Origin of the sequence: Mariniflexile sp. HMF6888 (assembly GCF_044335535.1) — a bacterium.
Taxonomy (GTDB): Bacteria; Bacteroidota; Bacteroidia; order Flavobacteriales; family Flavobacteriaceae; genus Mariniflexile.
Genome location: NZ_JBIQVZ010000003.1, coordinates 230,687 through 461,372, shown reverse-complemented (window position 1 = coordinate 461,372; position 230,686 = coordinate 230,687). Strand labels below are relative to the sequence as shown.

At 33.7% G+C, this 230,686-nt stretch carries 204 protein-coding genes, 3 tRNA genes and 2 pseudogenes (2 of these 209 cut by a window edge); 104 read left to right on the top strand and 105 right to left on the bottom strand.

Annotated features, from left to right (window positions below; translation table 11 throughout):
• Positions 1 to 3,019, bottom strand: partial view of a leucine--tRNA ligase gene (locus ACGLWY_RS10595; protein WP_396619639.1) — the 5' portion only. It extends 494 nt beyond the left edge of the window; the window shows 3,019 of its 3,513 coding nt (coding positions 1-3,019); the start codon lies at positions 3,017 to 3,019; the stop codon falls past the left edge of the window.
• Positions 3,020 to 3,144: 125 nt separating this feature from the next.
• On the opposite strand from ACGLWY_RS10595, the gene ACGLWY_RS10590 reads away from it, so the two are divergent.
• From ACGLWY_RS10590 to ACGLWY_RS10580, 3 genes are all read left to right on the top strand, one after another.
• Positions 3,145 to 4,092: a DMT family transporter gene (locus ACGLWY_RS10590; protein ID WP_396619638.1), complete on the top strand. Its 948-nt coding sequence runs from the start codon at positions 3,145 to 3,147 to the stop codon at positions 4,090 to 4,092.
• Between the two features lie 101 nt (positions 4,093 to 4,193).
• Positions 4,194 to 5,072: a cell division protein FtsX gene (locus ACGLWY_RS10585; protein ID WP_396619637.1), complete on the top strand. Its 879-nt coding sequence runs from the start codon at positions 4,194 to 4,196 to the stop codon at positions 5,070 to 5,072.
• A 103-nt stretch (positions 5,073 to 5,175) separates the two neighbouring features.
• Positions 5,176 to 5,433, top strand: coding sequence for a DUF3098 domain-containing protein (locus ACGLWY_RS10580; protein ID WP_396619636.1), 258 nt, complete (start codon positions 5,176 to 5,178; stop codon positions 5,431 to 5,433).
• Here ACGLWY_RS10580 and ACGLWY_RS10575 read toward each other — a convergent pair.
• The gene (locus ACGLWY_RS10575; RefSeq protein ID WP_396619635.1) at positions 5,430 to 6,554 is read right to left on the bottom strand and encodes a glycerate kinase; all 1,125 of its coding nucleotides are present in this window, start codon (positions 6,552 to 6,554) and stop codon (positions 5,430 to 5,432) included. The two genes, ACGLWY_RS10580 and ACGLWY_RS10575, sit on opposite strands and share 4 nt — an antisense overlap.
• A gap of 255 nt (positions 6,555 to 6,809) precedes the next feature.
• Here ACGLWY_RS10575 and ACGLWY_RS10570 point away from each other — a divergent pair, with 255 nt between their 5' ends.
• The 4 genes from ACGLWY_RS10570 to ACGLWY_RS10555 all read left to right on the top strand — a co-directional run bounded on the left by ACGLWY_RS10570 (position 6,810) and on the right by ACGLWY_RS10555 (position 9,871).
• Positions 6,810 to 7,622, top strand: coding sequence for an undecaprenyl-diphosphate phosphatase (locus ACGLWY_RS10570; protein ID WP_396619634.1), 813 nt, complete (start codon positions 6,810 to 6,812; stop codon positions 7,620 to 7,622).
• Entirely contained in the window at positions 7,622 to 8,317 is a 696-nt protein-coding gene (gene truB / locus ACGLWY_RS10565; RefSeq protein ID WP_396619633.1) for a tRNA pseudouridine(55) synthase TruB, read from the top strand. Before ACGLWY_RS10570 ends, truB begins: the two co-directional genes overlap by 1 nt.
• A gap of 709 nt (positions 8,318 to 9,026) precedes the next feature.
• Positions 9,027 to 9,515: a hypothetical protein gene (locus ACGLWY_RS10560; protein ID WP_396619632.1), complete on the top strand. Its 489-nt coding sequence runs from the start codon at positions 9,027 to 9,029 to the stop codon at positions 9,513 to 9,515.
• A 209-nt stretch (positions 9,516 to 9,724) separates the two neighbouring features.
• Positions 9,725 to 9,871, top strand: a complete 147-nt coding sequence (locus ACGLWY_RS10555; protein WP_396619703.1) for a hypothetical protein — start codon at positions 9,725 to 9,727, stop codon at positions 9,869 to 9,871.
• Here ACGLWY_RS10555 and ACGLWY_RS10550 read toward each other — a convergent pair.
• Both ACGLWY_RS10550 and ACGLWY_RS10545 read right to left on the bottom strand, forming a co-directional pair.
• A pseudogene (locus tag ACGLWY_RS10550) lies at positions 9,812 to 10,319 on the bottom strand (aminotransferase class V-fold PLP-dependent enzyme); the annotation flags it as partial. The gene ACGLWY_RS10555 and the pseudogene ACGLWY_RS10550 overlap by 60 nt on opposite strands.
• A 450-nt stretch (positions 10,320 to 10,769) precedes the next feature.
• A complete protein-coding gene (locus tag ACGLWY_RS10545) occupies positions 10,770 to 12,020 on the bottom strand; it encodes a T9SS type A sorting domain-containing protein (RefSeq protein WP_396619631.1) in 1,251 nt (416 codons plus the stop codon).
• Positions 12,021 to 12,234: 214 nt separating this feature from the next.
• Here ACGLWY_RS10545 and ACGLWY_RS10540 point away from each other — a divergent pair, with 214 nt between their 5' ends.
• A complete protein-coding gene (locus ACGLWY_RS10540) occupies positions 12,235 to 14,163 on the top strand; it encodes a tetratricopeptide repeat protein (RefSeq protein WP_396619630.1) in 1,929 nt (642 codons plus the stop codon).
• A complete protein-coding gene (locus tag ACGLWY_RS10535; RefSeq protein ID WP_396619629.1) occupies positions 14,144 to 14,773 on the top strand; it encodes a response regulator in 630 nt (209 codons plus the stop codon). Before ACGLWY_RS10540 ends, ACGLWY_RS10535 begins: the two co-directional genes overlap by 20 nt.
• 249 nt (positions 14,774 to 15,022) lie before the next feature.
• On the opposite strand, the gene ACGLWY_RS10530 is transcribed toward ACGLWY_RS10535, so the two are convergent.
• Both ACGLWY_RS10530 and ACGLWY_RS10525 read right to left on the bottom strand, forming a co-directional pair.
• A complete protein-coding gene (locus tag ACGLWY_RS10530; protein WP_396619628.1) occupies positions 15,023 to 15,994 on the bottom strand; it encodes a helix-turn-helix transcriptional regulator in 972 nt (323 codons plus the stop codon).
• 124 nt (positions 15,995 to 16,118) lie between these two features.
• Positions 16,119 to 16,496 carry a hypothetical protein gene (locus ACGLWY_RS10525; RefSeq protein ID WP_396619627.1) on the bottom strand — a complete coding sequence of 126 codons (378 nt, stop codon included), beginning with the start codon at positions 16,494 to 16,496 and terminating at the stop codon, positions 16,119 to 16,121.
• 493 nt (positions 16,497 to 16,989) lie between these two features.
• Between ACGLWY_RS10525 and ACGLWY_RS10520 the strand changes: the two genes are divergently transcribed.
• From ACGLWY_RS10520 to ACGLWY_RS10480, 9 genes are all read left to right on the top strand, one after another.
• On the top strand, positions 16,990 to 19,410 hold the full coding sequence (locus ACGLWY_RS10520) for an aminotransferase class I/II-fold pyridoxal phosphate-dependent enzyme (protein WP_396619626.1): 2,421 nt from the start codon (positions 16,990 to 16,992) through the stop codon (positions 19,408 to 19,410).
• 356 nt (positions 19,411 to 19,766) lie between these two features.
• Positions 19,767 to 20,915, top strand: a complete 1,149-nt coding sequence (locus ACGLWY_RS10515) for an alpha/beta hydrolase (RefSeq protein WP_396619625.1) — start codon at positions 19,767 to 19,769, stop codon at positions 20,913 to 20,915.
• Between the two features lie 55 nt (positions 20,916 to 20,970).
• On the top strand, positions 20,971 to 22,332 hold the full coding sequence (radA, locus tag ACGLWY_RS10510) for a DNA repair protein RadA (protein WP_396619624.1): 1,362 nt from the start codon (positions 20,971 to 20,973) through the stop codon (positions 22,330 to 22,332).
• A gap of 574 nt (positions 22,333 to 22,906) precedes the next feature.
• Positions 22,907 to 26,524, top strand: a complete 3,618-nt coding sequence (locus ACGLWY_RS10505; RefSeq protein WP_396619623.1) for a LamG-like jellyroll fold domain-containing protein — start codon at positions 22,907 to 22,909, stop codon at positions 26,522 to 26,524.
• Positions 26,525 to 26,610: 86 nt separating this feature from the next.
• A complete protein-coding gene (locus ACGLWY_RS10500; protein WP_396619622.1) occupies positions 26,611 to 27,075 on the top strand; it encodes a hypothetical protein in 465 nt (154 codons plus the stop codon).
• 105 nt (positions 27,076 to 27,180) lie between these two features.
• Entirely contained in the window at positions 27,181 to 30,585 is a 3,405-nt protein-coding gene (gene ileS / locus ACGLWY_RS10495) for an isoleucine--tRNA ligase (RefSeq protein WP_396619621.1), read from the top strand.
• Between the two features lie 4 nt (positions 30,586 to 30,589).
• Positions 30,590 to 30,970 (top strand): TraR/DksA C4-type zinc finger protein, encoded by a 381-nt coding sequence (locus tag ACGLWY_RS10490; RefSeq protein WP_117173466.1) that lies wholly within the window; start codon positions 30,590 to 30,592, stop codon positions 30,968 to 30,970.
• Between the two features lie 117 nt (positions 30,971 to 31,087).
• Positions 31,088 to 31,708, top strand: coding sequence for a lipoprotein signal peptidase (locus ACGLWY_RS10485; RefSeq protein WP_396619620.1), 621 nt, complete (start codon positions 31,088 to 31,090; stop codon positions 31,706 to 31,708).
• An 86-nt stretch (positions 31,709 to 31,794) separates the two neighbouring features.
• Positions 31,795 to 33,684 (top strand): hypothetical protein, encoded by a 1,890-nt coding sequence (locus tag ACGLWY_RS10480; RefSeq protein ID WP_396619619.1) that lies wholly within the window; start codon positions 31,795 to 31,797, stop codon positions 33,682 to 33,684.
• A 122-nt stretch (positions 33,685 to 33,806) separates the two neighbouring features.
• Here ACGLWY_RS10480 and ACGLWY_RS10475 read toward each other — a convergent pair whose 3' ends face one another.
• The 4 genes from ACGLWY_RS10475 to ACGLWY_RS10460 are packed head-to-tail and all read right to left on the bottom strand — an operon-like array spanning position 33,807 to position 36,652.
• Positions 33,807 to 34,370, bottom strand: coding sequence for a 5-formyltetrahydrofolate cyclo-ligase (locus tag ACGLWY_RS10475; protein ID WP_396619618.1), 564 nt, complete (start codon positions 34,368 to 34,370; stop codon positions 33,807 to 33,809).
• Positions 34,371 to 34,377: 7 nt separating this feature from the next.
• Complete coding sequence (locus ACGLWY_RS10470) at positions 34,378 to 35,349, bottom strand: succinylglutamate desuccinylase/aspartoacylase family protein (protein ID WP_396619617.1); 972 nt, start codon at positions 35,347 to 35,349, stop codon at positions 34,378 to 34,380.
• A gap of 2 nt (positions 35,350 to 35,351) precedes the next feature.
• Positions 35,352 to 36,230: a 30S ribosomal protein S6--L-glutamate ligase gene (rimK, locus tag ACGLWY_RS10465; RefSeq protein WP_396619616.1), complete on the bottom strand. Its 879-nt coding sequence runs from the start codon at positions 36,228 to 36,230 to the stop codon at positions 35,352 to 35,354.
• Positions 36,227 to 36,652 (bottom strand): ATP-dependent zinc protease, encoded by a 426-nt coding sequence (locus tag ACGLWY_RS10460; RefSeq protein WP_396619615.1) that lies wholly within the window; start codon positions 36,650 to 36,652, stop codon positions 36,227 to 36,229. The genes rimK and ACGLWY_RS10460 overlap by 4 nt, the downstream gene beginning before the upstream one ends.
• A gap of 115 nt (positions 36,653 to 36,767) precedes the next feature.
• Between ACGLWY_RS10460 and uvrC the strand changes: the two genes are divergently transcribed.
• The 9 genes from uvrC (at position 36,768) to ACGLWY_RS10415 (ending at position 51,407) form a co-directional block, all read left to right on the top strand.
• Positions 36,768 to 38,561 (top strand): excinuclease ABC subunit UvrC, encoded by a 1,794-nt coding sequence (gene uvrC, locus ACGLWY_RS10455; RefSeq protein ID WP_396619614.1) that lies wholly within the window; start codon positions 36,768 to 36,770, stop codon positions 38,559 to 38,561.
• Positions 38,562 to 38,810: 249 nt separating this feature from the next.
• Positions 38,811 to 41,042, top strand: coding sequence for a patatin-like phospholipase family protein (locus ACGLWY_RS10450; protein ID WP_396619613.1), 2,232 nt, complete (start codon positions 38,811 to 38,813; stop codon positions 41,040 to 41,042).
• A gap of 220 nt (positions 41,043 to 41,262) precedes the next feature.
• A complete protein-coding gene (locus ACGLWY_RS10445; RefSeq protein WP_396619612.1) occupies positions 41,263 to 42,423 on the top strand; it encodes a homogentisate 1,2-dioxygenase in 1,161 nt (386 codons plus the stop codon).
• A gap of 95 nt (positions 42,424 to 42,518) precedes the next feature.
• Positions 42,519 to 43,679: a 4-hydroxyphenylpyruvate dioxygenase gene (gene hppD / locus ACGLWY_RS10440; protein ID WP_396619611.1), complete on the top strand. Its 1,161-nt coding sequence runs from the start codon at positions 42,519 to 42,521 to the stop codon at positions 43,677 to 43,679.
• Between the two features lie 197 nt (positions 43,680 to 43,876).
• Complete coding sequence (locus ACGLWY_RS10435) at positions 43,877 to 44,659, top strand: DUF3108 domain-containing protein (RefSeq protein ID WP_396619610.1); 783 nt, start codon at positions 43,877 to 43,879, stop codon at positions 44,657 to 44,659.
• A 6-nt stretch (positions 44,660 to 44,665) separates the two neighbouring features.
• Entirely contained in the window at positions 44,666 to 45,583 is a 918-nt protein-coding gene (locus ACGLWY_RS10430; protein ID WP_396619609.1) for a tryptophan 2,3-dioxygenase family protein, read from the top strand.
• Complete coding sequence (locus ACGLWY_RS10425; RefSeq protein WP_396619608.1) at positions 45,541 to 46,845, top strand: peptidoglycan DD-metalloendopeptidase family protein; 1,305 nt, start codon at positions 45,541 to 45,543, stop codon at positions 46,843 to 46,845. Before ACGLWY_RS10430 ends, ACGLWY_RS10425 begins: the two co-directional genes overlap by 43 nt.
• Before the next feature lie 3 nt (positions 46,846 to 46,848).
• Positions 46,849 to 48,468, top strand: coding sequence for a glucose-6-phosphate isomerase (pgi, locus tag ACGLWY_RS10420; RefSeq protein WP_396619607.1), 1,620 nt, complete (start codon positions 46,849 to 46,851; stop codon positions 48,466 to 48,468).
• A 164-nt stretch (positions 48,469 to 48,632) separates the two neighbouring features.
• Complete coding sequence (locus ACGLWY_RS10415; RefSeq protein WP_396619606.1) at positions 48,633 to 51,407, top strand: TonB-dependent receptor; 2,775 nt, start codon at positions 48,633 to 48,635, stop codon at positions 51,405 to 51,407.
• Between the two features lie 54 nt (positions 51,408 to 51,461).
• On the opposite strand, the gene ACGLWY_RS10410 is transcribed toward ACGLWY_RS10415, so the two are convergent.
• From ACGLWY_RS10410 to ACGLWY_RS10395, 4 genes are all read right to left on the bottom strand, one after another.
• Entirely contained in the window at positions 51,462 to 53,192 is a 1,731-nt protein-coding gene (locus ACGLWY_RS10410; protein WP_396619605.1) for a sodium:solute symporter family protein, read from the bottom strand.
• 48 nt (positions 53,193 to 53,240) lie between these two features.
• A complete protein-coding gene (locus ACGLWY_RS10405) occupies positions 53,241 to 53,681 on the bottom strand; it encodes a LexA family protein (protein WP_396619604.1) in 441 nt (146 codons plus the stop codon).
• Positions 53,682 to 53,863: 182 nt separating this feature from the next.
• Positions 53,864 to 55,120 carry a Y-family DNA polymerase gene (locus ACGLWY_RS10400; protein WP_396619603.1) on the bottom strand — a complete coding sequence of 419 codons (1,257 nt, stop codon included), beginning with the start codon at positions 55,118 to 55,120 and terminating at the stop codon, positions 53,864 to 53,866.
• A 33-nt stretch (positions 55,121 to 55,153) separates the two neighbouring features.
• Entirely contained in the window at positions 55,154 to 55,567 is a 414-nt protein-coding gene (locus ACGLWY_RS10395) for a DUF3157 family protein (protein ID WP_396619602.1), read from the bottom strand.
• 200 nt (positions 55,568 to 55,767) lie between these two features.
• Between ACGLWY_RS10395 and ACGLWY_RS10390 the strand changes: the two genes are divergently transcribed.
• From ACGLWY_RS10390 to bioB, 9 genes are all read left to right on the top strand, one after another.
• The gene (locus tag ACGLWY_RS10390; protein ID WP_117173508.1) at positions 55,768 to 56,319 is read left to right on the top strand and encodes a hypothetical protein; all 552 of its coding nucleotides are present in this window, start codon (positions 55,768 to 55,770) and stop codon (positions 56,317 to 56,319) included.
• A gap of 17 nt (positions 56,320 to 56,336) precedes the next feature.
• A complete protein-coding gene (locus ACGLWY_RS10385; RefSeq protein WP_396619601.1) occupies positions 56,337 to 57,491 on the top strand; it encodes an aminotransferase class I/II-fold pyridoxal phosphate-dependent enzyme in 1,155 nt (384 codons plus the stop codon).
• 131 nt (positions 57,492 to 57,622) lie between these two features.
• Positions 57,623 to 57,853 (top strand): GIY-YIG nuclease family protein, encoded by a 231-nt coding sequence (locus ACGLWY_RS10380; RefSeq protein WP_396619600.1) that lies wholly within the window; start codon positions 57,623 to 57,625, stop codon positions 57,851 to 57,853.
• 85 nt (positions 57,854 to 57,938) lie between these two features.
• Positions 57,939 to 58,565, top strand: coding sequence for a dethiobiotin synthase (gene bioD / locus ACGLWY_RS10375; protein WP_396619599.1), 627 nt, complete (start codon positions 57,939 to 57,941; stop codon positions 58,563 to 58,565).
• A gap of 27 nt (positions 58,566 to 58,592) precedes the next feature.
• Positions 58,593 to 59,858 (top strand): adenosylmethionine--8-amino-7-oxononanoate transaminase, encoded by a 1,266-nt coding sequence (bioA, locus tag ACGLWY_RS10370; protein ID WP_396619598.1) that lies wholly within the window; start codon positions 58,593 to 58,595, stop codon positions 59,856 to 59,858.
• A gap of 212 nt (positions 59,859 to 60,070) precedes the next feature.
• The gene (locus ACGLWY_RS10365) at positions 60,071 to 61,225 is read left to right on the top strand and encodes a beta-ketoacyl synthase N-terminal-like domain-containing protein (RefSeq protein WP_396619597.1); all 1,155 of its coding nucleotides are present in this window, start codon (positions 60,071 to 60,073) and stop codon (positions 61,223 to 61,225) included.
• Between the two features lie 56 nt (positions 61,226 to 61,281).
• A complete protein-coding gene (locus ACGLWY_RS10360; RefSeq protein WP_396619596.1) occupies positions 61,282 to 61,854 on the top strand; it encodes a hypothetical protein in 573 nt (190 codons plus the stop codon).
• Positions 61,855 to 61,857: 3 nt separating this feature from the next.
• Positions 61,858 to 63,510: a flotillin family protein gene (locus ACGLWY_RS10355; protein ID WP_396619595.1), complete on the top strand. Its 1,653-nt coding sequence runs from the start codon at positions 61,858 to 61,860 to the stop codon at positions 63,508 to 63,510.
• Between the two features lie 280 nt (positions 63,511 to 63,790).
• Entirely contained in the window at positions 63,791 to 64,879 is a 1,089-nt protein-coding gene (gene bioB / locus ACGLWY_RS10350; RefSeq protein ID WP_396619594.1) for a biotin synthase BioB, read from the top strand.
• 82 nt (positions 64,880 to 64,961) lie between these two features.
• Here bioB and ACGLWY_RS10345 read toward each other — a convergent pair whose 3' ends face one another.
• The gene (locus ACGLWY_RS10345; RefSeq protein ID WP_396619593.1) at positions 64,962 to 66,509 is read right to left on the bottom strand and encodes an Rne/Rng family ribonuclease; all 1,548 of its coding nucleotides are present in this window, start codon (positions 66,507 to 66,509) and stop codon (positions 64,962 to 64,964) included.
• A gap of 421 nt (positions 66,510 to 66,930) precedes the next feature.
• Entirely contained in the window at positions 66,931 to 67,221 is a 291-nt protein-coding gene (locus ACGLWY_RS10340) for an HU family DNA-binding protein (protein WP_117173525.1), read from the bottom strand.
• 139 nt (positions 67,222 to 67,360) lie between these two features.
• On the opposite strand from ACGLWY_RS10340, the gene mutY reads away from it, so the two are divergent.
• The 4 genes from mutY to gldD all read left to right on the top strand — a co-directional run bounded on the left by mutY (position 67,361) and on the right by gldD (position 71,213).
• On the top strand, positions 67,361 to 68,404 hold the full coding sequence (gene mutY, locus ACGLWY_RS10335) for an A/G-specific adenine glycosylase (RefSeq protein ID WP_396619592.1): 1,044 nt from the start codon (positions 67,361 to 67,363) through the stop codon (positions 68,402 to 68,404).
• Positions 68,405 to 68,673: 269 nt separating this feature from the next.
• Positions 68,674 to 69,120, top strand: a complete 447-nt coding sequence (locus tag ACGLWY_RS10330) for a single-stranded DNA-binding protein (RefSeq protein WP_396619591.1) — start codon at positions 68,674 to 68,676, stop codon at positions 69,118 to 69,120.
• A 52-nt stretch (positions 69,121 to 69,172) separates the two neighbouring features.
• Positions 69,173 to 70,477, top strand: a complete 1,305-nt coding sequence (locus tag ACGLWY_RS10325; protein WP_396619590.1) for a gliding motility-associated protein GldE — start codon at positions 69,173 to 69,175, stop codon at positions 70,475 to 70,477.
• A gap of 130 nt (positions 70,478 to 70,607) precedes the next feature.
• Complete coding sequence (gene gldD, locus ACGLWY_RS10320; protein WP_396619589.1) at positions 70,608 to 71,213, top strand: gliding motility lipoprotein GldD; 606 nt, start codon at positions 70,608 to 70,610, stop codon at positions 71,211 to 71,213.
• A 1,023-nt stretch (positions 71,214 to 72,236) separates the two neighbouring features.
• Here gldD and ACGLWY_RS10315 read toward each other — a convergent pair.
• Entirely contained in the window at positions 72,237 to 72,614 is a 378-nt protein-coding gene (locus tag ACGLWY_RS10315) for a heavy-metal-associated domain-containing protein (RefSeq protein ID WP_396619588.1), read from the bottom strand.
• Positions 72,615 to 72,995: 381 nt separating this feature from the next.
• Here ACGLWY_RS10315 and ACGLWY_RS10310 point away from each other — a divergent pair, with 381 nt between their 5' ends.
• From ACGLWY_RS10310 to ACGLWY_RS10285, 6 genes are all read left to right on the top strand, one after another.
• Complete coding sequence (locus ACGLWY_RS10310; RefSeq protein ID WP_396619587.1) at positions 72,996 to 73,439, top strand: DUF4199 domain-containing protein; 444 nt, start codon at positions 72,996 to 72,998, stop codon at positions 73,437 to 73,439.
• A gap of 106 nt (positions 73,440 to 73,545) precedes the next feature.
• On the top strand, positions 73,546 to 74,088 hold the full coding sequence (gene rplU / locus ACGLWY_RS10305) for a 50S ribosomal protein L21 (protein ID WP_396619586.1): 543 nt from the start codon (positions 73,546 to 73,548) through the stop codon (positions 74,086 to 74,088).
• A gap of 25 nt (positions 74,089 to 74,113) precedes the next feature.
• A complete protein-coding gene (rpmA, locus tag ACGLWY_RS10300; RefSeq protein WP_117173543.1) occupies positions 74,114 to 74,374 on the top strand; it encodes a 50S ribosomal protein L27 in 261 nt (86 codons plus the stop codon).
• A 214-nt stretch (positions 74,375 to 74,588) separates the two neighbouring features.
• A complete protein-coding gene (locus tag ACGLWY_RS10295; RefSeq protein WP_396619585.1) occupies positions 74,589 to 77,435 on the top strand; it encodes a TonB-dependent receptor in 2,847 nt (948 codons plus the stop codon).
• Between the two features lie 10 nt (positions 77,436 to 77,445).
• Positions 77,446 to 78,465 (top strand): phytase, encoded by a 1,020-nt coding sequence (locus ACGLWY_RS10290; protein WP_396619584.1) that lies wholly within the window; start codon positions 77,446 to 77,448, stop codon positions 78,463 to 78,465.
• A gap of 131 nt (positions 78,466 to 78,596) precedes the next feature.
• Positions 78,597 to 78,872 (top strand): hypothetical protein, encoded by a 276-nt coding sequence (locus ACGLWY_RS10285; protein ID WP_396619583.1) that lies wholly within the window; start codon positions 78,597 to 78,599, stop codon positions 78,870 to 78,872.
• Here the strand turns inward: ACGLWY_RS10285 and ACGLWY_RS10280 are convergent.
• A complete protein-coding gene (locus ACGLWY_RS10280) occupies positions 78,869 to 79,339 on the bottom strand; it encodes a very short patch repair endonuclease (RefSeq protein ID WP_396619582.1) in 471 nt (156 codons plus the stop codon). The two genes, ACGLWY_RS10285 and ACGLWY_RS10280, sit on opposite strands and share 4 nt — an antisense overlap.
• Before the next feature lie 110 nt (positions 79,340 to 79,449).
• Positions 79,450 to 79,926 (bottom strand): regulatory protein RecX, encoded by a 477-nt coding sequence (locus tag ACGLWY_RS10275; protein WP_396619581.1) that lies wholly within the window; start codon positions 79,924 to 79,926, stop codon positions 79,450 to 79,452.
• Between the two features lie 344 nt (positions 79,927 to 80,270).
• On the opposite strand from ACGLWY_RS10275, the gene ACGLWY_RS10270 reads away from it, so the two are divergent.
• Positions 80,271 to 80,555 (top strand): T9SS type A sorting domain-containing protein, encoded by a 285-nt coding sequence (locus ACGLWY_RS10270; RefSeq protein ID WP_396619702.1) that lies wholly within the window; start codon positions 80,271 to 80,273, stop codon positions 80,553 to 80,555.
• A gap of 69 nt (positions 80,556 to 80,624) precedes the next feature.
• Here the strand turns inward: ACGLWY_RS10270 and ACGLWY_RS10265 are convergent, their stop codons facing one another.
• From ACGLWY_RS10265 to gdhA, 4 genes are all read right to left on the bottom strand, one after another.
• Complete coding sequence (locus ACGLWY_RS10265) at positions 80,625 to 83,036, bottom strand: TonB-dependent receptor domain-containing protein (RefSeq protein ID WP_396619580.1); 2,412 nt, start codon at positions 83,034 to 83,036, stop codon at positions 80,625 to 80,627.
• A gap of 3 nt (positions 83,037 to 83,039) precedes the next feature.
• On the bottom strand, positions 83,040 to 83,759 hold the full coding sequence (gene recO, locus ACGLWY_RS10260; protein ID WP_396619579.1) for a DNA repair protein RecO: 720 nt from the start codon (positions 83,757 to 83,759) through the stop codon (positions 83,040 to 83,042).
• Positions 83,759 to 86,104: a two-component regulator propeller domain-containing protein gene (locus ACGLWY_RS10255; protein ID WP_396619578.1), complete on the bottom strand. Its 2,346-nt coding sequence runs from the start codon at positions 86,102 to 86,104 to the stop codon at positions 83,759 to 83,761. The genes recO and ACGLWY_RS10255 overlap by 1 nt, the downstream gene beginning before the upstream one ends.
• Before the next feature lie 123 nt (positions 86,105 to 86,227).
• A complete protein-coding gene (gene gdhA, locus ACGLWY_RS10250) occupies positions 86,228 to 87,571 on the bottom strand; it encodes an NADP-specific glutamate dehydrogenase (protein WP_396619577.1) in 1,344 nt (447 codons plus the stop codon).
• Positions 87,572 to 88,024: 453 nt separating this feature from the next.
• Here gdhA and ACGLWY_RS10245 point away from each other — a divergent pair, with 453 nt between their 5' ends.
• Together ACGLWY_RS10245 and ACGLWY_RS10240 are read left to right on the top strand one after the other, a co-directional pair.
• A complete protein-coding gene (locus ACGLWY_RS10245; RefSeq protein ID WP_396619576.1) occupies positions 88,025 to 88,828 on the top strand; it encodes a THC0290_0291 family protein in 804 nt (267 codons plus the stop codon).
• A gap of 160 nt (positions 88,829 to 88,988) precedes the next feature.
• A complete protein-coding gene (locus ACGLWY_RS10240; protein WP_396619575.1) occupies positions 88,989 to 89,627 on the top strand; it encodes a DUF3298 domain-containing protein in 639 nt (212 codons plus the stop codon).
• Here the strand turns inward: ACGLWY_RS10240 and ACGLWY_RS10235 are convergent.
• Complete coding sequence (locus ACGLWY_RS10235; RefSeq protein WP_396619574.1) at positions 89,607 to 90,071, bottom strand: DinB family protein; 465 nt, start codon at positions 90,069 to 90,071, stop codon at positions 89,607 to 89,609. The genes ACGLWY_RS10240 and ACGLWY_RS10235 overlap by 21 nt on opposite strands.
• Positions 90,072 to 90,230: 159 nt before the next feature.
• On the opposite strand from ACGLWY_RS10235, the gene ACGLWY_RS10230 reads away from it, so the two are divergent.
• The gene (locus ACGLWY_RS10230; protein WP_396619573.1) at positions 90,231 to 90,578 is read left to right on the top strand and encodes an arsenate reductase family protein; all 348 of its coding nucleotides are present in this window, start codon (positions 90,231 to 90,233) and stop codon (positions 90,576 to 90,578) included.
• Positions 90,579 to 90,874: 296 nt separating this feature from the next.
• Here the strand turns inward: ACGLWY_RS10230 and ACGLWY_RS10225 are convergent.
• Positions 90,875 to 90,946: transfer RNA gene (locus tag ACGLWY_RS10225), tRNA-Arg, on the bottom strand.
• 411 nt (positions 90,947 to 91,357) lie between these two features.
• Between ACGLWY_RS10225 and ACGLWY_RS10220 the strand changes: the two genes are divergently transcribed.
• Positions 91,358 to 94,510 carry an SIR2 family protein gene (locus ACGLWY_RS10220; protein ID WP_396619572.1) on the top strand — a complete coding sequence of 1,051 codons (3,153 nt, stop codon included), beginning with the start codon at positions 91,358 to 91,360 and terminating at the stop codon, positions 94,508 to 94,510.
• Positions 94,511 to 94,779: 269 nt separating this feature from the next.
• Here the strand turns inward: ACGLWY_RS10220 and ACGLWY_RS10215 are convergent.
• The 4 genes from ACGLWY_RS10215 to ACGLWY_RS10200 form a co-directional block, all read right to left on the bottom strand.
• A tRNA-Arg gene (locus ACGLWY_RS10215) sits at positions 94,780 to 94,851 on the bottom strand.
• Positions 94,852 to 94,901: 50 nt separating this feature from the next.
• Positions 94,902 to 94,975, bottom strand: a tRNA-Asn gene (locus ACGLWY_RS10210).
• Between the two features lie 219 nt (positions 94,976 to 95,194).
• Complete coding sequence (rseP, locus tag ACGLWY_RS10205; protein WP_396619571.1) at positions 95,195 to 96,526, bottom strand: RIP metalloprotease RseP; 1,332 nt, start codon at positions 96,524 to 96,526, stop codon at positions 95,195 to 95,197.
• Between the two features lie 73 nt (positions 96,527 to 96,599).
• Positions 96,600 to 98,531, bottom strand: a complete 1,932-nt coding sequence (locus ACGLWY_RS10200) for a M1 family aminopeptidase (RefSeq protein ID WP_396619570.1) — start codon at positions 98,529 to 98,531, stop codon at positions 96,600 to 96,602.
• 335 nt (positions 98,532 to 98,866) lie between these two features.
• On the opposite strand from ACGLWY_RS10200, the gene ACGLWY_RS10195 reads away from it, so the two are divergent.
• The 4 genes from ACGLWY_RS10195 (at position 98,867) to ACGLWY_RS10180 (ending at position 102,432) form a co-directional block, all read left to right on the top strand.
• Entirely contained in the window at positions 98,867 to 99,535 is a 669-nt protein-coding gene (locus ACGLWY_RS10195; RefSeq protein WP_396619569.1) for an SCO family protein, read from the top strand.
• Positions 99,536 to 99,905: 370 nt separating this feature from the next.
• On the top strand, positions 99,906 to 100,136 hold the full coding sequence (locus ACGLWY_RS10190) for a ferrous iron transport protein A (RefSeq protein WP_396619568.1): 231 nt from the start codon (positions 99,906 to 99,908) through the stop codon (positions 100,134 to 100,136).
• A complete protein-coding gene (gene feoB / locus ACGLWY_RS10185) occupies positions 100,133 to 102,232 on the top strand; it encodes a ferrous iron transport protein B (protein WP_396619567.1) in 2,100 nt (699 codons plus the stop codon). The genes ACGLWY_RS10190 and feoB overlap by 4 nt, the downstream gene beginning before the upstream one ends.
• 62 nt (positions 102,233 to 102,294) lie before the next feature.
• Positions 102,295 to 102,432, top strand: a complete 138-nt coding sequence (locus ACGLWY_RS10180) for a FeoB-associated Cys-rich membrane protein (protein WP_396619566.1) — start codon at positions 102,295 to 102,297, stop codon at positions 102,430 to 102,432.
• Between the two features lie 29 nt (positions 102,433 to 102,461).
• Here the strand turns inward: ACGLWY_RS10180 and ACGLWY_RS10175 are convergent, their stop codons facing one another.
• Entirely contained in the window at positions 102,462 to 103,115 is a 654-nt protein-coding gene (locus ACGLWY_RS10175; protein ID WP_396619701.1) for a metal-dependent transcriptional regulator, read from the bottom strand.
• A gap of 100 nt (positions 103,116 to 103,215) precedes the next feature.
• On the opposite strand from ACGLWY_RS10175, the gene ACGLWY_RS10170 reads away from it, so the two are divergent.
• The 6 genes from ACGLWY_RS10170 to ACGLWY_RS10145 all read left to right on the top strand — a co-directional run bounded on the left by ACGLWY_RS10170 (position 103,216) and on the right by ACGLWY_RS10145 (position 110,087).
• Entirely contained in the window at positions 103,216 to 105,477 is a 2,262-nt protein-coding gene (locus ACGLWY_RS10170; protein WP_396619565.1) for a TonB-dependent receptor domain-containing protein, read from the top strand.
• A 9-nt stretch (positions 105,478 to 105,486) separates the two neighbouring features.
• On the top strand, positions 105,487 to 106,398 hold the full coding sequence (locus tag ACGLWY_RS10165) for a metal ABC transporter solute-binding protein, Zn/Mn family (protein ID WP_396619564.1): 912 nt from the start codon (positions 105,487 to 105,489) through the stop codon (positions 106,396 to 106,398).
• Between the two features lie 234 nt (positions 106,399 to 106,632).
• Positions 106,633 to 107,370, top strand: a complete 738-nt coding sequence (locus ACGLWY_RS10160; protein WP_117173599.1) for a metal ABC transporter ATP-binding protein — start codon at positions 106,633 to 106,635, stop codon at positions 107,368 to 107,370.
• Positions 107,371 to 107,458: 88 nt separating this feature from the next.
• The gene (locus ACGLWY_RS10155; RefSeq protein WP_396619700.1) at positions 107,459 to 108,568 is read left to right on the top strand and encodes a metal ABC transporter permease; all 1,110 of its coding nucleotides are present in this window, start codon (positions 107,459 to 107,461) and stop codon (positions 108,566 to 108,568) included.
• Complete coding sequence (locus ACGLWY_RS10150; RefSeq protein ID WP_396619563.1) at positions 108,561 to 109,721, top strand: metal ABC transporter permease; 1,161 nt, start codon at positions 108,561 to 108,563, stop codon at positions 109,719 to 109,721. Before ACGLWY_RS10155 ends, ACGLWY_RS10150 begins: the two co-directional genes overlap by 8 nt.
• A gap of 6 nt (positions 109,722 to 109,727) precedes the next feature.
• Positions 109,728 to 110,087 carry a YraN family protein gene (locus ACGLWY_RS10145; protein WP_396619562.1) on the top strand — a complete coding sequence of 120 codons (360 nt, stop codon included), beginning with the start codon at positions 109,728 to 109,730 and terminating at the stop codon, positions 110,085 to 110,087.
• A gap of 61 nt (positions 110,088 to 110,148) precedes the next feature.
• On the opposite strand, the gene ACGLWY_RS10140 is transcribed toward ACGLWY_RS10145, so the two are convergent.
• Together ACGLWY_RS10140 and mfd are read right to left on the bottom strand one after the other, a co-directional pair.
• Positions 110,149 to 111,477 carry a TlpA family protein disulfide reductase gene (locus tag ACGLWY_RS10140; protein ID WP_396619561.1) on the bottom strand — a complete coding sequence of 443 codons (1,329 nt, stop codon included), beginning with the start codon at positions 111,475 to 111,477 and terminating at the stop codon, positions 110,149 to 110,151.
• An 80-nt stretch (positions 111,478 to 111,557) separates the two neighbouring features.
• A complete protein-coding gene (gene mfd / locus ACGLWY_RS10135) occupies positions 111,558 to 114,905 on the bottom strand; it encodes a transcription-repair coupling factor (protein ID WP_396619560.1) in 3,348 nt (1,115 codons plus the stop codon).
• A gap of 731 nt (positions 114,906 to 115,636) precedes the next feature.
• Between mfd and ACGLWY_RS10130 the strand changes: the two genes are divergently transcribed.
• The 3 genes from ACGLWY_RS10130 to ACGLWY_RS10120 all read left to right on the top strand — a co-directional run bounded on the left by ACGLWY_RS10130 (position 115,637) and on the right by ACGLWY_RS10120 (position 117,353).
• Positions 115,637 to 116,068, top strand: a complete 432-nt coding sequence (locus ACGLWY_RS10130; protein ID WP_396619559.1) for a TerB family tellurite resistance protein — start codon at positions 115,637 to 115,639, stop codon at positions 116,066 to 116,068.
• Positions 116,069 to 116,189: 121 nt separating this feature from the next.
• Positions 116,190 to 116,534 (top strand): hypothetical protein, encoded by a 345-nt coding sequence (locus ACGLWY_RS10125; RefSeq protein WP_396619558.1) that lies wholly within the window; start codon positions 116,190 to 116,192, stop codon positions 116,532 to 116,534.
• 315 nt (positions 116,535 to 116,849) lie between these two features.
• On the top strand, positions 116,850 to 117,353 hold the full coding sequence (locus ACGLWY_RS10120) for a hypothetical protein (protein ID WP_396619557.1): 504 nt from the start codon (positions 116,850 to 116,852) through the stop codon (positions 117,351 to 117,353).
• A gap of 128 nt (positions 117,354 to 117,481) precedes the next feature.
• On the opposite strand, the gene ACGLWY_RS10115 is transcribed toward ACGLWY_RS10120, so the two are convergent.
• The 6 genes from ACGLWY_RS10115 to metG all read right to left on the bottom strand — a co-directional run bounded on the left by ACGLWY_RS10115 (position 117,482) and on the right by metG (position 124,594).
• Positions 117,482 to 119,608, bottom strand: a complete 2,127-nt coding sequence (locus ACGLWY_RS10115) for a Tex family protein (protein WP_396619556.1) — start codon at positions 119,606 to 119,608, stop codon at positions 117,482 to 117,484.
• A gap of 79 nt (positions 119,609 to 119,687) precedes the next feature.
• Entirely contained in the window at positions 119,688 to 120,392 is a 705-nt protein-coding gene (locus ACGLWY_RS10110; protein WP_396619555.1) for an OmpA family protein, read from the bottom strand.
• Positions 120,393 to 120,487: 95 nt separating this feature from the next.
• Positions 120,488 to 120,958 (bottom strand): lipocalin family protein, encoded by a 471-nt coding sequence (locus ACGLWY_RS10105; RefSeq protein WP_396619554.1) that lies wholly within the window; start codon positions 120,956 to 120,958, stop codon positions 120,488 to 120,490.
• A gap of 172 nt (positions 120,959 to 121,130) precedes the next feature.
• Positions 121,131 to 121,595, bottom strand: coding sequence for an META domain-containing protein (locus tag ACGLWY_RS10100; protein WP_396619553.1), 465 nt, complete (start codon positions 121,593 to 121,595; stop codon positions 121,131 to 121,133).
• A 342-nt stretch (positions 121,596 to 121,937) separates the two neighbouring features.
• Positions 121,938 to 122,456 carry a ferritin gene (locus ACGLWY_RS10095; RefSeq protein WP_396619552.1) on the bottom strand — a complete coding sequence of 173 codons (519 nt, stop codon included), beginning with the start codon at positions 122,454 to 122,456 and terminating at the stop codon, positions 121,938 to 121,940.
• A 32-nt stretch (positions 122,457 to 122,488) separates the two neighbouring features.
• A complete protein-coding gene (gene metG, locus ACGLWY_RS10090; RefSeq protein ID WP_396619699.1) occupies positions 122,489 to 124,594 on the bottom strand; it encodes a methionine--tRNA ligase in 2,106 nt (701 codons plus the stop codon).
• A gap of 200 nt (positions 124,595 to 124,794) precedes the next feature.
• Between metG and ACGLWY_RS10085 the strand changes: the two genes are divergently transcribed.
• Positions 124,795 to 125,814 (top strand): LD-carboxypeptidase, encoded by a 1,020-nt coding sequence (locus ACGLWY_RS10085; protein ID WP_396619551.1) that lies wholly within the window; start codon positions 124,795 to 124,797, stop codon positions 125,812 to 125,814.
• 75 nt (positions 125,815 to 125,889) lie between these two features.
• Here the strand turns inward: ACGLWY_RS10085 and ACGLWY_RS10080 are convergent, their stop codons facing one another.
• On the bottom strand, positions 125,890 to 126,630 hold the full coding sequence (locus ACGLWY_RS10080) for a DnaJ domain-containing protein (RefSeq protein ID WP_396619550.1): 741 nt from the start codon (positions 126,628 to 126,630) through the stop codon (positions 125,890 to 125,892).
• Positions 126,631 to 126,797: 167 nt separating this feature from the next.
• Between ACGLWY_RS10080 and ACGLWY_RS10075 the strand changes: the two genes are divergently transcribed.
• The 6 genes from ACGLWY_RS10075 (at position 126,798) to ACGLWY_RS10050 (ending at position 130,831) form a co-directional block, all read left to right on the top strand.
• Positions 126,798 to 127,175 (top strand): carboxypeptidase-like regulatory domain-containing protein, encoded by a 378-nt coding sequence (locus ACGLWY_RS10075; protein ID WP_396619549.1) that lies wholly within the window; start codon positions 126,798 to 126,800, stop codon positions 127,173 to 127,175.
• Positions 127,176 to 127,410: 235 nt separating this feature from the next.
• Positions 127,411 to 127,821 (top strand): BrxA/BrxB family bacilliredoxin, encoded by a 411-nt coding sequence (locus tag ACGLWY_RS10070; protein ID WP_396619548.1) that lies wholly within the window; start codon positions 127,411 to 127,413, stop codon positions 127,819 to 127,821.
• A 120-nt stretch (positions 127,822 to 127,941) separates the two neighbouring features.
• The gene (locus tag ACGLWY_RS10065; protein WP_396619547.1) at positions 127,942 to 128,331 is read left to right on the top strand and encodes a hypothetical protein; all 390 of its coding nucleotides are present in this window, start codon (positions 127,942 to 127,944) and stop codon (positions 128,329 to 128,331) included.
• Positions 128,332 to 128,357: 26 nt separating this feature from the next.
• A complete protein-coding gene (locus tag ACGLWY_RS10060) occupies positions 128,358 to 129,095 on the top strand; it encodes a lysophospholipid acyltransferase family protein (RefSeq protein WP_396619546.1) in 738 nt (245 codons plus the stop codon).
• 12 nt (positions 129,096 to 129,107) lie between these two features.
• The gene (locus tag ACGLWY_RS10055; RefSeq protein ID WP_396619545.1) at positions 129,108 to 130,097 is read left to right on the top strand and encodes an acyl-ACP desaturase; all 990 of its coding nucleotides are present in this window, start codon (positions 129,108 to 129,110) and stop codon (positions 130,095 to 130,097) included.
• Between the two features lie 80 nt (positions 130,098 to 130,177).
• Positions 130,178 to 130,831, top strand: a complete 654-nt coding sequence (locus tag ACGLWY_RS10050) for an HD domain-containing protein (RefSeq protein WP_396619544.1) — start codon at positions 130,178 to 130,180, stop codon at positions 130,829 to 130,831.
• A gap of 42 nt (positions 130,832 to 130,873) precedes the next feature.
• Here ACGLWY_RS10050 and ACGLWY_RS10045 read toward each other — a convergent pair whose 3' ends face one another.
• Positions 130,874 to 131,746, bottom strand: coding sequence for an AraC family transcriptional regulator (locus ACGLWY_RS10045; protein ID WP_396619543.1), 873 nt, complete (start codon positions 131,744 to 131,746; stop codon positions 130,874 to 130,876).
• Between the two features lie 674 nt (positions 131,747 to 132,420).
• Here ACGLWY_RS10045 and ACGLWY_RS10040 point away from each other — a divergent pair.
• Positions 132,421 to 133,017: a hypothetical protein gene (locus tag ACGLWY_RS10040; RefSeq protein ID WP_396619542.1), complete on the top strand. Its 597-nt coding sequence runs from the start codon at positions 132,421 to 132,423 to the stop codon at positions 133,015 to 133,017.
• Between the two features lie 314 nt (positions 133,018 to 133,331).
• Positions 133,332 to 133,949: a hypothetical protein gene (locus tag ACGLWY_RS10035; RefSeq protein ID WP_396619541.1), complete on the top strand. Its 618-nt coding sequence runs from the start codon at positions 133,332 to 133,334 to the stop codon at positions 133,947 to 133,949.
• A 225-nt stretch (positions 133,950 to 134,174) separates the two neighbouring features.
• Here the strand turns inward: ACGLWY_RS10035 and ACGLWY_RS10030 are convergent, their stop codons facing one another.
• Positions 134,175 to 135,248, bottom strand: a complete 1,074-nt coding sequence (locus tag ACGLWY_RS10030; protein ID WP_396619540.1) for a PA0069 family radical SAM protein — start codon at positions 135,246 to 135,248, stop codon at positions 134,175 to 134,177.
• Positions 135,249 to 135,473: 225 nt separating this feature from the next.
• Between ACGLWY_RS10030 and ACGLWY_RS10025 the strand changes: the two genes are divergently transcribed.
• From ACGLWY_RS10025 to ACGLWY_RS10015, 3 genes are all read left to right on the top strand, one after another.
• On the top strand, positions 135,474 to 136,466 hold the full coding sequence (locus tag ACGLWY_RS10025; RefSeq protein ID WP_396619539.1) for a TraB/GumN family protein: 993 nt from the start codon (positions 135,474 to 135,476) through the stop codon (positions 136,464 to 136,466).
• Between the two features lie 73 nt (positions 136,467 to 136,539).
• Positions 136,540 to 136,998, top strand: coding sequence for a hypothetical protein (locus ACGLWY_RS10020; protein WP_396619538.1), 459 nt, complete (start codon positions 136,540 to 136,542; stop codon positions 136,996 to 136,998).
• Positions 136,999 to 137,281: 283 nt separating this feature from the next.
• Positions 137,282 to 137,965: a hypothetical protein gene (locus ACGLWY_RS10015; RefSeq protein WP_396619537.1), complete on the top strand. Its 684-nt coding sequence runs from the start codon at positions 137,282 to 137,284 to the stop codon at positions 137,963 to 137,965.
• Positions 137,966 to 138,465: 500 nt separating this feature from the next.
• On the opposite strand, the gene ACGLWY_RS10010 is transcribed toward ACGLWY_RS10015, so the two are convergent.
• From ACGLWY_RS10010 to ACGLWY_RS09970, 9 genes are all read right to left on the bottom strand, one after another.
• Positions 138,466 to 139,248, bottom strand: a complete 783-nt coding sequence (locus ACGLWY_RS10010) for an enoyl-CoA hydratase/isomerase family protein (protein ID WP_396619536.1) — start codon at positions 139,246 to 139,248, stop codon at positions 138,466 to 138,468.
• A gap of 11 nt (positions 139,249 to 139,259) precedes the next feature.
• Complete coding sequence (locus tag ACGLWY_RS10005) at positions 139,260 to 139,544, bottom strand: hypothetical protein (RefSeq protein WP_396619535.1); 285 nt, start codon at positions 139,542 to 139,544, stop codon at positions 139,260 to 139,262.
• 5 nt (positions 139,545 to 139,549) lie between these two features.
• Complete coding sequence (locus ACGLWY_RS10000; protein WP_396619534.1) at positions 139,550 to 141,007, bottom strand: ATP-binding protein; 1,458 nt, start codon at positions 141,005 to 141,007, stop codon at positions 139,550 to 139,552.
• Positions 141,008 to 141,181: 174 nt separating this feature from the next.
• Positions 141,182 to 141,730 carry a CopD family protein gene (locus ACGLWY_RS09995; protein ID WP_396619533.1) on the bottom strand — a complete coding sequence of 183 codons (549 nt, stop codon included), beginning with the start codon at positions 141,728 to 141,730 and terminating at the stop codon, positions 141,182 to 141,184.
• Positions 141,731 to 141,732: 2 nt separating this feature from the next.
• Positions 141,733 to 143,085 carry an MATE family efflux transporter gene (locus tag ACGLWY_RS09990; RefSeq protein ID WP_396619532.1) on the bottom strand — a complete coding sequence of 451 codons (1,353 nt, stop codon included), beginning with the start codon at positions 143,083 to 143,085 and terminating at the stop codon, positions 141,733 to 141,735.
• Positions 143,086 to 143,124: 39 nt separating this feature from the next.
• The gene (hemH, locus tag ACGLWY_RS09985; protein WP_396619531.1) at positions 143,125 to 144,210 is read right to left on the bottom strand and encodes a ferrochelatase; all 1,086 of its coding nucleotides are present in this window, start codon (positions 144,208 to 144,210) and stop codon (positions 143,125 to 143,127) included.
• 62 nt (positions 144,211 to 144,272) lie between these two features.
• Complete coding sequence (locus tag ACGLWY_RS09980) at positions 144,273 to 144,434, bottom strand: hypothetical protein (protein WP_396619530.1); 162 nt, start codon at positions 144,432 to 144,434, stop codon at positions 144,273 to 144,275.
• A 54-nt stretch (positions 144,435 to 144,488) separates the two neighbouring features.
• A complete protein-coding gene (locus ACGLWY_RS09975; protein ID WP_396619529.1) occupies positions 144,489 to 145,211 on the bottom strand; it encodes a ThuA domain-containing protein in 723 nt (240 codons plus the stop codon).
• A 7-nt stretch (positions 145,212 to 145,218) separates the two neighbouring features.
• Positions 145,219 to 146,124 (bottom strand): helix-turn-helix transcriptional regulator, encoded by a 906-nt coding sequence (locus ACGLWY_RS09970; protein ID WP_396619528.1) that lies wholly within the window; start codon positions 146,122 to 146,124, stop codon positions 145,219 to 145,221.
• Positions 146,125 to 146,308: 184 nt separating this feature from the next.
• Between ACGLWY_RS09970 and hemA the strand changes: the two genes are divergently transcribed.
• The 16 genes and pseudogenes from hemA to ACGLWY_RS09890 all read left to right on the top strand — a co-directional run bounded on the left by hemA (position 146,309) and on the right by ACGLWY_RS09890 (position 164,226).
• Positions 146,309 to 147,568, top strand: coding sequence for a glutamyl-tRNA reductase (hemA, locus tag ACGLWY_RS09965; RefSeq protein ID WP_396619527.1), 1,260 nt, complete (start codon positions 146,309 to 146,311; stop codon positions 147,566 to 147,568).
• Positions 147,561 to 149,138, top strand: coding sequence for a hydroxymethylbilane synthase (gene hemC, locus ACGLWY_RS09960; RefSeq protein WP_396619526.1), 1,578 nt, complete (start codon positions 147,561 to 147,563; stop codon positions 149,136 to 149,138). The genes hemA and hemC overlap by 8 nt, the downstream gene beginning before the upstream one ends.
• Positions 149,139 to 149,227: 89 nt before the next feature.
• Positions 149,228 to 150,970: a TrkH family potassium uptake protein gene (locus ACGLWY_RS09955; protein WP_396619525.1), complete on the top strand. Its 1,743-nt coding sequence runs from the start codon at positions 149,228 to 149,230 to the stop codon at positions 150,968 to 150,970.
• 13 nt (positions 150,971 to 150,983) lie between these two features.
• Entirely contained in the window at positions 150,984 to 151,700 is a 717-nt protein-coding gene (locus tag ACGLWY_RS09950; RefSeq protein ID WP_396619524.1) for a potassium channel family protein, read from the top strand.
• 1 nt (position 151,701) lies between these two features.
• Positions 151,702 to 152,727 (top strand): uroporphyrinogen decarboxylase, encoded by a 1,026-nt coding sequence (gene hemE / locus ACGLWY_RS09945; RefSeq protein ID WP_117173726.1) that lies wholly within the window; start codon positions 151,702 to 151,704, stop codon positions 152,725 to 152,727.
• A 226-nt stretch (positions 152,728 to 152,953) separates the two neighbouring features.
• Positions 152,954 to 153,718 carry an EI24 domain-containing protein gene (locus ACGLWY_RS09940; protein WP_396619523.1) on the top strand — a complete coding sequence of 255 codons (765 nt, stop codon included), beginning with the start codon at positions 152,954 to 152,956 and terminating at the stop codon, positions 153,716 to 153,718.
• Positions 153,719 to 154,380: 662 nt separating this feature from the next.
• Positions 154,381 to 155,283: pseudogene (gene hemF / locus ACGLWY_RS09935) on the top strand (oxygen-dependent coproporphyrinogen oxidase); the annotation flags it as partial.
• Between the two features lie 8 nt (positions 155,284 to 155,291).
• Positions 155,292 to 155,678 (top strand): YchJ family protein, encoded by a 387-nt coding sequence (locus tag ACGLWY_RS09930; RefSeq protein ID WP_396619522.1) that lies wholly within the window; start codon positions 155,292 to 155,294, stop codon positions 155,676 to 155,678.
• A gap of 11 nt (positions 155,679 to 155,689) precedes the next feature.
• Positions 155,690 to 156,682, top strand: a complete 993-nt coding sequence (hemB, locus tag ACGLWY_RS09925) for a porphobilinogen synthase (RefSeq protein WP_396619521.1) — start codon at positions 155,690 to 155,692, stop codon at positions 156,680 to 156,682.
• A 201-nt stretch (positions 156,683 to 156,883) separates the two neighbouring features.
• Positions 156,884 to 157,843, top strand: coding sequence for an Ig-like domain-containing protein (locus ACGLWY_RS09920; protein ID WP_396619520.1), 960 nt, complete (start codon positions 156,884 to 156,886; stop codon positions 157,841 to 157,843).
• An 18-nt stretch (positions 157,844 to 157,861) separates the two neighbouring features.
• The gene (locus tag ACGLWY_RS09915) at positions 157,862 to 158,731 is read left to right on the top strand and encodes a hypothetical protein (protein WP_396619519.1); all 870 of its coding nucleotides are present in this window, start codon (positions 157,862 to 157,864) and stop codon (positions 158,729 to 158,731) included.
• Between the two features lie 125 nt (positions 158,732 to 158,856).
• Positions 158,857 to 159,975, top strand: a complete 1,119-nt coding sequence (locus tag ACGLWY_RS09910) for a CNNM domain-containing protein (RefSeq protein ID WP_396619518.1) — start codon at positions 158,857 to 158,859, stop codon at positions 159,973 to 159,975.
• Entirely contained in the window at positions 159,975 to 160,448 is a 474-nt protein-coding gene (locus tag ACGLWY_RS09905; protein ID WP_396619517.1) for a methylated-DNA--[protein]-cysteine S-methyltransferase, read from the top strand. Before ACGLWY_RS09910 ends, ACGLWY_RS09905 begins: the two co-directional genes overlap by 1 nt.
• Before the next feature lie 237 nt (positions 160,449 to 160,685).
• A complete protein-coding gene (locus ACGLWY_RS09900) occupies positions 160,686 to 161,837 on the top strand; it encodes a serine hydrolase domain-containing protein (RefSeq protein ID WP_396619516.1) in 1,152 nt (383 codons plus the stop codon).
• A complete protein-coding gene (locus ACGLWY_RS09895; RefSeq protein WP_396619515.1) occupies positions 161,834 to 162,547 on the top strand; it encodes a 3'-5' exonuclease in 714 nt (237 codons plus the stop codon). The genes ACGLWY_RS09900 and ACGLWY_RS09895 overlap by 4 nt, the downstream gene beginning before the upstream one ends.
• Positions 162,547 to 164,226: an ABC transporter ATP-binding protein gene (locus ACGLWY_RS09890; RefSeq protein WP_396619514.1), complete on the top strand. Its 1,680-nt coding sequence runs from the start codon at positions 162,547 to 162,549 to the stop codon at positions 164,224 to 164,226. Before ACGLWY_RS09895 ends, ACGLWY_RS09890 begins: the two co-directional genes overlap by 1 nt.
• A gap of 664 nt (positions 164,227 to 164,890) precedes the next feature.
• On the opposite strand, the gene ACGLWY_RS09885 is transcribed toward ACGLWY_RS09890, so the two are convergent.
• From ACGLWY_RS09885 to ACGLWY_RS09850, 8 genes are all read right to left on the bottom strand, one after another.
• Positions 164,891 to 165,544, bottom strand: coding sequence for a 3-oxoacid CoA-transferase subunit B (locus tag ACGLWY_RS09885; protein WP_396619513.1), 654 nt, complete (start codon positions 165,542 to 165,544; stop codon positions 164,891 to 164,893).
• A gap of 93 nt (positions 165,545 to 165,637) precedes the next feature.
• Positions 165,638 to 166,339 carry a CoA transferase subunit A gene (locus tag ACGLWY_RS09880; RefSeq protein ID WP_396619512.1) on the bottom strand — a complete coding sequence of 234 codons (702 nt, stop codon included), beginning with the start codon at positions 166,337 to 166,339 and terminating at the stop codon, positions 165,638 to 165,640.
• Between the two features lie 88 nt (positions 166,340 to 166,427).
• A complete protein-coding gene (locus ACGLWY_RS09875) occupies positions 166,428 to 168,755 on the bottom strand; it encodes a penicillin-binding protein 1A (protein WP_396619511.1) in 2,328 nt (775 codons plus the stop codon).
• Between the two features lie 70 nt (positions 168,756 to 168,825).
• A complete protein-coding gene (locus ACGLWY_RS09870; protein ID WP_396619510.1) occupies positions 168,826 to 169,326 on the bottom strand; it encodes a gliding motility lipoprotein GldH in 501 nt (166 codons plus the stop codon).
• The gene (locus ACGLWY_RS09865; RefSeq protein WP_396619509.1) at positions 169,313 to 170,572 is read right to left on the bottom strand and encodes a stage 0 sporulation family protein; all 1,260 of its coding nucleotides are present in this window, start codon (positions 170,570 to 170,572) and stop codon (positions 169,313 to 169,315) included. The genes ACGLWY_RS09870 and ACGLWY_RS09865 overlap by 14 nt, the downstream gene beginning before the upstream one ends.
• A gap of 114 nt (positions 170,573 to 170,686) precedes the next feature.
• Complete coding sequence (locus ACGLWY_RS09860; protein ID WP_396619508.1) at positions 170,687 to 170,917, bottom strand: ferredoxin; 231 nt, start codon at positions 170,915 to 170,917, stop codon at positions 170,687 to 170,689.
• Positions 170,917 to 172,161: a peptidase U32 family protein gene (locus tag ACGLWY_RS09855; protein WP_396619507.1), complete on the bottom strand. Its 1,245-nt coding sequence runs from the start codon at positions 172,159 to 172,161 to the stop codon at positions 170,917 to 170,919. Before ACGLWY_RS09855 ends, ACGLWY_RS09860 begins: the two co-directional genes overlap by 1 nt.
• Before the next feature lie 7 nt (positions 172,162 to 172,168).
• Positions 172,169 to 173,239: a rhodanese-related sulfurtransferase gene (locus ACGLWY_RS09850; protein WP_396619506.1), complete on the bottom strand. Its 1,071-nt coding sequence runs from the start codon at positions 173,237 to 173,239 to the stop codon at positions 172,169 to 172,171.
• Between the two features lie 389 nt (positions 173,240 to 173,628).
• On the opposite strand from ACGLWY_RS09850, the gene recA reads away from it, so the two are divergent.
• From recA to ACGLWY_RS09830, 4 genes are all read left to right on the top strand, one after another.
• Positions 173,629 to 174,642 (top strand): recombinase RecA, encoded by a 1,014-nt coding sequence (gene recA, locus ACGLWY_RS09845; RefSeq protein ID WP_396619698.1) that lies wholly within the window; start codon positions 173,629 to 173,631, stop codon positions 174,640 to 174,642.
• A gap of 100 nt (positions 174,643 to 174,742) precedes the next feature.
• Positions 174,743 to 175,153, top strand: a complete 411-nt coding sequence (locus tag ACGLWY_RS09840) for a hypothetical protein (protein ID WP_396619505.1) — start codon at positions 174,743 to 174,745, stop codon at positions 175,151 to 175,153.
• Between the two features lie 31 nt (positions 175,154 to 175,184).
• Entirely contained in the window at positions 175,185 to 175,727 is a 543-nt protein-coding gene (locus tag ACGLWY_RS09835; RefSeq protein WP_396619504.1) for an RNA polymerase sigma factor, read from the top strand.
• Positions 175,728 to 177,218: a hypothetical protein gene (locus tag ACGLWY_RS09830; RefSeq protein WP_396619503.1), complete on the top strand. Its 1,491-nt coding sequence runs from the start codon at positions 175,728 to 175,730 to the stop codon at positions 177,216 to 177,218. It begins immediately after the preceding gene.
• A gap of 84 nt (positions 177,219 to 177,302) precedes the next feature.
• On the opposite strand, the gene ACGLWY_RS09825 is transcribed toward ACGLWY_RS09830, so the two are convergent.
• Positions 177,303 to 178,040: a lysophospholipid acyltransferase family protein gene (locus ACGLWY_RS09825; RefSeq protein ID WP_396619697.1), complete on the bottom strand. Its 738-nt coding sequence runs from the start codon at positions 178,038 to 178,040 to the stop codon at positions 177,303 to 177,305.
• A 100-nt stretch (positions 178,041 to 178,140) separates the two neighbouring features.
• On the opposite strand from ACGLWY_RS09825, the gene trpS reads away from it, so the two are divergent.
• Positions 178,141 to 179,109 (top strand): tryptophan--tRNA ligase, encoded by a 969-nt coding sequence (trpS, locus tag ACGLWY_RS09820; protein WP_396619502.1) that lies wholly within the window; start codon positions 178,141 to 178,143, stop codon positions 179,107 to 179,109.
• Between the two features lie 24 nt (positions 179,110 to 179,133).
• Here the strand turns inward: trpS and dprA are convergent, their stop codons facing one another.
• A complete protein-coding gene (dprA, locus tag ACGLWY_RS09815) occupies positions 179,134 to 180,237 on the bottom strand; it encodes a DNA-processing protein DprA (RefSeq protein WP_396619501.1) in 1,104 nt (367 codons plus the stop codon).
• 194 nt (positions 180,238 to 180,431) lie between these two features.
• Between dprA and ACGLWY_RS09810 the strand changes: the two genes are divergently transcribed.
• Positions 180,432 to 181,379, top strand: a complete 948-nt coding sequence (locus tag ACGLWY_RS09810; RefSeq protein ID WP_396619500.1) for an SPOR domain-containing protein — start codon at positions 180,432 to 180,434, stop codon at positions 181,377 to 181,379.
• Positions 181,380 to 181,611: 232 nt separating this feature from the next.
• Positions 181,612 to 182,121 carry an acyl-CoA thioesterase gene (locus tag ACGLWY_RS09805; RefSeq protein WP_117173808.1) on the top strand — a complete coding sequence of 170 codons (510 nt, stop codon included), beginning with the start codon at positions 181,612 to 181,614 and terminating at the stop codon, positions 182,119 to 182,121.
• Positions 182,122 to 182,200: 79 nt separating this feature from the next.
• Here the strand turns inward: ACGLWY_RS09805 and ACGLWY_RS09800 are convergent, their stop codons facing one another.
• The 23 genes from ACGLWY_RS09800 to ACGLWY_RS09690 form a co-directional block, all read right to left on the bottom strand.
• Positions 182,201 to 183,436 (bottom strand): murein hydrolase activator EnvC family protein, encoded by a 1,236-nt coding sequence (locus ACGLWY_RS09800; RefSeq protein ID WP_396619499.1) that lies wholly within the window; start codon positions 183,434 to 183,436, stop codon positions 182,201 to 182,203.
• Complete coding sequence (locus ACGLWY_RS09795) at positions 183,436 to 184,203, bottom strand: DUF4292 domain-containing protein (RefSeq protein WP_396619498.1); 768 nt, start codon at positions 184,201 to 184,203, stop codon at positions 183,436 to 183,438. The genes ACGLWY_RS09800 and ACGLWY_RS09795 overlap by 1 nt, the downstream gene beginning before the upstream one ends.
• On the bottom strand, positions 184,203 to 185,564 hold the full coding sequence (locus ACGLWY_RS09790; RefSeq protein WP_396619497.1) for a tetratricopeptide repeat protein: 1,362 nt from the start codon (positions 185,562 to 185,564) through the stop codon (positions 184,203 to 184,205). The genes ACGLWY_RS09795 and ACGLWY_RS09790 overlap by 1 nt, the downstream gene beginning before the upstream one ends.
• Positions 185,565 to 185,590: 26 nt before the next feature.
• Complete coding sequence (locus ACGLWY_RS09785) at positions 185,591 to 185,905, bottom strand: GIY-YIG nuclease family protein (RefSeq protein ID WP_396619696.1); 315 nt, start codon at positions 185,903 to 185,905, stop codon at positions 185,591 to 185,593.
• 60 nt (positions 185,906 to 185,965) lie between these two features.
• Positions 185,966 to 186,985, bottom strand: coding sequence for a sugar phosphate nucleotidyltransferase (locus ACGLWY_RS09780; RefSeq protein WP_396619496.1), 1,020 nt, complete (start codon positions 186,983 to 186,985; stop codon positions 185,966 to 185,968).
• Positions 186,986 to 187,138: 153 nt separating this feature from the next.
• Positions 187,139 to 187,573 (bottom strand): dUTP diphosphatase, encoded by a 435-nt coding sequence (dut, locus tag ACGLWY_RS09775; RefSeq protein WP_396619495.1) that lies wholly within the window; start codon positions 187,571 to 187,573, stop codon positions 187,139 to 187,141.
• 1 nt (position 187,574) lies between these two features.
• Positions 187,575 to 189,035, bottom strand: a complete 1,461-nt coding sequence (locus tag ACGLWY_RS09770) for a lipopolysaccharide biosynthesis protein (protein WP_396619695.1) — start codon at positions 189,033 to 189,035, stop codon at positions 187,575 to 187,577.
• A 116-nt stretch (positions 189,036 to 189,151) separates the two neighbouring features.
• Entirely contained in the window at positions 189,152 to 189,934 is a 783-nt protein-coding gene (locus ACGLWY_RS09765) for a hypothetical protein (protein ID WP_396619494.1), read from the bottom strand.
• Positions 189,935 to 190,098: 164 nt separating this feature from the next.
• On the bottom strand, positions 190,099 to 190,563 hold the full coding sequence (locus ACGLWY_RS09760; protein WP_396619493.1) for a hypothetical protein: 465 nt from the start codon (positions 190,561 to 190,563) through the stop codon (positions 190,099 to 190,101).
• Positions 190,564 to 190,808: 245 nt separating this feature from the next.
• Positions 190,809 to 191,669: an ATP synthase F1 subunit gamma gene (gene atpG / locus ACGLWY_RS09755; RefSeq protein WP_396619492.1), complete on the bottom strand. Its 861-nt coding sequence runs from the start codon at positions 191,667 to 191,669 to the stop codon at positions 190,809 to 190,811.
• A 29-nt stretch (positions 191,670 to 191,698) separates the two neighbouring features.
• On the bottom strand, positions 191,699 to 192,043 hold the full coding sequence (locus ACGLWY_RS09750; RefSeq protein ID WP_396619491.1) for a four helix bundle protein: 345 nt from the start codon (positions 192,041 to 192,043) through the stop codon (positions 191,699 to 191,701).
• 30 nt (positions 192,044 to 192,073) lie between these two features.
• Positions 192,074 to 193,654, bottom strand: a complete 1,581-nt coding sequence (atpA, locus tag ACGLWY_RS09745) for a F0F1 ATP synthase subunit alpha (RefSeq protein WP_396619490.1) — start codon at positions 193,652 to 193,654, stop codon at positions 192,074 to 192,076.
• Positions 193,655 to 193,696: 42 nt separating this feature from the next.
• Positions 193,697 to 194,233, bottom strand: coding sequence for an ATP synthase F1 subunit delta (gene atpH / locus ACGLWY_RS09740; protein ID WP_396619489.1), 537 nt, complete (start codon positions 194,231 to 194,233; stop codon positions 193,697 to 193,699).
• Between the two features lie 4 nt (positions 194,234 to 194,237).
• The gene (locus ACGLWY_RS09735) at positions 194,238 to 194,738 is read right to left on the bottom strand and encodes a F0F1 ATP synthase subunit B (protein ID WP_396619488.1); all 501 of its coding nucleotides are present in this window, start codon (positions 194,736 to 194,738) and stop codon (positions 194,238 to 194,240) included.
• 77 nt (positions 194,739 to 194,815) lie between these two features.
• Positions 194,816 to 195,007 (bottom strand): ATP synthase F0 subunit C, encoded by a 192-nt coding sequence (gene atpE, locus ACGLWY_RS09730; RefSeq protein ID WP_162880152.1) that lies wholly within the window; start codon positions 195,005 to 195,007, stop codon positions 194,816 to 194,818.
• Between the two features lie 68 nt (positions 195,008 to 195,075).
• Positions 195,076 to 196,179, bottom strand: coding sequence for a F0F1 ATP synthase subunit A (gene atpB, locus ACGLWY_RS09725; protein ID WP_396619487.1), 1,104 nt, complete (start codon positions 196,177 to 196,179; stop codon positions 195,076 to 195,078).
• Between the two features lie 101 nt (positions 196,180 to 196,280).
• On the bottom strand, positions 196,281 to 196,676 hold the full coding sequence (locus ACGLWY_RS09720) for a hypothetical protein (protein ID WP_396619486.1): 396 nt from the start codon (positions 196,674 to 196,676) through the stop codon (positions 196,281 to 196,283).
• The gene (locus tag ACGLWY_RS09715) at positions 196,676 to 196,906 is read right to left on the bottom strand and encodes an AtpZ/AtpI family protein (RefSeq protein ID WP_396619485.1); all 231 of its coding nucleotides are present in this window, start codon (positions 196,904 to 196,906) and stop codon (positions 196,676 to 196,678) included. Before ACGLWY_RS09715 ends, ACGLWY_RS09720 begins: the two co-directional genes overlap by 1 nt.
• A complete protein-coding gene (locus ACGLWY_RS09710) occupies positions 196,866 to 197,285 on the bottom strand; it encodes a polymer-forming cytoskeletal protein (RefSeq protein WP_396619484.1) in 420 nt (139 codons plus the stop codon). Before ACGLWY_RS09710 ends, ACGLWY_RS09715 begins: the two co-directional genes overlap by 41 nt.
• A 4-nt stretch (positions 197,286 to 197,289) precedes the next feature.
• Positions 197,290 to 199,872, bottom strand: coding sequence for a tetratricopeptide repeat protein (locus ACGLWY_RS09705; protein WP_396619483.1), 2,583 nt, complete (start codon positions 199,870 to 199,872; stop codon positions 197,290 to 197,292).
• A 386-nt stretch (positions 199,873 to 200,258) separates the two neighbouring features.
• The gene (locus ACGLWY_RS09700; RefSeq protein WP_396619482.1) at positions 200,259 to 200,966 is read right to left on the bottom strand and encodes an ABC transporter ATP-binding protein; all 708 of its coding nucleotides are present in this window, start codon (positions 200,964 to 200,966) and stop codon (positions 200,259 to 200,261) included.
• Positions 200,967 to 200,978: 12 nt separating this feature from the next.
• Entirely contained in the window at positions 200,979 to 202,457 is a 1,479-nt protein-coding gene (locus ACGLWY_RS09695; protein WP_396619481.1) for a DUF5687 family protein, read from the bottom strand.
• A gap of 3 nt (positions 202,458 to 202,460) precedes the next feature.
• Positions 202,461 to 202,865 carry a DUF2059 domain-containing protein gene (locus tag ACGLWY_RS09690; RefSeq protein WP_396619480.1) on the bottom strand — a complete coding sequence of 135 codons (405 nt, stop codon included), beginning with the start codon at positions 202,863 to 202,865 and terminating at the stop codon, positions 202,461 to 202,463.
• A gap of 173 nt (positions 202,866 to 203,038) precedes the next feature.
• On the opposite strand from ACGLWY_RS09690, the gene ACGLWY_RS09685 reads away from it, so the two are divergent.
• On the top strand, positions 203,039 to 204,094 hold the full coding sequence (locus ACGLWY_RS09685) for a 2Fe-2S iron-sulfur cluster-binding protein (RefSeq protein WP_396619479.1): 1,056 nt from the start codon (positions 203,039 to 203,041) through the stop codon (positions 204,092 to 204,094).
• A 42-nt stretch (positions 204,095 to 204,136) separates the two neighbouring features.
• On the opposite strand, the gene ACGLWY_RS09680 is transcribed toward ACGLWY_RS09685, so the two are convergent.
• Together ACGLWY_RS09680 and ACGLWY_RS09675 are read right to left on the bottom strand one after the other, a co-directional pair.
• The gene (locus ACGLWY_RS09680) at positions 204,137 to 205,156 is read right to left on the bottom strand and encodes a glycosyltransferase family 9 protein (protein WP_396619478.1); all 1,020 of its coding nucleotides are present in this window, start codon (positions 205,154 to 205,156) and stop codon (positions 204,137 to 204,139) included.
• Positions 205,157 to 205,205: 49 nt separating this feature from the next.
• The gene (locus ACGLWY_RS09675) at positions 205,206 to 205,811 is read right to left on the bottom strand and encodes a DUF4254 domain-containing protein (RefSeq protein WP_396619477.1); all 606 of its coding nucleotides are present in this window, start codon (positions 205,809 to 205,811) and stop codon (positions 205,206 to 205,208) included.
• 75 nt (positions 205,812 to 205,886) lie between these two features.
• Here ACGLWY_RS09675 and upp point away from each other — a divergent pair, with 75 nt between their 5' ends.
• A complete protein-coding gene (gene upp, locus ACGLWY_RS09670; RefSeq protein WP_396619476.1) occupies positions 205,887 to 206,549 on the top strand; it encodes a uracil phosphoribosyltransferase in 663 nt (220 codons plus the stop codon).
• On the opposite strand, the gene ACGLWY_RS09665 is transcribed toward upp, so the two are convergent.
• The gene (locus ACGLWY_RS09665; protein WP_396619475.1) at positions 206,538 to 207,461 is read right to left on the bottom strand and encodes a DUF6427 family protein; all 924 of its coding nucleotides are present in this window, start codon (positions 207,459 to 207,461) and stop codon (positions 206,538 to 206,540) included. The genes upp and ACGLWY_RS09665 overlap by 12 nt on opposite strands.
• Positions 207,462 to 207,532: 71 nt before the next feature.
• Here ACGLWY_RS09665 and ACGLWY_RS09660 point away from each other — a divergent pair, with 71 nt between their 5' ends.
• Positions 207,533 to 207,760, top strand: a complete 228-nt coding sequence (locus ACGLWY_RS09660; protein ID WP_396619474.1) for a uracil phosphoribosyltransferase — start codon at positions 207,533 to 207,535, stop codon at positions 207,758 to 207,760.
• Here ACGLWY_RS09660 and purD read toward each other — a convergent pair.
• Positions 207,755 to 209,026, bottom strand: a complete 1,272-nt coding sequence (gene purD, locus ACGLWY_RS09655; protein WP_396619473.1) for a phosphoribosylamine--glycine ligase — start codon at positions 209,024 to 209,026, stop codon at positions 207,755 to 207,757. The genes ACGLWY_RS09660 and purD overlap by 6 nt on opposite strands.
• A 233-nt stretch (positions 209,027 to 209,259) precedes the next feature.
• On the opposite strand from purD, the gene ACGLWY_RS09650 reads away from it, so the two are divergent.
• Positions 209,260 to 210,621 carry a phenylacetate--CoA ligase family protein gene (locus ACGLWY_RS09650; RefSeq protein ID WP_396619472.1) on the top strand — a complete coding sequence of 454 codons (1,362 nt, stop codon included), beginning with the start codon at positions 209,260 to 209,262 and terminating at the stop codon, positions 210,619 to 210,621.
• Here ACGLWY_RS09650 and ACGLWY_RS09645 read toward each other — a convergent pair.
• From ACGLWY_RS09645 to ACGLWY_RS09630, 4 genes are all read right to left on the bottom strand, one after another.
• Positions 210,605 to 211,384, bottom strand: coding sequence for a glycosyltransferase family 2 protein (locus ACGLWY_RS09645; RefSeq protein ID WP_396619471.1), 780 nt, complete (start codon positions 211,382 to 211,384; stop codon positions 210,605 to 210,607). The genes ACGLWY_RS09650 and ACGLWY_RS09645 overlap by 17 nt on opposite strands.
• A 421-nt stretch (positions 211,385 to 211,805) precedes the next feature.
• On the bottom strand, positions 211,806 to 213,158 hold the full coding sequence (locus tag ACGLWY_RS09640) for an undecaprenyl-phosphate glucose phosphotransferase (RefSeq protein ID WP_396619470.1): 1,353 nt from the start codon (positions 213,156 to 213,158) through the stop codon (positions 211,806 to 211,808).
• Between the two features lies 1 nt (position 213,159).
• The gene (locus tag ACGLWY_RS09635; protein ID WP_396619469.1) at positions 213,160 to 214,146 is read right to left on the bottom strand and encodes a UDP-glucuronic acid decarboxylase family protein; all 987 of its coding nucleotides are present in this window, start codon (positions 214,144 to 214,146) and stop codon (positions 213,160 to 213,162) included.
• A 319-nt stretch (positions 214,147 to 214,465) separates the two neighbouring features.
• Positions 214,466 to 215,869, bottom strand: a complete 1,404-nt coding sequence (locus tag ACGLWY_RS09630; protein ID WP_396619468.1) for a UDP-glucose 6-dehydrogenase — start codon at positions 215,867 to 215,869, stop codon at positions 214,466 to 214,468.
• Positions 215,870 to 216,944: 1,075 nt separating this feature from the next.
• Here ACGLWY_RS09630 and ACGLWY_RS09625 point away from each other — a divergent pair.
• Positions 216,945 to 217,469 (top strand): IS982 family transposase, encoded by a 525-nt coding sequence (locus tag ACGLWY_RS09625; RefSeq protein ID WP_396619467.1) that lies wholly within the window; start codon positions 216,945 to 216,947, stop codon positions 217,467 to 217,469.
• Positions 217,470 to 217,558: 89 nt separating this feature from the next.
• Here ACGLWY_RS09625 and ACGLWY_RS09620 read toward each other — a convergent pair whose 3' ends face one another.
• The 14 genes from ACGLWY_RS09620 to ACGLWY_RS09555 form a co-directional block, all read right to left on the bottom strand.
• Positions 217,559 to 218,656, bottom strand: coding sequence for a DUF1972 domain-containing protein (locus ACGLWY_RS09620; RefSeq protein ID WP_396619466.1), 1,098 nt, complete (start codon positions 218,654 to 218,656; stop codon positions 217,559 to 217,561).
• The gene (locus ACGLWY_RS09615; protein ID WP_396619465.1) at positions 218,619 to 219,923 is read right to left on the bottom strand and encodes a hypothetical protein; all 1,305 of its coding nucleotides are present in this window, start codon (positions 219,921 to 219,923) and stop codon (positions 218,619 to 218,621) included. Before ACGLWY_RS09615 ends, ACGLWY_RS09620 begins: the two co-directional genes overlap by 38 nt.
• Positions 219,920 to 221,083: a hypothetical protein gene (locus tag ACGLWY_RS09610; protein WP_396619464.1), complete on the bottom strand. Its 1,164-nt coding sequence runs from the start codon at positions 221,081 to 221,083 to the stop codon at positions 219,920 to 219,922. The genes ACGLWY_RS09615 and ACGLWY_RS09610 overlap by 4 nt, the downstream gene beginning before the upstream one ends.
• Positions 221,037 to 221,618, bottom strand: a complete 582-nt coding sequence (locus tag ACGLWY_RS09605; RefSeq protein WP_396619463.1) for a hypothetical protein — start codon at positions 221,616 to 221,618, stop codon at positions 221,037 to 221,039. The genes ACGLWY_RS09610 and ACGLWY_RS09605 overlap by 47 nt, the downstream gene beginning before the upstream one ends.
• A 674-nt stretch (positions 221,619 to 222,292) precedes the next feature.
• Positions 222,293 to 223,261 carry a glycosyltransferase gene (locus tag ACGLWY_RS09600; protein WP_396619462.1) on the bottom strand — a complete coding sequence of 323 codons (969 nt, stop codon included), beginning with the start codon at positions 223,259 to 223,261 and terminating at the stop codon, positions 222,293 to 222,295.
• Positions 223,258 to 224,709, bottom strand: a complete 1,452-nt coding sequence (locus ACGLWY_RS09595; RefSeq protein ID WP_396619461.1) for a flippase — start codon at positions 224,707 to 224,709, stop codon at positions 223,258 to 223,260. Before ACGLWY_RS09595 ends, ACGLWY_RS09600 begins: the two co-directional genes overlap by 4 nt.
• Positions 224,710 to 225,249: a hypothetical protein gene (locus ACGLWY_RS09590; protein ID WP_396619460.1), complete on the bottom strand. Its 540-nt coding sequence runs from the start codon at positions 225,247 to 225,249 to the stop codon at positions 224,710 to 224,712.
• A 66-nt stretch (positions 225,250 to 225,315) separates the two neighbouring features.
• A complete protein-coding gene (gene rfbD, locus ACGLWY_RS09585) occupies positions 225,316 to 226,167 on the bottom strand; it encodes a dTDP-4-dehydrorhamnose reductase (protein WP_396619459.1) in 852 nt (283 codons plus the stop codon).
• Positions 226,167 to 226,712, bottom strand: a complete 546-nt coding sequence (rfbC, locus tag ACGLWY_RS09580; protein ID WP_396619458.1) for a dTDP-4-dehydrorhamnose 3,5-epimerase — start codon at positions 226,710 to 226,712, stop codon at positions 226,167 to 226,169. The genes rfbD and rfbC overlap by 1 nt, the downstream gene beginning before the upstream one ends.
• Positions 226,712 to 227,578, bottom strand: coding sequence for a glucose-1-phosphate thymidylyltransferase RfbA (gene rfbA, locus ACGLWY_RS09575; RefSeq protein ID WP_396619457.1), 867 nt, complete (start codon positions 227,576 to 227,578; stop codon positions 226,712 to 226,714). Before rfbA ends, rfbC begins: the two co-directional genes overlap by 1 nt.
• A gap of 206 nt (positions 227,579 to 227,784) precedes the next feature.
• Entirely contained in the window at positions 227,785 to 228,018 is a 234-nt protein-coding gene (locus ACGLWY_RS09570; RefSeq protein WP_396619456.1) for a four helix bundle protein, read from the bottom strand.
• Between the two features lie 88 nt (positions 228,019 to 228,106).
• Positions 228,107 to 229,150: a dTDP-glucose 4,6-dehydratase gene (gene rfbB, locus ACGLWY_RS09565; protein WP_396619455.1), complete on the bottom strand. Its 1,044-nt coding sequence runs from the start codon at positions 229,148 to 229,150 to the stop codon at positions 228,107 to 228,109.
• 342 nt (positions 229,151 to 229,492) lie between these two features.
• Complete coding sequence (locus tag ACGLWY_RS09560; RefSeq protein ID WP_396619454.1) at positions 229,493 to 230,563, bottom strand: hypothetical protein; 1,071 nt, start codon at positions 230,561 to 230,563, stop codon at positions 229,493 to 229,495.
• A 14-nt stretch (positions 230,564 to 230,577) separates the two neighbouring features.
• Positions 230,578 to 230,686: the 3' end of a DUF6909 family protein gene (locus ACGLWY_RS09555; protein ID WP_396619453.1), read on the bottom strand. Its footprint extends 1,577 nt past the window's final position; only the last 109 of its 1,686 coding nucleotides appear in the window; its start codon lies off the right edge, out of view; its stop codon occupies positions 230,578 to 230,580.

Sequence of the window (230,686 nt, the reverse complement as noted above, 5' to 3'; positions counted from 1 at the left end):
AAAAGCTTCCATTGTCTCCTTGATGGTACAATTTCCATAGTTTCTTCAAGAAGTTATGTACACCTGTAATACCAGCAGTATTCCAAGGTTTGTATTGCTCTAAAGGCCCTAAAAACATTTCGTATAGACGTAAACTATCGGCACCATAATCGACACAAATTTGGTCTGGATTGACGACGTTGTATTTGGATTTGGACATTTTTTCGACTTCGCGACCTACTTTGTAAATATCATTATCACCTTCAATTATTTCACCTTTTTCGCCTATGAAAACAGCATCTTTAAACTCCTCTCTCCAATTTTTAAAAGTTTCAATATCTAATTCATCAGAAGAATTTATCATTGACACATCTACATGAAGAGGTGAAAAATTTATTCTCTCGTAATTTGCTGCTACCAAGAAACCTTCCTTTTCCCAAATATTTATTCCAATTTCGAATGCCTTTTCAATGTTTTCATCAAAGTCTTTATTCAGCAATTTATCATAACTTTTTTTTGGTATTAAAAAGTAAGGCAATTTAACTTCATCGACATTTTTACTTGAAGAAAGAGACTCAATAGTTACGGAAAGCCCTATTCTATAAACAAAAGCACTCATTCCCAAAATCATCCCTTGGTTAATCAGCTTTTTGGCATATTCATCAACAGGCACCAAGCCTTTATCAAACAAGAATTTTTGCCAAAAACGTGAGTACAATAAATGCCCTGTGGCATGCTCGCTGCCACCAATGTATAAATCGACATCTTTCCAGTAATTAAGAGCTTCTTTACTGGCAAATTCTTCGGTATTATCCGGATCCATATAACGATTAAAATACCACGAACTGCCTGCCCAACCTGGCATGGTGTTCAACTCGAGAGGATATACGCCATTGTGAGACCCTTCGACTACGCTCAGGGTGACACCTTCCTTCGTTTCGTCATGCTGAACTTGTTTCAGCATCTCATTAGATACCACCTTGTTATTTTTAGTATCCCACGCCCAAACGGTGGCATTACCTAATGGTGGTTCGCCCGTTTCGGTTGGTAAATATTTTTCAACTTCGGGTAATTTAATCGGTAAATATTTGGCATCAATCATTTGTGGCATACCATCTACATAATACACCGGGAAGGGTTCGCCCCAATACCGCTGGCGGCTAAACACCGCATCACGCAAGCGGTAATTGGTTTTTCCTTGACCCTGACCTAGTTTTTCTAATTCATCAACAACTTTTTTGGTCGCTTCTTTATACCCTAAACCGTTTAAGAAATCGGAATTCGCAATAATAGTTTTATCCTTATCTACAAACGCTTCTTCAGAAATATCGACACCTTCAAAAATATTAGGAATCGGGATGTTAAAATGCTTTGCAAAATCATAATCACGTTGGTCGCCACATGGTACCGACATCACTGCGCCCGTTCCGTAACCTGCAAGCACATAATCACCAATCCACACCGGAATCGGTTCTTTGGTAAATGGATGTTCTGCATACGCTCCTGTAAACACACCTGAAATGGTCTTTACATCTGCCATGCGATCGCGCTCACTACGTTTGGCTGTGGCTAAAACATAAGCCTCAACCTCCGCTTTTTGATCTGGAGTTGTGATTTGTGAAACCAGTTCGTGTTCTGGAGCCAATGTCATAAAAGAAACGCCAAAAATGGTGTCGGGACGGGTCGTGAATACCTCAATCCCCCTAACCCCCGATGGGGGAATTTGCTCACTCATACGTGAATCACTTTTAACTGATTCTCTTTGCGATAATTCTTCTTTAATGGTTTTTAAAACACCTTCAATATTACCTAAAACGTCTTCATTTTTAAATCGAATAACTTTAAAGTAATTATTTTCCAGGATTTCGGTTCGTTCAGCATCTTCTTCAATTTGAGAATCATGAATTTCACCATCTACTTCGATAATCAATTTTTTATCTAAGCAAACAAAGTCAACAATGTAATCTCCTATTAGGTGTTGTTGTCTAAATTTGGCGTCCAAATTTTTATTCCTAAGTTGTTCCCATAATGCAGCTTCGGCCAGAGTAGGATTAGCACGCATGTCTTTAGCATGTTTAAGTAGTAAATGCGAATTATTCCCACCTGTCATATACCCTGCACGAGTAAGCAACCCTGCTTTCTCTTCCCCTTCGGGGAAGGATAGGATGGGGAAAAACACACTCGCTCCAACCGATTTCCCAATCCAGTTACGCTGACTTTCTTTAAGTGAATCGGTCCAATCTATTTTATCCAATCCTTGAAGCAAACGTTCGGCATAAGCAGAAATTCGCATGCTCCATTGGGTCATTTTTTTTCTTATTACTGGATGGCCGCCACGTTCGGAAACCCCGTTAACAATCTCATCATTTGCCAATACCGTTCCCAATGCTGGACACCAGTTGACTTCAGTTTCGGCTAAATAAGTTAATCGGTATTGTAATAAAATTTGTTGTTGCCTCACGGTATCAAAAGCATTCCAATCTTCTGCAGAAAAGGGTTCTACAGCATCATCGCAAACAGCATTTACTTTTGAATTGCCTTCCGAAGCAAAAATCTTTATGAGTTCTGAAATGTCTTCAGCTTTATCGCTATCCTTATTATACCAAGAGTTGAACAGTTGAATGAAAATCCACTGCGTCCATTTGTAATACTTTGGTTCTGACGTTCTAACTTCACGAGACCAATCGAATGAGAAACCTATTTGGTCTAACTGACGGCGGTAGGTTTTAATGTTTTCAGCAGTTGTAATCGCAGGATGTTGCCCCGTTTGGATGGCATACTGTTCCGCTGGCAAACCAAAACTATCGTATCCTTGCGGATGCAATACGTTAAATCCTTGATGGCGTTTGTAACGTGCATAAATATCGGAAGCGATGTATCCTAATGGATGTCCAACGTGCAAACCCGCACCACTGGGGTATGGAAACATATCCAGCACATAAAATTTAGGTTTATCCGATTTATTCTCAGCTTTAAACGTTTGGTTTTTTGCCCAATAGTCTTGCCACTTTTTCTCGATTTTATTGAAATCGTACGTCATGTTCTTGTATTTCTGCTTTTTGAAAGCGCAAATTTACGCTTTCTACAGAAAACTAAAAGCATTTAGCTTTTTATATCGCTACAGAGACTAACTAAATATAGCAACCATTTAAGGTTTTGTTTAAAATGCAATTTGTAATTTCGCCACTTAAACATCATTTTGGTTTGATAAAAGATACTACCAAAGCCCATTTCGCCTTATTGGGTGCCAATGTCATATATGGCGCAAACTACATCATTGCTAAGGGCATTATGCCAAACAAAATTGGTCCTACCGCTTTTGTTTTTATTAGGCTTTCTTGCTGTGTCCTGCTTTTTTGGATCATAAAATTTTTGTTTATTAAAGAAAAGGTTGAAAAAAAAGACTTATTAATACTGGCACTTTGTGGTTTGTTTGGTGCCGCCGCTAATCAATTATTGTTTTTTCATGGCATTAATTTAACTTCGCCTATTGATGCTTCAATCATTCAAACAGCGACACCCGTTTTAGTTTTAATCTTTAGCGCTCTAATTTTAAAAGAACGCATGACCCAAAATAAAGTATTAGGCATCACATTGGGAGCTATTGGCGCCCTCTTTTTAATTATATATGGCAGTAAAGCTGTTGGCACGAGTACGTTTCTAGGCAATTTATTTGTTTTTTTAAATGCCTGTAGCTACGGACTCTACCTCGTTTTAGCAAAAACTTTAATGAAAAAATACCATGCAATTACCGTCATTAGTTGGGTGTTTTTGTTTGGTTTTATCTATGTGTTTCCGTTTGGGATTTCAGAATTTTTAAATACCGATTTTGAAGCTTTTACTACCAGCACCTATTTAACTATTGGCTACGTCGTTTTGTTTACCACCTTTTTTGCCTACTTATTTAACATTTATGCGCTTAACCACTTGACTCCTTCTGTAACAAGTAGTTATGTGTATTTACAACCTGTGGTTAGTTTTCTATTAGTTAGCATATTAGCCTATGTTTTTATGCAAGACCAATATGCACAAGACATTAATATTATTAAAATATTAAGTTGCATACTCGTGGCAGTCGGCGTATATATAATAAGTAAACCACAAAAAAAATAAGTTTATAATCACCATCTGTAAAACAATCTTAAAACTTTAAACGTTGTAATACTTAGTGAAATAGAATACTTTACTATTTTTACACAGTTAATCCTATATTTATGAGTTCATCTTTTGAAAAAGACCAAAAACGCCGACTAATTTCCTCATACTTTTCAGTCGTGTTGAGTATTGCTCTGGTATTATTTTTATTGGGCTTATTGGGCATGCTGGTTTTAAATGCCAAAAAAGTATCCGATCATTTTAAAGAACAAGTGGTTGTTACCATCTACTTAAAAGAAACCGCCAAAGAAGTAGAAATTAAACAACTTGAAAAAAGTTTGGCTATGGCAGATTACGTAAAAAGTATTGAATACGTGTCAAAAGAACAGGCTGCCGAATTTTTAAAAGCCGAAAATGGCGAGGATTTTATGGATTTTGTAGGCTACAACCCATTACAAAACTCGATTGATGTCCATTTAAAAGCCGATTTTGTAACCTCTGAACATCTTGAAAAAATATCGGAAGAAGCTACTTCAAAAAACTTTGTTGATGAAGTAACCTACGACAATGATTTGGTAAACCTCATGAACGAAAATGTTAAGAAAATAAGTTTCTGGGTATTGGTTATCAGTGGTATTTTCACGCTCATTGCCGTTTTGTTAATTAACAGTTCTATACGATTGGCCGTTTATTCCAAACGATTTACCATAAAAACCATGCAAATGGTAGGCGCAACCAAACAATTTATACGTCGTCCGTTTGTTTGGAAAAGTGTCCGATTGGGCATTATTGGTGCTGTATTGGCTCTGATAGGCATGGCCATTGTATTATATTACATCAACAAAACATTCCCAGAATTAGGCTTGCTTAATACACCTATTTTAATTGTGCTACTCTTCGTTATTATATTCGCCTTAGGAGTTATAATCACTTGGATTAGTACGCATATTGCCACACAACGTTTCTTGAATTTGAAAACGGATGCGTTGTACTATTAGGTTCTGGGTTCAAGGTTCTGGGTTTTAAAATTTGATTTTCATTAACACAATAGTTTTAAATAAAACTGTTATTTTGCACTAAAATATTCTGAGAAAGATAATCATGGGAGAAAAAAAACAAAAAGAAGACTCAAAACCCGTATTTGTATTCGGTAAGAAAAACTACAAATTCATGTTTATAGGCTTGGTAATTATTGCTTTGGGCTTTATTTTAATGTCTGGAGGTGGAAGTGACGACCCCAATGTTTTTAACCCAGATATTTTTAGTTGGAGACGCATTCGTTTAGCACCTACGTTAGTTCTTATTGGATTTGGAATACAGATATATGCCATACTGTTAAATCCAGATAAAAAGTCCTAGACCAGTGTTTTAGTGAAATTTACAGCCATCTGTTTTACATAATCATATCCATTCTGTATCGCATCATCTAACGATTTTGCTTTTTCCATAATAGAATCGGTATAAAAAATACCAAATTTTTCAGCTTCATCATTAGAAAGTGACACACTACCACATAAAGCTGCCACAGCAATATGTTGTTTTTTGGCAGATTTTATAATGCCATCAATGGTTTTACCTGAAAGGGTTTGAGAATCCAATTTACCTTCACCTGTAATGATCCAATCAGCATCTTTTATTTTAGTATCAAAGTCCACTAAATCCTTAACCAAATCAATTCCTGATTTCAATTCAGCATTTAAAAACACAAATGTTCCCGCTCCCATGCCACCTGCTGCGCCAGCACCTTTTATATTTTGAACATCTATATTAAATTGCTTTTCAAAAACAGTTGCCATATTTTTTAAACCTTCATCTAACTGTTTAATTTTGTCATCCGATGCGCCCTTTTGTGATCCATAAACATACGCAGCACCATCTTTTCCATATAACGGATTTGTTACGTCGCAGGCAACCTTAAAATCTATTGATTTTAGATGGTTAATAACATGATTACCGTTAATCTGTTTAACTTTTAACAAATTCTTCCCGATCGGTTGTAACGCTTTCGCGTGCCCGTCTTCAAATTTGTAGCCTAAAGCGGTTGCCATACCCATGCCACAATCGTTTGTAGCACTGCCTCCAATGCCTAAAACAATGGCTTTAGCTCCTTTATTGATGGCATCTAAAATCAGTTCGCCAGTACCTAACGTAGTGGTGTAAAAACAATTCTGTTCTTCCTTTTCCAAAAGATGCATTCCGGAAGCTTCGGCCATTTCAATAAAAGCCGTTTTACTAGAATCCATATACAGGTAGGACGCTTCAATTTCTCTAAAGAGCGGGTCATTTATACTTGTATAAATACGGCTTCCTTTTAAATGGTATTCTAAAATATCAATAGTACCATCGCCACCATCAGCCAATGGCATTTTAATAATTTCGGCTTTGGGCAAAATTTCTTTAATGCCTTCTTCTACTGCATTACAAAACTGTAATCCCGTTAGGGAACCTTTAAATTTATCGGGTGCGAGAATAATTTTCATTATTAAATAGCGATATACAATGTTAAAAGTTCAATATTAGAAGTTCAGAGTTCAGAGTTTAAAGTTTGTACCGATGAAGTTTGTATATACAATTCAACGATTACACGGTTAAACAGTTAAACAGTAAATTTATCACTCTGAACTAAGATTTTGTAATGATATCGTTTTTTTATTTAACCATTAAATTATGCATAATTGCAATAAATTCAAACAGCATTTCGCAATTTCATTTAGGTATTTTAATACATTTGCCACATGAATTACATTGAAGCCATTATTTTAGCCATCATAGAAGGCGTTACCGAATATTTACCCATATCATCCACAGGTCACATGATTATTGCATCATCGTTCATGAAGATAGCTTCAGACGATTTTACAAAACTGTTCACTATCGTTATTCAGCTTGGTGCTATTTTATCGGTAGTCGTTCTATACTGGAAACGCTTTTTTCAAAGCTTAGACTTTTATTATAAACTACTGGTTGCTTTTATTCCTGCTGTTGTTTTAGGATTGCTTTTAAATGATGTGATTGACGAATTATTGGAAAGCCCTGTAGTCGTTGCCATTTCTTTAATTTTAGGTGGATTTATATTATTAAAAGTAGACGATTGGTTTAAAGCCAACGAAATTTACGATGAAGCGAACCCCGAAGCCCACACCAAAATAAGTTATGCGACCGCTTTAAAAATTGGCTTTTTTCAATGTCTTGCCATGATTCCTGGAACTTCGCGTAGTGGTGCCAGTATTGTTGGTGGTATGACCCAAAAATTAAACCGAAAAACCGCTGCCGAATTTTCATTTTTTCTAGCCGTTCCAACCATGTTTGGTGCGACTGCCAAAAAATCATACGATTACTACAAAGCTGGTTTCGAGTTAAGTAGCGACCAAATTAACTATCTTATTATTGGGAATATTTTAGCCTTTATTGTGGCATTAATTGCCATAAAATCGTTTATAGATTACTTAAGTAAAAAAGGCTTTAAACTATTTGGTTACTACCGCATTGTTCTGGGTGTTGCGTTGTTAATCATTCATTTTTTCATCTATAAACTAACTGTTGTTTAATGCATAATGTTGATGATTATCTTTCTGGCCAAGTACTTTTAATTGACAAACCGCTGCATTGGACCTCCTTTCAAGTAGTTAATAAATTACGTTGGGAAATTAGGCAAGCTTTCAAACTTAAAAAAATAAAAGTTGGTCATGCAGGTACTTTAGACCCACTTGCTACGGGCTTATTGGTAATTTGCACAGGAAAAATGACCAAAGAAATCGATTCTTTTCAAGCCCAAACAAAAGAATATACTGGTACCATTGTTTTAGGAAGCACGACCCCTTCGTTTGATTTGGAAACCGAAATAAACGAAACGTTCCCCACCCATCATATTACCGAAGCTCTAATTAAGGAAACCACCAAACAATTTATCGGTGAGGTTCAGCAATTTCCACCAGTGTTTTCAGCCATAAAAAAAGACGGGAAACGATTATATGAATTTGCCCGAGCAGGTGAAGAAGTCGACATCAAACCAAGAACCGTAAACATTTCAGAATTTGAAATCACTGCCATTAATGGTTTAAATGTAAATTTCAGGGTGGTTTGCAGCAAAGGCACTTATATTCGTTCTTTAGCTAACGATTTTGGAAAAGCATTGCAATCGGGCGGGCATTTATCGGCTTTAAGGCGCACTAAAATTGGCGAATTCCATGTTGATGATAGTGTTTCTATTGAAACCTTTATCACTAAGCTTTCCTCGGAATAATTATTGATGTAACTATTTTAAAAAACACCCATAATATGAAGCCATTTCACTTCTTGTTCAGCGTCATATTTTCAATATCTTTTGCTTCACTTTCACAAATTAAAAAGAACAATGGATTTAACCACACTCTTTAAAATAAAACCCAACAACCATCAACCTTTCATTTTTCAACGATTTACCTTTCACGATTCAACCATCTGTAACGGCATTGCTGAGGCTTGACCTGTCCAGCAATAGTGCCAGTGAGTCTAAAATATCGTACTGTGGCAGTATTAAGGAATAGGGTTCTATTGTTTCCTTGTTTTTTTCCATGAGGGACAGGGTTAGGGTTAATACATGCTTATTTTATATTGTTCTGTAAAATTGAAGTTACCTGAAAAACAAGGTCAAAGCACCCCATTAAGCCTTTGTGTGCGGGCACAAAAAAGGCGCGGAACTCAGCTTACTGCCTTAGAGGTACTGGTATACCGAGGAACAATAAGTGAACCCACGCCCTAAGTGAGAGAGGCGTGAGCACCATACTTATCATTTCGTTCCTTTTAAAGTTACCAGTTTTCTAAGACGAAATTCAAAGCGAATGCTTCTAAATATATTAATACAATAGAATTGCGATTCACTAATTATTATGTCAAGATATGATTAATTTTATTAACAACAAAATTTCATTATAAATTATTTTATGTTGTTCGGTATTTTGTTCAATTTGAATATGGCTAAATATAAGAATGAACAACTTTTAAAAGAAATTGGGGAAAGGGTAAAAGCTCAAAGAATTAAAAGTGAACTAGAAATAGAAGACATATCTGAAATGACTGGATTCGCATACAACACCATTCGAAACCTTGAAGATGGTAATGAATTAACTTTAAGCTACTTTGTTGAAATCTGCAAAGCCATTAAATCCCATCCAAAAGACATTCTTGATTTAAAAATAGACCCTCAAACACGATACGAACTATCGCCTTCTAGAAAAGAAAAATCCCGTCTAACCGCTCGTGTAAAATTATATCTTGCAGATAATTACTTCTTAAAGGATAGAACTTCTCATGACATCCTACAAGAACTTGAGGAAAATTATCAAATAAAATCTTCCACTGCAGCTATATCCGTTATACTTAATAGAATGGTTCAAATTGATATTCTCAAAGCATCTAAAAGGAAAAACATCAATTACTATTCCACAAGGAAAAAGCAATGAACTCATTTAAAGTTTTTGAAATTAAGCGAAAATTAGGGGATTTTAGTTCTGTTGAAGGCTTTTTTGAGTTAGGGCCGAGCGTAAAGAAAAGGGTTAGTAAACCTTTTTAGAGAAGGAGCCAGCTTGTCGCGTTGGAAAAGCTACGGAAGGAAGAAAAGGCAAAAACAGAGCTGAAATCAGCAATTTTTTAGCAAATTAAAAAACTTTAAATGAGTTCAATAATAAATTCAATAGTAGCCTTGGCTCTGTTGGTTATACCACTAATTGTTTTTCGTATGGATTCGTATTTATTTTTAATAGGTACAGGCACAGGAGCAGCCGCCCCTTGTTTGTATGCCAAAACGATCGTTCAATAGCTTTACAATAAGGTTATAATGGCATCCCACAACATAGAAGGAGTAGATTCCCAAGCGATTGGTATGCTCCCCTGCCAAAATGTGGAGATTTGGAATGTTTTTGAGTCTATCGAACACCTTGGTATTAATGTCAGCTTCCCGTTTGAGTATATTGTCCACTCCCATTTGTTCCTTGAGCTTTATGGACAGGGCAATCCGTATGGCCTGCAAAAATCCTGGCGTACCGCCATCTTCCCTCGTTTCAATATCATCTATATAATCCCGGGCTCCCCAAGGATTGGTATAGGAAACGGTACCTCCACCTGGAATATCGGGTACCAGATTCCTGTACAGTTTTTTATTAAAAGGACCCCGGAAGTGCCAGGTCCGCCCAAAAATTTGTGTGGGGAAAACGTGATAGCGTCCAAATAGGCCTCTGGATCCTCTCAGGATGCATATCCATAGTTATCAACTGCCACCCATTCCCAACGATCCTAAAAAAATTACTGTCATGGTTTTGTCCCACAGCTCATCAAGCACTTAGCCTGTTGGCTAGAAAGTTTAGTTTAAAAATAGAAATCTAATAGACCATCAATCAAAGAGCTTGCCCAACGCTCAAAACAAAAACTCGTACGCTACGCAACTCATGCCAGTAATTTTTTTTCCAAGCTTAGTTACATAATGTGGCATTATAGTGCATAAACAAAATCTCTATTCCAATTGAAGTTACCGGATGCAAAATGTGTGGCTAAACACTTTACCTTTTAGGTTTGAGGTTTAATAGGTATGTACACAAACTTATTCCTTTTAATCTTTGAAATGAGCACAATATAACACCCTTTTTTGTGCCCGAGCAGTAACAGACAGGGGTTTCTGTTTTCTGACAACTTTTTGCCTTGCTTTTTATACTATAATTTACCTATCTAACCACTAGTTTTTTAGTCACTGTAGTTTTGTCTTGCGATACCTTCATAATATACAGTCCGATATTCAAACTGGAGACATTTAATTTACCGTCTGTAAGAGTCGTATTTAGCACTTGTTTTCCTAAACTATCAAAAACAGTAACATTGAAAGGGCTTCCGCTTTTACTTTTTAGGCTTACATAATCTAATGATGTTGGGTTCGGATAAATGGATAGACTCTTTGTATTAAATTCTTTTATAGATAAAACAGTAGCAGAAATGTCATCTAAATGCCTAGAAGTTACACTAGAACCGGTAACTATGGCAATAAGGTCCTGACCACCCGATGGTATCGATTGTGAAAGATAATTGGAGTTACTAAATTCTGTACTAAACGTTGTAGAACCAGAAGCATCGGTAATAGTATAATTAGTATCTCCCATAAAAGTACCTCCCGCATCTGCAAAAGTAACATCGGAGATTTTAACCAATTCAGATTCGTAAGCAGCCCAATTACCTGTCAGTGTAGCAACCGTAACGGTTGTAATACCCGCAACATTTCCTGTTGAATTCGGTGCTCCCCAATCAGCATAGGTAGGTACAAACTGAAGCTCTCCTCCCATATTTTCTAAATATCCGCGTATGTTTGTTACTGCGTCTCCCGTATCGTAAGTAGAGGTTTCATAATTTTCATCATAAACCTTAATACCGGCAGAACCGTCTTGAAAATACATAGTTTGGCCACCTCCCGTTGCTATGGTATGGGTGTTTATAACTTGTCCCGTAACGCGGTAATAGCTGTCCGGGGCAACAACTTGAGTTCTAAGTGCCGCCAAATTTGCAACATCTATATATTCAGAAATAGTAACCGTTAATGTATAAACCACTTCAGGGCTTAAAGCGGCACCGGTATTATCAACCAATTCGGCTCTTAGGTTAAACGTTGCTCCAGTTGACAAACCCGATATTGGGTATTCAACAAAGTCGTTTGCGGTATAAATATTACCCCCATCAATTAGGCTATTATCACTTTGTTTTCTAACTTCCCAAACAACATATCCATCTGCCTCTGTTCCAGTCCCAGGTTCTCCCACATTAAAATTGGTTGTTATAAAATCAATTGTAGCATTACCAACTGTTTCAGGATCATCAATAACCGTACTACCGCTTGCAGGGGCATCGTCTCCTGATATTTTTAAAGTAATTTGCCCAAAACTTAACGACGTAAATAAAATTGTAAAAAGTAAAAAGTAGTGTTTTTTCATGGTTTTTAATTTCTTGGGGTTATATTTATTGTTTTTCAATGGTCACATGGAACGCCCATAATCATTTCCTTGTTTGTACAAAGTCTTAGTCATGGCGTTTCTTGTGGTTTTATAAAACAAAGATATCCTGCTTCCCTACCCTATGCAATACCAAGTTTTGGGTATTTTTATTTAGGTTATTTTTGTTGCACTTTTGCTTTAACATTCTATTTTTATGGCACGCACCCTATTTTTAAAATTTCTTATTTCCATCTGGTTTTTCCCTGTTTTGGCAAATGGGCAAGAGCCATACAAACGTACGTTGGATTCAATGTACCAAAATTTCACCAAACTGAAATCTATTCCCGAAAAAGATGTAGCCGCTGTAAGGGATGCCATCTATGATTTGAACAATAACGGCTTCCAGGACCTTGCGGAGTCCAGGACTTTTCTATTTTTAAAACTCACCAGAGAAAAGGGCAGTCTAAAAGACCAAGCTTTGCTTTATTATACTTTGGGAAGTATCTATAGAAAAATGGGCAAGCCCTCAAAAGCCATAGAAGCTTATGAAAAAAACCTGTCCTTGCTTGAAAAATCAGGAAATGAAGAAAGCATGGGGCCTACCTATACCCAAATAGGTAACGTGTATTATGATACAGGACAACATGAAAAAGCCATGGAAATGCAGTTACAAAGCTTATCCATCAATCAAAAATATGGCAATAAGAAAAGAATAGCCCATACCCTATCCTGTATTGGGTTTATGCTAGCCGATGACAAAAGGTATAATGAGGCTATTGGGTATTTCAAAAAATCACTTAACATAAGTAAGGAGCTTAACGACAGTACACAGATTGCCGCCAACTATACGCATTTGGGTATAACAAAGCACACATTAAAGGCCTATGATTCTAGCCTGTACTATTTAAACAAATCCCTAAAATATGCAGAGCCCATAGGTTTTGATTATATGGTTGGCTATGTTTTGGAATATATGGGAAAAATCTATACAGACCAAAAAGACTATGCTAAGGCAAAAGAATATATTGGAAAAAGTCTTGAGTTAAGACTGAAAAAAAATGAACCTATCGACATTGCCCAAAGCCGATTAAGTCTGGCCTGGATATATATTTACGAAAACAAACCCACCCAAGCAATAGAACTAGCACAACAGGCATTAGCTACCAGTAAAGAAATAGATTTTTTAACAGGGAAAGAAAATGCTAATAAAGCTTTATCGAAAGCCCATGAACTAAATGGAGATTACCATAAGGCCTTAAATTATTATAAAGATTACAAGACTATTTTTGATAGCCTAACAAATATTGAAAAGAACAAGGCTATCGATAAGGTAAACACCCAAATAAAAATTGAACAGGAAACCTACGCCGTAAAGTTGAAACAAGCCAAGCAACAAGGTTTTTTCAATACTGTTTTAATTGTTCTGGCAATGGCATTTATTCTTCTTACAATAGGATTTTTCTATTCCAGAAAAAGACAAAAGCAAAAAAACGGGCTTATGCTCAAACTTAAAGAACTAGAAGCTGAACAGAAGATTTTGGTTTCTGCTCAAAACGAGCGAAAAAAGATTTCACAAGACCTACACGATGATCTTGGCACCGTCATAAGTGCTATAAAACTGGTTGTTACCAATAGTTATGGCAATGATAAAAGCCTATTGAAAATGGTGGAAAAGGCAAATTATGACGTACGGGAATTTTTCACACGTATAGCCCTGTCTGGTTCCGAAAACAACCAACTTTCAAGGGCTATAAAAACGACCACTGAAAACCTGAACCGTACCAATCAACTCACCTTTGAATATATTGAAGTGGGAAATGAATCACTTATCCCTATTGATTTTGTGCAACCCCTCTCGCGGATAGCTATTGAACTTATGGTCAATGTAGCCAAACATGCGCAAGCTACGGAATGTACTGTTCAACTTATTATTGAGGACAACGAAGTACAGATCATGGTGGAAGATAATGGAAAAGGGTTTAATCCCAAGACAATAAAAAAGGGCATGGGAATAGATAGCATATATGCACGTACCAATAGATGGAATGGTGAAGTGCACATATCCAGTGGAACCAACGGAACCACCTCCATTATAAAACTACCTATTAACAAAAACAACATGGATGAAGCAAGAGCCGTATAAAATAATCATTGTGGACGACCATCCGTTGTTTACCGACGGACTGGTTCGTATTCTAGAGAATGAAAGCGACTTTATAATTGATGGCATCTGCAATAACAGTACGGAACTATTCCATATGATGAACAGCAAAACCCCTGACCTGTTATTACTGGACATTCAAATGGGCGGAACAAACGGGCTTGAAATTTGCAGCGCCATAAAAAAATCAAACCCACAAATTAAAGTAATCCTCATTTCCATGTTCAAGTCGGCTAAGGTTATCAATGACGGACGAAAGGCAGGTGCCAACGGCTATATTCCAAAAACTACCGATGCCAATGTGGTAAAAGCAACCATTCGGGATGTTATCGTTGGTAAAAAAGTATTTATAAAACTTGGTCAATCTGATACAAAGACTGATTTTGGGGAAGGAAACAACGTTTTTCTGCTAAGTAAACGGGAAAAAGAGATTATACAGCTTACTAAAAAGGGTTATACTTCAAAAACAATTGCAGGCAAAATTAGTATTAGCCAATACACGGTAGAGACGCATCGCAAGAACATTTTGAGGAAATTACAACTCAGTTCAATTAAAGAACTTATCTCATACGCCTATGAAAATAATCTTTAATGAATGAAACCTTTTGATGTTTTTGGCATTTAAAATCCTTTATTTTATTAATAACTCAACCTTAAGAACTCCAATTAAATGGTGACTGGGCGCAACCGAAGTCAATTACTAATTACTGATAAACAGGCACAAAGGTCGCGATGATAAAACTTGCCTGAAAGGGATTAAAACTTATCTCAAAGGGATTTTTGCAACATTGCTTCAAGAAGAATGAAATTACAAAAGGAGAAACATATAAACCACTTCAAATCACACAGAACCTTTATAGGATTGCTTTCTCAAATCCCTTGGGGTATAACCATATTTTTTCTTGAAAGCTTTGGAAAAATGAGGGATGCTTACAAAACCTGTTATATGTGCCACTTCTTTTAAGGGAATATCGGTATGCTGAATTAAGAGGCTTGCTCTTTTTAGCCTTTCATCTATTAAAAAACGAAAAACAGTATGTCCATATAATTGTTTAAACCCATGCTTTACTTTGTATTCATTGGTTCCAAAGGTATGGGCCAATTCTATTAATGGTAAAAGCGGTTTATCTAGATTTTTTAGGATGTGGTCATGGATCTGTCGGATTTTTCTAATATCTGTGGAATTTAAGCGAGAGTCATTACTCTGCTTATCATCATAGGAAGAAGACTTCTTTTTACTTTCTTTCTTTCCAGAGGTTACCGTTTCCTTTAATGCTATTTCCCTTTCCTTACTGCTCTTAACAATTTCTATGGCTGTTATTATGATCCTCTCTGATTGGCTAGTTTCATCAATAAATTTACCCACCAAGCAGTTTATTGTCAAAGTTAAACGCTTTTTAGTTTTAAAGGACAGTACAATATATTCCTCGTGAGGGTTTAGACCTGCGGACACTAACCTAGACTTTAAATGATCCCATGCTAATTTAGACTTTTGAGTCAAAAATGAAGAAAATATTTTTCCTTGTAATTCACTATCATCAATAAACAATAATTGTTTTATTCGAGAATTATACGTTATAATAGTTTCCTCTTTATCCAATAGAAAGAACATTTGTACAACGTATTTATAAGTTTCATGTATGTTTACGTAACCCTGATGGAAAAATGAGTCCTTTATTTCTTCCAAGGTCATATTAACCAATTCTGCTAATGCTTCAATGTCATCGTTCAAGTTGCTTCTTTCAAGCTTATACGCAAAATTTCCACTCGCAAACTCCATAAGGACAGTTTGGATTTTTTTTAGTCTTTCCATTTCATCTTTATTAAGCTATCAGGCATTGTACATGGGTTTGTTTAATAATTGAGGGTTAACACTACTCTTTTTACTGTTTTAAGCTGAAAATCAAAAATTTAATTAGATAAATTATAAGGAGCAATTATAAGGAGCGCAAAAATGCTAAAGCTTCGGCATCGTCGGTAAATACCTCAGTAGGAATAATGGGTTTGCTTGTTTTAATGTAAAATCCCGATATTGCGTAAGATATTGGGTTATTAACTAATAAGGCAACAGCTTTGATTAGTACTGAGCCTTCCAATGCTAAATAGTCCCTCGCAGCTTTATCTGCACTTTTAACGCCTCTCATATCACAAAAAACCAAAAATGCTTTGCCTTGTTGTAGAAAGAGTCGGTCCTTAACAACTTTCATAGCTCCAGCCAAATCTACAGTCACATCGTTTTTGTAAACAACAAAAAGAATTTCTTTTTCAATCCAAAGCTTAGCGCACTCATTTTCTATATAGTTACTTAACATCATACTATAATTTGATCTTCAAAAATAAAATACTAGTAAAAGTGTGTTATGGGCACTTAGCTATTTTTGCGTTAGCCTTATCTTAAGAGGGAATAATTTGAAACACGTCATAACAAATCAAATATAGAAAGAATTAATTTAATGCAACTGTGGGAAACCCGTACTTTCCGACTATATTAAGAGCAATTTTTCCGTTTTACAGTGGCTTACAATTCTAATGTTTCTTAGGTATATTGTTTTGAAAACTTAATCTTACAAATTTTGTAAAAGTTAATTGTTTATGAGTTTTTTAGTTAGATTAAAACAGCCTGTATTTTACTTCATTTAAAGAATAATGTGTTTTCATCAAATGAAACTTGTCCGAAAGGGATAAATACTTACCTGAAAGGGATTTTTTCTTGCATCCTTAAAATCATAATAAGATTAGACCATTAAATTTCTTTAGCTTCATAATCCTATATGTAGATAAACTGAATCACTAAAAACCTTTTGTAAAATGGCAAAAATCAAACACAACAATTTTTTAGACACTGTAAATGAAGTGTTTACGGATGCAATACAAGAAGGTGTATTGCACTTATATGCCGAAGGTGATACCTTTAGCGGGCGCACCATCGGTGTAGGAAACAGGCAGTTGTATCATTTTGGAACCACAGGATATTTGGGGTTGGAACAAGACCCCAGATTGAAAGCCGCAGCAATAGATGCCATAACCAAGTACGGCACACAGTTTCCCTTATCCAAATCCTATATTTCCAATCCGCTCTACAAGCAATTGGAGGAGAAAGTCACGGACATGTACCAAAACCCAATCATCATCACCAAGAACAGCACGTTGGGGCATTTGGGAGTCATACCCAATGCCGTCAATGACCGGGACGCCATCATTCTGGACCATCAAGTACACTGGAGCGTGCAAAGCGCCGCAAAGGTTTTAAAGAACCGGAGCGTAACGATAGACATGATACGCCACAACGATATGGATATGTTGGAAAATAAAATAAAAAACCATTCGAACAAGCATCAAAGAATCTGGTACATGGTAGATGGCATCTATTCGATGTACGGAGATTACGCACCTTTAAAGGACTTAAAAGCATTAGCTTTGAAATACCCACAATTACACCTTTATATCGACGACGTCCATGGGATGAGCTGGACAGGAAAAAACGGTACGGGCTATGCACTGGAGGAGCTCGGTTCGCTATCTGAGAACGTGCTATTATTTGGAACATTGAGCAAAACTTTTGGAGCCAGTGGTGCCGTATTGGTCTGTTCCAATAAAAAGATGTACCGAGAGATAAAGACTTTTGGAGGGCCCTTAACCTTTTCGGCTCAATTGGAACCAGCCTCCGTAGCGGCAGCCACCGCTTCCGCTGAAATTCACTTGACACCAGAAATCCATGAGCTTCAAAATGATTTAAGAGAGCGCATCCAGTATTTTAATAGCCTTTTGGAAAATACCGAACTGCCACTAATCGACAAAAACAATTCCCCAGTATTTTTTATCGGCACGGGTATGCCCAAAACGGGCTATAACTTTGTCAACCGCTTGATGAAAGAAGGGTTTTATGTCAATCTGGGAATATTTCCAGCCGTACCCGTCAAAAACACAGGTGTACGCATTACCATATCCAGACACAACCAAAAACAGGAAATCAAAGCATTGGTGGAGGCCATGGTCTATCATTACCCTAAAGCTTTGGAAGACACCCATACCAATGCCCATCGCGTGAACCAAGCATTTAAACGAGATATCAAACTAAATAAACTAGAAGCATCAAATCACGCCATTAAGGTGCAACTTGAAGATTCTATAACAAAAATAGACAAAACCCTTTGGAACACATTGCAGAGAAATCAAGGTGTCTTTGATTGGGAAGGCCTTGAATTCCTTGAAGAGACCTTTAGTAACAACCCTCTAAAGGAGCATAACTGGAAGTTTTGGTACTTAATAATCTATGATCAAAACCAAAACCCAATATTATCAACATATTTCACTTTGGGATTATGGAAAGATGATATGTTAGCAGAGGTTAGTGCATCCCAAGTCATTGAAAAGACTCGAAAAATGGATCCTTATTACCTAAGCTCCCAAGTTCTCAGTATGGGATCATTATTTACAGAGGGAACACATCTTTACATCGATTATGAGCATCCATTAAAGCAAGAAGCCTTAAATGCCATGATGCAAACTATGGAAACCATAGAAAAACAATGCCATGCGAAGATGATTGTACTCAGGGACTTTTCGGAAAAAGAAACCCTGCATCCGTATTTTCAAGGGCAAGGATTTGTGCGGGTACAAATGCCCGATTCCTGTAAAATAGATTTAAAAGCACATGAAACCATTGAAGACTATGGTACAAAACTATCGTCAAGAAATAGGCAGCATTTACGGAAAGAGATTCTCGCCTATGAGCCTTTGTTGAAAATCGACATACTGAAAAGCTGTAATGCAAATCAATTAAAACAAGTCGAAGCTTTATATAACAACGTACATCAAAACAATTTAGGATTGAACACTTTTCCCTTTCCGGAAAAATTATTCAAAAACATGTCAGAACATCCCAATTGGGAATTCATAACTATTGGTTTACTGGATTCGCCCGATAAAATGATAGGCGTGATGCTGTGTTACAACAATGACGGCCATACTTATGTGCCTTCATTTGTCGGCATGGATTATAGCTACCTAACGGAATATTACACCTATCGCCAATTGCTGTACCAAACCATAAAGCGCGCTATTGAATTAAAATTCAAGCATATCGATTTGGGAATGACCGCCAGTTTTGAGAAACGCAAACTAGGAGCCAAGGTTACGGAAAAGTATGCCTACGTACAGACTTTCGATAATTATACTTTGGAACTTATGAGCATCTTAGAGCTTAGTGGAACTACTAATACCGCCTAAGGTTTGAATAACCAAAAAGAAATTATAGCGAAGGATTTAAAGAAAAAGTGGTAAGCTTAAGTTATCAGCGAGAAAACTGGACTTGCAACAAAAAGTCGAACAAATTTTATAGGGACTGTGCTAGATATTTAAATTGATAAATTCTCGTTCTTCTTCATAAGGGTAAGGGGTTTATAGCTTCTTCGCAGTTTTTGTTGTTTTTATCACAAAAAACCACGACCCTTGTTTATAGGATTGTGGTTCTTGTTTTCATTATCATTATATAGAAGCTTCCGCCCAAAACCTAACACTCAATTCCCTTTTTTTAGTTTTAACTAATTTCATACCTTGCATTAAAATCTCAAATCATTTTTAAAATGAAACAACTTCTTTCCGTTTTATTGGTTTTTTGTTCCATTAGTAGTTTTAATGCTCAAGTAAAATATGAAACTATAGAGTCTGCAAAACTTGGTGAAACACGTGAATTAAAAATCCAATTCCCAAGAGGATATGACGCTAATAGCGATAAAAGATATCCTTTATTTATTGTTTTGGATGGTGATTATTTGTTTGAAGCTGTAGCTGGAAATGTAGATTACTACTCCTATTGGGAAGATATGCCAGCAGCTATTGTAGTAGGCATCAATCAATATGATAAACGTTATGATGATTGTATGTATTCCGAACAAAATTCGTTACCCATAGAAACTGGCGCTAACTTTTTCGAGTTCATAGGCATAGAACTTATTCCGTATTTAGAAAAAAAATATAAAGCCGCTAATTTTAGAATCGCTGTTGGGCATGGTGAAACGGCAAACTTCATTAATTATTTTTTACTGAAACCAAACCCTATATTTAGTGGATACATAACTATTAGTCCAGAACTGGCTCCTAAAATGCTAGATTATCTTCCAGGAGTATTAGGTAAAATACCATCTAAAACTTTTTACTATTTGGCAAATACTAATAATGATTCATCGTCGATTAAAAAAATGACAGATGCTTTAAACACCGATATTTCAGCATTAGACAACAAAAATCTATTCTATAAGTTCAATAATTTTGATAATCCATCGCATTATTCGGTGCCTACTCATGCCATTCCAAATGCCATTGAAGCTATATTTAAAGTGTTTCAACCTATAAGTAAAGATGAATACACTGAAACTATTCTAAAATTAGAAGGTTCGCCGGTGGCATATCTTGAAGAAAAGTACAAAACCATTCATGAGCTCTTTGGTATAAAAAAACAAATTCTTGTTAATGACTTTAAAGCCATATCGGCAGCTATTGAAAAGACACAAAAATTCGAATATTATGAAGTTTTAGGTAAAATTGCACGCGACGAATACCCAAAAACACTTTTAGGAAATTATTATTTAGCTCGATTTTATGAAGAAACTGGAGAATCTAAAAAAGCCATGCGAACCTATCAAACAGGTTATACTTTTGATGAAATTGCTGGTATCACTAAAGATTTAATGCTTGAAAAAGCAGATGCTATTAAAGCAGATTTCGGTTACTGATATAAATTTAAAAATAGAATTAATTCCTCTTCTTTGGAGAGGTTAGAAGAGGAATATGGCAAAAGTAAAAACCACCTTTTTTTGTCAGAACTGCGGTTCGCAACATGCCAAATGGCAAGGACAATGTAACGCTTGTAAAGCGTGGAACACCATAGTTGAAGAAGTGATTCAAACACCTGAAAAAAGTGATTGGAAATCGCCAACATCTGCGATAAAAAAGGCCGCTGTTCCGTTACGAGTTCAAGATATTGACACATCAAAAGAAGCACGGTTAGACACTTTTGACGGTGAGTTTAATCGCGTACTTGGTGGTGGTATTGTACCTGGATCCTTAACTCTATTAGGTGGCGAACCAGGCATAGGAAAAAGTACTTTACTCCTTCAAATTTCATTGAAATTACCCTATAAAACCTTATATGTTTCGGGCGAAGAAAGCCAAAAACAAATAAAAATGCGTGCGGAACGCATTAACCCAAAGCATAATAACTGTTATATACTTACTGAAACCAAAACCCAAAACATCTTCAAGCAAATTGAAGCTTTAGAGCCGGACATTGTTATTATCGATTCTATTCAAACGCTTCATAGTGATTATATCGAATCGTCTTCAGGAAGTATTTCCCAAATAAAAGAATGCACTACCGAACTTATCAAATTTGCTAAAGAAACCGCAACTCCTGTATTACTCATTGGTCATATAACGAAAGACGGCAATATAGCGGGTCCTAAAATTTTAGAACACATGGTCGATACAGTTTTGCAATTTGAGGGTGACCGCAACCATGTTTTTAGAATTTTACGAGCACATAAAAACCGCTTTGGCTCTACCAATGAGTTGGGCATATATGAAATGCAAGGGTCTGGTTTGCGTGAAGTTTCCAACCCATCTGAAATTCTAATTTCTAAAAAGGATGAAGAGCTTTCAGGTAACGCCATTGCTGCAACCCTAGAAGGTATGCGCCCATTAATGATTGAAGTGCAAGCATTGGTAAGTACTGCGGTTTACGGCACACCGCAACGTAGTGCTACAGGTTTTAATGCCAAACGTTTGAACATGCTTTTAGCTGTTTTAGAAAAACGTGCCGGTTTTCGTTTAGGTGCTAAAGATGTGTTTTTAAATATTACAGGCGGTATAACGGTTGATGATCCAGCTATAGACTTAGCAGTTGTAGCCTCCATTTTGTCATCTAATGAAGATATATCATTGCCAAAAGATTTTTGCTTTGCAGCAGAAGTTGGTCTTTTGGGAGAAATACGCCCCGTTCAACGCATAGAACAACGTATTTTGGAAGCCGAAAAATTAGGGTTTTCTACCATTTTTGTATCTAAATATAATAAAATAGCACTTAAAAATACAGGCATTAAAATTCAATTAATTTCTAAGATTGAAGATTTGGTTACTGTTTTTTTAGGCTAAAGCACTCCATAAAAGCATCTTGTATGTTTTAATGGTGGCTCTATATGTTTGTCAAAAATAAAATCTTACAAAAGATTACTTTTAAACGGATATTTTAATCGCTTAACAAAAAAGCCTTTTTTTATTTGCCATAATCAATATTAAATGATAATTTCTGTGGTAATCCGTCACCAAAAAGCCAAAATTTAGACAGTTATTTAGTACTCTGGAGCTTACTTTGCCCTCAAGGTATCTTCAAAATAAAGTAAAAATGTCTCTCAAACAAGAGATACTATAAAATCTTAACCCATAAAGAGCTAATTATCAAAAAAAATGGTGATTAATTAAAGTTTTTGATGGTGTCGTGTTAAATAATTTTTGCTTTTAAACGAATATATTTAACACTTAATCGATAAAAATGCTTTTTTTTATTAGATTAGTAAATAATTTATTGCTAATATTGTGTTATTAATTCATTGTAAGCCATGAATCTGGCTTGTTTAATTAGTGATATACTCCCCTCAAGTATTCATTTGTAGTATTAGATTTTCACATGAAGTGAATAACTAATGGCCTTAACCAAATTATTAACGTTATGAAACCTACATTGAATTTAGTTTTAAACCTAATTGGATTGTTATTAGTTTTTAGTCTGGAAGCGCAAACATGTAGTGGAAATACCTTTGTGCCACCAAATGCTCCTGCAACCTGCACATACTCATATACAACTGCAGGTTGGATTAATGCTTCTGGGCTGCCAACTTTAGCTCCTACTTCTTTAGCCTCAAGTGAATCTATCTGTATTTTAGCTAATTATACAGGTAATTTTTCGTTTAATATTAGAGGAACATTTTATGTGGCATACGGTATACAATATACAGGGTCTGTGACTGGCTTTACCAGTACTTCAAAAATTTTAACTGCTGGAGAAATTAACTTTACAACTACACCATCGCTAGCTGGTTTGTCCATAACCATAGACACCAATGGTATTCTCTCTGTGCCAGGTGATTTTGCTCCAGGTGGAGCGGCAACCATAGATAATGCGGGACAACTAAATGTTGGAGGCAATTTAAGTTTAGGAGGGCAGGCATCCATGACCAGCTATGAAAACTCTAAAGTTACTGTACAAGGAGATGCTTCAATAAATGCGCCTTTTAATAATTGTGGTTTATTTGAAGTGGATGGTTCTTTAAGTTCTGGAGGTTCAAGTGGTTTGAAAAATTTGTGTTCAACATATATTCGCACAGATATGACATTAAATGCAGATTATACTAACTATGGGTTAATTATTATAGATGGTAGTTTAAATTTTGGTTCTAGCCTGTTCAATAATGACGACATTTTAATTGTAAATAATATCGATATAAACAACGTTAGTTTAATTGGTAACGATAAAACATCGTTTCTTGTGGTGCGTAATAATGCAATCTTAAGTAATAATGGGATTATTACTGGGCATTTATATTACGATGTAGATGATGGAGGTGGTTTTGATAGTGTTTGTGGTAGTTGTACGGAAGACATTGATATTCTATTAGATGTTACATTACCTAGCTCTAACGAAGAGATTTTGGCAAATTGTGGCGGCGATATTATTATAAACCCTTTTATTGAAGAATCTAAACTGGACTTCGATGGGGTAGATGATCATGCAACCACCCCCAATTTTATTAACGGCGAAAGTAATGTGACTATCATGGCCTGGGTGTTGTCCGATTCTGGAAATAGTACCAATATGACCATAGCTGGTGAGGATGTAGGCTGTAGGTTATGGTTGGAAAATGGGAACAAGCCTTCCTTTACATTGAAAACCTCAGCAACAACCCTAAAAACAATTTCAGCATCAACTAATATTAACTACGACGAATGGCATCATATTACCGGAACTTTTTCGAGTACCACGGGAATTATGAAGCTGTATGTAGATGGAGTGTTCATAACAAGTATAAATGTTGGCGCTACGGGGTCTACCATAGCTAATTCTGCTTCTTCTAATGGTAATTTTGAAATAGGACGCCGATCGACCAGTTCAGGTAGCGAATATTTTAAAGGTGATATAGATGAAGTAAGAGTATTTAATACTGTGCTTACAGATAGTCAAATACAACGTATGGTTTATCAGGAAATTGAAAACAATAATGGCATTGTAAAAGGTAAAGTGATTAATAAAAATATTACGGATATTTCTACTAATGCTACCATATCTTGGACAAGTTTATTAGCTTACTATCCTTTAAGTCTTATTGTTTCTAATTCACGCACTTCCGATTTTTCATCTTTTGATAGAATTACCAAATTACATAACATCACCTCCTTTCAAGATGAAACTGCTCCAATACCTTATATATCGAATGACGATGGTGATTGGACATCTACAAACACGTGGCTATATGGCAGTGTTTGGGATATTGTAGATGCTGCCAATAATAAAGATTGGAGTATTATTCAAATTAAAAATAATGTAACAACCAGTCATCCTGTTAAATCAATTGGCTTATTCATCGATACAGACAAAACCTTAACGGTAAATGATAGCAATCAAGTTCTAAACAGTTGGTATTTAGAGTTGAACGGCACTTTAGATTTAAAAGATGATTCACAATTGTTGCAGACCACTACAAGCGATTTGGTAACTTCTGCTACAGGCAAAATTTTACGCCGTCAAGAAGGCACTTCCAATCCGTATAGATATAACTATTGGTCATCGCCTGTTGGTATATTAGGTGTAACAAGCCTAACCGATAACAATACAGCAACCAACAATACCAACAACACGTCATTTAAGCTAAATATGCTTAAGGATGAAATGGGATTTAACATGCAATTTACCTCGGCATATAATGAAGTGGGCAAAATCAGTACCTATTGGCTCTTTACCTTTAAAAATGGAAAAACCTATTGGGATTGGGCATCTTTTAATCCAAACACATCATTACCACCTGGGGTGGGATACACTCAAAAAGGCACAGGAAATCCGGGTTTACAACAACAATATATCTTTGAAGGCAAACCCAATAACGGTACTATTTTAGTAAATGTTACCGATGTAGGCGGCCCCGGATCCGTAACCTCAGTATCAAAAACGGACTATCTTTTAGGGAACCCTTACCCATCAGCTTTGGATGTCCATAAATTTATTGACGACAATGAAGGTGTTATTGATGGTACGCTCCATTTATGGCAACAATGGGCCGGAGAAAGCCATTATTTAAATGAATACAAAGCTGGATATGCCCAAGTAAATAAATTAGGTTCCTGTAGGGCATATCAATTTGTAGGAATAGAAGGAGCAACCAATGGATCTCAAGATGGTACCTTAACACCTTCAAAATATATTCCAGTTGGTCAGGGTTTTTTCACAGAAATTGTAGCAACCGGTACGATTGTTTTTAATAACGACCAACGTGTATTTGTAAAAGAAGCCGATGCCGATGGCACTTATGACAATGGTGCTACTTTTTTTAAATCGGTAAAAAGCAAAAGTACAACTAAGACACCTAAAGCACAACAAAGTACCGAGATGAAGAAAATCCGTTTAGAGTTCAACTCGGTCGTTGGTCCAAAAATACGAAGAGAGGTGCTTTTAGGCTTTAGTGAAACAACTACTGATGGCTACGATTATGGCTATGACGCCGAATGTGATGAAGGCAGCAATAACGATTTCAACCTAAATTTAGATGGAATAAACATGAATTTACAGGCATACGGTCCTATTACAGCCGATAAGGTGGTTTCCCTGAACTTTAAATCCTCGGGCAATAACACCTTTGAGATTAAAGCTACCGAATTTGTAAATATAGATAAAAAACAAGACATTTATTTAAGAGATAATGAAACGGGCGAATACTTCGATTTAACCCAGGATATGGCCTATAGGTTTTCATCAACACAAGGAAAGTTCAATAAAAGGTTCGAGATCGTATTCCAGTCAGAAAAACGAAGCTTAAGCACTGAAGAAGCTACGGTTTCAGAAAACTTTATCTTTTATCAAAATGCTACAAATACCTTGTATGGTAAAAAGCTAAATACATCTATCGATAAATTGGCCATAGTGAATATGCGTGGTCAAACGGTATTGGAGTTTAAAAATGTATCCCAAGAAACCCTGAACAATGGGTTAAAGATATCAAATGTGGCAACTGGCACCTATGTGGCGTGGTTTAAAACCAAAACAGGCCAGGTAATTACTAAAAAAATAATAGTTAATTAACTTAGCTTCACTCATAAATAAAGTCTAAATATTTGTTTAGGCTTTTTTTATATCCTAAATTCACATGGATTGATAAATTCAACTAAATGAAAAATTATTTAAGCCTTATATTTCTATTGCTAACCGTTTTTTCTTGTGGTACTAAAACAAATTTAAGCACGGATGCAGCTATTGCCGAAACAGAAAAGAAGGTTTCTAAAATTGATGCCAATAAAGATTTAAAAGAAACCAAAACGGAAGGCGCTTTAACCGATAAAGAAGGTTTTAAAGACGTAGGAATCTTTAAATATTATGTGTTTTTTGATGAAAATAGTAAAGAATTATCGAAAATAAAAAACATCGAAATCATAGATAAAACAATCATCGAAACTTATTATTTTTCGGACAATAAATTGTTTTTTATCGTCTCTGAATTGGCAAATACACCTGTTAAAAAAATCTACATTCATAACAAAAGAGTCATTGTAAAAGAACATGTTAGTTCAGAAGAAGAGAAGCTACTTTTAGATAAAGCCAACCGTTTTCAAAAAGCATTTAAAAAGACACATTAGATTAATTGTGCAATATTTAAGACCTACCAAAGGTTTTTTAGTTATTTAACCACGCTGTTTTATCAAAATTCCTTAATTTCGCACCTCGAAATGAAATTTGATACAATGAGTACTAAATTCCCTGAATATAAAGGTCTTGACTTACCAAAAGTAGCCGAAGAAATTCTTAACTATTGGCAAGAAAACAACATATTTGAAAAAAGTGTTTCAACTAGAGAAAACAACGAATCGTTTGTATTTTTTGAAGGGCCGCCTTCAGCAAACGGACTTCCGGGGATTCACCACGTTATGGCACGTGCCATAAAAGATATTTTTTGCCGCTACAAAACCCAAAAAGGGTATCAAGTGAAGCGAAAAGCAGGTTGGGATACACATGGACTCCCCATTGAGTTAGGCGTTGAAAAAGAATTGGGAATTACCAAAGAAGATATTGGAAAAACCATTTCAGTTGAAGATTATAACAAGGCTTGTAGAAAAGCGGTCATGCGCTATACCGATATTTGGAATGACCTAACCGAAAAAATGGGTTATTGGGTAGATATGGACGACCCATATATTACCTACGAACCAAAATATATGGAAAGCGTTTGGTGGTTGCTAAAACAGATTTATGACAAAAACTTGTTGTACAAAGGTTACACAATACAACCTTATTCCCCAAAAGCAGGAACCGGATTAAGCTCGCACGAGTTAAACCAACCGGGGACTTATCAAGATGTGACGGATACCACGGTTGTAGCCCAATTCAAAGCAAAACCAGAATCGTTACCAGATTTTTTACAAAATGAAGGTGATATTTACTTTTTAGCTTGGACGACGACTCCTTGGACCTTACCAAGTAATACGGCTTTAACTGTTGGACCTAAAATAGACTATGTGTTGGTTGAAACCTATAACCAATACACGTTTGAACCAGTCCGTGTGATTTTAGCAAAAAAACTGGTTAATTATCAATTTTCTGGAAAATTCAATCAAGTTGATACAAAAGCAGAATTATTAGACTACAAAGCTGATGATAAAAAAATTCCATATAGAATTATTGGAGACTGTTTAGGTAAAGATTTAGTTGGTATAAAATACGAGCAATTATTACCATACGCACTTCCAAACGATAATCCAGAAAACGCTTTTAGAGTCATTTCAGGAGATTTCGTAACCACTGAGGACGGTACAGGAATCGTTCATACAGCGCCAACATTTGGTGCAGATGATGCTAAAGTTGCCAAAGAAGCCGTGCCAGAAGTTCCACCTATGTTGGTAAAAGATGAATATGGCAATTTAGTGCCATTGGTGGATTTACAAGGCAAGTTCAGACCAGAAATGGGAGAGTATGCCGGTAAATATGTTAAAAACGAGTATTACAACGATGGTGAAGCGCCAGAGCGTTCGGTAGATGTGGAGATTGCCATTAAATTAAAAGAAGAAAACAAAGCCTTTAAGGTTGAAAAATATAAACACAGTTACCCCAATTGTTGGAGAACCGATAAACCCATTCTTTATTACCCCTTAGATTCTTGGTTTATTAAAGTAACCGATGTAAAAAATCGCATGTTCGAATTGAATGAAACCATCAATTGGAAACCAAAAGCCACAGGAACGGGTCGTTTTGGTAATTGGTTGGCAAATGCGAACGATTGGAATTTATCTCGCTCACGCTATTGGGGCATTCCATTGCCTATCTGGAGAACCGAAGATGGCAAGGAAGAACTATGTATCGGTTCGGTTGAAGAGTTGAAAAACGAAATGCAAAAAGCGGTTTCAGCAGGTGTGCTTTCAAAAGACATTTTTGAAGATTTTGAAGTTGGCAACAATTCTGAAGAAAACTACGCCAAAATAGATTTACATAAAAACATTGTAGATGCCATTGTATTAGTTTCGGCTTCAGGAAAACCAATGAAACGCGAAAGCGATTTAATAGATGTTTGGTTCGATTCAGGCTCCATGCCGTACGCTCAATGGCATTACCCATTTGAAAACAAAGCGTTAATTGACAAAGGAACGTCATATCCAGCCGATTTTATTGCCGAAGGTGTCGATCAAACACGTGGTTGGTTCTATACGCTTCATGCTATTGCCTCCATGGTTTTCGATTCGGTTGCCTATAAAAATGTGGTGTCTAATGGATTGGTTTTAGATAAAAACGGACAAAAAATGTCCAAGCGTTTAGGTAATGCTGTAGATCCTTTTGAAACATTAGGAAATTACGGTGCCGACGCTACCCGTTGGTACATGATTGCTAATGCCAACCCTTGGGATAATTTAAAATTCGATGCAGAAGGTATTGAAGAAGTAAAACGTAAATTTTTTGGAACGCTTTACAATACCTATTCGTTCTTTCAACTATATGCAAATCTAGATAGCTTCACGTATGCTGAAACTGATATTCCTATAAATGAACGCCCAGAAATAGACCGTTGGATACTTTCGGAATTACATACTTTGATTAAGAAAGTGGATGCATATTATGCAGACTATGAGCCAACAAAGGCAGCTAGGGTCATTTCGGATTTTACACAAGATTATTTGAGTAACTGGTATGTGCGTTTAAGCAGAAGACGTTTTTGGAAAGGTGATTACCAACAAGATAAAATTTCGGCTTACCAAACGCTTTATACGTGTATGGAAACCATTGCGAAGTTGGGTGCGCCAATTGCACCATTCTTTATGGATAGGTTGTATTTGGATTTGAATTCAGTTACCAATAAAGAGTCTTTTGAAAGTGTTCATTTAGCAAATTTCCCAGTGCATGATTCGGCATTTGTAGATAAAAGTTTAGAACGCAAAATGGAAGCTGCGCAAACAATATCATCACTAGTATTGTCGTTAAGAGCTAAAGAAAAGATAAAAGTGCGTCAACCGCTTCAAAAAATCATGATTCCTGTTACTAGCAAACAGCAAAAAGAAGAGATTTTAGCTGTTTCGGATTTAATAAAACATGAAGTTAACGTTAAGGAAATTGAGTTGCTAGAAGAGGCTTCAGAGATATTGGTAAAACAAATAAAACCTAATTTCAAAACCTTGGGGCCTCGTTTTGGAAAAGAAATGAAAGCCATTGCAGCAGAAGTTACTAACTTTTCGGCAGAAGATATTAACAAAATAGAACAAAATGGTGTTTTAGATATTGAAGTTAATGGAAAAAATATAACTTTAGCCCTAGATGATGTAGAAATTACATCACAAGATATTGAAGGTTGGTTGGTTGCAAACGAAGGAAATTTAACAGTTGCTTTAGACGTAACAATTTCGGAAGATTTACGAATGGAAGGTGTTGCCAGAGAACTTGTTAATCGTATCCAGAATTTACGCAAAGATTCAGGGTTTGAAGTAACCGATAGAATAGATGTTACATTGCAAAATGATGCTCATATTGTAACGGCTATAAATACAAATATGTCGTATATTAAAGCAGAAACACTAACTGAAGACCTTGAAATTATTGACAAATTAGATAATGGTATAGAAATTGCTTTTGATGATGTAAATACCAAATTGTACATACAAAAACATTGAAATTATGAGTTTAGATTTAAATGTAAGATATTCTGATGCTGATTTAGCCGAATTTAAAACGCTAATACAAGAGAAAATAGTAAAAGCACAACATGATTTAGAGCTTATTAAAAGTGCATATATGAACGACCATAGTAATGGTACAGAAGATACGTCGCCTACTTTTAAAGCTTTTGATGAAGGAAGCGAAGTAATGAGTAAAGAGTCTAATTCGCAATTAGCTATTAGACAAGAAAAGTTTATTCGCGATTTAAAAAATGCACTTATTAGAATAGAAAACAAAACGTACGGCGTTTGTAGGGTTACTGGTAAGTTAATTGCTAAAGAGCGTTTAAAATTAGTACCTCATGCCACTTTAAGTATTGAAGCAAAAAACATGCAATAATATGATTTAAGCAAATATTTAAACGTCTCTCCCGATGCGTACTGGGCTTGAGACGTTTTTTTATTTAGTTAGATGATAAGATTTTAAAATCGTAAATCATAATTCGTAAATTTCTTTATGTCGTTAAAAAAGTCAACCGTTCTAATTATCATTATTTTACTAATCGATCAAATAAGTAAAATATATATAAAAACCCATTTTAAACTTCAGGAAAATATTGAGGTATTTAGCTGGTTTCAAATCTATTTTATTGAAAATGATGGCATGGCTTGGGGAACAAAAATTAGCGATTTTGTATCTTTTATTTCTAATCGTTCTGCTAAAATATTCTTAACGGTGTTTAGAATTGTTGCTATTTTTGGTATTGGCTATTGGTTATACGATGCCACAAGAAAAAAAGGGTCCAAGATATTGATACTATCTATCGCCCTAATATTTGCAGGTGCTTTGGGGAATATTATAGATTCTGTCTTTTATGGCGTTTTGTTTGATGACAGTTTTAGCCAAGTAGCTACATTTTTGCCCGAAGCAGGAGGTTACGATACGCTGTTGCACGGCAAGGTGGTAGATATGCTTTACTTTCCGTTGATTGAATTAGATATCCCCGAATGGTTCCCTTTTGGTGGTGGTAAACGTTTCAACTTTTTTGAGCCTGTTTTTAACATTGCCGATGTATCTATAAGCACGGGCTTTATTATGCTTATTGTTTTTAATAAGAGGGCGTTTCCGAAAAAGTAGTTTTTTTATTTAAAACGCATAACTGTAAGTTTTTTTTATAAATTGAAGCGTTAATTTGATGTTTCAAAATGCACAAAAAAAATCCGTTGAATAAGTACAGCCTTCCCTTAGTAATCTCTCTCATAATCTTCAATTTTACGATACTTAATGCTCAAAACACGTTTGGTATTGTTTTTCCTGGAAATGATAGAGATATTGTTTGCCAGCAGTGTTTTCAAACATTTAATCAAAAACCAAAAGAAGTTCAGTTTTCAATTATAAGGGAACAAAGCAATTTATACTTTCAAGTAAATGATAAAGTCTGGTTCAATAAGTTATTTAAGAACCAAAAAGATGGACTTGCAATAGACATCGTTTCAAAAGAGATTTATGATTGTGATGAAATAATCATTGGAAATCCACAAATAAAAGGAGAGTTACTTCAGCCTGTTTATACCTCAAAATTAAAAAGCGGGCTAAAGCCTGTTGGAGAAAATCTATTCCGCGTAAACATTGGAAAAATATCTAATTCATTAATAAATAAAGTATTAGAGTTCAATATTTTATTTTTAACTAACAATAATTTATGTAAATATTATTGGATTTACCATTTAGAATCCTATCCTTGGGATTTATTGGATATGGGCATGTATTTAGATTCTTTAACCTACAATCCAAAACAGATTAAGACAATTAGTGATAATGAAGTTGTTATAAGCAATAAAACGTTAAAATTTAAAATACCATTTAAAAAAAATAAAGCAGAATATTCACAGGAAGATATCAAACCCATTTATGATTCTTTAAGGTTAACCGATTTTAATATAAAAACCATTAAAATTAAAGCATATTCTTCTGTAGAAGGTCGTATTGAACGCAACTTAGAACTTCAAAAACTGCGAGCTAATAGTATAGTTGCTGCGTTACAAAGTTTTCAAAAGCCAACCATACAAACAGACGTTTCTTCATCTGAAAATTGGGTCGAATTTTTGAATGATATTAAAGGAACAAAACATGAAGATTTAAAAGCATTATCAAAAACTCAAATCAAAGGAAAATTAAACGGTGCTCTTTCTGAAGAATTAGAGCCTATTTTAAAAAATCATAGAAAAGCAGTTTTAGAATTGGAGTTAGAAAGGATAGATAAATATGTAAATATGTCTCCAAACGAATTGATGAACAAATTTAACGCTTCTATAAAATTAGGAGATATAAATGAGGCTTTAGAAATTCAAAACTCTATTTTCGAAAAAATGAAAACTAAAGAAATAGAGCCCGATTTCTTAAAAAAAATGGAGGTTCCTAAACAATCCAAATTCGTTAAAATATTTAATAAAAACTCTGCTTTTCGGGCTGCATTAGATATTAGACAGTCTTTAATTGTATATAATGAATTGTTGGAATTAGAAAAGTTAGCGCCAAAAGACGGTGAAGTGAAATATAATATAACTGCGATTGCGATAAAATTGTGGCGTCACAAAGCCATACAAATTGAAGAAACAAAACTCAAAAACCAAATCAATGCTTTAAAAAATTATAAAATTCACAGTTCTCTAATTGATAGAATGCTGGTCAATTTTCATATTATAAAGGCTGAAAATTTAATGCGTGAAAGGGATTATGAAAACAAGGATAAATCGGTTGCTTTTATTAACAGTCACTATACTAATTTTCCATTATCAGATTATGATTATTTAAGTTTAGCTCAATTTTTCAGCTATTATGCAAATACAGACTTATCTGTTAAGCTGCTGGAAGACAAAGCAAAAAGCATAGATATCAACGAAGATTTGTTATTTTATTATTTAAATCTCACATTGATTGATAACGATTTAACACAAGATCCAAACTACAGAACCATTATGTTAAATGCTATTAACATAAATAGAGAGCGCTATTGTAAATTGTTTAACTCCATTGATAAAGGGGGCGTAACGTTTCAACTATTACAGAATGATTACTTAAGGGAAACGTATTGTGAGAATTGTGTCAAATAAAATTTTTTAGCACATGATAACAATTCAAATATAATCAGGTGTGAGGAGCTTATCGAAGCTATATAAATAAAGAAGAGGTCGAGATTTAATGCGACACGCTTCAGCTTTTGTCATGTACTAAATTAAAATTTATAAATTTCATTTGGCGTTACACAGTAATCCAACTTAATATCACTTTCAAATACATCCGCGATTTCAACTTCAGGCTCAAAGAAAGACAGCCCAATTTTAATGGTTTCGGGTTTGCATTCGGCTAAAAACCGATCGTAAAAACCTTTGCCATAACCGACACGGCCTCCTTTGATATCAAAAGCTAAAAGCGGTATAAAAACAACGTCTATTTTATGGTTTGAAATCTCAATACCATCGACAGGTTCAGGTATGTTATAGTGGTTCTTTTTAATAACGGTATTGTCGGTTAAAAGATAGTGCGTCATGAAGCCCGTTTCAAAATCACTTTTTGAAATAAGAATGTTCTTGTCCTTACCCGATAAAATATTCAGAATATAATCGGTACTTACTTCTTTTTGTTCTTCAATAGATAAAAAAATATGGTAGAATAAATGTTCCCAAATAGGTAATTTTAAAAGTTGATTGGCAATTCCCATACTTAAATTGTCAATTTGATTTGCCGACATGGCACTACGAAGAGCTTTATATTTTTTTCGTAATTCGGCTTTAAGCATGTTGCTTTTAACGTTTAAGTTTTGTTGAAATATGAAATAAAGCATCCCCTTGATACACAATAGGCAATTCGTTTACATTAATAATATAGCCAGAATTCGGTGCTTTTACGGCTTGGTTTAATTTGCCGTAAGGATCAGTAATGTATCCTAAAACATCTCCTTTCTTAACATGGCTCCCAATAGCAATGGTTGCTCTAAACATACCCGAAAAACTGGCACGTTGCCATCGACTTTCGTTAATGAATACCGTGTCCTTTTTTGGTTTTGTTACTTTAGAATTAGTATTTAACATTCCTAAATGTTTCAAAACCCGTTTGGATCCATTAACACCTTGGTTAGTAATATTCTCATCGATATGAAACGATTTACCTCCTTCAAAAAGCAACATGGATTTACCTAATTTATAACAAGTATTTCTAAACGATTTATTTAAATTTTTAGAGTATAACACAAAAGGTGCTGCAAACACTTTAGCCAGTTCGTTTAGATGTCTGTTTTCTTTACTTATACGTATTTGTGGTGCATTAAACCTCCCCGAACCACCTGTATGGAAATCAATAATGCAATCCACACAAGGTATCACACCATGTATTAATTTATGGGCAACCCTACTGGCCAACGAGCCATCAACAGTACCAGGAAACACCCTATTTAAATCCCTACCATCGGGAAATTCGCGTTTTAAGTTTATAAAGCCGAAAATATTAATAATAGGCATACAAATAATAGTGCCAATTTTAGGTTTATTAATACCATTGGCTATAAGTTGTCTTACAATTTCAACACCATTAACTTCGTCTCCATGAATACCAGCTGTAAATAATACAATAGGTCCTGGCTTTTTAGCACGTTCAATAATTATAGGAACGTTTACTGATGAAGAAGTATGCAGATTGGCAACATCAAAATCAATCTCCTTGCTTTCTCCAGGATATATTTTTGTATCAAGAATGGTTAAAATGTTGTTTACTAATGTCATGCTTAACGACGTTTATTGCGTTCTATATAGGTAATAATACTTTTAGCAATATTTTTTCCAGTGGCTTCCTCAATACCTTCTAAACCAGGGGTAGAATTTACCTCTAAAAGCAATGGTCCTCGTGCGGATTGCAGCATATCAACCCCACAAACAGGAAGTTTAAGTACCCGAGAGGCGTTGGTAGCTAAGCGCAATTCGGCTTCACTTAATTTGATAATGTTTGCAGAACCACCACGGTGTAAGTTTGAGCGGAACTCCCCTTCTTTCCCTTGGCGTTTCATAGCACCCACAACCTGTCCGTCAACAATTAAAGCACGTAAATCGGCACCCTTAGCTTCTTTGATAAACTCTTGCACAATAACGCGTGCTTCCAGACCATTAAAAGCTTCTAAAACAGATTCGGCAGCATTTTTTGTTTCAGCCAAAACCACTCCTAGACCTTGAGTACCTTCTAGCAATTTTATAATAACGGGGACGCCTCCAACGTGTTCAATAACTTCTTCAACATCGCGTGAATAGTTGGTGAAAACAGTTTTAGGCATGCCTATTCCTGCCTTACTTAAGCGTTGTAAGCTTCTCAATTTATCCCTTGAACGCTGTATAGCATCTGAAGTAGCAATTGTAAACACATTCATCATTTCAAATTGACGTACCACAGCACAACCATAAAATGTGATAGAAGCACCAATTCTTGGAATAACCGCATCTACATAATCCAGATAACGATCTTTATAATAAATGGTTGGTTTTTCCCTTTCAATAATGATATCGCATTTTAAAGGGTCTATAACTTCTATTTTATGACCTCTTTTTTCTCCTTCTTCAACAAGTCTGTCGGTGGAATATAGATTTGAGTTTCTAGATAAAATGACTATGTTCATAAGGTTTTTAAGTTGTAAGAAACATTTTCCAAATCTACATCAACCATAAATTTTCGTTTTAAAAATTGCCTGCCAATTAAAACAGGAAATCTCATATCACTACGTGTGCTTAAAGTTAGGTTAATCTTGTATGTTTTTCCAAAAAATATGACTTCAGATTTTATTTTATATCGGTTTTCTTTTAATCCGTTACTGCTTTTAACAACGGTACTGGTGTACTCATCGAAAACAATTTCAGTTTTACCAAAATTTTGATGTTTTTCGCTGTTAAAAACACATCGTAAGGTATTATTTTCTTCAATAATTTCAGAATAATGAATGGTAGAGGTATAGGCACCTGTATCAATTTTAACATCAATATTAAACAGACCTAATTTAGGAAAATCTATTTTATCAACTCTACCAATTATTTTCTTGTTCATTTTATGGTTTAAAATGTGCTGCAATGTAACGAATAGTTGTGTAGCTTCAAAAGTTTAACAGATTTATACAAGTGTATTTTATCAATAAAAAATTAAAATAATTACCTTTACATTGATGGATAAACCTACCTTAGAAATACAATTACAAACCTTACCAAATCAACCAGGTGTGTACCAGTATTATGATGCTGAAGGCACGATTATTTATGTTGGAAAAGCCAAGAATTTAAAGAAACGGGTTAGCAGCTATTTTACCAAAACACACGATAATGGTAAAACACGTGTATTGGTAAAAAAAATTGTCACGATAAAACATATTGTTGTTGATACCGAAACGGATGCCTTGCTACTTGAAAACAACCTAATCAAAAAGTATCAACCCAAGTACAATGTGATGTTGAAAGACGACAAATCGTACCCTTGGATTTGTATAAAAAATGAACGTTTCCCCAGAGTGTTTTCTACCCGCAGGGTTTTTAAAGATGGCAGCGATTATTTTGGGCCTTATACCAGTATGAAAACAGTTCACACATTGTTAGATTTAATAAAAGGCTTGTATACACTTCGGAATTGCAATTATGATTTATCTGAAAACAAAATTGAAGCAAGCAAATACAAAGTGTGTTTGGAATTCCATTTAGGAAACTGTAAAGGCCCTTGTGAAGGTTTTGAAACGGAAGCAGCATACAGTAAAAACATTAAGGATATCAAAGAAATTTTAAAAGGAAATTTCAAAGATTCCCTGTCTCAGTTCAAAACTCAAATGAAACGGCTTGCTGAAGACATGCGTTTTGAAGAAGCTCAAAAAATTAAGGAAAAAATCGAAATTCTTGAAAACTACCAAGCCAAATCTACCATTGTAAACCCTAAAATTAGCAATGTAGATGTGTTTTCAATAATGAGTGACGAAAGCTATGGATATATCAATTTTTTACAACTTTCTTACGGGTCTATTATCCGTTCGCATACTTTGGAAATCAAGAAGAAACTAGATGAAACCGACGTAGAGTTATTAGAGTTGGCGATTACTGAAATCCGTCAGCGTTTTCATTCCAAATCAAAAGAAATTTATGTACCTTTTAAAGTTGAATTAGGTGAAGGCATTAAGGTAACCGTGCCACAATTAGGCGATAAAAAACACATATTGGACTTATCACTTAGAAACGCTAAATATTACCGCTTGGAGCGTTTTAAACAAGATAAAATTGTAGATCCCGATAGGCATACCAATAGAATTATGGCACAAATGAAAGCTGATTTAAGGTTGCATGAAGAGCCACGACATATAGAGTGTTTCGATAACTCGAATATTCAAGGCACCAACCCCGTTGCGGCATGCGTGGTTTTTAGAAACGGGAAGCCAAGTAAAAAGGATTATAGGCATTTTAATATTAAAACAGTCGTTGGTCCAGATGATTTTGCTTCGATGGAAGAAGTTGTTTACCGTCGTTACAAACGGATGCTGGAGGAAGAACAACCCTTACCACAACTCATTATCATCGATGGTGGCAAAGGACAATTATCATCTGCTTTAAAAAGCCTAGATGCTTTAGAATTAAGAGGAAAAATAGCAATCATCGGAATTGCAAAACGTTTAGAAGAATTATTTTACCCAAACGATCCAATTCCACTATATTTAGATAAGAAAAGCGAAACGCTTAAAGTCATACAACAATTACGTAACGAAGCACATCGTTTTGGTATAGAACACCATAGAAATAAACGAAGCAAAAGTGCGTTAAATACTGAACTGGAAACAATTCCAGGCATTGGTGAAAAAACAGTTGTGGACTTGCTAAAGCATTTTAAATCTGCGAAGCGTGTTGCCAATGCAAAGTTAGATGAGTTAGAACCTGTTGTTGGTGTGTCTAGAGCCGAAAAAATTTATAATTATTACCATACTAAATGAAACATTCCAAATTCGAATTTTTAACTGATAAGGATATGTATGTGAATGTTCCATTTGACTATTAATAAACAATGAACTCGTTTAAACTTTTTTGATTGAAGCGAAAATTAGTCATTTTATGCTCGGTTGAAGGCTTTTTCGAGTTGCATAGCACAGCTACGGAAGGAAGAAAAGCCAAAGAGCGAGTGTAAAAGGACAATTTTTTAGCCAATTATGAAAAGCTTAAACGAGTTCAATAAAAATTACCAAATGAAGTATTTTTTAACATGCCTTATCTTTGTTTTGTGTTTTGAGGGGTTTTCTCAAAACGCAGAACAAAATGATGTTAAAATTGGATTGGTTTTAAGTGGTGGTGGCGCAAAAGGATTAGCACACATTGGTGTGTTAAAGGTTATTGACAGCTTGGGTATAAAAATAGATTATGTTGCAGGCACCAGCATGGGAGCTATTATTGGTTCACTTTATGCTTCTGGGTATACGGGCAAACAACTCGATTCTATCTTTAATGAAATTGATTTTGATACGTTAATAAAAGATGATTTACCAAGAGTGTCCAAAGCCTTTTATGAACGCGACAATTCTGAAAAATATGCGGTAACGCTGCCGTTTGAGAATTTTAAAATTAAGCTACCATCGGCACTATCTCGGGGGCAGAATACCTATGCCTTATTTTCAAGACTTACATTGCATGTTAGCGAAATAAATGACTTTAGCAAATTGCCCATACCCTTTTTCTGTATAGCTACCGATATTGAAACGGGACAAGCCGTCATGTTAGATTCAGGGAATTTAATACAATCTATTATGGCGAGTGGCGCATTGCCGTCATTATTTCAACCGGTTACTATTAATGAACAAATATTAATTGATGGCGGTGTAGTAAATAATTATCCAATTAATGAGTTGCGTGCTAAAGGAATGGACATTATTATTGGTGTAGATGTACAAGATGGATTGGCTAGTAGAGAAGAGTTAACATCGGCTCCAGACGTATTGGTCCAAATAAACAATTTCAGAACTATTAATGACATGAAATTGAAAGCTAAAAAAACAGACATCTATATTAAACCAGACATTAAAGAGTACTCTGTGGTATCATTTAGTGAAGGCTCAAAAATTATTGAAAACGGTAAACAAGCTACCATTGCAAAAATAGATGCTTTAAAAAAATTAACTGATAAAAATTCTTCTGAAATCAAATCTAAAATTAATAGTAAAGCTAAAGACAGTATTACAATTAACAGCATTGTTATAAAAGGAAATAGCAAATACACTAGAGCTTATGTTTTAGGAAAACTAAGATTAAAAACCAATCAAAAAATTAGTTATAACTCTTTCAATAATGGTATTAACAGCTTAGTTGCCACCAATAACTTTGATTCGTTTGAATATGAATTAAAAAACAGCAAAAATAAGGAAGGCTACGATTTAATAGCAAATTTGGTCGAAACTAAAATCACGAACTTTTTAAAATTAGGATTGCATTTTGATGATTTATACAAAAGTGCGGCATTGGTTAATCTAACAAAAAAGCGATGGTTGTTTGATAATGATGTGGCTTCTTTGGATATTATTTTAGGTGATAATGTACGTTACAATCTTGAATATTTTATAGATAAAGGCTTTTACTGGAGTATTGGGTTAAAATCCAGATACAATCAATTTAATAAAGATATTAACGCAAAACTACTGTTAGACGATGCTCAAATATCCGGTTCCGGTTTAAATAAAATAGACGCTAAATTACAAGATCAAACCAATCAAATTTACTTGCAAACCTTGTTTAGAAAAGATTTTGCGCTAAGTGCTGGATTAGAGCATAAACGATTAGAAGTAAAAACCGAAACCCTAGCAACAAATAACCAAACCAATGAATTTGTGTTTGAAAGCACCGATTATTTAAGTGTTTTTGGTGGGTTAAAATTAGACACTTACGATAATAAATATTTCCCAAAAAAAGGCGTGTATTTTAATGGCGATTTACACATGTACCTATATGCATCCAGTTTTAACGAAAGCTTCGATGATTTTTCAATAGCAAAAGCCGACATGGGTTATGCATTTAGTATTTCAAATAAATTAGCGTTTAATTTACAAACTGGAGGCGGGTTTAAAATAGGCGACAAATCTACAAGAACCTTAGATTTTGCACTGGGAGGAAATGGTAATAACTTAATCAATAACTTTATTCCGTTTGTAGGATACGATTTTATTTCCCTTACGGGGAATAGTTTTGTAAAGGCATCTTTAACTGCCGATTATCAAATATTTAAAAAGCATCACATAACCTTAGAAGGTAACTGGGCAAATGTAGAAGATAATATTTTTGAAACTGGCGAATGGTTTACACTTCCCGATTATAGAGGTTATGCTTTAGGTTACGCCATTGAAACGTTTGTTGGTCCCATCCAAGCAAAATACAGTTATTCACCAGAGCAAGATAGAAGCTACTGGTTTTTTAATGTTGGCTTTTGGTTCTAATGCCATTTATGCTTTCTCGGAAATCTTAAGGTTTTTTTACAAAAAAAAGTTATATTTGTTAGGTTATGCAACTTTTTTGGCAAGACTTATTATTATTTCTACACTTCCTTATCAAGAGAAATCCTGAATAAGCATACTTTATCGTATCTTTATATGTAATTGAAGTTAAGGGCTTTGCCTCTTTTAACTTTGTATTTTTAACTTTAAAATATTAAGAGTTATGCCTTTCTATCATAAATTAGGAAACATTCCGCATAAGCGCCATACGCAATTTAGAAAACCAGATGGCAGTTTGTATTACGAGCAGTTGTTTGGCACCATTGGTTTCGATGGTATGTATACAAATAGTTACCATGAACAACGACCAACACAAGTAAAAGAAATAAAAAAACAGTACAGCGTTTCTCCAAAAATTGCAAAAGCAAATAATATACAGTCATATCGTTTTAAAGGCTTCAAAATAAAACCAGAACAAGATTATCTAGAAAGCCGAAAAACCGTTTTAGTTAATAAAGACTGTGCAATTATTTTAGCAGCTCCAAAACAATCTACACAAGATTATTTTTATAAAAACGCCGACGCCGACGAGCTGATTTTTATTCATAAAGGTTCAGGTAAATTAAGAACCCATTTAGGAAATATCGATTTTAAATATGGTGATTATTTATTAGTACCAAGAGGTATTATTTATAAAATAGATTTTGATACCGAAGATAACAGATTGTTTATAGTCGAATCCCGCCGACCCATTTACACCCCAAAACGTTACCGAAATTGGTTTGGACAACTTTTGGAACATGCGCCCTTTTGCGAACGCGATATTCGTCGCCCACAAGAATTAGAAACCTACAACGAAACAGGTAACTTTTTAATTAAAATAAAAAAACAAGACGATATCATCGAAATGGTATATGCATCGCATCCGTTTGACGTGATTGGGTATGATGGTTACAACTATCCATATGCATTTTCAATTCATAATTTCGAACCCATAACAGGGCGTATTCACCAACCACCACCAGTACACCAAACTTTTGAAACCGATGCTTTTGTGGTGTGTAGTTTTGTGCCTAGGCTGTACGACTACCACCCATTATCCATTCCAGCACCATACAATCACAGCAATATAGATAGCGATGAGGTGCTATATTATGTAGATGGCGATTTTATGAGCAGGAACGATGTTGAGCAGGGACATATTTCGCTACATCCAGCCGGCATTCCGCATGGTCCACATCCGGGAGCAACCGAGCGCAGTATAGGTAAAACCAAAACCGATGAACTAGCAGTTATGGTAGACACCTTTAAACCCCTAATGGTTACCGAAGAAGGTATGAAAATAGCCGATGAGGACTATCATAAATCATGGCTGGAATATTAAAATATAAGAAAAGAGATCATGAGTTTTCAAAACAAACTGTAAAAGTCTTTTCTCTCTTCTATTCTAACATCTCTTTTTCAAAAAATTAAAAAAAAATGAGTAAAAACATAAAATCAGTAAACTACGGTTTAGAAAAAATATTTAAAGGTGCCCAAGATTTTTTGCCCCTTTTAGGAACCGACTATGTAGAATTCTATGTAGGCAACGCAAAGCAAGCAGCACATTTTTATAAAACAGCTTTTGGATTTCAATCGCTTGCCTATAAAGGCTTAGAAACAGGTTCAAAAGACACGGTGAGTTATGTGCTTAAACAAGATAAAATCCGTTTGGTACTAACCACACCATTAACCAGTAAATCGCCAGTAAACGACCATATTGTAAAACATGGTGATGGCGTAAAAGTGATAGCACTTTGGGTAGAGGATGCCAGAAAAGCATACCACGAAACGACAAATAGAGGTGCCAAATCGTATATGGAACCCATTGTTGAAACCGATGAACATGGTGAAGTCGTACGTGCAGGTATTTATACCTACGGTGAAACAATACATATGTTTGTAGAAAGGAAAAACTACAAAGGTACTTTTTTGCCAGGCTTTAGGAAATGGGAATCCGATTATAATCCAACACCAGTGGGATTGAAATTTATAGATCATATGGTTGGTAATGTAGGTTGGGGGCAAATGAATGTCTGGGTAAAATGGTATGAAGAGGTTATGGGATTTGAAAACTTCTTGTCGTTTGATGACAAACAAATCCACACTGAATACTCTGCTTTAATGAGTAAAGTGATGAGTAACGGTAACGGACGAATTAAATTCCCTATTAACGAGCCTGCAAAAGGAAAAAAGCGTTCGCAAATTGAAGAATATCTCGATTTTTACGAAGGCGCTGGTGTTCAGCATATAGCAGTAGCAACCGATGATATTATAAATGCAGTAAGCCAGTTAAAAGCTAGAGGTATTGAATTTTTATCCACACCTCCAGAGGCTTATTATAAAGCCGTTCCAGAAAGATTACACAAACACAATCACGAATTGCGGGAAAATATTGAAACCTTAAAAAGTTTGGGTATTATGATTGATGCCGATGAAGAAGGCTATTTACTGCAAATATTCACAAAACCTGTAGAAGACAGACCAACGTTGTTCTTTGAAATTATTCAACGTATGGGAGCTCGTGGTTTTGGGGCAGGAAACTTTAAAGCACTTTTCGAGTCCATAGAAAGAGAACAAGCCAACAGAGGCACACTTTAACAAATACTTAAGCTTTATAAAGGCTAGCACGTTATTGATAACTTTTTTTGTGAATTTTATAATAAATAAATATTAAGGTTCCCCTTTAATTATAAACCATACAAGTAATTTTTATATTTTTGGAACAGTAATTGTAAATTCTTAATAAATAATGTAACACATATTTTTAAGAAGTTGATTACAAATACCCAAATAAAATGAAAAAGATACTACTTATAACATTCGCAATAATAACTACACAAATAGCTTTTGCTCAACAAGAATCGGCGTTTGGCGATGGTGAATGGTTTTTATTTAAAATGAGCTATAGCGGTTTTTTAAAAGCAGGAAACGCTTCATTACATATAAAAGAATCCAAACTTAATGATAAAAATGTTTACCACGTAGTTGGAAAAGGTTGGACATCTGGCATGATTAAATGGTTCTTTAAAGTAAAAGACCGCTACGAAAGTTATTTTGATACACATACATTGTTGCCTTATAAATTTATTAGGGATATAGATGAAGGTGGACATACTAAAAATATTGAAATTGATTTCGACCAAAAAAACAATAAGGCCCACGTAAACGACAAAAAGAAAAAAACAAAAGCAGTGTTTGATACCAAACCAAACATTCAAGATATGGTATCTACCTATTATTATTTGCGTAATAAAATTGACATAAACACATTAAAGATAGGCGATGAAATACGCACCGACATGTTTTTTGATGAAGAAAATTACGGATTTAAATTACAATACTTAGGCACAGAAAATATTGATACCGATTTTGGTAAAATAGAGGCTTTAAAATTTAGGCCTTATGTTATGGCTGGTAGGGTTTTTAAAGAAGAAGAAAGTTTAACACTTTGGGTATCAAAAGATAAAAATAAAATACCTTTGCGTATAAAAGCCGATTTAAGAGTAGGTTCTTTACGTGCCGATTTAGAAGCCTTTAAAGGATTGAAGCACCCTTTTAAAATAATCGTTCCTAATTAGAAAAAATTGAAATCTAAAATAAACAGTCAACTTAAGGAAAAATACGAGGCAATAGACCAAGATTTAGAAGATTACCTAGAAGGCTTATTGCACAGTAAACCTATAAATTACTGGGATTATATTCAAACCGATATCTTGTTAAACCTTCAAGTGCAACGCACTGTTTTTCCAGATGAACTGGTATTTATTATGTACCATCAAATAAACGAACTCTTGTTTAAAATGGTACTTATTGAAATAGATCAAGTAGCAAAAAGCAAAGAATTAACAGTTGAATTGTTTGCATCAAAACTAATGCGTATTAGCCGCTATTTCGATATACTAACATCTTCATTTACAATCATGAAAGACGGTATGGATGTCGACCAATACAACAAATTCAGGAAAACCTTAACACCAGCCAGCGGATTTCAAAGTGCCCAATATAGAAAAATTGAGTTTGCATCAACCGAACTTATAAACTTAATAGATAAACGTTTTAGAGATACCATCGATAGAAATTCTTCTTATGAAAATGCTTTCGAGCATTTATATTGGCAAGCTGCTGGAAAAAATTATAAAACAGGCAAAAAAAATTATACATTAACAGTTTTTGAGGAAAAATATAAAGACGAATTTATTAGATTTGCCCAGTTTTACAGCACAAATAATTTATACTCAAAATTTAAAGAACTTCCCAAGGAAGCTAAAGAGAACAAAGAGTTAATTAATGCCATGCGCCATTTTGATCATACGGTTAACATAAAATGGGTGATGGCACATTATAATACTGCTAATCATTATTTAAATATAGGTGGAAAAACTGCCGAAGCAACAGGAGGAAGTGAATGGGTAAAATACATGCATCCAAAGTATCAAAAAAGAATATTTTTTCCGGACTTATGGACAAAGCAAGAAAGAGAAGAATGGGGAGTAAATATTTAGTAATTTTATTAGTATTATTAAGCGTCATTGGGTGTAAACAAAAAAAGCAACCCGCAGAAGAAGAAGTAGCTGTTATAGAAAAACCTGCCGATATATACGAATTTGGTTTTAATCTAAGTAATTTTGTTGTAAAAAGAGATACCGTAAGAAAAGGAGATAGCTTTGGACTTATTTTAGAACGCAACAAAATTGGCTATCCAAGAATATTTTCAATTGCCGAAAAAGCCAGAGACACCTTTGATATTAGACGCCTTCAAATAGGGAAACCTTATACCTTGCTTTGCTCTAAAGATTCTCTAGAAACCCCTAGATGTTTCATATACCAACCCAACCAAGAAGAGTTTGTCGTTATAAATTTTCAAGATTCCATTCACGCTTATACAAGCAGAAAGCCTATTAAATACGTCGAAAAAACGGTTACAGGCATTGTTACAAGTAGTATTTCCGAAATTTTAGATAAAAAAGGTATCAGCCCTATTTTAACCAACATGCTGGCAGAACAAATATATGCTTGGACTATAGATTTTACACGACTTCAAAAAGGCGATTCTTTTAAAGTTATTTATACAGACAAATACATTGATGATACCATTTATGCTGGGGTACATAAAGTTAAAGCCGCATTTTTCAACCATAAAAACACGCCTTATTATGCCTTTAGATATCGAACAGACTCCATAAAAAACATTTACGAATATTACAACGAAGCTGCCAAAGATTTACGTCGCGCGTTTTTAAAAGCACCCGTTCAATTTAGTAGAATTTCATCTCGATATAACTTAAACCGACGTATTGCTTATTACGGTTTTGCATTACGACCACACAAAGGAACCGATTTTGCCGCACCTATTGGTACGCCTATTTTAGCAACTGCCAATGGAACGGTTACCGAATCCCGATATAAAGGCGGTAATGGTAATTATGTAAAAATTAGACACAATAGCACTTACGAAACCCAATACCTGCACATGCAAAAACGTAAAGTTAAAGTTGGACAACATGTTAAGCAAGGTGATGTTATTGGTTGGATAGGCATGACAGGAAATACAGGCGGTCCGCATGTGTGCTATCGTTTTTGGAAAAATGGCAAGCAAGTCGATCCTCTAAGGGAAAAATTATCGCAATCGGAACCTATTGCAGAATCTCTTAAAGACGACTATTTAGAATTCATACAACCTATAAAAGAAAAATTAGATAGCTTGCCTATTTTAGAAAATCCGAATGACGAACAAAACGAAAATCTCATCTCCCAAAATAAATAGATTATGACACTACCAAGTATAAACCCAACAACAACAAATTCTTGGAAAAAGCTTCAAGACCACTATAATAAGATAAGCAATAATCATATGAAAGATTTATTTGCTCAAAACAAGGAGCGAGCAAATAAATTCACTATTAACTGGGATGATTTTTATGTGGATTTTTCAAAAAATAGAATTACTGAAGAAACTTTAAAGTATTTGTTAGAATTAGCCGATGAGGTACAACTAAAAGATGCTATTAAAAGTCAGTTTTCTGGCGATATCATCAACCAAACTGAAGGTCGCGCCGTTTTACATACCGCATTACGTGCACCAAAAACTGCTGAATTTTTTGTTGATGGCGTTAATGTCATGCCAGAAGTATATGCCGTAAAGCAAAAAATAGAAGCTTTTACTGATGAGGTAGTAAATGGCGAATTAAAAGGCTTTACAGGAAAAGCATTTACCGATGTGGTTAATATTGGTATTGGAGGGTCTGATTTGGGGCCAGCTATGGTGGTTGATGCACTTCAATATTACAAAAACCATTTAACCACACATTTTGTAAGTAACGTAGATGGCGACCACGTAAATGAAATTATTAAAAAACTAAACCCAGAAACCACACTTTTTGTAATTGTTTCAAAAACATTTACTACACAAGAAACACTATCCAATGCAAATACCTTAAAAGATTGGTTTTTAAAATCGGCAACCGAAGAAGCGATTGCTAAACATTTTGTAGCGGTTTCTACCAATATAAGAAATGTAAAAGCATTTGGTATAGACGAAAATAATATTTTCCCAATGTGGGATTGGGTTGGAGGCCGCTTTTCATTATGGAGCGCCGTTGGTTTAACCATTAGCTTAGCCGTTGGATATAAAAACTTTGACAGTTTATTGCAAGGTGCCAACAAAATGGATGAGCATTTTAAAAATGAAGACTTTAAAACCAATATCCCTGTTATTTTGGCATTAATAAGTGTGTGGTATAACAACTTTTTTAAAGCAGAAAGTGAAGCTATTATTCCATACTCCCAATACTTAAACCAGTTTGCAACCTATTTGCAACAAGGTATTATGGAAAGTAATGGTAAAAGTGTAGACAGAAATGGCAACCCCATAAACTACCAAACTGGTACTATTATCTGGGGAGAACCGGGAACCAATTCTCAACACGCATTTTTCCAATTGATACATCAAGGAACGAAGTTAATTCCAGCCGATTTTATTGGGTTTGCTAAATCCTTACATGGCAATCAAGACCATCAAGATAAATTAATGTCTAATTTTTTAGCACAAACTGAAGCGTTATTAAACGGCAAAACCGAAGCTGAGGTAGTTGCAGAGGGAACACAATCAGACATTGTTCCATTTAAAATATTTCAAGGGAACAAACCTACAAATACCATTTTTATTAACAAACTAACACCTGAAAGTTTAGGGAAATTAATCGCCATGTACGAGCATAAAATATTTGTACAAGGTATTGTTTGGAACATCTTTAGTTACGACCAATTTGGTGTTGAGTTAGGCAAGCAATTAGCTAGCAAAATTTTACAGGAATTTAACAATACAGCAGTTAACGAACATGATTCGTCAACTCAAAATTTATTGAATTATTACAAAGGAATCTTGTAAAACACAGATTTTTTCTCATAAAAAGAGTCAAAACGCCTTAGTATTTTTAATACTAAGGCGTTTTTATTTATCAACAAAAACGATTTTTCTTAACAATGGGGTAATGTTAATCTTTTTATAATATGTATTTTTGCCTCGACTAATTCAATTAATTAATCTTTATTATGAAAAAAACTACTCAATTTTTATTGATGGCTGTAGCGCTTTTATTCACTACAGCAATGATGGCTCAAAGTACTGTAACAGGTACTATTATAGATGCCGAAATTAATTCGCCACTACCAGGTGCGAATGTTGTTGAAAAAGGAACAACCAATGGCGTTTCTACAGATTTTGATGGTAAGTTTAAATTGGAAACCCAAGCTACATCAGGACAAATTGTTATTTCCTATGTTGGTTATGGTTCTGTAACTTTATCTTTTACTGGAAGTAAAGATTTAGGAAATATAACGTTATCTCCTGATAACTCTTTAGCTGAAATAGTTATTGTTGGAGTTGTAGATTTTGCTAAAGATAGAGAAACTCCCGTTGCAGTTTCTACTATCAAAGCAGAAGAAATCCAACAAAAATTAGGAAGTCAAGAGCTACCCGAGATTTTAAATTCTACGCCTTCAATTTACGCTACTAAAAGTGGTGGTGGATTTGGTGATGCAAGAATTAATGTTCGTGGATTTGACCAAACCAATGTAGCGGTTATGATTAATGGTGTGCCAGTGAATGATATGGAAAACGGCTCAGTATATTGGTCAAATTGGGCAGGATTAAGTGATGTTGCTACAGGTATTCAAGTACAGAGAGGTCTAGGTTCTTCAAAATTGGCTATCTCTTCTGTTGGAGGCACAATTAATGTTGTAACAAAAACAACTGATAGAAATGAAGGTGGTTCTATCGGATTTACTACAGGAAATAATAACTATCTTAAAACGGTAGCATCATATTCAACTGGTAAAATGGAAAGTGGCTTCGCTACATCAGTAATATTAAGTAGAACTGCTGGAGATGGCTATGTAGATGGGACAGAATTTGACGGTTACAATTATTTTTTAGGATTTGGATATGATAAGGGAAACCACAACTTACAACTTACAGTTACTGGTGCTCCTCAAGTTCATAATCAAAGAACAGGTAGCTTCTTCAATAGAGCTACACTAGCAGAATATTTAGAATATGGTACAAAGTATAATTATAACCATGGGTTTTATAATGGTAAAGAGTTTAATGCTGTTAAAAACTTTTACCATAAACCAATCGCCTCCTTAAACTGGGACTGGGATATCAATGATAAATCGTCATTATCTACGGTTTTATACGCTTCAATCGGTAGAGGTGGTGGAACGGGAGACATTGGTCGTTTAGGTGGTAAATTTTTATCTGATGGAGCTTTTAGAGATCCTAATACCGGTTTAGTAATGTGGGATAAAATTGCGGCATCTAACTCAGGAACAACCACCAATTTTTCTAATGGATTTACCTATGGAAACTCTTTAGATCCCTATACAAACACTTACATTGTAAATGATGATAGTTTAACACCTACTGGAACAGGAAGTAATTCGTTACCAGGTGTCGTAAGAAGAAATGGAGTTATACGCAGGGCCTCAATTAATTCCCATAACTGGTTTGGAGCTGTAATTAATTTTAACACAGAATTAAGTGAGACTTTAAAATTAGATTTTGGCGTTGATTTACGCTCATATAAAGGAATTCATTACAGAAGAGCGGATGATTTTTTAGGAGCTGATGGCTATAGAGATAATGATAATATTAACAACCCTTTTAATGTTATAACTCAAACTACTAGTTCAGACCTAAGTGGGGTATGGAATGTTTTTAAAAGTATAGATGATGATAAAAAATTAGACTATTATAATGATGGTTTAGTACGTTGGTTAGGAGCTTTTACTCAATTGGAATATAAAAAAGATAAAGTATCTGCATTTATCCAAGCTGCTATATCCCAACAAGGATTTAAAAGAGTTGAATACTTTTTAGAAACTCCTGATAATAAAGAAACAGATTGGGAAAATATTTTGGGTGGTAATGTTAAAGGTGGTTTAAATTACAATTTTGATGATAACAATAATGTGTTTTTTAATGCAGGATATTATTCGAAACAACCAAATTTCGATGCTGTATATATCAATTTTCAGAATGAATTGAATACTGATTTACAAAATGAAAAAGTTTTAGGTGTTGAATTAGGATATGGTTTTCGTTCAAATAATTTAAGAGCTAATGTAAACTTATACAGAACATCTTGGAAAGACAGATTTATTAATGTTTCCAGTAATTTTGATGTTAATAATACACCAACAGATCCTAGTGATGATGTTCAAGGATCTACAAACCTACAAGGCTTAGAGCAGATACACATAGGTGCTGAGGTTGAATTAGATTACAAAGCGAATGATTTTGTCAGTTTTAATGGTATGCTTTCTGTTGGAAATTGGGAATATGGAGGAAATGTTTCTGGAACGGCTTTAGATCGTGACCAAAATGTAGTAGGAACAAACACATTATATTTAGAAGGTGTAAAAGTTGGTGATGCAGCACAGTTTACATCTCAATTAGGTTTTGTTGTAAAACCAGCTAAAGGATTAAGTTTTGATGCAGATTGGAGAAGAGCTGATAATTTATATGCTGCAATCAATCCTGCAGATTTTGATCAAGCTGATAATGATGGTTCTTTAAAATTACCATCTTACAATTTAGTTGATGCTGGTATATCTTATAAAATGATGGTTGGAGCCGATAAAAGCAATAGTATAAACTTAAGATTTAACATGAATAATGTTTTTGATGAAGAGTATATTGCTGAATCTGCAACTAATACATTTGCTAATCCAGGAGATGATACTTATAAAGGTATTAATACAAGTAATAAAGTATTCTTTGGCTTTGGAAGAACTTGGAACTTTGGTATACGTTACAATTTCTAATTAAATTAAAGCTGAAAAATAAAAAACGCGAAGCTTGAGCGGCTTTGCGTTTTTTTATACTATCCTTTTCCAATTCTTAACTAATAGAAAACAACAAATAAATGTTAAAACGCACAACCCTAAAGCTAAAAGTGTTTTCCCATAAATAAAATACCCTGTGGCGAATAAAAAGCTATAAGTACCTATAACTCCTAAAAAGAATGCCAATATTTTATAACCGATATTTTCAAACTTACTATCATGACCATAGACCAAACTTTCAAATGTCGCTAAGGTTTCAGCATCAGATTGTTTTGTTAAAAGCGTTACAACAACCCATCCAATAGTTGTTAAAACAACTCCTAAAACTAACTGCCAATACCCAGCCATATAAAACCATGGTACATCTAACTTACCATTTATAAAAAAGACAATAGCAATTATAAAAGAAATAACCATAGCTGCTATTTCGCTAAATGGATTGATGCGTTTCCAAAACCAACGCATAATAAACAACAAACCTGTTCCCGCTCCTATTTGCAACAGTAAATCGAACACATCTTTAGCCGATTTAATATAAAATGAAAAAAGGGCTGCACAAACCATAAGTAAAACAGTAGAAATTCTTCCAACTAAAACTTTCTGATTTTCTGAAGCCGTTTTATTGATAAATCTTCCATAAAAATCGTTTACAATATATGAGCTTCCCCAGTTTAACTGTGTTGAAATGGTACTCATAAACGCCGCTATTAACGATGTTAAAACAACACCTATTAAACCCGCTGGCAAATACGTCATCATAGCAGCGTAAGCAACATCGTGCCCCTGCATATCTACATTTAAGCTAGGAAACGCTGTATTGATACTTTCTAAGGTTGGAAAAATAACTAAAGATGCCAAACCTACTAAAATCCATGGCCACGGACGTAAAGCATAGTGTGCAAAATTAAAAAACAGGGTAGCCCAAGTAGCATTTTTTTCGTCTTTTGCCGCTAACATACGTTGGGCTATATAACCACCACCTCCAGGTTCAGCACCAGGATACCAAGTACTCCACCATTGTACAGCAAACGGAATTATAAATAAAGTTATTAAAGCTTCGTTATTTGAAAAATCTGGTAAAATATTTAATTTACCACTTACGTTTGCATGAGAAAGCAACGTACTCATCCCTCCTATTTCCGGCAAATTTACTATATAAATGGTTGCCCAAACAGAGCCCACCATAGCAATAACAAACTGAATGAAATCGGTTATTAAAACACCTTTTAAACCACCTAAAGACGAATAAATCACAACTATGACCGAAGAATACAATAAGGTTTCTATTTGTGAAATTCCCAATAAAATATTAGCAATTTTAGCACCAGCCAAACAAACGCCTGCCATGGTAATTACATTGAAAATAACACCCAAATAAATAGCGCGAAAGCCTCTCAAAAACCCAGCTGATTTACCGGAATACCGCAATTCATAAAACTCTAAATCGGTAGAAATTCCAGACTTACGCCATAATTTGGCATAAAAAAAGACGGTTAACATACCAGTAAGCAACATAGCCCACCACACCCAGTTACCGGATACGCCGTTTTTCCTAACCAACTCGGTTACCAATCCGGGAGTATCGGCAGCAAAGGTAGTTGCTACCATAGAAACGCCCAACAGCCACCAAGGCATATTGCGTCCCGACAAGAAGAACTCGGTAGAATTTTTCCCTGCTTGTCGAGATACCCAAACCCCAACAAATAGAGATAATAGAAAAAAAATGATGATGATTACAATGTCTAAAACAGAAAGGTTTACCATATAATTTTACGATTTTGCGATTAAAGTGAAAAAGTCAAGATAAGTTAATTACACTTTTTTAATCACATTAGTAACAATGCCCCAAATTATAAAATTGTTTTCGCTTGTGATTTTTATAATGGGATAATTAGGATTTTCTGGTTGTAACCAAACCTCATCTTTGTCTACTTTTAATCGTTTTACGGTAAATTCGCCATCTAAAAAGCAAACTGCAATTTTATTATTTGATGGTTCTAAGCTTCTGTCTATTACCAATAAATCGTTGTCGTCTAGTCCTGCACCAATCATGGATTGTCCGCTCACGCGTGCAAAAAAAGTAGCTTCTTTATTTTTTATAAGTTCCTTGTCTAAAGACAGGCGTTGCTGTTTGAAATCTTCGGCTGGAGAAGGAAACCCTGCTGAAATTCCTGTTTCAAAAAATAAGGCACCTAAACCATTCGATTCTTCTGGAGTGAAAAAAGCTAAATTATTAGATTGGTGTGGTATCATTTCATTTCGTGTTTTTTTTTACGTTAGGGATTACTCGTTTATTGTTATTTTAAAAAATAAGAACTCGTGAATGCAAAGCATTTGAAGCATAAAGCCCGACCCTTGTGATAACGCCCTATTAAATTTTTTTCTGTTTTTAAATTTAGCTTTAATTTTTGAAACCTTAATCTTTTGAATAGAAATTATTTCACCTTAATTATATCGTTAATATTGGTCGTGTAACGTGGTGATAAGCGTTCTTGCCGCATTTTCCAAGTCCGTTTTAAATCTTGATTGCCTATCTTTATTTTATAATCGGCATATTTAGCATTTAAACCATCAATGGCACGCATTAAAGGTTTATGCTTTGGGTTTTCGCTTTCAAACAACTGCAATTGATGGTTGGTAGTTGGCACTAATCCCATGACAACAACACCTGCACGTTTATATTTTATGCCCGTTTTAAAAATACGTGTTGCGGCTTTAACCGCTTCTTGACTGATAATTAAACTAGAATCGGTTGGATAGCTTAAACTTACTAGCTTACTGGCACGGTGCTGCTCTAAATTTTTTTTGTGCCTGTCGCTACTTAATGTGACATAAATAGCATGGCAGCTAGAACCTTGTTTACGCAGTTTTTCGGCACAGCTTGTTGCAAAGGTCGAAATGCGTTCTTTTATATTTTCTATATCTGAAAAAGTGTATTCGAAACTTCGTGTGGTTGCAATGGCTTGCTTGGTTTTAACTTCATCTAATTGTAAAGTAGGTATGCCTTCTAAATCTTTTTTAAGTTTCCATTCGGTAATGGAAAAATTTTTATGTACCCAATCATCCGGTAGTTGCGTAAAATCAAAAGCAGTATGACAACCTTTAGCCTTTAAGCGTTTACTTAAACCGCTGCCAATGCCCCATACATCTTCAATTTCAATCCACTTTAAGGCTTTAATGCGTTTTTCTTCAGAATCAATAACATAAACGCCATGGGTTTGTTCTGGAAATTTACGGGCAATTTTGTTGGCGACTTTACTTAAGGCCTTTGTTGGTGCTATACCCACACACGTTGGAATGCCTGTCCATTTTAAAATACGGGTCCTAATTTGGTTTCCGTAATCATCAAAATCATATCTTTCAAAACCTTTAAATTGGATAAAAGCCTCATCAATACTATATACCTCAACATCTGGTGTAAATTGCTCTAAAATAGTCATGACACGGCTGCTCATATCGCCGTAAAGTGGGTAGTTTGATGAAAATACTTGTATGTTGTTTTCTTTACAGAACCCCTCCCATTTGAAAATAGGCGCACCCATGGGTAACCCAACAGCTTTGGCTTCGTCGCTCCGCGAAATGACACACCCATCATTATTGCTTAAAATAGCAATGGGTTTATGGCGTAAATTAGGATTGAAAGTGCGTTCGCAAGACGCATAAAAATTGTTACAATCTACTAAAGCATACATAAGAGTAAAGATACGTGAAATGCGATAATTTTTTTAGAAAAATTTTCCGCTTTCAATAATGGCATGTCCGTTTCGCTTATAGGTAACCTTGGTGCCGTTTGCACAAAATCGATATACTGCTTTTACTTTTTGTTCAGAAACGGATAGCAAAATAACATCCTCTACTTCACAATCGTAATCTTTAGCGACTTTCTTCTTTACATCATCAATCGTAGCGCGTCCTTTTTTTAATTGCGATTGAATTTTGTTGTTCAACTCTGGCTCCACAAAATCGTCCGCAAGGTTACACCTTTTATCTGGTGCAGGTTTTTCTATATCAATATATTCCCAAGTATAATCAGCTTTTAATAATACACGCCTACCGTCATCGGTTTTTACAATATGGTTGTTTTGGGCAAAGCTAATGGATACGCTAAAAACCAATAGAAGATAAAAAAATGTTTTCATATGTAGATATATATTTAGTTCACTAAGTTGACATTTGTTAGCTGTGTTCACTGATGTGCTTCGCAATTGTTTTTTAAAGGTTATATTGTATCACTTTATTTTCATTAGTTTTTGGATTTCCAAATCATGGCGATTTCATAATAGCTAAGAATAGCATGTTATAGTATTCCAAAAGTACAAATTTTGTATACATTTGTTTTATGAAAGATGAACATATCATTATTTCTGAAAGAAATAGACCTTATTGGCAAATACCTATTGCTTCTTTAATCTTTACATCTGCAATTGGTCTTTTAATATTTTATCTTTACAAAACAGATTGGAGTGACGATCATCTTATAGACTTAGGTCACAATATTAAATCAGTTATTTATTTATTTGCTTTTGGTATAGCTTTTTGTTTTCAAAAAAGTATTCATATAGACACTAAAAAATCAAAATTTAGACAAACTTTTGAAATAGGCCCTATAAAATTAGGCGAATGGAAAACCATTACCAATTTAGAGTATGTTTCCCTTTTTCATGAACCTCTCACTGATGGAAACAAGATTTTTGAAGTTAATTTATGGTATGATAAAAACAAACATTGGGAGCTTTATGAAGAATATGATTATGCTGAAGCTTTTAAAATAGGTTTTAAACTTTCTGAAGAATTAAATATTGATTTATTAGATGCAACAGTGCCTAATAATTACAAATGGATAGACAAAAAAGCTTCTAAAGAATCAGGCAAAGTTAAATACTTCGATTAACTTTATACTTTTACTTTATGGAACTCCCTAAAAAACTTCAACAAAAACTAGAAACCCGAAAAGAAGCCCATGCCTTACGCAAACTTGGAGCAGTTTCTAATTTAGTTGATTTTTCATCAAACGACTATTTAGGTTTTTCTAAAAACAAAACTATTTTCAATAATGCCCATGATTTTTTAACAGGTCATAACATGAAGCAAAACGGGGCAACGGGTTCGCGATTACTGTCTGGAAACCACCCTTTATTTCATACTATTGAAACCATTTTATCAGAATTCCATCAAAGTGAATCTGCCTTAATTTTCAATTCGGGTTACGATGCTAATGTCGGTTTCTTTTCTAGTGTGCCACAACGTGGTGATGTTATTTTATATGATGAGTATATTCATGCCTCTATCCGAGATGGCATCCAATTATCTAATGCCAAAGCTTACAAGTTTAAGCACAATGATTTAGGGAGTTTGGATGAGATGCTGAAACGAATTCAGCATGATACTATATATGTTGTCACAGAATCCGTATTCTCTATGGATGGGGATTCGCCCGATTTGGCTAAACTGTCTCAAGTCTGCAAAGAAAACAAGGCTTATCTTATTATAGATGAAGCCCATGCGGTGGGTGTTTTTGGTAAACGGGGTATAGGGCTTGTTCAAGAATTAGGATTAGAAAATGACATATTTGCTCGTTTGGTCACTTTTGGAAAAGCCATGGGTTGCCACGGCGCCGCTATTTTAGGAAGCGATAATTTAAAACAATATTTAGTGAATTTTGCCAGAAGTTTTATTTATACCACGGCATTATCTCCACATAGTTTAGCAACGGTACATGTAGCGTATAACGAACTTGTTATTTCTAACAGTAATAAAGAATCTCATCCGGCAATTAAAAAACTACATAGCAACATCGCTTTTTTTAAAGCTGAACTGGTAAAAAACAAACTCAACCATATATTTATTGAAAGTGATTCGGCGATTCAATGCTGCATCATTTCTGGTAACGAAACTGTAAAAAGCATTGCTAAAAGCATTCAAGAACATGGCTTTGATGTAAAACCTATAGTGTCACCAACAGTTCCACAAGGTCAAGAACGTTTGCGTTTTTGTTTACATGCCTTTAATTCCAAAGAAGAAATAACGGAAGTATTAAAACTACTTGCTACTTTTGTATTATAAACGTTCGTCACACTGAACTTGTTTCAGTGTCACACTTAGTATATGAAACACCTCTGAGAATGGCGTTCATACACACGGGGATGATTGTTAAAGGTGTTCCATCTGACAATTAAAATAATAAAAACAAACAGATGAAATCGAGTTACATTTACATATTAACCAATAAATATAGTAGTACATTTTATATAGGTGTTACCTCAAATTTATCAAAACGCGTTGAAGAACATTACGATGAAACCGCTTCAACGTTCACAAAAAAATATAATACAAAAGACTTAATCTATTTCGAAACATTTTCAGATATTGAACAGGCAATTGCTAGAGAAAAGCAATTAAAAATTGGCATAAAGAATGGAAATTGAATTTAATTAAACAGTCAAATCCAACTTTAAAGACTTTAGATTATTAATATAATGCGATGCTGAAACTAGTTCAGCATGACGAAAAATGACAACATACTTCATAACAGGAATCTCCACCAATGTTGGTAAAACCATCGCTTCGGCTATTTTGGTTGAAGCTTTAGAAGCCGATTATTGGAAACCCATTCAAGCAGGAGAATTAGACAATAGCGACACCAAAAAAGTTCAAAGTTTAGTTTCAAATTCTAAATCGAAATTCCATCCCAATGCGTTTGCACTAAAAACGCCCATGAGTCCGCATGCAGCGGCGGAAATTGATGGTATTTCCATCGATATAAAAAAAATTAAAGCGCCTAAAACCAAAAACAACCTTATTATAGAAGGCGCTGGCGGCTTATTAGTTCCTATAAACAATACCCAAACAGTGTTGGATTTAATACAACCTGACTACAAAGTTATTGTGGTTTCTAGGCATTATTTAGGAAGCATCAACCACACCCTTTTAACCATTAATCTCTTAAAAGAAAAAGGTTTTGATGTATCTATAATCTTCAGTGGAAATGAACATAAAACCACCGAAGATATTATTAAAAAAATGACAAACGTCCCCATAATTGGGCGCATTGATGAAGAACCTTATTTTGATAAAAATGTGGTTAAGGAGTATGCTGATGAATTCCTGCAAAATCAGGAATCTCATAATTTTTTTTAAGATTAAATTTGACGTATAATAAAAAATATGACACTAAAAGACCGCGATAAAAAACACCTTTGGCACCCTTTAACGCAACACAAATTACACCCTGAAACCATTGCCATTACCAAAGCAAAAGGCTGTATTTTAACAGATGAAAATGGGAACGAATATATAGACGCCATCGCTTCTTGGTACACCTGCATGTACGGGCATTGCAACGCATATATTACCAGTAAAGTTTCTGCCCAAATGCAGCAATTAGACCAGGTCGTTTTTAGTGGTTTTACCCATGAACCTGCTATAAAACTGAGCGAAGCTCTCATTAAAATACTTCCAGAAAACCAAAACAAAATTTTCTTTAGTGACAATGGTTCTACATCTGTGGAAATTGGCATTAAAATGGCATTACAATATCACTTTAATAACGGTGAAAAAAGAAATGTTTTAATCGCTTTTGAAGACGGCTTTCACGGCGACACATTTGGTGCCATGAGTGTTTCAGGATTATCAGTTTACAATGGACCGTTTGAAGACTTCTTTTTAGATGTAAAACGCATTCCAACACCAAATGGCAAAAACCATGAAACCATTTTAACTGCCTTAAAATCTATTGTAAAAACCAATAAAGTAGCAGGTTTTGTTTACGAACCTTTAGTACAAGGTGCTGCTGCCATGAAAATGCATAATTCTAATGGTTTAAACGACATTTTAAAATTCTGTAAAGCCAATAACATCATAACTGTTGCCGATGAAGTGATGACTGGTTTTGGTAAAACCGGAAAACATTTTGCTTCATTACATATAGAAACGAAACCCGATGTTATGTGTTTAAGCAAAGCAATAACCGGTGGTTTATTACCTATGGCAATTACATCATGTTCACAGGAAATCTACGATGCTTTTTATAGTGATGATATTAGTAAAGGTTTGTTTCATGGGCACACCTACTCTGCCAATCCACTGGCGTGTACAGCGGCTTTAGCGAGTGTAGAATTACTACAATCAACAGAAATGCAAAATAATATACAACGTGTCATTGCTTCACATGAAGCATTCAATGAGCATATCAAAAATCATCCAAAGGTAAAAGCAACCCGACAAACGGGAGTTATTTTTGCTCTTGATTTAAATGTTGAAATGGCACGTTATGGGAATCTTCGTGATAAATTATTCAAATTTTTTATGGACAATGGGGTATTTTTACGTCCACTTGGTAATACCATTTACATTCAAGCACCTTACATTATTACTAAAAAACAGCTAGAAAAAGTTTATAAAACTATTGAAGAAGCTTTAGCAATAGTGTAAATTTGCGCACTGAATGAGGCTGTTTAAAAAGTCCTTTAAATTTAATTTGTCAGGTTGAGCTTGTCGAAACCGATATGGATTACCGGTAAGTCAAAATATTTCGACAAAGCCTGTGCTGAGCTTGTCGAAGTGCTCAATATGAACCAGACTTTTTAAACAGCCTCATCACAAAATTATGAGATGCTGAAATAAATTCAGCATGACAAAAAACTATGTTCAAACCAATTTCCATAACAGCTATTGCATCCATTTCTCCATTAGGAAAATCCTTAAACGAGGCTTGGAATAGCTACCTAAACAACGAGCATTGTATTACCGAAAAATCGTTCGGAAACGAAAAACATTTGGTTGCCAAAATTCCTTCAGAAACTAAACTAGCTATTGAAACTTTAAGGCAGTCTGATAACAAATATAAATCATTAGACGACACTGTTTTATATGCTATTTACGCCTCTAGACAAGCTGTTAAAAGTGCAGGTTGGAATGAATTAGACAATTTTGGGATAAACATAGGCTCTTCCCGTGGTGCCACACAACTTTTTGAAACCTATTACGACGATTTTTTAAAAAACAATAAAGCGCAAACTTTAAGCTCTCCCACTACAACTTTGGGCAATATATCATCGTGGGTTGCTCACGATTTACAAACCCAAGGGCCCGAAATTAGTCATTCCATCACCTGTTCGACAGCATTACACGCTATGTTAAATGGTATCGCATGGATAAATGCAGGCATGTGCAACAAGTTTTTAGTTGGCGGTAGTGAAGCTCCTTTAACAGCGTTTACCATTGCGCAGATGCAAGCCTTAAAAGTGTATGCCCGAGAGAATAATGACTTCCCCTGTCGTGCCTTAGACCTTGATAAAACCCAAAACACCATGGTTTTAGGCGAAGGTGCCTCTATGGCTTGTTTAGAAACTGGCAAAATAGAAAATGCTTTGGCCATCATTAAGGGTTTTGGCTATGCTACCGAAATTTTAGAGCACAATATTTCCATTTCCAGCGATGCTATGTGCTTTCAAAAATCAATGCAAATGGCCTTAGGTAATACACATCCAGATGATGTTGATGTTATCGTGATGCATGCGCCCGGTACCATAAAAGGCGATTTATCTGAATACCATGCCATAAATAAAATATTCTGTAACAAAACACCTGCGTTAACTACTAACAAATGGAAAGTAGGACACAGCTTTGGTGCTTCAGGCATGTTGAGTATTGAATTAGCACTTTTAATGCTTCAACATCAAGCGTTTATTGGAGTTCCTTATTTAGAAAAGCAAAAAACGCCTCATCAACTTAAAAACATTCTTGTTAATGCTGTGGGGTTTGGCGGAAATGCGGTGTCGATTTTACTTTCAAAATAATATTGTAAACTCATAAAAAGGTTTTATATTTCATAAATTTTATAAACACTTAAATTATGTCCGATTGGTTTAATCATTTAGAACTTTTTCCAAAAATATATTGGAGCATTGCATTGTTAGGGTCTATAATCTTTATAATCATGATGGTTTTAACCTTTGTTGGTGGAGAAACAGATACCCTAGATACAGATACCGAAATAGAATCGGACACTGGTATTGGCTTCCAATTTATAACCTTTAAAAACCTGATTGGTTTTTTTACCTTATTTGGCTGGAGTGGTATTGCTTGTATTGATGCTGGTTTATCAAAATCATTAACCATTATTATTTCAATGGTTTGTGGATTAATTATGATGGCTATTATGGCTGCCATGTTTTATTACATGCGAAAACTTAATGACAGTGGTACTTTAAATTTCAAAAATGCCATCGGAGCTGTTGGTGAGGTATACCTAACCATTGGCGCAAATCGCTCATCTATGGGAAAAGTACATATTAAAATACAAGGCGCTTTGCGTGAACTGGAAGCGCTTACCGATGCCGATGTTAATTTAAAATCATCATCTGTCATCAAAGTAAAAAATGTTACAGAAAACGGAATATTAATTGTTGAACCATTAACCAAATAATTTATGTATTTACTATTAACACAAGCTTTTGAACTAGGCTTACCACTAGCTGTAATTTTTGCAGTTCTATTTGTTTTCATATTCTTTATAGTTTTAGTTAAACGCTACAAACGTTGTCCTTCAGACAGAATATTAGTGGTTTATGGTAAAGTTGGAGGTGGACAATCGGCAAAATGTATTCACGGTGGTGCCGCCTTTATTGTACCTGTTATTCAGGATTATCAGTTTTTAGATTTAACGCCTATTTCTATTGAAGTAAATCTGGTTAATGCCTTAAGTAAACAAAACATTCGTGTAAATGTACCATCTCGTTTTACCATTGGTATTTCAACCGAACCCGGCATTATGCAAAATGCAGCCGAGAGATTATTGGGCTTAGGTCAAAATGAAATACAGGAACTAGCACAAGAAATCATTTTTGGTCAGTTACGTTTGGTGGTTGCATCAATGGATATTGAAGAAATCAATTCTGATAGAGACAAGTTTTTAACCAACATTTCTGAAAGTGTAGAATCTGAACTTAAAAAAGTAGGTTTAAAACTCATTAACGTAAATATTACAGATATTGTTGACGAGTCTGGATACATCCAAGCTTTAGGAAAAGAAGCTGCCGCCCATGCTATTAATGCGGCTCGTAAATCGGTAGCAGAAAAAACTAGGGATGGATCTATTGGTGAAGCGAATGCAGTACAAGATGAAAGAACCCAAGTTGCAGAATTACACGCTAAAGCAAAGATTGGTGAAGCGAATGCAATGCAAAACGAAAGAACACAAATTGCTGCAGCTAATGCGCTAGCGAAAATTGGTGAAGCGAATGCAAGTCAGAACGAAAGGGTACAAACAGCTAGTGCCATTGCTTTAGCAAAAATAGGTGAAGCGGAAGCGTTAAAAGAAGAAAGAATTAAAACTTCTGAAGCAAATGCCCGTGCTATTGATGGAGAAAACATTGCGAAAATTTCTATTGCGGAATCGGATGCATTAAGAAGAGAAAAAGAAGCTGAAGCTGAAAAAAGAGCTATTACATCTGAAAAAGTACAAGCAGCAAAAGCTTTGGAAGAAGCTTATGCTGCTGAAAAATTAGCTGAAATTGCCAGAGCTGAAAGAGTACGCTCTACACAATTAGCGGATATTGTTGTTCCTGCAGAAATTGATAAAAAGAAAGTTGAAATTGATGCTGAAGCTGAAGCTGAAAATATTAGAAGAATAGCAAAAGGACAAGCCGATGCCATCTTATTAAAAGCACAAGCAGAAGCACAAGGTTTATATGAAGTGTTAACCAAACAAGCCGCTGGTTTAGACCAAATCGTAAAAGCGGCTGGAAATAATTCGAAAGATGCGGTGTTATTATTGATTGCCGACAAACTTCCTGAACTAGTAAAAACCCAAGCAGAAGCCATTAAAAATATTAAAATAGATAAAGTAACTGTTTGGGAAAATGGTGGCGGAAAAGATGGAAAATCGTCTACAGCCAATTTCCTTTCGGGCATGTACCAATCAGTGCCTCCTTTACAGGATATGTTTAATATGGCGGGAATGGATTTGCCAGAATATTTAAAAGGTAAGGACGCTGAGAAGAAAATACTAATCGAGAAAACCAAAACACCTTCTAATGCAAAAGATGTTGATAAACCTAACACAAATAAAACAGGAGAATAAATAGCCTCATTGCTAGGAACAAAATTAAGAGCTGTCAGATATCAACATCTGACAGTTTCTTTTTACTTCAAATTCAAACAGATAAAAATTTCTTTTAGTGTTTACTAATTAGCTTTTCATTTGATAAATTAAACCCAAATTATGCCATGGTCTTAACAAATTTCCTAAGGCTTAATCTTGATTAAATAATTGATAGGATATATATATCTTTTAAAATTATGATATTAATCATAATCTTTTGTAAAGCATAATAACTATTTTTGCTTTAAATTAATTCCACATGAGCGAGACAAAACATAATTGGACTAAAGAAGAGATTTTAAATATATATAACAAACCTTTAATGGAATTGCTTTATGAAGCTGCTACCGTTCACCGTTTGCACCACGACCCAAATACGGTACAGATTAGCACTTTGGTTTCCATAAAAACAGGTGGCTGCTCTGAAGATTGTGGGTATTGTCCGCAAGCAGCTCGTTACAATACCAATATTGAAGGAAACGATTTAATGCCTGTTCAACAAGTAAAAGCACAGGCATTACGAGCTAAATCTAGCGGAAGCTCCCGTGTTTGTATGGGTGCTGCATGGCGTAATGTAAAAGATGGTGAAGAGTTTGACCAAGTGTTGGAAATGGTGCGTACCATCAACAAACTAGATATGGAAGTGTGCTGTACTCTAGGTATGATTACCGAAAACCAAGCAAAACGTTTGGCTGAGGCTGGATTATATGCTTATAATCATAATTTAGATTCTTCGGAAGAATATTATAAAGAAGTGATTTCTACACGTGGTTTCGAAGATCGCTTACAAACGATTGATAATGTTCGAAAAACCAATGTGACCGTTTGTAGTGGTGGTATTATTGGTATGGGTGAAAAAATTGAAGACAGAGCTGGCATGTTGGTAGCACTTTCTACATTAAACCCGCAACCAGAGTCGGTGCCAATTAATGCATTGGTAGCTGTTGAAGGCACGCCGCTTGAAAACCAAGAACCTGTTTCTATTTGGGATATGGTTCGTATGGTAGCAACCACCCGTATTGTCATGCCCGAAACCCAAGTGCGTTTAAGTGCTGGTAGAACACAAATGACACGAGAAGGGCAAGCCATGTGTTTCTTTGCTGGTGCGAATTCTATTTTTGCTGGTGATAAACTACTTACAACACCAAACCCAGACGTAAATGAAGACATGAAAATGTTTGAGTTGCTTGGTTTAAATCCGCAAAAACCATTCATTAAAAAAATGCAACCACAAACGGTAGAAGCTACAGATTCTCAATACCAAGCCTTGGGTGAGAAGCCAAAATGGACACGTCCAGAACATAAAATTGAACGTAACGAAGCTGCAAAAGCGAAGGCTACTAAATAAGTATTATTACAGTAAAAGTCAACTAATAAGATACAGTTTAAAAACAAAAAAACCCCTTACTAAATAGTAAGGGGTTTTTAAGTTATTTAATTTGATTACCATCTTTATCAAAAAAGTGATATTCTAAATACGTGTAAGCATCTCTTGGTAAAACTTTAACCCATTTTTTATGTTCAAAAAACCATTTTGAACGTGTTGATGGAAAACCTTTTGTTAAAAAGGCCGCTATAAAAGGATGTGTGTTTAAGGTCAGCTTTTTATAGTCTTTTTTTAATAGTTGTTCTAGGTCATGTGTTATTTTTGTCACAATTCCTATAGGCGCATCTACCTCAGAACCATTATTTACCTCATCAGGGTTTTCTTCCTGGGTTTTAATGTTCATTTCTGGGCGAACGCGCTGTCTTGTTATTTGTATCAAACCAAATTTACTTGGAGGCAATATTTTATGTTTAGCTCTGTCATCCTTCATTTCGTCACGAAGGTGATTAAATAGCTTTTGCCTGTTTTCAGCACTGGTCATATCGATAAAATCTACTACTATAATGCCTCCCATATCACGTAATCGTAATTGGCGTGCCATTTCGGTAGCAGCTATTAAGTTAACTTCTAGTGCCGTATCCTCTTGGTTATTGGCTTTGTTAGATCTGTTTCCACTATTTACATCTATAACATGTAAAGCTTCGGTGTGTTCTATTATTAGATACGCACCTTTTGCCATAGAAACGGTTTTTCCAAAGGAGGTTTTAATTTGTCTTTCAATCCCAAATTTTTCAAAAATGGGAACATTTGATTGATACAATTTAACTATTGATTCTTTGTTTGGTGCAATTTCTTGCACGTAATCTTTAATTTGAATGTAAAGCGCTTCATCATCAACATGAATACTTGTAAAAGTGTCGTTGAATATGTCTCGTAAAATAGACGAGGCTTTATTCATTTCACCTAATACTTTACTTGGATGATGTGCTTTGTGTAGCTTTTTACACATTGCCGTCCAACGACTAAGCAAATTTTGTAAATCTCTATCTAGTTCGGCTACTTTTTTGCCTTGTGCTACGGTGCGTACAATAATGCCAAACCCCGGTGGCGTAATGCTTTTTACCAATCGTTTTAAGCGGTCTTTTTCTTCTTTGTCTTCTATTTTTTGAGAAATAGAAATACGGTTGGAAAAAGGCACTAAAACAATATATCTACCAGCAATAGAAAGCTCTGAGCTTATTCTAGGGCCTTTGGTCGATATGGGTTCTTTTACTATTTGTACCAATAGCGATTGATTTGATTTTAAGACATCAGAAATCTTTCCGTCTTTATCAATATCTTTTTCAAATGGAAAATTTTTTAAAGTAAAATCTTTTAGTTTACCTGTGCTTACACTTTTTGTGAACTTTAAAAGCGAAGGTAGCTTTGGACCTAAATCATGATAATGCAAAAACGCATCTTTTTCATAACCTACATTAACAAATGCAGCATTTAGTCCAGGAACAGCTTTTCTTATTTTGGCTATAAACACATCACCAACCGAAAAGTTATTACCATCTTCCTCTTTTTGTAATTCAATAAGTTTTCCATCTTTTAATAAGGCAAAATCAACGTGCTCGGAACTAGATCGAATAATCAATTCTTTATCCATTAAGTTAATTTTTATCCATACTTTCAGAATAAAGTTAAAAGTTAAAAGTTAAAAGTTAAAAGTTTTAAAACTAGTAACCAGCAACTAACAACTAACAACCATCAACTAAACCGTATAGATGGATTAAACAATATTTTTCACAGGATTTTTAATATCCGTGGAGTTCATAAAACACTAAAAAGTGTCTAAAAATTTAATGAACTCATTTCAAAGAACTTTGTTGTTTTAAACCGAAAAAAGTAGTTTATATAACTACTTTTTAAGTCTTATTTTTTCTTTTTGTGACGGTTAGCACGTGCACGCTTTTTTCTTTTGTGCGTTGCTACCTTATGTCTCTTACGTTTTTTACCACTTGGCATAAATAGTGTATTTTTTGATTAATAATTTATCTAATGCTGAAACAATTTCAGCCAATGCGTTTTTATTTTACGTCTACATTTGTTTTAACGCCCTCAACAAAAACTTTTGCTGGCTTAAATGCAGGGATATTATGAGATGGTATTTTTATGGTAGTATTTTTTGAAATGTTTCTACCTGTTTTTTCAGCTCTTGTTTTAATAATAAAGCTACCAAAGCCTCTTAAGTAAACATTATCACCACTTTCTAAAGAAGACTTTACTTCTTCCATAAATGTTTCAACAGTTGCTTGAACATCACCTTTTTCAATTCCTAATTTATCAGAAATTTTTGCTACTATATCAGCCTTAGTCATTTTAATATATTTTTTTTAAGTTACTATAAATTTTAAAAGGGATGCAAATATAGGAATTTAAAATTCAATATTTCAAACCTAATTCATTAAAATTTAAGATTATAAACGTTTATTTTTGTTCGCAGCATTTATTTAATTAATGATATTTTCAAAAACTTTAAACCACTGGTATTCAAATAATAAACGAGAGCTTCCTTGGAGGCAAACAAAAAACCCTTATTACATTTGGTTGTCAGAAATTATTTTACAGCAAACACAAGTGGCTCAAGGGCTGCCATATTATAGCAAATTTATAGAAGAATTTCCGTCGGTTTTTCATTTAGCTAACGCCGAAGAAAGTAGTGTTTTAAAATTATGGCAAGGGTTGGGTTATTATTCTCGAGCAAGAAATTTACATGCTACAGCAAAATATATTGCCAACGAGCTAAATGGAGAATTCCCAAATACTTATAAAGAATTATTAAAACTGAAAGGTATTGGAGATTATACAGCAAGTGCCATTGCATCCATTTGCTTTAATAAAACTGAAGCGGTGGTAGATGGAAACGTATACAGAGTCTTGGCACGTTATTTCGGTATGGATATACCTATTAACTCTTCAAAAGGCGCAAAAGAGTATAAACAATTGGCACAGGAGTTAATTGATGAAAAAAATCCAGCAGAATTTAATCAAGCTATTATGGAATTTGGTGCTACACAATGCAAACCACAAAGCCCCGATTGCCCTATTTGTCCTTTTAAAACCAGCTGTATTGCTTTTAATAAAAACAGAATTAGCGAATTGCCTGTTAAAATAAAATCCGCAAAAGCGAAAAAAAAGTATTTTAACTTTTTGGTTTTTATAGATAAGGATGGAAAAACCATTTTAGAAAAACGCGAGGGTAAAGGCATTTGGCAAAACTTATATCAGTTTCCTTTAATTGAAGCAGGCAAAAATTTAGAGTTTGAAGATTTTAAAAAGTTAGCTCAAAATCATCATTTGCTGAAAGAATCTTCGTTTGAATTGTCTCTTTATAATGATGATGTTATTATTCATAAATTATCCCATCAACATTTATATACCAAATTTTGGATTGTAACAGTCAATGGTTCTTTAGATAATGGAATTCCAATAAATAAAATACATACATATGCGGTGCCTATTTTAATTGGTAATTTTATTGAATATTTTAATTTTGATTAGTTTAGAGCCTGTTTAAATTTATATCAATTGTTTTTCTATGCCCCTTTTTGCGCCTAATTTCGTTGAAACCTCATCAAATGGCCCTGCCATTATCTTCGATTTCGCCTCATTTTGCATCAAAAATGACCTATAGAAGATCCAATCATACAAATTTAAACGGGCTCTTAATGCTAACAATCAAAATTTTTATTAATTTTAAAAAACGGGAAAGCAAGTCTTTAAAATGCAAAGCAATTCAGTAATTTTGCTCTCCTATAAAAACAATAAGTATGTCTGGAACATTAAATAAAGTGATGCTGATTGGGCATTTGGGTGATGAAGTAAAAATGCATTACTTTGAAGGTGGTGGTTGTATTGGTAGGTTTCCTTTGGCAACAAACGAAACATATACCAGCAAACAAACCAACGAGCGTGTTACCAATACCGAATGGCATAACATTGTCGTTAGAAATAAAGCTGCCGAAATTTGCGAAAAGTATTTAAGTAAAGGCGACAAGGTATATATTGAAGGTAGATTGAAAACCAGAAAATGGCAAGACGAAAGCGGAAACGATCGGTATTCAACCGAAATTCAATGCACAGACTTTACCTTTTTAACTACTAAAAAAGAGAGTGAAGGAAATGCTTCCAACACAGTTACTGCACAAAAGCCTGCTGAAAAGCAACCTGAAGCCCCAGAACAAATTGGAGAAGAAGATGACGATTTACCATTTTAATAATAAATGTCTCGAGACAACGAGATACTTTGTGTAACTAAAACCGTATTACTTGGATCCTGACCCCGCAAGTTTTAAAAGTTTAATGATTGCAGTTGATTTTTCAATTGTTTTAGGCATCGTGTTATTATTTCTACTTTTGCTTTGTTCTGCACTTATTTCTGGTGCCGAAGTTGCCCTTTTTTCGCTTTCAAGAACGGATATAGAAAAAGGATTGGAAGCAAAATCTAAACGTATTCAAATAATAACAAATCTGTTAGAGCGTCCTAAAAAATTATTGGCTACCATATTAGTAGCAAACAATTTTATAAATATTGCCATTGTTATTTTGTTTGCCTATTTGGGTAGCGATATATTTTCAGGTATTAATTCACCTATAATAAAATTTGTAATTGAAGTTGTTGTTGTAACTTTCTTAATTTTATTGTTTGGCGAAATTTTACCTAAAATTTATGCCAGTCGAAACAATTTGAAGTTTGCAACCTTTATGGCATACCCGCTAAGGGTTTTAGATGTATTGTTATCGCCTTTAAGCTTACCCATGCGTGGTTTAACAATAATCATACACAATAAACTGGGCAAGCAAAAATCTAATTTAAGCGTCGATCAGCTATCACAAGCACTAGAACTTACAAGTAAAGAAGACACCACCAAAGAAGAACATAAAATACTGCAAGGTATTGTCTCTTTTGGTAACACAGACACCAAACAAGTTATGCGCCCACGCATTGATATTTTTGCACTAAACATTGAACAGAAATACACGGAAATTTTACCAGAAATAATAAAAAACGGTTATTCGCGTATTCCTGTTTTTAAAGATAATATAGATTCCATAGAAGGCATACTTTATGTAAAAGATTTGTTGCCGTATATTGACCGAAAACAGTTTGATTGGACAACCTTAATAAGAGAACCCATTTTTGTGCCCGAAAACAAAAAGCTGGATGATTTAATGGCAGAGTTTCAAGAGAAAAAAGTGCATTTGGCAGTGGTGGTTGATGAATATGGAGGAACTTCTGGGCTTATTTCCTTAGAAGATATTATTGAAGAAATTGTAGGCGATATAAGTGATGAGTTTGATGATGAAGATTTGACCTATTCTAAATTAGACGACAATAATTTTGTGTTTGAAGGAAAAACGACCTTAAAAGATTTCTATAAAATTATTAAAGTTGAAGACGAAACCGTTTTTGAAGATAATAAAGGTGAAGCCGAAACCATAGCAGGTTTTGTTTTAGAAATATCGGGCAGTTTCCCAAAATTAAACAGTAAAATACTATTTAAAAATTATATTTTTAAAATTGAAGCCTTAGATAAAAAACGAATAAAACTCATAAAATTTACTATTACATAATGAACTCATTTAAGCTTTTTTCAATTGGCTAAAAATGACTAATTTTCGCTTCGATCAAAAAGCTTAAATGAGTTCGTTCTATATTTTATTATTGCACCCAAAAGACTGAATACTGTAACCCGATAACTTCATGATTTTAAAATTGAAAAGCGCATATTTATTTAAAAGTTTAATAACGGTTTGTCTTTTTATTTTAGTGTCTTGTGGGCAAGATTATATTCCAAAGCCTAAAGCTTATCTAAGGTTAGATTATCCTAAAGCACAGTATAAAAAAATTAATATAGACGTACCTTTTTATTTTGAAACAAACCATTTAGCTTCTAAAATTAAGTATAAAAAGTTAGCTGCAGCTAAAGAGAGTTATGGTATTAACATAGAATACCCTACACTAAAAGGCACTATTTTTTTAACCTATAAGGCGATAGATGGCGATTCGAAAATCTTAACCGAATATCTTAGAGACGCCCAAAAATTCACTTTAGAACATACCATTAAAGCAGATGAGATCCCTGTATTTCCGTATGAAAACAAAGAAAGAAAAGTATACGGTATATTTTCTGAAGTAAAAGGAAACGTGGCATCGCCTGCACAATTTTATGTCACTGATAGTGTTCAGCATTTCTTGGTAGGGTCCCTTTATTTTTACGCTAAACCTAATTACGATTCTATTTTACCAGCAGCAAACTATTTGCAGAAAGACATGGCACAAATAATGGAAACAATAGTTTGGAAATAAGCTATAGATATATAAAATAGTTAATATATTTATATTATCAATTTTTCGTAAATAAAATCGATATAATTTCATATAAATATTTTTTCAAGGCAATTGTATGAACATTTCTTATTTTTTTTGTTAAAAAAATATTATATTGCCCATATATTTTATTTGTAATAATGTTTTACACATTTTTTAATAAAAGTAATTCACATAGCTCCAAACACATTTGAAAACTTTTAGAACCGTAGTAATAGAAGAGTTATGGAAATTACTTAACCAGAAAATATTAGTGAACTTTATATTTTTTGGCATTGTTTTTCTAGACGCTTTAGGGGCTATTATGCCAAAGTATTTAGATAGAAAGGTGACAATGTTCGCCGCTTTTCCTTTAATTCTTTATATATATATCTTAAATGCAAGTAAAAAGAATATACTATTTATAATCTCATTGATTTTTAATTTTTTAGGCATCTACAATTTCAACAATCCCTATGAAAGATATAATTCTGCAGGGTTAATTTACCACACCGTTGCTTTCTTTATTTATTGCATTATCTTCTTCAAAGATATCCAAATAGTTAATTGGAAGACAGTTCTAAAATTAACCATACCAATAGTATTGTTTATATTGATATCTGTAAGTATATATTCTGATGGAATGCATGCAATGCTTGTTTTTAAGGAAACCATATTGTATGTTTCTTCTGCAACAATATTTATGCTTGGCACATTTTTACTGCCCTTAAACAAAAAAAATAACGTTAGCTATATTCTAATGTTCTCAGGAATTTCCATCTTGTTAAGTTCTGTTTTTCAAGGATATAACCTATTCTTAGAAAAGAATAGATTTCTCGGTTTTTTTGCGGTTATATTTTTTAATTTAACTCACTACTTAGTGTGTTTGTATTTGATAAAAAAATCCCCTAGATTATCCTTTACTCAAAAAGACGAGTAAGTTTTAGAAACCCTTTTTTACTTCAAAATATTCTGCAAGAAGTTATGATTCTGCTTTTGTAGTACAACCCTTTATCATGTTTTTCAGTTAGTGGCCACTACTTTCATATGGCTAACCTTATAAGTATCTGACACTTTAGTAACCGTTTCTTCTAATAAAACAGGTGTTACTTTAGCTATATTGTATTCAACCATAGCTAATTTTTTATCAAAATCAACAGTGGCAGATTTTACACCGTCCATCTTAGCAATTTTCTTTTCAATTGTTTTAGCACAGCCTATGGCGCAAGTCATCCCATCAATAGTGAATTCCGCTTTAGCGTAGGTAGCGTTTGGGTCTGCCGCTTTAGAAATTTCTGTTGCTACTTCAACAGTTTTAACCTCTGGTTTGGTTTCGTTTTTACAACTCATAACAAATAATGCCATGGCCCCAACCATCATGATGTTTTTTATTGATTTCATCTGTTTATATTTATTTAGTTCACTAAAATATTATTTGTCAGCCGTGTTCACTGATACGCTTCGCAGTTATTTTTTAATGGTCAAATGTTACATCCATAATCATACTCCTATGTGTTAAAGGTACCTTTAGCATGGATGTTTCATCATTTCTCAGTATTTAAATTCAGGCAAATTTACTAAATAAAGAGGTTTGGCAATTATAAACCTATATTAAAAAGTACTTAAAAATTATTTTTTTACCAAAATTTTCACGAAATTTAATAGCATAAATCGTTTTAAAACAAAATAAACAACCCAAAGCTATATTAATTATAGTGATGAATTTACTAACTGGTTCATCAACTAAATATTATTTTCTTAAATAAAATTAAATTTTAGCGCATGAAAAAAATATCGATTCCCATTAGGTTTGGACTTGTTACAAGTGCTGTATTAATTGCTTATTTTTTAATCTTAGCATTATTTAACAAGCATATAAATCCAGTATATAGTTTCTTTAATGCTATAATAACTACTTTTGGAGTTTATGAATCCGTAAGGTTAAGTAAACTTGAAAATCCCGAAATGTTTTCTTATGGCGAAGGCTTTAAAACAGGACTTATTACAGGCTTTATTGCCACTATACTTTTCACCACTTTCTTCTTATTTTATGCAACCGAATTTAGTCCCGGTTTTTTACCGGAACTACTTAAGGAAATGCACGGTGGTTTGGGGGCAGATGTTGGCTTGGTAACATTTGTGGTGGCCATTATGGGGCTTGCAACTACGGTAGTTGCAACACTTACTGTTATGCAGCTTTTTAAAAACAGTAAAAAACTTGCCTAAAAGAAACAAAACGTTTGCAGATTAATTAATTAGCAGTATATTTGCACCCGCCTTCCGTATAGGTAGGTCTATTTTTGAACAAAATTAATTAATAAAACGTTACGCTATGTACGCAATTGTAGAGATAGCAGGGCAACAATTTAAAGTTGTTAAAGACCAAAAGGTTTTTGTACACCGTTTACAAACAGAAGAAGGAAAGCAAGTAGCTTTCGATAATGTACTTCTTATTGGTGATGGTGACAATGTAACTGTAGGCGCCCCAGCTATAGACGGAGCTCAAGTAGGAGCAAAAGTCTTAAAGCACCTTAAAGGTGATAAAGTGATAGTTTTCAAAAAGAAAAGACGTAAAGGTTACCGCAAGAAAAACGGTCACCGTCAATCTTTAACTGAAATCATCATTGAAAGCATTGCTGCTTCGGGAGCCACAAAGGCTGCCAAAGTTGAAAACAAAGGAGCAATAAAGGCTGCCAAAGTTGAAGCTAAAAAAGAAACATCCGCTAAAGTAGAGAAAAAAGTTGAAGCTAAAGCTGAAGTTACTCAAGATTTAAGCAGTTTAACAGTTGCTGAATTAAAAGAAATGGCAAAAGCTAAAGGCATTGAAGGAATCGCTTCAATGAAAAAAGCTGATTTAATTGCTGCTTTAAGTTAATTTTAAAATATAAAATCGAAATAAAATGGCACATAAAAAAGGAGTCGGAAGTTCGAAAAACGGTAGAGAATCAGAATCAAAACGCTTAGGTGTTAAGATTTTTGGTGGTCAAGCTGCAATAGCTGGAAACATTATCGTAAGACAAAGAGGAAACACACACCATCCAGGTGAAAACGTATATTCTTCAAAAGATCATACATTACACGCTTATGTTGATGGCGTTGTAAAATTCACAAAGAAAAAAGACAACAAATCTTATGTTTCTATAGTACCTTTTGAGGTTTAGGAAATAATTTTCTTTTAAAGTACAAGCCCTTTCCGTTTCCGGAAAGGGCTTTTTGTTTGTTTTAAATTAGCTTTTCTGTAAGGTTTTTTAAATGTTAATTAATTGCAAAGTTTGGCCAATAGCCTTCTATATTTAACACTAGCATAAATAAGACTTAAAACACTTTGCGTATCTATTTTGTTATTTCGCCCCAATAACTAATCAACAAAATAACATGAGAAAAGACTATGTATTATTATTAATTACGTTCGTGTTTTCGTTTGCAACTTTTGCGCAAAATGGAAATATAAAAGGTGTTATAACAGATGAAAACGGCATTGCTGTACCTGGAGCAACTGTAGTGATTGAAGAACTAAAAAAAGGAGCTGTTTCAGACTTTAACGGAAATTTCACAATCGTTGATGTTCCTGAGGGTCCATATAATCTATCCATTAAATATTTAGGATATTCAAATTTTAAAAAAGAAGCTGTTGTATCTAATTCAGAAACAACAACTTTATATGTTACATTAAGCTCAAAAAACACCGAATTAGATGAAGTTGAAATTACAGGATACTCTTTAGGTGGACAGGCAAGAGCTTTGAACACTCAAAAGAACAAACAAAATATTACTAATATTGTTTCAACAGACCAAATAGGTAAATTCCCAGATGCCAATATTGGAGATGCTGTAAAACGGATTCCTGGGATTACGATGCAAGTAGACCAAGGCGAAGCACGTAACATTATTATTCGTGGGTTGTCGCCTCAATTAAATTCCGTAACATTAAATGGAAGCCGTATTCCTTCTGCCGAAGGCGATAATAGAAATGTTCAAATGGATTTAATTCCAGCCGATATGATTCAAACCATAGAAGTTAGTAAAGCCATAACTCCAGATATGGACGCCGATGCTTTGGGGGGTTCGGTAAACTTAATTACAAGAACATCGCCTCGGGGCTTTCGTTTATCTGCAACGGCAGGTTCTGGAGTCAATTACATCACCAATAAAAGAATCCTTAATGGATCTTTTTTATTAGGTGATAGATCTAATAGTGGCAAATTTGGTTACATGCTTTCTGCATCTTTCAATGATAATGATTTTGGAAGTGATAACGTTGAAGCAGAATGGGAAGACCAATTTGAATATAATGCGTTTAATGATGAAGATAATTTACAGGAAGTAGATGTAAACCCGTATGCCAAAGTATCTGAGATTCGAGAGTATTTGGTGCAACGTATTCGTCGTAGTTTTTCAGCAAATTTTGATTATAAATTAAATGACAATAGCAACATCTACTTTAAATCCATTTACAATTGGAGGGATGATCGTGAAAATAGATTTCGCTTAGAGCATGAAATTTTAGATGGTGAAGATATTGAACCGGGCGATTTCACAGTGGATGGAAATGGTAATTTGACATCGTTTCCCGTAGAAGTCAAAAGGCAAACCAAAGGAGGTCTTGGTAACAACCGAAATAAAAACAGACGTTTAGAAGACCAGCGTATGTTCAATTTTAGTTTAGGTGGCGAACATTTGGTCAATACATTGCAAATAGACTGGATGGCTTCGTTTTCCAAAGCTTCCGAAGAACGTTTAAACGAGCGTTATTTGGAATATGAAAGTGAGTATGGCGTAGCATTCAATAACAATTTAGATAAACCTTTATTCTCACCATTAAACACGGCTGATGCTGCTTATAATAATTTTGAATTTAATGAGCTAACAGAAGAAAATCAATATACAGAGGAAAAAGATTTTAATGTGTTTGCCAACTTTAAATTACCACTAACTATATTTCAGCAAGAAGATGGCTTTTTAAAGTTTGGACTAAGAGCTAGATTAAAAAACAAAAACCGAGACAACGATTTTACAGAATATAGTCCAGTGAGCGCTGTTTTTGAATTTTTAGGAAGCATACCAACCCGCAATTATTCAGACACCGATTTTCTAGCAGGAAGTCAATATGCGATTGGTACTTTTGCAACTTCTGAATTCTTAGGAGAATTAAAATTAAATGATGCCGCACAATTTGAAGCAGAAGATTTACCTGAAGAATACCTAACTGCCAATTTTGATGTAGATGAAAACGTATATGCAGGTTATGCTATGACTAACCAAAAGCTATCCGATAAATTAAGTCTATTAGTCGGTTTAAGACTTGAACACACCAAAATTAATAGTATAGGGAACGAATTAATTTTTGATGTTGATGGTGACTATGCAGGAACAAATCAATTAAAAGAAGAAAGCTCTTATACCAATGTTTTACCTGGTTTGCATTTAAAATATGATGTATCAAGCAATACAGTTTTGCGCTTTGCGTGGACAAACACGTTGGCAAGACCAAACTATATAGATTTAGTACCTTATAGGGAAATTAACAATGAGGACGAAGAAATTTATTTAGGTAATTCTGAGTTAGAGCCAACAACCTCTATGAATTTTGATGTGATGGCAGAACGTTATTTTAAATCCGTTGGAATCCTGTCGGCAGGGCTATTTTATAAAGACATCCAAGATTTTGTGTATACCAGCCAGTCAGAAGACACCAATGGTTACGAAGTATATCAACCATTAAACGGTGAGGGGGCTACCGTATTTGGAGCAGAGTTTTCATTACAGCGTCAGTTGGATTTTTTACCCGGTTTTGCAAAAAACTTCAGCATTTATTTAAACTATACCTATTTAACTTCCGATGCCAAAGGCATTAAAAATGAAGATGGCGAAGATCGTAACGATTTAGACTTGCCACAAACAGCACCAAATATGTTTAATGCTTCTTTAGGGTATGCCAACAAAAGATTAAGCCTGCGTTTGTCTGGAAATTATTCAGATTCCTACATAGATGAAATTGGTGGTCGTGCTTTTGAAGATAGGTATTATGATGAACAATTCTTTTTAGACTTCAATGCCAATGTGTCGATAAATAAAAACTTAAGTTTATATGCAGATTTAAACAATATTTCCAATCAACCATTACGTTACTTTCAAGGAGTGAAATCTAGAACCATGCAAATGGAATATTATGGCAGACGCTTAACCTTTGGTTTAAAATACGATTTGTTTAAGAAAAATTAAAAAAATAGACATGAATAAAATAAAAGTAAATATTGTCTTTGGAATAACCGTTTTATTATTGTCTTGTGCAGCTAAGTTACCAGAAATAGTAGCCAAAACTGTTACAGAGAAAACACCACATGATACTGATGATCCTGCTATTTGGGTAAACAAAAACAACCCAGAAGCAAGTATTGTTTTTGGTACGGATAAAGATGAAGTTAATGGCGGCGTATATGCCTTTGATTTAGACGGAAAAATCATAAAGGAAAAAAGTGTAACCAACATTAGCTATCCAAATAATGTCGATGTGGAATATGACTTTAAATTAAATGATTCTACAACAACCGATATTATAGTGTTTTCCGAAAGGGAAAAACATCAAATACGTTTGTTTTCTATACCAGATATGATACCATTGGATCGTGGTGGCTTTAAAGTTTTTGAAGATGAAACCCATATCGACATGAAACGCCCTATGGGAGTATCTCTTTATAAAAATCCAGAAACAGGATATATTTCGGTTTTTGTTAGTAGAAAAAATGGACCAATAAAAGGGTATGTATATCAATATGAATTGGTTTCAGATTCGTTAGGCGTCAAAACCAATCTACTTAGAAAACTAGGTGCATTTAGTGGGCAAAAAGAAATTGAAGCTATAGCAGTTGATGATGAAGCAGGATTTGTTTACTATTCCGATGAAGGCGTTGGCATTAGAAAATACCATGCCAATCCCACAAAAGGTGATGTAGAAGTAGCTCTTTTTGGAGGCGAGCATTTTAAAGATGATATAGAAGGTATTGCTATTGCAAAGTATCAAGATAAAGGCTATTTAATAGTATCTAACCAACAAGCACATACCTTTAATGTGTTCAATTTAGAAACCAATGCGTTTATAAAAGCACTTAATTTGGGCACCAAAGAAACCGATGGTTGCGATGTGACAACAATCTCTTTAGGAAGCAAATTTCCAGACGGATTATTTGTATCTATGAACGATGAAATGAACTTCTTTTTTCATGATTTGGCAGAGCTTAAATTAGTAGAGTAGCCCATTCCATTTATTATACGTTTTAAATCCTTTCTGGAAACAGAGAGGATTTTTGTTGATTTTATTGGAATAATTTACTAACTTAGGGTATTCATTATACATGCTACATTGTTTCACTTAAATTTGTTGTTATGCTACTCCCATTTAGATCTGAAATTAGAAATTCTCCAACAAGGCAAACCATTAAGATATTTTTGAGTGATGAATCATTAGATAATGAAATTAAAAATCATCTAGAACATTTTACAGAAATAGAACTTATTGAAATTAATGAGACTGTTGAGCAAAACCTTGCCGACGAAAACCTAACCATTTTTTTAAAAGATTCGGTAGATATTAATAGAATGAAAGCATCTATCGATTCCAGTTTATGGTGGTATTTTGAAAAGGACATGGTCGATGATTAATTATTTTCTCCAACATCTATATAAACCAAAATATCATTAACGCATTTGTCTAGTTCGGTTTTAATATCCTTTGCCCAAAACCTAAACACGGTGTAACCCATTTCGATAAGCTGTTGGTTTACCTCTTTATCGCGCTGCATATTCCGTTCTATTTTTGGTATCCAAAAACCACGATTGCTTTGTATGGTTTCCTTGCGTTCGTTCCAATTGAACCCATGCCAAAATTCACCATCAATAAAAACAGCTAATTTGTGTTTTTTGATGGAAACATCGGGTTTTCCGGGAAGCTTTCTATTGTTTACTCTATACCTCACCCCTTTTCTCCAAAGCGCTTTTCTAAAAAGCATTTCTGGCTTAGTGTTTTTGCCACCAATCTTACTCATTATTTTTGAGCGTTTTTTAGTGGTATAAAAACCCGATTCCTCATTAAACCGAGGGACTTTTATTTTATCCTCATTATAACCCATAAAAATTTAATAACCAAAAACACAGATTATATGGATGCGTATGTAACATTAAAAATACTAAACCTTTTTAATTTCCACATTCTAATTGGCTAACTTTAAAGGCAATAATATTAATTTATAAGTTCGTTAGCCTTATCATATACCAAATAGGACTCCCAACCACGGTATAAAAAGTAATCTATAAACTTCTTTTTTTTCTTAAAAAGGTTGGGCTCTTTTATAGAATTTGCCTTTTTTTCAGCTAAATCATTAAAAACCATGATATACTCTTCATCAGAAATATCAGCAAGCGCTTGGTTTATGTTAACTATGCTTACGTCTTTTTTCTTTAATTCAAAAGTTAAACGGTGTCGGCCCCAACCCTTTATTTTGAACTTACCGCTTACAAATGTTTTGGCAAAACGTTCTTCATTTAGAAAATTATGTTGCAACAGGTGTATCACAATAACATCGATCGCTTCGGGTATCATATACATATCGGTAAGCTTTTGCACAACTTCTTTATGGCTACGTTCTTGGTACGCACAATAATGCTCCAGTTTTTTGGTAGCTTCTTGTAGCGTATATGTTTTTCTGGTTTGCTGCATGGTACTTCAAAAATAACAATAGAAACAGAAACAATGAGTATAAAAAATTATAAAATCACAGCTTTTAAACTTAAAAGGTGCTTATGAAGACTGGACTTTAGTAGGTAACCCATACCCTTGTGCTATAGATGCAGATGTTTTTCTCTGAAAATTTCGGATTGATTAGATGCTATTTATTTATGGGATCAAGGCACACCCCCAAACAGTACTACAGGTGGGGTAATCAAGGTTCTAATTTCTCGTAAGACGATTACATTATAATAAATGGCACTGGAATCGTATCAGGTTCTAGAGGAGATACGGGCACACCTCCAAAGATATTTATTCCTTAACAACCGTTTAAAATTGCTTTTAGTGACCAAGCATTAACCATAGAAGATGTACTTTTAAATAAAAATACACTTAGAGTTATTGAGTTAGAAAACGATTATGTACAGTTTAATACATCAAACAATTTAAGTATTAAAACGGTTTCAATCCACAATTTATTAGGAAGACAGTTGTATCACTTTACAGGTGGTTCTGCTTCTAAGACATATAAACTTTCAAACTTAAACAGCAATGTTTATATTGCTAAAGTAGAGCTTTCAAACGGTGGAGTAATAAGCAAAATGGCATTTAAAAAATGATTCAGCAAAACATGAAATCGACACTTTTTTTAATTAGTGTATAGTTAGTGGCTTAAACATTTTATCTCATTACAAACTATATTTTAATGACAAAATAAAGTTTCTGCCCGCAGCTGCTATACCAGACGAATAGGTTTTATAACGTTGGTCTGTAATGTTTTCTAAACTGGCGGTTATGGTTGTCGATTTACTTATTTGATACTGACTTCTAAAATTAAGCGTGTACCACGACGGACTGTACGGATTGCCATTGGCGTCTTTGGCATATATATAATCTTTTTCAATTTCTGAAGGTGCTAATTGATAAAAAGACAATTCGTTATTATAAACCGCAAAGACGTCGAATTTTAGGTTATTATGCTCCCAAACCAAATGGGTGTTTCCAAAGTTAGGTGCTGCATGTCTAACAGGTACCTCAACCCCATCATCTACTTCACTACCACCAACCACACTATATTGCGAGGTTAATTTTAACTGATTGGTTAAGGCTAATTTCATACCAACTTCAAACCCATAAATCCAAGATTTTGAAGCATTCTGTATGGCTTGCACGTTACTTAATTCGCCAGCATACATAATTTGTGTTTCGCCATTTAAAGCAAAATAGCGTCGTACTAAAGCATTATCTAAATAGGTGTAATAACTGCTTAAGTCTAAAACAAGTTTTTCATTAAAATTAAGTTTTAAACCCAGTTCGCCTCCATAAGCATATTCAGGCTTTAAGTTGTTGTTTGGCACAACCACCGAACCTGGTTCGGAGTCGAATACTTTACCAATATCGTCTATATTGGGAGCTCTAAATGCCGATGATGCATTTAATTTCCATTGCAATATGGCGTTGGGCGACCAACGGATTCCCGCAGTTCCTGTAAGTGCAGATGATTCGTTATGAGAGCTGCTAAAAGGCAAGTTTAAATACACATTGTTTTCTGAAAAATCGGCATGAGAGGTTATATAATTAAAACGCAACCCCGACTGAAATACAAGCTTTAAATTTGGCTTGTATTTAATACTTGTATAGGCTGCTGCCGATTGCCAACTAGCCCCATTAGGATATCTTGAAACGGTTGGAATGATGGTGTTAGTGCTTATATTTTCTTCTTCACCATACGACATTACTTTATTGTAAACGTATTCTAAACCATAAAAAAGTTTGGTTTTAAGTGCTAGGTTTTTTTCAAAATCTAAATTAAAAGAATAGGCATCTACGGCTTCGTTTCCTAAATTTCTTATGTCGGATTGAAAGTCTCTATCCATTCTACTTTCCTGAAAATTTTGATAGGCTATGTTGGCTTTTATTTTATCGTATAAATTGGAATGGCTACTTAATTTAATGATTTGTAAGTTAGACATAAACCAGTTTTGTGGCCCATAATTCCATTCTGCCGAACGTAATACGTCGTTTCTGTAACGAATCAATCGGTCGTATCTGGGATAATCGGAGGTAGTGGTGTAAAACAATCCTAAATTAAAACTCAAATTGTCTTGAGGTTTAAAATGTACTTTTTGTAATAAATTTAATTGTTGGTAGCCTGTTACTTTTTGCACCAATGGATTATTATTTTGTATTATAACATCACCACTATTGGTTGCTAAAGCAAATTCGGGTCGTAAATACGCCATAGGACCATGTTTCCCCATACGTAAATCGCCAAAATTGCTATAACTGACATTCGTTAAAAACGCCCACTTTTTGTAACCCAAGTTAAAATCAATGTGTGCTGTTTTTTCATCGCTTGCTGTGGCGTATCTCACTATAGTATTTGCTTTAAAAAACAACGAATCAGTTAACGATGTTTGTGGTTGTTGGGTATAAAAACTCATAACACCACCAATAGCATCACTTCCATAAATTACTGAGCCAGAACCCAAAGTAACTTCCGTGTTTTGTATTGAAAAGGGATCTATAGAAATAACATTTTGCAAATTACCTCCCCTAAAAATGGCATTGTTCATTCTAACGCCATCTACAGTAATCAGCAGTCGATTTGTTGAAAATCCTCTAATCATAGGACTTCCTCCACCTAACTGACTTTTCTGTACATATACTTGCCCAGTGCTTTCCAATAAATCGGCACTGGTTTGTGGGTTTCCAAATTGAATGGTCTCAGCATTGATATTGATTATTTTTTGAGGAATGTCGCGCTTACTTTGTTCGAACTTGGATGCTGATATAACAATTTCATCTAAACCTTGTGTATTAGATACCAAATACACCCTGTTTGATTGCTCTAACTGACGCTTGGTTATTTCTTTAAGGACGTGCGATAAGTGTTTGAAGTAAATAATTTCATTATCTGAGAACTCATCTAAAGACGCTTCTCCCAAAAAGTTGGTAACCGTGCTTTTGGACTTATCCATATTATAAATGGCTACCCCAAAAATAGGTTCTCTTGTAAGACTATTTAGCACCTTAATATTTTGGGCCTTAAGCTGTATAGACGCAAATAAAAAGAATGAAATAGCAAAAAAAAACTTCATGGTTTAATTAAAAACTTGATTAAATATTTGCAGTGATTTTGGTGGTTTAAAACTTCCCAAATGTAATTCAAAATAGAGCAACATCATACTTAAAAACGATTGTCTTTGTTTTGAATTTATCTTTACCGTTGGTAAGGCATCAAATGTTGTGCCCAACAACTGTTTTAAAAGTATTAAATTTTCACCCGAAATGGTGTAATCATCATGCTGATTGGTTTCAAACTTGCCTTCTTTCAAATTAAAACAAGAACACTCCATATGAGTTGTTTCGGGGTAAAAACCTAGGTATTTGGATAAATTCAATAAGAATAATAAATGAAAATTTGAAAATTCAGATTGTTCATCCAACCATAACAATGTGGTTTCTATATATCTAAACAGCGTTTCGTTAGGTTCTTCTTCTTTTAAAGTACTTGATAAAACTTCAGACAAAAACATAACAATAGCACTTTTTAAAACATGGGTATGCAAACTGCTATATACTTGATTTACTTTAGTATCACTAATGCTCTGAAGCGACCTGTTTTCTTTATAATGAATGCTTAACTGTAATTGCGAAAGTGGTTGAAAATAAGCTGCTTTGGTATTGGATTTTTTATTTTTCAAAACGCCCCGTAACAAAAAATCAACAATACCTAACTGTTGGGTATAACATTTTACAATTAAATCGTTGTCTTTATATTTTAATTTTGAAAGAACAATCGCATTTGTAGTAATAAGCATTATCTAACCACCATTATTTTTAAAACTTTCGTTTCGTATGAATCTAAATCTGAAAGCATAATGAGATATACCCCCGAAGCGACCACATTATTAGCCATATTTTTACCGTTCCAGTAAGCTGTTCCACCATCAATCTCAAGATTGTAACCGCTGTGACGTTGGTTAGTTCTAGACTGTGCTTCGGCTACCAAATTTCCTTCTATATCGGTTATTTTTATATTGACATTTTCTGAAATATCTTTAATTTTTACTTTTTGATCTACAATATTGAAGTTTGGTCTTACAGGGTTTGGATATACATAAGCCTTTTCTAAAGTTTCAAAAGGACTTGAACCACCCGAACGAAAAGACACCAGTCCTTTACTTGTAGCTATGTAAACAATACCATTGGTATCGTCTATAGAAACATCTGCGATCGTATTTGAAGGCAAAGGCGAATTGTCTTTGGTGAAATGATAAATGGTTTTTTGACCATCGGAAGACAAATAAAATATGCCCGAATCGGCAGTTCCTATCCATTTATTATTGGAGCCATCTACTTTAATATCTGTAATAAATTGTTGAAATAGTAATTCTTTCGCGATGCCATCTTCCAAAATAATAATTTCATCTACGCTAACATTGTCTTCAAAAAAATTGGAGGTGTTATATAAAACACGCAAGCCTGAAAAGGTTCCTATCCAAAGTTGATTTCTTTTATCTAAAGCCAAAGCTGTAACATATGTATTTGGCATATTCTCATCTTCACTGCCTAAATTCTTTAATAACGGTTTTCCTCCATTTTCATTAAAAGCAACAAGCCCAAGACTAAAGCTACCTGCCCATTTGGTATTGTTACTGTCTATTATTAAATCTTTATATCCCGAGTTATTGCCATTCACTCCAACAAACACATCGAAAAGCGCATACGATTTCCATTGATTATTATTAGGATTATAAGATTTTAAAGGTTTGTTTACATAACTTGTAAGTGTCCATAACAACCCATTTTTATCAAAAGCTGAACCGCTAACCCTAATATCCGTATAATTAGGGTTATTGAGGTCTACTAAAGATTCTAAGCCACTATTTGTTTGGTTATACAAGACAGTAGGAATATCATCATTAACTTCTAATAACCCACTGAAAAACGAACTTATAAACACTTGGCTATTGTTTAATGGGTTTACAGAAATAGTGTTTAAACATTTGGCGTCAAAAACTTCTTCATAAGGTGTGTTAATCCATTTTTCGTTTTTTAAGTGGCTAATACCCTCACTATTCAATGGATATGGATTTAGGAACCTATCATAATCTCCATACGCTACCCAAACCTCATCAGGTTGTACTTCTATCGAAAATGGTGTATTTAATAATGGTCCATCTGGATGTATTTCTTCAAAAGTGGTTGGTGCAGTAAGTGGTGTTTTTAAAACTCCAAAATCGGTGGTTCCTATATAAATATAGTCAGCTTCTGTTGTGGCAGAAGTATATTTTGTGGTAAATTCGGTACTTGTTGAAACTTGTGAAATAATGTTGAAACCAGCATCATAAACAAACACATTGTTTATGGTTGTAACCACCAAATTACTTTCAACATTTTTAACATCCAAAGGAACCGTGTTATATTGAAATACTTGGTTTAAAACATCGTTTACCACCTGAAATATTTGTCTGTTTGTATTTACAACATACAGCATATCCACTACCGTTTCAACCGCAGTAAAATCACCTGTTGTAACGGTTTGCCAGTTTTGGTAATCTATTAAATTAGGGCTTGCGGCCAATGCTTTTCTTAAGCCATTCCCACCAACACAGGCAGCATAAATATAATCTCCAAAAACGGCAGTCTGTTTTATTTGTATTTGACTACCACCACTGCCTATAAAATACGTGTCGCCAAATTCTAATCGTTCTAAATTAAAAACAGAAATCCCATAGTTTGTTGATATATAAACCAAGTTTCCGTAAGCATTAAAGTGGTTTATTCTTTTTTGTACGGCAGGAATGGTTGGTTTTTCAATAATGTCTACAACTGTTAGAATTTTATCATCATTATCAAAAGCAATTTCAATAAGTCCGCTTTCATAACCAATAACCAGTAATTCATAAACATCGCTATAGTAAATGGTTGAAATTGTTTCTCCCGATAAGCCATTAACGGTATTTAGTTCTTTGATTTCGTTTGAAAGTAAATCAACGCTAAAAACAGCATTTTCGGCAGCAGCGTAAATTTTATTATTGCCTTGAGCAACTTGCTTTATATTGTAATATGAAAAATGTCCTTTCCAAAGCGCAGAAAAATCTTGTGCATTTTGGATTAATGGTACTAAACATATTATGAATACAATGAGTCTTTTAATCATTTTTAAATTTTCAATATTCAAATATATTTATAACTAACGAGTTTTGCTTTAAAATAATATATAATAAAACGAAAAGCTTCCTGTTTACACTAGGAAGCTTTTCGTTTTCATTTGTATTGACTTCTACACAATACCTTGTGCTAACATTGCATCTGCTACTTTAACAAATCCAGCAATATTGGCACCTTTAACATAATCGATATAGCCATCCTCCTGCGCTCCATACTTAGTACAAGAGTCGTGAATGTTTGACATAATTTCCTTTAGTTTTAAATCAACTTCATCTCTAGTCCAGTTAAATCGCAACGAATTTTGAGTCATTTCTAAGCCAGATGTTGCAACACCGCCGGCATTGGATGCTTTTCCTGGTGCATATAAAATTCGGGCATTATGAAATTCCCGAACCGCCTGAATTGTAGATGGCATGTTAGCCCCTTCACTAACACATATACAACCGTTTTTTAAAAGCGTTTTTGCATCTTCATCATTTAATTCGTTTTGGGTGGCACAAGGTAAAGCGATATCGCATTTTACTTCCCAAGGTGTTTTACCTTTAACAAATTTGGCTTTAGGATGTGTTTCCAAATAGGCACTTATTCTTGCTCTCTTAACGTTTTTAAGCTCCATGATAAGTGCTAATTTCTCGGCATTTATCCCTTCAGCATCGTAAATATATCCCGATGAATCGGACATCGTTAATACTTTAGCTCCTAATTGAATACATTTTTCAACAGCATATTGTGCCACATTACCAGAACCTGACACCACAACATGTTTGTCTTTTAAATCCTGTCCTTTGGTTTCCAGCATTTTCTGGGCAAAATAAACGGTTCCATATCCTGTTGCTTCTGGTCTTATTAAAGAGCCGCCCCAAGACAACCCCTTTCCTGTTAAAACACCTGTAAATTCATTTTTTATTTTTTTGTACATCCCAAAAAGGAAACCAACTTCTCTGGCTCCAACGCCAATATCACCTGCGGGGATATCGGTATTCGGTCCAATATGTCTAAATAACTCGCTCATAAATGCATGGCAAAAACGCATAACTTCACCATCGCTTTTTCCTTTTGGATCAAAATCACTACCCCCTTTTCCTCCACCCATTGGCAAAGTAGTTAAGCTGTTTTTAAACACCTGTTCGAAGGCTAAAAACTTTAAAATGCTCATATTAACGGTAGGGTGAAAACGCAAACCACCTTTATAGGGTCCAATGGCCGAACTCATTTGGATTCTGTACCCTCTATTTACTTGAATTTCACCAGCATCGTCGACCCAACAAACACGAAACGTTATAACACGTTCTGGTTCTACCATTCTTAGCAAAATGTTTTTTCCATAATATATATCATGTTCAATGATGTAAGGAATTACAGTTTCTGCAACTTCCTCTACTGCTTGCAAAAACTCTGGTTCATTACCATTTCGTTGTTTTACAAGATTTAAAAAAGCTTTAACATTACTTTTCATCTGTTTATATTTATTGTTTTAATTTGGTCAGATGGAACACCCTGAATAATCATCCTCATGTGTATGAATGCCATTCTTATGGGTGTTCCATTAATTTAATTTTATTGTTTCTAAGTTGAGATGTCATTTCCAAATAATTACCCTCTTGTATCATTGAAAAATAATTATGGGAATTTATCTATTTAATAATTGTTTTCTTGTTAAATATACTAGTTTAAATTGGTACGATTATTCATTATTTAAACATAAATAAAATATTTTTAATTGCATCAAATTTATCAAATACACGATTTACAGGTACAAATATACGTTATCTATAAAAATAACGGCATTTTTTTTTGAAATTCGCAATAAATAATTTCACACTCACAGCAGCAAATTAAAATTATTTGTTTCTTTATTGGGTTTTTATATATTTGTTATTATTAATGCCTCAAAAAACAGAACCTTATTATGCTTGACTTTAAATGTTTAGCTTTTTTTTTATGTTTGCTAGCCTTCTCTCAAACGGCATTCTCCCAATTAGGCTTTTCCCATGAAATAGGCGTTATTGCTGGTCCCGTAGAATTTAGATCAGATTTTGGAAATCGGGATAATACTGAAACCAACTTTGGAAACACAGGTATTGGAATAGGTGTCGTACACTATATTAATTTCTCATATAGAGCAGACTGTAATTGTTATTCAACCGACACTTATTTTAACGACCATTTTAAATTACGAAATGAAATTTCGTGGAACAAAACCAACTTAGAACATTTTGGAAAATGGGTTGACCCTAACAAAAATACCGTAGAAGCGAATCAGCTTAGAGGCCATAAAGGAGTTGCCAAAAATTTAGATATAGGTACCCAGCTAGAGTACTTTCCTTTAAGCATTCGTTCATTTCAATCTTTTGGTTATAGAATCGCCCCTTTTGTAAGTTTGGGAGTTCATTATACATCTTTTAATCCTGAAGTAAGCACTACCTATGCAAATCCAGACCCAACCGCCGTTGGCGATGTAACAGACCCTAGCAACTTTTATTCGCTTTGGGAGCCAGGATCTGTAGATGCTTCCGGAGGAGGCACTTGGTCTGTAGTAAGCAGCGTTGGCGTTAGATATAAAGTAAGCAAGCTTTCTGATTTAATGCTAGATGTAAGATGGCAATATTACTTCAGCGACTGGGTTGACGGTCTTAACCATCAACTAGACTATAATAAAAACAACGATTGGCTCGTATGGGTTAATGTTGGCTATATTTTTTATTTAAATTAAAACTACACATAAACTTCTCTTTTTATTCGGTGTATTCAAATGCAATATTTACCTTTAAGGAAGGTTAATTATTTACATAATGCATTATAGAAAAACACTTTTAATCATATGTTTTATATCCTTCATTTTCTCTTGTAATGAAGAATTGAAAACAATATTTTTGGACACTAACATTACTACTGCAAACAATAAACTAGTTGAAGTAAACATACTAAAGGCCATTGGAAACAATTCAGTAGCAAACCAAATAAATGACGAAATAAACAAAACTGTCGTGGCTGCATTGCAAATTGGCGAACAAGACGCAATGACATCTAAAACCATTGAAGAAAGCATTACGCTATTTAATGAGGAATACCGTGCTTTTAATACCGCTTTCCCCGATATTTCACAGCCTTGGGAAGCTCAAATTGATAGCGAAATTATGTTTCAATCACCTGAAGTTATTAGTGTTTCCGTAACATCTTATGTTAATACTGGAGGTGCACATGGCAACATCACTATTTCTTTCTTAAATTTTGATGCATCAACTGGAAAACGCATTCAAAACAGTGACTTAATTAAGAATAAAGACGCCTTTAAAACCATTGCAAAATCGTATTTTAAAGATGCCGTTACAGAAGACGATGTGCTTTTTGACCCTGATAATTTTCAATTACCTGCCAATATAGGTTTTTCTGAAGAAGGTCTTATTCTGTTATATAACACCTATGAAGTTGCGCCCTATTCAACAGGAATTATAGATTTTACAATTCCCATTGAAAAAGTGAGCGATTTTTTAGCCTTTAATGGCTCGTAACAATGCCATGACATAACCAAGATGCATGCCTTCATGAAACATAATAAACTGAAAAGCTTCATCAATATTGGTTAATGTATTTCCCGTAGTTGAAACGGTGTATTCTTGATAATTTTTAAACAGCCCATTGCTATAATCTGCTTTTGTTTTTTCAATGGTAGAAAAAAGCAATGCTTTTATTTCGTCTAGCCCTTCTTGTGTTACAGCGCCTTCTGGCTTGGTGTCTTTTCTATATTTTCCAACCAACTCTTCACTAATCATTATTGGCAAACCCGATAATTTATAAGCCAACAACTGTTGTGTCACAACAATATGCCCAATATTCCAAATAACGTTGTTGTTAAATCCTTTTGGAATCCTGTTTAAATCTTCTAAAGAAGTGTTTTCTATAATTCGGTTAAAAGCTTTTCTGGTATTTGGTAAAACGTCTAAGGTAAAATGCATAGTAATTTTTTTATAAATATATCTTTACTTATTTTGGCTATAAATATAGGATAAAAATGAAATTAGCCATAACAATACTAAGCAAAGTATTGAACTCGTTTAAATGGGTTCATTAATGGCGAATGACATCTAACCATAAAAAACAAATAAAACAAACCAATGAAAAAGGTATACTATTTAAAAACATGCAGTACCTGTGTTAGAATTTTAAAGGAATTAAATCTGCCGCCAGAATTTATTTTACAAGACATAAAAACTGAAGAGATAACCGTAAAGCAACTTGAAGAAATGAAAACACTTGCTGGAAGCTACGAAGCGCTTTTTAGTAAACGCTCTAAGCTTTACAAGGAAATGGATTTAAAAAACCAAAAACTTGAAGAGCGCGATTATAAACACTATATATTGGAGCATTATACATTTTTAAGCAGACCCGTAGTTATTGTTGACGATACCATATTTATTGGAAATTCCAAAACTGTGGTTGAAGCTATTAAAGATGTATTGTGATTTAACTATAAAACAAAAACTCCAAAAAAAGCAAAAAGTAACAACGTCCCAGAACAATCGCGCATATATTTGAGACGTCATGCAGTGTGAACCCTAAATTAAAGGAGCTCATTTTAATTAAAGCTGGCACCCCTTTTGAATAAAATGGGACATCTTATAGATTTAAAAACTTGTCAAGCTGACCTCTAAAACAAAAAGCCCAAAGTGTGTAAAGCGCTAATAGTTTTTGATGATTATTTAACGTAAAAAGTCCTGAAAAAACAAAATCCAAAATCTATCAAAACCCATATAAACAGTGACTCCACCAAGATTCGAACTTGGATCTAAAGTTTAGGAAACTTTTGTTCTATCCCTTGAACTATGGAGCCTTTAAACCAAAAAAGACCTTACATTTCTGTAAAGTCTTTTTCTTGTTTTGCTCCCCCTCTTGGACTCTCCAATAAGAAGGCAAGTTGTTTGTTTTTAACAATTTGACAAATTACCAACTTTTATAGCTACCTTTTTGTATGCCTTTAGTAATGATATTTATTTAACTTAAGAATCTAATCAAATAATCTTTCGTTCTGGACGGGACTATTATCCATGCTTGAAATCTATTATATATCAATTAAATAAATTAGCACTTTAATGCTTTTTTCTAATTTTGATTTAAATTCTAAAATATAAAATCACAATTTATTATATATATATTTTCTTATAAAATATTTCAAAATGTTTTATAATTCATTAGATTTATACCTTCTATCTCTTTAATTATAATTTACGACCTTAAATACATTATGGATTTAAAAAACGATACTAAAACTGTGCAATTTCTAGAGGAAACTATATTCCCTAATATGTATAATGAAAATACTATACTTTTTTTGGGAGCAGGTTTTTCACATACTCAAGAAAGAAATTATTTAGGTTCAACCTTAGTTAATTATTATCAAGAAAAGCTAGGAGTTGACCTAGAGACTAAAGATTTAGTTGAATTTATAGATAGAGCTTCCAGATTAGAAAACTTTTCTAGACAGCAGTTTGACCAATATGTAAAAGGGCTTCTACAAAAACTAAAACCTGAAGAAGCTCATAAAAAAGTTGCAACAATGGGTTGGCGTCAAATTGTAACAACAAATATGGATTTACTTTTAGAAAATGCTTACTCTCAAATTCATGGAAAGACTGAAGAATATAAAGAAATTCTACCTATAAGAAGTGTGAATGAATACCAAAAGACCATATCTAAAGACCAGATTAAGTATATAAAACTAAATGGATGCTTGTCTGATTTATCTAAATATAAGTTTATATTTTCAACTCAGGATTTTACAGATAATAAGATTTTTTATAATAAAGTATTATCTAATTTTTCATCACTTACAAATGATGTAAGCTTTCTCTCTATTGGGTATTCTTTTACTGATGGAATCTCAAAAAGATTGCTAGAAGAGTTAAACAAAAACAACCAAAAGAACGATAAAAAAATTTTTAATATTGACCCATTTCCAAATGAAGCTTTAATACCTTTCTTAGAAGAGAATAATGTTATTACTATTCGTATGACTGCCTCTGATTTTTTTGGATATTATGATGATTGGGCAAAAGAAAGATATGCAAGGCAAGAAAGGAAGTTGCCAAAAGTATACTTTAACGCTAGTAATAATAACCCCGTTCAGATTAATGCTAGATTAAATCTAAGATTAAGAAATAACTTAAAACAACTACATAAAAACAATAAAGAGAATAATATACGACCAGATAATTATTATAGAGGGGAAGAACCTAACTACTCTATAATTTTAGACAATTATGATGTACTTAAAAAAGAACTCAATAGAACTATTTTAGATAGTATTTTAAGTGCTGAAATTAAAAACAACTTAATTCCTGTTAATTTTATTGCTGGCTCAAACGGTGTTGGTAAAACTACTGCTGTATTAAGAGCAATTAACCAATTACAAACACAATATGACTATATTGCTTTTGAGCTAGTTGAAATTAATGGTCTTAGAGCGCAAGACTTAGAAGAGCTTTTTAATGCTAGCTCATCAGAAAACATTATACTACTTGCTGATAACGTTGAAAGGCACACATATTTTAAAGAATTAATGACTTTTAGAGTTTCATTAAGTGAACATCAATTCAACAAAAACATAACCATATTAGCTCCCATAAGAGAGAACATATTAGAAATACATTTACTAAATTACAAGTATCAAAACATAAACAGGATAGATGCTAATCACAAATTAACTGATGAAGAAATAAATGATTTAATCTCAAAACTTAAAACACACAGGTTAATAACTGTAAGGGATAAACAAGAAGAAGGCAAAATTAGGGATAAGATTAGAAAAGCATATAGTTCAGACCCATATGTTACTATGTTATCCTTAATTGAAAACAGTACACTTTTAAGAGCTATTTCTGATAATTTAAATCAAATAAATTCTGAAGCACAAATAGCTTTTGAGTTTACTTCTTTGCTATATCAATACAAAATTCCAATGCCAGCAAGTATCTTGAAAAAAATAATAAACATGGATTGGGATGACTTTAAAGTTAACGTGTTAAGAGTAGATTGTAAAGGGTTACTACTTAATGAAATTACATCTCCAATTGATATAAAAGAAGATTTAGTATTTAGAACTAAACACAGAATTATATCTGGAAAATTCATTGAAAGCAGGTATAAGAGCGAGGATAAGCTATTAAAGGCTTTTTTAAAAATAGTTAGAGCTTTAAACCCAAATGACGAGCATGCTAAGATTGTAGTAGATTTATTTAAAGCTATTAGAAAAAATAGAACTTTCAGCCAAAAACAAAAACTAGACAAATTATATGATGAAGCTTCTATAATTTTTACAACACACCCATTATTCAACATACATTACGCTAAAAACTTACAATACAGACGAAGTATAACTCATTTAAAAAAAGCCGCTGAAAGGCTTATGCATGTTGACTCAACCAATGAAAGAAGAAACTCCGCCATTACTCATACTAGAGGAGCAATAGAATTTCAACTAGCTAAACACTATCATAAAGAAAATGATATATATATTAGAGATGAATATCTTTATAGCGCTGAAGAGTTCTTTGAAATTAAAAGAGCAATAGACCCTTTTTCGTCTTATAGTTATTATGATTACTTAGTTCTTGAAATGTGGAAAATTCAGAATTTAAAGTTAACAGATGAAGAAGTTTTAAAACAGCATATTACAATTCAGAACTTATTTATTAAGGCCTATGAGTCGGTAGTTGAAAATACAGAGTACATAGAAAAACTTAGAGGTAAATATGTTAATGAGATTAAAATTAATCAGTTCTCAAAGGCAGAGATTTTAAAACATTTAGAGGAACTATATATCAACCCAGAAACAAGAGTTTTGGCTTTAATATTCAAGTTAAACTCTTTAGAAAATAAAATTCTTGATTTTGGCAATAAATTCCTAACCAATCTAACATCTGAAAATATTATTGATGAGCTAAGTGACTACAACCATTTAGACATTGTAGAAAAAGCATTATTTGATTATCATTGTAATAGACTATATGATATTGACTCTAGAATGGCTCTCAATAGCTTTAATTCGGAACAGTTTGAAGAAAACAATTTCTTTAAATATCATTATTATTCATATATTAAAGAAAGTTATAATCTACAGTTCTCATTTGGCACTAAGCATTTAACAGCACTGAAAAAAGCATTTAACTATTTAAACCCATCTGTTCAAGAAATCTGGCTTGACCAAGAATCTTTAAAGCCCAAGATTTTTACAGGAATTATAAAAAATGTTGGGAATTATAAAATTTATATTGCTTCTCTTGGTAGAGATTTTTATAGATTCAAATCTGAAATTGACATTTTAAAAGGTAACGAGTACTACTGTAATTTAGTTTTTACAGTTAAAGGTATACGTGCCGAAATTATAGGTGAGAAATAAAATATAGATTAGCTATTTTAAAAATAAATTATCAATCGGCTAAAATATATTAACAACTTATTAATAATAAGTTACAAATTAAGTAACATAATAGACACTTTATTTAAGAATAAAACCCAACAGTTCTTTTAGACGAGCTTAAAATAAGCTAAAATAAAGATGGTGGTATGCCTAAATTAACAAGGATCATAACAAAAAGTTGTGATTTAATTAAAAAGGAAAAGGACCCAACTAGCACCCAACCCCGTAGTTCTCCCATAAATAAATAGTGACTCCACCAAGATTCGAACTTGGATCTAAAGTTTAGGAAACTTTTGTTCTATCCCTTGAACTATGGAGCCTTTAAACCAAAAAAGACCTTACATTTCTGTAAAGTCTTTTTCTTGTTTTGCTCCCCCTCTTGGGCTCGAACCAAGGACCCTTTGATTAACAGTCAAATGCTCTAACCAACTGAGCTAAGGAGGAGTGTTAATTGTATTTACTTTTAAGTTTTCATTCATTTCAAAAAAAATTTTGATTGAATGTATACTTTAATTTTCGTTTTTTTTAAAAGAACTTTATCTTACTTTTTTCTAACCTTCCGATACCTATCGGAATAAGCTAAAGAGCAGTGTTATCTCATTTGCCTAAGCGAGCGCAAAGATATATATCTTTTTAATTACTGCAAACATTTTTTAAAAAATTTTAATTAAAAATAGCTTTAAAAATATCATTGCCATTGGCGAACAAAACCAAAGCTATTAATATAAAGAACCCTACCATTTGTGCATACTCCATAAACTTATCTCCTGGTTTTCTGCCAGACACCATTTCATATAACAAAAACATCACATGGCCGCCATCTAAAGCAGGAATAGGCAATAAGTTTAATACTGCCAACATGATAGATAAAAAGGCTGTTAAATACCAAAAGGCTTGCCAATCCCATTGGGCAGGAAACATGTTACCAATAGCTGCGAAACCACCAATTTGTGATGCCCCTTTTTTGGTAAAGATATATTGAAACTGTGCTAAATAATCCTTAACTTCCCAATACCCTTTGCTTATTCCTCCTGTAATGCTTTCAGAAAAACTATATGCTCTGTTTTTCACCTGAATGTAATCGAGATCTGTTACAGTCGATACAACTCCAATAGTTTTGTCTTCTCCTTGAATAATATTTAAGTTTTTAATTTCATTATTACGCTCAACCTCTACATTTAAAGTTTTATCTGTGCTGTTTTTGATTTGATAAGTTAAATCTGAATAATATTCAATAGGCTGCCCGTTTACCGCAATAATCTTGTCAGTCGTTTTTAATCCTGCCTTATCTGCAGGGGAGTTTGCAACAATTGAATCTAGCTGAAATGGATAACGAGGCGCCATGGCTGGTATATCTCCAGCTTCAAAAAGTTTTTGCCCAATATCTTCAGGAAGTTGAATGTCTACAACTGTTCCGTCTGGATGTTCTACTTTAATGTTCTCTACATCTCTAAACATTATATACTTGTTAATGTCTATAGTAAGTTCTTCGAACGGTTTTCCATTTACCGATATGATTTTATCTCCTTGCTGGAAGCCGTAAGTTTCTAAAGTTTTTGCAATTCCATAACCGTATTTAATATCTTCTTTTGTTATATAATTAGTGCCCCAAACAAAAAGCATCATTATAAATAAAAAGAACGCCAAAATAAAATTCACCGTTACACCACCAAGCATAATAATTAAACGTTGCCATGCTGGTTTAGAACGAAACTCCCAAGGTTGTGGTGGTAAAGCCATTTGCTCGGTATCCATGCTTTCATCTATCATACCGGATATTTTAACATAGCCTCCTAATGGTAACCAGCCAATACCATAAACAGTATCGCCTATTTTCTTTTTAAAGAGTGAAAATTTAACATCGAAAAATAAATAGAATTTTTCTACCCTTGTTTTAAACAGTTTTGCTGGGATAAAATGTCCCAATTCGTGTAAAACAACTAATATGGAAAGGCTTAATAATAATTGAGCCGCTTTTATTAAAAATACAGACATGTATTAGGTTTTTTTTATAATCGGACAAAAGTACGCTTTTAACATCATTTAGAAAACATAATACTAGGTATTACTAATTTTTTAACACCGTTTTATTAATTACGCCTTGATTAGTATGGAATTGAATAAAAAGAATGCCCGATGCAAACGATGTTACATTAATGGTCGGTGACCAACTAGATGTATATAATAATTGACCCAGTACGTTAAACATTTTAACCTCATTAACCTCTACATAATCTGGTTTAATAAAGTTAAACTCCTTGGCAGTCGGGTTTGGATAAATAAGGAATTTTGATTGTAAATCTGAGCTATCTAAAGCTTGCGAAACGCTATTGTTTTTTGAAATTAAATCGGCTTCCGGGTCAAACTGGATAGAAGATACCGTAAAATTAACCGCACTTAAAAAATCTTCATTGTTCACTGTATTGTTAAGTGTTATATCTAAAATTTCACCTGAAACCCCTAAAAGTCGCAAAGGCACTGGGTCTTCAAAATAAGTTACTGACGGATCACTTTGCGTTTGCTGGATATTAATGAGCACTTGACTGGGTGTTGGTTGACTCCATTGAACTGTATACGACGGATACCCTTCATTATACAACCAGTCGTTAAAAAACGCTGTTAAGTTTTCGCCACTTGCAGCTTCCATGATGCTTATAAAATCTGGCGTTTTAGCATAGTCATAGGCATGGTTTGGGCTACTTAAATAATTTTTTACCCCTTGAAAAAAATTAGCATCACCTAGTTTTTTTCTTAACATGTGTAATACCATAGCACCTTTATCATAGGTTAATCGACCACTAAAAATTCTATTTACGCTAGCAGTATCGGCATCTGTTAAATAAACAGCACCATTAGTTGCAGATGTAATGGATGTCGTGCGTTGTTGTTTCCAATTTGTAAATGCGGTAGTACCATCAAGATTTTCAACAGTTAGCCCCGATAAATAGGTTGCAAAACCCTCATTCAACCAAATATCTTTCCAGCTTCCACAAGTAACTTTGTTTCCAAACCATTGATGCGCCAATTCGTGAGCAATTAAATTTCTGTTAAAACTACCCATAAATGATACGGTTGTGTGTTCCATACCACCACCCCAACCAAACTGTGCATGTCCATATTTTTCGTTTGCAAATGGATATTCTTCAAATAAATTGGTAAATAGGTTCATAATATCTACCGTAACGGGCGTACTGGATTGTGCCAAACTTAAACTTTCGGGATACACATAATTTACAATATCAAAAGGGTTTCCATTATTTGGTACCGTATGCGAATACACTTCGTAATTGGTTACGGCTATGGCTATTAAATAAGCAGGAATAGGATACCTGTGTTTAAAGTGTGTGGTTTTATTACTTCCGTTAATTACTTGACTTTGCTCTAATCCGTTTGAAACAGCAATATACGCTTCGTTTGAAGGGTTGAATCTGGGTGTGGTAATAAACACATCCAACGAATCTGCCTTATCATTTAAGTCTTGCTTACATGGCCACCAGCCTTTGGCTCCATAGGGCTCAGAAAGTGTCCAAACAATAGGATTACCATTATGTTGATTTTGCTCAAAAGAACCAAGACCAGAACTTATGGGATTTCCAGAATAGGTAACGGTTAACGAATCCAAAACACCTGAATTTTGAATTGTAGGTAAGGTAATTACCAACTCGTCATCACTATTTTGGACGAACGAAAGGACATTACCGCGCTGGGAAACTTGCGAAACGACCATGTTACTTGTTAATTCTAAAGTGACTTGGTTTAGATTTGCTTTGGCTTCAAAATATGTTGTTACGTTGCCAGAAATAAAAGCCTCTGAAGGATCTAAATTAAATTCTAATCGGTAATATTTTACGTCATAATTTCCTGTATTTATATTAGCCTTTTGAAGCATCTTTTTCATAGCAGAAGAAGCTTCAGCAGTTCTAATAGACTTTAATGTTTCATTAAAATCTTGCCCAAAAAAAGGGGATGAAAACAAACAAAATATAAATAACAGTCGCATTTTCATTTTTATGATTTCTTTTTAAGCATTTTAGTATTGAAGTGATTTAAACTTTTTGTTTGTAAGCGAAAAATTTAACCTTGCTCCAGCTGGCTCGTTCGCTAAAATAACCCACCGGGTTATTTTTTACGCTCCGCCCTGTTTCATAATGAAGTCTTTTTTAAGTCGCATAGCAGTGTTACGGGACTTAAAAAAGTCAAAATTAGGGAGCAAAATGTGAATTTTGCAGGTAAAAGAAAAAGTTTAAATCACTTCGTTGTTAAAAATACCATTTTATTATTTATGTGTCGTATTTTTGCAATCATTACCTTAATTATAAGCCTTAATTTATATTCATGCTTTCTTTTTTTAAAGACTATAAAACTTTTGGAATTGTATTTTTGATTTTATCTATCATTATCGTTTCCATTATATATAATACACTAAATGTGTACCAACCACTGCCTATTTACCAGCCAGCCATGGTAAGTACCGAGTTGGTCGATAGCACGATTCAATATCAAAAAAAATACCATAAAATTGCCGATTTCAAACTTATCAATCAAAACGGAAAAACGATTACCCAAGACGATTATAAAGATAAAATTTATGTTGCCGATTTCTTTTTTACCACCTGCCAAACGATTTGCCCGATTATGACAAACCACATGGCGCAAATACAAAAAGCACTTATTAATGACGATGACGTACTATTGCTTTCGCACACCGTAACACCAAAAATTGATACGGTAGCACAACTAAAGCGTTATGCTTTGGAAAAAGGTGTGATTGATGCCAAATGGAATTTAGTTACTGGTGATAAAAAGCAAATTTATGAGTTGGCAAGAAAGAGCTATTTAGCAGTAAAAGATTTTGGTGATGGTGGTGATTTTGATATGATACACACCGAAAATTTTATGCTTATTGACAAAAAACGCCAAATTCGTGGGTTTTATGACGGCACCAATGCTGAAGATATTGATAAATTACTTGAAGATATTGAAATTCTTAAACAGGAAAAGTAGGTTTTTTGTTTAGTTGTATGTTGTTAAGCTGATTTACTTTAGTACATGACAAAAATTGAAGCATATCACATGGAGCTTATCGAAGTCTATTATCATTTCTTCCTTCATGTAGCTTTGACAAGCTCATACTTCGACAAGCTCTGTATGACAGGCATATTTTAATACCATTCCAGATGTCAGACTGAGTCTGTCGAAGTCCAATCCTAACACTTTTGTATACAGTTTTGGTTTTTTGTCATGTACCAAACTGATTTACAACTTAACAACTCCACAACAAACAACTAAACTTCTTAAAACTTTTAAACCTTTAAACTTTTCCCTTTTAAACTTTTCCATTACTTTTGCTTCTTTAAAATCAATCTAAATAAGTTTGCAAAACACATTAGCCGATTTAAAACGAGGTGAACGCGCCATTATCGTAGATGTTTCGTCCATCCATATTCCTTTAAAACTTTTAGAAATGGGTTGTTTACCTGGTAATTTGGTAGAACTTGTTCAGTTGGCACCATTTAAAGATCCTATGTATTTAAACATTAATGGCACCCATTTAGCAATTAGAAAAGAAACAGCTGTTCATATTTTAATTGAAAAAGAAATATGAGTAAACAAATAAATGTAGCCTTAATAGGAAACCCAAATACGGGTAAAACCTCTGTTTTTAATGCTTTAACGGGTTTAAATCAAAAAGTCGGGAATTACCCTGGTATTACTGTTGAAAAAAAAGAAGGGATTTGTAAGTTGCCTCGTGGTGTTAAAGCACATATTATAGACTTACCGGGTACTTATAGCTTAAATGCATCGTCACTGGATGAAAATGTTGTTATAGAACTGCTTTTAAATAAAAACGATAAGGATTTCCCTGATATTGCTGTTGTTGTAACCGATGTCGAAAATTTAAAACGCAATCTGTTGCTTTTTACCCAAATTAAAGATTTAGAAATTCCAACCTTATTGGTTATTAATATGGCAGATAGAATGCGCTATAAAGGGATTTCTTTAAATATCGATTATTTAGAATCCCAACTTAAAACCAAAATAGCGTTAATCAGCACTAGAAAAAATGAAGGTATTGATAATTTAAAACACTTAATTGCTAATTATAAAGATGTATCTGTTACACCCTGTCTCAATGCTTCAGATATTGATAAGGAATACTTTGATAATTTACAAAAAGCGTTCCCAAATCAGCTATTATACAAGTTATGGCTTGTTATAACCCAAGACGTAAACTTTGGGAAAACAGATAGAAATGAAGTTGAAGCTGTCGCCAATTTTAAAACTAAAAGTAAAGCCGATCTAAAACGATTACAGCAAAAGGAAACCATAAAGCGTTACCAGTTTATAAACAATGTCCTTAAAGAAGGACAAACGATTGACGTATCGCAAGCCAAAGATTTACGTTCAAAACTAGACCGTGTTTTAACCCATAAAATCTGGGGGTATTTTATTTTCTTCATTATTTTACTAACCATTTTTCAAGCTATTTATGATTGGTCTAGCGTGCCAATGGACTTTATTGATAGTGCTTTTGCCTCTTTAAGCGAATGGACTAAAAACCAATTGCCACAAGGTGCCTTTACCAATTTATTGGCCGAAGGTATTATTCCAGGACTTGGGGGTATTGTTATTTTCATTCCTCAAATTGCTTTTTTATTCTTATTTATTTCGGTACTTGAAGAAAGTGGTTATATGAGTCGCGTGGTGTTTCTAATGGATCGTGTGATGCGTCGCTTTGGGTTAAGTGGAAAAAGTGTTGTGCCTTTAATTTCGGGAACTGCTTGTGCCATTCCTGCTATTATGGCAACTAGAAATATTGAAAGTTGGAAAGAACGTTTAATAACTATTTTAGTAACGCCGTTTACGACCTGTTCTGCCAGATTGCCGGTGTATTTGATTATTATATCATTAGTCATTCCCGAAGGGCGCTTTTTAGGGTTGGGGTATCAAGCTTTAATCTTGATGCTTTTATACTTTATAGGATTTGCAACAGCCGTTCTTTCTGCCTATATTTTAAACAAGGTTTTAAAAATAAAAAGCAAAACGTTTTTTGTGGTTGAAATGCCTAATTATAAGCTTCCCATGTTTAAAAATGTGGCGCTTACGGTGTTGGAAAAAACAAAATCATTTGTGTTTGGTGCAGGAAAAATAATCCTAGCTATTTCCATCATTTTATGGTTTTTAGCATCGTATGGTCCTGGCGATAATTTTAATAATGCCGAAACTATTGTTAAAACCGAGTATGCATCACAACAATTATCTGAAGAAGAAATAAGTCAGCATATAGCATCTTATAAATTAGAGCATTCCTACATAGGCATTACAGGCCGTGCTATTGAGCCCGTTATTAGACCATTGGGTTACGATTGGAAAATAGGGATTGCTATAGTAAGTAGTTTTGCTGCTCGCGAAGTGTTCGTGGGCACGCTTGCAACCATTTATAGTGTAGGAAATGATGATGAAGCCACCATAAAAAACCGTATGGCAGCAGAAGTAAACCCCATTTTAGGAGGTCGTTTATTTAATTTTGCATCGGGAATTTCATTACTGCTTTTTTATGCTTTTGCTATGCAATGCATGAGTACCTTGGCTATTGTAAAAAAAGAAACCAATAGTTGGAAATGGCCTACATTGCAATTGGTAATTATGAGTAGTTTTGCTTATGTTGTTGCATTAATAGCCTATCAATTTTTAAAATAATAAATTCCAGCTTTCGCAGGAATCTTTTGAAATGAAACTAAAGTAACCTCGACAAACCAAACATGAACACCATCATTCAAAATATATTGGTTTTTACAGCAATTGTATTTGCCTTAATCTTTTTGATTAAAAAATTTGTTTGGAAAAAATCGAAATCAAAAAAATCTTGTGGTGGCGATGATGGCTGTGGGTGTGGTTAAAAACAAAAAAATCAAGATGAATTCTCCATCTATACTTTCTCCACAAACAAATTGTTAGCTACAGTTTGGGAAATGCTTATTGAAGTATCTCCAATTTTAATTACCATGGAATCATCAAAATCCTCTCTAGACAAAACCGTGATTTCTGAGCCCAATGCTATTTTGTGTTTATCCAAATACTTTAAAAAAGCAGAAGATGTATCTTTAACACCCACACAAATTCCTTTGGCATTATCAGCTAAATTAAAAAGTAATATTTTATCAGTCTTTTTTATATCTCCCGATTTATCCGGAATAGGATCTCCGTGTGGATCATGCGTGGGGTAATCAAGTAATTTATCCAATTCATCAATAAGCTTTTCAGATTTTATATGCTCAAGCTGTTCTGCTATTTCATGTACCTCATCCCAAAAGAAATTAAGTTTTTTAACTAAAAAAACCTCCCATAGACGATGCTTTCTAACTATTTCAGCAGCTGTTTTTTTTCCTTTTACTGTAAGACTTACCCCTTGGTATTTTTTATGATTAACATACCCTTTTTCAGCCAATTTCTTCATCATATCCGTAACCGATGATGCTTTGGTTTCCAAAGCATCGGCAATACTATTTGTACTTACAGTATGAACCCCATATTTTCCTAATTGGTAGATGGTTTTTATGTAATTTTCTTCTGTTAGAGTAATCATAAATGTATAATTAAACCGTAAATATAGTTTATTATTGTTTTAGAATTAATTTTTAGATTAATCTAAATTAATATTTATATTTGCAAAAAATTAATTTATGAAATGTTTAATTATATTTTTAAGCACTATCTCAATATCGTTGAACGCACAACAAATAACCGGAAGTGTAATTTATGATGGTGAGCCATTACCTTATGTTAATGTTTACCTTAAAGGCACTTCCAAGGGTACCACAACAGATGAAAATGGCTTTTACAAAATTAATGCCATTGAAGCTGGAAACTACACCATTTTAGCATCTTTTACGGGATTTCAAACTCAAAGAAAAAACATAACTGTTTCGTCTAATCCACTAGTTATAAATTTCGATTTAAAAGAATCCGGATTACTTGAAGAAGTGGTAGTTACCGGAACCCTAAAGGCTGTATCCCGTTTGGAAAGTCCTGTTCCAGTTGAAGTATATACCCCCGTATTTTTCAAAAAAAATCCAACACCAAATATTTTTGAAGCCCTGCAAGGCGTGAATGGGGTACGCCCTCAAATTAATTGTAATGTGTGCAATACAGGCGATATTCATATTAATGGTCTAGAAGGCCCATACACCTTAGTATTAATTGACGGCATGCCTATAGTTAGTGGTTTATCTACTGTTTATGGCTTATCGGGCATCCCTAACTCATTAATTGAACAAATTGAAATAGTAAAAGGGCCTGCGTCTTCTCTATATGGAAGTGAAGCCGTTGGTGGTCTCATTAATATCATAACCAAGCTTCCAGAAAATGCCCCCCGATTTTTTGCAGATAGCTATGCCACTGGTTGGGGAGAAGTGAATCTGGATTTGGGATATAAAACCAATGTAGGGTCGAAAGCCAGTCTTCTTACTGGAATCAATTATTTTAATTATAACAACCCTATAGATAATAACAACGATAATTTTACCGATTTAACCCTTCAAAATAGAATTTCAATATTTCAAAAATGGGATTTTGAACGAAAAAACCAAAGAGTATTTTCTCTTGTAGGACGTTATTTTTATGAAGACCGATGGGGAGGTGAAATGCAATGGAATCCTTCATATAGAGGTGGCGATGAGATTTATGGAGAAAGCATTTATACGTCACGCTTTGAAGCTTTAGGAAAATACCAATTACCTGTTGAAGAAAAAATATTGTTTCAGTTTTCATATACCGATCATGATCAAAATTCGGTTTATGGCAATGTTCCATATTTGGCTCAACAACGTATTGGTTTTGGACAATTTACCTGGGATAAAACCTTAAAGAATCATGACCTTTTATTTGGAACATCGTTACGTTATAATTACTACAATGATAACACGCCGGCTACAGAAGAGGCAAATAATGTGGTCATTCCATCTATATTTATACAAGATGAAATAAAATTTCACGAGAAGCATACATTATTATTGGGAACACGCTATGATTATGACAAAAGACATGGCAATATATTCACGCCTCGAATCGCTTACAAATTTAAACCTAGCGCCAATGATATTTTTAGACTAAATGCCGGAACAGGTTTTAGAGTCGTTAATATCTTTACCGAAGAACATGCCGCATTAACAGGAGCTAGGGATGTTATAATTACAGAGGCATTAAAACCCGAACGTTCTTATAATGTTAATATTAATTACTTAAAAAAGTTTTATACAAAAAGTGGTATGATAATGGGGTTGGATATTTCCGCTTGGTATACCCATTTCACCAATTTAATTATTCCTGATTATGACACAAATCCTAATGAAATAATATACGACAACCTAAACGGAAAAGCTGTTACAAAAGGCATAAGTATTAATTACGATGCTATTATTACTAGTGGTGTAAAACTACTGGTTGGAGGCACATTTCAAGACGTATCCCAAACAGAAAACAATATTACAAAACGTCAAATTTTAACGGAACGCTTTACAGGAACATGGGCTGCATCCTATAAAAATTATAAATACAACCTAACTTTAGATTATACTGGCAATATTTATGGTCCTATGCGTTTGCCTTTATTAGGTGACTCGGATCCTCGTAAAGAGAATTCGCCTGTTTGGAGCATTCAAAATATTCAGCTAACCTATGATGGTTTAAATAATTTCGAAATATACGGTGGCGTAAAAAACCTATTAAACTGGACTCCCAATAAAGGAAACCCTTTTATTATTGCTAGAGCACACGATCCGTTTGATAAAAATGTTGATTTTGATAGCAATGGCAATGCTTTGGTAAACAATGACCCTAATAGTCCTAAATATAACCCATACGGATTAACGTTCGACCCGTCTTATGTGTACGGTCCAAATCAAGGAATACGATTATTTTTTGGATTACGATATACTTTAAATTAATTTTGATAAATGAATAAACATATCCTTACACTAACCTTTATTGCTATATTATTTAGCTGTAAAAACAACAAGCAAAACAATGGCAAGCTTAACGTTGTAACCACCACTACAATGATTACCGATTTGGTAAACAATATTGGTGGCGATTTAATAAACGTGCAAGGCCTTATGGGAAGCGGTGTCGACCCACATTTATATAAAGCGAGTGAGGGTGATGTCACAAAACTGGTCAATGCCGATATTATCTTTTATGGCGGACTGCATTTAGAAGGTAAGCTCGTTGAAGTGTTTGAAAAAATGGCACACCAAAACATAAAAACCATTGCAGTTTCAGATGCCTTAGATGCTAAAACTCTTATTAGTTCTGAATATTTTCAAGGAAATTACGATCCACATATTTGGTTTAACATCGGTTATTGGAAAACCATAACCAATTATGTAGTTAAAACCTTATCGGAAGCCAGCCCCGAAAACAAAGGCGCGTTTGAAGCAAATGGGAAACGCTATATCGAGCAACTTAACCAGTTGGAGATAGAAATAAAATCCATTATCGATACACTTCCAAAAGATAAACGTATTTTAGTAACGGCACATGATGCCTTTAGTTATTTTGGAAAAGAATATGGGTTTAATGTAGTAGGCTTACAGGGTATTTCAACAGCTACCGAAGCCGGTGTACAAGATGTTCAAAAACTAGCTTCCTTTATTATTGAACACCAAGTGAAAGCTATTTTTGTTGAAAGCTCGGTTCCTAAACGCACTATTGAAGCGCTTCAGGCAGCTGTAAATTCTAAAAATCATCATGTTGCCATTGGTGGAACTCTTTATTCTGATGCTTTAGGAAGCGCAGGAACAGTTGAAAGCACCTATATTGGTATGTTTAAATACAATGTAAACACAATAGTGAATGCATTAAAATAGAAATAAAAAATTTCTTGAAACAGACTATCCTCGAGTCAAAGCCATAGAGGTATTTCGCATGTTTCATTTTGACCTCTGGGGCAAAAACCGAAATTTTGTATTTTACCTCACCCAGAACTGCCTTTTCGGGCAGTTCTGACCTCTCCAAAGGAGAGGTGAATTGGATACCCCGAGGCAAGGCCTTCGGGGAATTATTTGAATTAATTAGAAGCCATTCCTGCTAAAAACAATAATATGAGTAAAAATATAGCCGTACAAGTAGACGATTTAACGGTAGCATACAATTACAAGCCTGTACTTTGGGATATCGATCTAGAAATTCCCGAAGGTGTACTCATGGCTATTGTAGGTCCTAACGGCGCGGGAAAATCAACCCTTATAAAATCTATTTTAGGCATTTTAAAACCCATTGCAGGAAGTATTTCCATCTACGGTAAGCCATACAACAAACAACGCCACCTTGTGGCTTATGTGCCTCAAAAAGGTAGTGTAGATTGGGACTTTCCAACAACCGCTTTAGACGTGGTTATGATGGGAACTTACGGCAGTTTGGGTTGGATAAAACGTCCTGGACAAAAAGAAAAGAAAGCAGCTTTGGAAGCTTTGGAAAAAGTAGGCATGCTATCCTTTAAAGGCAGACAGATTAGTCAGCTTTCTGGCGGACAGCAGCAACGTATTTTTTTAGCTAGAGCTTTGGTTCAAGATGCCGCCATCTATTTTATGGATGAGCCTTTTCAAGGTGTCGATGCTACTACAGAAATTGCCATTATCAATATCTTAAAAGAATTACGCAAAGCCGGCAAAACAGTTATTGTAGTACACCACGATTTACAAACCGTACCGGAATATTTTGATTGGGTAACTTTTTTAAACGTTAAAAAAATTGCCACAGGCCCCGTAAAGGATATTTTTAATGATGACAACCTAACAAAAACCTATGGTATTAACTATAAAGTAAGTATTCAGGAATAAAATTTTAAATGTCATCCTGAACTTGATTCAGGAGCTCATCAAAATATCTCAAAATAAAACTCTAAAAATCATAGAACTAAAAGACTACATAGAACTCCTAATAAGTGATTACACACTTCGCACCATTACGCTTGGCACTGCAATTCTTGGGGCTATAACAGGCATGTTGGGCAGTTTTGCTGTATTAAGAAAACAAAGCTTACTTGGCGATGCCATTTCGCATGCTGCGCTTCCCGGAATAGCTATTGCCTTTTTAATCACTGGTATTAAAGATAGCCATGTATTACTTTTGGGAGCTTTAATTAGTGGACTTATAGGCACGTTTTGGATACGAGGAATTATTACCAAAACACATTTAAAATCGGATACCGCTTTGGGCTTAATCCTATCTGTCTTTTTCGGATTTGGAATGCTACTGCTCACCTTTATTCAAAAACAGCCTAATGCCAACCAAGCAGGTTTAGACAAATATTTATTTGGGCAAGCCGCCACCCTAGTTGAAAGCGATGTTTGGTTAATGACTATAGTTACCAGTATTTGTCTAATCATCATGTTACTATTCTGGAAAGAATTTAAAATACTATTATTTGATGCCGATTATACCAAAACCTTAGGGTTTAACACAAAAACAATTGATGTTTTAATCACCTGTTTCATAGTATTGGCTATTGTTTTAGGCTTGCAAACAGTCGGTGTGGTATTAATGAGTGCCATGCTTTTAGCGCCTGCTGCTGCTGCACGACAATGGACAAACAGTTTAAGTACCATGGTAATACTCGCAGCTGCTTTTGGTGCCTTTTCCGGTGTTGTTGGCACAGCCATTAGTGCCAGCCAGAACAATCTGTCTACGGGTCCGGTAATTGTTATTGTTGCCAGTGTTTTTGTTTTGGCCTCTTTTATCTTTTCTCCTAACCGAGGTTTACTGTTTAGGCAAATTCGCTTCATTAAAAACCGTCACGATTTAGAGCTTCATAAAACATTGTCTTTCATGTATCGTATTGCAGAAAATCACGATAACATATCACATCCGCATGCCATTAAAATATTGAATAACTTCCATGGTTTTACAAAAGGTACGCTCCAAAAATTAGTAGATAAAAATTATGTAACGCTCGATGGTAATATGTGGAGCTTAACCGAACAAGGTTATAAAACAGCAGCTAATTTATACAACCAGCAATCGCAAGAACATGAATAATGCACAAATTGAAATACAAATAATTGCCAGTCTTGTAGCTATAGCTTGTGCCATTCCTGGAACATTTTTAGTGCTTCGGAAAATGGCCATGATTAGCGATGCTATTAGCCATTCTATTTTACCAGGAATTGTTATTGGATTCTTTATAACCCAAGATTTAAATTCACCGCTATTAATTCTTTTAGCTGCTTTAACAGGAATTATTACAGTAATTTTAGTAGAACGCATTCAAAAAACAGGTTTGGTTAAAGAAGACACCGCTATAGGCTTAGTGTTTCCTGCGCTGTTCAGCATAGGTGTTATTCTTATAGCTAAAAATGCCAACGATGTACATCTAGATGTTGATGCCGTATTATTAGGGGAACTCGCATTTGCACCATTCGATAGGCTCATGATTTCTGGAATTGATGCCGGTCCAAAATCGTTATGGATTATAGGAAGCATTTTAACCGTTACTATTGGGCTATTAATTGCCTTTTTTAAGGAATTAAAAATTAGCACCTTCGATGCCGGTCTATCGGCATCCTTAGGTTTTTCTCCAGCCATTATGCATTATGGCTTAATGACGGTTTCTTCAATAACGACCGTTGGCGCTTTTGATGCCGTTGGCGCTATTTTGGTGGTCGCCTTAATGATTGCCCCTGCGGCAACAGCCTATCTCCTTACTACCAATTTAAAGAAAATGCTTGGCTTAGCCATATTTTTTGGAATCTTTAGTGCCATTTCAGGCTACTGGGTTGCACATGGGTTAGATGCATCAATAGCAGGTTCCATTACTACCATGTTGGGCATTATCTTTTTTATTGTGTATTTGTTTGCACCTAGTAAAGGTATTATTGCCATGTTATACAGAGAAAGACAACAACGCACCGAAGTTTCTTTACTTACTTTTTTATTACATTTAAAGAATCATAGCGAAGAAAGCGAGCGTCATGTAAATCATTTAAACGAGCATATTAATTGGCAAAAAGTGCGATCGAAAACGGTATTAGACCTCGCATTAAAAAATAACATGATTACCATAAACAATCACATTGTTTTTTTAACTGAAAAAGGAAATGAATTCACCTCTCAAGCAATTGATTATATTATCACCAATGAAAATGCCCAAATAGAACACATGAAAGAAGATTTCTTTCTGTTTAGAGGCTAACAACTTATGGCACAACACAACGAACTTGGTAAAAAAGGCGAGCAACTAGCTGTCGATTTTCTGTTGAAAAACGGTTATGATATTTTAGAACGCAATTATAGATTTGATAAAGCCGAAGTAGACATTATTGCGCAAAAAGACACTATTTTGGCCATTGTGGAAGTAAAAACGCGTTCGACTATCGATTTTGGAAATCCGCAAGATTTTGTAAAACCTAAGCAGATACAACGTTTGGTTAAAGCAGTTGATGAATATGTAACGGTAAACGAGTTAGATGTTGAAGTCCGCTTTGATATCATCGCCATTGTAAAAAGAGGAAAAACATTGAACATAGAACATTTAGAAAACGCATTTTATCATTTTTAATTCCTGCTAAGGTAGGACATAAATAACCAATATAATGCTGAAACAAGTTCAGCATGACATTCTATTTACCTAAAACCGTTTTTAAAACTTCAATATCTTCTGGCTTTTTTAAAATATGCTTGTTTTTATCGAGCACAAAATAGGTTGGTGTTGTGGTAACTCCATAATCGTTTCCTATTTTATTATCCCATTTGCCTAACCCAAGTACGTGAATAAATTCTGGGTAGCTTTTAATTTTTTCTTTCCATACTTTATTATCGTCTTCCAAACCTATGGCAATGACCTTAAGTTTATCCTTAGCACGGGATTTAATAAATTTTTGTAATTGCGGAATTTCTTCTAAACAATGTGAACAGGTACTGCTCCAAAAAACAATGATATACTTTTCGGCACTATTTAATTCGCTTAATTTTTTAGTTTCTTTTTTGTTGTCTTTTTCAATTACAAAAGAAAAATCAGGGGCTTTATGACCAATAGACAGGTTGTTGTAACGCGTTAAGGCATCTATAAGCTCTTTATCTTTTAACTGATTTGCAATATCTAATAAATAGTTTTTAGAAATATGATTTGCGACAGGTTCTAACCTTAAATCTACCATTTCTTGCCACAAGTCTACCAATAAAATACGCTTAATGCTTGCTGGAACTGTTTTTATGGCATTGCAAAATACATCAATATTGCTTTTGTAATTGGTAATGTTGTCTTTACCCTCAGCCGATACCCCAAACACATAATTAAGCATGCGCTCTTGTAAAAAACTAGAACTTTGAAGTGTTTTGCTATTAAAATCTATGTTATCAAAATAATGGGTTTTCAAATTCTTTACATAGGTTTTAACATCTTCATACTTTTTGGGTATGTATGGTTTATTTGCTTTTATAAAATGTAGGGCAATGGTATTATCAGCCTGTTTTTCATACTGAATTTGCGTTTCTCGTTGCTTTTTAAAAATAGCCTTTAAAGCCAAAGTGTCTTTACTGTCTTCTCTAAAATAATTACTGATACTTTGGGTTATGGCAGACATACTACTAGTATAGGATGCCAGTAATTTATTCTCTATTGATGATTTAAACGAAATACCAGTTTCAGAATTAAAAGTAAGTGTAACATCTTCCTTTCCATTGTAAATAACATCAAAATTAAAGTCTTCTTGCGGAACCGCATAAACCACTCTGTATATGCCTGCTGGAGCTGAAGCATCTAATTTAAATTGAAAACTCCCGTCCTTTTGAACATTCGCATTTGTAATATAATCAGACACTGTTGGCGTTACTTTGTATAATAAAACCACTTCATAATCTTTGGCTGGAGAAAACACACCTTTAATGGTGTGTTGCGCCAAAAGAATACTTGGTAATAACATTAATAAAGCAACTAGTTTAGATAACATGGTTTTAAGTTTTTTTTAAGTTTCAAAGCTGCAAAGTTTCTGATTTTCAAAGCTTCTGGGTTTTTATTTTAGAACAATAATTACACCACAATAGGTTGTAACACTTTTAAAGCTTGTTTTACCGATTTAATATTTTCAAAAGTTAGCATTAAGCGCAAGCCGTTTCTTGTTTGTTTCTCTTTCATTTTACAGCTGTTTGAGTTAGATTGAACAAACTGTAATACACGTGTAAAATTACTGCTTTGGTAAAAACCACTTTGCTGATCGTTTATAAAATAGCCTATAAGCTTGCCTTGCTTCATTACAATTTTCTCAAATCCTGCTTTGGTTGCAATCCACTTTATTTGGACACTGTTTAACAAATCAACTACTTCTTTTGGCAATTCTCCAAAACGATCTATTAATTCAGTTTCAAATTTTTGTAATTCGGGTTCGGTTTTTATTTCATTAAGTTTGGAATATAGACTTAATCGTTCGGTAATGTTATTCACGTAATCGTCTGGAAACAGCAGTTCAAAATCCGAATCGATAGTGACATCCTTCACATAGACTTTTTCAATAGCATGGTCTTCATATAAATCCTTAAACTCATTTTCTTTGAGCTCTTCAATGGCTTCATTTAATATTTTTTGGTAGGTATCAAATCCTATTTCGTTTATAAATCCGCTTTGTTCTCCCCCTAATAAATCACCCGCACCACGAATTTCTAAATCTTTCATAGCAATATTGAAACCACTACCCAATTCTGTAAATTGCTCTAATGCGGTGATACGCTTTCGGGCATCATCGGTCATTGCCGAATATTCTGGGGTTATAAAATAACAAAAAGCCTTTTTATTACTACGCCCTACGCGACCACGCATTTGATGCAAATCACTTAGTCCAAAATTGTTGGCATTATTTATGAAAATAGTATTGGCATTGGGCACATCCAACCCACTTTCAACAATAGTGGTACTTACCAATACATCAAAAGCACCATTCATAAATGCCAACATGAGTTCCTCTAACTTTTTACCTTCCATTTGCCCATGACCAATGCCTATTTTAGCATCGGGCACCAAGCGTTGAATCAAGCCAGCCACTTCTTTTATATTTTCTATGCGGTTGTGAATGAAGAAAATTTGTCCACCACGCTCAATTTCATAACTTACCGCATCACGAATAGCTTCTTCATTAAAACGAATAACATGACTTTCAATAGGATATCTATTTGGTGGCGGTGTGGTAATAACCGATAAATCGCGCGCCGCCATTAGACTAAACTGAAGTGTTCTAGGTATAGGTGTAGCAGTTAAGGTTAATACATCGACATTATCTTTTAAAGTTTTTAGCTTTTCTTTTACGGCAACGCCAAATTTTTGCTCTTCATCAACAATTAGCAAACCCAAATCCTTAAATTTTACGGTTTTATTTACCAGTTGATGGGTTCCAATAATAATATCGACCTTGCCATTTTCTAAATTCTCAAGCGTTTCACGTTTTTCTTTAGCAGTTCTAAAACGGTTTACATAATCGACTGTTACAGGAAAATCCTTTAACCGTTCTGCAAAGGTTCTGGAATGTTGATATGCCAAAATAGTGGTTGGTACCAAAACAGCTACTTGTTTACCATTATCAACTGCTTTAAATGCCGCTCGAATGGCAACCTCTGTTTTACCAAAACCCACATCCCCACAAACCAACCTGTCCATAGGACGCTCACTTTCCATATCTGCTTTAATATCGGCGGTAGCAGTACTTTGATCGGGTGTGTCTTCATAAATGAACGACGCCTCCAGTTCGTGTTGCATGTAACTATCAGGATTGTATTGATAGCCTTTTTCAGTTTTTCGCTTGGCGTATAGTTTTATAAGATTAAACGCAATGTGTTTAACCCTAGATTTTGTTTTTTCTTTAAGTGTTTTCCAAGCGGCACTACCAAGTTTGTAAATTTTTGGTGGTTTTCCATCTTTACCATTAAACTTGGTGATTTTATGTAACGAGTGAATGCTTAAATATAACACATCACGCTCTCCATAAATTAACTTAATGGCTTCTTGTTTTTTGCCTTCAACATCTATTTTTTGAAGTCCACCAAAGCGCCCAATACCATGATCGATATGTGTAACGTAATCGCCAATATCTAAATTAGTAAGTTCTTTTAAAGTTATGGCTTGCTTTTTGGCATAGCCATTTTTAACATGAAACTTATGATAACGTTCAAAAATTTGGTGGTCGGTATAACAAACTATTTGGTTATCATGGTCTATAAAGCCTTGATGTAACGACAGTACAATAGTTTTATATGGCTTCACTTCCAAATGCGAATCGTCAAAAATATCGTGAAAACGTTTTGCTTGTTGTTCGCTTACGCAGGCAATATAATTGGTGTATCCTTTATCGTAATTGGTATTTAAATCTTCAATTAACAAATCGAATTGTTTGTTGAAGGAAGGTTGCGGTGTTGTGTTGAAGGAAATCATGCTACCTGATGCATTATTGAAAAATGCCGTTGAACCAAATTCGACAATTGAAAAATCTAATAACTGTTTTTTTAATACGGTTGAATTACAGAATAATTCTTCGGGTTCAGCATGTTTAATATCTGAAGATAGGGTTTTAAAAGCCTCTTCGGCCTTTGAGTAAAAATCATCTATCCTTGAAAAGCACAGATCGACATTTTTAAAACACACCACCGTTTTTTGAGCCATGTATTGCAAAAAACTCTGGCGACTTTCCTGCAGTAATTTATTGGCTACATTGGGGATGATATTAATTTTTTTAATTTGCTCTATTGAAAGCTGGGTTTCCACATCAAAGCTTCTAATACTATCAACCTCATCACCAAAAAACTCGATACGGTAAGGCTCATCATTTGAAAATGAAAACACATCTACAATCCCACCACGAACTGAAAACTCACCTGGTTCGGTAACAAAATCGACACGTTTAAACTGATACTCAAACAAGACTTCATTTACAAAATCGATAGATAATTTATCGTTTACCGAAATTTTTAAAGTATGGCGTTCCAGCTCTTTCCTAGTTACTACTTTTTCGAATAATGCATCAGGATAGGTAACAATTATGGCTGGTTTTTTACGGGAATTGATACGGTTTAAAACCTCGGCTCGTAGTAGTACATTAGCGTTATCGGTTTCTTCTATTTGATAAGGCCTACGGTAACTTCCCGGATAAAACAACACGTCTTTATCGTTACATAGTTGTTCTAAATCGTTTAGGTAAAACGCTGCTTCCTCCTTATCGTTAAAAACAAGTAAAAATGGTAAGTCATTATGATTAAAAACACTTGAAATTACAAAGGAAAATGAAGAGCCCGCAAGTCCCTTTAAATGTGTTCTACCTATAGTTTGGGCAATAGAATTTTGCAGATTTTGCGTTTGCAAAGTCTGAGCATAGGTTTGAGAAAGTGTGGTTTTACTCACCTAACAATATGGTTTTAAGATTGCAAAGATACAGTTTAGAATTAGAAGTGGTTTAAACTTTTTCCAATTGGCTAAAAAATCGCCCTTTTTTGCCCACTCTACATCTTTTTTTCTTTCCGTAGCGATGCTATGCAACTCTAAAAAGGCTTCGATTGAACAAAAAATGACTGATTTTCGCTTCAATCGAAAAAGTTTAAACCACTTCTTATTTTAAAAATGTTTTGCTATAAATTAAAAATGTTTTTTGCTTTATACTATTTAAGCTTTGAAATAACCGCAATAAAACACCCTTTTCCTTTCTCCTTTTAAATTAATGAAATCGTGAATGCTTCGCATTTACGATGGAAATGGCACTTTTAAAAAGATTGAAATAAAAAGCATGACCTCCCACAAGCAGAGCAATGCTAAAAAAAGAATTTAATACTATTTTAAAAATGATTTTTATTGATTAACTTAGTTAAAGGAATTGTTTTAATATTTTTTTGTTTTCGCTTTAACATATATGACTCATCTTGACTTTTATTTCCTAAAACCTGCCTGCCGGCAGGCAGGAATGGCTAAAATTTATCCATATTTCGTTACTTTTTTTATGCACAGTAATACTATGCCTTGCAAAAACTGCCTCATCTGTATAAATTTTATCTCATTTTCGGTTAAAAACAAAAAGTCAAGATAAGTTCGTATAAAAAAACGAAAAAAATATGTAGGTTTGCACCACAAAAAAAAAATGTATGTCGTTTTCAGATTTATTTGATAGTGGATTTAAAAAGCGAAATGAAGATCATTTTGCCGCTATTGTACGCGTAGCCATGGATGATGGTGTTATTTCGGATGATGAAAAAGCGTTTTTAGACCGATTAGCTCGTAATTTAGATATTAGCGATGCCGATTATGCCTTAATTTTAAAGGACTACAAATCACACCCCATTAATCCGCCATACGATTATGACAGACGTTTAGAACGTTTGTACGATTTGGCTCGTATCGTGTATGTGGATCACATTAAAGGTGATAATGAGGAAATTTTACTTAGAAAAATTGGTGTAGGTTTAGGGTTTCATCCTGAAAACGTAAAATACGTTGTTGACAAAGCCTTAACTTTAGTAAGTAATGGTGTTGATTTAGATACTTTTACCGAAGAAATGAAAAACATGAATAAATAATTTGTACCTATTTTTATAAAATGAAATGCGAATCTTTTTTGGTTCGCATTTTTTGTTTTAAAATTTTATTATTTTTTTAACAGGCTTTATTTATACATTTACACTTTGTAATTTTTATTAAATGCTAAAGTTTAACAGTTTACTTTTAACGCTTGCGTTAAGTTTATTCGCCTTGTTCCTTTATGAATCTGAAGGTGATTTAGCTTTAAAAAAAACGACATCTACACACGATCTTAAAATTGATTATTCTTTTAATGCCTTAGCCGTTATTACCAACAATTCTTTTCAAGAATTAGTAAGTTTTGACAAGGAAAAAGAACCCAGTAACGAAAACCACTTCTATTCAAAAAACCCTATAAACGAAGTGGTTTTTGAAAGTGATTTACAGTATTTAAAAGTGTGTGATTTTCTCGATTTAAATTTAACTCCCCGGAGCATTATTTATCCGTTTCATTCGTTCTTGTAGCCTTTAATTTTTGTTGTATTTGACCAAAACGCAGTCATTAAATATTTAATGGCGTGCCTTAAATCTATTCGAACTCATCTTGACTTTTTTCAATTGGCTGCAAAATGATCTTTTTGCCCCAGATTTTACCTATTTTTTTACTCCGTAGCGCCGCTATGAAGTGCTAAAAAGCTAAAATCTGGAACTGGACGGAGCGTATAAAAATAACCCAGTGGGTTATTTTAGTGAACGAGCCAGCTTGCGCAAAGGATATTTTCGCTTCAATCAAAAAAGTCAAGGTGAGTTCTTCAAAAAAATTAATTTAAAACATACCAGATGAAAACCTCATTAGTAATTATTTCTACGCTTTTAGTTTTGAGCGTATTCCTTCCTTTTATTTTGTTTATTTATAACGGAACAAAAAACGCCGTTAGTATAAAAAAACAAGCCAATGTCTTAATAAAAAATAATGGGTTGGTATACAACCTAAAAGAAGTTTGGCGTAAAAATTTTATTGGTATTAGCAACGATAATAAGATCATAACCTACATAAAATTTAACTCAGATAAATCCAGTGTTATTAATAATATCAACTCAAATGATATTAAACAGTGCAACATAATTAAAAGCTATAATAACGGTGCAAATAAATCACTTTCTCTAAAAAGTTTAGGTTTAGAATTTATTTATAAATCATCGACTAGGCCCAATCTTATCATTACCTTTTTTAATATAGATGATGATTTAAACGAAGATTTTGAATTACAACGTATTGAAAAATGGCATGTATTGATTAAAAAAGCCATATCAGAGCCTCAAATGGCTAAAATAGCTTCTTAGATTTAGCTTTTTAATGTTTAAATTTAAGCCACAAATACACGAATATGAAAAAGCATTCGTGTATTTGTGGCTATTTCTTTTACTTAATTACAAAAAACTCAATACGTTTTGTCCCTAATTCAAGTGACTTATTTATGCAATTTTAACTGAATACGCTTTCGCGGAATATCAATCTCCAAAACTTTTACTATAATTTGTTGATGCAGGGTTACATGCTCATTAACGTCTGAAACAAAAGAATCGGACAAGTTAGACACATGTATTAACCCACTTTCTTTAATACCAACATCTACAAAACATCCAAAATTAGTGATATTGTTTACTATACCCGGAAGAAGTTGTCCCACGTGTAAATCGCTAATGGTTTTAATGTTTTGATTGAAAGTAAACACTTTGGCTTGCTCACGTATGTCTAAGCCTGGCTTTTCCAGTTCGTTTATAATGTCTTGAAGTGTAGGTAGCCCAACTAAATCTGTACAGTATTTTTTTAAATCTATTTTTTTAAGCTGGTCTTTATTTCCGATTAAATCTTGAACGCTTTTACCCAAATCTTTCGCCATTTTTTCAACTATGGCATAACTTTCTGGATGTACCGCAGAATCATCCAACGGGTTTGAAGCCAATTTAATTCTTAAAAAACCTGCACCTTGTTCAAAGGCTTTTCCACCCAAGCGAGGTACCTTTTTAATATCGCTTCTAGAAGTGAAAGCACCGTTTTCGTCTCTATAACTCACTATATTTTCGGCTAGTTTTGGACCAATACCCGAAACATAACTTAACAAACTAGCACTGGCGGTATTGATGTTTACTCCAACAGCATTCACACAACTTTCAACCACCACATCCAACTCTTTTTTAAGTTTGGTTTGGTCTACATCATGCTGGTATTGCCCCACTCCAATCGATTTGGCATCTATTTTAACCAATTCTGCCAACGGGTCTTGCAAGCGGCGTCCGATAGATACCGAGCCACGAACGGTAACATCATAATTTGGGAATTCGTCACGTGCAATTTTAGAAGCCGAATAAATACTGGCGCCTGCTTCACTTACTACAAACACTTGCACATCATTCTTAAAATGGATTTTTCTAATAACCGCTTCTGTTTCTCGTGATGCTGTTCCATTTCCAATAGCAATGGCTTCGATTTGATATGCTTCTGTAAGTGAACTTATTTTTTTCATCGCCCCAAACGTATCGCTTTTAGGTGGGTGCGGATAAATGGTTTCGTTATACAACAAGCCGCCTTGTGCATCCAAACATACCACTTTACAGCCAGTTCTAAAACCGGGATCAATTGCCAATATGCGTTTTTCTCCTAATGGTGACCCTAAGAGTAACTGTTTTAAATTTTTTGCAAATACCGAAATAGCAGACGCATCTGCTTTTTCCTTGGCATTTTGAAGCGCTTCGTTACTTAACGATGGCAACAACAAACGTTTGTAAGCATCTTGAATGGCCAATTGAATTTGTTTTGAACACTCATTGTTAGAACGAATTATTCTATCTTCAATTTTAGCTAAAGCTTTGTCATTATCAATATCGATTTTCAATTTAATAAAACCTTCACTTTCGGCTCTTAAAATGGCAAGTAACCTATGTGATGGAATTCTGCTTAAAGACTCTTCCCAATCAAAATAATCCCGGAATTTTTGAGCGTTTTCATCATCCATTTTCGATTTCACTGCTTTCGTGGAAATCATTGCAAAACGTTCCAATTGCTTGCGAATGTTGTTACGAATATCGGTTCGTTCATTAATCCATTCGGCAATAATATGGCGTGCACCTTCTAGAGCATCTTCTACCGAAGTTACTTCACCTTTCACATATTTAAACGCTAGTGATTCAACATCATTGGCATTTTGACTCATTATAATTTTTGCCAAAGGTTCAAGTCCCATTTGTCTTGCCGTTTCCGCTTTCGTTTTTCGGCTTTTCTTAAATGGCAAGTATAAATCTTCAAGCGTCGTTACATCTTGTGCTGCTTCAATTTTTTGCTTTAGTTCGGAAGTTAACACCTCTTGTTCTTCCAAGGCTTTTAAAATGGCTGTTTTTCTTTTTTCTAGAGCTTCAAATTGTTCTTTATACTTTACAATATCACCAATTTGCACCTCATCTAAATTACCTGTCCGCTCCTTTCGGTAACGTGATATGAACGGAATGGTACAATCTTCATTTAGTAATTCAACCGTATTTTTTATGGAAACTTTTGGAAGTTGTGTGTGTGAAATTATAAAATCTAATAATTGGTTCATTAAGTTTGTTTTAAATGAAAAATCCCGTTTTCAAATTAACATTGAAAACGAGATTTATACAAATTTATATTAAGAATAATTAATTTCCTGCTTGTTCTTTAGCTTCTTGAATCATTTTTTCATTAGGCAAAATAGCTACGTTTACACGTCTGTTTTTAGCACGTCCTTCAGCAGTTGAATTGTCATGCATTGGTTGCGTTTCACCAAACCAATTGGTTGTTAATCTTCCTTTAGATATACCATTATTAGATAAGTAATTCGTTACCGCATATGCTCTATTTTTAGAAAGCGTCATGTTATAATCTTCCGCTCCTTGGCTATCGGTGTGTCCAACAACTAAAATATTAGTATCTGGATACTCTTTAAAAACACCAATTAGTTTATTTAACGTGGTTTGTGATGCCGTGTTAACATTGTATTTATTAGTATCAAAATACACGCCACTACCTTCATCAAAAGTTACCACGATACCATCATCAACACGCTCTACTTGTGCTCCAGGTATTTCTTCTTCAATTTTTTGGGCCTGTTTATCCATTTTATTACCAATAAGTACCCCTGCGGTACCTCCAACGACACCTCCAATAACAGCACCTAATTCACCATTACCTCCTTTACCAACATTGTTCCCAATAATAGCTCCTAAAATAGCGCCACCAGTAGCACCAATAACAGCTCCTTTTTGTTTATTATTTGCGTTTTGAATTGCTTTACAGTTTGTTAAACTTATAGCTACAACAAGTGTAAAAAGTAAAATTCCTGCTTTATTTATAATTGTTTTCATCTGTTTATATTTATTGTTTTTTAATTGTCAGATGGAACACCCTGAATAATCATGCTCGTGTGTGAAGCTTTTTCTCATAGGTGTTTCATCTGTTTTTATTTTTTTGAAAAATTCATATTTATGGTAAACGAGTTACCTGAAACATTTACCGATTGCTGCCACTGCATGTCATACTCTGATAAAGCAGAAAGTTTCAATCTAAAACCTTGATTGGTTTCCGATTTATACTTTTCATTAGTAGGCTTAAGCAAAAAGTCATACAAACCTGTTTCTGCATCTACTTCTTGAATTGTAAATACAAAATGTCTTTCCCCTGTTGGACAACTGGCATCGTTAATGGTATAAACTCCTGTATTGTTGTTAGGAACAAATTGCCATGTACTGCCTTCAAAACAAGTCTTAGAAGCATCGTTAAACAACGTAACATTGTAAGTTCCCGTTTGGCTATAGTTTATTGAACTTAACACCCAATCGCCTTTAATAACTTTTTTAGATACTCTTACGGTTTTAGAAGCCCCGCAACTTATTAAACTTATTGCAACGAATAATAGAATTAACTTTTTCATGAATTTTGAATTTAATTACAATACAAAGATGCAACTCTGTTCTTATATTTTTGTTATAAAATTATTAATTTTGATTATAAAATTCCCACTTTTGTCATTTGTCGATAAGGGAAGCTGATTTAAATATTGACATTCATTACACTGCACCTTTCAATATGCAACAAAATAAAATTTATTCTATTTTAACAGCTTTAAAAATAGCTAAGGGTGCCATTTTTGCTTTGTTTAAAGTCATGGTGCTACCATTAAGTGAATAGTTATCTGCTTTTTCTAAAACAGCCATAAATTGATTTTCCACCTCCATATCAATACATGCCATTAAAGTAGCAGTTATTTTAGACAGTGTTATTTGGTTACCTTCTTTAAATTGGTAAGTACCACTAAAGTTATTGCAACTGCCATGACCAAAAACCTTATTGTCTTCGTTTGAAAACATGATGAATGCTTTTTTATCACTTACATCTTTACCCATTAATGTTACCAACTTCCATTTAATATTTTCAATTGAAACAGGATCCTTTATTATATTCATTTCGGGTGTAAGCTCTTCAGAATTTGTTTGAGCTACTTTTTTAGAAGTATTGCAATTTGTAAATAGTACAAGTATTGCAAACGTGCTTAAGGCAACTGATTTCATCGTATATTTTGATTAATGGTTTTTTTTGAAAGAAGCAAAAAGCAGACCAATATTTAAATTGAAGTCTGCTTTTATAAAATTATTAAGATTGAGATTTTTTTGAAAACTACGCTACTTTTTGAAGCAAATCGAAGCAAGGGCATTTTTTACAACGCTTGTCCCCGCTTTTTCTATATTTTTCACAGCAGCTACTCTTTACTTTACTTGGGAGTTTAATTCCCACTTTTTCAAGTTTTTTTAGCGCTTTTTTTTGTTTTTTTTTGCCCAAGAGACTTATTTATAAATAAATGACGGGCAAAAATAATTATTTTTATTAAATCTAAATAAGATTAAATGTTAAAATTATTGAGGGCTTTGATTTGATGCCGAATTAACCGTTAAATTAACAATGTCCCTATCAAATAAATACAAGCCTCCTTTGTCATCTCCAATCAAGTTTATCTTGTCTAAAATAGTACGCGCCATGGCTTCTTCTTCTATTTGCTCGGCAACATACCATTGTAAAAAGTTATGAGTTGAATAATCTTTTTCCTGTAAACTTATGTGTACTAATTCGTTAATGCTTTCTGAAACAAAAACTTCATGCTTATAAAGTTCTTCAAACATTTCTTTAAACGAATTAAATGTTACGTTTGGAGCGGCTAGTGCCGATACTTGAGCATGCCCACCACGTTCGTTAACATACTTTACCAATTTAAGCATGTGATCCCGTTCTTCTTGAGATTGCTTGTACATGAATCCAGCTACACCTTCTAAACCTTTTACTTCTGCCCAACACGCCATAGCTAAATATATTTGTGACGATTCGGCTTCAATTCGTATCTGGTTATTAAGTGCTTTTTCTATATTTTTTGATAACATAATTTTACGTTTTTCGTAAAGTTAAGAAATAACTAACTTATCTGCAATCCATTTATGGCATTAGCATCATCAGGATTTACAAACACCAATTTGCCTTCTGCGGTTTCGGTCATTAAAATCATGCCCTGACTTTCTACACCACGTAATTCTCTTGGAGCTAGGTTTACTAAAACAGTTACTTTTTTCCCAACGACTTCTTCAGGCGTAAAACTCTCTGCAATTCCTGAAACAATAGTGCGTACATCAATGCCAGTATCTACTTTTAAAACCAACAATTTTTTAGCTTTTGGCATTTTTTCAGCTTCTAAAATAGTGCCAACACGCATATCTAATTTAGTAAAATCGTCAAAAGTGATTTCTTCTTTTTGTGGCTGCGGAACCTGTGCTGAGCTTGTCGAAGCATTTGCTTTTTTACTGGCTTCTAATTTATCTAATTGAAATTGAATAGTTTCATCTTCAATTTTCGAGAATAACAATTCGGCTTCACCTATTTTGTGTCCAACGGGAAGCAATACTTCTTTAATTGAAACATCGCTCCATTGAGATGCTTCGACAAGCTCAGCATGACTAGCGTTTCCATTATTTTGGTTCGATTTAAGATTAAGAATTTTCTTCAATTTATCAGAAGTAAACGGCAAAAAGGGTTCGCTTAACGTAGCTAAAGCAGATGCTATTTGCAATGCCACATACATAATCGTTTGTGTGCGTGCCTCATCTACTTTTATAACTTTCCAAGGTTCTTCATCGGCCAGATACTTGTTTCCAAGGCGCGCCAAATTCATAAGTTCTGTTTGCGCTTCTCTAAAACGGTAACGTTCAATAGAACTAGAAATCACGTCTGGATATGCTTTTACTGCTGCCAACGTTTCCTCATCTACTTGCGATAATTCATTAGGAGCAGGCACGATGCCGTTATAATATTTATTGGTTAACACCACCACTCGGTTAATGAAGTTTCCAAAAATGGCCACCAATTCGTTATTATTTCTTGCTTGAAAATCTTTCCAAGTAAAATCATTATCCTTTGTTTCGGGCGCGTTGGCGGTCAAGGCGTAACGCAAAACATCCTGCTGCCCAGGAAATTCTATAAGATATTCAGGTAGCCAAACTGCCCAATTTTTTGAGGTCGACAATTTATTACCTTCTAAATTTAAAAACTCGTTAGCTGGCACATTTTCCGGTAAAATATAACTGCCTTCGGCCTTTAACATCGCAGGGAAAATAATACAGTGGAATACGATATTGTCCTTTCCTATAAAGTGTACCAATTTGGTATCATCACTTTTCCAATAAGGTTCCCAATCTTTTCCTTCACGTTGTGCCCATTCCTTAGTTGATGAAATATAGCCAATAGGTGCGTCAAACCACACGTACAGCACCTTACCTTCACCTCCTTTAACCGGTACTGGAATACCCCAATCTAAATCACGGGTTACCGCACGAGGGCGCAAACCATCATCAATCCACGATTTAACTTGTCCGTATACATTCGGTTTCCAATCTTTTTTATGCCCTTCTAAAATCCATTCCCGTAAAAACGTTTCATGCTTATCTAAAGGTAAAAACCAGTGTTTGGTTTCTTTTAATGTTGGTACATTGCCTGTTAATGCCGACTTCGGGTTTATTAAATCGGTAGCATTTAAACTCGTTCCACATTTTTCGCATTGGTCGCCATAAGCTTCCTCGTTGCCACACTTTGGGCAGGTTCCTGTAACGAATCTATCAGCTAAAAATTGGTTGGCTTTTTCATCGTACAATTGCTCGGTGGATTCTTCAATAAACGCTCCTTTATCGTACAAGGTTTTAAAAAATTCTGAGGCCGTTTCATGATGAATTTTAGCCGATGTCCGTGAGTAATTATCAAACGAAATACCAAATTCCTGAAATGATTGTTTTATAATAGCATGGTATTTATCAACTACGTCTTGGGGAGATACGCCTTCGTTTTTGGCTTTAATGGTAATGGGTACGCCATGTTCATCACTTCCACCAATAAAAACCACATCGTTTCCTGTTAAGCGTAAATAGCGTGCATAAATATCGGCTGGCACATACACTCCTGCTAAATGTCCAATGTGTATGGGACCGTTGGTGTAAGGTAATGCAGAGGTAATAGTGTATCGTTTTGGTTTGTTCATCATTTTAAAACTAATGTCAGGCCGAGCGCAGTCGAGACCAAATTTAAAAACCTCTCGCAAGCTGCGCTTTTATCTTCAAATAAAATATATTTTCATTTTTGATAATGCTCAAGGGTACAAAGTATTTTAGAATACTTTATTTAAAGCCGCAAAAGTACACAATTTGACTGCGATTTAGAAAAAAAATGTACATTTACATTATGTCTAGAATCACATTAATCACAATCCTACTTTGTGCTGTTTTTTTATTTGGAAATACAGCTATTACGGCACAAAACACAAACTTAAACAAAACGACTACTTTAATGCGTCCACCTTACTTAAAAACAGGCGATACCGTTGCCATTGTTGCACCATCGGGCATTCTAAAAAACCGAACTGCCGAAATTGAAAAAGCCAAAAACCTACTTAAAAGTTGGGGCTTATTTGTAGAAGTTGGTAAAAACGTGTTTAACCAAAATAACCATTTTGCAGGAACTGATGAGGAGCGTTATGAAGACCTACAAAAAGCTATGGACGATCCGAAAATTAGTGCCATTTGGTGCGCTCGTGGGGGTTACGGCACCGTACGGATTTTAGATAAATTGAACTATACTGAATTTAAAAAACACCCAAAATGGATTATTGGATATTCTGATATTACCGCACTTCACAATCAACTCCATAATGAAGGTTTTGAAAGTTTACATGCCATAATGTGTACTAGTTTACAAGATGACGCCAACACCATTAAAGAAAGCATTTCAACTTTTAAAGAAGCGCTTTTTGGCAACGCTTTAGCTTACACTTTGGAGGGTTCTAAGTATAACAAAACAGGCACAACTACTGGACAACTAATTGGTGGAAACTTAAGTATTTTATATAGTATGTTGGGATCTAAAACGAGTATTGATCCGTCTGGTAAAATTTTATTTATTGAAGAAATTGGCGAATACCATTACCATTTAGATCGTATGTTACAAAGTTTAAAACGTGCGGGGTATTTTGATAATTGCAAAGGCGTTTTAGTCGGAGACATTACTAAAGTCAGAAAGAATACAACGCTTTGGGGAAGTTCCACAAAACAACTTATTTTAGACGCTTTGGCAGAATACAATTTCCCAATTGCCTTTAACATGCCGGCAGGACACGAAAAAGATAATCGGGCTTTGATATTGGGGAGAACGGTTCAATTAACAGTGAACAGTGAACAGTCTACAGTTGTTTTTGAAAATCAATAATATTAACAAGGGACGATAAAAGGTCATTGTAAAACGACTTCAAATAAAATAGTATCCGAGATAATATCATATAAATCAAAACCCCCGCTCCTTCTGCAATTGCTCGTAAGCTTCTTGCACTTTTCTAAATTTTTCCTCGGCACCTTGCTGGTGTTCTTTTCCTAAATGAATCACTTTATCAGGGTGGTACTTTTTAGCCATGTTTCGGTAGGCTTTTTTAATATCGTCGTTGGTAGCTGTTTTATCAATTTCCAATATTTTATAGGCGCTATCGGCACTTTTATAAAACATGGCTTTGATGCTCTCGTAATCGTTATGGCTAATACCCAAATAACCTGCAATGGTATAAATTTGGTGCACCTCATCATCGGTGACCAAACCATCGGCTTTGGCAATTCCGAATAAAAAGTGAACAAGTTGCAAACGCGATGCATGCTGCATCATTTGTCTAATTTGCAAACATACTTGTCTGGTTGAAATGTTTTGTTGCTTACTAATTTCCTTAAATAACTTAAAGGCATGATTTGCACGCTCTTTTCCATACATATTTACAAACTGTAGGCGCACAAAATCCAATTCACGTTGATCTTGTTTGCCATCGGCTTTTATAACTATGGAAGCCAAAATAAGTAAACTCACTTCAAAGTCACCCGCCTGTGTTTGCGGGCGTTGTTGTGGATAATCTGTATAAACGGTACTTCCGTTACCATTAGACACCCCATCTACAACACTCCCCAATGCCAATCCTAAAATAGCACCAATGGGACCACCAAACGACCAGCCTAACGCTGCGCCAATCCATTTTGAAAAACTCATGTAAGTATAAATTATTGTCAAACCTACATATAAAATTATTCTTCTAAAAGAAGAAACAGTTTAAATTAGGTTTATTTTTAAGTGTAAAACCATTTTTGTTAATTATGCTTTAATGATTTTGTTACGCAACCTTAATCTGTTTTTAGCATCTTGAAATAAAAAAGTATATGAATTTTAAAATAGTCATCTTATTGGCTGTACTATCAATTTGTTTTATATCCTGTAAAACAGATGATGCCCCAGATTCAACAGTTTGTACTGAGCAATTTGTTTATGGTTTAAATATAACTTTAAAAGATGCTACAACGTCTAATATAATTAATTCAGATGTTGAAGTTATAGCTACTGATGGAAACCATCAAGAAACTTTAATGACTGGTTATGGTTCTGATTCTTTTTTTGGAGCAGGAGAACGACCCGGAACTTATATTGTTACAGTAACATCACCTAATTATCAAACTTTTACCAGTGATCCAATCACTTTAATCAGTGATAAGTGCCATGTCATACCAAAAACTTTTGAATTCTCATTACAACCAAAATAATCACAATGTTTTTTACGTTAAGGATTACTCATGCATATTATTTTGAGACATTTGAAATCGTGAATGCTTTTCCTTTGAAGCAGCATTCTTTCTTCCCTTTGGGAGCAAAAAAGCTATAGCAGATAGCCTGACCTTATGGCACCATAAGTGTTATAAAGGAACGTCATACTAATTATTGCATGATTTTTGATTAACTTTGTATATTATATATACTAATATTAAAATTTAAAAAAATATGTATCCAGCAGAATTAGTAAAACCAATGCGCGAAGATTTAACCAAAGTTGGTTTTGAAGAATTACATACTGCCGAGGCTGTTGATGCGGCTTTGTCCAAAGAAGGGACTACGTTGGTTGTCGTTAATTCGGTTTGCGGTTGTGCAGCGGCCAATGCACGCCCAGGTGCTAGAATGAGTTTACAAAATACCAAACGCCCAGACCATATTGTAACGGTTTTTGCAGGTGTCGATAAAGAAGCTGTTGATGCAGCTCGTGGTCATATGGTACCATTTCCTCCAAGTTCGCCAAGTATGGCTCTGTTTAAAAATGGTGAATTGGTGCACATGTTAGAGCGTCACCACATTGAGGGCAGACCTGCAGAATTAATTGCAGAAAACCTTATCGATGCTTATAACGAGTATTGTTAAGCAAAACGGATGACTGAAGACAGTTGAAAATATAAATCAAAACCACGGCCAAGTCGTGGTTTTTTACTTTATTACGCAACCTTTTACAGTAATTACCATCTAACAATAAAAAATGAAGCTATGAAAAAGTTGCTCCTACTTTTATTTACTGCCTGTTTATTTTTAACGGCGTTTACTTGTGAAGATGATGCCACTACTACACAAGAAGATGAACTGCAAGAATTAAATGCTTCTAAAAAAGCCATTGAGGATTTAGCGGCAACTTCAGTTTGTAATGAAAATACCATGTGTAAATTTATTGCTTTAGGAAGCAAACCTTGTGGTGGCCCTTGGAGTTATTTGGTATATTCAACCTCAATAGACGTTGAAAAACTGGAAAATATGGTAGCAACTTATAATAAAAAGGAAGCTGATTTTAATAAAAAATGGGGTATTGCTTCCGATTGTGCTTATGCCATGCCTCCAACCAGTGTAAATTGTGAAAATAACACCTGCGTAGCTGTTTATTAAAACCTGTTTTTGTTTATTTTTGGGGCATGCAAAAATTATTTTCATACCCTTTAAGTATTATATATTACCTATGTTTTTTTTTAACATTGGTTATATTTCATCCCATTCAGTGGTTTTGTTTTAATGTATTTGGTTATCAGGCACATAAAAAAAGTGTCGATGCTTTACAGTTTTGCCTCATGCGATGCGCCAATATATTAGGCACACGTTTTACATTTAACAATCCATACCAAATAGATACCAATCAACCTTTAATTATTGTTGCGAACCACCAGAGTTTACATGACATTTACCCTATTACGTGGTATATGCGTAAGCACCATCCAAAGTTTATTAGTAAAATAGAGTTAGGCAAAGGCATCCCCAGTGTGTCTTACAATTTACGACATGGTGGCGCCGCTTTAATTGATAGGAAAAACCCCAGACAATCTTTGCCTGCACTTATGAAATTTGGTGAATACATTGAAACCAACAAACGTTCTGCCGTTATTTTTCCTGAAGGAACTAGAAGTAAAAATGGCGAACCCAAACCATTTCAAACCAAAGGCTTAGAAGTCCTATTTAAAAAAATCCCTTCTGCGACTGTTGTGCCGATTACCATAAATAACTCGTGGAAAATGTTAAAATATGGTAAATTTCCATTGGGTTTAGGCACACATATTGCTTTTACCGTGCACAAGCCTTTAAAAGTTAGTACCTTTGTAAACAAAGAAGAACTTATTAATAGTATTGAAGCTACTATTAAAAATAATATAAATCATTAAAAAATTATAAAGATGTCGTTAAAGAATGTAAGACTAGAGGTGATGCAGTTTTTGGAAAAGGACGTGGAATCTTTAATACAGAAGTATTTAATCCCTATCGAAACTATATGGCAACCAACAGATTTTTTACCAAATTCTGAAAGTGATACTTTTTTTGAAGAAGTACGCGAAATAAGAGAATTATCAAAAGAATTGCCTTATGACTTTTGGGTGGTTTTGGTAGGTGATATGATTACCGAAGAAGCTTTGCCTACCTACGAATCCTGGTTAATGGATGTTGAAGGTGTTGGGCAAGTAGAACGTAACGGATGGTCTAAATGGGTACGCCACTGGACGGGTGAAGAAAACCGCCATGGCGATGTGCTTAACAAATATTTATACCTTTCTGGGCGTGTAAACATGAAAGAAATTGAAAAAACAACCCAGTATTTAATTGCCGATGGTTTTGATATTGGTACGGATAGAGATCCTTATAAAAACTTTGTTTATACCAGTTTTCAAGAGTTGGCAACCTATATATCGCATAATCGTGTTGCTAAAATTGCTAAAAAGAGTGGCAATAAGCAGTTAGCAAAAATGTGCCAAATAATTTCTGGAGACGAAATGAGGCACCATCATGCCTATTCTGAGTTTGTAGAACGCATTTTCACGGTTGATCCCAGCCAAATGATGATGGCGTTTCATGATATGATGAAACTTAAAATTACCATGCCAGCACATTTTTTAAGAGAATCGGGCAACCAAATTAGTACCGCTTTTGAAGAGTTTTCCAATACTGCACAGCGTATTGGTGTTTACACATCGACCGATTACGTTGATATTTTAGATAAATTAATTAAGCGTTGGGAAATAGATAAAATTACTGGGCTTAGCGATGAAGCCGAAAAAGCCAGAGATTATTTAATGGCATTGCCTGCTAGAATGTACAGACTATCAGAACGTATTAAAATACCTCAAAACTCATTTCAATTTAAATGGGTAGAGCCTGCTATTATAAAATAACATAGCAAATAATATATCATCAAATTACTTTCTAATAAATTCCTTTCTAAACCGAAAGGAATTTTTATTTTTATACCCTTATGACTTCAAAAGAAATAATAAATAAAACCATCGATTTTGTAAAAGAAACCCTTGCCAATGCTGAAGGTGGACACGATTGGTTTCATATCCTAAGGGTGTATAACAATGCGCTACTCATCTCTAAAAATGAGCCTGTAAATGTATTTGTTGTCGAGCTTGGTGCTTTATTACACGATATTGCCGATAGTAAATTTTATAATGGCGATGAAACTGTGGGACCGCAAATAGCCCGTGAGTTTTTATTTAAACTGAATGTCGATTCTCAAGTTATTGAGCATGTTGTAAACATTATTGAAAACATCTCTTTTAAAGGTGGAAACGAGGCGCAAAAATTTAAATCTGCAGAACTGGATGTTGTTCAAGATGCCGATAGATTGGATGCTATTGGCGCCATTGGTATTGCAAGATGTTTTAATTATGGTGGTTTTAAAAACAGAGAACTTTATAACCCAGAAATAAAGCCTCATCTTTCCATGACTAAGGCAGAATACAAAACATCTACAGCTCCTAGCATCAATCATTTTTATGAGAAATTATTGCTTTTAAAAGACAAGATGAATACAAAAACAGGAAAAGATATAGCTACTAAAAGGCATGCTTTTATGGAACTATATCTTGAGCAGTTTTACAAAGAATGGAATGGCATCGTCTAAAAAAGGAGGTTTCGACTGCCATCCAAATATCTTTAAATGTAATTATTGGATAATTAACTTTATTTCCTTTCTATAATTCGAGGCACTTTTGCCTGTAATCTCATTAAATTGTTTGTTGAAATGTGAAAAATTATTAAACCCACATTCAAAACAAATATCGGCAATACTTTTTTGGCTTTCATTAAGCAATTTGGTAGCATGCACCACACGATACTCGTTTACCAATTGTGTAAAGGTTTTTCCGGTGGCTTTTTTAAAGTATCTACAAAACGCTGGCACCGTCATACTTACCTCATCGGCTATTTCATCTAAAGTGATATGGTTTTGAAAATTCTTATTGACATATTTAAATATAATGTCAATTTTCGAGCTATCCTGAGCCTCAGCTTCAAAAGCAAACCCATCTGCATTTAACAATGCATAATCATCTGTTTTCGCTAAATAGTCTAAAATTTCTAAAAATTTCAAAACACGTTTTAAACCGCCATGTTCTAATAGTTTTTCTATTTTCGGGCCTATTTTCTGTTTTGTCTCTACTTTAAATCTTATTCCTTTTTTGGCTCTATCAAATAATGATACTATAGCTGACATTTCAGGTACATTCAAAAAATCGTCACCTAAAAAGTTCGATTTAAACTGTATGGTAGTTTCGGTACCATTGGCAGTTAAGCGGTCTGTAAAGCCATTATGTGGTAAATTGGATCCAATAAGTATCAATTGACTATTATTAAAATAGGATAAATGATTTCCTATATGTGTTTTCCCTTGCCCTTTGTTTATATAAATAAGCTCTAATTCTGGATGAAAATGCCAGTAAGCGCCGTCTTTATCTATGGTTTCTACATGTTGCTTAACTAATATAGAACTTCCGAAACTTGGGGTCAGTTTCCTAAAAGTTGGTTTTTTATTAATCATTACAAATTTATTTAAAACAAAATTACAATATATTATTATGCAAATATAGCCTTAATTAACTCGATTGTATGTTATTTTAACTTAACATCCATTTAACATTTAATTAACAGTTAATATAGCATATAAACTGGTCAAATTAGATGTTTTGTAAGCTACACTTCTACCATATCTTTGTACCGTTGAATGTTAGTAAATAAAAAACATTACTGATATCACAATCGTAAGTCTTGAAAAGTTAAATTCTATATAAAATAACTCTGACAACAAAGAGTTCACAAAATTCATTAATAATTAGTTTAATGTCTTATTTAGTTTAGTTGGTAAAGTGAGCTGTGGTGGCTCACTTTTTTTTTGCCAATTTTTTTAGCTGATGGCCGTTGTTGGGTGGTGGTTTGTTTTGAACAAAACTTTTGGTATAGCACTTCCTTCTTTTGTTTATCCTTTATAATTAGTCCACAACCTTTTGTGTTATATCCTTTTTCTGCCAATTAGTTTTGAGGGTCTTCCTTTCTATCAATTATGGATATTTACCCGCTTTCTATGCTATATTGACTTAACAAAAATTTAATGTAATAATAACAGATAAAATAGCATATAAATTGGTCAATCCTAATGTTTTATAACCTTGAAATCTGTTCTACATTTGTCTTGTGAAACGTTAAAAACACCAAATCATGAAAAACGTATTAAACAACTTAAAAAAAGGAATCTTAATGGTAACTATGTTTGCTACCTTATTAAGTTTTGCTAATGAAGCTTCATTTTCTTCTATTAAAGATGATGCAAAAAAAACCGCACTAACCTTAACCAATGTAAAGGCTGGTAACCAATTGTATATAAAAGATGCTAATGGCAACATACTATATTCAGAACTTATTCAGAAATCTGGAATCTACGCTAAAGGTTTCGATTTAACGTCGCTTCCCAATGGTGAGTATATTTTTGAATTGGATAAAGATTTTGAAATTAAAACGATACCGTTCACCATTAGTTTTAAAAACGTTGTTGTTAATAGAAGCAAAGGAACGACAAGCTATAAACCTCATTTAAGACAAAAAGGCAATTTATTATTCGTTACTAAATTGTCTCCAAATCTTGAAGCTATGAAAATTAGCATTTATGTCGACAAAAATAGCGGATATGAGCTATTGCACTCAGAAAAAATCGCAGGTATTCAAGCTATTGAAAGAGTTTATAAATTAGAAAAAGGAAATTATAAAATAATCATTAACTCTGATAACAAAGAGTTCACAAAATTCATTAATAATTAGTTTAATGTCTTATTTAGTTTAGTTGGTAAAGTGAGCTGTGGTGGCTCACTTTTTTTTGCTCCATTTTCAATTGAGTCTTTTATCAGCTTTTTTTAATTCTTATATCCTTTAAGCTTTGAAATTACTGTAAAATAAAAGCTTAAAGGGTAGTACAAATAAACACACAATTAACCGTTTTATATACTATTTTAATTTAACATAAATTTGATGTAAATATAACAGGTAAAATAACACATAAATATGTCAATATCAGTGTTTTATAAACTTAAAAACTGCTCTATATTTGTCTTGTGAAACGTTAAAAAAACCAAATCATGAAAAACGTATTAAACACCTCAAAAAAAGGAATCTTAATGGTAACAATGTTTGCTACCTTGTTAAGTTTCGCAAATGAAGTATCATTTTTTAAAATTGAAAATGATGCCGGAAGAACCTCTCTTACTTTAAACAATGTAAAGCAAGGAAACCTATTGTCTATTAAAGATGATAATGGTATTGTACTATATAAAGAGCTCATTGAACAATCTGGAATCTACTCTAAAGGTTTCGATTTAACCTCGTTACCAAACGGTAGTTACATTTTTGAGCTTGATAAAGATGTAGAAATACAAACCATCCCTTTTACTGTATCTTCAAATACGGTTACTTTTAAAAAAGAAATGGAAACTACCATTTTTAAACCTGTAACAAGAGTAAAAGGAGATGTTGTTTTTGTTTCAAGACTCTCTTTGAACAAAGCCCCAATGGACATCGCTATTTATTATGTTGATGCTGAAAGTGCATTTAATAAACCAGAACTTATTTATTCTGAAAAAATTAAAGACACTGAAAACGCTAGTAGAATTTATAAGCTAACAGGTAAAGACAAAGGTCATTACAACATTGTTTTTACTACAGAAGGAAGAGTTTTTACAAAAGAAATCAAGAGCTAACCAATTCCTAATTATTTTTTGAAAGGCGTGGGCAAATTGCCCACGTTTTTTTTTTTGAACTCATCTTGACTTTTTCTATTTCCTAAAACCTGTCTGCCGGCAGGCAGGAATGACTAAAATTCGTCGATATTTCGTTTCTTTTTTTATGCTTAGCTCTGTTATGCCTTTCAAAAAGTGCCTCCTCCGTACAAATTTTATCTCATTCTCGGTTAAAAAATGAGTTCACTAAAATAACTTTAATTGCCCGTCTTTAAACTGTTCATGCAACTGCGTATTTAATTTTGGCATCTGCTTATCTTTAAAATACTTTTGTCTTGCTAGTTTTACTAAATTATTAATCTGTTCGGCAATTTTACCTTCACCACGCATTCTGGTACCGTAACGCGAATCGTTTAAAGTACCACCGTGGCAACTTTCTATTTGGTGCAATACTTTTTCGGCTTTATCGGGCATGGTTTTGTGTATCCAATCGGTAAAAATTTCCCCAATAGCACCGTTAAGCCTCACAATAGTATGCGCTATCCCTAAAGCGCCATGATCTGAAGCTGCTTTTGCTAAAGGCAGTATTTCATGGCTGTTTATCGCCGGAATAATAGGTGCTAACATCACATTAACGGGAATACCATGATCACTTAATGTTTTTACGGTTTCAAAACGTTTCCTTATGCTTGCCGTTCTCGGTTCTAAAACCCGTCTGGTTTCTTCTGAAAGCGATGTGATAGAAATATTTACACCTATTAAATTTTCTTTTGAAAGTTCCTGTAAAATATCTAAATCCCTAAGAATTAAAGCGTTTTTTGTGATGATGGCAACAGGGTGTTTATACTTTAAAAACACTTCCAAGCAGTTTCGGGTAATTTCGAATTGTTTTTCGGCAGGTTGATAGCAATCCGTATTGCCAGACATGACGATGGGGTATGCTTTCCAAGTTTTCTTTTTAAGCAAATCTTCCAATAATTTTGGAGCATCTTTTTTTACCAAAATCCGACGCTCAAAATCCAACCCAGCACTATAGCCCCAAAATTCGTGGCTATTGCGGGCATAGCAGTAAATACACCCATGTTCACAGCCTTGGTACGCATTCATGGAATAAGACATGCCAATATCTGGGCTCGCCACTTTATTGACGATGGTTTTCGGGAAAACTTCCAAATAAAGTGTTTTGTTTTTATCGCTTTGCTCACCTTCTTTATGGCAGAATTCCAAAAAATCGTCACGCATATCGTGGCTCAATTCGAAGAATTTATTGGGTACATTAAGCTGTGCGCCACGGCCTTTTATGGTAGTTTTTGGATTCATTGTAGTAAAAATAAAGAGTGTATGCTGCGAACTAGACACTTTAAAATTACTTATATTTTATACTGAAAACTGTTAAAACGGAAATGGGTTATTAACAAAATAAAGTAGGAATTTTATCAATTTATCAAGAAAATCAGCTAACTTCGTTTACTTGTACTGAATTTATTTCAGTAAGAGTCAGTATTAGCCAATTAAAATCGACCATGACTAGGGTTAGCAAACATTATGAAAACAAATCTATTATTTATTATAATTCTAATATTATTCTTTTTTTCATGTAAGCCCAAGCAAGTTGAACCATTACCGCAACACGGTTTATTATGGAAGATAACAGGCAATGGACTAAACCATGCTTCTTATTTGTTTGGTACATATCATAGATCAGGAGGAATGCAGATCCTTGATTCTATAAAAACCTTTGATTCAATATTTAGTTTAACAAATCAACTTATATGCGAATTTCAACTAAGTGACTTTCCAAAACATTTAGAACAAAAAAAGAAAAATAATTTTAACTTCTTAAAACCATGGCCTGTTCCTGACTCAACATACAACAACCTTTTGACAGCCAAACAAAAGATAATATTTGATTCCGTTGTTAATTCTTCTGAGCTTCTGACAAAAATCAACCAAGCGAATTTAAATATACGACCTCTAAGCTTTTTAACTTTTATAAAATTTTCAAAAAAAATTACGCCAAACAATAACAAGTCACAAGGCCCTATTCTTGATTCGTATATACAAAATCTAGCGAAGAAACGTAATATGCAGATAGTATCATTAGATTCGGAAAAAGAATATCAAGAAATTAAGGATTCAATAATTAGTGATCGTATACAATTAAGTTATAGAAATGAGGTTGATACTTTAATGTATTACATCGAAAACCAACATCATATAGACTCTTTAAAACATGATATGATAAATAAGGTTTTATTAGCATATTTGAAGCAGAACATTAATTTTATTGTGCAACAATCTGAAGAAATCAACCTGCACAACAACAAAATTTTATCATATCTAGGAAATGATGAATTTCTGGAATTACAACAAAAGATGATGATTGACGAACGTAATAATTTATGGATGAATAAAATCCCAAAGTTAATTGAAGATAATTCGAGTTTCATTGCAGTAGGAGCAGCTCATTTAGGTGGAGAAAAAGGGTTGATTAATCAGTTACGAGAATTAAATTACACTGTAAATTCAGTAAAATAGAGCTAGGAATTTTATTTGTTTTATCAATTTACCAAAAAAACGACCGGTTCTTAGGGTCAGCAAACATATCGAAATGAAAAAACTAATTTGCATTTTAATTTTTGGAATGACATTATTGTCTTGTAATAATGTATCAAAAGAAAATAATACTTCAATTTCCGGGACAAAGACCGAAAAAGTGGATTCCCTAAAGATCCCCAAAGTATCTATGACCAGTAGTGGTAGTCTTGAACCATCAAAAGACATTATTCTGAACAGATTTAATTTTTCTATTGTTCAGAATAAAAAGGGAGACACTACTTTTTTGGCAACACGTGACGCGAAATTCAAAACACCCGAAGGATATAGTGTCGGAGATCAATTTAAAGATATATCACAATTAGAAAAGAACAGAATTTTTAAAGACCCAGGGTATGGATATTTAATTAAATTGAATTCAGGTTGGCAGTTAGGCTTTTGTGAAGGAAATAGCTGTACAGATAATATCCCAACTGAAAACTCTATTATAAAATGGATTCAAAAACATAAGTAGGTACGTTTGCTAAGCCGTGTATAGTTAATTGCTTCGGAATTTCGCAGCAGAAATTTCTCATGCTTATGCCATATTTGGTTTGTTACGGGAAATTGTGAAAAATGCGAATGGCTTATTAACAGCTATCATCTTAATTAACCTACCAAACCATATCTTAAAACAAAATCAATAATAATGTTTTATTAAATATGGATATGAATTGTATATGGAGTTGAAAAAATGCATATTTTAGACTTGTTCAAATTTTACCCTTTATTAAAGGGTTATTAAGAATTACTCTGTTATGAAAAAGCTTTTTATATTATTTTTCGTTTTAACTGCCAGCATATTAACCTCTCAAAATAGCGATATGTTCTCGCATAAATTAGATGACTTGGTTAGTTTGGATGTTCCAAAAAATTTCGTTGAATCCGACACCCTTGTAGATGGTGTTAAAATACATCAAATTAGATTTAAAACCGATACCTACAACTTTATTGTACAAAAAGTGCTTTTTGAAAATGAAGACCAAAAAACAAGTCTTTCTAGGTTACCATACGATTATGCCAGTTTAATAGATGAATACGAACGTGTTATAGCCAGAATGCGATATAGAGTTCCTTATTATCTAAAAACCACTACACTTGTTGAAAAAGATGGCTTTACGGGTTATAATTTGAAATTTGAAAATGATTTAGGAACTCCTACCTACGAAGCCGAATTTTACTTACTAAATAAAAATTTATATACGTTTTTCTATGCTAGTGATACGCAATTTAACGCCGATGTTAAAACCGAACTTTTTAATTCCGTCAAAATAAACAACAAAAAAGATATAAGTCAATATTTAGGGAAAGCACCAAAATACAGATATGGCTACGTGCTAGCTACTTACTTCTTTTTAAGCTTATTGGCAATTTGGGTTATAATTATTTCGATTAAGATTTACAGAAAGAAAAAAGGAAAATCTAGTATTTTTCATGAGTAGAATTGTTGTTTTTCCTTGTTGATTTTCATTTTAAAAAATAATTGTGAATCTTTATAAAATATCTATAACCTTACTTATTTCAGCCACAATAATATTTATTGTTGCAGTTGATCAATTTACCACAACAAGTAATGTCAATCCTATTATGAGTAAAATTGGAGAGATTTGTTTTATATTATGGCTTCCTACCATTATAATTGCTGTTATTTTAATTTTAATAAATAATCGCAGAAAATCAAAAAAGTGATATAATGCATTAATAAGAAAATAAAATTTATTAAGGATGAAGTCGTAATTAATTTCAATAATAATTAATAAACCAAAGTACAAGCCGTATAAAATTAATTGCCACTGCAAGCCTACTTACAAAAATCCTCTCGAATTTGCTATACAGTTTGTATTTGCTAAATTAGGTGTTTAAACAAGCCGCTAATCTTAATTATATACAAAGTTAGTGCTTATCCTTAAATATAGCTACAGGTTAAAATTGAATTCAAAGCCTACTTCCCAGAAAAATTAGCCTTCCGCTTTTGTAAAAATGCCGAAGTCCCTTCGGTAAAATCATCGGTTCCAAAACAGTTTCCAAATTCCTGAATTTCAACAGCAAAACCATCAACTCCATCTTTAAAATTGGCATTGATGGCTTTAATAGCTGCACCAATAGCAACCATGGAATTATTGGAAATTTTATGGGCTATTTTTTCGCAATGCGGCATTAATTCTCCTTGGGTTGTTACATGGTTTACCAAGCCGTAGTTTAGGGCCTGGTTGGCATCTATCATACCAGCAGTCATTATTAATTCCATAGCGCGTCCTTTACCTATTAATTGTGGCAAGCGTTGCGTACCGCCATACCCAGGAATAACGCCAAGCGATACTTCGGGCAAACCCATTTTAGCATTATCACTGGCGATTCTAAAGTGGCATGCCATGGCTAATTCCAACCCACCACCTAATGCAAAACCGTTTACAGCAGCAATAACGGGTTTTGATAAATTTTCAATAAAATCGAACAACATGGTTTGTCCTTTAGCTGCTAATTTTGTACCCTCTTCTACATTAAAATTTGCAAATTCGCTAATATCAGCACCTGCAACAAACGCTTTTTCTCCGCTTCCAGTAATTATAATCACTTTTGTGTCTTTATCTGCTACTTCCTCTTTCAATGCGTCGTGCAACTCTTCAATGGTTTGCTTGTTTAAGGCATTTAATTTATTTGGTCGATTGATGGTTATGGTGGTTATGCCATTATTTTCTTCTACTAAAATATTATTGTAAGTCATAATTTTATGTTTTAAGATTCAATCTTATTCTTTTTACTGTAATTATAAATCATGTTTCCGATGAGCAAACCCATTATGATTGTAAAAAGGAAATTAAAAATATTTGGTTCTGGATGCCCGTTTGTAATAGAGCCTGTATTATAAAATAAATTAATCCAAAAATTAGCTTGGTGGTTATGGTAATAACATGGGTCTGGAATAATTAAATCATATAAATAATAATTAATTATTAGAGTCAAACACCCTCCAAATAACAAAAAGAACCATTTATTATTTCTTTTTTCGTAATTGAACATTCTAACTATTCTTTAGGAAACGTCACCCTAAATACGGTGCCTTTATCTTTTTCCGAGTTAAATGTAATAGTGCCTTTATAGGTTTCTACGATGTTTTTAACCATGGCCAATCCAAGTCCCATACCGCTGGTTTTGGTAGTGAATTTTGGTTCGAAAACCTTTTCGATATTCTCTTCTAAAATACCCGAACCATTGTCTGAAACTATAATAACCACATCGTTTTTATATGTGGATACGTTAATATTAATTTTTGGAGTTTGATTTTCTGGCATCGCTTGAATGGCGTTTTTAACCAAATTGGTAACAACACGTATAAGTTGAGTTCTGTCTAGCTTCGCTATGATTTCTTCTTTTTCTGCCGTAAAATTGATGTAATCTTCATTAAAAATCTCTAAAGCCAACTTTACAACGTAAACAACATTTAAGGTTTCGTTTTGTTGCGCTGGCATATTAGCAAAGTTTGAAAATGCAGATGCAATAGAACTCATGGTGTCTATTTGCTGAATTAGGGTTTTGCTGTATTCATCTAGTTTAGAATGAATATTTTCATCGTTAGGGTCAAACTTACGTTGGAAATTTTGAACTGTTAAACGCATGGGCGTTAACGGGTTTTTAATTTCGTGCGCCACTTGTTTTGCCATTTCCCTCCAAGCTTGTTCCCGTTCACTTCGTGCTAATTGTATGGCGCTTTCTTCCAGTTCGTCTATCATACTATTATAGGAGCTAACCAAGGTAGAAATCTCTTCACTGGTGTCGTTTACAACTATTTTTTGGTTGCGCTTTTCTAATCGAGTGGTGTTAATTTTGTCGCTAATGGTTTTTAATGATTTTGTGATGTACTTAGATAATAAAAACGCAATAACAATAGCTGTAAGCAACACAAACATAAAGGCAAACGCAATACGCTTTAAAAACTCCTGAAGTTCTTTGGTGAGAAAATCGTCTTTTTCTAAATAAGGTAAATTTAATACGGCTATTTCTTTAGATTTTTGGTCAATGAGGTAGGTATAAGATGATTGAAAAGCCTCGCCATTTTCTATCCGTTTATCTACATATCTATGTGAAGCCGTATTAGATATGGCATTTAAAATTTCGGCATCTATACATTGATCTGCCTCATTATTTTGTAAGCCTGCTTTTGAAGAAATTAGCAAAGAGCCTTCTAGATCGTATAAATTAATTTGAAGTTTGTGAATATCGGCAATATTGTAAACCTCTTCTTTAAATATAATCGGAATGTTTTCTGTTTTAACCTCCCATGTGTTTTGCCTGCCGTTTAAAACGTGTTTTAAATGCGATTGGATGTTTTCTTCTTTACGCTCTAATCGTTGTCTATGGTAATCTTCACTTTGTTCTTTATACTGGTAAATGGCAACTGCCGAAATAAGTATAGATGCCAGTAAAACCAACAGGATCATGGCGAAAAAAATACGGATTCGTAATGAAAGTTTTTTTAGTTTCATGTATCTTTTTTCATTGCTTTTATAGGTCACGTGCCACTTCCATATAATGAAGTGATTTAAAAGAATGATGCTTTAAATATAACAATAATTGAACCAAACAGCTCTAAGGGTGATTTAAAAATAAAATTCTAAACCCTAATGCTATTTGTCTTGAAACATTAATTACATTTCAGACTATGCTTCAGGGTTTTTCTCTCGGATGTTTTTATAAATTTTGAACCCTAACATGATTAAAACGCCCAAAACAAGCATGCCTACAATACCCCAAGCCCAATTGATAGCACTTTTTAAAACCACTAAAAATACAACAGCGAACAGGATGAAGGTAGCACCTTCGTTCCAGATACGCATAAAACTAGACGATTTTTTTACCACATCGTTTTGAAGTTGTTTGTAATATTGATGGGTTTTTAAGTGATAGATGAAGAGCAGTAAAACAAATGCTAATTTTACATGCATCCAAGGTTGTTGCAACCAAAAAGGTTGTAAAAGAAGTAACCAAATAGCGAAAATGGTTGCCAATATTGCCGATGGCCATGTGATGATAAACCACAAACGTTTTGCCATGAGCTTTAATTGGTTCCCAAGAATTTCTTTGTCAGGCGATGGTTTATGAAACGCTTCAATTTGATAGACAAACAGTCTGGGAATGTAAAATAAGCCTGCAAACCAAGTGATTACAAAAATAAGGTGAAACGATTTTATGTAGTTGTAATATTCCATAACTAACTAGGTTGATTAATTAAAGTGGCCTTTACTTCTCTATTTAAAAAATAAGCGGTTAGAATTGTTGAAAGCACATCGGAAATTGGGAAGGATATCCAAACCCCTAATTCGCCATAAAACTTTGGTAATATTAATATTAACGGAATAAAGAAAAAACCTTGGCGTGTTAAGGTTAATAATAAGGCTGGAATGGCTTTCCCGATAGACTGGAAATAGGCTGCACCAATAAGCTGAACAGCTATAATGGGTGTTGCAGCAAACACCCAGCGCATGTCGTTTGGTGTTTGTTGGATGACCTCTATATTGGTTGTGAACATTCTAGTAATGGCCTCGGGAAAAACCATGAGAATAACAAATATGCATGTTGACAATATGGTGGCATACTTTATCGCAATATTAATACTTTGCCTGACCCGGTGATAATTCCGTGCCCCATAGTTATACCCTGCTATAGGTAAAAAGCCTTGTGTAATTCCTAAAACGGGAAACATGGCAAACATAAGCATACGCCCCACAATGGCATAGGCAGTCACGGAGATCTCTCCTCCTAAATCGAACAAAATATTGTTCATGAACAGATAGGTAACGCTTACCACTGCTTGTCTTGCAAGCGTTACAAATCCTAAAGACCCAATTTCTGAAACTATTGACGTGTTTAATCCGAAATGTGAAAAATCAATTTTCAATTCAGAATGTTTCGACATGAAGAACCACCATATATAAATAAAACACATGATGTAAGACAGCGACGTAGCCCAAGCAGCGCCTTCCATACCAAAGTCCAAGACATTTATAAAAATATAGTCTAATAGTAAGTTACTTACCGATGGAATCATCATCGCATACATAGCGAATTTAGGTTTTCCCTCCGCCCTAATAACGGTGTTTCCCATCATACTTAGCGCCAAAAATGGCACACCGTACAATACAATAGTATAGTAAATTTTAGCAGGTTCGAAAATAGCACCTTTACCTCCAAACGATAGAATAATGGCATCAGAATAAATCAACCCAACAACCACTAATGTAACTGTAAGTAAAACGGTTAACGTAATTTGATTCCCAAAAGTTTTGAGTGCTTTGTTCTTACTGTCTGCTCCTAAAGCCCTTGAAATGATGGAAGACCCACCAACACCAATGGCCATCCCTAAAGCCGCAATAAAAAAGGATACTGGCAATACCACATTAATAGCGGCTATGGCTGTAGAACCTATCCAATGGCCCACAAAAATGGTGTCGACCAAAATGTTTAACGACATAACCAAAATACCAATAGATGCAGGAACCGCTTGCTTAATTAAAATTTTTCCTATGGGTTGCGATCCTAAATCTTGTGATGATACTTTTGCCATTACACGTTTTTTGTTTTCGTCTGTTTATATTTATTATTTTTATCGGTTAGATGGTACATCCTTAATCATGCCCCCGTTTGTTAAAGGTGTTTTTAGCATGGATGTTTCAACAGAAGCCCATTCGTTAATCCATTTTGAAAGTAGTGATACCCAGGTATCATCATCATTTAAGCAAGGTACGGTTGTAAAGTCTTTTCCTCCCATTTCATGGAAAATCTCCTGTCCTTCCATCGCTATTTCTTCTAAAGTTTCTAAACAATCGCTCACAAAAGCTGGTGTTACAATAGCCATACTTTTGATGCCCTTTTTTCCTAAACGTTCAATGGTTCTATCGGTATATGGTTGCAACCACGGGTCGAAACCTAAACGTGATTGAAATGATGTTGAATAACTTCCTTCTTTTAGCTGCAATTTTTCAGCCACCAATCGGGTAACCTCTAAACATTGATGCCTATAACAAAACTCATGGGCTTTACTTGGGGTTACACAACAACTACCATCTATTTTACAATGCGATTTCGTTACATCGCTTTTTCGAATATGTCGTTCTGGAACACCGTGATAAGAGAATAACAAATGCTCGTAATTCTTGCTTTCTAAATGACGCTTAATGGCATCTGAAAGCACCTCAATATAATCGGGTTTGTTATAAAATGCCGGCACCGATTCTATTTTTAAATTTGGAAAATGTTGCTGGCGAAGTTCTTCGGCTAAAACCGTAATTGTTTCGGTAGTTGCCATGGCAAACTGCGGGTATAACGGAAATAGCAGCACCTCATCAACACCTTTATCAACCAACTCCTGAAGTCCTTTTTTAATGGTCATGCTGCCATAACGCATCGCCAAAGCTACGGGCAAACTGGTTTGTTTTTGTATTTTCTTTTGAAGTCTTTCTGAAAGCACAATTAAAGGAGACCCTTCTTCCCACCATATTTTTTTATAAGCCGCTGCCGATTGTTTTGGGCGCGTTTTTAAAATAATGCCTTTCACAAGTGCTGTTCTTGCAATAAGAGGTATATCGATAACACGCTCGTCCATTAAAAACTCACCTAAATACTTTTTTACGTCTTTTGGCGTAGGACTATCGGGAGAACCGAGGTTTACTAGTAAAATTCCTTTTTTCATTTACAATTTTATTGTTTCTCAGACCGCACAGATTTTAAAAACCTGTATGGTTTATTTTAAAATCAATTTTTCTTGTTTTCAATTTTGTTCTGATGATACAACTTAGGGCGTTCTTCATTATAATCACAATCTTGAAAAATACCACAAGAGACACTAGGACGCACTAACGATTTTGTATTTGTGTTTTTAGATAATGCTTCAATTTCTGGGGTTAAATATTTCATCTGGTATATTTTTTTGATATTGAACTCATTTAAAACTTTCACAATTGGCTAAAATTACCGCTTTAAACCATACAAAATGCCACCTAACAAGTGTTGTTTAAATTCGGGTTCGACATACGATCCGTTGGTATGTCCCAAAGCCGTATAAAACGATCGGCCGCCATCAAATTCATGGTACCAGGCTATGGGATGAAATTCGCCATTTTCACCACCTTCATAAGTCGATTCTTCTAGATTTAACAACACATTTATATCTTGATTGATGGATTTAAAATTATACCACTCGTCATGTCGAATCCATTGTTCTGGCAAATGTTTCGTAGATAAGTGCGTATTGTTAACTCGGGTTATGGTAGCTGTTGCTTGTTTTGGGTGGTTTAAAAAATAAGCGCCCACAAGTTTTCCGTACCAAGCCCATTCATATTCGGTATCGCTAGCCGAATGAACCCCTACAAAGCTTCCGCCATTTTTTATAAAGGACTCAAAAGTTTGTTCTTGTTCTGTATTTAAAACATCTCCAGTAGTATTTAGAAAAATAACCAATTTGTATTGCTTTAAATTTTCTGTAGAAAACAAGGTGGCATCTTCTGTATGCGTCACTTCAAAATTGTTTTGTTTGCCTAATTCTTCTATGGTTTTCACTCCTATTTCAATGGATTCATGCCGAAATCCACTTGTTTTCGTAAAAACAAGAACTTTATCTGGACTATCTGGTGTGTTTGTCGCTTTGCACGAAAGTGATAAAAAAACAACAAAAGCTATCAAAATGTTTTTCATATATAAATTAGTTTAAGGACATTAAATATTTTTTGGGTGTTGTGCCATATTTCTTTTTAAAAGCTGCAATAAAATGACTTGCGGTACTGTAACCTACTTTTAAGCCTACTTCGTTCACGTTATTATCGCCCGATTCTAATAGTTTTCGGGCAACTTCCATTTTGTAATCGAACAAAAAACTAAATACTGAATCGCCATAGATCTGTTTAAAACCTTCTTTTAATTTTTTAAGGTTCAATCCAATCTCATCTGCCAGTTCTTGTAAACTTGGTGGTTCTGCCATGCGCGCAATAATGATATCTTTGGCTTTTCTAATTTTTATAACATTAGTTTCATCAACCAAAAACGGGCATTGTTCAATATCAGCATCTTCACTTCTGTTAAAATACAAACTTAAAAGTTCATACGCCTTTCCTTTAAAATACAAATCCTTAATAGATTGGTTAAGATTGTAATTTATTAATTGGTTTAAAACAATGGCCATAGATGGAGTAATACTACCATCTTTATAATATTTTTTGTCTTTGTTGTCTTCATTTAAAAATGAAATATAATCGGCTTCCTGAGAAAACAACCCATGGAATTTTTTAATTGAAATTAACACAGAAACCATCCAAGAGTTGGGATTTACTTGAAGGTTTATTGGCAAATCGCGTTGCGGATTGTATAATAACAACGAGTTTTCCTCAAGAATATTAAGCACATAACGCCCTTCGTTAAAAACAAATTTGCTTGAGCCTTTAACACAGAAATGAAATTGAATATAATCGCTATCTATTTCTTTAATAAGGCTTTGCGTTTCGTTTCCATCGTTTTTATAAACCAAAACCAAAAAACCGTCATCTACTTTAGTTTCATTAAATGAACTTATAGCGTTATTTTTTTGCTGATTTTTATCGTTGTTAACTGTCATGTTATTTAGATTTGTTCTAAATTAATTACTTAAAACACATCGGTTTTACTGCAAAAATATGATATTTATCATATATTACTTAAAAAACAACCTAAAAAACCACAAACGACACTAAAAGTTCTTTCAGCGTTATTTTTTTATTAATCATAGATATACATTTGCTTATTGAATTACATAGACACTGATGCACCAATACAACATATCTAAAAGCAAATACTTCTATGCCATAGGCCTAAGTTATAAAAAGGCCGATGCAGACATACGAGGGCACTTTAGTTTGGATGAAATCGCTAAACTGGCGTTACTTGACCAAGCTAAGGAAAATGCTATTGAAAGTTTGGTGGTAACCTCTACCTGCAACCGTACCGAAATTTATGGTTTTGCAGAACATCCGTTTCAACTTATCCAATTGCTTTGTGATAACACGAGAGGCACGGTTGAAGAATTTCAGAAAGTGGCTTACATTTATAAAAACAACGATGCTATCGCACACATGTTTCGTGTGGGTTCTGGTTTAGACAGTCAAATTCTTGGTGACTTTGAAATTATTAGTCAATTAAAAAAAAGTGCGCGTATTTCTAAAAAGCTCGGTTTGTTAAACCATTTTACCGAACGTTTGGTGAATGCGGTAATTCAAGCGAGTAAACGCATTAAGAATGAAACCGAAATATCATCGGGTGCTACCTCCGTATCTTTTGCTTCGGTACAGTATATTTTTAATACGGTTGAAGATGTTTCAAACAAAAACATTTTGCTTTTTGGAACAGGGAAAATAGGCAGAAATACCTGCGAAAATTTGGTAAAACACACCAAAAATGAGCATATTACTTTAATTAATAGGACAAAAGATAAAGCAGAACAAATTGCTGGAAAATTCAATTTAGTAGTTAAAGATTATGCCAATTTACAGGAAGAAATTCAAACTTCCGATATTTTAATTGTAGCGACAGGCGCCCAACACCCTACCGTTGATAAACACCTTATCCAAACACAAAAACCGCTGTTAATTTTAGATTTATCTATTCCTAAAAACGTAGATGCTAATGTTGAAGAATTGGATAATGTGACATTGATACATTTAGATCATTTATCGCAACTTACCGATAAAACCTTAGAAGCACGAAAAGCCCACATTCCATTAGCTGAAGCGATTATTGAAGAAGTAAAGGCTGAGTTTAACGATTGGTTGGAAACCCGAAAATTTGCACCAACCATTAAGGCGTTAAAAGAGAAATTGCTTGATTTTGCTTCGGCAGAATTAGACACACAACGCAAAAAAAATAGCGATTTTAACGAAGCTCAAGCAGAGTTAATTAGCAACAACATCATACAAAAAATAACGAACCACTTTGCGCATCATTTAAAAGACGATGGCATTCCTACCGATGAGAGCCTGGAACTCATAAAAAAAGTGTTTCAGTTAGAACCCACAACACATGTCTAAAATTATAAGAATTGGTACCCGCGATAGCGAATTAGCGTTATGGCAAGCCAAAATAGTACAAAGTTTACTCGAAAATTTAGGTCATAAAACCCAATTAGTGCCTGTAAAATCTACAGGCGATTTGGTTTTAGACAAACCTCTTTACGAATTAGGTATCACCGGTATTTTTACCCGCACCTTAGATATCGCCATGTTAAACCATGATATTGATATTGCGGTGCATTCGCTAAAAGATGTACCAACCGTATTACCAAAAGGCATTGTACAAGCTGCGGTTTTAAAACGCGGTAACGTAAACGACACGTTGGTTTTTAAAAATAATGAAGAGTTTTTAAGTTCTAAAGAAGCTGTTATTGCAACCGGAAGTTTACGCAGGCGCGCCCAATGGCTAAACCGTTTCCCAACACATACTATTGTAGATTTACGAGGAAATGTGAATTCTCGTTTACAAAAACTGGAAGACCATGAGGATTGGAACGGTGCTATTTTTGCAGCTGCAGGTATTGGTAGAATTGGCATTAGACCCGAAGAAGCCTTTAACTTAGACTGGATGATTCCTGCGCCAGCACAAGGTGCTATTATGATTACCGCCTTAGCTGAAGATGAATTTGTGCTTTCAGCTTGTAAAGAACTCAATCACGAAGAAACCGAAATTTGCACCACTATCGAGCGCGAATTTTTAAATAAGTTGGAAGGTGGTTGTACAGCTCCTATTGGCGCATTGGCCTACATTAAAGACGAAGAAATAAATTTTAAAGGTGTACTATTAAGTGTTGATGGCTCTAAAAGAATTGATGTCACCCGTATTAAAAAATTAGGCGAGCACCATGATATGGCTGAGTTTTGCGCCAATTTTGTTATTGAGCGTGGTGGCAAACGTTTAATGGATACCATTAAAAACTCCAACAAAGAGATTAATGTGTATTCAACAAAATCGTTTACCGAAGACCAACGTTTGCTTTTTCATGAAAAAGTGACTGTTGAAAGTAGCGATTTCATTAAAATAAGCTTGAATAGAATTCATCCACGTTTCTTAAAAAACGAAATTCAAAACGTCATCATTACCAGTAAAAATGCTGTTGAAGCGTTACTTACTAACTTTTCGCCCATAGAACTTCAGTTTAAAAATATTTATTGTGTTGGTCGCCGTACCAAACGATTGGTTGAAAACAAAATTGGTAAAGTAACCCATTTTGAAAACAATGCTAAAAAGCTTGCTAATTATTTGATTGATTACATGGAAGGAACTGAGGTTACTTACTTTTGCAGCGATTTAAGACTAGACGATTTGCCAACCATTCTAGAAAAAAACAATATTAAAGTAACCGAAGTTGAAGCTTACCAAACCAAATACGACGGCATAAAAGTAGCCAAGACCGTTGAAAGTGTTATGTTTTATAGCCCTTCAACTGTTGAAAGCTTTGTTCAAAAAAACAACACGGAGGTTATTGCGTTTTGCATTGGCGAAACAACTGCTAATGAAGCTAAAAAGCACTTTAGCGATGTTAGAATTTCCAAAGTCCCTACTGTTGAAAGTGTTATCGAATTAGTAAACGAGTATTATATTTAAATTAATTATTATTTGGATATTTGCCATGAGTTTAAAATATTCAGCTTACAACGCTTTATGTTTTACTTAAGGTGGAATAAATCATTACAATGAAAAGAGAATCATTACTCAATTATATTTATCGGTTTTTTGATATCATTGTTCTTTTCTTCATTGTTTTCGATTTTGGTTATGATTTTGACGAAAATTTTACCACAGCACACGTTACGAGCTTAATAATTCTCTTGTTTTTTTTACTGCTTTTTAATGCTTTTAAATTTATTGTTTATAAGTTCAAAAAAGGTAAAAACGTTGCTTTTGTAAACATGATTATTATCTCTGTGTTACTGGTAACTTCTCTTATTGTATCCTTATTTCATATTAAACACGATTATCATTATATTTTACAAAAAGTAAAACCCATTCTTGAGGGTGGATTGATTCTTTACTTTTTATTAAGGTTATTTGTTTTAGTAAGACATATTTACGATGTGTATTTTAATCCTGCTATTGTATTTGTAGGCAGTTTTATGATTTTAGCATTGGCTGGTGCTTTTTTGCTGATGCTGCCAAGTGCCACAACCCATGGCATTAGCTTTACAAATGCTTTGTTTACAGCGACCAGCAGTGTATGTGTTACTGGGTTAGCTGTTTTAGATACAAGTACCGATTTTACCATTATTGGGCAGTCTATTATTTTAGTACTCATACAACTAGGAGGTATTGGTATACTAACCTTTACATCGTTCTTCGCCTTTTTCTTTAGAGGCAGTTCCTCTTTCAAGGAAGGTTTAAACACCAAAGATTTTTTAGCCCATGAAGGATTGAAAGATGTTTTTAGAGTCGCACTAAACGTCGTGGTATTTACACTTGCTGTTGAAATTATTGGAGCCTTATTTATCTATTTTTCAATAACAACCAATCGGGATATAAACAATAGGTTTTTCTTTTCCATATTTCATTCTATCTCGGCATTTTGTAATGCTGGTTTTTCAATATTTTCATCTGGTTTGTTTGACCAAAGTATCCGTTTTAATTACTTATTTCAATGGATTATTATGATTCTTGTTGTTTTTGGAGGTCTTGGACATCACATCATTTTCAATTTTTTCAAGTACATAAAAACTTATATATTAGAATTATTCAGCAAAAAAATAATTCATAAGCGTGTGCCTATTGTAACGCTTAATTCTAAAATAGTTATTTATACCACCATTATTTTATTGTTTGTAGGTTGGGTGTTTTTATTTATTTCAGAATATAACAATACTTTACTAGACCATAAAACCATTTTTGGGAAAATTACCAATGCAGCCTTTGGTTCGGTCACACCGCGAACTGCTGGCTTTAATGTGGTAGATTATACGCAAATGACGATGCCTTCACTATTATTTGTTATATTTTTAATGTGGATTGGGGCATCGCCTGCATCAACTGGTGGTGGTATAAAAACGAGTACCTTTGCATTGGCTACTTTAAATATATTTGCCATTGCCAGAGGAAAAAGTAGAATAGAAATTTTTGGAAGACGCTTTTCGGCCGAATCTACATCAAGGGCCTTTGCTATTCTATGTATTTCGCTTATAATCATTGGCATAGCCATAATGAGTTTATTAATTTTAGAACCTAAAGACACACCGCTTTTAACGGTTGTTTTTGAATGCTTTTCGGCTTATAGTACCGTTGGTTTGAGCTTAAATTTTACCCCAAACCTTACCGAAGCCAGCAAATATGTTATTATTGCCGTTATGTTTATTGGCAGAATAGGAATGCTCAATTTAATGATTGGTCTACTGCGCCAAATAAACCATCAGTTTTATGAGTATCCAAAAGAGAATATTTTAATTAACTAAAAAGTTTAACTGCATGAAAATAATTGTTTTCGGACTTGGAAATTTTGGCATGGCTTTGTCTTTAAGTTTAACCGAAACGGGTAACGAAGTTATAGCTATAGATAAACAAATGGACAAAATTAATCTTGTAAAAGATAAAATTTCGCATGCCATTTGTATGGACTCTACAAATGAATTGGCCTACGAAGCACTGCCTTTAAAAGATGCCGACAAAGTTATTGTTGCCATTGGAGAAAACGAGGGTGCAGCCATCATTACAACCGCCATTATAAAAAAACTTAGTAATGTGAAAATTATCAGCAGGGCCTTATCGCCTATACACGATACGGTGTTAGAGGCCATGGGTATTTACAGCATTGTGCACCCAGAGCAAGATTCGGCAGATAGACTTACCAAACAAATTAACTTTAAATCTACTCTAGAAAATTACCAGTTAGATAATAATTATACCATTTCAGAAGTAAAAGCGAAAAAAGAATTTTACGGCAAAACATTACAGGAATTGGATTCTATAGACAAATACCACCTCACTTTAATTACTATCATTCGCGAAATTGAAAAGAAAAATTTAATAGGAAAGAAAACCATTGTTAAAGAAACCATAGGTCGTACATCGCCTGAAACTTTAGTTCTAGAAAACGACATTTTAGTCGTTTATGGCAATAATAAAGATATTGAAAACTACTGTATGGGCGAAGAAGAATACGATTTAAGAAACAAGAACATTTAAAATGATAAAAAACGATTTATTTTTAAGAGCATTAAAAGGAGAAACTGTACAACGCCCTCCCGTTTGGATGATGCGTCAAGCAGGTCGCTATTTACCAGAATTTATAGCACTTCGTGACAAATATGATTTTTTTACTCGTTGCCAAACACCAGAAATTGCTAGCGAAATCACCGTACAACCCATCCGCCGTTTTGGTATGGATGCTGCCATTCTATTCAGTGATATTTTAGTCATTCCACAGGCTATGAATATTGAGGTGCAAATGAAACCAAATTTTGGACCTTATTTACCTCATCCTGTTCGTACTTCAAAAGATGTCGATAATGTTATTGTTCCCGATGTTAAAGAGTCCTTAGACTACGTGTATCAAGCCATAAAAGCTACTAAAGAATTATTGAATGATGACATTCCCTTAATTGGTTTCGCTGGCTCGCCATGGACAATTCTTTGTTATTGCGTACAAGGCCAAGGCAGTAAAACGTTTGATAAAGCCAAAGAATTTTGCTTTACTAATCCGGTAGCAGCTCATTTATTGCTTCAAAAAATAACCGATACCACTATTGCTTATTTAAAAGAAAAAGTAAAAGCAGGATGTAATGCGGTACAAATATTTGATTCCTGGGGAGGCATGCTTTCGCCAGTAGATTATCAAGAGTTCTCTTGGCAATATATCCAACAAATCATCGATGCATTAAAAGACGATGCTCCTGTTATTGCCTTTGGTAAAGGCTGCTGGTTTGCCCTAAACGATATGGCTAAATCTGGCGCTTCCGCCTTAGGGGTAGATTGGACGTGTTCTGCAAGAAATGCCCGTTATTTAACTGGTGGAAACATTACGCTTCAAGGTAATTTTGATCCAGCACGATTATTATCGCCACCTGCTGAAATCAAGAAAATGGTACACCAAATGATAAACGAATTTGGCAAAGACAAATACATTGTAAACCTTGGTCATGGTATTTTACCTAACATCCCGGTAGAAAATGCTAAGGCGTTTATCGATGCCGTAAAGGAATATAAAGTCTGATTTTTGGGCGTTACCAGAAGGGTCGCGCATTTATTCGTAAGTTGATATTTTAAAATTTGGAACTCATGAATGTAAATATGTCACTATATCTTTTGTTTATAAAGTTTTCGTTATTTTTAATGAACTCTTAGCAAAACAAAAGGATGCCGCTGCAAATGTGAAACATTCACAATTTCCAATTTACAAAATAAAATGCATGAGTAATCGCTAAAGCAAAGAGACCTTTATGATTAAAAATATTATTTCAGGAATACAGGCATATTTCGGAGCCTTTAGTTTAATATCAAAACTAAAACTTTGGAAATACTTTGCTATTCCTATGCTTATAAGCGTTTTGATTGCAATTCTTGTTGCTGTTTTAGCATATAGTCTATCAGATAATATTGGCTACTATATCTCCAAAATTTGGGTTTGGGAATGGGGCAAGGAAACCTTTACTGCCATTAGCAATATTATAGGCGGTTTGTTTGTTGTACTTATAGCACTTATACTTTACAAACATATCATTATGGCATTATCGGCACCATTCATGAGTCCAGTGTCCGAAAAAATTGAAACCCATTTAATAGGCAAAATACATACACATAGATCCACCTCTTTTTCTCAGCAACTTTGGCGAGGTATTCGTATAAATATTAGAAATTTAGGTATGGAGCTTCTTTTAACCATTCCTATTTTACTTTTAGGATTTATCCCTATAATTGGTATTTTTTCAACGGTATTGCTTTTTTTAGTACAAGCCTATTACTCAGGTTTTGGGAATATGGATTATACTTTGGAGCGTCATTTTAAATATAGCGAAAGTGTGCAATTTGTTAGAAAACATCGTGGATTAGCTATTGGAAATGGTATCATATTTATGCTGTTTTTGTTAATTCCTGTGATTGGTGTCATTTTAGTGCTACCACTTTCGGTGACCGCTGCTACTTTAAAAACCGTTGAAATCTTAAATCTTAGAAAAGACCCACAAGGTTTTAACCCTGACCTGTAAGGTTTTCAAAGCCTTGTAGGTCTAAAAAAAGGTCTAAAACAAAAAACATGACATTAGAGACATTAGAAAAAGACTATTGCTATCATATTTTCAACCGGGGAATAAACAGTGGTATTATTTTTCAGAATGAAGCTAACATGTCTTATTTCTTAATTTTAATTGAAAAACATTTAGCAGGAAAAGTTGATGTCATTGCTTACTGCTTAATGAATAATCATTTTCACCTCATTGTTAAATTAATTGAAGATGGTACGGTTGTAAGCCAAGCCTTTTCTAACCTTTTCAACGCTTATGCAAAAGCTTTTAATAAACAACAGAATAGAACAGGAAGCTTGTTTGAAAAACATTTCAAACGAAAAAAAATACTTGATGAAACATATCTAAAAAATAGCATTATATATGTTCATAATAATCCTATAAATCATAAGATAGTAAAATCATTAAAAGATTATTCATTTTCATCTTATAATTACTATTTTTCTAACGAAAACAACAAAAGTATATTATCAAGAAGTGACATTGTAAGACTTTTTGACTCGATCGATAATTTTGATATGGCACATAAAAAACAAAGAAGTGATTTAGACCTACAAGGTTTTGGAAACCTTGCAGGTAATCAAACCGGAGATAATCAAACTAAGGAACAAAACGATGACCCCAACCTCAAAGATAAATTCTATAAATACATACAAACTTTACAAGACACCATCACATCAAAATTGGAAACGGTTGATGGCAAAGCCACCTTTAGAGAAGATATTTGGGAACGACCAGAAGGCGGAGGTGGGCGTACCCGTGTGATTGAAAACGGCCATGTATTCGAAAAAGGGGGCGTTAATATTTCTGGTGTTCATGGAAAACTTCCAAAATCGATGCAAGCCTATTTTAATGTGGGTGATGTCGACTTTTTTGCTTGCGGTTTGAGTTTAGTTTTGCATCCTAAAAACCCAATGGTACCGACAGTTCATGCCAATTGGCGTTACTTTGAAATGTATGATAAACAAGGAAATATTATTGATAACTGGTTTGGTGGCGGACAAGATTTAACACCTTATTACCTGTTCGAAGAAGACGCTATTCATTTTCATAAAACCTGTAAAACGGCTTGTGACAAACATAACCCAGACTTTTATAAAACATACAAAACAAAATGCGACGACTATTTTTGGAATGCACACCGTAACGAAGCCCGTGGCGTTGGAGGTTTGTTTTTTGACTATTGCAAGGCCTCCAAAACCATGTCCATGGAAAACTGGTACAACTTTGTAACCGAAGTTGGGAATAGCTTTCTTGAATGCTACATCCCTATTGTCGAAAAACGCAAAGATTTGCCCTATTCAAAAGAACAAAGAGATTGGCAAGAAATACGTCGTGGACGTTATGTGGAATTTAATTTAGTACACGATAAAGGCACCCTATTCGGACTAAAAACCAATGGGCGTATTGAAAGTATTTTAATGAGTTTGCCGCCACATGTGCAATGGGTTTACGACCATCAACCCGAAGCAGGAAGTGAGGAAGAAAAATTATTGGACGTATTGAAAAAACCAGTTGATTGGATATAAAAAATCACATGAATTGCTATTGTGGAAATACTATCCTTTATTCAGAATGTTGCGGAAAAATTCATCACAACATTTATCAAGCCTTAACGGCAGAACAGTTAATGCGTTCTAGATATAGTGCATTTGTATTAGCTAACGGTGACTATTTAATGCAAAGCCACCATAGTTCCACACGACCAGTTAAAGAAAAAAAAGAAATTATTAAATGGGCTAAATCTGTTCAATGGATAAAATTAGAAGTATTGGAAACTTCAAAAGGAAAACCGGGCGACACCGATGGAATAGTTACATTTAATGCGTATTTTTATGAAAAGGGAAAAGTAGATATCATTCATGAAAAATCAGCTTTTTTAAAAGAAAACAACCATTGGACTTATTTAGGATTAAGTAAATAAAAAATATAATAATGTATCCACTTAGAAGAAACAGACGATTAAGAACCAACGAAGCTATTCGTAGTTTGGTTAGAGAAACCATCATTACTCCAAACGATTTTTTAGTTCCCCTTTTTGTGGTAGAAGGAAGAGGCGTGAAAGATGAGATTCCTTCGATGCCAAATTATTTCCGTTTCAGTTTAGATTTACTGGAAAACGAAGTAAAAGAACTTTGGAAACTGGGTTTAAAATCGGTGTTGTTATTTGTAAAAGTACCCGATAATTTAAAAGATAATAAAGGTACTGAAGCCTTAAACCCTAACGGATTGATGCAGCGTGCCATAAAAACCGTTAAAAATGCCTGTCCAGATATGTTGGTTATGACCGATGTCGCTTTAGATCCATACTCATCTTACGGGCATGATGGTATTATAGAAAATGGTATGATTGTTAATGATGCAACTGTTGATTTGTTGGCTGAAATGAGTGTATCCCATGCCAAAGCAGGTGCCGATTTTGTAGCACCAAGTGATATGATGGACGGACGTATTTTAACCATTCGCGAAGCGTTGGAAGATGAAGGGTTTATCAATACTGGCATCATGAGCTATTCAGCTAAATACGCTTCGGCGTTTTATGGGCCGTTTCGAGACGCTTTAGATTCTGCTCCTGTTGACTTGATTGATATTCCAAAAGACAAAAAAACCTATCAAATGGATTATGCCAACCGTTTTGAAGCCATACGAGAAACCGAAATGGATATTGACGAAGGTGCCGATATCGTCATGGTAAAACCAGGGATTTGTTATTTAGATATTGTAAGAGACATAAAAAATGCCGTTGATGTGCCTGTTGCCGTGTATCAAGTTTCTGGTGAATATGCCATGCTAAAAGCCGCTGCCGAAAAAGGCTGGTTAGATCACGACGCTGTTATGATGGAACAAATTACGGCTATAAAACGTGCTGGAGCTGATATTATAGCAAGCTATTTTGCAAAGGATGTTATTAAACTTTTAAATAAATAATCGATCAAAATATTGTCTTCCTGAGTCTTGATGAAATAAAAATATCTTTTTGCTCAAAGTAGCAAATGGGCTTGATGTGGTAAAATTTTAAATCTACGAACATCTGGTTTCCAATTAAAAAATTAGTCTTTTTTTAACATTTCTGTTCTGTTAATGTAATTATCAACTTATATAAGCGACATAGTATCAAAATGTCATATTATGAGAAAAATACATCTAGTTTTTATTTTAATTACTAGCCTAATTTTATGCAATTGTATCGGTGAAGATATAATAAACGATACCATTCCTGAAGAAATTCGATTTTTGAATCCCGTAGAAAGCATTTCTGCTACTGAAACCTATCAATTGAATGTTAGATATTTTAACAATATTGGAGAAGCAGAAACCGTAAATATAACTTGGTCTAGCGAAGCCCCTTACATTGCTACTGTAGATGCTAAAGGATTAGTTACTGGCATTTCTGAAGGAACAACAAATATAAAAGCACAAGCAATTATAAATAGTAAAACTGTAGAAAATACAATCCCTATAACTATTACTGCGAATAATTCTGAACCAAAACCAGAAGAAATAGTCTTTTTAAACCCAATAGAAAGTATTGCCGTTTCTGAAACCTACCAATATAATGTTGCTTACTATAATGCTTTAGGAGAGAAAGAAGCTGCTAATATTACTTGGTCTAGTGAAAATTCTTCTGTTGCTACTGTTAATACCAATGGTTTAATTACTGGTGTTTCTAAAGGCACAACAAATATAAAAGCTCAAACAGTTGTAAATAATAAAACTATAGAAAGCACTACTTCTGTAACAATAACCGAGGTCGCACAAAATGCAAATACAAAGTCTGGAACTATCGTATCTACAAGTAATTATGCCTTAAAAGGGGATTTTACTTTATCTCAAATAGAAAATTCTAACGACTTAAAATTATCTATCGGCAGTAATTATGAGGTCACAACTAGTTTACCTGGGCTTTATATTTATTTAAGCAATAATCCTAATTCTATTGGTAGTGCCCTTGAAATAGGTCCTGTAACTACTTTTAGTGGTGCGCATTCTTACATAATAAACAACAAAGGTATTAACGATTATTCCTATGTACTATATTGGTGTAAACCCTTTGGTGTTAAGGTGGGCGAAGGGAAAATAAACGATTAATAATTTATTTTTTAAAAAATGATGAATTCAAAAAAAATTCTATTTGTAATAATACTTGCATTTTTATTTTCCAACACCGTTTTTTCACAATGGACAAAAGGAAAAGGTAAAGGATACTATAAATTATCTGCTTGGTATATAGTTGCTGATCAACATTATACAGATACTGGTAAAACTGACCCTAATATTACGAGAAGTCAATTTAATATTAGTCTTTATGGTGAATATGGCATTTCAAATAAATTTGATATTATTAGCTATATTCCATTTTTTTCAAGAGCAGTAGAAAATGATGAAATATCAGGAACTACAGGCCAAATACTATCAAAAGGCGAAGCATTGAATAGTTTTGGAGATATGGAATTAGGTGTGAGATATGGAATATTTAAAACTAAAAATTATGCCTTATCTGCAACTTTAAAACTAGGAATTCCAACTGGCAACAGTTCTGGAGGAAGCGATGGCAGTTTTCAAACAGGTGACGGTGAATTTAATCAACTTATACAAACCACCCTTGGAACATCTTTTAAACTAGGTACAATGCCATCATACGCTAAAACTTATTTAGGTTTTAATAATAGAACCAAAGGCTTTTCTGATGAACTTAGAGCCGGTTTAGAAATAGGTGGTAATATTTTAAAAAATAAATTGTGGCTTATTGGTCGAGTAAATGTTTTAGAATCACTAAAAAACGGCAATTTAAGTGCGGAAAACTTACAAGGAAGCATATTTGCAAACAACATTGAATATGTAAGCTTAGGAGCAGAAGTTGCTTATTATATTAAAAAAAACCTAGGTATTTCTCTTAATTATACAAATCCGGTATCTGGAAAACTTACTTATTCAGCACCTTCAATATCTGGAGGTATCTTTTTAAGTGTTAAATAAGAACTTTTACACCTGTTAGATTTTAAAACCTAATAGGTTTTCTATAAAATAATTGTATTACATACTCTCATAAAAAGAATATTGTAAAATTAATTTCATAGCTTTAATAAAAAAATTAAATCGTTATGGGATTGCTCTTATTTTATGCATCAACCGCTATCATTTTCTCTTTTTGGTGTTCCATTTTAGAGGCCGTTTTGCTAAGCATTACCCCCACATTTATTAATATTAACAAAAAAGAGGGCAAATCGTTTGCCATTATTTTAGAGCATTTTAAAAAAGATATTGACAAACCCCTTATAGCTATTTTAACCTTTAATACGATAGCGCATACTGTAGGCGCTATTTTAGTTGGTGTACAAGCTAAAACTGCCTATGCCAATATTTATGGCAGTAAACAAACACTATTTCTTGGTTTTCCGTTTACCGAAGATGTTATGGTTGGTATCATTTCCACTATAATGACCATCTTAATTTTAATAGCTTCAGAAATAATTCCTAAAACCATTGGCGCCACGTATTGGAAACAATTAGCCAATTTCACAGCTCTAAGTTTAAACCTATTGCTTTTTCCATTAAAATGGACAGGCATTCTTTGGATGCTACAACTAACTACCAAACTTATTGGCGGCAAAGGGCATCATAGTGTTATGAGTCGTGACGGGTTTTATGCCATGACGGAAATTGCTGAAGAAGAAGGTGTTTTTGAAGCTTCTGAAAGTACGGTGATTAAAAATTTATTGACCTTTAAAAACATTCAGGCTAAAGACGTTATGACACCGCGTACTGTTATGAAAACCGTTAGCGAAGACATGACCATTGGGGATTTTTTTAAAGAAAACCAACACATTCGTTTTTCCCGTATCCCCGTATTTCAAGATGAAATCGATAACATTACAGGATTGGTTTTAAAGGACGATGTTTTCAGGGAAATGGCGAATGATAACAACAATAAAAAATTGGTTGATATCAAACGAAATATTATCATTGTCAATCGGTCACTTGCGATTCCAAAATTGCTAGACCAATTGGTAAATAGTAAAAACCATATGGCATTGGTCGTTGACGAATATGGTTCTGTAAGTGGCATTGTTACTATGGAAGATGTTATTGAAACCTTATTGGGATTTGAAATTATGGATGAGAGTGACAACATTGCCGACTTGCAACATTTGGCAAGAAAAAGCTGGGAAGCCCGGGCAAAACGCCTCGGCATTATAGACGATAAAGACCCCATCAACTAATGGAAGAATGCATCATCAAATCGCCTTTAGGTTACACCAAAATTAGTGGTGATACAAATGGTATTTCATCTGTAATCGTTTTAAATTCTGAAGAAAAAATAACGGATATTATTCCTGTTGAACTTGAAGATTGTGTGATGCAACTTAACGAATATTTTGAAGGCACACGCACGCAATTTGACCTTAAACTTAACCCAGAAGGCACCGATTTTCAAAAAACAGTTTGGAAACAACTGGAGCAAATTCCTTATGGAAAAACAGTTTCCTATCTAGAATTATCAAAACAATTAGGCGACGTAAAAGCTATTAGGGCCGTTGCAAATGCCAATGGGAAAAATCCCCTTTGGATTATTGTACCTTGCCATCGGGTTATTGGTAGTGATGGTAGCTTAACAGGTTATGCTGGTGGTTTACACCGTAAGCAATGGTTGCTGGAACACGAAAACCCATACAAACAACAATCTCTCTTTTAGTTTTAGAGCATGCTTAAAAAGGATTGATTGTATCGAAAAATGATGATTTTTGTTCCATATGAAGGCTTTTTTGAACCGCATAGCCGTAGCTATGGGGTGATAAAAAGACAAATATGTGGCAAAAAAGGCATTTTTTTAGCCAATTGAATTTTTTTTAAACATGCTCTTATTTCCATTCTTCCTAAAGTAGGATTACATAAAATATTTCCTATATTTATTTCAATTAAACAACATGAAATGAAATTCCTTAAAAAACTTTTTAAATGGGTCGCTATTTTATTAGGCGTGTTAATAATTGCACTTTACATTACAGATACAGACTATTTGTTAAAAGCCGTTAGAACCATTTATCTAACAGGGCATTCAACCGCTTATTTAGAAGATTATAAGAAATTCGACAACAAGCTTGTAGAAAATGGTAACCCTCAACCTTGGCCAATTCACAAACATTATAATACTGTTAAAGAAACCGATGCTTTAAATGACATCAATAAAACAAACGGCACCATAGCATACGTTATTATAAAAAACGATAGTATTTGGTTTGAAAACTATTATGATGGTTTTGATGAAAACTCTAAAAGCAATTCATTTTCAATGGCGAAAAGTTATGTGTCTGGCCTTATGGGAAAAGCTATTGAACAAGGCTATATAAAAAGTTTAGACCAACCCGTAAGCGATTTTTTACCAACATTTTGTAAGGGTTTAGCAGCAAAAATGACTGTGGGCGATTTATCGAGTATGGCGTCTGGTACGACATGGGACGAAAAGTATTATTCACCATTTTCAATTGTTACACGAGCTTACTTTGATGACGATTTAGAAAAAGTAATGCTAGGATTAAAAGTTGAAGAGGAACCAGGAAAAAAGTTTAAATATTCTAGTGGCGATACGCAAATACTAGCTATGGTTATTGAAAAAGCTACTGGTAAAAAAATGTACCAATATTTAGAAGAAAGTTTCTGGAAACCACTTGGCTGTGAAAATGAAACCTTTTGGCAAGTTGATAGTGAAGACCACGATTTGGTAAAAGCCTATTGCTGTATAGCTAGCAATGCTAAAGATTTTGCACGATTTGGAAAACTATACAAAGATTTTGGTAAATGGAACGGAAAACAAATTTTAGATTCAGTATTTGTTGCAAAATCCATAAAACCGCGTTTTCCTGAAAGCCCACAATACGGCTACGGCTGGTGGTTAAAACAACAAAATGGCAAAGACTTTTTTATGATGCGTGGGCACTTGGGACAATACGTTATTGTAGAACCCAATGATAATGTGATTATTGTTAGGTTAGGACACTCAAAAGGCTCTAACAAAGAGGAGAATTCTTTTACCGAAGATATATCTGTTTACATTGATGAAGCCTATAAAATGCTTGGAAAATGATATCAAAACTTAATCTTGAAAACATATTATTTCTAGATATTGAAACCGTTCCGGAAGTTCAATATTTTTCTGAATTGGATGAAACCAAACAATCGTTGTGGGAACATAAATCGAAATACCAAAGAAAGGAAGACGAAACTGCCGAAGACTTTTACGAACGTGCAGGTATTTGGGCCGAATTTGGTAAAATAGTATGCATTTCGGTTGGGTATTTCACTCTTAAAGGTGATTTAAGACAGTTTAGAGTCACCTCATTTTATGGCGATGAAATTAAAATTTTAAAAGATTTTAAAAACTTGCTATTATCACATTTTAGCGAAACAAAACACTTACTTTGTGCGCACAACGGTAAGGAATTTGACTTCCCATACATTGCTCGTCGCATGATAATTCACAATATAGAGTTGCCTTACAAACTCAATCTATTTGGCAAAAAACCTTGGGAAGTACCACATTTAGACACTTTGGAATTATGGAAATTTGGCGATTATAAAAGCTATACCTCGCTCAAATTACTAACCAATGTTTTAGGTATTCCGTCACCAAAAGATGATATCGATGGTAGTGAGGTTTATAGGGTTTATTATGAAGAAAATGAAATTGACCGTATCGTAATTTATTGCGAAAAAGACACCATTGCCGTTGCACAAATATTTTTACGCCTTCGTGGTGATGCCATTCTTCACGAAAACGAAATTATTCATATATAATGAAGATACACCCCATTTTAACTATTAATGATTTATCTATTGCTTTCGGAAAAAACGAAGTCATTCATCACATGTCCTATCATCTAAACCAAAATGAAATATTAGGTATTGTAGGTGAATCGGGGTCTGGTAAATCGGTATCTTCACTCGCAATTTTAGGACTTCTTCCAAAGAAAATTTCAAAAATAACGTCTGGAACCATTATGTATAATAATGAAGACTTAACAACATTGTCTTCAAAAGCGTTTCAAAATATCCGAGGCAAAAAAATAGCCATGATCTTTCAAGAACCTATGAGTTCTTTAAACCCATCGATGACTTGCGGAAAACAGGTTCAAGAAATCTTATTACAACACACGCATTTATCAAAACAAGAAGCAAAAACAGAAACACTGTCGCTTTTTGAAAAAGTAAAATTACCGAACCCCGAACGTGTTTATAATGCCTATCCTCATGAAATTTCGGGAGGTCAAAAACAACGGGTTATGATAGCCATGGCAATAAGTTGCAAACCCGATATTTTAATTGCTGATGAACCAACAACAGCATTGGATGTTACCGTACAAAAAAACATCATACAGTTATTAAAAGAGTTACAAGTCGAAACAAAAATGAGCATTATTTTTATTACACACGACTTGTCTTTAATTTCAGAAATAGCAAATAGGGTTTTAGTGATGTATAAAGGTGATATTGTGGAACAAGGTGAGGTTTCCAGCATTTTTAAGGCTCCTCAACACCTATATACCAAAGCGCTTATTAATTCACGCCCTTCTTTAAATACGCGGTTAAAAACGCTGCCAACTATTCAAGATTATCTAAATAGTACTACTAAAACCGAGATTATTACTTCTGAAGAACGCCAGCTAAAACACGAAAAATTATATAGCACTCCCCCTTTATTAGAAGTGATTAATGTTGAAAAGATATATTTTTCAAAATCGGGCTGGTTTTCGAAACCACAATCTTTTAAAGCTGTTGATGATGTCAGTTTTAAATTGTACGAAGGCGAAACTTTAGGACTGGTAGGCGAATCGGGCTGTGGCAAATCCACTTTAGGAAATGCCATTCTTCAATTGGATAAAGCCACCGCTGGAAAGATTCTTTATCAAGGTATCGATATTACGAAGCTTTCAAGCTCAGAAATAAAAAAACTTCGAAAAGACATTCAAATTATATTTCAAGATCCGTATTCCTCATTAAACCCTAGAATTCCTGTGGGTGAAGCTATTATGGAACCCATGAAAGTACATAAGTTGTATCGTTCAGATGAAGAACGCAAAGAAAAAACGATTGATATTTTAGATAAGGTAGGTTTGTCTGAAGATTATTTTAACAGATATCCTCATGAGTTTTCGGGCGGGCAAAGACAACGTATTGGAATTGCGAGAACTATTGCTTTACAACCAAAACTTATTGTGTGTGATGAGTCCGTTTCGGCTTTAGATATATCGGTTCAAGCACAAGTTTTAAACTTGTTAAACAACCTTAAGGAAACTTTTGGGTTCACCTATATTTTTATATCGCACGATTTGGCGGTGGTAAAATATATGAGTGATCAACTATTGGTAATGAACCAAGGAAAAGTAGAAGAATTGGACGACGCTGATATTATTTACAGATCGCCCAAAACTGTCTACACTAAAAAATTAATCGACGCTATTCCCAAAGGATTATAGCATAAATAATTTTTTAGTTAAATACACTAAACTTTTGAGGAAACGTAAATTCTCACGAACTGTTTCTTTGAATTTACTCTCGTTAAATGTAGGTTCTTCAGGTAGATTTGCTGCATAATTCATAGGCTTCAAGTTTAGGGTAGATTTGGGGAATCTATTTATTTGGTTTGGTTTATTTGGGGACTGCTAATATGAAATAATTTTTCAATATATCAGTTTAAAAACATAAAAAATCGATAAAACGCGTTTATTTTTAACATTTAGTCGATTTTAAACCATTTTTGTCCGATAAAATTTTTTACCATCCTCTGCAAACACTGTGTTAATGGCTTTTTAAAGATATTACTGATTTGTGTACCATACTTTTAACTTTTAGCAGTTTAACCATGTAATCGTTGAATCGTGTAATCGTTGAATCGTGTATCACAAACTTTATCGGTACATCAAACTTTGAACTTCTAACATTGTACTTTTAACATCTAACTTCGTTAAAATTTATAGAAACTCAGGTTATTTAGCGATTATTAAAACAGAATTGTATCAATTTGTTGTCATTTAGTCTATATGTACAATATTCTATTTTCTTTATTCTATTTTCTTGTAGCAAAGCGGTCTTGAATCTTTAATCGGACGCTAATGATTATAAAGAACTTGCTAAGGCGATTTAGATACTCATTTCAGGAATATCACCTTCTATAATTAAAGTGCCTTCGGTGGCATTCTTTATTTCTTCAACCGAAATTCCGGGAGCACGTTCCAACAGTTTAAAACCTTTATTAGTAACTTCTATAACCGCTAAATTGGTAACTATTTTTTTTACGCACCCCACACCTGTTAATGGTAAAGTGCAACGCTTCAATAATTTGGATTCACCCGCTTTGTTGGTGTGCATCATGGCAACAATAATGTTTTCGGCACTGGCTACTAAATCCATAGCACCTCCCATTCCTTTAACCATACGTCCTGGTATTTTCCAATTGGCTATATCGCCATTTTCGGCAACCTCCATCGCTCCTAAAATAGTTAAATCAACGTGCTTGCCTCGAATCATGGAAAAACTCATGGCAGAGTCAAAAAAACTTGCTCCAGGCAATGTGGTAATGGTTTGTTTACCCGCATTAATAACATCGGCGTCTTCTTCACCTTCAAAAGGAAATGGTCCCATCCCTAATACGCCATTTTCACTTTGGAACTCAACTTCAATATCGTCACGCACATAATTGGCCACCAATGTTGGAATACCAATACCTAAATTTACGTAATATCCGTTTTTTACCTCTTTTGCAATTCGTTTTGCTATACCTGTTTTATCTAACATTTTTTTGAGTTTTAAATGCCTAAAGTATTTAAAGTTATAAGTTAAAATGTCCTTCGAACGAAAACTTTAAATACTTTTAACTTTAGTTCACTTTTAACTTTTTTGTCTCACGGTTCGTTGCTCTATTCGTTTTTCGTATGCTTCGCCTTGGAAAATTCTTTGTACAAAAATACCTGGGATGTGAATTTGGTTGGGATCTAAGCTTCCTAAAGGCACCAATTCTTCAACCTCAGCAACCGTAATTTTAGCAGCGCCACACATAACAGGATTAAAATTCCTAGCAGTTCCTTTAAAAATCAAGTTGCCTGCAGCATCTCCTTTCCACGCTTTTACAAAAGAAAAATCTGCTTTAAAGGCGTGTTCTAATACATACATTTTATTATCAAATTCTCGGGTTTCTTTGCCTTCTGCTACTTCAGTTCCGTAACCTGCAGGGGTATAAATGGCTGGAAAACCTGCCTGTGCTGCTCGACAACGCTCAGCTAGAGTACCTTGTGGAATAAGCTCCACATCCAATTCACCCGAAAGCATTTGACGCTCAAATTCATCATTTTCACCCACATAAGACGATATCATTTTTTTTATTTGATGCTTTTGAAGCAGTAAGCCTAAGCCAAAGTCGTCAACTCCGGCATTATTAGAAATACATGTCAACCCTTTTACGCCTAATTTTACTAATTGGGCAATGGCATTTTCAGGAATACCACTAAGCCCAAAACCACCAAGCATAAAGGTCATATTGTCTGAAACACCCTTGAGGGCTTCTTCTACATTGGCAACTTTTTTATTAATCATTCTTATATCATTTTTTGCTTTTTAAAAATACGAAATAAAAAAGCCATTCTAAAAAGAATGGCTTTTGATTTTTCTATTTAACTCGTTGCTAAAAATTCAAATCGTCTGGTGTACTATCAGAGCCCCCATCATTATTGGTTTCAGACACTTTAGAGCAATCTACATTTATAGAAAGTCTAGAAGGCGCTTCAAAATTACCCGTAGAAACATCTAATGTTTTATCGTCATAACATTTTTTCATAAAGGACCCCCAAATTGGTAATGCCATGGATGCTCCCTGTCCGTATAAAATAGACCTAAAATGTGCTGCTCGATCTTCGGCACCTACCCAAACACCAGTTACTAAATTAGGCACCATGCCCATAAACCAACCATCACTTTGGTTTTGAGTGGTTCCTGTTTTTCCTGCAATAGGGTTCGTAAACCCGTATGGATAGCCTGTAATTACTTCTTTGTAAAATTTATCGGGTGGCCCTGTTCTTCTTAACCTTGCCCCAGAACCATATTGGGTCACACCTTCTAAAAGTTTTACTGTAACATATGCCTCTTCATCTCCTAAAACATCGCGTGTTTCTGGTTTAAATTGATATAGAATGGTACCATTTTTATCTTCAATAGTGGTAACCATTACCGGTTTTGTGTAAACACCCTTATTGGCAAACGCTGCATAAGCACCTACCATTTCGTAAACACTTAAATCCGCAGTTCCTAATGCAATAGATGGTACGGCAGGAATGTCGGATTCTATACCCAATTTTTTAACTAAATCTATTACTGGTTGTGGCCCTACTTGATCCATTAACCGCGCAGTAATCGTATTAACAGAGTTTGCTAAAGCATTTTTTAGAGTTCTTGTACCGCCATATTCTCCTCCAGAATTTTTAGGACACCAATCCTCCATATTTCCATATTTACCTTTTTCTATACAGAAAGGTGAGTCTGAAAATTCATTACAGGGCGAGTAATGCAACTGGTCTATAGCTGTTGCGTAAACAAATGGTTTAAAAGTAGAGCCTACTTGTCGTTTCCCTTGTTTAACCATATCGTATTGGAAATGTCTGTAATTAATACCACCAACCCAAGCTTTTACATATCCTGTTTGAGGATCCATAGCCATCATACCTGTTCTTAAAAAGGTTTTATAGTAACGTATGGAGTCTATAGGTTTCATAATCGTGTCTACCTCGGTAGCTTTTCCTTTTTTCCAAGCAAAAACAGACATTTCGGTAGGTTTGTAAAAGGATGCTACAATGTCTTTATCCGATTTCCCTAAATCGTATTTCATTTTTCTCCAGCGCTCCGATTGTTTCATGGCACTTTTTAACAACGTTTCTATTTCTTCTTTAGATAAATCTATAAACGGCGCTGTTGGATTTTTTTGAGGCGTGTTTTGGCTAAAAAAAGCAGCCTGTAACCTAGACATGTGCTGTTCTACAGCATCTTCAGCATACTTTTGCATGCGATAATCAATGGTCGTATAAATTTTTAAACCATCGTTGTATAAATTCCATTTACTACCATCTGGTTTTGGGTTGTTTTTTATCCAGTCTTTCATAAAACCATCTAAATACCCTCTAAAATAAGTGGCAATACCTTCACGGTGTGATTCTGGTGAATAGTTTAAATCTAAATCGGTTTTTTGAAGCGAGTCTTTCACTTTTTTGTCTATAAAATCATATTTTTCCATTTGCGCCAAAACCACATTTCTCCTTTCTCTTGTTAGCTCTGGACGTTTTCTAGGATTGAATAATGATGAATTCTTAAACATACCCACCAACATGGCAGATTCTTTTAAATTTAAATCTTTGGGTTCCTTTCCAAAATAAATACTGGCGGCACTTCTAATACCATCGGCATTATTTAAAAAATCATAAATGTTAAAATACTGGGCGATAATCTCTTCTTTGGTGTATTGGCGTTCTAAACGGGTGGCAATAATCCATTCTTTAATTTTTTGGGTCATCCTACCCAATTTATTTTTAGAACCTTCACCATGAAAGAGTTGTTTTGCTAATTGTTGCGATATAGTACTGGCACCACCGCCACTACCTAATTTTACAATAGCTCTTAAGGTGCCAAAAGCATCAATCCCGGAATGGTCGTGAAAACGCGCATCTTCAGTAGCAATTAAGGCATCAATTAAATGTTGGGGTAATTCGTCATATTCAACAGGTATTCTATTATCGTTTAAATAGAATTTACCTATGGTTTTTCCATCAGAAGAAATAATTTCGGCAGCTAAATTTGTTTTAGGGTTTTCTAAAACTGTATGGTCTGGCATCTCGCCAAAAAGCCCCCAAGAAGCTAATAAAAACATTAATATTGCAAACAGGATACCTCCTGTAAATAGCATCCAAAACCAACGGATGAATTTTGAAAAGTCTTGGTTTTTTGGTGTTTGTTCTTTTGTTGCCATTTAACTCTTTATATTAAATACTTCTCGATACAATTCCGATAAAATCAAAATCACTCGAAGTGACATTTAGTTAATCGTTATTTTTTACTAGGTTTTCAATTCTAAAGCCCACATCAGTAATACCTTCAAGCTCTACAACGCCATTAACTTTTCCGTTTTCTCTCATAGCATGTTGAATATTAACCACATAATTTCCTTTTTCTTTAAAAACAACCTGCTCTTTGTACCAAAGCTTATTCTCTTTAATATCGGCTAATCCAGTGCCTAAAAACTTCCCTGATGGGTCTGCCATTTTATATTCTAAAGTGTCTGTTACTGTTTTTCCATGCGGAAATACCATTTCAACAATTAGAAATAAATTGTTGTATTTATAGGCATTTGTGTTTCTTAAATTTACGAATAAATCGTAGGCATTTATAGAGTCTGGTGGTGTTATAGTAAAACTAACAACAGAGTCTTTATGCCACTTGTTTGGTACGGGTTGATATACATCAAATACACGATTAGGGTCACAAGATGTAAACATAATAAAAACTAATAATAAAAATAACGGAATATTATTTCTCAACATTTTTAGTGTTTTGAGGTTTATTTCTATTTTTCTTGTTTCTATTATTACTTTTTTTAACACCTTGATCTTGGCTTGTGTTTTTTTCAGATGTAGTGCTTTTATTTCCCCGATTATCTTTACGTTTATTGTTTTTACGTTTTTTATTAGGTTTTGGACTATCAAAACGTGTTAAACTATCTTGACCTACAACGTTTTCAAACTCGGTTTTAGTATTTTCTTCGGTAAGTTCCGAAGCATATTCTTCCAAGCTAGCGACCTTTTGGTTTTTCTTATTTAAAGCAATAATTTCGTTAGCTTGTTCGGTAGTTATTTTATGCCAATTAGCCCATTCACCTTCGTAGGCATACCACATGTGTCCTTTAAAAATATCGGTTTTTTGGCATACTGCAGTTCCTTTTTCGGTTTGCAGTTTTATTTCGGTTTTCGGGAAACTTTTTAAAGCATCAAGATAACTATCCAGCTCATAATTTAAGCAACATTTAAGTTTGCCACATTGTCCTGCTAACTTTAACGGGTTCAAGGACAATTGCTGGTAACGGGCTGCCGAGGTACTTACCGAACGAAAATCTGTTAACCAAGTAGAGCAACATAATTCGCGCCCACAAGAGCCAATACCACCAAGTCTTGATGCTTCTTGACGAAACCCTACTTGTTTCATTTCAATACGCGTTCTAAACTCTCGTGCGAAAACCTTAATAAGCTCTCTAAAATCCACACGCTCTTCAGCGGTGTAATAAAAAGTTGCTTTACTGGCATCGCCTTGAAATTCGATATCAGAAATTTTCATCTGCAACTTTAAATCAATCGCAAATTGACGTGCGCGTACCTTCATAGGTTCTTCTCTATCACGTGCATCTTTCCAAATATCAATATCTTTTTGACTTGCTTTTCGGTAAATTTTAAGAATTTCTTCGGGAGTTTCTGAGATGTTTTTGCGTTTCATTTGAACACGTACCAATTCACCTGCAAGGGTAACCATTCCTATATCATGACCCGATTGGGCTTGTGTAGCCACAACATCACCTATACTTAAAGTTAAATTATCGGTATTGTGATAGTATTCTTTTCTTCCGTTTTTAAAACGTACTTCAACCCAACTAAATGGTTTCTCGCCATTAGGAAGCGACATGTTGGCTAACCAATCGAAAACCGTTAGTTTATTACAACTATCGGTGCCGCAAGTGCCATTATTTTTACATCCTTTAGGTTGACCGTCTTTACCAGTTGAACAACTGTTACAAGCCATAAGTTTTTATATATTGAATTCGTTAATAATTAACTTATTACGAATGAAGGTTTATAATTGTTTTTAAAAGGTAAAGATAAGATTATTATATAGACTATTTAAATCGAATAAAAATTAAATGTCTTTTACGTCTATTATCTTTACCGGACAAGCTCTTGAAGCGTTTTCGCAAGCTTCTAAAATAGTATGATCGTTAGACTTTAACGTGAAAAATCCTTTTTTATCTACAGCATGTAACAACACCGTTTTTCCATCTTTTTTAGACATTTGGAACTGTTTTGGCGCAAATTCCACACAGTAATTGCAGCCAATACATTTATGGCGTTGTAAAGTAATAACAACCATTAAGCTTCTACTTTATTTTCTACTATTTTATACAATTTATCTGAAGGACGTATCCTAAACCCAAGCGGAATCGTTACCAGATCTCCTTTTGTTCCTCTTGATAATTTTGCATCATTCACCATCATTTCCGTTACCTCAAGTTCTTTAGCGCCAGTAGTTGGCCCTGTAATTAAAATAGTATCGCCAACCGTAATATCGTAAGCTTCAATTTTAAACTCTCCTATTTGAGGTTTCGGGAAAAAGTGCGTGCCTTTGCCTATATAAACTTTCTTTTGCGTTGCGTGCGACCCAGAACCTTCACTCCATTCGCCCAATTTCTGACCTAAATAATAGCCATTCCAGAATCCGCGGTTATATACTTTCTCAAGCTCTTGCATCCACAAAACTACTTTTTCCTTTTCGAAGGTTTTGTCTTCTAAACTATCAATGGCTTGTCTGTAACACTTAATCACTTTAGCTACATATTCGGGGGCACGGCCACGACCTTCAATTTTTAATACTTTAATGCCTGCATCGGCTACTTGGTCTAAAATATCGATAGTACATAAATCTTTTGGTGACATAATGTACTCGTTATCCAGTTCCATTTCAAAACCAGTCTCCTGCTCGATAACCGTATATTTTTTTCTGCAATTTTGCTTACAAGCTCCTCTGTTTGCCGATGAATTATATGCATGTAAACTCATATAACATTTACCAGAAACCGCCATACAAAGTGCACCATGACCAAAAATCTCTATCTCAACCAATTTCCCCGAAGGTCCTTTTATTTGGTCTTTTTCGATTTGCTCGGTAATCTTTTTTACCTGTCTTAAACTTAACTCCCGACTTAAAACCATTGTGTCGGCAAATAGGGCATAAAACTTAACCGTTTCAATATTGGTTATATTTATTTGAGTTGAAATATGCACTTCCATACCAATTTCCCTTGCTGTCATTATAACCGCTTGATCCATGGCAATTACGGCAGTAATTCCAACGTCTTTTGCTTTACTGATTAACGTTTTTACGATAGATAAATCGTGATCGTAAATGATCGTATTTAAAGTTAAATACGTTCGAACATTTTTGGCTTCACATCGTCTTGCTATTTCTGGTAAATCGTCTAAAGTAAAATTAATAGACGCTCTGGCACGCATATTTAGTTGTTCGACCCCAAAATATATAGAATCTGCACCATTGTCTAAAGCGGCTTTCAAGGACTCGAAGTTCCCTGCTGGAGCCATTAATTCAATTTTTTGCATGTCGAAACTATTTATTAGTATTGAAATGGTCGAAAATATTCCTTAAGTCTTTTTTATAAGGCAAATGGTCTGCACGTCCTTTCTTGAAGATATCATTGCTGTTGCCCTGCCCTTTTCTGAGTTCTTTTTGTTCTTCGTAAGGAAGCGCATGTATCTCTTTACAGGTTGTTGAGCAGCAATTGTTCATTTCTTCTTTACATGCGTCGCACTGAATAAACAACAAATGACATGCATCGTTTGCGCAATTGGTATGCACATCGAACGGTTTACCGCATTGATGGCAGTTTGCTATAACATCTTCACTGATGCGTTCGGCACGTCTTTCGTCAAACACGAAATTTTGTCCTAAAAACTTATTTTCGAGATTGTATTCCTTTACTTGTCTTGTGTACTCAATAATACCGCCTTCTAACTGATACACATTTTTAAATCCCTTATGTTTAAAGTAGGCACTGGCTTTTTCGCAACGAATACCACCAGTACAATACATCACTAAGTTTTTATCTTCTTTATGGTTTTTTAAATCGTCTTCAATAATATCCAACGATTCCCTAAAGGTGTCAACATCGGGTGTTATTGCATTTTTAAAATGACCAATTTCACTTTCGTAGTGGTTTCGCATATCAACCAAAACCGTGTTTTCATCTTCAATAAACTGATTAAATTCTTCAGCCTTTAAATGAATGCCCTTATTGGTAACATCAAACGTATCATCGTTTAAACCGTCGGCAACAATTTTGTTACGCACTTTCACTTTCAGTTTTAAAAACGATTTGTTGTCTTGCTCTACAGCAACATTCAAACGAATGTCCTTTAAAAAATCGATACTATCTAAATGGGCTTTAAATTCGTTAAAACGATCGGCAGGTAACGATAATTGACCATTAATACCCTCATGGGCAACATAAATTCTACCTAAAACATCTAATGCGTCCCAGGTTAAAAACAAATGGTCTCTAAAGGTTTGAGGATTATCGATTTTGGCGTACTGATAAAAAGAAAGTGTTAATCGATTTTTGCCTGTTTTATCGATTAATTCTGCTCTTTCTTTTGCGCTTAATTTATTGTACAGTTGCATGCTATACTAATTTTTTAAGGTTAAAGAATATTTTAAAGGGACAAAAGTACGATTTTAAAAAAAAGCACCCAATTTAAGTCCAAAAAAAAGCACCTATTACTATTAAGTAATAAGTGCTTCCAAAAATAGTTTGAGTTAGTCTGCGTTTAAAGCATTCTTAATATTTGTTTCATCTGCATATTTTAATGTTTTTTTAATTGTCAGATGTAACACCCATTATAAATTATGCTCGTACGCGTGAAGCTTTTTTTCTCACGGGTGTTTCATAGCAATATCTTCCCACTATTTATTATTAGATGCAAAATGTTTATAAAGGTTGCGTTATAAAATTGTATGATGACGAAACTTATACTATTTTAGCGTTCATTACTTTAGAAAATAAAAATAAAATGAGCAGCGAAAAAGAAGCTAAATTAAAAGCACTAAAACTTACATTAGATAAATTAGACAAAGCCTACGGGAAAGGCACTGTAATGAAAATGAGCGATCAAGCAGTTGTTGATGTTGATGCTATTTCATCGGGGTCTCTTGGTTTGGATATTGCCTTAGGCGTTGGCGGTTATCCACGCGGACGTGTTATTGAGATTTACGGACCTGAATCGTCGGGAAAAACAACCCTGACGTTACATGCTATTGCCGAAGCACAAAAATCTGGTGGCATTGCGGCCTTTATTGATGCTGAACATGCTTTTGATAGATTTTATGCTGAAAAATTAGGCGTAGACTTAGAAAACTTGATAATTTCCCAACCAGATAATGGTGAGCAAGCCTTAGAAATTACAGATAATTTAATTCGTTCTGGGGCGATTGATATCGTTGTAATCGATTCTGTGGCAGCCTTAACACCAAAAAGTGAAATTGAAGGGGAAATGGGTGATTCTAAAATGGGATTACATGCGCGTTTAATGTCTCAAGCCTTAAGAAAGCTAACAGCTTCAATTAGCAAAACAAATTGTACTGTAATATTTATCAACCAGTTACGTGAAAAAATTGGCGTTATGTTTGGTAACCCAGAAACCACAACGGGTGGTAATGCTTTAAAGTTTTATGCATCGGTGAGGTTAGATATTCGTCGTTCTACCCAAATAAAAGAAACCGATGGTAATGTTACAGGTAATAAAACCCGCGTAAAAGTGGTTAAAAACAAAGTAGCTCCGCCATTTAAAACAGCCGAATTTGACATTATGTACGGCGAAGGTATAAGCAAAGTCGGAGAGGTTTTAGACATTGCTGTTGAAAACGAGATTATTAAAAAAAGTGGCTCTTGGTTTAGTTATGAAGAAACAAAACTGGGCCAAGGTAGAGATGCTGTAAAAGCACTCATAAAAGACAATCCAGAGCTCATGGACGAGCTCGAAACCAAGGTTCGAAAAATAGCCAAAGCCGCTTCGGCTTCAGAATAGTTTAAAAAATCCCGATAATTCGGGATTTTTTTATTTTAATACGCAACCTTTCAGGTGTCAATGCATCTATGTATTAGAAGAAAAAAAAGAAAAATAATCCATGAAAAAGTTAATTGCTCTAAGTTTAGCTTTCGTTTTACTTATCTCTTGTAGTATAGATGATAACGGTAGTAACTACAGCTTTGAAATTTTACCGGTAGAGAGTGTTGATATACCTAGTGAATTTGTATTGGGAGAAACATATCCTATAACGGTTACATATTTGAGACCCACAGCATGTCATATTTTTAAAGAATTTTATTATTCTAAAAACCTAAATGAGCGTACTGTGGCACCAATAACATTGGTTTATGAAAATGATAATTGCGAAACTTTGGATAATGTTACTGAAGACGCTACTTTTAACTTTATAGTTACAAGTAATGGTTCCTACATTTTTAAGTTTTGGCAAGGTGAGGATGACAATGGAGAAGATCAATACTTAACTATTGAAGTGCCAGTAACAGAGTAAGCTTAAGTATTAATTAATTCCCTGTTTAATTTTGAGTTTAGATCAACTCATAGAAAGTTGTAAAATAAATAATACTAAAGCACAAAGTGAATTGTATAAACTCTTTTCGAGCAAACTTTTCTCTGTGTGCTTAAAGTATTCGCGTAATTATGCCGAAGCGGAAGACAATTTACAAGACGCATTTATAACAATTTTCAAAAAAATTGGTCAGTATAAAAGCAAAGGCTCTTTTGAAGGCTGGTTAAAGCGGGTTACTATAAATACCGTATTACAAAAGTACAGAAGCGAAAAGGTTTTTGATATTATAAATGAAAATGTAATTGATGATATTGAATTAGACGTTGATGAGGAATCTATCTCTATCGACTATCTTTTACGAATCATTCAAGAATTACCTGATAGGTACCGATTGGTTTTTAACCTATATGTGCTAGATGGTTATTCTCACAAAGATATAGCAGATATGCTAGATATAAACATAGGCACTTCAAAATCCAATTTAGCACGTGCTAGACAAACTTTGAAACAGACTATTGAAGATTACAAAACAACGCAAAATTTACAATCATTATAAATGAATGATAAAAAACATATAGATAGGTTATTTCAAGAACACTTTAAAGATTTTGAAGCGACTCCTAGCAATGCCGTTTGGAAAAACATTGAAGCAGAACTTAACCAAGACAAGAAAAAGCGCCGTATTATACCCATATGGTGGCAATACGCAGGTGTTGCAGCGCTATTGGCATTACTATTGACTATTGGTGGTACTTATTTTTTTGATAAAGAAAATAACACCCCAATTATAGTGGTTGATACTGAAGGTGCTCAAACACGAAACTCAAACCCTTCAAACGACACTAAAATTGCTGTTGAAAATGATAATCCCGTACAAAACAGTTTAGAAAATGATTCTCAAAATAACACTAAAGTTGCATCAAATATAACTGAAGAATCTCAAGAACCATCCATAACAAATACTTCTTCTTCAACCAATAAAAATAAAAGCACTCATCAATCTGGTATAGCTTCAAATAAAAAATCGAATGTAAAAAACAGTATAACAATCCCAAACAATAATGCAATAGCTTCAAACTCCGAAGAAAAAAATAAATCAACAAATTCTGCTGTTACTAATAATTCTGAAAACAAAAATGAAACGCCTCAAGACAATGAAACACTTCAAAACAAAGAATCATTAATCAACACCGAAAAAGCCAAAGAATTAATCAACAACGCTTCAAAAGACAACACTACTGTTGCAAAAGTTGAAAACAAAGAAAAAAATTCGTTGACGATAGAAGAAGCCTTAGACAGCAATAAAGATGTTGTTGAAAAAGAAAAAAACACAAACAAATGGCGTATTACTCCAAATGCGGCACCAGTTTACTTTAATAGCTTGGGTGAAGGCTCGTCTATAGATCCGCAATTTAACAGCAATTCTAAAACGGGGGAAGTTAACATGAGCTATGGTATTAGTGCCAGTTATGTTGTTAGCGATAAAATAAAGGTACGTTCGGGCATTAACAAAGTGAACTTAGGTTATAATACCAACAATGTAATTGTTTATCAATCGTTGGGAGTAAGTTCCAGTACGCGTGACCTACAAAATGTTAATGCGAGCACAAGTAACGCCTCCGATAATGTTTCATTAATTAGCGGTGAAACTTTAAATGCAAAACCCGAAACGTTTGCAACAACAAACACCTCTATCAATCAAGCTTTAGGCTATATTGAAGTGCCTTTAGAAATTCAGTACGCCCTTGTTAACAATAAATTGGGTATTAACGTTATTGGTGGCTTTAGTTCGTTCTTTTTAAGTGATAATAAAATATTTTCTGAAGCCGAAGGTGGCACAAGAACCTTTTTGGGTGAAGCAAGCAATATAAATAAAGTAAGCTATAGTGCTAATTTTGGTGTTGGCTTTAACTACCAAGTCTCTAAAAAAATAGATTTGAATTTAGAGCCTATGTTTAAATATCAAATTAACACGTTTAATAATACTTCTGGTAATTTCACACCTTTTTTTATAGGTGTTTATACTGGATTCACCATTAAGTTCTAGATTTTTGGTTAGATCTGGGTATTAATTTTCATTAAGCTCGGAAATTAATATCGAAAAAGACTGCTCCCCCCAGAGCAGTTTTTTTTATTCGTTGAAGGCTTGTAATTGTTTTAAAATAACGTTCCACGCCTTTTTGTTTAAAGCTTTGGTGTCTTTAACCGCTAAATTATCGGTCAATAAAAAATCATGGATTTTTACGCGCATTTTTCCAGGGCTTCCACTAAAAAAGGTATAGGAAAGTCGCTTTTTATTATCTGCAAAAGTTATTGGTACAATAGGAATATGATGGTTAATGGCCAACCTAAAAGCACCGTCTTTAAATTCGTCTAACACAATATATTCATCTGGCACACCGCCTTCGGGAAAAATACAAATGCTTACCCCTGTTTTCAATCGTTTCTGCGCTCTTAAAAAAACGACTTTCCTACTTTTTTCAGAACTTCTATCAACCAAAATACAAGTACGCTTATAGAAAAATCCAAATAACGGAATTTTAGTCAGCTCTTTTTTTCCAACAAAAACAAACGGGTTTTTCACCGAAACCAGCATAAGCATAATGTCTGTCATAGAAGTGTGGTTGGCAATAAACATATAGCTTTTACCTTTCTCGGGCGTTTGCTCGCTTTCAATCTTCCAGTTAAAGCCCATACCTATTAAAATTATTTTAGCCCAAATACGAGCCAATTTAAAAAAGAATGGATACCACGATTCCTTTAAAACGGAAATTAAAAGTATAGGAAACATAATAAGTATTGGCAATGCTACAAGTATGTAGAACCAAATACGGTATAAAATCCAGAATAGATATTTAAAAATCTTCATCGCATCCAAAAATACATAATTGTATTGAGCAATTCTATTAAAAAAATTACCTTTGCCTTTTTGTTTAATTAAAAAGATTCCTGCCTTCGCAGGAAATATTATGGCAAGAATACTTACAGGCATACAAAGTACGGGAACACCACATTTAGGAAATATTTTAGGCGCATTGATGCCCGCAATAAAAATGGCAAACAGCCCTGAAAACGAATCGTTTTTATTTATTGCCAATTTACATACCTTAACCCAAATTAAAGATGCCGAAACATTAAAACAAAACACCTACTCGGTAGCGGCTACGTGGTTGGCATTTGGATTGGATATTGAAAAAACGGTGTTTTACAGACAAAGTGATATTCCGCAAGTTACTGAGTTGTCCTGGTATTTAAGCTGCTTTTTTCCTTACCAACGCTTAACTTTAGCGCATAGTTTTAAAGATAAAGCCGATAGATTGGAAGATGTAAACGCAGGTTTATTTTTCTATCCCATGCTTATGGCGGCCGATATTTTATTGTATGATGCCGAAATAATTCCTGTAGGTAAAGACCAATTGCAACATATTGAAATGACCCGTGATGTTGCGTCTCGTTTTCATGCGAAAATGGGAGATGTTTTTGTATTACCTGAAGGAAAAGTAGAGGAAAACATCATGCTTATTCCGGGTACCGATGGCGAAAAAATGAGTAAAAGTAGAGACAACACCATCAACATTTTTTTAGATGACAAAAAACTACGCAAACAGATAATGACCATTCAAACCGATAGCACACCACTTGAAGAACCTAAAGACTGGAGTACCTGTAACTGCTTTGCTATTTATAATTTGTTGGCAAACGAAGAACAAATTAAAACCATGAAAGCCAATTACGAAAATGGTAATTATGGTTATGGGCATGCCAAACAAGCCTTATTTGAATTAATTGTTGAGACCTTTAAAACCCAACGCGAACGCTATAATTACTACATGAACAACCTTAACGAAATTGATGCCGCATTAGCTATTGGTGCCGAAAAAGCTAGATTGGTTGCTAATGATGTTTTGAAACGTGTTAGGGAGAAAGTTGGATATTAACAAATTCCTACCTTTGCAGGAATTTTAGATAACCTCAAACAATTTCCCTGGCAACGGTCGAATAACGCCTTTTAATTCCATGTTCAGCAACACACCGGCTATTTTAAAAATAGGCAGGTCACAATTAATAGCAATCATATCCAATTGTTGCTTTTCGTTATCTTTTAGGTAGTTGTAAATTACTTTTTCAGTAGTATCCAACTCAACAAATAATTGTTTTTGTATGGCTGGTTTAGTTTCTTCTTCTAATTTCCAATTTAAAATATAAGGTACATCCAAAGCTGTAGTAATCATATGTGCTTTTTGGTATTTAATTAAATTATTGCACCCAGTACTTTGTAAATCGGTAGTTCTGCCTGGTACCGCAAACACATCGCGATTATATGAATTAGCAATATCGGCGGTTACCAAACTTCCACCTTTTTCGGCTGATTCTATAACAATAGTTGCTTCACTTACACCGGCAATAACCCTATTTCTTTTTAAAAAATTGTTTCTATCAAAATTATCACTACTCCAAAAATCGGTAAAAAAACCACCGTTCTTCTCTACATCATCCATATACTTTTTATGAACTGCTGGATAAATTTGATTCATACCATGTGCTAAACAACCAATGGTTTGCAAATTGTGCTTTAAAGCTGCTTTGTGTGCTGTGATATCCGTTCCGTAGGCAAACCCTGAAACAATAACAGGGTTGTAAATTGCTAGTTTTTCTACCAAATCTTCACAAAAGGCAACACCACTTGTCGTAATTTTTCTAGACCCTACAATACTTATAATACGCTGCTGTTTCAAATGAATGTTTCCCGTTTGAAATAATAAAATAGGACCATCAATACAGTGTTTTAGTTTCTCGGGGTAGTTATCATCTTTAAAAAAGGATACATTTATATTGTTGTTCTTTATAAAATCAATTTCCTTTTCGGCTTCTTTTAAATGATTGGCTTTATTCAAATCGCTTAAAATAACACTACCAATACCATCAATTTTGAGTAAATTTTGTTTCTTTTCCTTTAAAACAGCTTCGGCAGTTCCACAATGCGAAATAAGCCGTTTGGCCGTAATATCTCCAATATTTGGCACGTGCTGTAAAGCTAAAGTGTAAAGCAAATCGTTATCAGTCATTCTATAGTGTTGATTTTGAAACTGCAATAAAAGAATTTTTACTCAATAATTGAGATTTAAAAACACCTGTATTCTTCATAAAATCTAATTTTATTCTTTTCAAACTTCGATCAAGTACCAGTTTGGTAAGGCATTGTTAATAAATAATCCGTTCTAAGTTTTATTGATATCTATAATTTTTTAACTTTGTTTTTATGCAATTAGAAACCTACATAAGCGATTTACTCTATAGATACGAGTGTGTTACCATACCCGAATTTGGTTCATTTTTAACGCAACGTGCATCTGCAACTATTGATGATGCTACCAACACCTTTTATCCACCAAAAAAAACGGTGTCTTTTAATGAGCAGATTCAAACGAATGATGGTTTGTTGGCTCATTATATTGCCGATGTGGAAAAAATTCCTTTTGAAGTTGCTACTGATAAAATCGCAAAACGTGTTCATGCTATTAAATCCTATTTAACACAAGGTGAGACCATTACTTTTAAAAATATTGGTGACATGACCTTTAACAAGGAAGGCAAAATTTTATTTGAACCTATTTATCAACTAAACTATTTAACCGATTCCTTTGGTTTATCTCAATTGGTATCACCAAGAGTTTCTCGAGAAGTTTATAAAACAGAGGTTGAAGCTATTGAAAAAGTAATTCCGTTAACAATTACTCCTGAAAAACGCAGAGCTAAACCATATTTTAAATATGCTGCCGTAGCGTTAATAGCCTTAACTCTAGGCGGATTGGTGTCGTCTAAATATTATATAGACCAAATTGAGCAACACAATCAAATAGCTCAAGAGGAAGCATACCAACAATTAGATGCAAAAATAGAACAAGCTACATTTAATTTAAATCCACTTCCTGCCATTACATTAAATGTTACCAAGCAATCTGGCAATTATCATGTTATTGCAGGTGCTTTTAGAGTTGAAGAGAACTGCGATCAAATTGTTAGTCAACTGCAGGCAGAAGGTTTTAATGCCAGAAAAATTGGCGTAAACAAATACGGTTTACACGAAGTTGTTTATGGTAGTTATGAAACTGCCGAAGAGGCTTTGAAAGCTTTGCGTGATATAAGAAAAACGCACAACGAAGAGGCATGGTTGGACGTTAAGGATCTAGATCTGGTTGTAGAATAATTATACCATTTAAGCTTTTAAATTACTGTAAAATAAAAGAATGATTTTTTTCTTTATACAAAAAAGAAAATTCAAGTATGGCCATAGCTACGGTTGTATTTCATTTTGAAGTAGAAAGGAAAAAAGGGTGTTTTATTGCGGTCATTTCAAAGCTTAAATGGTATTATATCCCAAAAGACATCCTAAATTATAAAATCGTTTTTACCTTTGCGACATAACCAAACATGTTATGATGCAAGCAAAAACACCCGAACAATCAAAAACGATTCTTACCGATATGGTTTTACCTGGTGAAACCAACCCTTTAAACAACCTTTTTGGTGGCGAATTATTGGCCCGTATGGATAGAGCTGCTAGTATTGCGGCGAGACGCCATAGTAGACGTATTGTTGTTACGGCATCTGTAAACCACGTCGCTTTTAGCAGAGCAGTGCCTTTAGGTAGTGTGGTAACCGTGGAGGCTAAAGTATCACGCGCTTTTAAAACATCGATGGAAGTATTTATTGATGTTTGGATTGAAGACAGGGAATCTGGTGAACGCACCAAAGCCAACGAAGGCATTTATACATTTGTGGCTGTAAATGATACTGGAAAACCTGTATTGGTTCCTGAAGTACTACCAGAAACTGACATCGAAAAACAACGTTTTGAAGCTGCTTTGCGACGCAAACAATTAAGTTTATTGCTGTCTGGAAAAATAAAACCTAGTGAAGCGACAGAGCTAAAGGCATTGTTTGAGTAGCTCTGTAAATTTGAAATACTAAGATTCCTGCCTACGCAGGAATTTTATGAGATCCAGAAACAAGTCCAGGATGACTTCGTCACATTTTAAAAATCCATGATGCTGGATTTTCGGTGGCTGTTCCTTTAGAAATTGAAAAACTTAAGATGGTTTCACCGTTTGAAGGATTTGTAAACACCTCTCCAATTACTTGTTTGGTAGTTACTTTATCACCTTCTTTAACATAAACCTCAGATAAGTTTTTATATAAGGTTAGATAATCACCATGACGAATCATTACAATGGGATTTACGTTTTTCATTTTAAGTACCGCACTTACTTCTCCATTAAAAACGGCACGCACTTTAGCCCCTTTTTCGGTAGCAATTCTCACCCCATTACTTTTAATGGTTAACGAATGATCTATGGGATGTGGTTGTGTTCCATAACCAAGCGTTACATAGCCTTTCTCTATTGGCCAAGGCAATTTGCCTTTGTTCGCCACAAAATTAGCGGCTAACACTTTTTCTTCAGCAGTCAAAGCAAAATTTGAAGAACTCGCCACATTCGTGTTTCCTGCTTTTTTATTGGATTTTGCTATGGCTTCTTTAATAATACGGTCTATTTCAGCGTCTATTCTATCGGCCTCTCGTTGCTTTTGTTTTATTTGAGTAGCATAAACAGATAGATTCTTCTTGATAGCCTTCATTAATTCTTCGTGCTGTTTGCGCTCTGCTTCTAAAGTTTTTTGAACTTCCCTATTTTCGGCAATCAGTTTTTTCTTGGTTTCTTGTTGTCTTAACAAGTCTAAATTAATAGCTTGTAATTCGGCCGTTTTTGCTTTAATCGTTTCGCCTTGTTCTTTTTGGTGGTCTGTATATTGTTTCATATACTGCAAACGCTTATAGGCTTGTTTAAAATCGTTGGCAGATAGTAAAAACATGATTCTACTCTGTTGATTTTTGCTTTTATAAGACTTCACCATCATAGCGGCATAATCTTCCTTTAAAACCTTTAATTCGTCTCTTAAACTCGATATTTTTCTTTGGTTGTAATTAATATCGCGTGTTAATAAATTGGCTTGTTGGTTGGTGACCTTAATCAAATTATCCAACACATTTATTTTATGTTTGAAATCTTGAATTAATGTTAATTGCGACTTTTCTTTACTCTGGTTTTCCGCACGTAATTGGGCTATTTTCTGAATCTCCAGACGAAGTTCTTGCCTACGTGCCTCAAGTTCCTGTTGCTTTGCGCTTTGGGAAAACACAAAAGCACTACAAAACATAAGGCTTAGTAGTAATATTATTTTAAATGGTTGTTTATTTTGTAACATTAAAGTTTTATTTCTTTAAAACCTGAGGGTATTTTATACGGAAAGCCTAAATCTTCATTTAAAGTAATGCTTTTAAATTCTAAATCTATAATGGTTTCATTATTGGCTTCAACAGCAATAACTTTTATACGCTCGGGTAATGTTTGTTTTTCTACCTCTTGATATGATAAATAATCTATCTGTAAGTGTCTAAACTCTTTTGGTTGCGATACTTGCTGCGATTTTATTTTGAAAAGAACGGGGTCAAGCAAAAAAAAGATCTCAAACAGTTCGCGCTGTTGTTTTGGTTGTAAAATGTATGCATCATTAGTCACCGAAACATCATAAGTACTCACATTTAAATTAAAAATAGCTTCTCCTAATAGTAAATTTTGAACCTTTTGAAAATCCAATTCAGTCCCCAACAAATTACTTAAATATTTGTAATCACCTTCAAAATAAGTGTTGTCCAATTTATTATAGAAACTCACTTTTTCAGGAGTAATTAATGCTTTTACTACCGAAAACGCAGCACTTAACCATAGCACTTCGTCCTTCTTTGCTCTAAAATTTACAGTATAAGACTGCTCTTTACCATCTTGACTATATGCTATTTTAAGCTTAGATTGCAACGTTTTAAAGTTTGGTGTTTTTTTATCATTTTCCCTTAAAAGCTGTTTGGCATTTAAATTAAAATTCGCCTCTCCTCCACCAATGGTTTTGGAGGCCTTACAATGACATACCAATAAAACTAAAAGAAATAAAACGGCGTGCTTAAGTAGGTTCATTAATTTGAAGTTTCTAATTGTTTTGCTTTATCACTAAACGTTTTTGCTTTTGCTGTATTGCTTAATAAGCCGTATGATATACTCAATTGATTATAAAAATCGATTTCCATTTTGTTATCATCGATTATAAAATCCAATCCCATTTCCAAAATATCAGTCGCCTTTTGGGGTTGATTTAATTGGTTTAATGCCACCCCATTAATTAAATAAAACAACGGTTGTGCTGGATATTTTTGAATCACCTCATGGCTCTTTTTCTCTGCCAAATCAAACTTTTTCAAATCTATGTAAAGTAACAATACGTTTCGAAGCACACTAAAGTTTTCTGCATCAATTTTTAATGCCGATTCAAAATATTCTAAAGCCTTTGGCTTGTTGTTTTTCGCTAAATAATATTGCCCTAGTTCTGTAAGGGTTTTGCTATTATTACTATCGCTCACTAAGGCTGTTGCTTCTACTAAATCGGCTTCGTATTGCGGATTATCACCAACAAACTGAACAAAATCTGTAAGCACTTTAAGCTTTGCTTCTGGTTTTATTTCAGGGCTTTTAACCACAATTTTCATTGATTCAATTGCTTTTTCGGCATTGTTATCATCCAAATAAAACTTGTATAATGCTAAATGAACAATCTGCGAATTAGGATTGATTTTTAACAGCTCTTTAGCCGTTTCAAACGCTTTTTCTTGTTCGTTGTTTTCACTGTATCGAAAGATAAGCTGCAGGTAATTGGATTCTTTATCCGGATTATCTTCAACACGTGCTTCTAAATTTTTAATCTGGTCTTTTTTGCGGCCAGTAGCTTCATAAATTTGGTTACGCATAAAATCTCGCTCTACCGAAATACCAAATTCAGCATCTAATTCGTCCAAAATTTTTAAAGCTTCCTTATACTCTTTGGTTTTTACATATAATGCCGCTAGATTCTCTTTATAATCGGAGTGGAATTTCACCAATTGCTTAACGGTTTTAATGGCTTTATCAAACTCACTTTGTTCCATGTAAAACCCATAAAGCGCATCTAAAAACCATTCGTTATCAGGTTCTTTGCTTATCGCTTTTTTTAAGGCTTCTTCAGCTGCGCCAAAATTTTTAAGTTTGATATAGTTTTTACCCAATTCAAAATATAAAACAGGCACCGAATTATCTAATTCAATACATTTTAAAAGCGCATCTACCGATCGGTCATAATTTTCAATCCCTTTTTGCTTTAAAGCTTCATAAAAAAGTTCTTGAAATTTGTCTTCTACATTGCCTAGATCGTCATCGGGCTTTTTATTAAAATCTACTTGGGCATAATTCACCTGCGGAAAAACAACGATTCCGAAGAGTAAAATGAGTATGTAGATTTTTTGTTTCATATATGCCTGCGCAGGCAGGTATCTTATTATTCTCTTAATTTATTATAATTTAAGTTCCAATTTAAACTCAGATCTGTCCAACTAGGGTTCATTTCTTCTATGAGCTTAATTTTCCAATCTCTTTTCCATTTTTTAAACTGTTTTTCTCTTAAAGTAGCTTTAATACCGTTTTGAAATTCTTCGAAATAAACAAGCATACCACAATTGTATTTTGCCTTAAAGGACTTAGGGTATACTTTTAATTTATGTTCTTTTACTCGCTCGTCAATGTTATCTGTTATTCCTATATATAAAACTCCATCTGGTTTATTTGCCATGATATATACATACCAATGCTTCATCCTTTTTAAATTTGAGATTCCTGCCTTTACTTCGACTTCGCTCAGCATAAACTCCAGAATTTATTCCAACACCGAATAATCACCAATACTTACACTAGTAAACTTACCATCATATTTTACATGATTACCAATCATCGCCTCATCTAAATTAGCATTTTTGATAGTGGTATGTGTTTGTATTAAGCTATTTTTAACGATTGAATTTTCAATAACACAGTTATTTCCAATAGATACATAAGGACCAACTGTACTGTTCTTAAGCACCACATGTTCGCCAATAAAACAAGGTTCAATAATTTTTGAGTCTTGTAATTTCGCCGAAGTTGCCACTAATTGTTCTTCTCCATCAGCCTTTAAAAAGCCCAACATTCTTGCATTGGTTTCAACGGTTATGGCTTTGTTTCCGCAATCCATCCACTCATCAACGGTACCTGTTTTAAATATTTTACCATCTGCCATCATACGTTTTATACCATCGTTAATTTGGTATTCGCCTCCATTGGTAACGTTCTCATCTAAAATTTGTTGTAGTTTTTCTTTTAAAATAGCTACATCTTTAAAGTAATAAATACCAATAACGGCTTGGTCGCTTACAAAATTTTCGGGTTTTTCAACCAATTCAACAATCTCTTGGTTGGCATTTAATTTCACAACTCCGTAAGCTTCTGGGTTATTAACTTGTTTGGTCCAAATAACGCTATCTGCTGCGGGGTCTAAATCAAATTCTGCTCTAATCAAGGTATCGGCATAAGCGATTACTGCAGGCCCCGATAAAGATGGTTTTGCACACATAATGGCATGACCTGTTCCCAGAGGTAAATCTTGACGATAAATAGATGCTTTTGCACCTAAATCGGTTGCTAGTTTCTGTAAACTTTCAACCACATCGTCACCAAAAAAAGCAGGGTCACCTAAAACAAAAGCTATTTCATCAATAGGTTGCTTTAAAACTTTGGCGATGTCCTTTACTAAACGATGCACTATGGGTTGACCCGCCACCGGAATTAAAGGTTTTGGTACGGTTAAACTATGTGGGCGTAGACGAGAACCACGTCCTGCCATGGGTACTATTATTTTCATTCCTCTCCCTAGCCCTCTCCAAAGGAGAGGGGATTTTTATGTTAAACTTAATTTATATTTCTGCCTGAGTTTTCCCCCTTGGGGAGAAATTTTATGTTATTCTTTAATCTTTACTGTTAGCAACTCCCTCCCTTTGGGAGGGTCGGGGTGGGATTATTTTATCCCAGTACTTCCAAAACCACCTTCTCCTCGAACGGTTTCCGAAAGTTCTTCAACGGCAATCCATTCTGCACGGTCGTGTTTAGCGATTACTAATTGGGCAATACGTTCGCCATTTTCTATGGTAAAATCTTCATTGGAAAGGTTCACTAAAATCACTCCTATCTCACCTCTATAATCGGCATCAATAGTTCCTGGCGCATTCAAAACGGTAATGCCTTTTTTAGCAGCTAAACCACTACGCGGACGTACTTGTGCTTCGTAACCTATTGGCAATTCTATGAACAAACCTGTACCCACTATGCTTCTTTCTAAAGGTTTTAATGTTCTCGATTCTGATAAATTGGCTCGTAAATCCATTCCTGCCGATGCCTCCGTTTCATAGTGAGGCAAAGCATGATTCGATTTGTTTATTATTTTAATTTGCATGTTATTTTTTTAAAAGCTTTTTTATTTGATTTTTTTCTGAAGAATAGACAAAAGTCAAAAATACAATTAACAATGGAATTCCAACAAGATAATTTTCTCTAAAGACATAAAAAGATAGGAATGAAAATAGGATAGAAATGGATAAATACAATCCTATTTTTTTCAAATCATAAGGAATTGGATAATATTTTCTTCCAAAATAATAGGATAAAAACATCATCAAACCATAGGCAGAAAGTGTCGCAATAGCAGAACCTTTATAGCTCATCACAGGAATTAACCAAAAATTTAAAGTCAAGGTCACCAATGCACCAAAGACCGAAATATAGGCTCCAAACTTTGTACGGTCCGTAATTTTGTACCAAACTGATAAATTGTGATAAATTCCCAAACAGAAATTGGCCAACAAAATAATTGGAACAACCCACATTGCTTCGTAATAGGCTTCACTTCTTATAACTATTGGTTTTATAATATCTGCAAAAACAACCACCGATAGTAAAATGATAGACCCAAAAGCCACAAAAAAGTTTAAGATTTTCGCATAGTTATTTTGAGGATTTTCGCTTTTAGAATGACTGAAAAAGTAGGGTTCAATGCCTAATCTATAAGCTGTAGCAAAAAGCGTCATAAATAGTGCTAATTTGTAGCATGCAGAATACATTCCAATCTCGGTTTCCGCAATATTTTCTGGCAATAATTTATCTAATAAAATACGGTCAAAGGTTTCATTAATAGAAAATGCAACCCCTGCAATTAATACTGGAAATGCGTAACGCATCATCGTTTTCCATAAACCAGTATTAAACACATATTTTATTTTGGTATAAAACGATGCCATTAAAAGCACCGTAATACCACTTGCTATTAGGTTTGCAATCAATATATAACTGATTTCAAAATTTGGTTTGTAAATACTATCAAAAAAAGAATTGTTTATAGCCAACTTTTTTAGTGCTAGCAGGAAAAACAAATTCAATCCTATATTAACAACAACATTGAATATTTTAATAATTGCATATCGCATGGGGCGTTGTGTAGCTCTTAACCAAGCAAAAGGAATAATAACCAAAGCATCAAACAGTAAAATCCAAATAACAAGATTGATGTATATAACGTTAATATCAATATAATTTGCTATTTGATTTTGAAAAATTAAGGCTATTACAAAAAACAGAAAGGAAGATATTATAAGAGAAATTGCAGAAGTGCCTATTACAGCATCTTTATCTTCGTCTTTGTTGAAAAACCTAAAAAAAGCGGTTTCCATCCCATAAGCCAAAACCACATTAAATAGTACAAAATAGGAGAAAATAATATTAATTTCTCCATATTCGGCCACCGAAGATAAAACCCCTTTTGTGGTATAGAGTGGCACTAATATAAAGCTAAGCATTCTAGGAAGCACCGTAGCTAATCCATAAATGACTGTTTGCTTGAATAATATTTTTAACCCGCTCAATATAATATACAATAAGTTGCGTTAAAAGTAGATAATTCAACACAGCTATGAAAATAATCACTAAACAAAAAAGCCTCACAAATAGTGAAGCTTTTGTTTATTATTTGTATGTTTAATTACAAATACCTTTTTAATGCAATTGATTTACCATTTTTCAATATGACTTTTACAATATAAATTCCAGATAATAAGTTTTCATTCTCTATTTTTTGTCCTAATAAGCCATATACTTCTATAACAGCACCTTTAGTATTCGATATAAATTTTCTGTTCTTTGCAATTACCTTTACTTCAGTAAATAAATTAGCTTTGGTACTTAAAACTGCACTTGCTATTTCTATATTATTTATTGCAGGATATGTTGTGCCAGAAGCGGTTAAAATTCTAATTTCATCAACACTATCAAAATCTGAATTTAAAGTTACTGGAACTCTATTACCACTATTGTTTCCAAGAAAAGTTGTTGTGGCAACTTCTAAGCCATTTTTAAAACCTGTAACTATCATGGATTGTTCATTATAATTACCCCAATCAAACCAATCAAAAGCATTAATTTGAAATTCAAGTCCTGAAGCTTCTTTGATAATTTGGCCTTTCCAACCAAGCGTAGAGCCATAAGGAACAGTAAAAGTAGTTAATCCTGCAAAGTTGTCGGGAGAGATAGCTAAATCAACATTTGATTTCCATTCCAATTCAACAATATTATTTAATGCATCATTTACGTTATAAATTTCTATTGTCAAACCTGAAATATCTATAGAACCACCTTCTCCATCCGTTGCAATGCCATCATTCCAAAGGCTTCCCGCATCAGATGTAAATGTTAGTGTTTGTCCTTTGGCAAAATGCGAAAAGATTAAAAATATTAAAGTAAAAAATAAAAGATAATTTTTTTTCATGGTAAATTTAGGTTAAGTTAAAAATGGATATAATAAAGATATTAAATAAATACAAAAATTAAGAATTTACTTTAAAAAACATTATATAGTCTTATTAAAATGCGTTTTATCGATATATTCTGTGATAGGAAACAAAAAAGCCCCACAAATAGTGAGGCTTACTTTTAATTAATGTTCTCAATTTTAAAATACTTTACTTCATTGGACGTTTTGTAGCTCACAATACATTCGTCTTCTTTAAGTTGAAAACGTGGCTTTTTAGGTATTTTGGGAACTTTATTACCATATTCTGCATATGGTTCAATGCTCATTATAATATCCTTTTTTAGGACCGTTTTAGATTCCAACCGACCCATATAAACGGTGTCGTTTACAAATTCTAATTTTGCTTCTTTCCCTTGAAAATAAACACTGTCTAGCATAATATCACTGGGGTTTTCTTGAAGCGTTATAAAAATAGTCACTCCAGTGCCTCCACCTTTTACATCTGCTACCCATTCTTGGTAATAAACATCACCTATTTCAAATGGTAAGTTTGTTTCAAGTTGTTTCCCTGTAGCACATTGTGAAAAAATCACCATAATGACAAACATAAAAACTAAAAAAAGCAGGTTTCTGAATAATCCCATCTTTACAAATATTGGTATTGAAGTGGTTTAAACTTTTTCGATTGAAGCGAAAAAGTTTAAACCACTTCATTATAAAGATAGCGTTTCAAAAGTAATGCCATAAAAAAACCTCACTTAAAAGTGAGGTTCGATTTTATTTAAACCCTTAGCTGTAATAGGGTTTAATTGTTTAAAGCTTCGCTATTTTAAACATTTGGCTGCGCCTAATTGTTCAATGCTTCGCTATTTTAAGCATTTGGCTACGCCTAATTATTCAATGCTTCCGCACCACCAACAATTTCTAAAATTTCATTGGTAATAGATGCTTGGCGCGCTTTATTATAAGTTAATTTAAGCTGATCTCTTAACTCTTTTGCGTTATCTGTTGCTTTGTGCATCGCCGTCATACGCGCTCCGTGTTCGCTAGCAAAAGAATCTCTAATGCCTTTATACAACTGTGTTTTTAACGATTTAGGTATTAATTGCTCAACGATTTCAACTTTTGAAGGTTCAAAAATGTAATCTAAATTCACATTTGAATCGGATTTAACCGGTACAATTGGCAAAAATTGTTCAGTAGTTACAATTTGAGTCGCTGCATTTTTAAACTTGTTGTAAACAATTTCAATTTTATCGAATTCACCTGCAACAAATTCAGCCATTAACATTTCAGCAATTTCAGCAACATTATCAAAGGTTAAATCATCATAAATAGCACTTTTATTTGAAATAACTTTATTGGTCTTTTTAAAAGCGTCATTTGCCTTTTTTCCAATAGCTAAATACGAAACCTCTTTGTTGGCGTAGGTTTTAGAGGCTAATCTGTTAACTTCTTTTATAATATTTGAATTAAATGCTCCAGCTAAACCTCTATTAGAAGTAACAGCCACAATTAAAACTTTTTTAACCTCGCGCTGCGTAGCATATTTGCTTCCAGAATCTGCATCCAAAGTGGCACTTAAACTTTGTAAAAGTTCGGTTAACTTATCTGCATAAGGACGCATTGCTGTAATAGCATCTTGTGCTTTTTTTAACTTAGCAGCCGATACCATTTTCATGGCACTGGTAATCTGCATGGTTGAAGACACCGATGTTATTCTGTTACGTATTTCTTTTAAATTTGCCATAGTTCAAATTATGAATTATGAATTATGAATTATGAATTTTTGATAATTGAAACTAATAGTCTAATCAAAACTTCGCAATCTTCTCTTAATTTTGAAGGAACCTCATAAATGTTAGTTTCTTCTATAACGTCCAACCAAAAGGATGTTTCGTCTGCTTCTTTAAGAGCAATTCCTAATTTATTTTTAAAATCTTTTATACTAACTCCTCTTTGTGATTCTCTCACATTAGCACCTATACTAGTGCCAGATTTTAGCAACTGATTTGCTATTTCAAAAAAACGTTTTTCTTTGAGCTTTTCAGCATAAATGCCAATATCACAAGCAAAATAAAAACTTTTATCTACTATGACATTACCACTTTTATGATAACTCATAATTCTTAATCCTGAATTCTTAATTCAAAATTAATTTCTATATTTTCCAGATAAATCTTTAGCTACAGCGGTTAATGTATCTGTAACTTCATCTGTTAATTTCCCTGCTTTTAAGTCTGCTAAAACATTCGCATGTTTTGCTTTTAAGAATTCTAGATAATCTCTTTCAAATTCTTTTACTTTTTCAACAGGGACGTCTCTTAATAAGTTTTTAGATCCTGCATAAATAATAGCTACTTGATCTTCAACTGTAAACGGATCGTTTTGTGCTTGCTTTAAGATTTCAACGTTACGTTTTCCTTTTTCAATCACGTTTAAAGTAACCGCATCTAAATCAGATCCGAATTTAGCAAACGCTTCTAGTTCACGGTATTGTGCTTGGTCTAATTTTAAAGTACCTGCTACTTTTTTCATTGATTTAATCTGAGCATTACCTCCCACACGGGATACCGAAATACCTACGTTAATAGCAGGACGTACACCCGAGTTAAATAAATCACCATCTAAGAATATCTGTCCGTCTGTAATAGAAATTACGTTTGTTGGGATATATGCTGATACGTCTCCTGCTTGTGTTTCAATAATTGGCAACGCTGTTAATGAACCACCACCTTTTACAATCGGTTTTAACGATTCAGGAAGGTCGTTCATGTTTTTAGCAATCTCATCATTGTTAATTACTTTTGCAGAACGCTCTAATAAACGTGAGTGTAAATAGAAAACGTCTCCAGGATACGCCTCACGTCCTGGTGGACGACGTAATAATAAAGACACCTCACGATACGCTACGGCTTGTTTAGATAAATCATCAAACACGATTAATGCTGGACGACCCGTATCTCTAAAATACTCTCCAATAGAAGCTCCTGTAAACGGTGCATACACTTGCATTGCTGCAGGATCTGATGCGTTTGCAGCTACTATTGTGGTATAAGCTAAAGCGCCTTTTTCTTCTAACGTTTTTGCAATTAAAGCTACGGTTGATGCTTTTTGACCAACGGCAACATATATACAGTATACAGGATTTCCTGCATCATAAAATTCTTTTTGATTTATGATAGTATCAATACAAACCGCTGTTTTACCAGTTTGGCGGTCACCAATAACCAACTCACGTTGACCACGACCTACAGGAATCATTGCATCGATAGATTTAATACCAGTTTGTAATGGCTCGGTAACTGGCTCACGGAAAATAACCCCAGGTGCTTTGCGCTCTAAAGGCATTTCATAAGTTTTACCAGAAATAGGACCTTTGCCATCAATTGGATTTCCTAATGTGTCTACCACACGTCCAACAATACCTTCCCCAACATTTATAGAAGCGATACGACCTGTGCGTTTTACTGTAGAACCTTCTTTAACTCCTTTAGAAACCCCTAATAATACGATACCTACGTTATCTTCTTCAAGATTAAGTACGATACCTTCTAAACCGCCATCAAATTCCACTAACTCACCATATTGTGCGTTAGCTAACCCGTAAGCACGTACAATACCATCACCTACAGTTAATACAGTTCCAACTTCGTCTAAAGAAGCGCTTGCTTCGAAACCTGCTAGTTGTTGCTTTAAGATTGCTGATATTTCAGCTGGTTTTACTTCTGCCATCTTTATTAATTTTGAATTCAGAATCCAGAACTCTGAATTATTTTAGTTTAATGTGAATTCTCTTTTTAATTTACTTAATTGATTTGCTATACTTGCATTATATTGTAAATCGCCAATTCGTAAAATGAAACCTCCTAAAATGCTTTCATCTACAATACTTTGCACTTCAATATCCTTTCCTGTAAGTTCTTTTGCTTTTGCCAATACTTTTTGTTTTAAAGCATCGGTTAAAGCAATTGCGGTTGTTACCGTAGCAACCTCAATACCTTTAGATTGATCGAATAACTGGCTGTATTTTACAGCAACATCTTCTAAAATATCAATTCTATTGTTTGCTACTAAAGTATCAATTAAGCTTAAAGTTGTTTTATCTGATTGTTTAAAAACTTCCAATAAAACCGATTTTTTTACTGAAGCACTTAGTACAGGGCTTTGAAGCGCATCGCTTAAGTCTTTACTTTGTGCAATAGTATTGGCAATTAGCTTCATATCCTCATTTACAGCATCGATTGTTTTTCTGTCTGATGCTAAACTTAATACTGCTTTTGCGTAACGTATTGCTGCTCTTGCTCCTGCCATGTTTTTAGTTTAATTTAGCTTCACTTAACATAGACTCAACCAATTCTTCTTGTTTGCCTTTGCCAGATAATTCGCGACGTACTATTTTTTCAGCTATTTCTAAAGATAAACCAGCAACTTGACTTTTAAGTTCAGCCATAGCAGCTTTCTTTTCACTTTCGATAGCTGCCGTTGCTTGGGCAATCATTTTGTTAGCTTGATCTTGCGCTTCACCTTTGGCATCTTCGATCATTTTGTTTTTAATGTCTCTTGCCTCTTTTAACATGTCTTCGCGCTCTGCTCTTGCTTCTTTTAATAACTTTTGGTTATCTGCTTGAAGGTTTTGCATTTCTAATCTTGCTTTTTCAGCAGATTCTAATGCTCCTTTAATACCCTCTTCTCTTTTCTCTACAGCATCAAGAATTGGTTTCCAAGCAAACTTTTTTAATAAAAGTACCAATCCAACAAATAATAATAATTGCCAGAAGAATAATCCGAATGAAAATTGTTCAATTAGTTTTTCCATTTATATATCTTGTTATACGAGTTAATTTTTAATTTAAAAAACAGCTATAACCAACCGTTATAGCTGTTTTTGTTTTTTTAAGCTGCAAATAAAGCAGCAAATCCAATACCTTCAATAAGTGCAGCTGCAATAAGCATAGCTGTTTGGATTTTTCCTGAGGCTTCTGGTTGGCGAGCAATAGCTTCCATAGCTTGTCCACCAATTCTACCAATACCAATACCAGCACCGATAACAATTAAACCAGCTCCTACAATGTTTGGAATAGTCATAATATATATATTAAAAATTAAACACTCAATTTAGATTCCCATCTGCATGGAAATGAAAAAACTACAATTTAATGGTCATCGTGGTGATGCTCTTCTACAGCAGACCCAAAATACAATGCCGATAACATTGTAAAGATATATGCCTGCAAAGCTGCCACTAAAAGTTCTAATAAGGATAGTACAAATGCTAAACCAAATGATAATGAACTTCCTAACCAGTTTTTAAAGATAAACATTAAACCAATAATACTCATTAATACAATGTGTCCTGCAGTAATATTTGCATACAAACGAATTAATAAAGAGAAAGGCTTAATAAATGTACCTAGTAATTCTATTGGTGCTAAAATAATTTTCATTGGCCATGGCACCCCAGGCATCCAGAAAATATGTCCCCAATAATTTTTGTTTGCTGTAAACGTTGTTATTAAATAAGTTAATAACGCCAATGCTAATGTTACTGCAATATTGTTTGTTACGTTAACCCCAAGAGGTGTTAACCCTAATAAATTGATAATCCAGATAAAGAAAAACACAGTTAATAAGAAACTCATATAACGCTTATAGTGTTTTTTTCCAATGTTTGGAATTGCGATATCGTCGCGAATATAGAGTACGATTGGCTCTAACAAACGCCCCATGCCTTTTGGTAAGGCTGCTTTTTTATACGATTTAGCCATACTACCAAACATGAAGAACAACAATAACCCTACTAAGAAAATGGTAAATACGTTTTTAGTAATTGAAAAATCTAAAGGCTTGAAGTTTGTTGCGTGATGATGTTCGTCATGGTTTATAGTACCTTCAGCATCTGTTTTATAAATTTTGCCGTGATATAATTTGTAGTAATTTCCATTAACCTCAGCTACAGATTCACCGTGATGTAATTTAGATGATGAAAACACTTGCAACCCATTATCCCATAAAATTACTGGAAGAGGAAAACCAATGTGAACATTTTCTCCTTCATCGTTTTCATAAGAATATAAACCAAAATCGTGGGAATCTAATAAGTGATGATTAATGTATTCTTTTATTTCTTCCTTTAAACCTTGTTTGCCTTCTACTTCAGGGGCAATTTCTTCTAGATGCATCTTTTCTTGAGCAAAAGAAAGGCTTGTCATAAAGACAAGCAACAAACAGATAGTTTTTAATGACATTATATTTTGCATATCACTTAATTAATAGTGGGCTAAAAATCGGTGCAAAGGTATGTTTTTATCTTAAAATCAAAAAACAAAATTTCACATTATTTACAAGGGTTATTTTTTACTTATTCATTAGCGTCTAATCTGTTGAGAAGCCTTATAGATGTTACGGTTTCAGTTATCAAGCAAATGGTGTACGGAATAAAAAATGACAAAAATTCGTCGCGCGTTATATCTCCGTCTGAATTATACGCTGGATAAAAAAAAACAAAAAAGCATGCAAACTTTATAAAACTACCCAACATAAAAATAAATCCTAACTGGTCTTTAAAACGTTTTTTAAATAAAAACATAAACGACATAATACCTATTGCCAATATGGTGTTGATAACATAAGCCAATAGAATTTGATTTTCATGTATGGGTGCTTGTATAGATTGTAGAATAGACATGTAAATAAAATAGGTGACAATAGACACACTAGCTATTGTTAAAATATTTACTATTAATAATTTCCTCATTAATTATTAAACTTCTTTAATTGCTGCAAAACAACATAGAGAGAAATGGCAACACCAAGCAGCGTGCCTATAATTAAGAATAATTTTCCACCGTTAGAAAACTTTGTGTCCAACCACTTACCTAGCATAATAAAAAGGTAAATCGTTATACCCATTTGAAATGCTATTCCAGTAAGGATAACAGCATTTTTAAGCGGTTTTTTCGGATCCTGCTCCTTGTTGTTGTCCACCTTTGTTCATTTCTTTTACGGTCCCTTTCATAACACAAGTCACATTAAATGTGGCGCCTGGTTCAACTGCTAGTTTTCCTGCAACAACTTCACCTTCAATTACTGCTGATGATTTTAAGGTTAACGTACCAGATATGGCTATTTTCCCAGAAAATTTACCTTCAAAATAAGCATCAGTTCCTTGCAACGTGCCTTTTACTAATCCTGATTTTCCTACTACCACTTTACCAGAGGTTTTTATGTTGCCTTCTAAGGTTCCATCAATTCTAAAATCGCCTTCACTATTAAAATCGCCAACTATTTTAGTGCCTTGCGAAATAATATTCTGACTGGATAAGCCTTCGGCAGACTGTTTCTCTTTCTTGTTGTCTTTAAACATAATGCTATTTATTTATAGTGTTATTACCTGTATTTAAATAGGCATCCAAATTCTTATGAATTTGAATGATTTGATAATTTGCAGATGTTATTGCAAAATAAGGTTCTTTAATTTTTTTCTTATCTTCTTTTGTTAGTAACTGGTTAAAGGTTTTTGCCACTTGGGCATTTTTTAATCCATGAACTAATACAAATGTGGTGTTAGGGTCGTACACATCAACCGATGAGTTTAATGCATAATATTTGATGTTTTTTAATACCTCATCCAATGTCTTTTGAAAACTAGCAACTTGATCTTGCTTCGGGTTTTCAAATTTAAAAATCACTTTATAATTGTTTGTTATACTGTCATTTTCTTGAATAAATTCTGAACTTGTTAATCGTGGCAATACATTAGATTCAATTTCTTGTGCTTGTTTACCTTCGGGTGTATTGGCAAAAGTAATTGCAACGTAATTAATGGCTTTTGCATAAGCCTCTAAACCGTACAAACGCCCTATTGAAGTTGCTTTCAGAAGTTCTAATTTCGGCACAATAGGTTCGCCATCAAACGTTTTGATGTATGCTTCACATTTAGAGATTACCTCGACATATTCTTGGTTTTCAAATTTTTGATACAGTGCTTCATACAGGCTTTCGGGACTGTTTTCGTCTTTAGCAGATGCCGATTCTGGATTGTTTAAAATAGTAGCGTATCTAGATTCTGGGTAATTTGAAACAATATCCGTTTTTGCAATGGCAGCTTCAGCATCTTCTCCTAAAAGCTCATAAATTTTATACAGATTGTATTTTGAAGGCAAGATTAATCGGTCTTCAGGATTGCTATTAAGTAAGTTTTGAAATTTACTTTTTGCCAATTCGTATTCTTTAAATTTCTCTTTATAAATCAACCCTAATTGATAATAGGCATAATTTCTTTCCTTAGAAATACTATCAATTTCTTTTGCTTCGGAAGGAATTTTGGACATGTAGAATTGCGGATCGAATAGTTCGTCTTCTGAAGCCGTTACTAAAAGATTGCTTACTGGTGAATCGTTTATTGCTCCTGAATTTCCTTTGTTAGACCACCTCCAATTATCTTCCAAGGCTCTATCTCCCCAAATTTTTACAAATTCATTTTTACCATAAGCCACTGTGGTTGGGTTGTAAAAATAAAACATAGCTGCTTGTGTTGGCGTCCCCGTACGAACTGGTTGGTTTCCTGCCAAATTATTGTTAACCGTTACCAAACCTGTGTTGCGTTCAGCAGCTTCGGCTTTTTCCTTTTCTTTTTCTGCTTTTATTTTTAGCTTTTCAATAAATCCATCAAAATACGCAATGCGCTCATCTTCAGATAAATTGACTAAATTCAAAATACTGTCGTTAACTTTGGCAATGGCTTCGTAATAAATAACGTCTTCTAAATTATCTCGTTTGCGCTTTATAATACGGTATGGTTTCGAATTTAAAACCAAACTTGTCATGGTACTATCGTAATAGTTTCCTGCTTCTTGGTAAATAGATTTATCAAAATTCATATCTCCCAGAGTTTCGTAATTTTTAGCTCTTAAAATTTTATCGGGAGAATTGGTTCGCAATGATTTATTAAAGTATGTAATGGCTAAAGTATCGGACTTGTTCTGCAAATAATATACTGCCTTTTGATGGTAAATTTTATCTAAAAACGGGCGGTTTTCTCGATTTTCCTCTAGTTCGGTAATTAATTCTAACAACTCAAACTTGTTGCCTTTTTCATAATCGAAATTTTTAATCTTTTCTATATGGGCACTAATCATATAAATTCGGGGCGTTCTACGATTGAGTTCAATAACCTGATCAAAAGCCAAATTAGCACTGTCTTTTTTGCCTAATTCATTATATAATTGCCCTTGAATGAATTTATAACGTCCACGTTCATCATTATTTTTTGTAGCGTTTGAAGCTATTTCCAGTTGAGTAATGGCGCTATCAACCGATTTTGTATTTAAGTACGCTTGTGCCAACATAGATGTGGCATCGGCTAAATCTTGCCCTTCCAACTCTTCTTGTTTTAACAACCGTTTTAAATTTTTAATAGCAAGTTCATCATTATCCAAACGCATGTTGGTTTTTTCGCGCCAAATCTTCGCTTGGTTTATTTTATCACTTGCAGGGTATTTGTAGAGAATATAATTAAATGCTTCTAGAGCAGGCACAAAACGCTGGTCAAAATATCTGGCTTTTCCTAAAAGTAAATAGGCTTCATCCATTTGCGGATTTTTTTCTTTACCTTCAACCGTAATGCTATGTTTTTGAATGGCTTTTACTGCTTTTTCTTCAGCAGTGGTAAAATTTTCGTTTTTTGATTGCCCTGGCAGCATGACCTCTTCTGAGATTTGCATGCGTTCGATGGGCAAAACGTCCCAATAATTATCTTGATAGCTATCGTTTAAACTACTTTTTCCTGCTTCTAGGGCATTATAACCATTGTAAAGTGCATTGAATTCTGCTGTAACAGCATGAAAATTTCTGTTAATGAATTTGTCCTTCTTTCTAGAACAACTTACTAACAATAAAATAGAACAAGCAAAAACCAAGGTTGCTTTAAAAGGTATTTTCAATGCTGGCATTTTTAGTCTAAATAAATAACTATAAACTTGTGCTTATATTATGTAAGCGGGTAAAAATAAGCATCTTTTTCGATTAACCCATAAAATGACGTGGTTTTTGGATGAAGTGAAGTTGTTTGTTTAGTTGTGTGGCGTATTGTTGTATGATGCTTTCTTTGTGAAACCTAGAAATTTTGCTCGCTAAGGCGCAAAGACGCGAAGGTGCGGAGTGGATGATACGGTGACTGTTTGGTTTGTTGTATAGTGTCTGGCTATTTGATATTCTATTTGTCGAATTTGGGTGTTTTGCTCGCGAAGGTGCGAAGGCGCGAAGCTGGAAAATGACGGGTGGCGGAAGACCGAAGACGAATGATTGTTTAAACTACTACTAAAACTGCGACTGGGCCCTAAACAACCTCAGCTCCCGAAAAATGGACTTCCAATTCTTTTAAAGTGGCGGCATTGGTTGCCAAATCTTTTACAACTTCGCCTTTTTCAAGCACCACAATACGTTCGCAAACATCGGTTACATGCATTAAATCGTGACTAGAAATCAACACAGTAACACCTTGTTTTTCAGCTAAATTTTTAATGATACCTTTTAATCGGATTTGTGTGGTTGGATCTAAGTTAGCAAAGGGTTCATCTAGAATAATAACCTCAGGGTTTCCAATTAAAGCAGCCACAATACCTACTTTTTTTTGGTTTCCTTTACTTAAATCACGTAAATACTTTTTCTGATTTAGTATTTCACCATGGAAAAAATCTTCAAACTGTGTTATTAATTTATCTACATCTGCCTTGTTTTGGTTACGTAATTCACCAATAAAATAGAAATATTCTTCGGCGGTTAAATAGCCAATTAAAAAACTTTCATCAATAAAAGCAGCGGTAAAAGGTTTCCAATCTTCACTTTTATTTACGTGTATATCGTTTGTTTTTATAAAACCCGTTGTTGGCTGAATTAAATCCAAAAGCAAGCTAAAATAAGTGGTTTTACCAGCACCGTTATTGCCCACCAACCCAAAACTTTGTCCTTTGGGAATGGTTAAGGATTCAATATTCAAAACTAAAATGCCATTATATTTTTTTGATAAGTTTGAAGTTATTATCATGATGTTGTTTTGTTAGTTATTTTGATTGAAAGCATCAATCATTTTATATTTTGATTGTAAATATTTGGCTGTAATGCCTTTCATTAGTTTTTGATGAAATACTATACCCAAAATGCCCAGTATTGCTAAAACTAAACAAGCTAACTCAAATCCAATTAGGAAATAAAACAAGGCAAATATTCCCATAGGAATAAGTAATAATGGAATCCCTATAAGCCATTGCACAGCACCTGTACCTTGGTAGTTAAAGGCTGCTTTTTGGCTTAAATCTATCTTTTTTCTATTAAAAGAACCACCATATAAAATGACATGCGTGTTAACCCCTATATTATAAATAGCTGCGACAAAATGTGCCAATAAAATTTTCCACCCAAAGAACACATACGGAATACCCAAAACAAATAATATGACGACACTTAATGCCATTAATGTAAATTTAGACCGTAGGTATTGCTCGTATTTAATATTCTGACTCATAAGCAGTTTATAGTAACCACTATCCCAAGCAGGGATAAACTGCCCAAAATTGATTAAAAAAATGCCTGTTGAAAAAATGCCAATGAACGCAAAAAACCATGGCATGTTTTGATAAGTTGGCTGCGGATAAAAAAACAATCCATAAAATAATCCTATTAATACCAACCAAACAGATGATTTGGTTCGTTTATTACGCCAAATTAGTTTTAAATCCAATTGCATAAAAGGGGCAATAGCTCCAAAATTCTTTGTCCAATCTAAATTTGAAGTTTGTACTTCCCTTACTTTTTCTTTTAAGCCACTATCAAGAAACAGTTTTCTTCTTAATAATTTAAAGTTTATGACATATAAAACCACTAAAATTATAATCGGAATCACAATAAAGATAGGTGACTTATAAATAGCCTCGAACCCATCGGAAAAAATTTCAGAAAACGAAATAATATTGAAATAGTTAAGTGCAAATAGGCCCCCAACAACACTTATAATAGGTAAAAAGGATAGTTCAATTTCAGTTGAAAAATTTTCAATAATAAAATTTAGAAAATTAATGATGAGCGTTACCAACATTAAAGTTAGCATCCAAGTTAACACCGAAACTGTTGGATAATCTTGTACAATTAATGTAATACCAAATGGAATAATGGCAAAAAGAGGTAGCAAATTAAAAAAAGAGGTTACCGATTTTCCTAAAACATAGTTTACAATTTCCTTTCTTTTAATGGGTAGTAGCAACAAAGGCTTTACAGCCATAACGGGTAGCTTTTGAAAGAAAAACCTAAAAATTAAATCGCCAATAATCCAATAAAACAACATGTTGTTTACAATGGTTAACGGGTCTTTCTCTGGAAAAGCCTTTTTAAGTCCTGGATATAAAACAAGTCCCATGCCTAAAAAAATAGTTATAAAATAGAGCGCTAAGAATACCATGAGTATTTTTATAGCCAACCCTTTTCCAAAGTTGGCAGACCTAAAAAACGACTTCCATTCTAAACTTAAAAAGTTTTTAATCATTTCCTACTCGTTATATTTTTGAGCTATCTGACTCACTTCCATGCCCCAAGACTGTCCAAAGGTCACCGCTCTTTGTGTTAAACCCAATTGTTTTGTTGCTAATTTTTTTCCTAAATCGGTATGGTAGAACGCTACTAATTCCTTTATTTCACTTTGAGTAAATTCCTCCATATATAAATCGGCAATTTTACCATATAACCCTTCTAATGTTGCAGAGGCTTCTTTAGTATATGCTTCTTTATTAGCTTCGGGCACATTAAAGCCTATTTGGGAAATGGCATTATCAAACGCAGCACCAGCTCCAGTTAATTTTATAAATTCAATGGTTTCTGTTTTAAAATCAGAAGTTTCTTGGGCATGAGTTACCACGGCAATTAAAAACATGGATACTAATAATAATTTTTTCATTTGATGATTTTATCGGTTATTTATTAAATGAACTCGTTTAATTCTATTTGTTAGTAAGGTTTTTATATTAATTGTTACAGGTAAAAGAAAAAGTTTAAATCACTTCTTACAGTAATTTTAAAGATTAAATGGTATTACCATTCAACTTTAGTATTTTTGTCAAAAATTTACACATGCCATCATTCCACAAACTCTCGATTAAAAATATAAAAAAAGAAGCCAATAAAGCTATAAGTATTACTTTTAATGTGCCCGAAAACCTAAAATCTACTTTTTCTTTTAAAGCTGGGCAGTACATAACCTTAAAAGCAACCCTTAATGATAGTGAGGTGCGACGCGATTATTCTATTTGTTCATCACCAAAAAGTGGCGAGCTTCAGGTGGCCGTAAAAGAGGTTAAAGATGGTACCTTTTCGGCCTATGCAAACAATAATCTAAACGTTGGTGATACCATAGAAGTGGCACCACCAAAAGGGCGTTTTATTTTTGAACCTAACGATTCCAAAACAAAAAATATAGCGGCATTTGCTGCAGGAAGCGGAATTACACCTATTTTAAGCATTATAAAATGTGCTTTAGAAGAGGAAGTGTATAGTAAAGTTATTTTGGTTTATGGAAATAAGTCTACCGAAGACACCATGTTTTTAAACGAACTTTTAGAGCTTCAACATCAGTACAAAGACCGTTTTTCCATACAGTTTGTATTTAGCAAACAAGATAAAGACGATTCTATTTTTGGTCGCATTGAAAAGAGCACCGTTAATTACGTGATGCTAAATAAACATAAACATGTAGAGGTTGATGCCTTTTATCTTTGCGGACCCGAAGCCATGATTCATACCGTAAAAGATGTGTTAACCGATAATGGTATTGATGCAGACCGCATTCACTTTGAGCTTTTTAAAGCAGCAAAACCTGTTGAAATTGAAGAAAAAGCAGCCCCTTCTGGAAAAACAATGGTAACTGTAACCGTTGATGATGAGACCACTACTTTTGAAATGTCGCAAAAACAAACGGTTTTAGAAGCAGCTTTAGATGAAGATATTGATGCCCCATATTCGTGCCAAGGAGGTATTTGCAGTAGTTGTTTAGCGCGTTTAAAGGAAGGTGAAGTTATTATGCGACAAAACAATATTTTAACCGAAAATGAAGTAGCCCAAGGGTTAATACTTACCTGTCAAGCGCACCCTACAACACCGAGTATCGTGGTGGATTATGATGATGTTTAATTAGAAATTTAGATTGTTAGAACACGCTTTGCTTTAGACCTTTTAGAGTATCATTCTTATCTTTTCAATAATAGTTTCTGGAGAAATACTTCTAGAAGCTTCTTTGTAGTTTTCTGGATATTTATTGCCGTAAACCGACGTTGGAATTTTTGGAAATTGGTTTCTGTCTGATAAAAGAGCGTAATCTTCCGGTTGCTTAAATGGTGCAAAACCTGCAAACGGGTGTGTTACGCCCCAAATGGTAACTACTTTTACACCTAGCATAGCAGCCATGTGTGCATTTCCAGAATCCATAGAAAGCATCACATCTAAATTTGAAATAACATCTAGTTCTTCGTCCATAGAAAGTTTTCCTGCAACATTAACAATGTTTTCAAAAGCAGTTTCAAACTCATTTAAAATGCCGATTTCTTTTTGTCCACCGCCAAATAAAACCACTTTATAATCTTTTGAAAGTGCTTTAATAACATCTTTCATGACATCTAAAGGATACATTTTTCCTTCATGGGCAGCAAAAGGGGCCACTCCTATCAGTTTTTTAGAAACATCTCCTAAAATTGATTTGATTCTATCATTTAAAATTGATTTTTCCGGAAATATTGGATTTGACATATCTAACTTAAAACCTAAAGCTTCAAAAACGTCGACATAACGTTGATGCGTTGTTTTAAGTTGTTGAAATTTTTCACCCCTAACCAATGCCTTCTTTTCGGCTCTGCCTTTGTCTATTTGAACCGTTTTTATTCCAAATAAAAATAATTTTAAGATTTTGCTTCGCAGCACATTATGCAAGTCCGCTACAGCATCAATCCCTAAATTCCTTAATTCTTTTGAAAGTTTATAAAGTCCAATGACTCCCTTGTGTTTCTCTTTAGGGTCTACAGAATATATCGAAACATTTGGTAAATTTTTAAAGAAAGGTGCAAAAAAAGGCCTGGTTAAAACGGTTATTTTAACTTCTGGATATTGCTGTGTTAATGCGCGTAAAATAGGCACTGCCATAGCCACATCGCCCATGGCGGACAAACGAATAACGAGTATATGCTTTATTTTTTTTGACATCTCAACTTCTATTGATGAGATCCTGAAACAAGTTCAGGATGACAAACATTTATTTCTGCCCTCTCAATACAGGGTTAAGCTCATCATCATTATACATTTTCATTTGCTTGTAAACCTTCATGTATTTATCGCCTTTTTCAATATCGCTTAGTAGTGTATCGATAGCTGTACTTAAATCAACTCGTTGCTCTAGCAAAATGTCTAACTTTTTTTGGCAAGCGGCACGGTGAGCATCAGTGGCATCTGTACGCGTTGCTTCTTCATTCATGTGATAGATTTTCAACGCTAAGATGGATAATCTATCTACACCCCAAGCTGGACTTTCGGTATTTATTGTTGCGTTTTCCTTTGGTGTTACATGCTTGTATTGCTCTAAAAAATAGCTATCGATATATTCTACCATATCCGTTCTATCTTGATTAGAAGCATCAATTTGTCGTTTTAAAGTTAAAGCTGCAACCGGGTCTATCTGTGGATCGCGAATAATATCTTCATAATGCCATTGCACAGTATCTATCCAACATTTTCTGTATAATAAATGTTCTAATAAATTACTTTCTGGATAAGCATTTTCAAAGGGTTGATCAACCGTATTAACGATGTGATATTTTTCAATAACGTCTTGAAATATTTTATTGGCTTTACTTGTAAACATGATGTATTAATTTTAAGAGTGTAAATATAAGTCTAAATAATTAACTTTATCATTCAAAATGAAAGATTGAAACTTATGCACATTCATAATATATCGCAACAAAATTCTATTCTAAACACCTTTATTTCTGAAATTAGAGATGTTTCAATTCAAAAAGACCGTATGCGCTTTCGAAGAAATATTGAACGTATTGGCGAGATTATGGGTTATGAAATGAGCAAGGTTTTAAGTTATAGGGCAACTTCTGTTAAAACACCTTTAGGAACATCTGCTATTCATGTATTAGAAAATGATATTGTTTTGTGCTCCATTTTAAGAGCCGGAGTACCGCTACACAATGGGTTACTCAATTATTTTGACGCTGCTGAAAACGCCTTTATTTCGGCATACAGACGCCACCATAAACACAATACAGAAAGTTTTGAAATTATTGTTGAATATTTGACATGCCCAAACTTGGAAGGCAAAACACTTATTTTAGCAGATCCTATGTTGGCTACTGGACAATCGATGGCAACTACGTTTAGAGCTTTAAAACCATTTGGGACGCCTAAAGCAATACATTTGGTTAGTGTTATTGGTGCGCAAAAAGGTATTGATTATGTTGAAAACCACTTTGATGCATCTACCCATTTATGGATTGCAACCATCGATGACACTTTAAATGATAAAGGGTATATTGTTCCTGGTTTGGGTGATGCGGGCGATTTAGCTTTTGGAGAAAAACTACAGCATTAGCAACAAAAATGGGATAAGCACCAAAACAGCAAGAAACACTTCCTTAAACCATTTATCTTCTATAATCTCTATATAATTTGTAATGATAATGGCTAGCGGTGCAAATAAAAATAAAAATTCGCTGCCATTTTTTTGAGGCGCTAGCAGTATCAATACAAATGCCATAATAGCTGCTATAATAACAATTTTAAAAGAGGCTCTTAATCCTTTTTTCTTCCTTTTAATGTTCTGCAAATAAAATATGGAGGACCATATCCCGAAAGAAAACAGCATAGTTATGGCTACTAAATATTTAGTAGAATTATAGGGGCTAAAATCGTAACTAACACTTCGAGACGATTTAAATATTTCAAAAAAATCATAATAAACAACTACAGATACGCCTACTGCAATGCAGAAAACAGTTGCTATACCTATAAAAGGAATTATCCAATGTCTTATATTGTTATCTGAATAAAATATTAAACTCAGAATTATAACAATAGCAAAAAGGATGGTCCAAAAATAAAACAATGACGCTACTGCTACCCATAAAGCTGCATCAAAAAGTTTGTTTTTGATACTTTTTTGCGAGCGTAAACTTATAATTCTTCTTAAGCCCAACAACACAAAAAGATTTGATAATAAAATATTCGTATGGCTTGTTGTTTGAACCATGGCTAATAAAAACAAGCTGAACAATAAAATTTCGTAGGTATTGCTTTTGGTTAAATTATTTTTAGAAATAATAAAATTAAATATGAGTATGGTAGCAATACAAATAAAAAAAATAGCTATTTGTTTAGCAACGAAAGCGGCTGTTACTGTTTCGATTACTAAATTCTCTCTGGCAGTTATAAAAGCTAGAACCGTAATGAAAAGAACAATGATAAAATTTATTGGCTTAGATTTATTAAAAATGCTTGTTATCATTAACTGTTTTTGTATTTTTGCTTCGTAAATATACTAACTAAAGCTGGTTAGAAAACTATAAATAGCACTACATGAAAGATTTATTTTACGCTATACAAGATTTGTTTGTTGACTTCCTTTTTAAACCGTTTGATGCCCTTAGGGCATTAGAGCTTGAAAATTGGTTTGCTGCAAACACCATTTCTTGGATTTTCCTTATCATCGGATTTGCTGCCATGGTATACTGGATGAAACAACTTAAAACATTTAATGATAATAACGAAGAAGACAAAAGTATTTCTTCACATTCTTATCTATAAATCGAATCCGATATCTTTACGATAATACATCTTATCAAAATGTAGTTTTTCTATACTTTGGTAAGATTTTTTTATGGCCTCTTGATACGTATTTCCATAGGATGTTATTGCCATAACACGACCTCCTGTTGTTACCACTTTGCCATCTTTCAATTGTGCACCGGCATGAAATGGAATAGAATCTTTGATTGCATCAACGCCTGTAATTTCCTTTCCTTTTTCATAATCTTCAGGGTAACCTCCAGATACTAACATAATGGTTGTTGCAGCACGCGCATCTATTTCGATGTTTATTTTATCTAAAGTTCCGTTAGCCATGGCCTGAAGAATTTCAACAAAATCGTTTTTAAGTCTTGGCAAAACGACTTCGGTTTCTGGATCGCCCATACGCACATTGTATTCTATAACTTTGGGGTCGTTACCAACTTTTATGAGTCCTATAAATACAAAACCAACATACGGTAAGTTATCTTTTTTAAATCCGCTAATAGTTGGTTTCACAATGCGTTCTTCAATTTTACCAAGAAATTCATCGGTTGCAAAAGGCACTGGAGATACGGCTCCCATACCTCCTGTATTCAAGCCAGTATCGCCTTCTCCTATGCGTTTGTAATCTTTAGCAGTTGGTAATATTTTGTAGTTTTTACCATCTGTAAGTACAAAACAGCTTAACTCAATACCGTCTAAAAATTCTTCAATAACCACTTTGGTACTTGCTTGACCGAATTTAGCATCTACCAACATGCTTTTTAACTCGGCTTTGGCTTCATCTAAATTATTTAAAATAACAACACCTTTTCCTGCTGCCAATCCATCGGCTTTTAATACATACGGCGGATTTAGAGTTTCTAAAAACGCATAGCCTTTTTCAACTGTTTCTTTAGTAAAACTTTCGTAAGCTGCAGTTGGAATGTTATGACGGTATAAAAATTCTTTTGCAAACTCTTTACTGCCTTCTAATTCAGCAGCAACTTTTTGTGGGCCGATTACCGATACATGTTTAATGGCTGCATCGTTTAAAAAATAGTCGTGCACCCCCTGTACTAATGGGTCTTCTGGTCCCACTACAACCATATCTATATTTTCCTTTAAAACTAATTCTTTAATCGCCTCAAAATTGGTAACCCCAATATTTACATTGGTCGCAATATTTGCTGTTCCGGAGTTTCCAGGTGCTACAAATAAGTTTTTGCATAACGGACTTTGGGCAATTTTCCAAGCAAAAGTGTGTTCTCTTCCGCCAGAACCAAGAATTAAGATATTCATTGTATTGTTTTTTTAGATTCCCAATTGTGGGAATGACAAATTAAAATTCGAGGCTGTCTAAAAAATCCTTTAAATTTAGTTTGTCAGGTTGAGCACTTCGACAAGCTCAGCACAGGCTTTGTCGAAACCAATATTGATTACCTGTAATTAAACTATTTCGACAAGCTCAATATGACTTCCAACTAGACTTTTTAGACAGCCTCAGTGTTTTTTCAACTGCAAAAATAAAATTAATGACACGAATTCACGAATATTTTTTATTTACTTTACAAAAATTATGTTTTACCTTGAATTTGTTCCATATTTCTTTGAAAATTAACGGCTTTCCTATTAAAAAGGCTCAAGCTGTTTTGAAAACTATTCAGCAGAAAACCGATACTGAGTTAAGTTCTTATATTGAAGCAAAAAAGGAAGCAATTGTTGAATTTCATATAAAGCATAATCCTTTTTACAAAACCTTTGCAAAAGACGTGAATCTACACGATTGGAACAGCATTCCTGTAATGAGCAAACGCCACTTGCAACAACCTTTAAAGGAACGGCTTTCTGAAGGTTTTACAACCAAAAATGTATATTTAAATAAAACTTCTGGATCTTCTGGTGACCCGTTTATTTTTGCCAAGGATACATTTTGTCACGCCCTTACTTGGGCAGGCTTTATTAACCGATATCGTTGGTTTCATTTGGATTTTAACGCATCGAGACAAGCCCGGTTTTATGGTATTCCTTTAGATAAAACAGGGTATTATAAAGAACGCTTTAAGGATTTTTTAAGCAAACGCTATCGGTTTTCAGTATTTGATTTAAGTGATGCACAATTTGAAAAGAATCTCATTAAATTCAAAACTACTAAGTTTGACTACATCAATGGTTATACGAGTTCGATTGTTCAATTTGCTAAATATTTGAAGCAGAAAAACCTCGTGTTAAAAACTATTTGTCCAACATTAAAAGTATGTATTGTAACTTCTGAAATGCTTTTTGAAAAAGATAAAATGCTATTAGAAACACATTTAGGCATCCCCATTATTAACGAATATGGTGCCGCTGAATTGGGTTTGATTGCCTTTCAAAATACCAAAAAGGAATGGATTATAAACACAGAAGATTTGTATGTTGAAATTCTAGATGAAAACAATCAAGTTTTACCTTACGGGCAAGAAGGGCGTGTGGTTGTAACGGCGCTTTATAATAAGGCACATCCATTTATTCGATACGATTTAGGTGATATTGGTAAACTTTCAAAAGAAAGCACCCCAAATAAACCCATTTTAGAGACTTTAATTGGCAGAACGAACGATGTTGTAAAGTTGCCTAGCGGAAAAAAAGCAGCAGGCCTAACCTTCTACTACGTTACAAAAACCATTATTGAAGATGATGGAAATGTTAAAGAATTTATTATCGAGCAACTAAAATTGGATACTTTTAAGATAAGCTATGTAAGTAACCATGAGCTTTCACAAGAAAAACTAGCAAATATTAACGTCGCTATTACCAAATATTTAGAACCCAATTTAACCATTTCTTTTGAAAGAAAAACAGCTTTAGAGCGTTCTAGCAGAGGAAAATTAAAACAGTTTAAGTCTTATTTATAGAAACAACTTGTTTCGATTTTACCAAGAAATGCTCATTTAAAAAGATTAGCATATAGTAAACAGACTTTAAGGTTGAAAAACCCAACCCCTTTCTATACACCCAATAATTATATTTTAAAAGATTTATTTTGTTTGAAGACATTGCGTCTTTTCTAATCCTGTAATAAGCCAACGATTCCTGAATGCCCTTTGCGGGTTTGCCAGAGGTTTTAATAGCTGCTAACCATAATAGCCAGTCTTGTCGTTTCCGTAGGTTAGGCGCTTTTATTTTGCCTAAAACCTTCGCATTATACACGCCTGTTAAATTGCCAATGTAATTGCTTTTTAAGTATTTTTGATAGGTTAACTCGGGTAACGCTTTTATTACTTTATTAAGAAGCTTTCCCGTTTCGTCAATTTGTTCGTAACTGCTAAAACAAACGTCACAATTTTGAGCTTCCATAAACTCTATTTGTGTTTGGAGTTTATTGGGTTTCCATAAATCATCCGCATCTAAAAAGGCTATATATTTACCTTTAGAAGCTTCAACACCTTTATTTCTAGAAATTGCTGCACCTAAATTAGCTTTATTTTTAAGCAGTTTTATATTTGGTTTTTGGGCAATGAATTGGTTTGCTTTTGCGATGGTTTTATCGTTAGAACCATCATCTATTAATAGTAGTTCCCAGTTGGTGTAAGTTTGATTTATAACGCTGTTTATGGTTTCTGAAATATAAGCTTCAGAATTAAACATGGGTGTTATAATAGAAACTAAAGGTTTCAATGTATATTAATCATTAGTGTCCGATTAAAAATATTTTTAATTTCATATACCCTATTAAGTAAATGGTCCTATGAGCTTTTAATAATGAACTCATCTTAACTTTTTCTTTTTCCTAAAACCTGCCTGCCGGCAGGCAGGAATGGCTAAAATCCGTCCATATTTCGTTCCTTTTTTTATGCTTAGCTCTGCTATGCCTTTCAAAAAGTGCCTCATCTGTACAAATTTTATCTCATTTTCGGTTAAAAACAAAAAGTCAAGATGAGTTCAATGACAATTGTTTTTTCAGAAATAATTTTTTTCGAGAAATAGCAGTTTACTTTTCTTTTAAGTTATGTATGTTCATCAGATAGCTAGAATTAAGTCTTGGCTCTTTGTTCTAAAAGCGAAGCGGTCTTATGTCTTTTATCGAACAACAATGTAATTAATATGCTTTTTCTTCGCCTTTTAGAACGTTTAAAAATGTTTGCACAATTATTTTTATATCTAATAATAACGACCAGTTTTCAACATAAAAAATATCATACTTAACCCTGTTAATAATGTCTTTATCGGTTTCGACTTCGCCTCTATATCCACTTATTTGAGCCAATCCTGTTATCCCTGGTTTTACAAAATGGCGTACCATGAATTTATCGACTCTTTGTGCGTACAAATTGGTATGGCTAACCATATGAGGGCGGGGACCAACTACAGACATCTCTCCGAAAAGAACATTGAAAAATTGCGGTAATTCGTCAATACTTGTTTTACGAAGAAAAGCTCCTACTTTTGTGATTCTTTGATCTCCTTTTGTTGCTTGAAGTAAATGAGCTTCTTTGCTAGGAGTCATGGATCTAAATTTATAGCAATAGAATTCCTCATAATTGAATCCATTTCTGGATTGTTTAAAAAATACTGGTCCTTTTGATTCCAATTTAATTAAAATTGCTAGAATTGGGGTCAACCAAGACAAAACAAAAATGATTATAAATGATGCAAATAAAATATCAAATAAGCGCTTTAAGAATTTATTTACCGATTCTTGTAGCGGAATGGTTCTTAATGATAGAATAGGTATGTAATCGTAATACTCGTATTTTAATTTTTTGGAAAAAATATCTTTATTGTCCGGAATAAATTTAAGTTCTCTTAAATTATTATCTGCAAAATCTATTAAATTATTGATTTGTTTATTTGATAATTCGGCAATAGAAAAATATATTTCATCGATGTTGTTTTCAATAACATAATTAAAACATTTATTTAAAGAAAAACCCTCATCATGAATACTAAATTGAGCTTTAAATTTATAGCCAAAATCCAATCTTGTATTAAATGTTTTTATGAGTTGCCTTGTTTTTTCGTTTTTGCCAATAACAATTACGTTTCTTGTATTTCCTCTTAATATGGCTCTATACTTTTTTAGTAAAAAGAAGTTTAAAAATTTTAAACTAGAAATAAGCAACGAAACGAGTAGTAAATAATTACCCAAAGCAAGCCTGCTAATATTTGGCTGCTTAAAAAGCCCTATGTAAGCATATAATATAACAGCAAAAAGAATAATTTGACTAAATAAAAGCTGTACAATATGTATTACTCTTGTATGCCTTTGAATTTCATAAAAATGATTTTTTACAGCTATAATTATCCATAAAACAGAAATATAAGCACCAAATAGATTTATATCGTTTAAATTAATTTGAAAAAGATAAATAGAACCGTTTAGTATTGCTAAATCGATAAAACCAAATAATGGCTTTATTAAACTCGAATATCTTCCTTGTCTATAATTCAATTTATTTCTTTATGTGGTTTGTAAAATCTTTATGCTCACTTCTATAAAGTTCGTCTGCTGTTAAACTTTTAAAATAATCGAAAGTAATTTTCATTCCTTGTTCTCGTTCAACTGTTGGTTGCCAATTTAACAATTTTTTAGCTAAACTAATATCCGGTTGTCGTTGTAAAGGATCGTCAATTGGCAATTCTTTATAAACTATTTTTTGATTTGTTCCCGTAAGTTTTATTATTTCTTCAGCAAAATCCTTTATGGAAATTTCATGGGGGTTTCCAATATTCACAGGATACGAATAATCGCTTAATAATAGCCTATAAATCCCCTCTATTTGGTCATCAACATAGCAAAAAGAACGTGTTTGGGAACCGTCTCCAAATATCGTTAAATCTTCACCTCTAAGGGCTTGTCCCATAAATGCAGGAATTACACGTCCATCGTTAAGCCTCATTCTTGGTCCATAGGTATTAAAAATACGCACAATACGTGTTTCTACACCATGAAACCTATGATATGCCATAGTTATTGCTTCTTGAAAGCGTTTTGCCTCGTCATATACACCTCTGGGTCCTATTGTGTTTACATTACCGTAATAGTCTTCAGTTTGCGGATGCACTAATGGGTCACCATATACTTCGGAGGTTGAAGCAATAAGTATTCTAGCTTTTTTAGCTTTTGCTAACCCTAACAAATTATGTGTGCCCAAAGACCCCACTTTTAATGTTTGAATGGGTATTTTTAAATAATCTATAGGGCTTGCAGGTGAAGCGAAATGTAAGATATAATCTAGATTACCATCAATTTTCACAAATTCGGAAACATCGTGTTCTATAAAACTAAAATTAGGATTGTTTTCTAAATGTAATAGGTTTTTTCTATCACCAGTGATATAGTTATCCATTCCAATAACATGATACCCTTCTTTTATAAAACGGTCGCATAGGTGAGACCCTAAAAATCCTGCTGCTCCAGTAATTAAAACCTTCTTCATTTTATTTGTTTGTTTTTAGTACATGACAAAAACTGAAGCGTGTCATATTGAGCCTTTCGGCTGTGCTCAAGATAAACTAAAGTCGAAATGCGATTAAAAACAATATTTCCAATGTCTTCGACTGCGCTCAGACTGACATCTGAATATATTTGGATTTTTGTCATGTACTAAATTATTTGTTATGCGAATCAAGGATTGAAAATGAGCCTTACCAATCTGGGAGATACCTTTGCCAAAGTTTTGAACTTTGTAAAGGTTAAACCTCAACTTACTGAATGTTAATACTCTTAAAAACCCAACCCTTGATTCGCATTAGTTATTAAATTTTAGCTCCACTTCCAATTTTATAACACACAAAACCAATCTTCTCAAGTGTTTGAATGTCTAAAATCCCTCTTCCATCAAAAATAAAAGCAGGCTTATACATGCTATCATAAATTTTCTGCCAATCGTACGTTTTAAACTCATCCCATTCTGTTAAAACAGCAATGGCGTGAGACTCTTTGCTGGCTTCATAAGGATTATTATGAACCGTTAACAATGCTTTATTTTCGTTTTCGCTTCTTGTCCCTAAATAGTCTAAATCTGCATAAATACGTTCTTCAACCACTTTAGGATCATAAACAGAAATATTGGCTTGCTCACTCAATAAATTATCCGCAACTTTTATAGCCGCAGATTCACGTGTATCGTTTGTGTCTTTTTTAAATGCCCAACCAAAAAACGTTATCTTTTTACCTGAAACTGTATTATAGAGCGTACTTACTATGTTGTCGGAAAAACGTTGTTTTTGGTAGTCGTTCATTATAATAACTTGTTCCCAATAATCGGCTACTTCATTTAATCCATACGTTTTAGCTATATAAACTAAGTTAAGAATATCCTTTTGAAAACAAGATCCTCCAAAACCAACAGAAGCTTTTAAGAATTTAGAGCCAATTCTAGAATCCATACCTATTGCCTTAGCAACCTCGTTGACATCTGCTCCAGATTTTTCGCAAAGCTGGGATATCGCATTAATAGATGATACACGTTGCGCTAAAAAGGCATTTGCTGTTAGTTTGGACAGCTCTGATGACCACACATTTGTGGTTAGAATTTTATCTTTAGAAACCCAATTTGCATAGATGTCTACCAACGCCTGAATGGCTTTTTGCCCTTCTATACTATCGTCTCCTCCAATTAATATCCTATCTGGATTTAAAAGATCGTCTATCGCTGTTCCTTCTGCTAAAAACTCAGGATTGGAGAGTATTTGAAATTGAACACCATTACCTGTATGATTTAGAATGCTCTTTATTGCGGATGCCGTTCTAACGGGCAATGTTGATTTTTCTACCACAATTTTATTGCTTTTGGACACTTTGGCTATCTGACGGGCACATAGTTCTATATATTTTAAATCGGCTGCCATACCTTTTCCTTTTCCATAGGTTTTGGTTGGAGTATTTACCGAGATAAAAATCATATCCGCTTCGTCAATAGCTTTATCTACATCTGTTGAGAAAAATAAATTTCGCCCACGTGCCTCATCAACAATGTTGTCTAACCCTGGTTCAAAAACTGGCAGTTTACTTAAATCTTCATTATTCCATGCGGCTATCCTAGATGCATTAATATCTACAATGGTTACCGTTATATATGGACATTTTTGTGCCACCACTGCCATGGTTGGTCCTCCTACGTAGCCTGCACCTATACAGCAAATGTTTTTAATGGTCATTTTATCAGAATTTCAACAAAAATAAGGAAGTTCATTAAATATACTTTACTAACATCAAATTAACTTTATGATTAATCAAAGCCATACTTTTTTTTAATTTTATAAATGGAAAAGGTGACATCTTTTTTAATAAAAGATTTTGTTTTGTCATGGCTATCGAACTTACCATTATGCAAAATGATCGCAATATGTGAATTCTTCTTATATATATCATGCATGACTTTGACTAGGCTTTGTTATACCTTTAATATGGGTGAATCTACCTTTTTAATTCTTATGTGTTTTATAAAACTGCAGCGCATGCCGTAGGGTGATTGTGCTACCACCTTTTTGTCTTGCGTTGTTTCAACCAAACTCATTCCCACAAACTATTAGTGCTACATCTCTATCTGGACTCATATTTGTATTAATCTGGATTTGAAAACCCTGGCGTTTGTAGTTTAAAGGTTCTGCTTTTGATTCTTAGTAAACCCCAAACCTTTTTGTTTTGAACTCTGTGGTTTATAGGTTTTAATGTCTTGTCCATTGAAAGATGACACCAAACAGACTGCTGCTGTAAAAATAAAGTGTCTATCATTTTTTGTGAGCTTATTTAAATTTTTATGTGTATTCTAAATAACGATGGTTACCAGTTCCCACAAGGACAATAATCTTTAAGAAAATTTCTTGATTCATTTATATCAACCATAGACATTTATATATGAAACCCGAGTTTCCAAAAAAGAAGGAGCAAATAAGTTCATTATTTTTGATTGTCTAATTTCAAAAAGAACTCAAAATGCTCCAGGACAAAGTTATAGCAATTTATTGTTTACTCGATGATCTTTTACAATAAATGAACCATGAAGAACATATAAGCCGATCCTTTAGTGATAGCCAAGTGCTCACCACTGCTATTGTTTCCGCGCTATATTTTAGAGGGAACCAAACTATGGCCTTGCGCTATATGGATAGTCATATTTTCACTCAAGTTATAGGCAAGAGCGGGTTCACCAAACGTTTGCATAGGCTTAAAGATTTTATGTAGCTATTATTCTTTTACATTGGCAGGTTCTTTAAATATGCTTGCTGTCAGATGGAGTATGTTATTGATTCCTTTCCTGTTAAAGCTTGCCATAACATTCGTATTGGCCGTTGCAAATTGTTCAAAGAAGAAAAATATAGAGGATATAATGCTTCCAAACGAGAAAATTTCTATGGAGTGAAAGTACAGTTGGTTACTACTACTGATGGTATTCCCGTGGAAATGTATATCATTCCCGGAGCGGAACACGACTCACAAATCTTGAAAAGGATGTACCACGACTTACCTGCTGAGAGTTCTCTATATGGAGATAGTGGATATACCAACTATGAAATTGAAGACCACTTTGAAGAAACAGAGCAAGTTCATCTTCAAATTAGCAGAAAATCCAATTCCAAAAGAAAAGACCAGCCCCATCTACGTTTCATAAAGGAATGTATGAGGAAAAGAATAGAAACATCAATCAGTCAAATCAGTGCTTTAATGCCTAGGCATATTAATGCAGTGACTGCAAATGGATTTATAGTAAAACTAATCCTTTTTGTAATGGTTTTTCAGATTGACAAAACGATTTAAAACAGGAAACTCGAGTTATGAAGACAATTTTAACCCCAACTACCATTGGGATACTTACCTAACCTGCACCTATGCAGTATATGTTTTTATTAATTATATTTGTTTACCTCAGTCAATAATCGTAAATATTGTTTGTTAATAATTTCCCAACTGTAGTTAGTTTCAATCTTTCTTTTGTTTTCCTCCAAAAAATTAGAGTATTCAATTTTTTTAATGGAATTAATGTATGTACTAACATCTTCTGATGTGTTAAAATATAAAGCATCATTCTCTAAAATAGATTTATTAAATATGTTATTATTTGCAATTATAAGTGCATTTGATGACATTGCCTCTAATAAAGAAGGGTTTGTACCCCCAACAGAATGACCATGAAAATATAGATTTGAAAAATACCTCAGATTATTTAACTCCTCAATGTTATATATTCCACCAACAAATCTTATGTAACTATTCCCTTTATACTTTTCTTTTAGGTATAAACCAAATTTATTTACATTATATTTTCCTATAACAAGAAAAGGCCTTTTAATAGCTGATTTATTCACCCCATCAAGAATAACCTCTATGTTGTTTTCTGGCTCTAATCTAGCTATTAGCATATCAAAATCATATGCAATTAAATCATACTTTTTTAATACATCTTTGTTGGGCATAGAAAAAACATTCGCCCCATATGCAATATATTTTGAATCTCTATTATATTTTGATTTTATATAGTTCTGAATCCCTATTGAATCAGACACTAAAAAACCACTACTTTTTATAGCCAATCTTTCAGCATAACGCAAAAAGTTTTGTGCCGTTTTTGAATATTTAGATCGCTTCCACTCTAAACCATCCATATTGGTTACTATTTTCGATGACTTAGGTAATAGCCAATACCATATAGAGTTGCTTGTGTAACCTAACTGAAGAATTATATCAAAATTCCTCTTTCTCGAATCTAAAATACAATTTAGATCATAAATAAATTGACCTACAGTACCCATCTTATTCTCAGGGTCGTTACAATGGATTATCTTAACAGCTTTAAATGCCTTTTTTTGATAAGGGTGCTTATTTGAATTATAAACATACACATCATGCCCCTTATCAGCAAGATAAACTGAAAAAAACTCTGCAAACTGTTCAAAGCCTCCATGATAATTAGGTATTCCTCGTGTTCCTAGAATGGCTATCTTCAAATCTAATATGGTTTAAAAAGAAAAGTGTATTAAAAAAATAGAAAAAAACAATTCCTTTATTTCTTACTAATGCAACTTCAAAAACAAATATAAAACAAATCATTATCAAGAAAAATAAATGAAGTAAACTTTGATGTTTAAAAGCATAATAAAAACTAATTATTAAGTATACTAAAAAAAACAAAAAAACAAAAAAACCATAGGTTATAAGAATTTGTAAATATTGATTGTGTACATTAAACCCTTCATACCAATTTGGAGCTAGCCCGTATGTTAAATAATAATAATCTAAAAAATCTTGTACATCACCAACTCCATAACCAAAAAGCAATTTTCCATCATCTAAAAAATGAAACATTCCTATTTTAAAAAACATATACCGTAGCTCTAAATCACTAATAGCTACTTTATCTTCATAATTAAAAACTTTAGCTTCAACTATATTACTTGTTGGTTCAAAATTATTGATATTAAACTCTAGCCCATCAATAAATCTAGTACTAATGGTTTCAGTTTTTGATAAAACAAATATTATCAATAAAAATGAAACAAAAACAAGAATTCTTGTTTTAAATGCTTTTAAAAGAGAGACTAATTGGAAAAAATAAAGTATTAAAAAAATAAAAATTACTGCTTTTGATGCTGTCAAAAACAATCCAATTATTAATAAGAAAAGCGATGTTATTGATAGTAATTTGATTTTGAACTTTAATAAATTAATTTTATTGTAGTAATGAGTCAAAGAAAAAACGCTTAAAGCAAGAAATAGTGCAAAATAGACGGCATGTTGATCATAGATTATTGAAAAATTATGAAAAAATAAAACATCTGTCGGTTGTCCTCTTAAAATATTATACCCGCCATAAACCAATAACATAAAGGTAGCTATTGAACATGAGATAGCAAAAACTATAAGGGTCTGTTTTAAGAAGTTATTTGTCTTCTTTAAAAAGTATAATGTTAATGGAATTAACACTAACAACAAATTTTTATCAATACTTCTAATTCCAGCATAAATATTGTTGCTCAATAAAGCGCTTATAAGATTAATAACAAAAAAAGCTAAGGGAAAATAAAGTAAATAATATCCCTTTTTATCAAACTTAAAACCTTGCTTGTATTTAAAATATACAGCATAAATAAAACTTATAACAATAGCTATATTTCCCATGTTCATTTTAAATGGAATCATGGCAGCTATTAAACATAAAAGAAAGTTTCCGGTATTATCTTTTATAAATAGCTTAAGTTTTATAAAAACATTCACTTTTTCAATATTTTAAGTAAACTTTTTCCTTTAGATTCCCATGAATAATCCTCAATATTAATCTGACTTTTTTTATTTGTAAGATCTTTTAAGTCTAATGAAAACTCTTCCTTTGTATTGGGTAAATAAATATACTCTTTTAAGTCTTGTAATCCATTTCCTTTAGTTCCAATTACTTTTTTACCAGTTAATAAATATTCGTATGCTTTCATTGAATCACCTCCATGTTGTCCTTCATTAATATTATATGGAACAATACAAATATCAAAGTTTTTTACATAGTTTGAATACTCAGAGTATTTTTTGTCTCCAAGAAAAAAAACATTGGTTCTTTTTTCAATTTTTTTATATACATTTTTATCTAATATCTGACCTACAAAAACAAAAGAATAATTTGAATTATCTTTTGTAATAAAATTGATTAGTTCATAATCAAGTAAATATGATATTTTTCCTCCAAAACCTATTATTGGTCTCTTTAAATCCTTAATGTCTTCTGGGACAACTTTATCTCCTGACATGAAATTTGATTTAACTCCATTTTTAATCAATGTAATATGCACAGGATTAAACTTTTTCTTATAAAATTCTATATTCTCTTGAGAATTAGTTACCCAGTTAGGAATTTTATCTGACAGTATTGAATATCCTAATTTTAAGTCTTTTTTAATTCTCTTATATGCAGGGAATTTTAAAAAATTATCCCATGCATCAAAAACCTTTACTTTAGCATTCAAAGTAATTCCTAGTTTATAAGAAAAAATGTTTTGTACTATTAGATTAGGGTCATCAAATTTTAATAACTTCTGACAAGTATATATAAAATCAACGTATTCTTTGTCATTATACTTCTCAATAAACCATAAATGTTTTCTTGCTAACTGACCCAAAACATCATTAGAAAGATAATCTGTTACATATAGTTTTTCTTTAATTTCTGTCAAAGAAAATTTTTGATTAGCAAATATTAATTTCCCGGGAAGAGGTTCATTATTTTTTTTATATAATAATTCAACTTTTGTTGTTGGCCTATTAATGACTAATATTTTTTTAACAGAATCGTTCTCGGATAGAGCATTAATAAAATGTACATCACGAGTTCTAAAACCTTCTTTATGGCTTTTTCTCCAATCGTGAAATGGTATAATTATCAAATTCATTTAAGTTTTTTTTATTAAAAATCATCATAAGAGTAAACATAATTGCAATATCTGAAAAAACAGTCGTATAAAAAGAATATATAGTGAATACCCCTAAAACTGTGTAAAAAGGAATCCCTTTATCAACATCCAAATATTTTAAAATGCTTATTAAAAGCCCCATAAATACAATTATACCTAAAATGCCTAAATCAAAATATGTCCAAATCAGTTGGGAAAAGTGAATTGTCTTTTTAAACTTACCTGTTAAAATATTAAAATAAGAATATGGTCCATCTCCTATCCATTTTGTTTCCAATTTATTAAATGTCATTATTAAAATTTGGCCTCTTTTAGCCGTACCAAGTTTATATTGCTTTTCTGAAACACTGAGCGAATATTGCCTTTCAAACTCTCCACCAAGCCTAGCTTTAATAAATTCTTGATCCCTTAAACTGTATATAAATAATATTATAAATGCTCCAACAAACAAAATCGCTGCTTTAAAAATGAGACTCTTTTTATATCTCTTATAAAGAGGTATAACAATAGACAAAACCAAAAGTATACTTAAAAACAACTTAGAGATATTTGACTCGGTTAAAAAAACAGTGACACTTAAATATATTATTGAGGTTACAGGAAACTTAATTAGTTTACTGCCTTTCCTAATGTTTAATAATATAATGATAATCACACATAAAAGAAAAAAACCTAACGAATGATCGGACTTTAAAAAGAAACTTCCAAATAAAAAATCGAAGGAGGCTATATGTTGATTACTGCTATTAAACTTTATTAACTCTTCATAAAAATTAGACTGTATTATTAGTATTGGTAATTGAATTAAAGATATAAAATACAATAACTTGAAAATTCTTTTAGGATTTAAATAATTCTCTTTGTAATTAATGTAACAAAATAAAAAGGTTCCTAATGGCAATAAGGGGAACAAAAAGTAAATAATTATTGAAAAAAAATTGCTTTTATTGATAATTCCGCTAATTATGATAATAATGACATATATTAAACTCAAAAAGACAATCCTATTGACAAGAATTCTGTGCTTTACAATGGCATATAGTGTGTATGTTAAATACATTATCGTAACTATTAATAATGTTAGCACAGTGTTTGATAAGCCAAAAAAGAATTGAAGCACGCCTCCAATCAAAAAGATAAGGGATATAACAAAATAAAACGAAAGTTGATAAATTTTCTTAAATGAAATCATTGCGCCTTTTTTATAGCTGAATGCACCCCTTTCACAATATACTTAAATTTCCATAATTGTTTTGGGTAAAAAAACAATATAAGTAACACTGTTAAAAGATAAAAACTGGCATTAATTAAATAAATAGATTTGTTTGAAACAAAGTTTTGCTCAAATACAATTCCATTCCTTACCGAATAAAATATTCTTTCCTTAGAATCTGTATTAAAATATCTTGTGTTAAATCTTTTGTTTTTAATTAAATGGAATGATTTTTCTAGATCAATAATCTTGCTTTTTTTTATCAAAAAAATTTTTCCACCAGTTTTTGTTATTCTGTAAGTAAAATCATAATCGTCTCCATATAAAAAATAACTTATATCGGGAAATCCTATTTTGGAAATTAAATCTCTATGAAAAAACAAACCTCCATATGGGGCAACTGCAACAATCCCTCTGTCTTTTTGAGTCACTACTTTAGGTTTCTTCGTTTTAAAGAGAGATTCGATATTATTAAACAGACTAAAACCAAGAAAAGAGTTATTAACTCCTAACATAAGTCTTGGGTTTATTAAATCAATCGCATCACTGTAAATTTTTCTATCATTCCTGTATGACAGTAATGCTAAACTTTCATTCGTATATTTATTGATTAAATTTACCCTTTCTTCCTTTAGAATTTTTAAAGAATTTTTAGTTGGTTTATTGTCATCATCTAATAACCAGATGTATTCAGCGCCTTTATCGTAAGCATATTTTATTCCTTGATAAAAGCCATTTGCGGAACCTGTATTGCTTTTTAAATCGATTAACTCAATATTATTTGTTTTTCTGACAAGCTCTTTTGTTTTGTTTAAAGAATTTTCATTGCTTCCGTTTGATACTATTAAAATTTTATCTATTTTTTGTTCTAATAAAGAATCAATAACCTGCTTCAGATATTTAAATCTGTCCCCATACGTAACTGTTACCGCAAAGTAGCTCATAATTGTTTTTTTAAAATAATCTTATTGTAAACTGGCCTAAAAACGAACTCGATAAAAAATTTGTCTTTTATTAGGAATAGGAATGAAAAATATATAATACCGCTACAAATAGCTAAAACAATTAAATAAACTAGGCTTTCTTGGATGAAACTAGAAAAAAACAAACTAATAGGCACAAACAATAAAGAAATTAATAAATACTTAATTACTTTTTTTATTGGAAAATAAAAGTCAATTACTTTTTTACTGTAATGATATGTAAGTACTAATCCGGTAAATTCGGTAGTTAAAGTTGCCAATACGGCTCCTTTTGAGTGCATAATTGGTATTAAAACACTATTTAAAATTATATTAATCACCAGCCCAAGCAAAACAATAAACATATAGGTTTTTTCATTATTTGATGGAACCAATATTTGTAAAGAAAAGATATTAGCTAGACCAACTATTAGTATTAAAGGCGTAAGTAATTTTAACAAAAGAGATGCCAATAAAAAATCTTGACCAGCAAAAAGCAAAATAATATCTTTAGAAGTAATAAATAAATAAAAAATTATAGGGATAGACATCAAGAGAACAAAATTTATAGACCTTTCAATTAAATTTTTTACTTCATTTATTTTCTTTTCTTTTATGTAAATAGCGATTTTAGGAATTAAAACCATGCCCAAAGATGTTATCAATACAAGTAGAATCTTAATAATTTTAATTGAAGCAGAATAATATCCTACATCTTTTAAGTCAGAAAAATACTTAAGCATTATGACATCTAAATTAACATAAATTGTTATTGCCATCTGTGTACTAAATAAGATTATAATAGGCTTAAAATGTTTTTTAAAATCTAATCCTAAAAGAGTTAATTTAACAATATTCAAACTATATAAAATACTTATTAATACAGATAGAACATTTGACAAAACTATAATTAAATAATACAGCCAATAATCTTCAGGTTTTTTTACCAATATGAATAATAAAAAAATTGTAAGAATCTTTGAAATAAAGTTTATTACTGAAATAAACCTGTATTTTTCCATTCCTTGATAAAACCAATTAATTAATCCTACACTACTTAAAATATGAATAAAAGAAAAATACTTTATAGCATCTTCGTTTTGGTACGTTTTTGAAATAATAATCCAAACTGCATAAAAAATCATTATCAAAATTGTCCATAACAAATGAATTATCAAAAGTTCTGAGAAAGTTTTCGATAAGTCCTTTATATTTTTTTTTGATTTTGCAACCTCTCTAATACCATATATCGGAATTCCAAGTGATCCTAAAACTATAAAAGTTATTGATAGGGATAATGCAAAACTTGTTATACCTATGCCTTCTGGTCCTAATACCCTGGAAGCATAAGGAAATGTTATAATAGGGACAAGAATATTTGTGAGTCCTAATAAAGTATTATAAATAAAGTTTCTTTTTGTATTACCCACCTATTTCTTATATTGTAAGTCTAATTCTATTTTTTTATTTAATAATGGTGTTGACAATAAAAACGGATCACATCGCCCTTTAATAGTCTTTCTTAAATAGCCTTTATCTGTTTTTTCTAAATAAATATTAGGCTGGAAAAAACGTTCCATAACTAATTTATCTATTAAAATACTTTCATTATTATATTGCAGTTTTATTTCATTAATTTCAACAATTGTTTCAACATTGTTTTCTCCTAAATCTACCCTAAACTTATAAGGAAATACCTTTTCTGGAAGCGTAAATTGTACGTCCTGAAGGCTATCACTTCCATTTATATTAATAGTTAACCGTTTTTCTTGGCTAAAACTACCTTCTGGAGAATCATCAATATAAAATAATTGAAACTTATCATTTTCATCAACCTTTATATTCATGCTAACTTTAAATAAATTATCTTTTATTTCCGCCTTCTTTCTTGGTGTGTAATTATTATTTTGCTTATCATTTTTACATGAAACTGCAAATAATATTAAAAACAAACAAATTATTTTTTTCATAAATATTTATTAAGTTTCTGCCTCATATGGGGTATTAATCACACACTCTTTTATTTAAAAATTTTATTATATTTTTGTTAAAACTTTATTTAAACTATCTCTCCAAAATACGATATCCTTTTTTAAAAAATCTTTAATTTTTGTTTTATCTAACGCACTATACTTTGGCCTCTTAGCTGGAGTGGGATAAGATTCTGTTTTTATAGGCCATACTTTAGTTGATAATTTACTCTCTTCAAAAATAGCCTTTGCAAAATCAAACCATGATACTATTCCTTCATTACTGTAATGATATATCCCATAATTATCCTTATCAAAAGCAATTATTTCTAAAATAATACCTGCCAAATCACCAGCATAGGTTGGCGTGCCTATTTGATCATATACTACGCTTATTTCATCTCTCTCTTTTGCTAATCTAAGCATGGTTTTCATAAAATTATATCCATGCTCAGAATACAACCAGGATGTTCTTATTATAAAATATTTTTTAAGTGTTTTTTGAATTTCAATTTCGCCTTTTAATTTGGTATCTCCATAAACACTTATAGGGTTGGGGTGGTCTGTTTCAGTATAAGGTGTTGCTTTTTGTCCATCAAATACAAAATCTGTAGATATATGAATTAAAACTATATTATTTTTAGCGCAAATAGTGGCTAAATTTCTTGGTCCTTCAACATTAACCTTATATGCCATTTCAACCTCATTTTCGGCTTTATCGACAGCCGTATAAGCAGCACAATTAATACAATAATCTATTTCTCCCAGATTACTAAAAAAAGATTGCATTTGATTTAAGTTACTAACATCCAATTCTTTATAATCTGTATATATAAAGTTTAAAGCTGGATAATTATGTTGAATATCCTTAATACAGCTCGCCAACTGTCCATTTCCTCCAGTAACCAAAACATTCATTATAATTGTGTATTTTTAAGTTTAGGAAGCATTAAATCCTTTTCCGAAATTATAAATTTATCTTCTCTTGATTTCCAATCTATTTTTAAAGATTCATCATTATATATGATGCCTCCTTCAGATTCTTTATTATAAAAATTATCACATTTATAAGAAAAAATGGCTGTATCACTTAATACCACAAAACCATGTGCAAATCCTCTGGGGATATATAATTGCTTTTTATTGGCTTCTGATAATTCTAAAGAAACATGTTCTCCAAAGGTATCTGAGTCTTTTCTTATGTCTACAGCAATATCAAAAACGCTTCCTTTTATAACCCTTACTAATTTTGCTTGAGCATATTCCCCATTTTGATAATGAAGTCCTCTTAATGTTCCTTTTACAGAAAATGATTCATTATCTTGAATAAAATTTATGTTTTGACCAATTAATTTATTGAATGTGTTTTGGTTGAAACTTTCAAAAAAATAGCCTCTACTGTCTTCAAAAATCTTTGGTTCTAATATAAAACAACCCTTTAATTTCGTTTCTTTTGCTATCATCAATTTTTATTAAGTAATTCTAATAAATTTTTACCATAACCGCTTTTTAGTAATGGTTCTGCTAAATTTTCAAACTCCACTTCATTAATATATCCCATTTCATAAGCAGCTGCTTCAATAGCTCCTATTTTTAGACCTTGGCGTTCTTCAATAACCTCAACAAATTGGGATGCTTGCATTAATGATTGAAATGTACCGGTATCTAACCATGCCGTTCCTCTATCTAAAATGCTTACATTAAGTTTTCCTTCGTTTAAATATTCTCTATTTACATCAGTGATTTCGAGCTCACCTCGATGGCTTGGTTTTATTTTTTTTGCTATCTCAACAACAGTATTATCATAAAAATAAATACCTGGAACGGCGTAGTTTGATTTAGGGTGTTCAGGCTTTTCTTCAATAGAAATGGCTTGACCTTCATCATTAAATTCAACCACACCATATCGTTCTGGGTCGTGTACTCTATAAGCATAAATAATTCCACCTTCAGGATCATTATTCGACTGTAATAGTTTTGCTAAACCTGTACCATAAAAAATATTATCTCCTAAAATTAAAGCGACTTTATCGTTTCCTATAAATTTTTCACCAATTATAAAGGCCTCAGCTAATCCGTTTGGAGCTTCTTGGACGGCATACTCAAATTTACAACCATACTTTTTGCCATCCCCCAATAAATCTTGGAATAACGGTAAATCTTTTGGTGTAGATATTATTAACACCTCATTTATCCCAGCATACATTAAGGTAGAAAGTGGATAATAAATCATTGGCTTGTCATAAATCGGCATTAATTGCTTGCTTACAGATAATGTTAATGGGTGTAATCGAGTTCCTGATCCACCTGCTAGTACTATTCCTTTCATTGTTTTATGGTTATGGGGTTATATGGTTATAAAGAGCTGTTTAATTTAACCTTTTTTATTAGGTTTGAAAGCATGTTCCTAATAAAATAGATCCGCTTGTTTACTTCTTCTACATTTTCCAAATATTGGATTCTTAATGCAATTTCCAATCGAGTTTCATCTGTCTATTTTTATTGTTTTTCAACGGTCAGATGTTACATCCATAATCATGTCCTGTGTGTTAAAGGTGTTTTTAACATGGATGTTTCAACTTCTGAAAGTGACCCTAAAACAATATATAAAAATCTAGAGAATTCTTTTCCTCCTTTTCTCCCTGCGCCTTCTGCAAAGTTGGATGGTATTGAAACTAAAGCTCTACGTAATTGAGACGTCAATCCAAAGGTTCCCTTTGAAGGAAACTGTTCTGTTATATTATAACAAAATCCATAGACTCCTGCCATACTTTTAAATCTTTATGAGATTTAATTTATTCATAGTTTAAATATAGTTATGCTGTCCTTCTTAACCTCTTAACTATATAACTTTTCATTAACTATACTGCTTTTCATAATATGATTGGTACTCCCCACTCGTTACATTATCAAGCCAATCTTCATTGTTTAAATACCAATCTATGGTTTTGTTTAAACCTTCCTCAAAGGTTACCGATGGTTTCCAACCTAATTCCTTATTTATTTTTGATGCGTCAATAGCATATCTTAAATCATGTCCTGGACGGTCTTTTACGTAGGTTATTAACTTCTCTGAAGTTCCTTTTTGCCTATTTAGTTTTTCGTCCATCTGTTGGCACAATAACTTAACTAAATCGATGTTTTTCCATTCGTTAAAACCTCCAATATTATAGGTTTCTTGGTTTTTTCCTTTGTGAAAAACCAAATCAATGGCAACCGCATGGTCCTTTACATACAGCCAATCTCTGGTATAATTGCCGTCGCCATAAACAGGTAATGATTTACTACTTATTATATTATTTATAAATAACGGAATTAACTTTTCAGGAAATTGGTTTTGCCCATAATTGTTGGAACAATTTGTTATAACATAAGGCATGCCGTAAGTTTCACCATAAGCTCTCACAAAATGGTCTGAGCTAGCTTTTGATGCTGAATAAGGCGAATTAGGATCATAGGAAGTTGTTTCTGTAAACAACCCTGTTTCTCCTAATGTACCATAAACCTCATCGGTACTAATGTGATAAAACAGTTTGTTGTTAAAGTTGTCTTTCCATGTACTTTTAAATGCATTTAAAAGAATCATGGTACCAATTACATTTGTTTTCACAAATGCCAATGGATCTTTTATAGACCTATCTACATGCGATTCTGCGGCTAAATGAATGATTGAATCAAATTTATGTTCTTTAAATAATTCATTTATAAAGATTTCATCTGTTATGTCTCCTTTAATAAAAGTATAATTGGATTTATTTTCAATGTCCTTTAAATTCTCTAAGTTGCCAGCATAAGTAAGAGCGTCTAAATTAAAAATATGATAATTTGGATATTTTTCAACAAATAGCCTTACTACATGAGATCCAATAAATCCTGCTCCTCCAGTAATTAATATTTTCATCTGTTTCTTTTTATTGTTTTTTAATTGTCATGCTTCAACAAGCTTCACTTGCCAACTTCGCTGCAAAATATATTTTGCATCTCGCTAATGCTCAGCACAAGCTTGGTACACCTTGAATAATCATCCTCGGGTGTATAAATGCTATTCTTATGGGTGTTTCTTTTTATGACTATTCTTGACTTTTTCTATTTCCTAAAACCTGCCTGCCGGCAGGCAGGAATGGCTAAAATTTATCCATTTTTTGTTACTTTTTTATGCGTAGCGCTGCTATGCCTTGCGAAAAGCGCCTCATCTGTACAAATTTTATTTTTGGTTAAAAACAAAAAATCAAGATGCGTTCTATTACAATTTACTTTGTTTGCCCAAATATTTTCCAAGCCCCATAAAAGAAAATACCAAAAGAGTCATTACAAATAAAATTAATGGCAATAAGAATTTCTTTTTATCATACCATTCCCTAATATCATAACCTGACTGTGGGAAATTAGCTAAAACATTAACAACATTCTTTTGCCTAACAATAGCACTATCTAAAACTCTTCTTCCGTTCTCAAGCCCCAACCGTCTTTCAAGAAGTTTAGACTCATCAACCATTAAACTTCCTCCAGATTCTGCATCTCCCATATATAGATTCGTACCTGAACCGGGAATTGGTTCTTTTTTAGATTCATTGATTCTAATCTGTAAATATTCCTTAACCAACGAATCTGTTTTTTGAATTTGGTTTTGAAGCACAGAATCCTTTCTAACTAAAATTTCATTATTGACTTTTGCCAGTTCATTTAAATAAGCATTTCCAGAGATGCCTTCAATGAAAGCTTGTTCTATCTTTTTATAAATGCTTTTATTTGTAGAAGCTACCCCTATTCTATGAACTCGAAAATTATAAGCTGTTAATGAGTTTTTATATCTTTCATAAGTCATTTCTAAACGAGAAATAGAATCTAATCGTTTACAAAAATCAGAATACATTTCAGCAATATTGTTTTCATCCAAATCAGCCTCAATATAAAAACCCTTTAAATGAGCTGCCTCATCAGTGGAAATACCTAATTTCTTTGCTAATCCTAATGTGTCTTTATCAATATTCGCTAATTGATGAAAGTCCTTTACATTTTCATAAACCTGTCTGGCTGAATTAAAATTAGTTTCAATAAACATATTAGCTCCATAGAGTTTATTAGAATTCATATCAATAATAAACCCTATAACAACGCCTAAAATAACTGCGGTTGCATACCAAACCAAACGTCTATAAATATGTATTAACAATAATAAAAATACGTTATAAATACCAATAAAAATACTTGCAATAAATTTGAAGAAACGATCAAACGCATTTCCTATTAATTTAAATAATTGACCTAAATCTACTTCTTCAGATTGATTTGGTTGTGGCAACTCTTTACTCATAACATTAATAATTATTAATTAAATACTTGTTCTATTATTTTTCTTGTAATTAAATAGGTTGGCTTTACACCTGTGGTTCCTAAGCCTCCAGAAGCCAATGTGGCTCCAGTTTCTAATGGATTG

Coding starts and splice junctions, on each gene's coding strand:
- ACGLWY_RS10590 (WP_396619638.1), top strand. CDS start 3,145: ATGCAATTTGTAATTTCGCCACTTAAACATCATTTTGGTTTGATAAAA.
- ACGLWY_RS10585 (WP_396619637.1), top strand. CDS start 4,194: ATGAGTTCATCTTTTGAAAAAGACCAAAAACGCCGACTAATTTCCTCA.
- ACGLWY_RS10580 (WP_396619636.1), top strand. CDS start 5,176: ATGGGAGAAAAAAAACAAAAAGAAGACTCAAAACCCGTATTTGTATTC.
- ACGLWY_RS10575 (WP_396619635.1), bottom strand. CDS start 6,554: ATGAAAATTATTCTCGCACCCGATAAATTTAAAGGTTCCCTAACGGGA.
- ACGLWY_RS10570 (WP_396619634.1), top strand. CDS start 6,810: ATGAATTACATTGAAGCCATTATTTTAGCCATCATAGAAGGCGTTACC.
- truB (WP_396619633.1), top strand. CDS start 7,622: ATGCATAATGTTGATGATTATCTTTCTGGCCAAGTACTTTTAATTGAC.
- ACGLWY_RS10560 (WP_396619632.1), top strand. CDS start 9,027: ATGGCTAAATATAAGAATGAACAACTTTTAAAAGAAATTGGGGAAAGG.
- ACGLWY_RS10555 (WP_396619703.1), top strand. CDS start 9,725: ATGAGTTCAATAATAAATTCAATAGTAGCCTTGGCTCTGTTGGTTATA.
- ACGLWY_RS10545 (WP_396619631.1), bottom strand. CDS start 12,020: ATGAAAAAACACTACTTTTTACTTTTTACAATTTTATTTACGTCGTTA.
- ACGLWY_RS10540 (WP_396619630.1), top strand. CDS start 12,235: ATGGCACGCACCCTATTTTTAAAATTTCTTATTTCCATCTGGTTTTTC.
- ACGLWY_RS10535 (WP_396619629.1), top strand. CDS start 14,144: ATGAAGCAAGAGCCGTATAAAATAATCATTGTGGACGACCATCCGTTG.
- ACGLWY_RS10530 (WP_396619628.1), bottom strand. CDS start 15,994: ATGGAAAGACTAAAAAAAATCCAAACTGTCCTTATGGAGTTTGCGAGT.
- ACGLWY_RS10525 (WP_396619627.1), bottom strand. CDS start 16,496: ATGATGTTAAGTAACTATATAGAAAATGAGTGCGCTAAGCTTTGGATT.
- ACGLWY_RS10520 (WP_396619626.1), top strand. CDS start 16,990: ATGGCAAAAATCAAACACAACAATTTTTTAGACACTGTAAATGAAGTG.
- ACGLWY_RS10515 (WP_396619625.1), top strand. CDS start 19,767: ATGAAACAACTTCTTTCCGTTTTATTGGTTTTTTGTTCCATTAGTAGT.
- radA (WP_396619624.1), top strand. CDS start 20,971: ATGGCAAAAGTAAAAACCACCTTTTTTTGTCAGAACTGCGGTTCGCAA.
- ACGLWY_RS10505 (WP_396619623.1), top strand. CDS start 22,907: ATGAAACCTACATTGAATTTAGTTTTAAACCTAATTGGATTGTTATTA.
- ACGLWY_RS10500 (WP_396619622.1), top strand. CDS start 26,611: ATGAAAAATTATTTAAGCCTTATATTTCTATTGCTAACCGTTTTTTCT.
- ileS (WP_396619621.1), top strand. CDS start 27,181: ATGAGTACTAAATTCCCTGAATATAAAGGTCTTGACTTACCAAAAGTA.
- ACGLWY_RS10490 (WP_117173466.1), top strand. CDS start 30,590: ATGAGTTTAGATTTAAATGTAAGATATTCTGATGCTGATTTAGCCGAA.
- ACGLWY_RS10485 (WP_396619620.1), top strand. CDS start 31,088: ATGTCGTTAAAAAAGTCAACCGTTCTAATTATCATTATTTTACTAATC.
- ACGLWY_RS10475 (WP_396619618.1), bottom strand. CDS start 34,370: ATGCTTAAAGCCGAATTACGAAAAAAATATAAAGCTCTTCGTAGTGCC.
- ACGLWY_RS10470 (WP_396619617.1), bottom strand. CDS start 35,349: ATGACATTAGTAAACAACATTTTAACCATTCTTGATACAAAAATATAT.
- rimK (WP_396619616.1), bottom strand. CDS start 36,230: ATGAACATAGTCATTTTATCTAGAAACTCAAATCTATATTCCACCGAC.
- ACGLWY_RS10460 (WP_396619615.1), bottom strand. CDS start 36,652: ATGAACAAGAAAATAATTGGTAGAGTTGATAAAATAGATTTTCCTAAA.
- uvrC (WP_396619614.1), top strand. CDS start 36,768: ATGGATAAACCTACCTTAGAAATACAATTACAAACCTTACCAAATCAA.
- ACGLWY_RS10450 (WP_396619613.1), top strand. CDS start 38,811: ATGAAGTATTTTTTAACATGCCTTATCTTTGTTTTGTGTTTTGAGGGG.
- ACGLWY_RS10445 (WP_396619612.1), top strand. CDS start 41,263: ATGCCTTTCTATCATAAATTAGGAAACATTCCGCATAAGCGCCATACG.
- hppD (WP_396619611.1), top strand. CDS start 42,519: ATGAGTAAAAACATAAAATCAGTAAACTACGGTTTAGAAAAAATATTT.
- ACGLWY_RS10435 (WP_396619610.1), top strand. CDS start 43,877: ATGAAAAAGATACTACTTATAACATTCGCAATAATAACTACACAAATA.
- ACGLWY_RS10425 (WP_396619608.1), top strand. CDS start 45,541: ATGGACAAAGCAAGAAAGAGAAGAATGGGGAGTAAATATTTAGTAATT.
- pgi (WP_396619607.1), top strand. CDS start 46,849: ATGACACTACCAAGTATAAACCCAACAACAACAAATTCTTGGAAAAAG.
- ACGLWY_RS10415 (WP_396619606.1), top strand. CDS start 48,633: ATGAAAAAAACTACTCAATTTTTATTGATGGCTGTAGCGCTTTTATTC.
- ACGLWY_RS10410 (WP_396619605.1), bottom strand. CDS start 53,192: ATGGTAAACCTTTCTGTTTTAGACATTGTAATCATCATCATTTTTTTT.
- ACGLWY_RS10405 (WP_396619604.1), bottom strand. CDS start 53,681: ATGATACCACACCAATCTAATAATTTAGCTTTTTTCACTCCAGAAGAA.
- ACGLWY_RS10400 (WP_396619603.1), bottom strand. CDS start 55,120: ATGTATGCTTTAGTAGATTGTAACAATTTTTATGCGTCTTGCGAACGC.
- ACGLWY_RS10395 (WP_396619602.1), bottom strand. CDS start 55,567: ATGAAAACATTTTTTTATCTTCTATTGGTTTTTAGCGTATCCATTAGC.
- ACGLWY_RS10390 (WP_117173508.1), top strand. CDS start 55,768: ATGAAAGATGAACATATCATTATTTCTGAAAGAAATAGACCTTATTGG.
- ACGLWY_RS10385 (WP_396619601.1), top strand. CDS start 56,337: ATGGAACTCCCTAAAAAACTTCAACAAAAACTAGAAACCCGAAAAGAA.
- ACGLWY_RS10380 (WP_396619600.1), top strand. CDS start 57,623: ATGAAATCGAGTTACATTTACATATTAACCAATAAATATAGTAGTACA.
- bioD (WP_396619599.1), top strand. CDS start 57,939: ATGACAACATACTTCATAACAGGAATCTCCACCAATGTTGGTAAAACC.
- bioA (WP_396619598.1), top strand. CDS start 58,593: ATGACACTAAAAGACCGCGATAAAAAACACCTTTGGCACCCTTTAACG.
- ACGLWY_RS10365 (WP_396619597.1), top strand. CDS start 60,071: ATGTTCAAACCAATTTCCATAACAGCTATTGCATCCATTTCTCCATTA.
- ACGLWY_RS10360 (WP_396619596.1), top strand. CDS start 61,282: ATGTCCGATTGGTTTAATCATTTAGAACTTTTTCCAAAAATATATTGG.
- ACGLWY_RS10355 (WP_396619595.1), top strand. CDS start 61,858: ATGTATTTACTATTAACACAAGCTTTTGAACTAGGCTTACCACTAGCT.
- bioB (WP_396619594.1), top strand. CDS start 63,791: ATGAGCGAGACAAAACATAATTGGACTAAAGAAGAGATTTTAAATATA.
- ACGLWY_RS10345 (WP_396619593.1), bottom strand. CDS start 66,509: ATGGATAAAGAATTGATTATTCGATCTAGTTCCGAGCACGTTGATTTT.
- ACGLWY_RS10340 (WP_117173525.1), bottom strand. CDS start 67,221: ATGACTAAGGCTGATATAGTAGCAAAAATTTCTGATAAATTAGGAATT.
- mutY (WP_396619592.1), top strand. CDS start 67,361: ATGATATTTTCAAAAACTTTAAACCACTGGTATTCAAATAATAAACGA.
- ACGLWY_RS10330 (WP_396619591.1), top strand. CDS start 68,674: ATGTCTGGAACATTAAATAAAGTGATGCTGATTGGGCATTTGGGTGAT.
- gldD (WP_396619589.1), top strand. CDS start 70,608: ATGATTTTAAAATTGAAAAGCGCATATTTATTTAAAAGTTTAATAACG.
- ACGLWY_RS10315 (WP_396619588.1), bottom strand. CDS start 72,614: ATGAAATCAATAAAAAACATCATGATGGTTGGGGCCATGGCATTATTT.
- ACGLWY_RS10310 (WP_396619587.1), top strand. CDS start 72,996: ATGAAAAAAATATCGATTCCCATTAGGTTTGGACTTGTTACAAGTGCT.
- rplU (WP_396619586.1), top strand. CDS start 73,546: ATGTACGCAATTGTAGAGATAGCAGGGCAACAATTTAAAGTTGTTAAA.
- rpmA (WP_117173543.1), top strand. CDS start 74,114: ATGGCACATAAAAAAGGAGTCGGAAGTTCGAAAAACGGTAGAGAATCA.
- ACGLWY_RS10295 (WP_396619585.1), top strand. CDS start 74,589: ATGAGAAAAGACTATGTATTATTATTAATTACGTTCGTGTTTTCGTTT.
- ACGLWY_RS10290 (WP_396619584.1), top strand. CDS start 77,446: ATGAATAAAATAAAAGTAAATATTGTCTTTGGAATAACCGTTTTATTA.
- ACGLWY_RS10285 (WP_396619583.1), top strand. CDS start 78,597: ATGCTACTCCCATTTAGATCTGAAATTAGAAATTCTCCAACAAGGCAA.
- ACGLWY_RS10280 (WP_396619582.1), bottom strand. CDS start 79,339: ATGGGTTATAATGAGGATAAAATAAAAGTCCCTCGGTTTAATGAGGAA.
- ACGLWY_RS10275 (WP_396619581.1), bottom strand. CDS start 79,926: ATGCAGCAAACCAGAAAAACATATACGCTACAAGAAGCTACCAAAAAA.
- ACGLWY_RS10265 (WP_396619580.1), bottom strand. CDS start 83,036: ATGAAGTTTTTTTTTGCTATTTCATTCTTTTTATTTGCGTCTATACAG.
- recO (WP_396619579.1), bottom strand. CDS start 83,759: ATGCTTATTACTACAAATGCGATTGTTCTTTCAAAATTAAAATATAAA.
- ACGLWY_RS10255 (WP_396619578.1), bottom strand. CDS start 86,104: ATGATTAAAAGACTCATTGTATTCATAATATGTTTAGTACCATTAATC.
- gdhA (WP_396619577.1), bottom strand. CDS start 87,571: ATGAAAAGTAATGTTAAAGCTTTTTTAAATCTTGTAAAACAACGAAAT.
- ACGLWY_RS10245 (WP_396619576.1), top strand. CDS start 88,025: ATGCTTGACTTTAAATGTTTAGCTTTTTTTTTATGTTTGCTAGCCTTC.
- ACGLWY_RS10235 (WP_396619574.1), bottom strand. CDS start 90,071: ATGCATTTTACCTTAGACGTTTTACCAAATACCAGAAAAGCTTTTAAC.
- ACGLWY_RS10230 (WP_396619573.1), top strand. CDS start 90,231: ATGAAAAAGGTATACTATTTAAAAACATGCAGTACCTGTGTTAGAATT.
- ACGLWY_RS10220 (WP_396619572.1), top strand. CDS start 91,358: ATGGATTTAAAAAACGATACTAAAACTGTGCAATTTCTAGAGGAAACT.
- rseP (WP_396619571.1), bottom strand. CDS start 96,526: ATGTCTGTATTTTTAATAAAAGCGGCTCAATTATTATTAAGCCTTTCC.
- ACGLWY_RS10200 (WP_396619570.1), bottom strand. CDS start 98,531: ATGCGACTGTTATTTATATTTTGTTTGTTTTCATCCCCTTTTTTTGGG.
- ACGLWY_RS10195 (WP_396619569.1), top strand. CDS start 98,867: ATGCTTTCTTTTTTTAAAGACTATAAAACTTTTGGAATTGTATTTTTG.
- feoB (WP_396619567.1), top strand. CDS start 100,133: ATGAGTAAACAAATAAATGTAGCCTTAATAGGAAACCCAAATACGGGT.
- ACGLWY_RS10180 (WP_396619566.1), top strand. CDS start 102,295: ATGAACACCATCATTCAAAATATATTGGTTTTTACAGCAATTGTATTT.
- ACGLWY_RS10170 (WP_396619565.1), top strand. CDS start 103,216: ATGAAATGTTTAATTATATTTTTAAGCACTATCTCAATATCGTTGAAC.
- ACGLWY_RS10165 (WP_396619564.1), top strand. CDS start 105,487: ATGAATAAACATATCCTTACACTAACCTTTATTGCTATATTATTTAGC.
- ACGLWY_RS10160 (WP_117173599.1), top strand. CDS start 106,633: ATGAGTAAAAATATAGCCGTACAAGTAGACGATTTAACGGTAGCATAC.
- ACGLWY_RS10150 (WP_396619563.1), top strand. CDS start 108,561: ATGAATAATGCACAAATTGAAATACAAATAATTGCCAGTCTTGTAGCT.
- ACGLWY_RS10145 (WP_396619562.1), top strand. CDS start 109,728: ATGGCACAACACAACGAACTTGGTAAAAAAGGCGAGCAACTAGCTGTC.
- ACGLWY_RS10140 (WP_396619561.1), bottom strand. CDS start 111,477: ATGTTATCTAAACTAGTTGCTTTATTAATGTTATTACCAAGTATTCTT.
- ACGLWY_RS10130 (WP_396619559.1), top strand. CDS start 115,637: ATGTCGTTTTCAGATTTATTTGATAGTGGATTTAAAAAGCGAAATGAA.
- ACGLWY_RS10125 (WP_396619558.1), top strand. CDS start 116,190: ATGCTAAAGTTTAACAGTTTACTTTTAACGCTTGCGTTAAGTTTATTC.
- ACGLWY_RS10120 (WP_396619557.1), top strand. CDS start 116,850: ATGAAAACCTCATTAGTAATTATTTCTACGCTTTTAGTTTTGAGCGTA.
- ACGLWY_RS10115 (WP_396619556.1), bottom strand. CDS start 119,608: ATGAACCAATTATTAGATTTTATAATTTCACACACACAACTTCCAAAA.
- ACGLWY_RS10110 (WP_396619555.1), bottom strand. CDS start 120,392: ATGAAAACAATTATAAATAAAGCAGGAATTTTACTTTTTACACTTGTT.
- ACGLWY_RS10105 (WP_396619554.1), bottom strand. CDS start 120,958: ATGAAAAAGTTAATTCTATTATTCGTTGCAATAAGTTTAATAAGTTGC.
- ACGLWY_RS10100 (WP_396619553.1), bottom strand. CDS start 121,595: ATGAAATCAGTTGCCTTAAGCACGTTTGCAATACTTGTACTATTTACA.
- ACGLWY_RS10095 (WP_396619552.1), bottom strand. CDS start 122,456: ATGTTATCAAAAAATATAGAAAAAGCACTTAATAACCAGATACGAATT.
- metG (WP_396619699.1), bottom strand. CDS start 124,594: ATGAACAAACCAAAACGATACACTATTACCTCTGCATTACCTTACACC.
- ACGLWY_RS10085 (WP_396619551.1), top strand. CDS start 124,795: ATGTCTAGAATCACATTAATCACAATCCTACTTTGTGCTGTTTTTTTA.
- ACGLWY_RS10080 (WP_396619550.1), bottom strand. CDS start 126,630: ATGAGTTTTTCAAAATGGATTGGCGCAGCGTTAGGCTGGTCGTTTGGT.
- ACGLWY_RS10075 (WP_396619549.1), top strand. CDS start 126,798: ATGAATTTTAAAATAGTCATCTTATTGGCTGTACTATCAATTTGTTTT.
- ACGLWY_RS10070 (WP_396619548.1), top strand. CDS start 127,411: ATGTATCCAGCAGAATTAGTAAAACCAATGCGCGAAGATTTAACCAAA.
- ACGLWY_RS10065 (WP_396619547.1), top strand. CDS start 127,942: ATGAAAAAGTTGCTCCTACTTTTATTTACTGCCTGTTTATTTTTAACG.
- ACGLWY_RS10060 (WP_396619546.1), top strand. CDS start 128,358: ATGCAAAAATTATTTTCATACCCTTTAAGTATTATATATTACCTATGT.
- ACGLWY_RS10055 (WP_396619545.1), top strand. CDS start 129,108: ATGTCGTTAAAGAATGTAAGACTAGAGGTGATGCAGTTTTTGGAAAAG.
- ACGLWY_RS10050 (WP_396619544.1), top strand. CDS start 130,178: ATGACTTCAAAAGAAATAATAAATAAAACCATCGATTTTGTAAAAGAA.
- ACGLWY_RS10045 (WP_396619543.1), bottom strand. CDS start 131,746: ATGATTAATAAAAAACCAACTTTTAGGAAACTGACCCCAAGTTTCGGA.
- ACGLWY_RS10040 (WP_396619542.1), top strand. CDS start 132,421: ATGAAAAACGTATTAAACAACTTAAAAAAAGGAATCTTAATGGTAACT.
- ACGLWY_RS10035 (WP_396619541.1), top strand. CDS start 133,332: ATGAAAAACGTATTAAACACCTCAAAAAAAGGAATCTTAATGGTAACA.
- ACGLWY_RS10030 (WP_396619540.1), bottom strand. CDS start 135,248: ATGAATCCAAAAACTACCATAAAAGGCCGTGGCGCACAGCTTAATGTA.
- ACGLWY_RS10025 (WP_396619539.1), top strand. CDS start 135,474: ATGAAAACAAATCTATTATTTATTATAATTCTAATATTATTCTTTTTT.
- ACGLWY_RS10020 (WP_396619538.1), top strand. CDS start 136,540: ATGAAAAAACTAATTTGCATTTTAATTTTTGGAATGACATTATTGTCT.
- ACGLWY_RS10015 (WP_396619537.1), top strand. CDS start 137,282: ATGAAAAAGCTTTTTATATTATTTTTCGTTTTAACTGCCAGCATATTA.
- ACGLWY_RS10010 (WP_396619536.1), bottom strand. CDS start 139,248: ATGACTTACAATAATATTTTAGTAGAAGAAAATAATGGCATAACCACC.
- ACGLWY_RS10005 (WP_396619535.1), bottom strand. CDS start 139,544: ATGTTCAATTACGAAAAAAGAAATAATAAATGGTTCTTTTTGTTATTT.
- ACGLWY_RS10000 (WP_396619534.1), bottom strand. CDS start 141,007: ATGAAACTAAAAAAACTTTCATTACGAATCCGTATTTTTTTCGCCATG.
- ACGLWY_RS09995 (WP_396619533.1), bottom strand. CDS start 141,730: ATGGAATATTACAACTACATAAAATCGTTTCACCTTATTTTTGTAATC.
- ACGLWY_RS09990 (WP_396619532.1), bottom strand. CDS start 143,085: ATGGCAAAAGTATCATCACAAGATTTAGGATCGCAACCCATAGGAAAA.
- hemH (WP_396619531.1), bottom strand. CDS start 144,210: ATGAAAAAAGGAATTTTACTAGTAAACCTCGGTTCTCCCGATAGTCCT.
- ACGLWY_RS09980 (WP_396619530.1), bottom strand. CDS start 144,434: ATGAAATATTTAACCCCAGAAATTGAAGCATTATCTAAAAACACAAAT.
- ACGLWY_RS09975 (WP_396619529.1), bottom strand. CDS start 145,211: ATGAAAAACATTTTGATAGCTTTTGTTGTTTTTTTATCACTTTCGTGC.
- ACGLWY_RS09970 (WP_396619528.1), bottom strand. CDS start 146,124: ATGACAGTTAACAACGATAAAAATCAGCAAAAAAATAACGCTATAAGT.
- hemA (WP_396619527.1), top strand. CDS start 146,309: ATGCACCAATACAACATATCTAAAAGCAAATACTTCTATGCCATAGGC.
- hemC (WP_396619526.1), top strand. CDS start 147,561: ATGTCTAAAATTATAAGAATTGGTACCCGCGATAGCGAATTAGCGTTA.
- ACGLWY_RS09955 (WP_396619525.1), top strand. CDS start 149,228: ATGAAAAGAGAATCATTACTCAATTATATTTATCGGTTTTTTGATATC.
- ACGLWY_RS09950 (WP_396619524.1), top strand. CDS start 150,984: ATGAAAATAATTGTTTTCGGACTTGGAAATTTTGGCATGGCTTTGTCT.
- hemE (WP_117173726.1), top strand. CDS start 151,702: ATGATAAAAAACGATTTATTTTTAAGAGCATTAAAAGGAGAAACTGTA.
- ACGLWY_RS09940 (WP_396619523.1), top strand. CDS start 152,954: ATGATTAAAAATATTATTTCAGGAATACAGGCATATTTCGGAGCCTTT.
- ACGLWY_RS09930 (WP_396619522.1), top strand. CDS start 155,292: ATGAATTGCTATTGTGGAAATACTATCCTTTATTCAGAATGTTGCGGA.
- hemB (WP_396619521.1), top strand. CDS start 155,690: ATGTATCCACTTAGAAGAAACAGACGATTAAGAACCAACGAAGCTATT.
- ACGLWY_RS09920 (WP_396619520.1), top strand. CDS start 156,884: ATGAGAAAAATACATCTAGTTTTTATTTTAATTACTAGCCTAATTTTA.
- ACGLWY_RS09915 (WP_396619519.1), top strand. CDS start 157,862: ATGATGAATTCAAAAAAAATTCTATTTGTAATAATACTTGCATTTTTA.
- ACGLWY_RS09910 (WP_396619518.1), top strand. CDS start 158,857: ATGGGATTGCTCTTATTTTATGCATCAACCGCTATCATTTTCTCTTTT.
- ACGLWY_RS09905 (WP_396619517.1), top strand. CDS start 159,975: ATGGAAGAATGCATCATCAAATCGCCTTTAGGTTACACCAAAATTAGT.
- ACGLWY_RS09900 (WP_396619516.1), top strand. CDS start 160,686: ATGAAATTCCTTAAAAAACTTTTTAAATGGGTCGCTATTTTATTAGGC.
- ACGLWY_RS09895 (WP_396619515.1), top strand. CDS start 161,834: ATGATATCAAAACTTAATCTTGAAAACATATTATTTCTAGATATTGAA.
- ACGLWY_RS09890 (WP_396619514.1), top strand. CDS start 162,547: ATGAAGATACACCCCATTTTAACTATTAATGATTTATCTATTGCTTTC.
- ACGLWY_RS09885 (WP_396619513.1), bottom strand. CDS start 165,544: ATGTTAGATAAAACAGGTATAGCAAAACGAATTGCAAAAGAGGTAAAA.
- ACGLWY_RS09880 (WP_396619512.1), bottom strand. CDS start 166,339: ATGATTAATAAAAAAGTTGCCAATGTAGAAGAAGCCCTCAAGGGTGTT.
- ACGLWY_RS09875 (WP_396619511.1), bottom strand. CDS start 168,755: ATGGCAACAAAAGAACAAACACCAAAAAACCAAGACTTTTCAAAATTC.
- ACGLWY_RS09870 (WP_396619510.1), bottom strand. CDS start 169,326: ATGTTGAGAAATAATATTCCGTTATTTTTATTATTAGTTTTTATTATG.
- ACGLWY_RS09865 (WP_396619509.1), bottom strand. CDS start 170,572: ATGGCTTGTAACAGTTGTTCAACTGGTAAAGACGGTCAACCTAAAGGA.
- ACGLWY_RS09860 (WP_396619508.1), bottom strand. CDS start 170,917: ATGGTTGTTATTACTTTACAACGCCATAAATGTATTGGCTGCAATTAC.
- ACGLWY_RS09855 (WP_396619507.1), bottom strand. CDS start 172,161: ATGCAAAAAATTGAATTAATGGCTCCAGCAGGGAACTTCGAGTCCTTG.
- ACGLWY_RS09850 (WP_396619506.1), bottom strand. CDS start 173,239: ATGCAACTGTACAATAAATTAAGCGCAAAAGAAAGAGCAGAATTAATC.
- recA (WP_396619698.1), top strand. CDS start 173,629: ATGAGCAGCGAAAAAGAAGCTAAATTAAAAGCACTAAAACTTACATTA.
- ACGLWY_RS09840 (WP_396619505.1), top strand. CDS start 174,743: ATGAAAAAGTTAATTGCTCTAAGTTTAGCTTTCGTTTTACTTATCTCT.
- ACGLWY_RS09830 (WP_396619503.1), top strand. CDS start 175,728: ATGAATGATAAAAAACATATAGATAGGTTATTTCAAGAACACTTTAAA.
- ACGLWY_RS09825 (WP_396619697.1), bottom strand. CDS start 178,040: ATGAAGATTTTTAAATATCTATTCTGGATTTTATACCGTATTTGGTTC.
- trpS (WP_396619502.1), top strand. CDS start 178,141: ATGGCAAGAATACTTACAGGCATACAAAGTACGGGAACACCACATTTA.
- dprA (WP_396619501.1), bottom strand. CDS start 180,237: ATGACTGATAACGATTTGCTTTACACTTTAGCTTTACAGCACGTGCCA.
- ACGLWY_RS09810 (WP_396619500.1), top strand. CDS start 180,432: ATGCAATTAGAAACCTACATAAGCGATTTACTCTATAGATACGAGTGT.
- ACGLWY_RS09805 (WP_117173808.1), top strand. CDS start 181,612: ATGCAAGCAAAAACACCCGAACAATCAAAAACGATTCTTACCGATATG.
- ACGLWY_RS09800 (WP_396619499.1), bottom strand. CDS start 183,436: ATGTTACAAAATAAACAACCATTTAAAATAATATTACTACTAAGCCTT.
- ACGLWY_RS09795 (WP_396619498.1), bottom strand. CDS start 184,203: ATGAACCTACTTAAGCACGCCGTTTTATTTCTTTTAGTTTTATTGGTA.
- ACGLWY_RS09790 (WP_396619497.1), bottom strand. CDS start 185,564: ATGAAACAAAAAATCTACATACTCATTTTACTCTTCGGAATCGTTGTT.
- ACGLWY_RS09785 (WP_396619696.1), bottom strand. CDS start 185,905: ATGAAGCATTGGTATGTATATATCATGGCAAATAAACCAGATGGAGTT.
- ACGLWY_RS09780 (WP_396619496.1), bottom strand. CDS start 186,985: ATGAAAATAATAGTACCCATGGCAGGACGTGGTTCTCGTCTACGCCCA.
- dut (WP_396619495.1), bottom strand. CDS start 187,573: ATGCAAATTAAAATAATAAACAAATCGAATCATGCTTTGCCTCACTAT.
- ACGLWY_RS09765 (WP_396619494.1), bottom strand. CDS start 189,934: ATGAAAAAAAATTATCTTTTATTTTTTACTTTAATATTTTTAATCTTT.
- ACGLWY_RS09760 (WP_396619493.1), bottom strand. CDS start 190,563: ATGGGATTATTCAGAAACCTGCTTTTTTTAGTTTTTATGTTTGTCATT.
- atpG (WP_396619492.1), bottom strand. CDS start 191,669: ATGGCAAATTTAAAAGAAATACGTAACAGAATAACATCGGTGTCTTCA.
- ACGLWY_RS09750 (WP_396619491.1), bottom strand. CDS start 192,043: ATGAGTTATCATAAAAGTGGTAATGTCATAGTAGATAAAAGTTTTTAT.
- atpA (WP_396619490.1), bottom strand. CDS start 193,654: ATGGCAGAAGTAAAACCAGCTGAAATATCAGCAATCTTAAAGCAACAA.
- atpH (WP_396619489.1), bottom strand. CDS start 194,233: ATGGCAGGAGCAAGAGCAGCAATACGTTACGCAAAAGCAGTATTAAGT.
- ACGLWY_RS09735 (WP_396619488.1), bottom strand. CDS start 194,738: ATGGAAAAACTAATTGAACAATTTTCATTCGGATTATTCTTCTGGCAA.
- atpE (WP_162880152.1), bottom strand. CDS start 195,007: ATGACTATTCCAAACATTGTAGGAGCTGGTTTAATTGTTATCGGTGCT.
- atpB (WP_396619487.1), bottom strand. CDS start 196,179: ATGCAAAATATAATGTCATTAAAAACTATCTGTTTGTTGCTTGTCTTT.
- ACGLWY_RS09720 (WP_396619486.1), bottom strand. CDS start 196,676: ATGAGGAAATTATTAATAGTAAATATTTTAACAATAGCTAGTGTGTCT.
- ACGLWY_RS09710 (WP_396619484.1), bottom strand. CDS start 197,285: ATGTTTAAAGACAACAAGAAAGAGAAACAGTCTGCCGAAGGCTTATCC.
- ACGLWY_RS09705 (WP_396619483.1), bottom strand. CDS start 199,872: ATGCCAGCATTGAAAATACCTTTTAAAGCAACCTTGGTTTTTGCTTGT.
- ACGLWY_RS09700 (WP_396619482.1), bottom strand. CDS start 200,966: ATGATAATAACTTCAAACTTATCAAAAAAATATAATGGCATTTTAGTT.
- ACGLWY_RS09695 (WP_396619481.1), bottom strand. CDS start 202,457: ATGATTAAAAACTTTTTAAGTTTAGAATGGAAGTCGTTTTTTAGGTCT.
- ACGLWY_RS09690 (WP_396619480.1), bottom strand. CDS start 202,865: ATGAAAAAATTATTATTAGTATCCATGTTTTTAATTGCCGTGGTAACT.
- ACGLWY_RS09685 (WP_396619479.1), top strand. CDS start 203,039: ATGCCATCATTCCACAAACTCTCGATTAAAAATATAAAAAAAGAAGCC.
- ACGLWY_RS09680 (WP_396619478.1), bottom strand. CDS start 205,156: ATGTCAAAAAAAATAAAGCATATACTCGTTATTCGTTTGTCCGCCATG.
- ACGLWY_RS09675 (WP_396619477.1), bottom strand. CDS start 205,811: ATGTTTACAAGTAAAGCCAATAAAATATTTCAAGACGTTATTGAAAAA.
- upp (WP_396619476.1), top strand. CDS start 205,887: ATGCACATTCATAATATATCGCAACAAAATTCTATTCTAAACACCTTT.
- ACGLWY_RS09665 (WP_396619475.1), bottom strand. CDS start 207,461: ATGATAACAAGCATTTTTAATAAATCTAAGCCAATAAATTTTATCATT.
- ACGLWY_RS09660 (WP_396619474.1), top strand. CDS start 207,533: ATGAAAGATTTATTTTACGCTATACAAGATTTGTTTGTTGACTTCCTT.
- purD (WP_396619473.1), bottom strand. CDS start 209,026: ATGAATATCTTAATTCTTGGTTCTGGCGGAAGAGAACACACTTTTGCT.
- ACGLWY_RS09650 (WP_396619472.1), top strand. CDS start 209,260: ATGACACGAATTCACGAATATTTTTTATTTACTTTACAAAAATTATGT.
- ACGLWY_RS09635 (WP_396619469.1), bottom strand. CDS start 214,146: ATGAAGAAGGTTTTAATTACTGGAGCAGCAGGATTTTTAGGGTCTCAC.
- ACGLWY_RS09630 (WP_396619468.1), bottom strand. CDS start 215,869: ATGACCATTAAAAACATTTGCTGTATAGGTGCAGGCTACGTAGGAGGA.
- ACGLWY_RS09625 (WP_396619467.1), top strand. CDS start 216,945: ATGGAGTATGTTATTGATTCCTTTCCTGTTAAAGCTTGCCATAACATT.
- ACGLWY_RS09610 (WP_396619464.1), bottom strand. CDS start 221,083: ATGAATTTGATAATTATACCATTTCACGATTGGAGAAAAAGCCATAAA.
- ACGLWY_RS09600 (WP_396619462.1), bottom strand. CDS start 223,261: ATGAGCTACTTTGCGGTAACAGTTACGTATGGGGACAGATTTAAATAT.
- ACGLWY_RS09590 (WP_396619460.1), bottom strand. CDS start 225,249: ATGAAAAAAATAATTTGTTTGTTTTTAATATTATTTGCAGTTTCATGT.
- rfbD (WP_396619459.1), bottom strand. CDS start 226,167: ATGAATGTTTTGGTTACTGGAGGAAATGGACAGTTGGCGAGCTGTATT.
- rfbC (WP_396619458.1), bottom strand. CDS start 226,712: ATGATAGCAAAAGAAACGAAATTAAAGGGTTGTTTTATATTAGAACCA.
- rfbA (WP_396619457.1), bottom strand. CDS start 227,578: ATGAAAGGAATAGTACTAGCAGGTGGATCAGGAACTCGATTACACCCA.
- ACGLWY_RS09570 (WP_396619456.1), bottom strand. CDS start 228,018: ATGGCAGGAGTCTATGGATTTTGTTATAATATAACAGAACAGTTTCCT.
- rfbB (WP_396619455.1), bottom strand. CDS start 229,150: ATGAAAATATTAATTACTGGAGGAGCAGGATTTATTGGATCTCATGTA.
- ACGLWY_RS09560 (WP_396619454.1), bottom strand. CDS start 230,563: ATGAGTAAAGAGTTGCCACAACCAAATCAATCTGAAGAAGTAGATTTA.